Source organism: Arthrobacter sp. 135MFCol5.1 (genome assembly GCF_000374865.1).
GTDB lineage: Bacteria > Actinomycetota > Actinomycetes > Actinomycetales > Micrococcaceae > Arthrobacter.
In genome coordinates this window covers 1-228,101 of the sequence record NZ_KB895455.1, presented here as the reverse complement: position 1 = coordinate 228,101, position 228,101 = coordinate 1, and the positions used below count along the sequence as shown (strand labels likewise).

At 67.6% G+C, this 228,101-nt stretch carries 220 protein-coding genes (1 of these 220 running past the window's edge); 125 read left to right on the top strand and 95 right to left on the bottom strand.

The genetic code is table 11. From position 1 onward, the window contains the following. Positions 1-640 carry the 3' portion of an endonuclease III gene (gene nth / locus C563_RS0109640; protein WP_026264603.1) on the top strand. The gene continues 155 nt to the left of window position 1, outside the view, so the window shows 640 of its 795 coding nt (coding positions 156-795); its start codon lies beyond the left edge, outside the window; its stop codon occupies positions 638-640. Beyond that, on the top strand, positions 637-1,314 hold the full coding sequence (locus C563_RS0109635) for an NUDIX hydrolase (RefSeq protein ID WP_018761843.1): 678 nt from the start codon (positions 637-639) through the stop codon (positions 1,312-1,314). The genes nth and C563_RS0109635 overlap by 4 nt, the downstream gene beginning before the upstream one ends. Positions 1,315-1,317: 3 nt before the next feature. Here C563_RS0109635 and C563_RS0109630 read toward each other — a convergent pair whose 3' ends face one another. Together C563_RS0109630 and C563_RS0109625 are read right to left on the bottom strand one after the other, a co-directional pair. Continuing rightward, positions 1,318-1,506: a YegP family protein gene (locus tag C563_RS0109630; RefSeq protein WP_018761842.1), complete on the bottom strand. Its 189-nt coding sequence runs from the start codon at positions 1,504-1,506 to the stop codon at positions 1,318-1,320. A 154-nt stretch (positions 1,507-1,660) separates the two neighbouring features. Further along, the gene (locus C563_RS0109625) at positions 1,661-3,394 is read right to left on the bottom strand and encodes a bifunctional 3'-5' exonuclease/DNA polymerase (RefSeq protein ID WP_018761841.1); all 1,734 of its coding nucleotides are present in this window, start codon (positions 3,392-3,394) and stop codon (positions 1,661-1,663) included. Between the two features lie 101 nt (positions 3,395-3,495). On the opposite strand from C563_RS0109625, the gene ssd reads away from it, so the two are divergent. From ssd to C563_RS0109590, 7 genes are all read left to right on the top strand, one after another. Beyond that, positions 3,496-4,695, top strand: a complete 1,200-nt coding sequence (ssd, locus tag C563_RS0109620; RefSeq protein WP_081624137.1) for a septum site-determining protein Ssd — start codon at positions 3,496-3,498, stop codon at positions 4,693-4,695. Then, complete coding sequence (locus C563_RS0109615) at positions 4,692-5,996, top strand: TadA family conjugal transfer-associated ATPase (protein WP_018761839.1); 1,305 nt, start codon at positions 4,692-4,694, stop codon at positions 5,994-5,996. The genes ssd and C563_RS0109615 overlap by 4 nt, the downstream gene beginning before the upstream one ends. Continuing rightward, entirely contained in the window at positions 5,993-6,790 is a 798-nt protein-coding gene (locus C563_RS0109610) for a type II secretion system F family protein (RefSeq protein WP_018761838.1), read from the top strand. Before C563_RS0109615 ends, C563_RS0109610 begins: the two co-directional genes overlap by 4 nt. Then, positions 6,787-7,395: a type II secretion system F family protein gene (locus C563_RS0109605; protein ID WP_018761837.1), complete on the top strand. Its 609-nt coding sequence runs from the start codon at positions 6,787-6,789 to the stop codon at positions 7,393-7,395. Before C563_RS0109610 ends, C563_RS0109605 begins: the two co-directional genes overlap by 4 nt. 161 nt (positions 7,396-7,556) lie before the next feature. After that, positions 7,557-7,937, top strand: a complete 381-nt coding sequence (locus C563_RS0109600; RefSeq protein ID WP_018761836.1) for a DUF4244 domain-containing protein — start codon at positions 7,557-7,559, stop codon at positions 7,935-7,937. Then, the gene (locus C563_RS21040) at positions 7,934-8,506 is read left to right on the top strand and encodes a TadE family type IV pilus minor pilin (RefSeq protein ID WP_231369865.1); all 573 of its coding nucleotides are present in this window, start codon (positions 7,934-7,936) and stop codon (positions 8,504-8,506) included. The genes C563_RS0109600 and C563_RS21040 overlap by 4 nt, the downstream gene beginning before the upstream one ends. 74 nt (positions 8,507-8,580) lie before the next feature. Then, positions 8,581-8,964 carry an Rv3654c family TadE-like protein gene (locus C563_RS0109590; RefSeq protein WP_109045376.1) on the top strand — a complete coding sequence of 128 codons (384 nt, stop codon included), beginning with the start codon at positions 8,581-8,583 and terminating at the stop codon, positions 8,962-8,964. 122 nt (positions 8,965-9,086) lie between these two features. On the opposite strand, the gene C563_RS0109585 is transcribed toward C563_RS0109590, so the two are convergent. Beyond that, positions 9,087-11,462 (bottom strand): DEAD/DEAH box helicase, encoded by a 2,376-nt coding sequence (locus tag C563_RS0109585; RefSeq protein ID WP_018761833.1) that lies wholly within the window; start codon positions 11,460-11,462, stop codon positions 9,087-9,089. Between the two features lie 73 nt (positions 11,463-11,535). Continuing rightward, a complete protein-coding gene (locus tag C563_RS0109580; protein ID WP_018761832.1) occupies positions 11,536-12,228 on the bottom strand; it encodes a GNAT family N-acetyltransferase in 693 nt (230 codons plus the stop codon). A gap of 126 nt (positions 12,229-12,354) precedes the next feature. On the opposite strand from C563_RS0109580, the gene trhO reads away from it, so the two are divergent. Then, a complete protein-coding gene (gene trhO / locus C563_RS0109575) occupies positions 12,355-13,251 on the top strand; it encodes an oxygen-dependent tRNA uridine(34) hydroxylase TrhO (protein ID WP_026264601.1) in 897 nt (298 codons plus the stop codon). 9 nt (positions 13,252-13,260) lie between these two features. On the opposite strand, the gene C563_RS0109570 is transcribed toward trhO, so the two are convergent. After that, a complete protein-coding gene (locus tag C563_RS0109570; protein WP_026264600.1) occupies positions 13,261-13,824 on the bottom strand; it encodes a hypothetical protein in 564 nt (187 codons plus the stop codon). 51 nt (positions 13,825-13,875) lie between these two features. Next, entirely contained in the window at positions 13,876-14,346 is a 471-nt protein-coding gene (locus tag C563_RS0109565; protein WP_018761829.1) for a hypothetical protein, read from the bottom strand. A 43-nt stretch (positions 14,347-14,389) separates the two neighbouring features. Here C563_RS0109565 and C563_RS0109560 point away from each other — a divergent pair, with 43 nt between their 5' ends. The 5 genes from C563_RS0109560 (at position 14,390) to proC (ending at position 21,425) form a co-directional block, all read left to right on the top strand. Then, entirely contained in the window at positions 14,390-16,027 is a 1,638-nt protein-coding gene (locus tag C563_RS0109560; protein ID WP_018761828.1) for a N5-glutamine methyltransferase family protein, read from the top strand. Between the two features lie 123 nt (positions 16,028-16,150). Then, positions 16,151-18,877, top strand: a complete 2,727-nt coding sequence (gene topA, locus C563_RS0109555) for a type I DNA topoisomerase (RefSeq protein WP_018761827.1) — start codon at positions 16,151-16,153, stop codon at positions 18,875-18,877. 52 nt (positions 18,878-18,929) lie between these two features. Further along, on the top strand, positions 18,930-19,349 hold the full coding sequence (locus tag C563_RS0109550; RefSeq protein WP_018761826.1) for an SseB family protein: 420 nt from the start codon (positions 18,930-18,932) through the stop codon (positions 19,347-19,349). A 7-nt stretch (positions 19,350-19,356) separates the two neighbouring features. Further along, positions 19,357-20,346 (top strand): Ppx/GppA phosphatase family protein, encoded by a 990-nt coding sequence (locus C563_RS0109545; protein ID WP_018761825.1) that lies wholly within the window; start codon positions 19,357-19,359, stop codon positions 20,344-20,346. 245 nt (positions 20,347-20,591) lie between these two features. Next, complete coding sequence (gene proC, locus C563_RS0109540; protein WP_018761824.1) at positions 20,592-21,425, top strand: pyrroline-5-carboxylate reductase; 834 nt, start codon at positions 20,592-20,594, stop codon at positions 21,423-21,425. A 54-nt stretch (positions 21,426-21,479) separates the two neighbouring features. Here the strand turns inward: proC and C563_RS0109535 are convergent, their stop codons facing one another. Further along, on the bottom strand, positions 21,480-22,118 hold the full coding sequence (locus C563_RS0109535) for a potassium channel family protein (protein ID WP_018761823.1): 639 nt from the start codon (positions 22,116-22,118) through the stop codon (positions 21,480-21,482). Positions 22,119-22,158: 40 nt separating this feature from the next. Continuing rightward, complete coding sequence (locus tag C563_RS0109530) at positions 22,159-23,592, bottom strand: TrkH family potassium uptake protein (RefSeq protein WP_018761822.1); 1,434 nt, start codon at positions 23,590-23,592, stop codon at positions 22,159-22,161. A gap of 105 nt (positions 23,593-23,697) precedes the next feature. On the opposite strand from C563_RS0109530, the gene C563_RS0109525 reads away from it, so the two are divergent. Both C563_RS0109525 and C563_RS0109520 read left to right on the top strand, forming a co-directional pair. Next, positions 23,698-24,909, top strand: coding sequence for an acetoin utilization protein AcuC (locus C563_RS0109525; RefSeq protein ID WP_026264598.1), 1,212 nt, complete (start codon positions 23,698-23,700; stop codon positions 24,907-24,909). A gap of 80 nt (positions 24,910-24,989) precedes the next feature. Then, on the top strand, positions 24,990-25,613 hold the full coding sequence (locus C563_RS0109520) for an ArsR/SmtB family transcription factor (protein ID WP_018761820.1): 624 nt from the start codon (positions 24,990-24,992) through the stop codon (positions 25,611-25,613). A 66-nt stretch (positions 25,614-25,679) separates the two neighbouring features. Here C563_RS0109520 and C563_RS0109515 read toward each other — a convergent pair whose 3' ends face one another. Then, complete coding sequence (locus tag C563_RS0109515) at positions 25,680-27,020, bottom strand: alpha-hydroxy acid oxidase (protein ID WP_018761819.1); 1,341 nt, start codon at positions 27,018-27,020, stop codon at positions 25,680-25,682. Positions 27,021-27,088: 68 nt separating this feature from the next. Between C563_RS0109515 and C563_RS0109510 the strand changes: the two genes are divergently transcribed. Then, complete coding sequence (locus tag C563_RS0109510) at positions 27,089-27,793, top strand: FadR/GntR family transcriptional regulator (protein ID WP_018761818.1); 705 nt, start codon at positions 27,089-27,091, stop codon at positions 27,791-27,793. Here the strand turns inward: C563_RS0109510 and C563_RS0109505 are convergent. Then, entirely contained in the window at positions 27,790-28,824 is a 1,035-nt protein-coding gene (locus tag C563_RS0109505) for a LacI family DNA-binding transcriptional regulator (protein ID WP_018761817.1), read from the bottom strand. The two genes, C563_RS0109510 and C563_RS0109505, sit on opposite strands and share 4 nt — an antisense overlap. A 354-nt stretch (positions 28,825-29,178) precedes the next feature. On the opposite strand from C563_RS0109505, the gene C563_RS0109500 reads away from it, so the two are divergent. From C563_RS0109500 to C563_RS0109480, 5 genes are read left to right on the top strand one after another with little or no spacing between them, the layout of a single operon-like run. Next, a complete protein-coding gene (locus C563_RS0109500; RefSeq protein WP_018761816.1) occupies positions 29,179-30,606 on the top strand; it encodes a Gfo/Idh/MocA family protein in 1,428 nt (475 codons plus the stop codon). Between the two features lie 9 nt (positions 30,607-30,615). Then, positions 30,616-31,581 carry an NAD-dependent epimerase/dehydratase family protein gene (locus C563_RS0109495; protein ID WP_018761815.1) on the top strand — a complete coding sequence of 322 codons (966 nt, stop codon included), beginning with the start codon at positions 30,616-30,618 and terminating at the stop codon, positions 31,579-31,581. Further along, positions 31,578-32,483: a 5-dehydro-4-deoxyglucarate dehydratase gene (locus C563_RS0109490; protein WP_018761814.1), complete on the top strand. Its 906-nt coding sequence runs from the start codon at positions 31,578-31,580 to the stop codon at positions 32,481-32,483. Before C563_RS0109495 ends, C563_RS0109490 begins: the two co-directional genes overlap by 4 nt. Then, a complete protein-coding gene (locus C563_RS0109485; RefSeq protein WP_018761813.1) occupies positions 32,483-33,586 on the top strand; it encodes a mandelate racemase/muconate lactonizing enzyme family protein in 1,104 nt (367 codons plus the stop codon). Before C563_RS0109490 ends, C563_RS0109485 begins: the two co-directional genes overlap by 1 nt. Positions 33,587-33,620: 34 nt before the next feature. Next, on the top strand, positions 33,621-35,072 hold the full coding sequence (locus C563_RS0109480; RefSeq protein ID WP_018761812.1) for an aldehyde dehydrogenase (NADP(+)): 1,452 nt from the start codon (positions 33,621-33,623) through the stop codon (positions 35,070-35,072). 118 nt (positions 35,073-35,190) lie between these two features. On the opposite strand, the gene C563_RS0109475 is transcribed toward C563_RS0109480, so the two are convergent. Genes C563_RS0109475 through C563_RS0109460 form a run of 4 tightly spaced genes read right to left on the bottom strand, consistent with a single transcriptional unit; the run spans position 35,191 to position 40,825 of the window. Then, positions 35,191-36,306, bottom strand: a complete 1,116-nt coding sequence (locus C563_RS0109475) for a M24 family metallopeptidase (protein WP_018761811.1) — start codon at positions 36,304-36,306, stop codon at positions 35,191-35,193. After that, complete coding sequence (locus tag C563_RS0109470) at positions 36,303-38,348, bottom strand: DUF6807 family protein (protein WP_018761810.1); 2,046 nt, start codon at positions 38,346-38,348, stop codon at positions 36,303-36,305. Before C563_RS0109470 ends, C563_RS0109475 begins: the two co-directional genes overlap by 4 nt. Beyond that, entirely contained in the window at positions 38,345-39,502 is a 1,158-nt protein-coding gene (locus C563_RS0109465; protein ID WP_018761809.1) for an alpha/beta hydrolase family protein, read from the bottom strand. Before C563_RS0109465 ends, C563_RS0109470 begins: the two co-directional genes overlap by 4 nt. A 54-nt stretch (positions 39,503-39,556) precedes the next feature. Continuing rightward, complete coding sequence (locus C563_RS0109460; RefSeq protein WP_018761808.1) at positions 39,557-40,825, bottom strand: ABC transporter substrate-binding protein; 1,269 nt, start codon at positions 40,823-40,825, stop codon at positions 39,557-39,559. Positions 40,826-41,196: 371 nt separating this feature from the next. Here C563_RS0109460 and C563_RS0109450 point away from each other — a divergent pair, with 371 nt between their 5' ends. The 3 genes from C563_RS0109450 to C563_RS0109440 all read left to right on the top strand — a co-directional run bounded on the left by C563_RS0109450 (position 41,197) and on the right by C563_RS0109440 (position 44,687). After that, complete coding sequence (locus tag C563_RS0109450) at positions 41,197-42,141, top strand: carbohydrate ABC transporter permease (protein WP_018761806.1); 945 nt, start codon at positions 41,197-41,199, stop codon at positions 42,139-42,141. Further along, on the top strand, positions 42,131-43,075 hold the full coding sequence (locus C563_RS0109445) for a carbohydrate ABC transporter permease (RefSeq protein WP_018761805.1): 945 nt from the start codon (positions 42,131-42,133) through the stop codon (positions 43,073-43,075). The genes C563_RS0109450 and C563_RS0109445 overlap by 11 nt, the downstream gene beginning before the upstream one ends. Positions 43,076-43,328: 253 nt before the next feature. Continuing rightward, the gene (locus tag C563_RS0109440; RefSeq protein ID WP_026264596.1) at positions 43,329-44,687 is read left to right on the top strand and encodes an ABC transporter substrate-binding protein; all 1,359 of its coding nucleotides are present in this window, start codon (positions 43,329-43,331) and stop codon (positions 44,685-44,687) included. 202 nt (positions 44,688-44,889) lie between these two features. Here the strand turns inward: C563_RS0109440 and C563_RS0109430 are convergent, their stop codons facing one another. Continuing rightward, positions 44,890-46,917, bottom strand: coding sequence for a beta-galactosidase (locus tag C563_RS0109430; RefSeq protein ID WP_018761802.1), 2,028 nt, complete (start codon positions 46,915-46,917; stop codon positions 44,890-44,892). A gap of 199 nt (positions 46,918-47,116) precedes the next feature. Between C563_RS0109430 and C563_RS0109425 the strand changes: the two genes are divergently transcribed. The 5 genes from C563_RS0109425 to C563_RS0109405 all read left to right on the top strand — a co-directional run bounded on the left by C563_RS0109425 (position 47,117) and on the right by C563_RS0109405 (position 52,272). Next, positions 47,117-48,406 carry an ABC transporter substrate-binding protein gene (locus tag C563_RS0109425; RefSeq protein ID WP_018761801.1) on the top strand — a complete coding sequence of 430 codons (1,290 nt, stop codon included), beginning with the start codon at positions 47,117-47,119 and terminating at the stop codon, positions 48,404-48,406. 46 nt (positions 48,407-48,452) lie between these two features. Further along, on the top strand, positions 48,453-49,406 hold the full coding sequence (locus C563_RS0109420) for a carbohydrate ABC transporter permease (RefSeq protein WP_026264595.1): 954 nt from the start codon (positions 48,453-48,455) through the stop codon (positions 49,404-49,406). Then, positions 49,403-50,320 (top strand): carbohydrate ABC transporter permease, encoded by a 918-nt coding sequence (locus C563_RS0109415; protein WP_018761799.1) that lies wholly within the window; start codon positions 49,403-49,405, stop codon positions 50,318-50,320. The genes C563_RS0109420 and C563_RS0109415 overlap by 4 nt, the downstream gene beginning before the upstream one ends. Positions 50,321-50,338: 18 nt before the next feature. After that, on the top strand, positions 50,339-50,971 hold the full coding sequence (locus C563_RS0109410) for a hypothetical protein (protein ID WP_018761798.1): 633 nt from the start codon (positions 50,339-50,341) through the stop codon (positions 50,969-50,971). A gap of 125 nt (positions 50,972-51,096) precedes the next feature. Further along, complete coding sequence (locus C563_RS0109405) at positions 51,097-52,272, top strand: MFS transporter (protein WP_018761797.1); 1,176 nt, start codon at positions 51,097-51,099, stop codon at positions 52,270-52,272. Here the strand turns inward: C563_RS0109405 and C563_RS0109400 are convergent. Together C563_RS0109400 and C563_RS0109395 are read right to left on the bottom strand one after the other, a co-directional pair. After that, a complete protein-coding gene (locus C563_RS0109400; RefSeq protein ID WP_018761796.1) occupies positions 52,259-55,510 on the bottom strand; it encodes a family 78 glycoside hydrolase catalytic domain in 3,252 nt (1,083 codons plus the stop codon). The genes C563_RS0109405 and C563_RS0109400 overlap by 14 nt on opposite strands. Then, on the bottom strand, positions 55,510-56,715 hold the full coding sequence (locus tag C563_RS0109395) for a Gfo/Idh/MocA family protein (RefSeq protein ID WP_018761795.1): 1,206 nt from the start codon (positions 56,713-56,715) through the stop codon (positions 55,510-55,512). Before C563_RS0109395 ends, C563_RS0109400 begins: the two co-directional genes overlap by 1 nt. A gap of 240 nt (positions 56,716-56,955) precedes the next feature. Here C563_RS0109395 and C563_RS0109390 point away from each other — a divergent pair, with 240 nt between their 5' ends. The 7 genes from C563_RS0109390 (at position 56,956) to C563_RS0109360 (ending at position 62,958) form a co-directional block, all read left to right on the top strand. Further along, a complete protein-coding gene (locus tag C563_RS0109390; RefSeq protein ID WP_018761794.1) occupies positions 56,956-57,630 on the top strand; it encodes a YesL family protein in 675 nt (224 codons plus the stop codon). Between the two features lie 106 nt (positions 57,631-57,736). Beyond that, on the top strand, positions 57,737-59,266 hold the full coding sequence (locus C563_RS0109385) for an extracellular solute-binding protein (RefSeq protein ID WP_018761793.1): 1,530 nt from the start codon (positions 57,737-57,739) through the stop codon (positions 59,264-59,266). After that, positions 59,267-60,238, top strand: coding sequence for an ABC transporter permease (locus C563_RS0109380; protein WP_018761792.1), 972 nt, complete (start codon positions 59,267-59,269; stop codon positions 60,236-60,238). A 2-nt stretch (positions 60,239-60,240) separates the two neighbouring features. Beyond that, complete coding sequence (locus tag C563_RS0109375) at positions 60,241-61,113, top strand: carbohydrate ABC transporter permease (RefSeq protein ID WP_018761791.1); 873 nt, start codon at positions 60,241-60,243, stop codon at positions 61,111-61,113. Between the two features lie 23 nt (positions 61,114-61,136). Further along, positions 61,137-61,847 carry a rhamnogalacturonan acetylesterase gene (locus C563_RS0109370; RefSeq protein WP_018761790.1) on the top strand — a complete coding sequence of 237 codons (711 nt, stop codon included), beginning with the start codon at positions 61,137-61,139 and terminating at the stop codon, positions 61,845-61,847. A 15-nt stretch (positions 61,848-61,862) separates the two neighbouring features. Next, entirely contained in the window at positions 61,863-62,519 is a 657-nt protein-coding gene (locus tag C563_RS0109365; protein ID WP_231369864.1) for a DUF1961 family protein, read from the top strand. A 61-nt stretch (positions 62,520-62,580) separates the two neighbouring features. Further along, positions 62,581-62,958: a DUF7793 family protein gene (locus C563_RS0109360; protein WP_018761788.1), complete on the top strand. Its 378-nt coding sequence runs from the start codon at positions 62,581-62,583 to the stop codon at positions 62,956-62,958. A 12-nt stretch (positions 62,959-62,970) separates the two neighbouring features. On the opposite strand, the gene C563_RS0109355 is transcribed toward C563_RS0109360, so the two are convergent. Further along, entirely contained in the window at positions 62,971-63,993 is a 1,023-nt protein-coding gene (locus C563_RS0109355) for a LacI family DNA-binding transcriptional regulator (RefSeq protein ID WP_018761787.1), read from the bottom strand. Between the two features lie 152 nt (positions 63,994-64,145). Between C563_RS0109355 and C563_RS0109350 the strand changes: the two genes are divergently transcribed. The 11 genes from C563_RS0109350 to C563_RS22105 all read left to right on the top strand — a co-directional run bounded on the left by C563_RS0109350 (position 64,146) and on the right by C563_RS22105 (position 75,236). Beyond that, positions 64,146-64,490, top strand: a complete 345-nt coding sequence (locus C563_RS0109350; RefSeq protein WP_018761786.1) for an L-rhamnose mutarotase — start codon at positions 64,146-64,148, stop codon at positions 64,488-64,490. A gap of 91 nt (positions 64,491-64,581) precedes the next feature. Further along, the gene (gene rhaI / locus C563_RS0109345) at positions 64,582-65,748 is read left to right on the top strand and encodes an L-rhamnose isomerase (RefSeq protein WP_018761785.1); all 1,167 of its coding nucleotides are present in this window, start codon (positions 64,582-64,584) and stop codon (positions 65,746-65,748) included. Positions 65,749-65,753: 5 nt separating this feature from the next. Further along, positions 65,754-67,802, top strand: a complete 2,049-nt coding sequence (locus tag C563_RS0109340; protein WP_018761784.1) for a bifunctional rhamnulose-1-phosphate aldolase/short-chain dehydrogenase — start codon at positions 65,754-65,756, stop codon at positions 67,800-67,802. Next, positions 67,799-69,286: a rhamnulokinase gene (locus C563_RS0109335; RefSeq protein WP_018761783.1), complete on the top strand. Its 1,488-nt coding sequence runs from the start codon at positions 67,799-67,801 to the stop codon at positions 69,284-69,286. The genes C563_RS0109340 and C563_RS0109335 overlap by 4 nt, the downstream gene beginning before the upstream one ends. Positions 69,287-69,290: 4 nt before the next feature. Next, positions 69,291-70,094, top strand: a complete 804-nt coding sequence (locus C563_RS0109330; RefSeq protein WP_018761782.1) for a (Fe-S)-binding protein — start codon at positions 69,291-69,293, stop codon at positions 70,092-70,094. Beyond that, complete coding sequence (locus tag C563_RS0109325) at positions 70,094-71,566, top strand: LutB/LldF family L-lactate oxidation iron-sulfur protein (protein WP_018761781.1); 1,473 nt, start codon at positions 70,094-70,096, stop codon at positions 71,564-71,566. The genes C563_RS0109330 and C563_RS0109325 overlap by 1 nt, the downstream gene beginning before the upstream one ends. Continuing rightward, on the top strand, positions 71,563-72,192 hold the full coding sequence (locus tag C563_RS0109320) for a LutC/YkgG family protein (protein ID WP_018761780.1): 630 nt from the start codon (positions 71,563-71,565) through the stop codon (positions 72,190-72,192). The genes C563_RS0109325 and C563_RS0109320 overlap by 4 nt, the downstream gene beginning before the upstream one ends. Before the next feature lie 54 nt (positions 72,193-72,246). Continuing rightward, entirely contained in the window at positions 72,247-73,266 is a 1,020-nt protein-coding gene (locus C563_RS0109315; protein WP_018761779.1) for an acetylxylan esterase, read from the top strand. A 242-nt stretch (positions 73,267-73,508) separates the two neighbouring features. Next, positions 73,509-74,630 (top strand): 3-deoxy-7-phosphoheptulonate synthase, encoded by a 1,122-nt coding sequence (locus tag C563_RS0109310; protein ID WP_018761778.1) that lies wholly within the window; start codon positions 73,509-73,511, stop codon positions 74,628-74,630. Between the two features lie 143 nt (positions 74,631-74,773). Continuing rightward, positions 74,774-74,986 carry a helix-turn-helix domain-containing protein gene (locus tag C563_RS0109305; protein WP_018761777.1) on the top strand — a complete coding sequence of 71 codons (213 nt, stop codon included), beginning with the start codon at positions 74,774-74,776 and terminating at the stop codon, positions 74,984-74,986. 151 nt (positions 74,987-75,137) lie between these two features. Next, positions 75,138-75,236: a 30S ribosomal protein bS22 gene (locus tag C563_RS22105; protein ID WP_003792170.1), complete on the top strand. Its 99-nt coding sequence runs from the start codon at positions 75,138-75,140 to the stop codon at positions 75,234-75,236. A gap of 140 nt (positions 75,237-75,376) precedes the next feature. Here the strand turns inward: C563_RS22105 and C563_RS0109300 are convergent, their stop codons facing one another. Further along, positions 75,377-76,195 (bottom strand): HAD family hydrolase, encoded by an 819-nt coding sequence (locus C563_RS0109300; protein WP_018761776.1) that lies wholly within the window; start codon positions 76,193-76,195, stop codon positions 75,377-75,379. Between the two features lie 78 nt (positions 76,196-76,273). Here C563_RS0109300 and C563_RS0109295 point away from each other — a divergent pair, with 78 nt between their 5' ends. Together C563_RS0109295 and C563_RS0109290 are read left to right on the top strand one after the other, a co-directional pair. After that, positions 76,274-76,528 carry a glutaredoxin family protein gene (locus C563_RS0109295; RefSeq protein ID WP_018761775.1) on the top strand — a complete coding sequence of 85 codons (255 nt, stop codon included), beginning with the start codon at positions 76,274-76,276 and terminating at the stop codon, positions 76,526-76,528. Between the two features lie 10 nt (positions 76,529-76,538). Beyond that, the gene (locus C563_RS0109290; protein ID WP_018761774.1) at positions 76,539-77,243 is read left to right on the top strand and encodes a redox-sensing transcriptional repressor Rex; all 705 of its coding nucleotides are present in this window, start codon (positions 76,539-76,541) and stop codon (positions 77,241-77,243) included. Positions 77,244-77,317: 74 nt separating this feature from the next. Here C563_RS0109290 and C563_RS0109285 read toward each other — a convergent pair whose 3' ends face one another. Together C563_RS0109285 and C563_RS0109280 are read right to left on the bottom strand one after the other, a co-directional pair. Beyond that, positions 77,318-78,160 (bottom strand): hypothetical protein, encoded by an 843-nt coding sequence (locus C563_RS0109285; protein WP_026264589.1) that lies wholly within the window; start codon positions 78,158-78,160, stop codon positions 77,318-77,320. Between the two features lie 202 nt (positions 78,161-78,362). Further along, positions 78,363-78,911 (bottom strand): YceI family protein, encoded by a 549-nt coding sequence (locus C563_RS0109280; RefSeq protein WP_018761772.1) that lies wholly within the window; start codon positions 78,909-78,911, stop codon positions 78,363-78,365. A gap of 202 nt (positions 78,912-79,113) precedes the next feature. Here C563_RS0109280 and C563_RS0109275 point away from each other — a divergent pair, with 202 nt between their 5' ends. The 10 genes from C563_RS0109275 (at position 79,114) to C563_RS0109230 (ending at position 92,923) form a co-directional block, all read left to right on the top strand. Further along, positions 79,114-79,794, top strand: coding sequence for a histidine phosphatase family protein (locus tag C563_RS0109275; protein ID WP_026264588.1), 681 nt, complete (start codon positions 79,114-79,116; stop codon positions 79,792-79,794). Positions 79,795-79,829: 35 nt separating this feature from the next. Next, entirely contained in the window at positions 79,830-80,408 is a 579-nt protein-coding gene (locus C563_RS0109270) for a TlpA family protein disulfide reductase (RefSeq protein WP_018761769.1), read from the top strand. A gap of 15 nt (positions 80,409-80,423) precedes the next feature. Further along, complete coding sequence (locus C563_RS0109265) at positions 80,424-81,179, top strand: cytochrome c biogenesis CcdA family protein (RefSeq protein ID WP_018761768.1); 756 nt, start codon at positions 80,424-80,426, stop codon at positions 81,177-81,179. Next, complete coding sequence (resB, locus tag C563_RS0109260) at positions 81,179-82,951, top strand: cytochrome c biogenesis protein ResB (RefSeq protein ID WP_018761767.1); 1,773 nt, start codon at positions 81,179-81,181, stop codon at positions 82,949-82,951. Before C563_RS0109265 ends, resB begins: the two co-directional genes overlap by 1 nt. Further along, the gene (gene ccsB, locus C563_RS0109255; RefSeq protein WP_018761766.1) at positions 82,951-84,039 is read left to right on the top strand and encodes a c-type cytochrome biogenesis protein CcsB; all 1,089 of its coding nucleotides are present in this window, start codon (positions 82,951-82,953) and stop codon (positions 84,037-84,039) included. Before resB ends, ccsB begins: the two co-directional genes overlap by 1 nt. A 126-nt stretch (positions 84,040-84,165) precedes the next feature. Beyond that, the gene (locus tag C563_RS0109250) at positions 84,166-86,271 is read left to right on the top strand and encodes an Hsp70 family protein (RefSeq protein WP_018761765.1); all 2,106 of its coding nucleotides are present in this window, start codon (positions 84,166-84,168) and stop codon (positions 86,269-86,271) included. Position 86,272: 1 nt separating this feature from the next. After that, the gene (locus tag C563_RS0109245; RefSeq protein WP_018761764.1) at positions 86,273-88,360 is read left to right on the top strand and encodes a LuxR C-terminal-related transcriptional regulator; all 2,088 of its coding nucleotides are present in this window, start codon (positions 86,273-86,275) and stop codon (positions 88,358-88,360) included. 167 nt (positions 88,361-88,527) lie between these two features. Next, a complete protein-coding gene (locus C563_RS0109240; protein ID WP_018761763.1) occupies positions 88,528-89,460 on the top strand; it encodes an IniB N-terminal domain-containing protein in 933 nt (310 codons plus the stop codon). A 122-nt stretch (positions 89,461-89,582) separates the two neighbouring features. Continuing rightward, positions 89,583-91,433: a dynamin family protein gene (locus C563_RS0109235; protein ID WP_018761762.1), complete on the top strand. Its 1,851-nt coding sequence runs from the start codon at positions 89,583-89,585 to the stop codon at positions 91,431-91,433. After that, the gene (locus C563_RS0109230) at positions 91,430-92,923 is read left to right on the top strand and encodes a dynamin family protein (protein ID WP_018761761.1); all 1,494 of its coding nucleotides are present in this window, start codon (positions 91,430-91,432) and stop codon (positions 92,921-92,923) included. Before C563_RS0109235 ends, C563_RS0109230 begins: the two co-directional genes overlap by 4 nt. Here C563_RS0109230 and C563_RS21035 read toward each other — a convergent pair. Both C563_RS21035 and C563_RS0109220 read right to left on the bottom strand, forming a co-directional pair. Continuing rightward, entirely contained in the window at positions 92,915-93,424 is a 510-nt protein-coding gene (locus C563_RS21035) for a hypothetical protein (RefSeq protein WP_018761760.1), read from the bottom strand. The genes C563_RS0109230 and C563_RS21035 overlap by 9 nt on opposite strands. Positions 93,425-93,489: 65 nt before the next feature. Further along, a complete protein-coding gene (locus C563_RS0109220; protein ID WP_018761759.1) occupies positions 93,490-93,879 on the bottom strand; it encodes a PLD nuclease N-terminal domain-containing protein in 390 nt (129 codons plus the stop codon). A gap of 61 nt (positions 93,880-93,940) precedes the next feature. On the opposite strand from C563_RS0109220, the gene C563_RS0109215 reads away from it, so the two are divergent. After that, the gene (locus C563_RS0109215; RefSeq protein WP_018761758.1) at positions 93,941-94,249 is read left to right on the top strand and encodes a DUF4229 domain-containing protein; all 309 of its coding nucleotides are present in this window, start codon (positions 93,941-93,943) and stop codon (positions 94,247-94,249) included. Here the strand turns inward: C563_RS0109215 and C563_RS0109210 are convergent. The 4 genes from C563_RS0109210 to C563_RS0109195 form a co-directional block, all read right to left on the bottom strand. Next, positions 94,246-95,127, bottom strand: coding sequence for a 1,4-dihydroxy-2-naphthoate polyprenyltransferase (locus tag C563_RS0109210; protein WP_018761757.1), 882 nt, complete (start codon positions 95,125-95,127; stop codon positions 94,246-94,248). The two genes, C563_RS0109215 and C563_RS0109210, sit on opposite strands and share 4 nt — an antisense overlap. A gap of 75 nt (positions 95,128-95,202) precedes the next feature. After that, complete coding sequence (locus C563_RS0109205; protein ID WP_018761756.1) at positions 95,203-96,396, bottom strand: AMP-binding protein; 1,194 nt, start codon at positions 96,394-96,396, stop codon at positions 95,203-95,205. Between the two features lie 12 nt (positions 96,397-96,408). Next, positions 96,409-97,377 (bottom strand): 1,4-dihydroxy-2-naphthoyl-CoA synthase, encoded by a 969-nt coding sequence (locus tag C563_RS0109200; protein WP_018761755.1) that lies wholly within the window; start codon positions 97,375-97,377, stop codon positions 96,409-96,411. Between the two features lie 22 nt (positions 97,378-97,399). After that, positions 97,400-97,840, bottom strand: coding sequence for a VOC family protein (locus tag C563_RS0109195; protein WP_018761754.1), 441 nt, complete (start codon positions 97,838-97,840; stop codon positions 97,400-97,402). Positions 97,841-98,003: 163 nt separating this feature from the next. Between C563_RS0109195 and C563_RS0109190 the strand changes: the two genes are divergently transcribed. Genes C563_RS0109190 through C563_RS0109175 form a run of 4 tightly spaced genes read left to right on the top strand, consistent with a single transcriptional unit; the run spans position 98,004 to position 102,927 of the window. Further along, a complete protein-coding gene (locus tag C563_RS0109190) occupies positions 98,004-99,281 on the top strand; it encodes an ABC transporter substrate-binding protein (protein WP_018761753.1) in 1,278 nt (425 codons plus the stop codon). A 4-nt stretch (positions 99,282-99,285) separates the two neighbouring features. After that, positions 99,286-100,227, top strand: coding sequence for a carbohydrate ABC transporter permease (locus C563_RS0109185; RefSeq protein WP_018761752.1), 942 nt, complete (start codon positions 99,286-99,288; stop codon positions 100,225-100,227). Positions 100,228-100,230: 3 nt separating this feature from the next. Further along, positions 100,231-101,163 (top strand): carbohydrate ABC transporter permease, encoded by a 933-nt coding sequence (locus tag C563_RS0109180; protein WP_018761751.1) that lies wholly within the window; start codon positions 100,231-100,233, stop codon positions 101,161-101,163. A gap of 39 nt (positions 101,164-101,202) precedes the next feature. Continuing rightward, positions 101,203-102,927 carry a hypothetical protein gene (locus tag C563_RS0109175; RefSeq protein ID WP_018761750.1) on the top strand — a complete coding sequence of 575 codons (1,725 nt, stop codon included), beginning with the start codon at positions 101,203-101,205 and terminating at the stop codon, positions 102,925-102,927. Positions 102,928-102,947: 20 nt separating this feature from the next. Here the strand turns inward: C563_RS0109175 and C563_RS0109170 are convergent, their stop codons facing one another. Continuing rightward, positions 102,948-103,709 (bottom strand): CPBP family intramembrane glutamic endopeptidase, encoded by a 762-nt coding sequence (locus C563_RS0109170; RefSeq protein WP_026264584.1) that lies wholly within the window; start codon positions 103,707-103,709, stop codon positions 102,948-102,950. A gap of 204 nt (positions 103,710-103,913) precedes the next feature. Here C563_RS0109170 and C563_RS0109165 point away from each other — a divergent pair, with 204 nt between their 5' ends. Next, on the top strand, positions 103,914-105,374 hold the full coding sequence (locus tag C563_RS0109165; RefSeq protein WP_018761748.1) for an amino acid permease: 1,461 nt from the start codon (positions 103,914-103,916) through the stop codon (positions 105,372-105,374). Between the two features lie 100 nt (positions 105,375-105,474). On the opposite strand, the gene C563_RS0109160 is transcribed toward C563_RS0109165, so the two are convergent. Continuing rightward, complete coding sequence (locus C563_RS0109160; RefSeq protein ID WP_018761747.1) at positions 105,475-106,209, bottom strand: dienelactone hydrolase family protein; 735 nt, start codon at positions 106,207-106,209, stop codon at positions 105,475-105,477. 97 nt (positions 106,210-106,306) lie between these two features. On the opposite strand from C563_RS0109160, the gene C563_RS0109155 reads away from it, so the two are divergent. After that, positions 106,307-107,377, top strand: coding sequence for a DNA polymerase IV (locus tag C563_RS0109155; RefSeq protein WP_442852927.1), 1,071 nt, complete (start codon positions 106,307-106,309; stop codon positions 107,375-107,377). Between the two features lie 105 nt (positions 107,378-107,482). Here C563_RS0109155 and C563_RS21030 read toward each other — a convergent pair whose 3' ends face one another. Then, the gene (locus C563_RS21030; protein WP_018761745.1) at positions 107,483-107,659 is read right to left on the bottom strand and encodes a CsbD family protein; all 177 of its coding nucleotides are present in this window, start codon (positions 107,657-107,659) and stop codon (positions 107,483-107,485) included. Positions 107,660-107,761: 102 nt separating this feature from the next. Here C563_RS21030 and C563_RS0109145 point away from each other — a divergent pair, with 102 nt between their 5' ends. The 4 genes from C563_RS0109145 (at position 107,762) to C563_RS0109130 (ending at position 111,459) form a co-directional block, all read left to right on the top strand. Then, the gene (locus tag C563_RS0109145; protein WP_026264582.1) at positions 107,762-108,436 is read left to right on the top strand and encodes a pentapeptide repeat-containing protein; all 675 of its coding nucleotides are present in this window, start codon (positions 107,762-107,764) and stop codon (positions 108,434-108,436) included. A 117-nt stretch (positions 108,437-108,553) separates the two neighbouring features. Then, positions 108,554-109,780, top strand: a complete 1,227-nt coding sequence (locus tag C563_RS0109140; protein WP_018761743.1) for a thiolase family protein — start codon at positions 108,554-108,556, stop codon at positions 109,778-109,780. Beyond that, on the top strand, positions 109,780-110,583 hold the full coding sequence (locus C563_RS0109135; RefSeq protein ID WP_018761742.1) for an enoyl-CoA hydratase/isomerase family protein: 804 nt from the start codon (positions 109,780-109,782) through the stop codon (positions 110,581-110,583). The genes C563_RS0109140 and C563_RS0109135 overlap by 1 nt, the downstream gene beginning before the upstream one ends. A 3-nt stretch (positions 110,584-110,586) precedes the next feature. Continuing rightward, positions 110,587-111,459: a 3-hydroxyacyl-CoA dehydrogenase family protein gene (locus C563_RS0109130; RefSeq protein ID WP_018761741.1), complete on the top strand. Its 873-nt coding sequence runs from the start codon at positions 110,587-110,589 to the stop codon at positions 111,457-111,459. Between the two features lie 12 nt (positions 111,460-111,471). Here the strand turns inward: C563_RS0109130 and C563_RS0109125 are convergent, their stop codons facing one another. Continuing rightward, a complete protein-coding gene (locus C563_RS0109125; RefSeq protein WP_018761740.1) occupies positions 111,472-111,705 on the bottom strand; it encodes a DUF6480 family protein in 234 nt (77 codons plus the stop codon). Positions 111,706-111,781: 76 nt separating this feature from the next. Here C563_RS0109125 and C563_RS0109120 point away from each other — a divergent pair, with 76 nt between their 5' ends. The 3 genes from C563_RS0109120 (at position 111,782) to C563_RS0109110 (ending at position 115,387) form a co-directional block, all read left to right on the top strand. Next, positions 111,782-112,402, top strand: coding sequence for a GNAT family N-acetyltransferase (locus C563_RS0109120; protein ID WP_018761739.1), 621 nt, complete (start codon positions 111,782-111,784; stop codon positions 112,400-112,402). Positions 112,403-112,484: 82 nt separating this feature from the next. Beyond that, entirely contained in the window at positions 112,485-113,195 is a 711-nt protein-coding gene (locus C563_RS0109115) for a tyrosine-protein phosphatase (RefSeq protein WP_018761738.1), read from the top strand. Between the two features lie 95 nt (positions 113,196-113,290). Next, entirely contained in the window at positions 113,291-115,387 is a 2,097-nt protein-coding gene (locus C563_RS0109110) for a S1 family peptidase (protein WP_018761737.1), read from the top strand. Positions 115,388-115,428: 41 nt separating this feature from the next. Here C563_RS0109110 and C563_RS0109105 read toward each other — a convergent pair whose 3' ends face one another. Continuing rightward, positions 115,429-115,869, bottom strand: coding sequence for a PaaI family thioesterase (locus tag C563_RS0109105; protein WP_018761736.1), 441 nt, complete (start codon positions 115,867-115,869; stop codon positions 115,429-115,431). 140 nt (positions 115,870-116,009) lie between these two features. On the opposite strand from C563_RS0109105, the gene paaZ reads away from it, so the two are divergent. Further along, positions 116,010-118,121, top strand: coding sequence for a phenylacetic acid degradation bifunctional protein PaaZ (paaZ, locus tag C563_RS0109100; protein ID WP_018761735.1), 2,112 nt, complete (start codon positions 116,010-116,012; stop codon positions 118,119-118,121). 307 nt (positions 118,122-118,428) lie between these two features. Then, on the top strand, positions 118,429-118,824 hold the full coding sequence (locus tag C563_RS0109095; protein ID WP_018761734.1) for a VOC family protein: 396 nt from the start codon (positions 118,429-118,431) through the stop codon (positions 118,822-118,824). A gap of 85 nt (positions 118,825-118,909) precedes the next feature. Here the strand turns inward: C563_RS0109095 and C563_RS0109090 are convergent, their stop codons facing one another. From C563_RS0109090 to C563_RS0109070, 5 genes are all read right to left on the bottom strand, one after another. Continuing rightward, entirely contained in the window at positions 118,910-119,215 is a 306-nt protein-coding gene (locus tag C563_RS0109090; RefSeq protein ID WP_018761733.1) for a hypothetical protein, read from the bottom strand. 14 nt (positions 119,216-119,229) lie between these two features. Continuing rightward, positions 119,230-120,354, bottom strand: coding sequence for a S1C family serine protease (locus C563_RS0109085; RefSeq protein WP_018761732.1), 1,125 nt, complete (start codon positions 120,352-120,354; stop codon positions 119,230-119,232). A gap of 103 nt (positions 120,355-120,457) precedes the next feature. Continuing rightward, the gene (locus C563_RS0109080; protein ID WP_018761731.1) at positions 120,458-121,111 is read right to left on the bottom strand and encodes a TetR/AcrR family transcriptional regulator; all 654 of its coding nucleotides are present in this window, start codon (positions 121,109-121,111) and stop codon (positions 120,458-120,460) included. Positions 121,112-121,172: 61 nt separating this feature from the next. Further along, a complete protein-coding gene (paaK, locus tag C563_RS0109075; protein ID WP_018761730.1) occupies positions 121,173-122,525 on the bottom strand; it encodes a phenylacetate--CoA ligase PaaK in 1,353 nt (450 codons plus the stop codon). A 7-nt stretch (positions 122,526-122,532) separates the two neighbouring features. Further along, positions 122,533-123,000, bottom strand: a complete 468-nt coding sequence (locus C563_RS0109070; protein ID WP_018761729.1) for a hotdog fold thioesterase — start codon at positions 122,998-123,000, stop codon at positions 122,533-122,535. 156 nt (positions 123,001-123,156) lie between these two features. On the opposite strand from C563_RS0109070, the gene pta reads away from it, so the two are divergent. Then, positions 123,157-125,277 carry a phosphate acetyltransferase gene (pta, locus tag C563_RS0109065; RefSeq protein ID WP_018761728.1) on the top strand — a complete coding sequence of 707 codons (2,121 nt, stop codon included), beginning with the start codon at positions 123,157-123,159 and terminating at the stop codon, positions 125,275-125,277. Between the two features lie 75 nt (positions 125,278-125,352). Here the strand turns inward: pta and C563_RS0109060 are convergent, their stop codons facing one another. Next, entirely contained in the window at positions 125,353-126,684 is a 1,332-nt protein-coding gene (locus C563_RS0109060; protein ID WP_018761727.1) for an MFS transporter, read from the bottom strand. A 239-nt stretch (positions 126,685-126,923) separates the two neighbouring features. On the opposite strand from C563_RS0109060, the gene C563_RS0109055 reads away from it, so the two are divergent. The 4 genes from C563_RS0109055 (at position 126,924) to C563_RS0109040 (ending at position 131,897) form a co-directional block, all read left to right on the top strand. Next, positions 126,924-127,649, top strand: a complete 726-nt coding sequence (locus C563_RS0109055; RefSeq protein WP_043423951.1) for a GntR family transcriptional regulator — start codon at positions 126,924-126,926, stop codon at positions 127,647-127,649. Between the two features lie 167 nt (positions 127,650-127,816). Further along, complete coding sequence (locus tag C563_RS0109050) at positions 127,817-129,163, top strand: enolase C-terminal domain-like protein (protein ID WP_018761725.1); 1,347 nt, start codon at positions 127,817-127,819, stop codon at positions 129,161-129,163. Beyond that, the gene (locus C563_RS0109045) at positions 129,160-130,704 is read left to right on the top strand and encodes an aldehyde dehydrogenase (NADP(+)) (RefSeq protein WP_018761724.1); all 1,545 of its coding nucleotides are present in this window, start codon (positions 129,160-129,162) and stop codon (positions 130,702-130,704) included. The genes C563_RS0109050 and C563_RS0109045 overlap by 4 nt, the downstream gene beginning before the upstream one ends. Further along, complete coding sequence (locus C563_RS0109040; RefSeq protein WP_018761723.1) at positions 130,701-131,897, top strand: fumarylacetoacetate hydrolase family protein; 1,197 nt, start codon at positions 130,701-130,703, stop codon at positions 131,895-131,897. The genes C563_RS0109045 and C563_RS0109040 overlap by 4 nt, the downstream gene beginning before the upstream one ends. A gap of 69 nt (positions 131,898-131,966) precedes the next feature. Here C563_RS0109040 and C563_RS0109035 read toward each other — a convergent pair whose 3' ends face one another. Next, complete coding sequence (locus C563_RS0109035) at positions 131,967-132,254, bottom strand: hypothetical protein (RefSeq protein WP_018761722.1); 288 nt, start codon at positions 132,252-132,254, stop codon at positions 131,967-131,969. 102 nt (positions 132,255-132,356) lie between these two features. Between C563_RS0109035 and C563_RS0109030 the strand changes: the two genes are divergently transcribed. From C563_RS0109030 to C563_RS0109020, 3 genes are read left to right on the top strand one after another with little or no spacing between them, the layout of a single operon-like run. Then, positions 132,357-132,713, top strand: coding sequence for a VOC family protein (locus tag C563_RS0109030; RefSeq protein ID WP_018761721.1), 357 nt, complete (start codon positions 132,357-132,359; stop codon positions 132,711-132,713). A 55-nt stretch (positions 132,714-132,768) separates the two neighbouring features. Further along, positions 132,769-133,929, top strand: a complete 1,161-nt coding sequence (locus C563_RS0109025; RefSeq protein ID WP_018761720.1) for an acetate kinase — start codon at positions 132,769-132,771, stop codon at positions 133,927-133,929. Between the two features lie 5 nt (positions 133,930-133,934). Further along, the gene (locus C563_RS0109020) at positions 133,935-134,507 is read left to right on the top strand and encodes a GNAT family N-acetyltransferase (RefSeq protein WP_018761719.1); all 573 of its coding nucleotides are present in this window, start codon (positions 133,935-133,937) and stop codon (positions 134,505-134,507) included. Here C563_RS0109020 and C563_RS0109015 read toward each other — a convergent pair. From C563_RS0109015 to C563_RS0109005, 3 genes are all read right to left on the bottom strand, one after another. After that, entirely contained in the window at positions 134,491-135,687 is a 1,197-nt protein-coding gene (locus C563_RS0109015) for an NAD(P)/FAD-dependent oxidoreductase (RefSeq protein ID WP_018761718.1), read from the bottom strand. The two genes, C563_RS0109020 and C563_RS0109015, sit on opposite strands and share 17 nt — an antisense overlap. A gap of 4 nt (positions 135,688-135,691) precedes the next feature. Next, the gene (locus C563_RS0109010) at positions 135,692-135,898 is read right to left on the bottom strand and encodes a DUF2945 domain-containing protein (protein ID WP_026264575.1); all 207 of its coding nucleotides are present in this window, start codon (positions 135,896-135,898) and stop codon (positions 135,692-135,694) included. 107 nt (positions 135,899-136,005) lie between these two features. Then, positions 136,006-138,225 (bottom strand): S9 family peptidase, encoded by a 2,220-nt coding sequence (locus C563_RS0109005; protein WP_018761716.1) that lies wholly within the window; start codon positions 138,223-138,225, stop codon positions 136,006-136,008. Between the two features lie 149 nt (positions 138,226-138,374). Between C563_RS0109005 and C563_RS0109000 the strand changes: the two genes are divergently transcribed. Continuing rightward, positions 138,375-138,941, top strand: coding sequence for a hypothetical protein (locus tag C563_RS0109000; RefSeq protein ID WP_018761715.1), 567 nt, complete (start codon positions 138,375-138,377; stop codon positions 138,939-138,941). Positions 138,942-138,954: 13 nt separating this feature from the next. Beyond that, positions 138,955-140,562, top strand: a complete 1,608-nt coding sequence (locus C563_RS0108995; protein ID WP_018761714.1) for an FAD-dependent monooxygenase — start codon at positions 138,955-138,957, stop codon at positions 140,560-140,562. Positions 140,563-141,099: 537 nt separating this feature from the next. Here the strand turns inward: C563_RS0108995 and C563_RS0108990 are convergent. From C563_RS0108990 to C563_RS0108955, 8 genes are all read right to left on the bottom strand, one after another. Further along, a complete protein-coding gene (locus C563_RS0108990) occupies positions 141,100-142,014 on the bottom strand; it encodes an NAD(P)H-hydrate dehydratase (RefSeq protein WP_051083457.1) in 915 nt (304 codons plus the stop codon). Beyond that, positions 141,983-142,804 carry a histidine phosphatase family protein gene (locus C563_RS0108985; protein ID WP_018761712.1) on the bottom strand — a complete coding sequence of 274 codons (822 nt, stop codon included), beginning with the start codon at positions 142,802-142,804 and terminating at the stop codon, positions 141,983-141,985. Before C563_RS0108985 ends, C563_RS0108990 begins: the two co-directional genes overlap by 32 nt. A 148-nt stretch (positions 142,805-142,952) precedes the next feature. Further along, positions 142,953-144,647: an alkaline phosphatase D family protein gene (locus C563_RS0108980; RefSeq protein WP_018761711.1), complete on the bottom strand. Its 1,695-nt coding sequence runs from the start codon at positions 144,645-144,647 to the stop codon at positions 142,953-142,955. Positions 144,648-144,759: 112 nt separating this feature from the next. Beyond that, positions 144,760-145,884: an LCP family protein gene (locus C563_RS0108975; RefSeq protein WP_018761710.1), complete on the bottom strand. Its 1,125-nt coding sequence runs from the start codon at positions 145,882-145,884 to the stop codon at positions 144,760-144,762. A 126-nt stretch (positions 145,885-146,010) separates the two neighbouring features. Continuing rightward, on the bottom strand, positions 146,011-146,661 hold the full coding sequence (locus C563_RS0108970) for an arsenate reductase/protein-tyrosine-phosphatase family protein (protein WP_018761709.1): 651 nt from the start codon (positions 146,659-146,661) through the stop codon (positions 146,011-146,013). 144 nt (positions 146,662-146,805) lie between these two features. Further along, positions 146,806-147,429 carry a DUF305 domain-containing protein gene (locus tag C563_RS0108965; RefSeq protein WP_018761708.1) on the bottom strand — a complete coding sequence of 208 codons (624 nt, stop codon included), beginning with the start codon at positions 147,427-147,429 and terminating at the stop codon, positions 146,806-146,808. A gap of 54 nt (positions 147,430-147,483) precedes the next feature. Next, positions 147,484-147,948, bottom strand: coding sequence for a hypothetical protein (locus C563_RS0108960; protein WP_018761707.1), 465 nt, complete (start codon positions 147,946-147,948; stop codon positions 147,484-147,486). After that, complete coding sequence (locus C563_RS0108955) at positions 147,945-150,062, bottom strand: copper-translocating P-type ATPase (RefSeq protein WP_018761706.1); 2,118 nt, start codon at positions 150,060-150,062, stop codon at positions 147,945-147,947. Before C563_RS0108955 ends, C563_RS0108960 begins: the two co-directional genes overlap by 4 nt. A gap of 222 nt (positions 150,063-150,284) precedes the next feature. Here C563_RS0108955 and C563_RS0108950 point away from each other — a divergent pair, with 222 nt between their 5' ends. After that, positions 150,285-151,004 carry a PAS and ANTAR domain-containing protein gene (locus tag C563_RS0108950; RefSeq protein ID WP_018761705.1) on the top strand — a complete coding sequence of 240 codons (720 nt, stop codon included), beginning with the start codon at positions 150,285-150,287 and terminating at the stop codon, positions 151,002-151,004. Between the two features lie 85 nt (positions 151,005-151,089). Next, complete coding sequence (gene nhaA, locus C563_RS0108945; RefSeq protein ID WP_018761704.1) at positions 151,090-152,457, top strand: Na+/H+ antiporter NhaA; 1,368 nt, start codon at positions 151,090-151,092, stop codon at positions 152,455-152,457. A 37-nt stretch (positions 152,458-152,494) separates the two neighbouring features. Here the strand turns inward: nhaA and C563_RS0108940 are convergent, their stop codons facing one another. The 11 genes from C563_RS0108940 to C563_RS0108890 form a co-directional block, all read right to left on the bottom strand. Next, the gene (locus C563_RS0108940; RefSeq protein WP_018761703.1) at positions 152,495-152,740 is read right to left on the bottom strand and encodes a hypothetical protein; all 246 of its coding nucleotides are present in this window, start codon (positions 152,738-152,740) and stop codon (positions 152,495-152,497) included. Between the two features lie 199 nt (positions 152,741-152,939). Beyond that, positions 152,940-154,097 carry an ABC transporter ATP-binding protein gene (locus C563_RS0108935; protein ID WP_018761702.1) on the bottom strand — a complete coding sequence of 386 codons (1,158 nt, stop codon included), beginning with the start codon at positions 154,095-154,097 and terminating at the stop codon, positions 152,940-152,942. After that, positions 154,094-155,683: an ABC transporter permease gene (locus C563_RS0108930; protein ID WP_026264572.1), complete on the bottom strand. Its 1,590-nt coding sequence runs from the start codon at positions 155,681-155,683 to the stop codon at positions 154,094-154,096. The genes C563_RS0108935 and C563_RS0108930 overlap by 4 nt, the downstream gene beginning before the upstream one ends. Positions 155,684-155,687: 4 nt before the next feature. Beyond that, a complete protein-coding gene (locus C563_RS0108925) occupies positions 155,688-156,737 on the bottom strand; it encodes an iron ABC transporter substrate-binding protein (RefSeq protein WP_018761700.1) in 1,050 nt (349 codons plus the stop codon). 205 nt (positions 156,738-156,942) lie between these two features. After that, the gene (locus C563_RS0108920) at positions 156,943-157,665 is read right to left on the bottom strand and encodes a VIT1/CCC1 transporter family protein (RefSeq protein WP_018761699.1); all 723 of its coding nucleotides are present in this window, start codon (positions 157,663-157,665) and stop codon (positions 156,943-156,945) included. Between the two features lie 76 nt (positions 157,666-157,741). Then, positions 157,742-159,445 (bottom strand): alkaline phosphatase family protein, encoded by a 1,704-nt coding sequence (locus C563_RS0108915; RefSeq protein ID WP_018761698.1) that lies wholly within the window; start codon positions 159,443-159,445, stop codon positions 157,742-157,744. Then, positions 159,446-160,624 (bottom strand): alkaline phosphatase family protein, encoded by a 1,179-nt coding sequence (locus tag C563_RS21025; protein ID WP_231369863.1) that lies wholly within the window; start codon positions 160,622-160,624, stop codon positions 159,446-159,448. A 165-nt stretch (positions 160,625-160,789) separates the two neighbouring features. Then, positions 160,790-161,554 carry an ABC transporter permease gene (locus C563_RS0108905; protein WP_018761696.1) on the bottom strand — a complete coding sequence of 255 codons (765 nt, stop codon included), beginning with the start codon at positions 161,552-161,554 and terminating at the stop codon, positions 160,790-160,792. Then, the gene (locus C563_RS0108900) at positions 161,551-162,366 is read right to left on the bottom strand and encodes an ABC transporter ATP-binding protein (protein WP_018761695.1); all 816 of its coding nucleotides are present in this window, start codon (positions 162,364-162,366) and stop codon (positions 161,551-161,553) included. The genes C563_RS0108905 and C563_RS0108900 overlap by 4 nt, the downstream gene beginning before the upstream one ends. Positions 162,367-162,392: 26 nt before the next feature. After that, the gene (locus tag C563_RS0108895; RefSeq protein WP_043423950.1) at positions 162,393-162,758 is read right to left on the bottom strand and encodes a DUF1048 domain-containing protein; all 366 of its coding nucleotides are present in this window, start codon (positions 162,756-162,758) and stop codon (positions 162,393-162,395) included. 2 nt (positions 162,759-162,760) lie between these two features. Beyond that, positions 162,761-163,108, bottom strand: a complete 348-nt coding sequence (locus C563_RS0108890; protein ID WP_018761693.1) for a PadR family transcriptional regulator — start codon at positions 163,106-163,108, stop codon at positions 162,761-162,763. Positions 163,109-163,301: 193 nt separating this feature from the next. Between C563_RS0108890 and C563_RS0108885 the strand changes: the two genes are divergently transcribed. From C563_RS0108885 to C563_RS0108850, 8 genes are read left to right on the top strand one after another with little or no spacing between them, the layout of a single operon-like run. Next, positions 163,302-163,658, top strand: a complete 357-nt coding sequence (locus tag C563_RS0108885; protein ID WP_018761692.1) for an SPW repeat domain-containing protein — start codon at positions 163,302-163,304, stop codon at positions 163,656-163,658. Between the two features lie 17 nt (positions 163,659-163,675). Further along, positions 163,676-164,026: a CU044_2847 family protein gene (locus tag C563_RS0108880; protein WP_018761691.1), complete on the top strand. Its 351-nt coding sequence runs from the start codon at positions 163,676-163,678 to the stop codon at positions 164,024-164,026. A 5-nt stretch (positions 164,027-164,031) separates the two neighbouring features. Next, entirely contained in the window at positions 164,032-165,372 is a 1,341-nt protein-coding gene (locus tag C563_RS0108875) for a phosphoribosyltransferase (RefSeq protein ID WP_026264570.1), read from the top strand. Then, positions 165,369-167,186 (top strand): acetate--CoA ligase, encoded by a 1,818-nt coding sequence (gene acsA, locus C563_RS21020; RefSeq protein WP_018761689.1) that lies wholly within the window; start codon positions 165,369-165,371, stop codon positions 167,184-167,186. The genes C563_RS0108875 and acsA overlap by 4 nt, the downstream gene beginning before the upstream one ends. Continuing rightward, the gene (gene pdhA / locus C563_RS0108865; protein ID WP_018761688.1) at positions 167,183-168,232 is read left to right on the top strand and encodes a pyruvate dehydrogenase (acetyl-transferring) E1 component subunit alpha; all 1,050 of its coding nucleotides are present in this window, start codon (positions 167,183-167,185) and stop codon (positions 168,230-168,232) included. The genes acsA and pdhA overlap by 4 nt, the downstream gene beginning before the upstream one ends. Continuing rightward, a complete protein-coding gene (locus C563_RS0108860; RefSeq protein WP_018761687.1) occupies positions 168,229-169,209 on the top strand; it encodes an alpha-ketoacid dehydrogenase subunit beta in 981 nt (326 codons plus the stop codon). The genes pdhA and C563_RS0108860 overlap by 4 nt, the downstream gene beginning before the upstream one ends. Beyond that, positions 169,202-170,695, top strand: a complete 1,494-nt coding sequence (locus C563_RS0108855) for a dihydrolipoamide acetyltransferase family protein (protein ID WP_018761686.1) — start codon at positions 169,202-169,204, stop codon at positions 170,693-170,695. Before C563_RS0108860 ends, C563_RS0108855 begins: the two co-directional genes overlap by 8 nt. 28 nt (positions 170,696-170,723) lie before the next feature. Next, positions 170,724-170,966 (top strand): acyl carrier protein, encoded by a 243-nt coding sequence (locus C563_RS0108850; RefSeq protein ID WP_018761685.1) that lies wholly within the window; start codon positions 170,724-170,726, stop codon positions 170,964-170,966. Between the two features lie 7 nt (positions 170,967-170,973). On the opposite strand, the gene C563_RS0108845 is transcribed toward C563_RS0108850, so the two are convergent. From C563_RS0108845 to C563_RS0108820, 6 genes are all read right to left on the bottom strand, one after another. Beyond that, positions 170,974-172,248 carry an MFS transporter gene (locus C563_RS0108845; RefSeq protein ID WP_018761684.1) on the bottom strand — a complete coding sequence of 425 codons (1,275 nt, stop codon included), beginning with the start codon at positions 172,246-172,248 and terminating at the stop codon, positions 170,974-170,976. 113 nt (positions 172,249-172,361) lie between these two features. Continuing rightward, positions 172,362-173,762 carry an MBL fold metallo-hydrolase gene (locus C563_RS0108840; RefSeq protein ID WP_018761683.1) on the bottom strand — a complete coding sequence of 467 codons (1,401 nt, stop codon included), beginning with the start codon at positions 173,760-173,762 and terminating at the stop codon, positions 172,362-172,364. 94 nt (positions 173,763-173,856) lie between these two features. Then, positions 173,857-174,153: a rhodanese-like domain-containing protein gene (locus tag C563_RS0108835; protein ID WP_018761682.1), complete on the bottom strand. Its 297-nt coding sequence runs from the start codon at positions 174,151-174,153 to the stop codon at positions 173,857-173,859. Positions 174,154-174,195: 42 nt separating this feature from the next. Then, a complete protein-coding gene (locus C563_RS0108830; RefSeq protein WP_018761681.1) occupies positions 174,196-174,537 on the bottom strand; it encodes a rhodanese-like domain-containing protein in 342 nt (113 codons plus the stop codon). Positions 174,538-174,571: 34 nt separating this feature from the next. Continuing rightward, positions 174,572-175,330: a sulfite exporter TauE/SafE family protein gene (locus C563_RS0108825; protein WP_018761680.1), complete on the bottom strand. Its 759-nt coding sequence runs from the start codon at positions 175,328-175,330 to the stop codon at positions 174,572-174,574. Then, positions 175,327-175,944, bottom strand: coding sequence for a rhodanese-like domain-containing protein (locus C563_RS0108820; RefSeq protein WP_026264569.1), 618 nt, complete (start codon positions 175,942-175,944; stop codon positions 175,327-175,329). The genes C563_RS0108825 and C563_RS0108820 overlap by 4 nt, the downstream gene beginning before the upstream one ends. 124 nt (positions 175,945-176,068) lie before the next feature. On the opposite strand from C563_RS0108820, the gene C563_RS0108815 reads away from it, so the two are divergent. Continuing rightward, positions 176,069-176,326: a metal-sensitive transcriptional regulator gene (locus C563_RS0108815; RefSeq protein WP_018761678.1), complete on the top strand. Its 258-nt coding sequence runs from the start codon at positions 176,069-176,071 to the stop codon at positions 176,324-176,326. A 55-nt stretch (positions 176,327-176,381) separates the two neighbouring features. Then, on the top strand, positions 176,382-176,786 hold the full coding sequence (locus tag C563_RS0108810; protein ID WP_018761677.1) for a DUF302 domain-containing protein: 405 nt from the start codon (positions 176,382-176,384) through the stop codon (positions 176,784-176,786). Between the two features lie 141 nt (positions 176,787-176,927). Here C563_RS0108810 and C563_RS0108805 read toward each other — a convergent pair whose 3' ends face one another. Together C563_RS0108805 and C563_RS21015 are read right to left on the bottom strand one after the other, a co-directional pair. Further along, on the bottom strand, positions 176,928-177,764 hold the full coding sequence (locus C563_RS0108805; protein ID WP_018761676.1) for a CDP-alcohol phosphatidyltransferase family protein: 837 nt from the start codon (positions 177,762-177,764) through the stop codon (positions 176,928-176,930). After that, the gene (locus C563_RS21015) at positions 177,761-178,186 is read right to left on the bottom strand and encodes a hypothetical protein (protein WP_231369862.1); all 426 of its coding nucleotides are present in this window, start codon (positions 178,184-178,186) and stop codon (positions 177,761-177,763) included. The genes C563_RS0108805 and C563_RS21015 overlap by 4 nt, the downstream gene beginning before the upstream one ends. A gap of 146 nt (positions 178,187-178,332) precedes the next feature. Between C563_RS21015 and C563_RS0108795 the strand changes: the two genes are divergently transcribed. Continuing rightward, a complete protein-coding gene (locus tag C563_RS0108795) occupies positions 178,333-178,878 on the top strand; it encodes a YceI family protein (RefSeq protein WP_026264567.1) in 546 nt (181 codons plus the stop codon). 115 nt (positions 178,879-178,993) lie between these two features. Here the strand turns inward: C563_RS0108795 and C563_RS0108790 are convergent, their stop codons facing one another. The 4 genes from C563_RS0108790 to C563_RS0108775 form a co-directional block, all read right to left on the bottom strand. Then, on the bottom strand, positions 178,994-179,542 hold the full coding sequence (locus C563_RS0108790) for a copper resistance CopC family protein (protein WP_018761673.1): 549 nt from the start codon (positions 179,540-179,542) through the stop codon (positions 178,994-178,996). Between the two features lie 11 nt (positions 179,543-179,553). Continuing rightward, the gene (locus tag C563_RS0108785) at positions 179,554-180,297 is read right to left on the bottom strand and encodes a YcnI family copper-binding membrane protein (RefSeq protein ID WP_018761672.1); all 744 of its coding nucleotides are present in this window, start codon (positions 180,295-180,297) and stop codon (positions 179,554-179,556) included. Positions 180,298-180,442: 145 nt separating this feature from the next. Continuing rightward, positions 180,443-181,030, bottom strand: a complete 588-nt coding sequence (locus C563_RS0108780; protein WP_018761671.1) for a hypothetical protein — start codon at positions 181,028-181,030, stop codon at positions 180,443-180,445. 110 nt (positions 181,031-181,140) lie between these two features. Further along, complete coding sequence (locus C563_RS0108775; protein WP_018761670.1) at positions 181,141-181,887, bottom strand: ABC transporter permease; 747 nt, start codon at positions 181,885-181,887, stop codon at positions 181,141-181,143. 146 nt (positions 181,888-182,033) lie between these two features. Here C563_RS0108775 and C563_RS21855 point away from each other — a divergent pair, with 146 nt between their 5' ends. From C563_RS21855 to C563_RS0108745, 6 genes are all read left to right on the top strand, one after another. Then, entirely contained in the window at positions 182,034-183,944 is a 1,911-nt protein-coding gene (locus tag C563_RS21855; protein WP_018761669.1) for a carbohydrate-binding protein, read from the top strand. Next, positions 183,941-185,098 carry an ROK family transcriptional regulator gene (locus C563_RS0108765; RefSeq protein ID WP_018761668.1) on the top strand — a complete coding sequence of 386 codons (1,158 nt, stop codon included), beginning with the start codon at positions 183,941-183,943 and terminating at the stop codon, positions 185,096-185,098. Before C563_RS21855 ends, C563_RS0108765 begins: the two co-directional genes overlap by 4 nt. 76 nt (positions 185,099-185,174) lie before the next feature. Further along, positions 185,175-185,612 carry a hypothetical protein gene (locus tag C563_RS0108760; protein ID WP_155845127.1) on the top strand — a complete coding sequence of 146 codons (438 nt, stop codon included), beginning with the start codon at positions 185,175-185,177 and terminating at the stop codon, positions 185,610-185,612. Positions 185,613-185,681: 69 nt separating this feature from the next. Continuing rightward, a complete protein-coding gene (locus tag C563_RS0108755; protein WP_018761666.1) occupies positions 185,682-188,249 on the top strand; it encodes a DUF4118 domain-containing protein in 2,568 nt (855 codons plus the stop codon). Beyond that, positions 188,246-188,929: a response regulator gene (locus C563_RS0108750; RefSeq protein WP_018761665.1), complete on the top strand. Its 684-nt coding sequence runs from the start codon at positions 188,246-188,248 to the stop codon at positions 188,927-188,929. The genes C563_RS0108755 and C563_RS0108750 overlap by 4 nt, the downstream gene beginning before the upstream one ends. 143 nt (positions 188,930-189,072) lie before the next feature. Then, positions 189,073-191,049: a hypothetical protein gene (locus tag C563_RS0108745; RefSeq protein WP_018761664.1), complete on the top strand. Its 1,977-nt coding sequence runs from the start codon at positions 189,073-189,075 to the stop codon at positions 191,047-191,049. On the opposite strand, the gene C563_RS0108740 is transcribed toward C563_RS0108745, so the two are convergent. Beyond that, positions 191,018-191,494 carry a hypothetical protein gene (locus tag C563_RS0108740; RefSeq protein ID WP_018761663.1) on the bottom strand — a complete coding sequence of 159 codons (477 nt, stop codon included), beginning with the start codon at positions 191,492-191,494 and terminating at the stop codon, positions 191,018-191,020. The two genes, C563_RS0108745 and C563_RS0108740, sit on opposite strands and share 32 nt — an antisense overlap. A 158-nt stretch (positions 191,495-191,652) precedes the next feature. On the opposite strand from C563_RS0108740, the gene C563_RS0108735 reads away from it, so the two are divergent. Continuing rightward, the gene (locus C563_RS0108735; RefSeq protein WP_026264565.1) at positions 191,653-192,171 is read left to right on the top strand and encodes a GNAT family N-acetyltransferase; all 519 of its coding nucleotides are present in this window, start codon (positions 191,653-191,655) and stop codon (positions 192,169-192,171) included. Positions 192,172-192,269: 98 nt separating this feature from the next. Beyond that, positions 192,270-193,169, top strand: a complete 900-nt coding sequence (locus C563_RS0108730; RefSeq protein ID WP_018761661.1) for a GDSL-type esterase/lipase family protein — start codon at positions 192,270-192,272, stop codon at positions 193,167-193,169. A 60-nt stretch (positions 193,170-193,229) separates the two neighbouring features. On the opposite strand, the gene map is transcribed toward C563_RS0108730, so the two are convergent. Further along, complete coding sequence (gene map / locus C563_RS0108725) at positions 193,230-194,003, bottom strand: type I methionyl aminopeptidase (protein WP_026264564.1); 774 nt, start codon at positions 194,001-194,003, stop codon at positions 193,230-193,232. Positions 194,004-194,150: 147 nt separating this feature from the next. Here map and C563_RS0108720 point away from each other — a divergent pair, with 147 nt between their 5' ends. From C563_RS0108720 to C563_RS0108705, 4 genes are read left to right on the top strand one after another with little or no spacing between them, the layout of a single operon-like run. Then, complete coding sequence (locus C563_RS0108720; RefSeq protein WP_018761659.1) at positions 194,151-194,501, top strand: ArsR/SmtB family transcription factor; 351 nt, start codon at positions 194,151-194,153, stop codon at positions 194,499-194,501. After that, positions 194,498-195,202, top strand: a complete 705-nt coding sequence (locus C563_RS0108715) for an aquaporin (RefSeq protein ID WP_018761658.1) — start codon at positions 194,498-194,500, stop codon at positions 195,200-195,202. Before C563_RS0108720 ends, C563_RS0108715 begins: the two co-directional genes overlap by 4 nt. Then, entirely contained in the window at positions 195,199-195,609 is a 411-nt protein-coding gene (locus C563_RS0108710; protein ID WP_018761657.1) for an arsenate reductase ArsC, read from the top strand. Before C563_RS0108715 ends, C563_RS0108710 begins: the two co-directional genes overlap by 4 nt. Positions 195,610-195,621: 12 nt before the next feature. Beyond that, positions 195,622-196,974 carry an FAD-dependent oxidoreductase gene (locus C563_RS0108705; RefSeq protein WP_043423969.1) on the top strand — a complete coding sequence of 451 codons (1,353 nt, stop codon included), beginning with the start codon at positions 195,622-195,624 and terminating at the stop codon, positions 196,972-196,974. Between the two features lie 13 nt (positions 196,975-196,987). On the opposite strand, the gene C563_RS0108700 is transcribed toward C563_RS0108705, so the two are convergent. From C563_RS0108700 to C563_RS0108685, 4 genes are all read right to left on the bottom strand, one after another. Continuing rightward, entirely contained in the window at positions 196,988-197,818 is an 831-nt protein-coding gene (locus C563_RS0108700) for an oxidoreductase (RefSeq protein WP_018761655.1), read from the bottom strand. A 45-nt stretch (positions 197,819-197,863) separates the two neighbouring features. Next, complete coding sequence (locus tag C563_RS0108695) at positions 197,864-198,892, bottom strand: aldo/keto reductase (RefSeq protein ID WP_018761654.1); 1,029 nt, start codon at positions 198,890-198,892, stop codon at positions 197,864-197,866. A 32-nt stretch (positions 198,893-198,924) separates the two neighbouring features. Further along, positions 198,925-199,806: an aldo/keto reductase gene (locus tag C563_RS0108690; RefSeq protein WP_018761653.1), complete on the bottom strand. Its 882-nt coding sequence runs from the start codon at positions 199,804-199,806 to the stop codon at positions 198,925-198,927. Between the two features lie 73 nt (positions 199,807-199,879). Further along, positions 199,880-201,340 carry an MFS transporter gene (locus C563_RS0108685; protein ID WP_018761652.1) on the bottom strand — a complete coding sequence of 487 codons (1,461 nt, stop codon included), beginning with the start codon at positions 201,338-201,340 and terminating at the stop codon, positions 199,880-199,882. Positions 201,341-201,442: 102 nt separating this feature from the next. Here C563_RS0108685 and C563_RS0108680 point away from each other — a divergent pair, with 102 nt between their 5' ends. After that, a complete protein-coding gene (locus tag C563_RS0108680) occupies positions 201,443-202,324 on the top strand; it encodes a helix-turn-helix transcriptional regulator (RefSeq protein ID WP_026264562.1) in 882 nt (293 codons plus the stop codon). Positions 202,325-202,699: 375 nt separating this feature from the next. Here the strand turns inward: C563_RS0108680 and C563_RS0108675 are convergent, their stop codons facing one another. Both C563_RS0108675 and C563_RS0108670 read right to left on the bottom strand, forming a co-directional pair. Further along, a complete protein-coding gene (locus tag C563_RS0108675; protein WP_018761650.1) occupies positions 202,700-203,728 on the bottom strand; it encodes a serine hydrolase domain-containing protein in 1,029 nt (342 codons plus the stop codon). A gap of 360 nt (positions 203,729-204,088) precedes the next feature. After that, complete coding sequence (locus C563_RS0108670) at positions 204,089-204,664, bottom strand: TetR-like C-terminal domain-containing protein (RefSeq protein ID WP_026264560.1); 576 nt, start codon at positions 204,662-204,664, stop codon at positions 204,089-204,091. A gap of 66 nt (positions 204,665-204,730) precedes the next feature. On the opposite strand from C563_RS0108670, the gene C563_RS0108665 reads away from it, so the two are divergent. Then, on the top strand, positions 204,731-205,231 hold the full coding sequence (locus C563_RS0108665; RefSeq protein ID WP_018761648.1) for a DUF4188 domain-containing protein: 501 nt from the start codon (positions 204,731-204,733) through the stop codon (positions 205,229-205,231). An 88-nt stretch (positions 205,232-205,319) separates the two neighbouring features. Here C563_RS0108665 and C563_RS21005 read toward each other — a convergent pair whose 3' ends face one another. Next, on the bottom strand, positions 205,320-206,966 hold the full coding sequence (locus C563_RS21005) for a PAS domain-containing sensor histidine kinase (protein WP_043423944.1): 1,647 nt from the start codon (positions 206,964-206,966) through the stop codon (positions 205,320-205,322). Between the two features lie 167 nt (positions 206,967-207,133). Between C563_RS21005 and C563_RS0108655 the strand changes: the two genes are divergently transcribed. The 4 genes from C563_RS0108655 to C563_RS21000 all read left to right on the top strand — a co-directional run bounded on the left by C563_RS0108655 (position 207,134) and on the right by C563_RS21000 (position 209,103). Continuing rightward, positions 207,134-207,670 carry a universal stress protein gene (locus C563_RS0108655; protein ID WP_018761646.1) on the top strand — a complete coding sequence of 179 codons (537 nt, stop codon included), beginning with the start codon at positions 207,134-207,136 and terminating at the stop codon, positions 207,668-207,670. Beyond that, complete coding sequence (locus C563_RS0108650) at positions 207,670-208,254, top strand: fluoride efflux transporter FluC (protein WP_018761645.1); 585 nt, start codon at positions 207,670-207,672, stop codon at positions 208,252-208,254. The genes C563_RS0108655 and C563_RS0108650 overlap by 1 nt, the downstream gene beginning before the upstream one ends. Then, positions 208,251-208,628 (top strand): fluoride efflux transporter CrcB, encoded by a 378-nt coding sequence (gene crcB, locus C563_RS0108645; RefSeq protein ID WP_018761644.1) that lies wholly within the window; start codon positions 208,251-208,253, stop codon positions 208,626-208,628. The genes C563_RS0108650 and crcB overlap by 4 nt, the downstream gene beginning before the upstream one ends. Before the next feature lie 172 nt (positions 208,629-208,800). Further along, positions 208,801-209,103, top strand: a complete 303-nt coding sequence (locus C563_RS21000) for a hypothetical protein (RefSeq protein WP_196803321.1) — start codon at positions 208,801-208,803, stop codon at positions 209,101-209,103. A gap of 80 nt (positions 209,104-209,183) precedes the next feature. Here C563_RS21000 and C563_RS0108635 read toward each other — a convergent pair whose 3' ends face one another. The 8 genes from C563_RS0108635 to C563_RS0108600 all read right to left on the bottom strand — a co-directional run bounded on the left by C563_RS0108635 (position 209,184) and on the right by C563_RS0108600 (position 215,902). Then, positions 209,184-209,825 carry a winged helix-turn-helix transcriptional regulator gene (locus C563_RS0108635; RefSeq protein ID WP_018761642.1) on the bottom strand — a complete coding sequence of 214 codons (642 nt, stop codon included), beginning with the start codon at positions 209,823-209,825 and terminating at the stop codon, positions 209,184-209,186. 5 nt (positions 209,826-209,830) lie between these two features. Next, positions 209,831-210,265, bottom strand: a complete 435-nt coding sequence (locus C563_RS0108630; protein ID WP_018761641.1) for a VOC family protein — start codon at positions 210,263-210,265, stop codon at positions 209,831-209,833. A gap of 109 nt (positions 210,266-210,374) precedes the next feature. After that, complete coding sequence (locus tag C563_RS0108625) at positions 210,375-211,421, bottom strand: sensor histidine kinase (RefSeq protein WP_018761640.1); 1,047 nt, start codon at positions 211,419-211,421, stop codon at positions 210,375-210,377. Further along, positions 211,418-212,089: a response regulator transcription factor gene (locus C563_RS0108620; protein ID WP_018761639.1), complete on the bottom strand. Its 672-nt coding sequence runs from the start codon at positions 212,087-212,089 to the stop codon at positions 211,418-211,420. Before C563_RS0108620 ends, C563_RS0108625 begins: the two co-directional genes overlap by 4 nt. A gap of 5 nt (positions 212,090-212,094) precedes the next feature. Beyond that, on the bottom strand, positions 212,095-212,859 hold the full coding sequence (locus C563_RS0108615) for a DedA family protein (RefSeq protein ID WP_018761638.1): 765 nt from the start codon (positions 212,857-212,859) through the stop codon (positions 212,095-212,097). A gap of 9 nt (positions 212,860-212,868) precedes the next feature. After that, entirely contained in the window at positions 212,869-213,624 is a 756-nt protein-coding gene (locus C563_RS0108610; protein WP_018761637.1) for a phosphatase PAP2 family protein, read from the bottom strand. Between the two features lie 129 nt (positions 213,625-213,753). Then, positions 213,754-215,343 carry a S53 family peptidase gene (locus C563_RS0108605; protein ID WP_018761636.1) on the bottom strand — a complete coding sequence of 530 codons (1,590 nt, stop codon included), beginning with the start codon at positions 215,341-215,343 and terminating at the stop codon, positions 213,754-213,756. 163 nt (positions 215,344-215,506) lie between these two features. Next, positions 215,507-215,902 (bottom strand): DUF6855 family protein, encoded by a 396-nt coding sequence (locus C563_RS0108600; protein ID WP_018761635.1) that lies wholly within the window; start codon positions 215,900-215,902, stop codon positions 215,507-215,509. Positions 215,903-216,559: 657 nt separating this feature from the next. On the opposite strand from C563_RS0108600, the gene paaA reads away from it, so the two are divergent. The 7 genes from paaA to galU all read left to right on the top strand — a co-directional run bounded on the left by paaA (position 216,560) and on the right by galU (position 222,433). Then, the gene (gene paaA, locus C563_RS0108595) at positions 216,560-217,576 is read left to right on the top strand and encodes a 1,2-phenylacetyl-CoA epoxidase subunit PaaA (protein ID WP_018761634.1); all 1,017 of its coding nucleotides are present in this window, start codon (positions 216,560-216,562) and stop codon (positions 217,574-217,576) included. Further along, a complete protein-coding gene (gene paaB, locus C563_RS0108590) occupies positions 217,573-217,953 on the top strand; it encodes a 1,2-phenylacetyl-CoA epoxidase subunit PaaB (RefSeq protein ID WP_018761633.1) in 381 nt (126 codons plus the stop codon). The genes paaA and paaB overlap by 4 nt, the downstream gene beginning before the upstream one ends. Continuing rightward, the gene (gene paaC, locus C563_RS0108585; RefSeq protein WP_018761632.1) at positions 217,950-218,876 is read left to right on the top strand and encodes a 1,2-phenylacetyl-CoA epoxidase subunit PaaC; all 927 of its coding nucleotides are present in this window, start codon (positions 217,950-217,952) and stop codon (positions 218,874-218,876) included. The genes paaB and paaC overlap by 4 nt, the downstream gene beginning before the upstream one ends. A gap of 5 nt (positions 218,877-218,881) precedes the next feature. After that, positions 218,882-219,406 (top strand): 1,2-phenylacetyl-CoA epoxidase subunit PaaD, encoded by a 525-nt coding sequence (gene paaD, locus C563_RS0108580; RefSeq protein ID WP_018761631.1) that lies wholly within the window; start codon positions 218,882-218,884, stop codon positions 219,404-219,406. A 9-nt stretch (positions 219,407-219,415) separates the two neighbouring features. Further along, on the top strand, positions 219,416-220,642 hold the full coding sequence (paaE, locus tag C563_RS0108575) for a 1,2-phenylacetyl-CoA epoxidase subunit PaaE (RefSeq protein WP_018761630.1): 1,227 nt from the start codon (positions 219,416-219,418) through the stop codon (positions 220,640-220,642). 24 nt (positions 220,643-220,666) lie between these two features. After that, a complete protein-coding gene (locus tag C563_RS0108570; RefSeq protein ID WP_018761629.1) occupies positions 220,667-221,449 on the top strand; it encodes an enoyl-CoA hydratase/isomerase family protein in 783 nt (260 codons plus the stop codon). 93 nt (positions 221,450-221,542) lie between these two features. After that, the gene (gene galU / locus C563_RS0108565; RefSeq protein WP_026264556.1) at positions 221,543-222,433 is read left to right on the top strand and encodes a UTP--glucose-1-phosphate uridylyltransferase GalU; all 891 of its coding nucleotides are present in this window, start codon (positions 221,543-221,545) and stop codon (positions 222,431-222,433) included. A 10-nt stretch (positions 222,434-222,443) separates the two neighbouring features. On the opposite strand, the gene C563_RS0108560 is transcribed toward galU, so the two are convergent. The 5 genes from C563_RS0108560 to C563_RS0108540 all read right to left on the bottom strand — a co-directional run. Continuing rightward, entirely contained in the window at positions 222,444-222,899 is a 456-nt protein-coding gene (locus tag C563_RS0108560) for a VanZ family protein (protein ID WP_018761627.1), read from the bottom strand. Between the two features lie 304 nt (positions 222,900-223,203). Next, a complete protein-coding gene (locus tag C563_RS0108555; RefSeq protein WP_018761626.1) occupies positions 223,204-223,812 on the bottom strand; it encodes an LPXTG cell wall anchor domain-containing protein in 609 nt (202 codons plus the stop codon). A 170-nt stretch (positions 223,813-223,982) separates the two neighbouring features. Then, on the bottom strand, positions 223,983-225,854 hold the full coding sequence (locus C563_RS0108550; RefSeq protein ID WP_026264555.1) for a DUF4012 domain-containing protein: 1,872 nt from the start codon (positions 225,852-225,854) through the stop codon (positions 223,983-223,985). 49 nt (positions 225,855-225,903) lie between these two features. Then, positions 225,904-227,289: a sugar transferase gene (locus C563_RS0108545; protein WP_018761624.1), complete on the bottom strand. Its 1,386-nt coding sequence runs from the start codon at positions 227,287-227,289 to the stop codon at positions 225,904-225,906. Positions 227,290-227,836: 547 nt separating this feature from the next. Beyond that, the coding region (locus C563_RS0108540; protein ID WP_018761623.1) for an integrase core domain-containing protein at positions 227,837-228,101 on the bottom strand (265 nt) is incomplete at its 5' end.

Below are 228,101 nucleotides of genomic sequence, written 5' to 3'. Positions count from 1 at the left end.
CACGGACGTCACCGTCAACCAGGTCACCAAAGTGCTGTTCGCGCGCTGGCCTGACGCCCGTTCCCTGGCGGAAGCGGATCCGATGGAGCTGGAAACCATCCTTAAGCCCACCGGATTCTTCCGTGCCAAAGCCAAGAACGTCCTTGCGCTGTGCACGCGCCTTGTGGACGACTTCGACGGCGAGGTTCCGGGCCGGATGAAGGACCTGGTCACGTTGCCCGGCGTCGGACGCAAGACGGCCAACGTAGTCCTGGGCAACGCCTTCGGCGTCCCGGGCATCTCTGTGGACACCCACTTCGCCCGCCTCACCAAAAGGTTCGGCTGGACGCAGTCCGAGGATCCCGTACAGATCGAACAGGACGTGGCCAGGCTCTTCGAGCGCAAGGACTGGACCATGCTGTCCCACCGGGTCATCTTCCACGGCCGGCGCGTATGCCACGCCCGCAAGCCGGCCTGCGGTGCCTGCCCCGTGGCCAACTGGTGCCCCTCCTATGGCATGGGAGAGACGGACCCGGCGAAGGCGGCCAAGCTCCTGAAATATGAGTTGGCGCCCGGCAGCGAAGCCCTGCTGGAGCAGTACCTGTCAGAGCAACACCGGGCCGCCGAGATCCGGATGGCGTCCCAGGTGAGGACCCCGTGAGCGCGCGCGAAGACCTCGCCAGGCTGGTCCGGCAGGCAGAATCGGGAACCGCCGGCCCCCCTGACCCGCGCTGGGCCGCGCTGACCGTGGACGTTGAGCGCGCCCGCAGGGCCGCCGTCCTCATGCTTTTCGGCGTTCTCGACGACGTCCCTGCCGCGTCAGCCAAGCCGTTGGCCGCGGCCGACCTCGACGTCCTGCTCCTGGAACGGGCCCACACCCTGGGGTCCCACCCGGGGCAGGTGGCGTTCCCCGGCGGCAGCATCGACCGGGACGAAACACCGGTGGCGGCTGCGCTGAGGGAAGCCGAAGAGGAAACCGGGCTGGACTCGGCCGGCGTGGAGGTCTTGGGCACCCTCCAGGAGTTGGGCCTGGCGCACAGCAACTTCCTGGTGACGCCGGTCCTCGCCTGGTGGCATGCCCCGTCGCCGGTCCGGGTGGTGGATTACGGTGAATCGGCCCAGGTGTTCCGCGTCCCGGTCCGGGACCTGCTGGACCCCGACAACCGGGTGATGGCCACCGTCCACCGGGCCGGCCGCACGTTCGACAGCCCGGCCTTCACTGTCAACGGCGTGCTGGTATGGGGCTTCACCGGCATTGTGCTCAGCGGGCTGTTCGACCAGCTCGGCTGGTCCGTCCCGTGGGACCGGAACCGGCTGCACCCGGTTGCGGTTTAGGCGTCAGGCCTGCCGGCGCAAGTCCACAACAATCCCCGTGGCGGCATTCTCCCGCATTGCCTTGATTCCGTCCCGCAGCATCGTCAGGGATGGAAAAGTCGGAGAAACCGCGACGATATTCCCTTCGGCGTCGGTAAGCCGCAGCCGGTAGGACTCGTCCCCAACACGGTGTATTTCAAATCTTCCCGCCATGGACGGGGACCTCCCTAGTATGCGTCGTTGCATCAGTGACCGGATCTGCTTCAGCCATTTTGACTGTAACCGCCGCCACCGTACCCGTCGAGCTACTGCCGGGTAGGTTACCTTGCGTCTCAAAGGCGTGTTTTCCTGCCGAACTCCGGGCGCCTTACTTGGCACGGTCGTAGGAATCCACCACGGCAAGGCTCACCGGAAACTCCACCGGTATTGGGCCGAACAACAGTTCCTTGGCCGCCCTGGCCGCTTCCTCGATGGCGGCGATGCAAGCCTCCACCCGCTCTGCCGGCGCGTGAACCATCACTTCGTCGTGGAGGAAGAACACCAGCTCGGGCCGGCCGGCCCCGCTCCCCACCGCGCCTGCAGCCCGCAAGGTGCGCAACCGTCGTCGTAATTCAGCCAGCCAGCACGCCGCCCAGTCCGCCGCCGAGCCCTGGACCACGAAGTTCCGCGTGAAACGGCCCCGCGACCGGGCGATCGACTCGGCCCGCCGTTGCTCCTCCGCTGTTGCCGAACGTTGGCTTTGGTACCAGCGCTCGGACGGGGGAGGGCTGCTCCGGCCCAGCCTGGTGGTGACCGTTCCTCCGGCTTCGCCCGCCCGTGCCGCCCGCTCCACGAAGTCGACGGCGCGGGGATAGGTGCGTGCCAGCTGCGGCATCAGCCGGCCTGCTTCACCGGAGGTGGCACCATACATTGCGCCCAGCAGCGCCATCTTCGCCTTGGCCCGGTCCCCGCCGAAACCCTTGGCGGCAATCCCGGCGTAGAGGTCCTGGTCCCGGGCCGCCTCCGCCATGGACGAATCCTGGGCAAGGGCCACCAGGACCCGGGGTTCGAGCTGCGAGGCGTCCGCAACGATGAGCTTGTAGCCGGGATCGGCGTGCACGGCACCGCGGACCTGGCGTGGAATCTGCAGGGCGCCGCCGCCGCGGGAAGCCCAGCGGCCCGAGACCACGCCCCCCACGACGTACTCCGGCCGGAACCGGCCGCCGTCCACCCAGGCATCCAACCAGGACCAGCCGTTGGCTGTGTGCAGCCGGGACAGGCTCTTGTACTCCAAGAGCGGCTCAATGACCGGGTGGCTCGACTCCCTCAGCTCCCATTTCCGGGTGCTCTTCACCTCGATTCCGTTACGGTGCAGGGCCCGCATCAAGTCCTGCGGCGAATCGGGATTGAGTCCGGGTGCGTTGAGCAGGCCGCGCAGTTCCGCCGCCAACGCTTCGAGCCTAGGCGGACGCTGCCCGGCGGAGGGCCGGGGCCCGAGGTGGCCGGACAGTATTTGTTCGTGCAGGTCTTCGCGCCACGGGACGCCGGCGTGCTGCATCTCCGCAGCCACCATGGCGCCCGCTGACTCCGCCGCCAGCAGCAGCTGGAGCCGGTTCCGGCGGTTTTCCGCCGTGTCCACCGCAGCCATGGCGGCCTGCTGGGCAGCGTACTCGGTTCGGAGCTCGTCCAGGGACACGCCCGGCGCGGCACCGGCGTTGGGGTCGTCGAACAATGCGCCCTGGTCTGCGGGGGGACGCGGCGGCAGCAGTGTCTTCGGGGGCAGCAGCGGATCCTCCACGGGGACCCGGTCCGTGTTCCGGGCGTACTCGGTGTGCGCGCTGAACTGCGAAAAGGCCAGGATGTTGCCGCAGAGGCTGACGTCATAGCAACGCTCCACCTCCACCCCGGATGTGAGCAGTGCCGGATACCAGTCCTGCGTCCGGTGCCAAATCCAGCGGGGCGGCTGGCCGCCGGGGCGCCGGGCTTCCAGGTCGCGGACGACGGCGGCAAGGTCCGTCAGTGCCACGGGCCGGGGTTCCGGGTTGGCCGGTTCGGGATGTCCCGCCTGCGTCAGTTGCTGGAGTACCGCGCCGCGGGAATGGGCGGCGAGCAGCAGGTACATGCTCCAATTCTGCCCTGTCCGCGGAGCTGCCCCGACGCACGTTGTCCACATACAGGATTTCCTGCCTACTCCACGGGTCGGGATGTGGACAGAGTGGCTCCATGAGCAGGCACCAGCTGAACGCACCCCGGTCCGGCCCGGGACATTCCGGGGCACCTTCGCGGCGGCCGCCGGACGGGGAAGCAGGCCCGACTGTTGGGTCAGCCGATGGGAGGGACGTACGAGGCGCGGCCTGGCTGCCGGATGGGTCCGGTGAAGTATTGCTGGTCACCGCCTCCGGGGTACTGCGTTCCGAGGTGGAGCGCATCGTGGCGGCCGCGGGGGCGCACTTGCGTGTTGTCCCCGATGCCGTCGAAGCCGGGCGGCACTGGGATACCGCGGCAGCAGTCCTTGTGGGCAGCGATGTGCGGGAACTGCCGCCGCGCAGACGCACGCCGGCGGTCATGGTTGGCCTGGACGGTGAAGGGGACAGCCTCTGGCACCTCGCCGCCGCCCTGGGGGCGGAACGCGTTGCCGTACTACCGGACGCCGCGGCCTGGCTGGCAGACCACCTCAGCCGGTCCCGCTCACCGGGTCCGGGTGGAGTGGTCCTGGGCATCACGGGCGGGTGCGGCGGGGCAGGGGCCACCACGGCTGCCATCTGGATTGCGCAGGCAGCCGCCCGGCTCGGTGTGCGCGTCCTGATGGTTGACGGCGATCCCTGGGGCGGGGGACTTGAACTTGCGCTCGCCGCGGAGGACAATCCTGGCCTCCGCTGGCCGGACCTCGCCGAGGCCAGGGGCAGCATCGACCCCGTGCAGCTGGTGGATTCCCTGCCTGCGGCGGGAGGGTTGTCCTTCCTCTCGTGGCCTGCCACCCGGGAGCAACCGCTGCCGGTCCCTGCCGCTGCCATGGCCGAGGTCCTCGACGCCGCCCGCCGTGGCTACGAACTGGTGGTGGTCGATGTGGGGCGGGGTGCAGGGCCGCTGACCACGGTGGCGTGGGACTGCGACCGGATCATGGTGGTGGTCCCGGCCCAACTTAAGGCGGCGGTGGCAACCGTGCGACTGCTCCAGGAGCTTCCCCCGGTCGAGGCGGCACTGCTGGTCCGCGGGCGTTCGGGCGCCGCGTTGGACAGTTCACTGATCGCCGACGCCGTCGGGCTGCCGGTGCATGGCAGGATCCCTGAACTGCGCGCCGTACCAGGTGCCACGGAAGCGGGCCGCCTGCTGGACTTGGGGAAGCGGCGCAACATCCGGCGCTTCGCCGCCGCCGCCCTCGATTGGCTGGGCGATGACCTGTACGCGGGGGACGTGGCATGAGGCACCCGCAGGGAACTCCCGGAATCATTGGGCGGGATCCGGGCAGCGGGGCGGCGCAAGGAAACGCCGGCGCCCGGCGGAGCGCCCGGATCCTGGAAACCAACCAGGCAGGCCGCTCCTGGCGGTCGCGGGATGCAGCAGGGACCGGAAGGGCAGTGGACGCCGGCCTGCTGGAGTCGGTCCGCGAGTCGATGATGGCCGAGGCAGGGGCCGTGACGCCTTCACGGGTTGCCGCGGCGGTCCAGGCCACCGGCAAGCTGCTGGGTACCGCCGGTTCGCTGGCAGCAGTAGAGCGGATCAGCGCCGAACTCAACGGCCTGGGCCCGCTTCAGGAACTCACCCGGGATCCGGCCGTCACGGACATTTTCGTGAACGAGCCGGGTTCTGTCTGGGTGGACCGGGGACATGGCATCGAGCGGGTTTCCGTCCGGTTCGCCGATGAAGCCCAGGTGCGGGCACTGGCCGGCAGGCTTGTGGCTGCAGGTGGCCGTCGCCTGGATGACGGCTCGCCGTGCGTCGATGTAAGGCTTGCCGGCGGCTACCGTGTCCACGCCGTGTTGCCGCCGGTTTCCACGTCCGGGACGCTCCTGAGCATCCGGATCCGCCGGGAGCAGGTGTTCACCATGGCGGAGCTTCGGGCCGCCGGAATGTTCGGCGCGCGGGTGCAGGCAGTGCTGGAGGCCGTGGTGGCCAGGAGGTTAAGCTTCCTGGTCAGCGGGGCCACCGGTTCCGGCAAGACCACGCTGCTGTCCACGTTGTTGGGATTGTGTGCGCCGGACGAACGCCTCGTCCTGATCGAGGATGCGTCCGAGCTCAACCCGGTCCACCCGCACGTGGTGGCCCTTGAATCGCGTCATGGAAACCTTGAAGGCGGGGGAGCCGTGGACCTGGGGGAACTCGTCAGGCAGGCCCTGCGCATGCGCCCGGACCGCCTGGTGGTGGGCGAGTGCCGGGGGCCCGAAGTGCGCGAGCTCCTCACCGCGATGAACACCGGCCACAGCGGTGGCGGCGGAACCATCCATGCCAACACCGCAACGGCGGTGCCGGCCAGGCTCACAGCACTCGGGGCCCTCGCCGGATTGGGACCGGAGGCCGTGCGGCTCCAGGCTGCCAGCGCGCTGGACGTGGTCATCCACCTCGGCCGGACGCCCCGGGGCAGGGAAGTCCTCTGTGTGGGACTCCTCGGCGACGGTCCCGAGGGCCTAGGCGTGGTGCCGGCCGTCGAGGAATCCGGAAAGCCGGGTCCGGCGTGGCCTGCGCTGGCTGCCCGGTTGGGGCTGGATTCCGGGGAAGCCCTGTGACACTCTTCCTGGCGGCGCTCCTTTGCACCGCCGCGCTGCTCCTCAAACCGCCGCTGCGTGCGCCGGCGAGGCTGCGTTCCGTGGCGCGGAATTCCCCGGGTGCGCAACGAACCACCAGGCGCACGATGGTGCCGTGGTCCCGGCGCGCCGGCCGCGACTCTGTCGGTAAACGCGGAATGGGCCTGACCCTGGTGGTGCAGCAATTGGCGGCGCTGCTCAGGGGCGGAAGGACGCCCGCCCGGCTGTGGGATGAACTGTGGACCGTGTACGGCGTCCCCGGCGGCCAAGAGCAGCGGCTCCAGGACGCCGCACGCTCCCTGGGCCCCGTACTGTCGAGGGGGTCAACCACAGTCCTCGCATCAGCGCGTGCAGCCGCGGCTACCGGAGCTCCCGTGTCCGAGGCCATCCGTCGGGTGCTTCCCACGGCATTTCCGGGCCGGGACCGTGAAGCCGGAACATGGTCCGAGCTGGCGGCCTGCCTCGATATCGCTGAAGCCAGTGGATGCCCGCTCGCTGACGTGCTGACCAGGTTCGCGGCCCAGCTGGAGGCCGCGGAGGACGCCGACGCCGCCAGGCAGACGGCCCTCGCCGGGCCTAAGGCCACGGTCCGCCTGCTGACCTGGCTTCCGTTGATGGGACTCGGCCTGGGCGCAGCCTTGGGGGTCGATCCGGTGGCCACGCTGCTGGGCACTCCGCTGGGACTGGCAGCGCTGGCAGGCGGCGTAGTCCTTACCATGGCCGGCCGGGTGTGGTCCGCCCGGCTCGTTTCGGCCGCCGCGGAGTCAGGGCCATGATGCCGGAATGGGGCCACGGGCCGGCCCTGTTCCTGCTCCTCGCCATGGCTGCCTGGTTGTCGTGCTCGGGCCGCAGCCGGTCACGCCAACGCCTGCGGCAGCTTAACCTGGACACCCCGCGGGAGAACCACCGCCAGGCGGCTGCGCGGACCGAAAACCGCTGTGCCCGCGGCCTCAAGGACACGGCCATGATGCTCGAACTCGTGGCGGCAATGCTGGATGCCGGCGCCGGAATCGGACGTTCGCTGGAACTGGTGGCCGCTTCCGCAGCTCCCCACTACCGGGACTCGCTGCGTCCTGTGGTCTCCGCGTTGGCCATCGGCGCCGACTGGGAGACGGCGTGGCGCAGCTCCGCGGTACGGCTCCCGGAGGTCCTGGAGCTTCGGGATGCCCTGGGGTTTGCCGCGCTGACCGGCGCACCCTCGTCCGCGATCCTGTATGCGCAGGCTGCAAGGCTTCGGCGGGAGAGATTCCGTGCCGCAGAAAAACGCGCCGCGTCGCTCGGCGTGAAGCTGGTGGTCCCGCTGGGCCTTTGCTCGCTGCCGGCCTTCATCTGCCTGGGCGTCGTCCCGGTGCTGCTTGCCTTGGTTCCATCCGGTTCCTAGACCTCCGCCCGGATACCCCGGCGCCTCTGTCCTTTCCTCCACAAGCTGGCGGCGGCCCGGCTTTTCCACTTAGCCCACCCCACCCCTTACCGGCCGCAGCGCCGGCGGGAAGAGTCGAGACAGCCGGGAAACACCCCGGCAGACCCGCGAAAGGAAAACACATGTCCATCCACCACCACCGCTGCTCCGCCGGAACCCCTGCGCTCGCCGACTCCGCCACGGCCGGCACCTCACCCGGCGGTCAAGGGTTCGCCACCGGCGGTACCGGGCACGCTTCCGCGCCCATCGCTTCTGCCAGGCATGGCGCAGCGGCCGCAGACGGCAATGTCGTTGAGCTTTACCCGGGATCGGATCCATTCCGGCATGGGAACCGGCGCAGGGCCGGGCTGCTGGGCTCTGAGGCAGGTATGGCCACGGCGGAATATGCCATCGCCACCCTGGCCGCTGTCGGCTTCGCCGGGCTGCTCGTGTTCATCCTTCGCAGTGACGAAGTCCGCGGCTTCCTGCTGAACCTGATCCGGACCGCGCTGGCGTTGCCGTGACCGGCCCCCAGGCGCCGGGCACTGCCGATTCACCCGACACGCCCCATGCCCCAGGCAGGACCCGTTCGCCGGACAAACGCCAGGCCGCGGGCAACACCAGTTCGCAGGACCCGCCCCATGCGCCGCACAAACACAATGTACCGGGCACTGCCGATGTGTCGCCCAGGGGGATGGCCAGGGGCGCGGTCACAGCAGAGTTCGCCGTGGCGCTGCCGGCGGTACTGGCGCTGCTTGCCATGCTGCTGGCCGGAGCCGCCGCAGGTATGACGCAACTGCGGATCGAAGAAGGAGCCCGCGCCGGGGCGCGGGCCCTGGCCCGGGGCGAAGACCCCGGCGCCGTGCAACATACAGTCAGGACCCTTGCCGGCGACTCGGCGGCCGCGTCCATTGCGGCCGACGGCGAATGGTTCAGCATCACCGTCACCGACCATGTGTCCGGACCGCTGGGAGCGTCCATTCCGTGGACCCTCACCGCACGCGCGTCGACGCGGAGTGAGTCGCCGGGAACCGGTGGCGCAGACGGGACCCGCAACGGCAGCGGCCTGACCGATGGAAAGGGCAACCGGTGACGGGGATGGAAACGCGCCTCCCAGCAAAGGCCCGCGCGTGCCGCCCAGCCTCAAGGGAGTGCCCAGCCGACAGGCTGGGTCGCCTTGGCGGTTCGTCCAGCTGGACGGGTGCGCACGATGGCCGGGAGCGCGGCTCCGGAACGGTAATGGCGGCAGGGCTGGCGCTGGTGGTCATGACAGCCATGGCCGTCATGCTCTTGCTCGCCCAGTCGGCCGTGCTGGCCAGCCGGGCGGCTGCAGCCGCGGACTTGGCAGCCCTCGCAGCGGCCGACGCCCTCCGCGGCATCACCACCGGGGAACCCTGCATGGTTGCCTCAGAGGTATCGGGCCGCCATGCCGCCACAGTGATCAGTTGCGTGGAAGGTGCCGGGCAGACGATTGACGTGCGGACCGAGCTTAACGAACGGTCGCTCCTGGGCGCCGCCACGGGACATGCACGGGCCGGGCCACCTCCGTGAGGAGATGCCATGGGGGGCGGCGCACGGGACTGTCCACGCCGCGCCGCACATCCTTCAGCCTGCAGGTCCTTCAGTCCCCACGTTCTTCAGCCCTGCACGTCCTTCCGACCGGCACGTTCCGCTCAGCTCCTGGCGTCCAGCACCTCCCGGCTGGCTTCCGAGGCGTCCTTGAGCAGGACATCCAGCAGGGTTACCGCCGCGGCCTTGTCCAACGGGTTGTTCTTATTGCCGCACTTGGGCGACTGGACACAGGACGGGCAGCCGGTGTCACACTCGCAGGCCTTGATGGCGTCCCGCGTGGCCGCCAGCCACACCATGGCCTTGTCGAACCCCCGTTCGGCGAACCCGGCGCCCCCGGGGTGCCCGTCATACACAAAGATGGTGGGCACCCCGGTATCGGCGTGCAGTGCGGTTGAGACCCCGCCGATATCCCACCGGTCGCTGGAAGCCACCAGGGGAAGAAGCCCTATTGCCGCGTGTTCGGCAGCGTGCAAGGCACCCGGGAACTGTGCCTCGATCAGTCCCGCCGCCGTCAGGGAACGGTTCTCCACCACGAACCACACCGCTTTGGTGAAAAGGTCGCGTGCGCCCAGCTCCAACGGTTCCTCGCCCAGCACCTCATTGGAAATCAGTGCCTTGCGCTGGAAGGAAACCACCTGGGTGGTGACCTTTACGTCGCCGAAGTGGACCGTCACGTCACCCCACTGCATGGTTCGCTGGGTCTCCAGCACCTCGATCTGGGTCACGTCCCGCGCGGTCGTGTAATAGTCCGGGTTGGCGCGCCGCACCATGACGCAGTGGTCGTCTTCGTTGAGGTCCTCCACCACATAGGTGTCGCCCTGGTGGACGTACACCGCCCCGGTGTGCGCCTGGTAGTGGGTCTGCGGCGAGTCCATGGTTCCCAGGAGCGAACCGGTCTCGGCGTCCACGATGCTGACGGGTCCCCCTCCGTCCGCCCGGAGGTTGACCATGGCGGCGGCACTCTGCGAATGGGTCCAGAACCAGCCGGCCGGCCGGCGCCGGAGGTAGCCCTGTGCCACCAGCCGGTCCAGGAGCATCTCTGCGGTATCGCCGAAGAGATCGAGCTCCGCCGGTCCCAGCGGAAGTTCAGCGGCCGCGGCGCACAGATGCGGCCCCAGGACGTAGGGATTTGAAGGGTCAAAGACCGTTGCTTCCACCGAAACGTCGAAGATGGCTTCGGGATGGTTCACCAGGTAGGTGTCCAGGGGGTCGTCGCTTGCCACGAAGGCCGCAATCGCATCCTGGCCGGCGCGGCCCGCCCTGCCGATCTGCTGGAACAGCGAGGCCCGCGTTCCAGGCCACCCGGCCACCAGGACAGCATCAAGGCCGGAAATGTCGATCCCCAGTTCCAGGGCCGACGTACTGGAAACACCCAGCAACTGGCCGGAACGCAACGCCTTCTCCACCGCCCGGCGTTCCTCCGGCAGGTAGCCCGAGCGGTACGCGGCCACGCGTTGCGGCAGGCTCGGATCCACCTCGTCAAGGAGCCGTTTGGTAATGGCGGAGATGGTTTCCGCGCCACGTCGTGACTTGATGAACGCGATGGTGCGGATCTGCGCGGACACCAGGTTGGCCAGCAGGTCAGAGGTCTCCGCCACGGCCGTCCGTCGTTCCTTGGCACCGTTCTCGCCGCGGACGTCCGTCAGCGCCGGTTCCCAGAGTGCCACCGTGGTGGCACCGTGGGGCGAGCAATCGCGGGACACCGCAGTGACGGGGGCGCCAATGAGGCGCGCGAAGGAGACGTCAGGCTCCGACGCCGTGGCCGATGCCGCAATGAACACCGGCTCCGGGTACGACGATCCTGCCCCGTAGTAGGCGCAGATCCGGCGCAGCCGCCGCATCAGGTTAGCCACATGGGAGCCGAACACGCCACGGTAACTGTGCGCCTCATCGACGATGACATAGCGCAACCGGCGGAAGAACGACGCCCACCACGCGTGGTTGGGGAGGATGCCGAAGTGCAGCATGTCTGGGTTGGCCAGGATGAAGTTCGCGTGGTCCCGGATCCAGCGGCGGGCAGCTGGATCGGTATCCCCGTCGTAGGTCTCCGCCCGGACCGTAGGCAGTTTCAAAGCCCGGATGGCGTTCAACTGGTCCGCCGCCAGTGCCTTGGTGGGGGAGAGGTACAGCGTCACGGCGCCGTCGTCGTGGATCTTCCCCGGGTCGGCCAGCACACGCAACTCCGACCGGTGGATCGCGTCCAGCGCCGGCAACTGGTACGCCAGCGATTTCCCCGACGCGGTTCCGGTGGCCACCACCACGTGCTTCCCCTCATGGGCGGCGTTGGCTGCCTCCACCTGGTGGCGGTACGGCTCCCGGATGCCGAGCGAGCCGTATGCCTCAACGAGGTCCGGGTGCATCCATTCAGGCCAAGGCTCGTGGACCGCCTCCCGCGCAGGGATGGTGCGGACATGACGGAGCTGTTCCGGTTCCGGGCCGCGGCCCAGGAGGGGAATCAGGGAGTCATGGGGGGTCACCCCACTATTCTTCCACCCGGCACCAAGCCGGAGGGCAGCGGTTCGCCAAACGCACAACCGGGCCGGGCCACCCTCAGCTGAGCGAAAGATCCGCTCCGTCGTGGGACGCCGAGAGCATCAGGACGCGGGCCACCGTGGTCCAGCCCAGGTGTGAGTACAGCTTCTGTCCGTCAGTGGACGCCAGCAGGAGTCCTGTACGCACGTCGTGGCCGAAGGCCTGTGCCGCCAAGGCCCGCATGATGAGGCTGCCCAGGCCCCTGCGCTGGAATGCGGGCTCGGTGATGATCTTGTCGAACACCGCGGTATCGCCCACGACGAATACCCTTCCGCTGGCCGCGATCTCGTCCCCGGAGCGGACCTCTGCGTAGTGCACGCCATCCCGCTCGAACGTGGACAGGCTCAGGTCGTCGTCGGAAAGCCATGGATCCTCGGCGTCCTGGGTCTCCATGTCCACGATCATCATCGTCTGCGAATCGGAGGTGACGTTCAACCCGTGCTTGGCCGCCAGGCCGGTGAACCGGGCGGGATCGCGCGTAAGGATGGTCAGCACGCGGGCGGGCGCTTCGGCAGTCGTGGCGGCCAGGGCCGCGAATTCGTCGGGGCTGGGTTCGGACGCAAAAACTTCCCAGTCACCGCTGGTATCAGCCCGGAGCACAGCGGGGAACCGGCCCTGCGTCGAGGTCCGGTAGCCGCGACATCCGGCCCAGCCCGCAACCCACACCTGAAAAAGGCCAGTGATGTCTTCAACCAGGGTTTCCTGACTCATGGCATGAAGACTATTCCAGCAGGATCGCCAGCAACAGGGGGTGGCCCAGTGCTTATGGAATTGTGATGCGCCCCCGCTCCCGGGCCGGCGGTAACCCTGCTCCGGGCCGGCGGTACCCTTAAATACGTGGCTTTGAACCGAATTGTGCTCTTTTACGGCTTTACCCCTATCGCGGATCCGGACGCCGTGCGGCTTTGGCAGCGCGCCCTCTGCGAGAAGCTCGGCCTGACCGGCCGCATCCTTATCTCCAAGGACGGAATCAACGCCACGGTGGGCGGGGAAATCGGCGCGGTCAAACAGTACGTCAAGACCACCCGCGAGTACCCGGGGTTCCGGGGCATCGACGTGAAGTGGTCCGACGGCGGCGCAGAGGACTTTCCCAGGCTCAGCGTCAAGGTGCGGGACGAGATCGTCTCCTTCGGTGCGCCCGGAGAATTGACCGTCGACGCCAATGGAGTGGTGGGCGGAGGCAAGCACCTCAAGCCCGAGGAACTGCACGAACTGGTGGACGCCAAGAAGCAGGGCGGCGAGGACGTGGTGTTCTTCGACGGCAGGAATGCCTTTGAGGCCCAAATCGGCCGGTTCAAGGACGCCGTGGTCCCCGACGTCGCCACCACGCACGACTTCATCAAGGAACTCGACTCGGGCAAGTACGACGACCTCAAGGACAAGCCCGTGGTCACCTACTGCACCGGCGGCATCCGCTGCGAGGTCCTCTCCAGCCTGATGGTGAACCGCGGCTTCAAGGAGGTCTACCAGCTCGACGGCGGCATTGTCCGCTATGGCGAGGCCTTCAAGGACCAGGGGCTCTGGGAAGGCTCACTCTACGTCTTCGACAAGCGCATGCACCTCGAGTTCAGCGAGGACGCCAAGACGATCGGCCAGTGCGCCCGCTGCTCGGCACCCACCAGCAAATTCGAGAACTGCTCCAACCCCAGCTGCCGGACCCTGACGCTGTACTGCGCCGGGTGCGCCTCCAGCCCGGAGACGCTCCGCTGCCCCGAAGGCTGCGCCGCTGCCTGAGCCCGCACGTCAAAGCCTGCGGAGCCGGAACGCATAGTTCGCCGCGCTGCCCGCTTCCAGCCGCACCGTCAGGACGCTCCGGGTGGAGAGATAGAAGACGTTCTCCCGGTTGATGCCGCAGCGAAGGCCAAGATCCACCAGCGTCACGTCCTCGGTGCTCACCGTGAACGCTACCCGGCGTTGGCTTCGGCAGGCCAAGGCCAGCGAGTATGTGCCGGTCTCCAGTGCCGGTGATGCCACGGTCCGCACTTCGCCGGACCCCAACAACCCGGCATCGGCCTGGACCTCGGGTGCCGTACCCTCCGGCAGGGCACGGGACACCCAATCATCGAGGTCGGCGCCGCTGACCGGGTCCTGTTGCAAAGGATCGCGGGTGAACGCTGGAACCGGGGCGATGGTAGTGCCGCCCTGGACGGCACCGGCCCGGCCGTCGTCGTACGTATATTCGCAGCCCGCCAGGGCACCTGCCGCAAGCACCAGTCCAAGGGCGACGGCGGCCGCGGGCTTCGGTGCCCGCGGCGCCCGTGCTGTCCTTCGGGGAAGGGGCGCGGAGAACCTCCGCACACTGGGCATAGTCCGACTGTATGCCCGCGACGGGCGCCGGGCCAGAGCCGGAAACCGGTGTTATTGCGCCGGGGCCAGCCGGTACGCGTAGAGCAGCGGGGCGTCCACGCTGGAGCTGCTGATTTGGACCCGGCCGCCGGCAGGCAGGTTGATCCTGGTGGTCTCGGCACGGCCGTTGCAGGCCGCACCCGCTTCGGTGACGGCCTTGCCGTCCAGTGACACCGCGAAGAACGCCTTGCCGGTGCCGGCACACACCGCCGTGAGCGTGTAGCTGCCGGCAGGAACGGAAGGTGCTTCCTGCACGAGGTGGTCCCGGTTGAGGATCTTGCCCGAATCCTGAAGCACCACGTCCGCCGGGGACGTGGGCAGCGCCGTGGCCCGCCACTGCGGAACATCCGCGGCCTCCACCGAGCCCGCAGGCGAACACCCTGCGACGGTGAGCCCAAGGGCTGCGGCCACCAGTACCGCCGGCAGCGTACGGCGTACCGCGGCGGTGCGGGCGCGCGGAAGGAAGGTCAGGCGGGAAGGCATGCTTCCACCGTACCCCGCTGCCGGGCCGGACTAAACTTGAGCGGTGCCTAAATCCCCGTACGAGTTCACCGCCGGCAACACTCCCGACGCACCCCGCAGCGACCTTCCCGGGCTGCTGGCGGCGCTCGCCGCAGACCTCCGCAGGATCGACTACACGCTCGACGGCGTCGCCCGGCTGCTGGGGCCCACGGCCTCCGCGGCGCTGAACCGGGACCAGGTCATTCCCGCCATGCTGGCAACCGCGCAGGCAGTGCAGCGCACCGCAGCGGCGGCACCCCTTGCCGCCGTCGTCCGGCTGTGGCTCCTGGCCGAGCCGCAGGAACGGGAAACGCTCGACGCCGCGCTGCCGGGCATCGGCGTGGAAGGGCTCCTGGAGCTGGGGCTGGTCCAGCCCGTCCCCGGCACGCCCCGCATCACGGCCAAAGCCGACCTGCGCCCGTACGGCTGGGATGCCAACCCCGACGGCAGCGGCGGCGCTGAACTGTGGGTGGCCAGCGACCTCGCGGCCCACCAGCAGGCAGGAGTCCTGCGGCACGACCATGTCCTGGGCATCGGGCAGGCATCCACCACGCTGGTGCAGACCACCGTCCGGCAGCACACCGAACGCGCCCTGGACCTGGGCACGGGATGCGGCATCCAGGCCTTCCACCTGCTGCACCACTGCCAGCACGTGACCGCCACCGACATCTCCGAACGCGCCCTGGCCTATGCCCGCTTCAACATCCTGCTCAACGCCGAGGCACTCTCCGTGGACCCGGACCGGCTCGAGGACCGGGTGAGCCTGCGCCTGGGTTCGCTGCTGGAGCCGGTGGCCGGGGAGGAATTCGGCCTGGTGGTGTCCAACCCGCCGTTCGTGATCACGCCGCGCAGTGCCGGAGAGGACGCGGCCGGCCAATTCACCTACCGCGACGGCGGCCTGCCGGGCGATGAGATCGTCGCGTCCCTGGTGGCGGACCTGCCCGGCGTCCTGGCGCCGGGCGGCGTGGCCCAGCTGCTGGGAAACTGGGAAGTCCCCGCCGGCGCCAACTGGGACGAGCGGCCGAGGTCCTGGGTGCGGGCAGGCACCGACGCCTGGTTCATCCAGCGGGAGCAGGTCAGCCCGGAACAATACGCGGAAACCTGGCTGCAGGACGCCTCCGAATCCCGAGACCGGGCACACTACCGGGACGCCTACGCCGCGTACCTCGCGGATTTCGGGTCCCGGAACGTCGCCGGGATCGGCTTTGGCATGGTGTGGCTGCGGCACCCCGCTGCGGCCGGGCAGGAAACCATCAGCCGCTTTGAGGAAATCACATACCCCATCGAGCAGCCCATCGGACCCCACCTGGGCGCCGCCGTCGAACGCAGCGACTGGCTGGCAGCGCACGATCTCGCCGGAACGCACCTGCTCGTGGCCGACGACGTCACCGAGGAGCGCCACCAGCGCCCCGGCGCCGAGCACCCTGGCGTGATCCTGCTCCGGCAGGGCGCCGGGCTGCGCCGCACCAACCTGATGAGCACCGAGCTGGCCGGGTTCGTCTCAGCGTGCGACGGCGACCTGGCCGCCGGGCAGATCGCCGCGGCCCTGGAGGCCCTCCTGGGCGGCGAGGCCGGGTCGTTCCAGCGCTTGCTGCTTGCCGACGTGGCCAACCTGGTGCGGGACGGCTTCCTCATTCCGGCCGTGTTTCCGGCCGAACAGTAAGCCCCCTTATGCTCCAGGCCGCGCCCCGTCTTTTCCACATGAATGCGCACGATTCCCCAAAATATGGTGAACTAGGCGAACATGGGCTCATCTGCCCCAGCAACCTTTTTCTGTAGGAGCACCGTGCCAAGCAAGGCCAAAACCGGCAAGAAACTCGTGATTGTGGAGTCTCCGGCCAAGAGCAAGACCATCGCCAAGTACCTCGGCGAGGGCTTCATCGTAGAGGCCTCCATTGGTCACATCCGCGACCTGCCGCAACCGTCCGAACTCCCCGCCGAGCTGAAGAAAACGTCGGTGGGCAAGTTCGCCGTCGACATCGACCACGACTTCAAGCCCTACTACGTGGTGTCTCCGGACAAGAAGAAAAAGGTGACCGAGCTCAAGGCAGCGCTCAAGGACGCCGACGAACTTTACCTCGCAACCGATGGGGACCGCGAAGGCGAAGCCATCGCGTGGCACCTGCTCGAAGTGCTCAAGCCCAAGGTTCCGGTCTACCGGATGACGTTCGGCGAAATCACCAAGGAAGCCATCCAGCGCGCCATGGGCAACCTGCGCGATGTCGACCAGGACCTGGTGGATGCGCAGGAAACCCGCCGCGTGCTGGACCGCCTGTACGGCTACGAGATCTCCCCGGTGCTGTGGCGCAAGGTGGCCCGCGGCCTGTCCGCCGGCCGCGTGCAGTCCGTGGTCACGCGCATGGTGGTGGACCGCGAACGCGAACGCATGGCCTTCAAAGCCGCCTCCTACTGGGACCTGACCGGCCAGTTCGGCGCGGACTCGGGCTCGTTCAAGGCCAAGCTCGCCGCCGTTGACGGCGCCAAGGTGGCCAGCGGCCGCGACTTCAACGACAACGGCGAGCTCACCGCCAAGAACGTGGCCCACCTCAACGAGGAGCTTGCGACGTCCCTCGCCGCCGGGCTCCAGGATGCGGACTTCCGCGTCCGCTCGGTGGACACCAAGCCGTACACCCGCCGCCCGGCCGCGCCGTTCACCACCTCCACCCTCCAGCAGGAGGCCGGCCGCAAGCTGCGCTTCTCCTCAAAGAGCACCATGCAGGTGGCCCAGCGGCTCTACGAAAACGGCTACATCACCTATATGCGTACGGACTCGTCGGCGCTGAGTGACGAAGCCATCACCGCGGCGCGCCGGCAGGCCTCGGAGCTCTACGGGCCGGAATACATTCCGCAGTCCCCGCGCGTCTACTCCAACAAGGCCGCCAACGCGCAGGAAGCGCACGAGGCCATCCGCCCGGCAGGAGACTCCTTCCGCACGCCGGCCCAGGTTGCCAAGCAGCTCTCCGGGGACGAGTTCCGCCTGTACGAGCTCATCTGGAAGCGCACCGTGGCGTCCCAGATGGGCGACGCCAAGGGCTCGACGGCGACCATCCGCCTGGGTGCCATTGCCGCCGACGGGCGGGACGCCGAGTTCTCCGCCTCCGGCACCGTCATCACCTTCCCCGGCTTCCTGGCCGCCTACGAGGAAGGCAAGGACGAGACCCGCGGCGATGACGAGTCCGACGAAGCACGCCGGCTCCCGAACGTGGCCAAGGACGACTCCCTCACCGCCGCGGACATCCAGGCGGTAGGCCACGAAACCTCGCCGCCGCCGCGCTACACGGAAGCGTCCCTGACCGCCGAACTGGAAAAGAAGGGCATCGGCCGCCCGTCGACGTACGCGTCCACGATTTCCACCATCCAGGACCGCGGCTACGTCCGGAAGCAGGGCTCCGCGCTGGTGCCCAGCTGGATCGCGTTCTCGGTGATCCGGTTGCTGGAGCAGCACTTCAGCGACTACGTGGACTACGAATTCACCGCCGACATGGAAGGCGACCTGGACAAGATCGCCAACGGCCAGGAGGCAGGAGCTTCGTGGCTCCGGCACTTCTACTTCGGCGAAGACTCCGACCCCGGACTGTTGAGCATCGTCAACAACCTGGGCGAGATCGATGCCCGTGAGATCAACTCCATCCCGATCACCGACGACATCACCTTGCGGGTGGGCAAGTTCGGCCCGTACCTGGAAAGTTCGGCAGCCGTCGTCGATCCCAAGACGGGCGAGATCGTGGAGTCGGCCCGGGCCAACGTGCCCGAGGACCTGGCCCCGGACGAACTGACCGCAGCCAAAGCCATTGAGCTGATGGAGACTGCGGCGCCGGAGGAGCGCGTGCTCGGTGCAGACCCGCACACGGGACACACTGTCGTGGCCAAGAACGGCCGCTACGGCGCCTACGTCACCGAGATCATCCCGGAAATGACCGACGAAGACCTGGCCAAGCAGCCGGTGGAGTACTACAAGAACGGCAAGCCCAAGCCGCCCAAGAAGCCGGTCAAGGCCAAGCCGCGCACGGGTTCGCTGTTCAAGTCCATGACCGTGGAGTCCGTGACGCTGGACGAAGCCCTGCAGCTCATGAGCCTGCCCCGCGCGCTGGGCGAGGACGCCGAAGGCAACCTCATTACCGTGCAGAACGGCCGGTTCGGTCCCTACCTGAAAAAGGGCACGGATTCGCGCTCGATCGGATCCGAAGAGGAAATCTTCACCATTACCCTGGAGCAGGCGCTGGAGATCTATTCACAGCCCAAGCAGCGCGGCGCCCGTGCCGCCGTGCCGCCGCTGGCCGAGTTCGGTCCGGACCCGGTGTCGGAGAAGAACATCGTGGTGAAGGAAGGCCGGTTCGGTCCGTACATCACCGACGGCATCACCAACATCACGGTTCCGCGTGCCACCTCCCTGGAGGAACTCACCCGGGAACAGGCCGTGGAACTGTTGGCCGAGAAGCGCGCCAAGGGCCCGGTCAAGCGGACGGCCACCCGCAAGGCACCCGCAAAGAAGAAGGCAACGGCCAAGAAGTAGTGCCTGGCCGGCGCGTTTGCGCCGGCCACCGGATCGTGATCGGGTAGACGGTATGACTGAACAGCCCGCGCACACGGATCTCCAGCCGCTCAACGACCTTGAGGAGAAGCTCGCCACCGGCGGGCAGGAAGACGCCAATCCCGTTGACGTCATCCTGTCCTTCCTGAACAGCGAGGTCTACATCATCAGCTCTGACACGGTGGAAGGCGTGGACTCCCAGGTTGAGCCGCTGGTCCTTGCCAACGCCGACGGCCGCCCCGTCCTCGCCGTGTTCTCGCACCCCACCCGGGTGGACCAGCAGTACCTGGAAGCCGCACCCAACGTGCTGGGCACGCAGGGTGCAGCCATCATCGCCAACCTTGGCGACGAACTGGGCATGGTGATCAACCCCGGCGCCGCCTACGGCTTCGAGATCGATCCTGAAGGCGTGGCGAACATCCGGCGCGACTTCAAGCGCGCCGACGAGCAATAATGTCCCCATGCGTCTAGGCGTCCTCGACATCGGGTCCAACACCGTCCACCTGCTCCTGGTGGACGCCCACCCCGGTGCGCAGCCTGTCCCGTTTGCGTCCCACAAGCGGCCGTTGTCCCTGGTCCAGTACCTTGAACCGGACGGCAGCATCAGCGACGAAGGACAGCATGAGCTGACCGAGTTCGTCCTGGAGGCCTGGGAATTCGCGGCCCGGCACAAGGCCGAAGACCTGCTGGCATTCTGTACCTCGGCCATCCGCGAGGCCACCAACGGCCCCGCCGTCCTGGCCCGGGTCAAGCACGAGACCACGGTGACCCTCCAGGAACTCACCGGGAGCGAAGAAGCGTCCATGACGTTCTTCGCGGTGCGGCGCTGGCACGGGTGGGGCGCCGGCCCCATCCTGAACCTGGACATCGGTGGCGGCTCCTTCGAAATGGCCTTCGGCCAGGACGAGCTTCCTGAGGTGGCCACCTCCGTGCCGCTCGGCGCCAGCAGGCTCACCCGCGACTGGTTCCCCGAGGACCCGCCGTCGGCCAAAAGCGTCAAGGAACTGCGGCGCTACATCAGGGCCACCCTCAAACCTGCTGTCCGGGAATTCGACGGCCTCGGCCGGGCCAACGTGGTGGCAGGCACCTCAAAAACGTTCCGCTCCCTGGCCCGGATCGCCGGGGCCGCGCCCAGCGCCGAAGGCCCCTACGTCAAGCGCGAACTGCACGCCTCGGACCTGGGGATCTGGACCCAGCGGATCTCGGCCATGAGCTCCGAGGACAGGCTGCATCTCCCCGGTGTATCCGAAGCACGGGCGCACCAGCTCCTTGCCGGTGCACTGGTGGCCGAAGCCGCCCTGGAGATGTTCAAGTTCAAGAAGCTGCGCATCTGCCCCTGGGCTTTGCGCGAAGGGCTCATCCTGCGCCGCCTGGACCAGCTGGTCTTCGCCGGGCCGCTGGAACCGGCGCCCCATGTGGCCGCGTCCCGCCCGGTGGAACCTGCCATCTAGCAACCAAGCGTTCGGCCGGGCAGCGACACCAGCCGCGCTTAGATGCGGAAGCACCGGGGCCGGCAACAGGAAAATGGGGGAAAACCTGTTGCCGAGCCACCGGTGCCCTGGCAGGCATCCCCATGCCTGCCGCATCACTCGCACCCTCAATGAGGTAATAACTACGTTAGGACCCCAAGTTGTGCGCTGCCTGCGCTGAACATGGGAGTTGCCTGTGAATGCATGCGTACTGCAATGATGGAGGCATGAGCAACCGAATTGCATTCCTTGGCTGTGGATCCATGAACGAGGCCATTCTTGCCGGCCTGCTGGAGGCCGGGACGGACCCCGGGGATGTGGTGGCCACCGTCCGCCGCGCGGAGCGCGCCTCGGAACTCGCCGAACGGTACCCGGGAATTACCGCGATCGCCGGCGAGGAAGAACCAGACAACAACAAACAGGCCACCAAGGGATCCGCCGTCGTCATCCTTGGCGTCAAACCGGTGGGAATTGCTGACCTGGCCCGGGAAATCGGCCCGGCCCTTTCGCCGGATGCCGTGGTGGTCAGCGTTGCCGCGGCAGTATCCATCGCCCAGCTCGAAGCCGCGCTCCCCGCCGGCCAGCCGGTCATCCGGACCATGCCCAACACGCCGGCAAAGCTGGGCCGCGGCGTGGTGTCCGTCTCGCCGGGAACCCACTGCACTCCCGAGCAGCTCCGGAAGGTCAAGGACATCCTGCAGGGCGCCGGGACGGTGGTCGAAGTGCCCGAAGAGCAAGTGGATGCGCTGTCAGCGATCAGCGGCTCGGGCCCGGCGTACGCCTTCTACCTGGCCGAGGCCATGGCGTCGGCGGGGGAGGAGTTGGGCCTGGACCGCGAGCTGTCCCTGCTCCTTGCCCGCGAAACGGTGGCCGGCGCAGGCTTCATGCTCGCCGAACCGGGTGCGGATCCCTCCGCGCTGCGCAAAGCGGTCACCAGCCCCAACGGCACCACGGAACGGGCCATCGCCACGTTCGACGAACAGGGCATCCCGGCCATCATCGCCGCCGGCGCCAAGGCGGCAGCGGACCGGGCGGCGGAAATCACCAAGCAGCTTGGGTAACGGAGGCTGGGCTTTGTCGAAATCCGGTTTCGACAAGCCCAACCACCGGGGACCTTATGGCCGGGCGGCGAACCGTTCCAGCAGGTCGACGTGCCCGGAGACAATGAGCATGTCCCGCGAGGACACCTTGGTCTCGGGCCGGGCGTAGGTGAAATCCTCGCCCGGGGACTTCACGCCCACAATCGTCACACCGTACTTGGAGCGGACCTTCGACTCGTCCAGCGTGAACCCCACGGTCTCCCGCGGCGGGTACATCTTCACAATGGCGAAGTCGTCGTCGAACTCGATGAAGTCCAGCATCCTGCCCGAGACCAGGTGCGCTGCCCGGACTCCGGCGTCGGCCTCCGGGTAGATCACGTGGTTGGCCCCGATCCGCGTCAGGATCTTGCCGTGCGAGGGGGTGATTGCCTTGACCCAGAGGTGTTCGATTCCCAGGTCCACCAGGTTGACGGTGATCAGCACGGAGGACTCGATGGACGTCCCCACCCCCACCACCGCGGAACTGAACTCCTGCGCGCCCAGCTGGCGCAACGCGTCGATGTTGGTGGCGTCAGCCTCCACCACGTGGGTCAGGAGCGGGGCCCATTTCTGCACCAGGTTCCGGTCGCGTTCGATCGCGAGTACTTCCCGGCCCTGTTTGACCAGCTGCTCTGCCGTGGATGATCCGAAGCGGCCCAGCCCGATCACCAGCACCGGGGCGTTGTGGGCGGGGCGCCGCGGGGCGTCTGTGGAACTAGCCAATGATGGGCCTCTCTTCGGGGTAGTGGTACAACTGGCTGCGCTGGCGCAGGGCCAGGGCGGCTGCGAGGGTCACGGTTCCTACGCGGCCCGCGAACATCAGGGCCGCGAGGACGTAGACGCCGGCAGGGGGCACCTCGGCGCTGAGGTTGGTGCTCAGGCCCACCGTGGCGAACGCGGAAATGGTTTCGAACAGCACCCGGTCAAGCGACTGGCCGCTGATGGCCAGGAGCAGGAAAGCGGACACTGACACCAGGGTGGCGCCGGCCACGATCACCGAGATGGCCACCCGCATGCTTCCTTGCGGGATGGTCCTGCCGTAGACCTTGACGTCCGCGTCACCGCGGGCCTCCGCGACGATGGCCAGGAACATCACGGCGATGGTGGTGACCTTGATGCCGCCCGCCGTCGACGCGGAACCGCCGCCGGCGAACATCAGGGCGTCCGTCAGCAGCATGGTGGTGGAATCCATCTGGTTCTGGTCCACCAGGTTGAAGCCGCCGGAACGCGTCATGACGGATGCGAACAGCGCGTGGGTGATCTTGTCGCCCACATCCATGGTGCCGATGGTCCGGACGTTGTCCCACTCCATCAGCGCCCAGAGGAACGCCCCGGCCACCAGGAGGATCAGCGATACCTGGATGGTGAGCTTGGTGTGCAGGTTCCACTTTTTCCAGTTCAAGCCGTTTTGTTGGAGGACCATCACCACGGGGAAGCCCAGGCTGCCCAGGAAGACGCCCACCATCAGCGGGATAAGGATCCACAGGTCCGTCTCGTAGGGCACGATGCCGTCCGAGTGCGGGGTGAAGCCGGCGTTGTTGAACGACGAAATGGCATAGAAGATGCCATGCCACACCGACTGCCAGAAGGGCTCGCCCAGGGTCAGGAACCGGGGAACGAGCGCCAGGGCCAGGACGCCCTCGATGACCACGGAGGTGGTGATGACGATCCGGAGCAGGGTGCCCACCTCACCGAGGCGGCCGGCGTTGTTCATGGATTCGGCGGCAATGATCTTCCCGCGCACCCCCAACCGCTTGCTCACCATCAGCGCCAGCAGCGAGGCCAGCGTCAAGGTACCCAAACCGCCGATGAAGATGCCCACCAGGATCACCAGCTGGCCGAAGAAGGACCAGTGCACCGCCGTCGACACCACCGTTAGTCCCGTCACGCAGACGGCCGAGACGGCGGTGAACAGGGCCTCGTGGATGGGGGTGGCGGTTCCGTTGGCCGAAGCCACGGGCAGGGACAGCAGGAACGTGAACACCATGCAGACCGCGGCGAACGCCGTCAGGGCAAGCCTGGCAGGGGAGGTGTTGGCGATGTCGTCGATGAAGTCGCGAAGCCGCGTGAAGATCCAGAGGCCCTCCCGCTCCTGCGCTGGGGGGTGCCAGCTGGCCGGGGTCCGGGGCCTTGACTGGCTCTGCGTCATGTGTGGCTTTTCCTCGGTCGAAACTGCTTCCCCCAGTAGTAAACCACTAAAGCCCGGCTTCATGGCCCGGCTGGGAGTCCGGCGGGCTCGGGTAGCCTGTGATTGATGACATATCTGCCCGGTCTAAGCCAGCCCGCGCCGCCGACGATGGTGGCGTGGAGCCCTGACATGACTGCCTACAACTTTGGTCCGGGCCACCCCATGGCACCGGAACGGATGGACCTGACGGCCCGCCTGGCGCGCAGCCTGGGGCTCTTCGACCTGGACCATGTGGATGTGCAGGCGCCGGAGACCGCCTCCGACGCGGAACTGGAAGCGGTTCACTCGGTGGATTATGTCGCGGCGGTGCGCAGGGTCAGCGCCGACCCCTCCCGGCCGGACGAGTCCCGGGGGCTGGGGACCGAGGATGACCCGGCTTTCGCGGGAATGCATGAGGCCGCGGCGCGGCTTGCCGGCGGATCCCTGATGGCCGCCCAGGGCGTGCTGGAGGGCTGGGCCGTGCATGCGGTCAACTTCGGCGGCGGCATGCACCACGCCGCCCGGGACCGTGCCAGTGGATTCTGCATCTACAACGACGCCGCCCTTGCCGTCCAGCGGCTCCTCGACGGCGGCGTGGGAAAAGTGGCCTACATCGATGTCGATGCCCACCACGGCGACGGAACGCAGAACATCTTCTGGGACGATCCCCGGGTCCTGACGCTCTCGCTGCACGAAACAGGACTGACCCTCTTTCCCGGAACAGGGTTCGCCAACGAGATCGGCGGCCCCGCAGCGGAGGGAACAGCCGTCAACGTTGCCCTGCCCGCCGGCACCGGGGACGCCGGCTGGCTCCGGGCGTTCTACGCCATCGTGCCGCAACTGGTGGGCGCGTTCGAACCGGAGGTCATCGTGAGTCAGCACGGCTGCGATTCACACCGCAGCGACCCCCTCACCCACCTCAACCTCAGTGTCGACGGGCAGCGCGAGGCCGCGAACGCCATCGCAAACCTGGCCGAACGGTTCTGCGGGGGCCGGTGGATCGCCACCGGCGGCGGCGGCTACAACGTCCTGGATGTGGTGCCGCGGTCCTGGAGCCACCTGGTGGCGATCGCCGCCGGGCGGCCAGTGCCGCTGCGCACCGCCGTCCCGGAAGACTGGCGGCTCTATGTGGCGGAGAAATTCGGGACCGTGGCCCCCGCGCTGATGGGGGATGACGTGGAGCTGTGGTGGCGGTCCTGGGAAGTGGGCTTCGACCCCAACGACGCCGTGGACCGTACCGTCATGGCGACCCGCAAGGCGGTGTTCCCCTTGCACGGGCTGGACCCCTGGTTCGACTAGCGGCTCCGGTGGTGCACCGGAGCAGTGGGGTACCGAAATAGTTGATGCCTTTCGGCGTATATGTCGCTAGGGTGGGAGGCATGGTGACAGACGACGTATTTGCCGTCATAGCGGAATCCACCCGGCGGGAGATCCTGGTGGCCCTCCGGGCGGGGGACAAAGCAGTGGGGGAGCTGGTGGAGGAACTGGACGCCAGCCAGCCCACCATTTCCAAGCACCTGAAGGTCCTGCGGGAAGCGCAGCTGGTCAGCATGCGCGCGCAGGGCCAGAAGCGGTACTACGCCTTGAACCGGGGTCCGCTGGAGGGCATCGCAAGCTGGCTGGAGACGTTCGACGTCGGCACGGCCGCCAAAGCTGCCTCCTCGCCAACCAGCGCCTCACCAAAGAACGGCGCCGCAGGGAACACCGCATCAGCGGCGAAGGGCAGGCCAGCGGCGGCCGCCGCGGCGGGCCTGGCGGAGGCACCCGCCGCCGTCGTGCCGGGGCATGTGGCGCCTCGCCAGGAGGACGCCGCGGCGGGCGTCCTGGCGCGCGAGGGAGCAGAACTGAGTCCCGCCGTCGTCATTCCCGGCGGAACAGCAGCCCCGTTGAGCGATGACAGCGTTCCGCAGCAGATCGGACGCAGTGTTGGCCGCGCGGCCACCAAAGCCGCGGACCTGTTGGCAAACCTCCCCAACCTGCCCAAGTTCGGCCGCAAGAAATAGGGTGGACGCCGGCGGCTGGGTGCCTCGAAACCCGGGTTTCGGCACGCCCAGCCGCCGGCCCCCGGCTCAGTGCTTGCCCAGCAGCCGCACGTGGTCCGGCGTGAGTCCCGAAACGGAACTGACGCCCAGCAGGGCCATGGTGCGTGCCATGTCCTTTTCCAGGATCTCCAGGGCGCGGTCCACGCCGGCCCGTCCGCCGGCCATCAGGCCGTAGAGGTAGGCGCGCCCAATCAGGGTGAAGTCCGCGCCAAGGGCAAGGGCGGCCACGATGTCGGCGCCGCTCATGATGCCGGTGTCCAGCATGATGGCCGCGTCCGTGTGGTCCTTGGTGAAGGCCTCCTTGACCTCGGGGAGCAGGTGGAACGGGATGGGGGCCCGGTCCAGCTGGCGGCCGCCGTGGTTGGAGAGCACCACGCCGTCTGCGCCATGGTCCACGACGCGGCGGGCGTCCTCCACCGTCTGGATGCCCTTGACCACCAGGTTGCCTTTCCAGGTGTCGCGCAGCCAGTCCAGGTCCTCGAAGGTGAGCGTGGGATCGAACATGGAGTTGATCAGGTCCGCCACGGTGCCGGTGTAGCGCGAGAGCGAGGCGAAGGTCAGCGGCTCGTGGGTGAGGAAGTTGAACCACCAGGCCGGCCGGTAGGAGGCATCCAGGACAGTCTTCAGGGTCAGTGCCGGCGGGATGGTCATGCCGTTGCGGACGTCGCGGAGGCGTGCACCGGCCACGGCTGTGTCCACGGTGACCATGAGGGTGTCGTTGCCGGCCTTGGCGGCGCGCTCGATCAGTTCCAGCGAACGGTCGCGGTCCGTCCACAGGTACAGCTGGAACCAGTTCCGGCCGTTGGGTGCGGCTGCTGCCACGTCCTCAATGGACGCGGTGCCCATGGTGGAGAGCGTGTAGGGGATGCCCGCTGACTCGGCGGCCCGGGACCCGGCGTATTCGCCCTCGGACTGCATCATCCGGGTGAATCCGGTGGGGGCGATGCCGACGGGAAGCCGGGACGGTTTGCCGAGGATGGTGGTGCTGAGGTCGATGGCAGAGACGTTCCGCAGGATCCCGGGCCGGAATTCGATGTCCAGGAAGGCCTGGCGGGCCCGGCGGAGGGTAATTTCCTCCTCGGCTGCTCCGTCCGTGTAGTCGAAGGGAGCTTGCGGAGTACGCCGCTTGGCGATGTCCCGGAGTTCCCAGATGGTGCTGGCCCGCTTGAGCCGGGCATCCTTGCTGAACTCCGGCTTCTTGAACTGCATCAGCGGAGCGAGGTCCGAGTACTTGGGCACGCGGCGCTTCAGGGCGGGGGGCACGTCGGACGACGCCGGCGCCTTGGCGGGTGCGTGCGCTGCCGGGATGTCCGTGGTGTCCGGGGCCGGGGCGGCCTCCGGGTTGCCGGGCTGGATGATGTGGGTCATGGCGTCCTCCTGTGGTCCAACCACACTGTAGGCCATGTGGTCCAACCACATCAACTACCATTGGCCGTATGCGAACCCATCAGCTGGTCCTGGCGTGGATCGAGGACCAACTCTCTGCCGGCCGGCTGGCCGTCGGCGGCAGGCTGCCTGCCGAACGGACCCTGGCCGAGCAGCTCACGGTCTCCCGGACGTCCGTGCGGGAAGCCATCCGGATCCTCGAGGCGATGGGCGTGGTCCGCGCGGGTGTTGGGTCCGGCCCCGATGCCGGGACGGTGGTCATCTCCGATCCCACCGCGGCGCTCGGCTCCGCCCTCCGCCTGCACGTTGCCACCCAGCACCTGCCCGTGGCGGACATTGTGGAGACCCGCGTCCTGCTGGAGTCCTGGGCTGCGGGCAAGGCACGGCCGGATGCCCCCGAACTCGACGAGGCCGCGGCCCTGCTGGCCGGGATGGACCAGGCGGAAGGCCTGTCGGTCGGTGACTTCCTGGCCCTCGATGTCCGCTTCCATTTCGCGCTGGCCAACGCCGCCGGCAATGCGGTGGTCAGCGCCATGATGGGATCCCTCCGCGAGGCTATCCAGGGCTACGCCGCAGAGCTGACGTCTAACCTGCCCGACTGGGACGCCACCGCCTCCCGTTTGCGCGCTGAGCACCACGCCATCCTTGCCGCGGTCCGGAAGGGCGACGGCGGCCGGGCGGCGGAACTGGTGGCGGCACACATCGAGGGGTATTACCGGGAAGCGGGCCTGGGGGCCGGGTCCCGGGAACCCTAGCCGTGGACGGCGCTCCGTGGCGCCTTGGCCGGGCCGCTGCTGGCCCGGACTTCCAGCCGCGGCTGGAACCGGCTGCCGGGCACCTCGTTCCCTTCCTTGCGGATCAATGCCCGGAGCTGGTGCCAGGCCTGCTCGCCCAGTTCGGTGATGGGGACGGCCGCGGTGGTGAGCGCCGGCGTCGTGTACTTGGCGAAGGGGATGTCGTCGAATCCGGTGACGGAGATGTCGCCGGGCACGTCCAGGCCCCGTTCATGCAGTCCGCTCATCAGGCCCATGGCCACGAGGTCGTTGAAGGCGAGGATGCCGGTGGCCCCGCTCGCCAGGACCGCGTCAACTGCTTCATGTCCCGTGTCGAAGTCCGAGCCGCCCTCAAGCATGGTTACCTCCACCTGCGGGTGGGCGGCCTTGAAAGCCTCCAGGCCCTTGAGCCGCATGCCGTTGGATGCGCTCCGCGGAGGCCCTGCCAGGAAGGCCAGCCGGGTGTGCCCCAGCTCCACCAGGTGTCCGGCGATGTCCTGGACGCCCTGCCCGTAGTCCACCACCAGGCTGGGCACGTCCGGCGCGTCCGTGGTGCGGTTGATCAGCACCAGCGGGTGCAGGGACGGCGCGATCTCCGTTAGTTCGGCGTCGGACATGCGGGGGGCGCAGAGGACCAGTCCGTCGCAGCGGCGGCGCGCTTCGCCGGCCAGGATGGACTCCTCGCTGGAAACCTCGAACGAATCCGCGATCAGCACCCGGTAGCCGTCCTGTGCCGCGGCCCGGCTGAGGCCGCGAAGGATCGCCTGGAACGTGGGGTTGGCCAGATCCGGCACCACGATGCCGATGGTGTCCGTCTTTCCCAGTGCGAGGCTGCGGCCCACCGGGTTGGGCTGGTACTTCAGTTCGGCGGCGGCTGCGCGGACCCTGGCGGCGACGTCCGGGTCCACGGTGAAGTTCCCGTTCATGACACGCGAAACCGTGGCGTGTGAGACTCCTGCCTTCACGGCGACATCCGCGATGCCGATCCGGCCGCTTGCCGATTTCCTGGCCATGGGGAACCCTTCTGTCGCGCCACTCCGGACGGATGCTGCCGGCTGCGTTAGGCGCCGGGCCAACAAGCCCCGGGTGGCAGGTGCTTTTGGAAGACAGCATATACGGCAGCCGGAAAGCGATTTCTATCCTTTTCCCGGCAGTTTTCCGCCGGGGAGGGCTCCAGCGCTGCGCGCTTGCTCAGAAAACGCTTTCTGTTAGCGCCCGGAGTGGTTGACGGATGGGCGGGCGGGTTGATACAACTTCTATAGCGAACTGAGAAAACGCTTTCTCAGGCAGGTGCAGCAGAGTGCCACCGCCGAACCGCAGCGGCCGCCCCGGCGGCCGGGCAATGAGCTTTCGAAAGGGACCCCCACATGGTCAACACAGCCGAGACGACGTCGGCCGCAGCTGCTCCCCACACGGCTGCCGGCAGCCCCACCTCCGACGGCCGCAAGGCGCGCCTTGCCCTGGTGGGCACCGGAGGGCGTTCTGAAATGTACATCCGCGCAGTGTTCGGCAAGCACGCCGACACCGCGGAACTGGTCGCGTTCTCGGACGTGAACCCCGGCCGCGTGGAGTTCTACCAGGGCCTCATCCAGGAACTCGGCGCTCCCGGCCCCATTGCCTCGTTCGATCCGGCGGACCTGACGGCCTTTATCCAGGCCAACCACATTGACCGCGTCGTGGTGACCACTCCGGACTACACCCACGCCGACTACATCGTCGAAGCCCTCAGGGCCGGCGCGGACGTAGTGGTGGAAAAGCCGCTCACCATCGATGCCGAGGGCTGCCGCCGCATCACCAAAGCGGTCCAGGAAACCGGCCGCAATGTGGTGGTGACGTTCAACTACCGCTACTCGCCCCGCAACAGCGCCCTGAAGGAGATCATCCAGAGCGGCGTGATCGGCAAGGTCACCTCGATCGACTTCAGCTGGGTCCTGGACACGGTCCACGGCGCTGACTACTTCCGCCGCTGGCACCGCGAGAAGAAGAACTCCGGCGGCCTGCTCATCCACAAGGCGTCCCACCATTTCGACCTCGTCAACTGGTGGATCGACGACGTCCCGGAGCGCGTCTTCGCCTCCGGCGGCCTGAAATTCTATGGCGACAAGAACGCCGCCGAACGCGGGCTGGGCCCCCGCCCCGAGCGCGGAACGCCCGACGCCGGTGCGCCCGCCGGTGACAAGGACCCGTTCGCGCTGGACCTCCGCGAGGACGAACGGCTCAAGGCGCTCTTCCTGGACAACGAACACTACGACGGCTACCGCCGCGACCAGGACGTCTTCACCGGCGGCATCACCATCGAGGACAACCTGGCACTGGTGGTTGAGTACCAGGGCGGGCCGCGCCTGAGCTACTCCCTGAACGCGCACAGCCCGTGGGAAGGGTACCGGGTGGCGGTCAACGGCACGGAAGGCCGGGCTGAGCTTGAAGTGGTGGAACGCGCCGCCGTCCTGCACAGCACAGACAAGAAGACAGTGGTGGACCCGAGCGCAACCCCCGTGGAGGAAGAGGACGCCGTCCGCCGCAACGGCGAACGGCTGGTGGTCCAACGCCACTGGGAGGCCGCGTACGAGGTCCCGATCGTCAATGGCGAAGGCGGCCACGGCGGGGGCGATGAGCTCCTGCTCTCGGACCTCTTCAACGGCCCGGGTGAAGACCCGTTGGGCCGCCCCTCCGGCTACCTCGACGGGCTGCGTTCGGTATCCGTGGGCATCGCCGGCAACCAGTCGCTCGAGACCTCGCTGCCCATCCGCGTGGAGGACCTGGACCTCGGCGTCGATCTCCGCCGCGGCAAGTAGGGGCGAACCATGAGCAGGATATTCGTTACCGGCGGCTCCGGCCGCCTGGGACGCAGTGTTGTCGCAGGGCTCGCCCAGGCGGGCCACGAGGTGGTCTCCGTGGACCGGGACGCCGTGCCCGCCGGCCAGCTGCCGCCCGGCGTCGTGCAGGAAACCGCGGACCTCCTGGCGCCGGGGGAGGCGCTGCGCCTCCTCCGGGAGTCAAGGCCCGACGCCGTCATCCACCTTGCAGCGATCGCCGTCCCTTTCAGCGCGCCGGAGGACGTCATCTTCGCCACCAACACCAGGCTCGCCTTCGCCGTGATCAGCGCGGCCACCGAGCTGGGCGTCCCGAAAATCATCACCGCCAGCAGCCCCACCGTGCTCGGTTACGGCTCGCCCGCGGGCTGGCTTCCGTCGTCGTTCCCGCTCGACGAGCGGACGCCGCCGAAGCCTTGGAACGCCTATGCGCTGTCCAAGCTCATCGCCGAACAGACAGTGCAGATGTTCGCCGCTGCCCAGGGGGAGCGGATCCGGTATGCGGCATTCCGCCCATGCTTCGTGATCTCACCGGAGGAATGGGAGGGGGCGCCCACGCAGCAGGGCCACACCCTGGCTGAACGCCTGGCCGATCCCGCCCTTTCGGCGCCGGCCCTGTTCAACTACGTGGACGCCCGGGATGTGGCGGACTTCCTTGACCTGCTGCTCCGGAAAATGACGGACATTCCCAACGGCGAAACCTTCTTCGTCGGCGCCGCGGACGCCCTGGCAACCGCGCCGCTGGCCGAGCTCATGCCCCGCTTCCTGCCGGGCAGCGAAGACATCAGTGCGGGCCTGACCGGGACCAGCCCCGCGTTCTCCATCGCCAAGGCACAGGAACTCCTGGGCTGGCAGCCGCGGCGCAGCTGGCGCACCGAACTCACGTCCCGCCACACCCTCAACGACGAGGCTTCCGCGCTGGTCACTGCCGGCGGCGGAAGCAAGGAGACACCATGAAATTCGACGGCGTACTGTTTTTTCCCGTCACCCCGTTCACGGCCGAAGGCGCCGTTGACGTCGCACTGCTCAAGGAACACATCGCCTCCCGGCTGCCCTATGGCCCGGGCGGCGTCTTCCCTGCCTGCGGCACCGGTGAATTCCATGCCCTCAGCATCGACGAGGTCCGCACCGTGGTGGCGGCCGCCGTCGAGGTCGTCGCCGGAAAGGTCCCCGTGGTGGCCGGGGCGGGTGGGCCGCTGGGCCACGCCCTCGCTGCCGCCCGGGTGGCCGAGGAAGCCGGCGCCGACGCCCTCCTGGTGCTTCCGCCCTACCTGGTGACCGGACCCACCGACGGCCTGGTGGCCTACATCGAGGCTGTCGCCGATGCCAGCAGCCTGCCGGTCATTGTCTACCACCGCGGCAATGCAAAGTTCACCGCCGCGTCCATGGCGAAGCTGGCCGCCAATCCCAAGGTCATCGGCTTCAAGGACGGCCTGGGCGACGTCGGCCTTGCCCAGGAAATCGTGTCCGCCGTCAAGGCTGCCGGCCGGGAGGAGTTTGCGTTCTTCAACGGCCTGCTCACGGCGGAACTGACGCAGGGCGCCTACCGGGGCCTGGGGATCCCGCTGTATTCGTCGGCAGCATTCGCGATGGCGCCGGAGATCGCCAAGGCGTACTACGACGCCTACGTATCCGGGGATGAAGACCGCCGCAATGCCTTGCTGGAGGGCTTTTACGCGCCGCTGGTCCGCCTGCGCGACCAGACGCCCGGGTTCGGCGTCTCCCTGATCAAGGCCGGCCTGCGCCTGGGCGGCCTTCCGGTGGGCCCCGTGCGGCCGCCGCTGGTGGATCCGACGGAGGAGCAGCTCGTGGAGCTCAAGGCCATCCTGGCCAAGGGCTACGAGCTGGCCGGACACTGATGAGCGCACCGGCGGCCGAAACCATCCGCACCGTCCCGCGCATCACCGGCCTGTCGACGAGGCTCCTTACCGTTGCGCTGCGCCGCAGCTGGGGCGCGGAGGCACCGGAGAACCACGTGATCGCCACCGAGATCTCCACGGACGACGGCGGCACGGGCTTTGGCTTCTCCTGGACGCCTACCATCGGTCCCCAGGCAGTCAAGGCGTTGCTTGACCACGACATCGCCCCTTTCGTGGCCGGGCTGCCCGCAACCCCCGAGGGTGTGTGGGACGTGCTCTGGAAGCGGCTGCACGAGGCCGGCGGCGGAGGGCTCACCACCATTGCCATGGCCGGTGTGGACCTTGCATTGTGGGACCTGCAGGCCCGCCGTGCCGGCATGTCCGTCACGGGCCTGCTGGGCCAGCGGCAGGAGTCAGCCGAGGTTTACGGTTCCGGCGTGAACCTGCACTACACCCTGGAAGAGTTGGTGGCGCAGGCCGAACGCTGGGTTGCCGCCGGCCACCAGGCAGTGAAGATCAAGGTGGGCAAGCCGGACCTCCGCGAGGACCGCGAACGCGTTGCCGCCGTCCGTTCCGTCCTGGGCCCGGACCGCAGGCTCATGATCGACGCCAACCAGCGGTGGGACCTGCCCACCACCTTCCGGGCCCTCGACGTACTTGCCGAATTCGGGCTGGAATGGCTGGAAGAACCTCTCCGCGCGGATGACCTCTGGGCCTACCGAAGGCTCCGCAAACATTCGCCGGTGCCCATTGCCCTTGGCGAAAACCTGCACACGATCTACCGGTTCCGCGATTTCATCGAGGCGGAGGCGGTGGACATTATCCAGCCCAACATCATCCGGGTAGGCGGCATCACCCCGTTCCGGCGGATCGTGGAGCTGGCACGGACCCACAGCATCAAGGTCATGCCGCACCTGCTGCCGGAACTGTCCGGCCAGCTGGCATTGACCTTGGCGGAGCCCACCATGGTGGAGGATGTCGAGGAGGCATCCTTCGAACAGTTGGGGATCCTGGCCGGGCCATCGCCGGTGAGGTTCGCCAACAGCAGGGTGGCCCTGGCGGACCAGCCCGGACTGGGCTTCCGTTTCCGGGACGCACCTTAACCACCGACGCACATCCACAGAACAGGTACCTGACGTGACAACTGCAACGCTTTCCCTGTCCGAACTCACCGCCGCCGCGACGGAGGCCGCCCGGACCGCTGCTGCGGCCACCGATGCCGAGCGCGCCGCGTGGCTTCACGCGGCGGCGGACGCGTTGGACGCCAACGCGGCCGAACTGGTGGAAATCGCCGATGCCGAGACCAGCCTGGGTGTCCCGCGCCTGACGGGGGAAGTGGCCCGCACCACAGGCCAGCTGCGCTTGTTCGCACGCGTGATCACCGAGGGCTCCTACCTTGAAGCCATCATCGACCACGCGGACCCGTCCTCCACCCCGCCCAAGCCGGACCTGCGCCGCATCCTGCGGCCCATCGGGCCGGTGGCGGTCTTCTCGGCGTCGAACTTCCCGTTCGCCTTCTCCGTGGCAGGCGGGGACACGGCCTCGGCCCTCGCCGTCGGCTGCTCCGTGGTTGTCAAAGCCCACTCAGGGCACCTGCGGCTCTCCGAGCGGACCGCCGGGATTGTGGCTGAGGCGCTTCGCGGCGCGGGTGCCCCGGAAGGCCTGTTCGCCCTGGTCAGCGGCCGCGAGGTGGGAACGGCGCTGGTCCAGGACCCCGCCATCAAGGCCGTGGGCTTCACCGGGTCCATTCCCGGCGGCCGCGCCCTGTTCGACCTCGCCACCTCCCGCCCGGATCCCATCCCGTTCTACGGAGAGCTGGGCAGCCTCAACCCGGTGGTCATCACCGCGGCAGCACTGAAGGCCCGCTCCGCGGAACTCGCCGCCGGCCTGGCAGGCTCCTTCACCCTTGGGGCCGGCCAGTTCTGCACCAAGCCGGGCCTGGTGTTCATCCCAGCCGGAACCTCCTTCGCAGCCGAGGTAGCGGACGCCAGCAAGGACAAGCCCGCGGCCGGGATGCTGACCAGCCGCATCGCCGAAGCCTACCCGGACGGGCTGCGCAGCTTCGCAGCCGTGGAGGGCGTGCAGGTGGTGGGCGGCAGCGTTGACCAGGACGCGGCAGCCAACGGGGCTGCCCCGGTGGTGTTCGCCACCGCCGCGGCCAAGGTCCTGGAGCGACCCGGGCAGCTGCTTGAAGAATGCTTCGGGCCCACCACCATCCTCATCGAGTACAAGGACCAGCAGGAACTGTCTGCTGTCCTGGCGGAGGTTCCCGGCAGCCTGACGGCCACCGTGCACGCAGAGCCGGAGGAGGACATCGCCGCCCTGGTGGAGCAGCTCGCCGGCCTGGCCGGCCGGGTCCTGTTCGATGGCTGGCCCACCGGCGTCGCCGTGAACTGGGCCCAGCAGCACGGCGGCCCGTACCCTGCCACCACCTCGCTGTTCACCTCGGTGGGTGCGACGGCGGTCCGCCGCTTCCAGCGCCCCGTCGCCTACCAGGACGCCCCGGAAAGCGTCCTGCACCCGGCGCTCCGTGACGACAATCCGCTGGGGATCCCGCGCCGTGTGGATGGGGAACTGCGGCTCCCGTAACAACGCCCGCTCACATACTGCAGCTAAACACGAAACGCCCGCTCACTTATGGCCGTAAAAACGGCCATAAGTGAGCGGGCGTTTCGATTAAAGCTGCAGTATGTGAGCGGGCGCCGGACTAGAGCTGCAAGGTCACGGGGCGCGCCAGCCCGTTCACGGTGGCCACCGGCCAGCGCGGGTCAACAGTCAGGATGTGGAGCCCGGATTCCGTGAGCTGGACCGTGTCCTCGATCTTGACGCCCGGCCCTGACGGGTTCCATGTGAACGCCTGGTCCAGCACCACCGTATCCGTGGCTTCCGACGTGACCCGGGGATCGCGCCCCGCGTAACCGGCGGGCCCGCCCTGATGGTGTTGTTCCCACTGGTCCGCGCCGAAGCCATGCCGGACGTACGCGGCCTGGATCTCGGTGAAGATCCGGTCCAGCCGGGTGCCGGGAACCGTGGCATCGAATATATCCGCCTCCACTGCCGCGATGCGGGCCTCGGCGTCGCGCTCCCCGGGAGTGCCGGCGTCGAACCTGATCCAGCGGGTGATGTTGGCCACGAGGCCGTCGCGGCGGGCGCAAACCACCGCCATGGCACGCCGGCCAAGAGGCGCGTGCGTGGCCAAGGGGTGCCGGAACGTGCTGCGGGAGCTGCCGTTGCACAGGAGTACCAGCGGCTCTGCACCGGCGGCCACCACCCGGGCAGCCAGCGCCGACACCAGCGCGAATTCGGTGGTGTCCGGGCGGGCGGCGGACAGGACCTCGGTCATGATGCCGGCCACGTCGGCGCTGAGCAGGGCATAGCGGGCGCTTTCCGCCGGAAGCAGCTGCTGGCGCGCGGCGCGCAGTTCGGCGGCCACCTCTGCCTCGGACAGCGGAGACAGGGCGCCATTGCCCACGGCGGCCGCGGCCTGGTGCAGGTTCGCGTACCAGGGAACGGTATGCAGGTTGACTCCCAGCGGAAGCTCCTCGGCGGCGATCCGGCCGGCTTCGTTGTTGAACGTCACCAGGTGGTCGCCGTCGCGCGCGACGAGCAGGGCGGCGATGGGGTCGCCGGCCAGGCTGATGTGCACCCGGCTGCCGTCCAGGTACCAGGTCAGGGCCGTGTTGGTGGTGAGGAGCAGCGAATCCCGCCCGGCCTCGTCCAGGATGTCCAGCACGCGCCGGCGCTTGATGGCCCGGTCGCCCGGGGATCCGGGAGCCAGGCGGGCCTCCTGCTGGGGAACGGCTGCGGCTGTGGTCTGGGTCATGACGGATCCCCTTGCTCGTTGATCAGTGTTTCGATGTCGGCGGTGGCCAGGAGTCCGTCGGCCACGAAGACGGTGACGTGCCGCCGCACCGGCGTGCCGGGCTCTGCGATGACGGGCGTATCCCACGCCAGCGACTGGCCGACGCCCGGGTAGCCGTCAACCCGGACAAACCATGGGTCCGTGGAGTCCCCGGCAGCGACGAACACCAAGGTGGCCGGGCCGCCGTCGAACGTTCCCGACCAGGCGAGCCATGGCGTGACGCTGCCGTGGGCCTGCGATTCACCGGAGCCGGCGGGCGTCCAGACGGCAGGGTCCGCGCACTCGGGCAGCCGCCAGAAGAAGCCGCCGTAGCCACCCTCGAACCGGCCGTTGGAGCCCGGACTGCCCAGGCTGACCGGCGTGTTCCCTGCAGGTGACAACGCAAAATCCAGTGACAGCCGCCAGGCGGAGGGTGCGACGGCGGACCACGCCCAGGTGCGTTCCTCGCGGAGCACAGGGGAGCCGTCCGGCCCGTTCCAGCCCAGCGTCTCCTGCAGGACGCCGGGCCGTCCCGCGCCGGCGTCGGCCTGGAAGGATGCGGTGCCGGTGCTTGCGATGCTGCCGTGGTCCGGGCGCCACACGTACTGGCCGGCTTCCCTGGTGTAGGTGCGGCCGCCCCAGAAATTCACCCCGTCCACATCCTGCAAGGCCACGCCGGCGCCCAGGTGCCATACGTGGTCAAGGGGCTGGTGGTCAGTCACCACGGTGCCGTTCAGAGTGCGCACCGGGTGGAGGTAGGGGCGCGGGGAGGATACTGCCCTGATATGGCTGCCGTCCTGGTAATCGGCCACCGGGCGGCCCCCAACGGTCAGCGTCCGGACCGGCGGAAGGGGACGGGCCCAGGGCACGCCGAGTTCGGCGAACGTTGCCTGTGCCTTGACGGCGCGCTCCAGCGTTCCGGAGATGCCCTGCACCACCGGATGGGCGTCGTCGCCCTCGCCTTCCCACGTGATGAAGCCGGTGCCGATCGGGGCCGGTGCGGGCGCGGTGCGGATAGCCTCCAGGACGGCGGTGAAGGCTCCGGTGTCTTCCAGCGCGCACAGCAGCGGCGTTCCGTTGGCCCGGGCATCCAGCAGGTTTTCGAGCAGGTCAGTCCGGCCGAAGGACTCCCGGCGCTCGCCGGCCGGGGTGGTGATGACGACGTGGTCCTCCGTGTAGGAAAGGGTGATCTCGCCCAGCGTTCCGTGCACGGTGACGGCCGGGTTGAGCTGTTCGGGGGCGCAGAGCGTCAAGGCACAAAGGAGGGTCTCTCCGCCTGCGGTGCGGATCCGCAGAATGGACGTGTCATCGCTTTCGGTGCTGTTGGCCCGGTACAGGTCCGTTTCCACCGAGCGGACGTCCGCGAGGGTATGCGCGCCCGCCAGATGCAGTCCGGTGGCAACGGCGTGGGCCAGGGCGTTCGTGGCCACCCCGTCCACTACGTCCGTGCCGTCGAGGCTGCGCTTCCCGGCCCAGCGCGAGCGGTTGAAGTACGCCTTGGTCCGCAGCCATTGGCCGGTGGCGCTGAGCCCCAGCACGGTGCCTATTTCACCTGCCTCCACCAGGCCCCGGATGGCGGGCAGGGCTTGGGAGCCCAGGCTCTGGAAGCCCACCTGGACCCGGCGGCCGTGGTCCCTGGCCGCGGCCAGGACTTGCTCGAATTGCGCCAGGGATGCCACCGGCGGCTTTTCGACATAGACGTCCATCCCGGCGGACAACGCCGCGATGGCCAAGGGGGCATGCGTCTGGATGGGGGTGGCAATAATGACGACGTCGACGCCAGGCTTGGCGGCCAGCAGCCTGTCCAGGTCCGGGTACACAGCCACTGAGCCGGCCAGGCTGCCGGGCTGCGGCGGGTGGGGATCGGCGACGGCTACCAGTTCCAGGGCGCCGGCCTGTTCGAGCCGGGCCAGGTTGGCGAGGTGCCGTTCGCCGAAGCCGTGCACACCCACCAGGGCAACCCTGGGAAGGTCTGTGGACGGGGACTGCGGATGGGTGGATTCCGCCGAATGCTGTGTGGTCACGTGGGTCCTTGGGAGCGGTGCTGGTTGGGGGGGCAGGTGGTCAGCGTTTTCGCCAGGAAGTCGAGGGCCTCGTCCTGCATGGCCGCCGTGAAGACGTGCCCGCCGGGCCAGAAGCTGCCCGCATACCTGTCGGTGCCGCCGTGCAGGGATTCGAGTAACTGGTGGGCCCGGCGCATCCCGGCTTCCGGGAAGAGCTCGTCAGCAAGGGCGTACTGCACCAGGAACCGGGCGGACCCTGCGCGGGCTGTGAGTTCCGGCCAGTCACCCAGCTTCCACAGCCCGGGAGTCTGCAGCAGCCACGAATGTGCGTCGAGGTACGCGGGGAAGAGGGATTCAAACGTGGTCATCATGCAGGTGACCACGGCGGCCCTGATGCGCGGGCTAAGGGCGGCCAGGGTGAGGGAACGGCCGCCGCCGCCGGAGAAACCGATGCACCCCAGGCTGTCCGCATCGACGCCGGGCAGTGCGGCCAGGACGTCGAGGGCGGCAAGGTCGTCGTGGGCCACCATGCCGGCAAGGCTGGTGCCGAGCAGCCCCGCCGCCTTGGCCACGGTGTCCTCATGGACGCCGGCCGCGGCGTTGTATTCGTCGGCCTCGGAAGGCGCGATGCCGTCCGCCCGCCACTGCGCCTGCCGTGCGTCAACGGCCGCGGCGGTCCGCCATGGCGGGGTGGAGAGGTCAAACCGGCGGCTTCCCCAGGCAAACGTGTCATGGGCAAGGACAGCGAAACCCTGGCGGGCCAGGCCGGTGGCCAGCGCACGGCCGTCATAGTGCCCTGCGCGTGCGGCAGCCGCCGACGGGTGGGTTGTCGGGAGCTCCACGAGCCGGTCCGCACCGCCAAACTTGTTGCCGCCGTGGCAGTGCAGGGCCAGGACGCCTGGCAGCGGTCCGGAATGTCCTGCCGGCCGGACCAGCCAGCCCGTGGTGCGCGGCCCGAAGCCCAACTGCCAGCTCAGTTCGGTGGTGGTGGCGTCGTCGTACGTTTCCTCCCAGTGCACCCGTACGTCCGGCGGCGCGGGCACAGCCGGGACGCCCAAGGCGTCAGAGAGTTCCTGCGCCGCCGCGGTGGACGCCCGGTGGCGGGGACGGGCCCGGACGTAGGCAGGCCAATCGTCGTAGCCGCCGATGGCGCTGGGCCGTGTTGCCGTGATCATGTGCCTGCCCCCTTTCATGGTTGGTGTCTGTACATCCGTCCGCTGCGGCAACCGTCAGGCGAGGTTTTGGTTGACCTCTGAAATCATGCCTTTGGCAGCGTCCCGAGGCGCGATCTTTCCGAAGAGTACATCCGTGTTGTAACGGTTCAAAACTTCCAGGGTTGCGGATGATCCTGCCGGGAAGGGCTTGGGTGCCGGAACCTTCATGGCGGCGATCCGGTCCAGGTAGGTGGCTTCCTTCTGCTGGGTTTCCTTGAGCAGGGGAGTGATGCCCGCCTTCAGTTCGGTGTTGGCGGGCATGCCGCGGTCGCTCTTGATCTTGGTGGCCGCGTCCATGTTGTTGACCAGGTAGTTGATGAACAGGGCCGCTTCCTTGGGCTGGGCGGATTTGGACGAGATGGCGTATTCCATCGACGAACGCAGCCAGGCCCCCGGCGTCCTGCTTTCGCCGGGAAGTTTCACCATGACCAGCGGGGCGCCGGAGTAGGACGTCATCTGGTTGCTCCAGGAAATCTTCATTCCTTGCTTTCCCTGGCCCATCAGTGTCATCTCAGGCTGGGCGGACCCGTCCTCGACGGTCTGGGACGCGGACGGGGCGCCGCCGGTTTCCATCAGCTTCTTGTTGAGCTCAAACCACTTGGCGAGCGTGTCCTCGCTGATGCCCATCTTCTTGCCGTCGTCCGTGTAGAGCTCCTGGCCATTCTGGCGTGCCCAGACGGCGAGGAAGGAGTCGTTGGCCATGGGGGTCGTGCCGAAGGTGCCGGCCGGCGACTTCTTGGTGATTTCGGCGGCGATCCGTGCGTAGTCGTCCCAGGTCCAGGTTTCGTCGTCCGGCAGCGGCACGCCGGCGGCCTCGAAGACCTTGGGGTCCAGGACCATGGACATGGAGTTGACGCCCGCGGTAATGGTGTACTGCTTTCCGTTGATCTTGCCCAGCTCAACGGTCCCGTCGGCGAACTTCGAGGTGTCGATCTGGTCCTTCACCTTGTCGAGGTCCAGGAGGACGCCGCGGCTGGAGTATTCGCTGGGATAGGCGCCGCTCATGGCGATGACGTCCGGGGTGGTTCCGCCGGCGATCTGGGTGGCCATTTTGTCCCAGTAGGAGCTGAATTCGGTGTTCTCGCCCTGGACCTTGATAGTGGGGTTGGCGGCTTCAAATGCTTTGATGACCTCCATGGTGGTCTTCGCCCTGGAGTCGTTGCCCCACCAGGCGAACCGGATGGTGACGGGATCCTCCGCAGTCCCCACTTTCCCGGCCTGCGGGCTGTTGCCGCAGCCGGTAAGGACCATGGCCAGCGCGGCGGCGGCGCCGGTGATTCCCATGACCGATTTCCTGAGACCAAACCTCATTGTTGTCCCCCTTATTCTGGTGGTCGCGTCCCCTTGCCAGATGCAACAGAAAACGTTTTCTCAAAAACTAACAAAGGGCTGTACAGGAGTCAAGAAACCGTTTACTTTGGTACGGAGCCGCTTTCTAGAACGACGCTCCCGGCGGGCGGAACTGCTCCAGCCCTGACGGGCATGCAGCGGGCCCGCGAAGGGAGTCCCGAACCCCCATCGCCTGGCGATGACCGAAACGTGGAGGCCACGATGACCAAAGGAGACCACATGGCCGCAAAGCATATTCCCAAGACGCGCCGTCCGGCCCCGCTGCCGGCCGACGCTTGCCTGCTGTCCGTGATGGAGCAGCAACCGTGAGCGCCATCAGCGAACTGTCTTCGTTGAGCCGGCGGAAGGGCAAAGCCACCGCTGAGGAGAAGAAGGCCAACAGGCGGGACAACAAGGCCGCCTACATTTTCCTGCTCCCGTGGCTGGTGGGTTTGGTGGCCATCACCATCGGCCCCATGTTGATGTCCCTCTACCTTTCGTTTACGGACTACAACCTGCTGCAGCCGCCCGAGTGGACGGGGCTGGACAACTTCACCAGGATGCTCAGCGACGCCCGGCTGCACAACTCGTTGCGGGTTACGTTCACCTACGTCCTGGTGGGTGTTCCACTGCAGCTGGCCGTGGCACTGCTGATCGCGCTCGTCCTGGACAAGGGGCTCCGCGGCCTTCCGTTCTACCGTTCCGTGTTCTACTTGCCGTCGCTGCTGGGCGGTTCGGTCGCCGTCGCCATCCTGTGGAAGCAGATCTTCGGCACCACCGGCCTGGTGAACCAGGTCCTGGCCATGTTCGGCATTCAGGGTCCCGGCTGGATCTCGGATCCCAGCACGGCCCTGGGATCGATCATCCTGCTGCACGTCTGGACCTTTGGCGCTCCGATGATCATCTTCCTCGCGGGCCTGCGCCAGATCCCCAACATGTACTACGAGGCGGCCAGGGTGGATGGTGCCACCACGCTCCAGCAGTTCTGGCGGATCACCATGCCGATGCTCAGCCCGATCATCTTCTTCAACCTGGTCCTGCAGATCATCGGTTCGTTCCAGTCCTTCACCCAGGCGTTCATCGTCTCCGGCGGCAACGGCGGACCTTCGGACTCAACGATGTTCTTTACGTTGTACCTCTACCAAAAGGGCTTCGGCCAGTTCGACATGGGCTACGCCTCAGCCATGGCGTGGGTGCTGCTGCTTATCATCGGCGTCTTCACCGCCATCAACTTCATCGCTTCTAAGTATTGGGTTTTCTATGACGACTAAGCTTGAGACGCTGCCCACCCCGGAGAAGAAGTCCGGGGGCGCCGGCAAGCCTACGAACCGCAAGCCCAGGGTCCGCGAGTCCCGGGGAACGCTGGCCTTCAGCAGGGCCCAGCGCGGTAAATCGCTGATGAAGCACGGGATCCTGATCCTGGCCGGCGGGCTGATGATCTATCCGCTCCTGTGGATGGTGGTCTCCTCGCTGCGGCCGAATGACCTGATCTTCCGTGAACCGGGCCTGTGGCTGAACAGCCTGGAAATGAGCAACTACACCTCCGGATGGTCGGCCCTGACGCACCCGTTCGGCCACTACATGATCAACTCCGCGATCGTGGTGATCGGCTCGATCCTGGGCAACCTGGTCTCATGCTCGATGGCTGCCTACGCGTTCGCGCGGCTGCAGTTCACCGCCAAGAAGCTGTTCTTCGGCATCATGCTGCTGACCATCATGCTCCCGTTCCACGTGGTGATCGTGCCGCAATACATCCTGTTCTCGCAGATCGGCTGGGTGAACACTTTCTGGCCGCTGATCGTTCCCAAGCTGCTTGCCACGGATGCGTTCTTCGTCTTCCTCATGGTGCAGTTCATCCGCGGCATCCCCAAGGAGCTTGACGAGGCCGCGAGGATCGACGGAGCCGGCCATCCGCGCATCTTCCTTCGCGTAATCCTGCCGCTGATGGTGCCGGCCCTGGCCACTACCACGATCTTCACGTTCATCTGGACCTGGAACGACTTCTTCGGCGCCCTGATCTACCTCACGGACCCGGATATGTTCACCGTTCCCGTGGCACTGCGCGCGTTCGTCGACTCGCAGTCCGCCACCAGCTGGGGATCCTTGTTCGCCATGTCCATCGTGTCCCTGCTGCCGGTCTTCCTGGTGTTCCTGTTCGGCCAGCGGTTCCTGATCAAGGGCATCGCCACCACGGGCATCAAGTAACGCCGGGCCGCACCCGGCGCCACGCACCCCCTGCACCACCTGTTTGAACGGCCCGTCGCCAGCGGCGGGCCGTTCGCGCGTCACGGGGCGGATGCACTTCGCCGAACACCTTGTAATACAAGTTTTAGACTTGTAGTATTAGATGCAGAAAGCGCTTTCACGGCCTGAGGCCCTCTTCGAAACCTCGACGGCTCCGCCCCCGGCCACCCCCCAACATCACCGCACCTGGATCAAAGAAGATCGGAGTTACACAGTGCCGCTTTTTCCCCGTCCTGCATCCGCTGCCAAGCAGCCGGCAGGGGCACCACCGTCACGCTCATCGCGCCGAACCCGTACGGCGGGTGCTGTCGCAGCCGCAGTCGCCGCCGTCATGGCCCTCAGTGCCTGCGGCGGTGGAGCAGCTCCGCAGAGCGCCGACGGAACCGTTGAGCTTCGCTTCTCCTGGTGGGGCGGCGACAAGCGCGCCCAGCTGACGCAGGAAGCCATCAAGCAGTTCGAAGCCGAAAACCCCAAAATCAAGATCAAACCGGAATTCGGCGACTGGAGCGGTTACTGGGACAAGCTCGCCACCCAGGTGGCAGCCAACGACGCCCCGGACATCATCCAGATGGACGAGAAATACATCACCGAGTACTCCAGCCGCGGCGCCCTCCTGGATCTGTCCAAGTACGACATCGACACCTCCAAGCTGGATGAGGCGGCCCTGAATGCAGGCAAGAGCCAGAAGGGCCTGACGGGCATCGCGGCCGGCATCAACGCCGCCACCATCCTGGCCAATCCCGCAGTCTTCCAGGCCGCCGGAGTTCCGCTGCCGGATGACACCAAATGGACCTGGGACGATTTCGGCCGGATCGCCGCCGAGATCACCGCGAAGTCGCCCAAGGGCACCTACGGAGCGGCAGCGTACGGAACGGATGAGGCCTCCTTGGGCGTCTGGCTCCGGCAGGACGGCAAGTCCCTCTACACATCCGACGGCAAGCTGGGCTTTGAGTCCGGTGACATCGCCGAATGGTGGGCATTCCTGAAGGAGCTGAGCCAGAAGAAGGCGGTGCCTTCCGCATCGGAGGTGGTCGAGGCTGAGGCTGCGCCCCTTGACCAGAGCGGCCTGGCGACCGGCAAGAACGCCATGGCGTTCTGGTGGTCCAACCAGGCGCCAGCCCTGGAGAAGGCCAGCGGCGGAGACCTCAAGATCCTGCGGTTCCCCACCAAGACGGGATCGGCAGCCGATGCGGAGCTTTGGTACAAAGCCTCGCAGTTCTGGTCCGCTTCCTCGCGCACCAAGCACCCGCAGGAAACGGCCAAGTTCATCAACTTCCTGACCAACAACGTCAAAGCCGGTGAAGCGCTCCTGGCGGACCGTGGTGTGTATCCCAACGCTGATGTCCGGGCAGCCATCCAGCCCAAACTGACCCCGGCAGACGTCAAGGTGGTCACCTTCATCGATCAGATCAAAGGCGAACTCGGCGAAGCCCCGGCGCCGCCGCCAAAGGGTGCGGGAGCGATCCAGGAAATCATCAAGCGCTACACCTCGGAAGTCCTGTTTGACCGCTTGTCCCCGGCCGACGCGGGAAAGAAGGCCACGGACGAGATGAAGTCCGCCATCAGCAGCTGATCTTCACACCGCCAACACGGCTCCGGACAACACGGGTGGACGCCTCCCCGCCCGAGGCGTCCGACGGCGGGTGGCAGCTCCGCCCCGGCGGGAACCGATGGTTCCTTTCCGGGGCGGAGGTGTTTAAGGCGCAGTCCACTTTTAACGGGACCGAGCGTTCCGTGGACGGCGGCACCCAAGCCGGTGCCGCCGTCGGCCGTCCTTAGGACTGTGCCTGGCCCTCCGCCACCACCGCGACGCCGCCGGCAGGAACGGTGCCCGGGAAGGGGCCACCGGTCAGCAGGTCCTGGCCAGTGGCTGAGACGGCGGCATCCGCCCTCGTGTGGTTGATGGCGAACAGGAAGCTGCGCCCGTCGGCGGACAGGCGCCGCACCAGTTCCACCCCGGGATCGGCAGCGGCGACGGGCGAAACGCCCGATTCGGCCAGCAGCTTGTCAACCAGGGCTTCGATGCCGTTGGCGTCCGGGAGGGTGGCCAGGTACCAGGCCGCCCCTGGCCCAACAGGCCGCCGGGTCAGGGAGGGAACCCCCTCCAGCGGGTATTCGGTAAAGGTTTGCACCACCTCGGCGCCGGCAGGGTGGACATGCTCGCTCCAGATGGAAGAGGTGGTCCCGTCGCTCAACTTGAGCTGGGCTCCGGCCAGCAGCGGATAAAACTCCTCCACCCGGACGCCCACGAGATCGCGGAACGCGCCCGGGTAGCCGCCGAGCAGCACATGGTCCTGAGCGTCCACGATGCCGCTGAAATAGCTGACCAGGACCGTGGCCCCGCGCGAAGCCGCGGCGGCGATGGTGGCGGCGTCCTCATCGGACACGGCGTACAGGGTGCACGCCAGCACCAGGTCGTAGCCGTCAAGTGACGCCGACGGATGCACCAGGTCCACGGAGACTCCGCGCAGGACCAGTGACCGGTGAAACGCCCTCAGCAGGTCCAGGTACTTCACGTCGATGCTCGGTTTGGAGTCGATCTCGCTGGCCCACCAGGCCTCGTAGTCGAAGACAATGGCGGCACGCGACTGGACCCGCGAACCGCGCACGGGTTCGAGGCGCTGCAGGGCCGCGCCAAGCTCCACCACCTCACGCCACACCCGCGTGTCCCGTCCCCCGTGCGGCACCATGGCGGAGTGGAACTTCTCCGACCCCGCGAAGCTTTGCCGCCACTGGAAGAACATCACGGCGTCCGCCCCGCGGGCCACGTGGGCCAGCGAATTGCGCAGCATCTCGCCGGGCATCTTGGGTTGGTTGCGCGGCTGCCAGTTGACCGCCGACGTCGAATGTTCCATCAGGATCCACGGGTCACCGCCCGCAATGCCGCGCGTGAGGTCCGCGCTGAACGCGAGTTCCAGGTGGCGTTCCGGGTCCGCGGCCACGAGGTAGTGGTCGTTGGCGATGACGTCCAGGTCTTTGGCCCAGCTGAAGTAGTCCATGGATTTGGTGGCACTTGAGGCCATCAGGTTGGTGGTGCAGGGGATGTCCGGGGTCACCTCGCGAAGGACGGCCACCAGCTCCCGGTAGTAGTCCATCAGCGCCCACGAGCTGAACCGCTGGAAGTCCAGTTGCTGGCCCGGGTTCAGGGTGGACGGTGCGACGGCGGGCGGCAGGATTTCCTCGAAGGAGCCGTAGTTCTGGGACCAGAATGCCGTGCCCCAGGAAGCGTTCAAGGCAGCGATGCTCCCGTACCGGCGTTCAAGCCAGGTGCGGAAGGCGGCTGCGTCCTCTTCGCCGTAGAACTCCGAGACGTGGCAGCCCATTTCGTTGTCCACATGCCACAGTGCCAGCGCGGGGTGGTCCTTGTAGCGTTCGGCGAGTGCGCGGGTGATCCCGGCGGCGTAGCGGCGGTACACGGCCGACGACGGCGTGTAGTGCCGCCGTGAGCCCGGTCCCAGCACGGTCCCGTCAGCCCTGACCGGCAGGATTTCCGGGTGTTTGCGCACCAGCCAGGCCGGAGGTGCGGCGGTGGCGGTGGCCAGGGCCACTTTCACGCCGATCCCGGCGAGGTTGTCCAGTACTTTGTCCAGCCAGCCGAACTCGTAGTGCCCTTCGGCGGGTTCCAGCAGGGCCCAGGAGAAAATGCCGACGCTGAGGAAATTCACGCCCGCTTCCTGCATGAGGTCCAGATCCTCCAGGCGGACACTGGCGGGCCATTGCTCGGGGTTGTAGTCGCCTCCGAAAGCGATGCCCCCAATGTTGCTCCACACTTTGGACGGGCCGGGGCTTTCCTGCTGTGTCATGGGACTCCTTTGTCAACTGTGAGGCGGGGTTCGCAATGAGGAAACGCTTTCTTGGAAAACGCTTGCCTGGCGGCTTGGAAAACGCTTGCCCATTAATCCGAATGCAGCTATTGTATCGTTTCAGACGCCATGTTAGCCAGCTCACTACTTACGTTGTAGACCGAGCCAAGGCAGGCACCCAAAGAGCAAGGAGGCTCCCGTGATCAACAGAAGGCATTTCCTCACAACCGTGGCCATCGGCACCGCATCTGCCGCAGCCCTGGCAGCCTGCGGGAACGGAGGCAGCTCATCCGGCCAGACCGGATCCGCTGAAAAACCCGTGACCATCAACTACACCTGGTGGGGCAACGACGACCGCGCCGAGCGGACCCGCAAAGCCATCGCCCTGTTCGAGTCAAAGAACCCGGACATCAAGGTCAACGGCAACTTCACGGATTTCGCGGGCTACTGGCAGAAGCGTGCCACCGAAGCGGCCGGCGGCGGCCTGCCCGACGTGATGCAGTGGGACCTGTCCTACCTGCGCGATTACGGCCAGCGCAACCAGCTCCTGGACCTGGGCACGGTGAAGATCGATACCTCCGCGTTCGAGAAATCACTCCTGCCGTCCGGCCAGATCAAGGGCAAGACCTACGGCATCCCCACCAGCACCAACGCCTTCGCGGTCTACTACGATCCTGCCAAGCTGGCCTCCCTGGGCATCGCCGAACCCACCGGCAAATGGACCTGGTCCGAATTCCAGTCGTTCCTGAAGGAAGTTGGGGACAAGGGCAACGGCACCCTCTTCGGCTCCACGGACTTCACCGGTGTCTGGTGGCAGTTCAACATCTGGCTCCGCCAGAAGAACATCCAGGCCTTCACCAGCGCCGGGAAGCTGGGATTCAGCAAGGACGACCTGAAGACCTGGTGGAACCTCAACTCGAAGCTGCGCGGAACCCAGGCCCTCGTGCCGGAAGACAGGGTAACCCAGCTCAAGCCCAAGTCCCCGTTTGGCTCCAACGTCAGTGCCGCCGAGGTCACCTGGGACAACTTCATGGCCGGATACCTGGCTGACAGCGGCGCCAAGCAACTCAAGCTGGTACCGGTGCCCTCGGATGACCCGAACAACCTGGGCCTGTTCCTGAAGCCGTCCATGCTGATGGTGGCCAGCGCCAAGACCAAGTTCAAGGACGCGGCGGCACGCTTCATCGATTTCATGGTCAACGATCCCGAGGTGGGCCAGATCTTCAAGACCTCCCGCGGCGTTCCGGCCTCCAAGACCCAGCGCGACGGCACCACGTTCGATGGCGCCGACAAGCTGGTGGTGGATTACGAGAAGTCCATCGAGCAGTACCTCAAGGACGCACCCGAGCCGCCGATCGTCGGGTTCGGCACGCTGGAAGCATCGTTCGGCCGGATTGCCTCCGACCTCAACTACGGCAAGCTCACCGTTGACGGTGCCGTCGACGCGTGGTTCAAGGAAGCCGAAGACCTCATCAAGCAGAACGCCTGATCCGGCCAGTGCCTGATCGAGTGTTCACGACTGACGGATTGAACTCGTGACTCAAAGCCCAACCCTGAGCAGGCGCCAGGGGCACTCCGGTACCGCGTTGCCGCGCAAGTCGCGGCAGCGCGGGGCGGATGCCCGCGCCGGTTACACCTTCCTGCTGCCCTGGCTGCTGGGTTTCATCGCCCTGACGGTCGGGCCGATGATCTCCTCCCTGTACCTCTCGTTCACCAACTACAACCTGTTCGAGCCGCCCAAGTGGATCGGCTTCGACAACTACGCCACCCTCTTCCAGGACGAGCGCTTCCTGCAGTCCGTGGGCGTGACCCTGTCCTACGTGGTCTTCGGCACCCCGCTCAAGCTCGCCGCGGCCCTGGCGGTGGCGATGCTGCTGAACAGCAAGCGCCGCGGCCAGGGCTTCTACCGGTCGGCGTTCTACGCCCCGTCCCTGATCGGGGCCTCGGTGTCCATCGCGATCGTCTGGAAGGCCATGTTCGGCGATTCCGGGCCGGTGGACCAGGGCCTGTCCTTCTTCGGGATCAACATCGGCGGCTGGGTGGGAAATCCGTCCATGACCATGCCCATGATGATCCTGCTGACCGTGTGGCAGTTCGGCGCCCCGATGGTGATCTTCCTGGCCGGCCTGAAACAGATCCCGGGCGAACTCTACGAGGCGGCATCGATGGACGGTGCCGGTCCGGTGCGGAAGTTCTTCAACATCACCTGGCCCATGCTCTCTCCGGTGATCTTCTTCAACCTCCTGATGGAAACCATCCACGCGTTCCAGATCTTCGCGTCGGCCTACATCATCTCCAACGGTGACGGCGGCCCCGCCGGCTCCACCCTCTTCTACACCCTCTACCTTTACCTGCGCGGCTTCAGCGACTTCCGGATGGGCTACGCCTCGGCCATGGCCTGGCTGCTGGTGATCGTGGTCGGCATCATCACGCTGATCTTCTTCCGCACCTCCAAGTCCTGGGTCCACTACAGCGGTGATGCAAAATGACAACCACGGCAACCCCCGTCCAGCCGGCCCCGGGCGCCACAGCCCCGGCCCACAACCCGAAGTCCGAATCCACCACCGCCAAACGCGCCAAGAGCACCATCTTCCACGCCGCAGCGCTCCTGCTGACCTGCGTGGTGCTCTACCCCGCCCTGTGGATGATCGCCTCCGCGTTCAAACCCAACTCGGAAATCGGCGGCCAGAACACCTCGCTGTGGTCCAGCAACTTCAGCTTTGACAACTTCGCCACCGCGATGGACGGTATCGGCGGGGTCTCCACCCTGCAGTTCTTCACCAACTCGCTGATCCTGGCCATCGGCGCCGTCGTCGGCACCATCCTCTCCGCGAGCGTGTCCGCCTACGCCTTCGCCCGGATCAAATTCCCCGGCCGCAGCGTGTTCTTCGGCATGATGATCGCCACCTTGCTGCTGCCGTTCCACGTGGTGATCATCCCGCAGTACATCATCTTCCAGCAGCTCGGACTGGTGGACACCTACGTCCCCCTGCTCATCGGCAAGTTCCTCGCAGGAGACGCGTTCTTCGTGTTCCTCATGGTGCAGTTCATGCGCAACCTGCCCGCCGAACTCGACGAAGCAGCCCGCATCGACGGCGCAGGGCACGTCCGGATCTTCACCTCCATCATGCTGCCCCTGATGAAACCGGCCCTGATCTCCACCTCGATCTTCTCCTTCATCTGGAGCTGGAACGACTTCCTGGGCCCGCTGCTCTACCTGAACACCCCCGACAAGTACCCGTTGCCCCTGGCCCTGCGCCTCTTTGTGGACCAAACCCAGTCCTCGGACTACGGCGCCATGATCGCCATGTCCGTCCTGGCCCTGCTCCCCGTGCTGATCTTCTTCCTGATCTTCCAGCGGTACATCGTCGAGGGCGTTTCCACTCAGGGCCTCAAGGGCTAACGGACAACGGAGAGAAAAATGAGCGCCATGGACAGCACCACCCCAGTTTCCGGCCACGAGCCCATCCCGGTGAACCGGTTTGCCCTGTTCTCCGAAACCCTCCTGGCAGGCCTGCTGGTGCTGGTGCTGTCCGTCCCGCTGGTAACCCTTCCGGCCGCCTACGCGGCCGGCATCGCCCACCTGGAACGGCACCTGGCCGGCCGGGATGATTCGGTCCGCGGACTCTGGCGCCTCTTCAGGGCGGCCCTGCCCGGCAGCTGGAAGCTGGGCCTGACGACGGCGGCAGCCGCCGTCGTCATTGTCCTCAACCTCCTGCTCGCCTGGGTGGGGCAACTGCCGGGCCGTGGAGTGGTGCTGCCAGCCACCCTGCTCCTGGCGGCCGGAGCGGCGATCGTGCTGCTCCGCACCGCCTCGGCCTGGACCGACGCAACCGGCCAAGGCGCCACCGCAGGGGACTCCTGGCGCACGGCCCTCCATGCCGGGCAGGCAATGACCCTGCGCGACTGGACCGGTTCGCTGCTGCTCGCGGCCGCGCTGTTCTGCGCCGTGGTGTTCGTCTGGATGCTCGCGGCGCTCTTCGTGGTGGTCCCCGGCACCCTCATCCTCGCCGCGGCGGCAGTAAAACTGCGGTCCGGCCGGCCCCGACGCTAGCTGTGCCGTTGCGCCGCGCCCGAACCGATCAACGCGCCCGTACCGGTCAACGCGGCCGCCCCGGGCCCGGCCAACCCCGGTGGTACCACCCGCTGAGGCAGCACAACTACCGGCTGTTCCTGGGCATGCAGCTGGCCGGCAGCCTGGGGGTGTGGATGCAGCGCCTGGCCCAGGACTGGCTGGTGCTGCAGCTGACCGGAAGCCCCGCAGCGGTGGGCGCCGCCGTCGCCCTGCAGTTCCTGCCCATGCTGGTGGTGGGCCCGCTGGCCGGGCTGGTAGTGGACCTCTTTCCCAAGCGCCGGATCATGATGGTATGCCAGTCCGTCATCGTGCTGCTGGGCATTGGCCTCGCGGCGTGGGCCGCGAGCGGCACCCTGACGGTATGGGTGGTGTACGCCAGCTGCGTCGCCTTGGGCATCATTGCGGCGGTGGACCAGCCCACCAGGCAGGTGTTCGTCAATGAAGTGGTGGGAGACGCCGCGCTGCGGCCGGCCATCGGACTGAACAATGCGCTGTCCCAACTGGGCGGCATGGCCGGCCCGGCGTTGGGCGGGCTGCTCATCGCCCAGGCCGGACCGGCGGCGGCCTTTGCCGCCAACGCGCTGATCGGCGTGGGTGTCCTGGGCCTGATCATGGCCATCCGGACCAGCGAGCTGTATCCCGGCCCGCGCGCCGGACGCGGCCGGGGCCAGGTGCTTGCCGGCCTCCACTATGTACGGGAGCGGCCGCGGCTCCTGCTCCTCATCCTCCTCGCCGGCCTGCTGGGCGCCTTCGGGATGAACGGGCCGGTGGTCCTGGCGGCGTTCGCCGAACGGGTGTGGCACAACGGCGTGGAAGGCTTCGGCCTGTTCAACACCGTCAGCGCCGTCGGCGCCCTGGCCGGGGCGCTCCTGGCCGCCCGGCTTGGCACCATGGGCCGGAAAGGCATTGTGGCTTCGGCCGGCCTTTTCGGCCTGTCCCAGCTGCTGGCGGCGCTCATGCCCACCGTGGGCCTTTTCATCGCCATGCTGGTGGTGGTGGGCATGATGACGCTGCTGTTCCTCACTAGCGCCGCCACCGCCGTCCAGCTCGAGGCCGGGCCCGCCATCCGCGGCCGGGTCATGGCCCTGTACCTGCCCCTCCTGCTCGGCGGACATGCGCTCGGTGGCCTCCTGGCCGGTTGGCTGACCGAGCAGTTCGGAGTCCGGGCGGGCCTGGTGGCCACCGGCTGCCTGGGCATGCTGTCCGCCATGGTCATCGGCCTCCTGCTCTGGCGGCACGGGCGGCGCGCCCGGCCTCCAGTGCAAACTACCGGGGCGTAAACGTCCAGGTGCCGGTGTGCACGCGGAATTCCCTGGCGGCGCCGTCCGCGGTGCCCAAGGGGGCGGAAGGTACGACGACGGCATCCGCGGAGGGCCCTTTGACCCCGTAGGTGCCGGCGGGCAGCCTCACGGTGGCAGTGGTGCCCGGTGGAACCGTGCACTCCAGTTCCACCGAACCTCCGCGCCTGCGCCAACTCGCCTGTACGTATCCGTTGTCCACCGGGATACTGCCGCGGGCGTGCTCCAACTGGCACAGCGGCGGTTCGATCACCACCGCGGTGCCGCCGGGCACGGCGTACCGGATGCCGAGCAGGTGCTCGAGGATCTCCTTGAGCACGGACGCGGACCAGGCGTGCGACTGGCTGTAGTCGGTCCCCTCGGCCAGGTCCCAGGCTTCCCAGGTGAAGGTGGCTCCGCGGTCCAGGAGCCGTGCCCAGCCGGGCTGGTCTTTGGCGGTGAGGAGGTCCAGGACGGCGTCCACGCGGCCCTGGCGCAGCAGGGCACGGACCAGCCGGTGCACCGTCATGGGGCCTTGCCGCATGCCCATTCCGGCGATCCGGTCGGCGTCAGCGTCCGCGTGGCCGGGGTCCGTGATGCCCAGTGAGAGCGGGAAGGACGTGGCGTGCTGGGAGGCGTGGGCACTGGGTGTCCCGTCCCCGTGGAGTCCGTCCACCATGACCCCGCCAACGCGCAGCCGGCCGCGGATGGCGGCGGCCAGCGCACGGGCTGCCGTGGCGTAGCGGACGGCGGCGTCTTCCTGGCCGGCCAGGTTGCAGAGCCGTGCCGTTGACACCAGAGCCGAGTAGGCCTGGGCGTTGACGGTGGTCTTGGCCGCGCACTCCATGTCGTAGCCGAACCGGCCGGGTGCGGGCCAGTCCACGATGCCGTGCAGGTAGGGGCCCGAGCCGCCGCCCAGCCTGGTGACCAGTCCCGCCGTCGGGCCCTCCGCCGGAATGCAGCGCATGGCGTAGTCGGCCGTGTCGCACAGGTGGGGAAGCAGTTCGCGGACCAGGCCCAGGTCTCCGGAGCGCAGGTGGTACTCCTCCGCCCACTCCGGCAGCATCAGGGAGAAATCGGGGATGTCGCGCTTGCCGTCGCCGTTGGGATAGACGGCGTTGTACCGGCCCTTGTCCGCCCCGGTGTTCCAGTAGCGGCCGGCTGACCAGGCGAATTCCCGCAGTGCCTGCGCCGTGTAGGCGTGTTCGCCGAAGAACGCCATGGTGGCGTAGGAAATGTTGGCGGCGTCGGCCAGGAACTGGCCTTTTTCCCGGGTGGGAGTGTCCACGAACTGCTCCTGGACACCGTAGAGCGCAGAATCGCGCAGCAGCCCGACGACCTCGTCCAGGACGGGGTCGGAACTGGTGAAGCTGCCCTCGCCGGGGTGGCTGCCGTAGACCGTGGCGGCGCCGACGCGTGACACGTCCGCCGCCTCCACGCCCGGCAGTTCCAAGTAGCGGAAGCCGAGGTGGACGGAGGCCCGGAACTGCTGTGGCCCGGCGGTTTGGGTGTAGGGGAAGGACATATCCGTGTTCTGGCTGGGGGTCTTTCCGGCATCCACCCTGCCGTCCGGGCGCAGGACGTAGCCGGCCCGGAGCATGACCGTGCGCCCCGGGACGCCGGCCAGGAAGTCCACCTCGGGCCGGGCCGGGATGACGCGCCCGAAGTCCGCCACCAGGGTGCCGTCCTCCGCGGCAAGGAACCGCCGCGGTGCCACGAACTCCCCGCCCAGGAACGTCCGGCGGGCGTGCAGCCGGGGAAAGTCCGACGTCGGGTGCCGGCCGGCGCTGATGGCGGCAGGAAGGTCTTCGGTGATGTCCAGGGACGCTGCGGCCTCGCCATCCAGGTGCTCCACGGGGTCGCCCTCGTCATTGCGGTAGCCCGACTGGCGGTACGGGGCCTCGCCGGCACGCCAGCCAGGGCCCGAGACAAGGACGCCGCGCCGTCCGTCGTCGTAATCAACACTCAGCCTGACCAACAGGCCGGGAACACCTGCGGCGCGGCCCTGGCCCGGACCGTACCAGTGGAGGAGGGCCGTCACCGGCACGGGCGTACCGGCCGGATGTGCCGCCAGGACCCCGGTGACGTCGGCGGCATCGAAATACCCCTCGCCGGGGTAGCCGAACGAGGTGGTGCCGAGGCAGGGCGTTCCGGCCACCGAAACCTGCGCGTGGTGGTGTGCCGCCACGAAGAGCCTGGCACGCCGGACCGTCCCGTCCAGCTCCAAGGTGCCCCGGAACAGGGTCCACTCGTCGGGCTGCCGGTGTCCGGTGGTGCGGTCCCATTGTGCCAAGGACGCAAGCGCGTCGTCCTCGGCGGCGTCAAAACGGTGGTCCAGCAGGATGGTTCCGGAACGGCCGGGAACCTCCCCGGTGATTTTGAGCCGCGCATACTCCGCCTGGCTCCGGGGTCCTTGGTGCAGGGCGGCCCTTTCGCCGCTGTCCGCGGATGCCGGTACGTCAACCACCAGCAGTTCCGTTCCGCCCAGCGACACCCGGATGGTCAGCCCGTCGTCGCTAATATCCAGGTCCTGCCACGATCCGGGACCAGGTTGCCGGTCTCCTGCCGGTGCGGCGGTTCCCAGGACCTCGGAATCCGGGGCGGCGGGGGAGGGGATTTCCCAGTCCGGAGTGCGGCGGAGTACCAGTTCTCCGGCCGGGCCCAGTTCGAGCAGCACGCCCGTCCCGGGTCCGCTGCTCCGCAGGATCATGCCGGCTTTGCCCATGACGGGCCGGAGCCGGGCCTGGATCCGGACGCTGCGGACGGCGGGGCACGGCAGAGGCAGGAACGGCGAGCCTGCCACCCGCAGGGCGCGGTTGTGGATTTCCAGCGGGGCGCGCCCGCCCGGGGCCCGGCTGATCCAGCCGGCCTGCCAGGACGCATCCGTCAGGCCGGTGCTGAAGGGGTGCGGGGAAGACCAGGAGCCCGCCCTGCCGGCAGCATCATGGATGCGCACGCGCCAGGCGAAGTCCGAGTCGTCCGCCAGGGCGGGGCCGCCATAGGGCACGCCGCGCTGGGATGCGGAAGCTACCGGACCCGAGCCCCACACCAGCGCGCCCCGGGTGTCCCGGACCTCAACCTCGTAGCCGGTCTGCTGTGCCAGGGCGGGATCGTCGCCGTCGCCCTGGGCCAGCCGCCAGCTGAACGCGGGGGCCGGCGAAGCAGCCAGGCAGGCGGAAAGCCCGTCCGTCAGCAGGTTGGCTGCGTGCAGGTGACCGGCGTCGCGGAACTGGCCGCCCATCAGGAAGCCGGAATATCAAAGGTGGCCGGGGCGGACACGGCCCAGGGGAGTCCCAGCTCGCTGAAGGTGGCGTGCTCCCGGCCCGCACGTTCCAGCGCGGCCTCAATACCTGTTACGACGGCGTGGGCTGAGTCGCCGTCGCCCTCCCACCGGACGTGGGCGGGATCGATGGGGGAGGGCAGCGGCGCCGTCCGGACCGCTTCCAGCACCAGCATGAAGGCTCCGCTGTCCAGCAGGCTGCTGGTGAGCGGAACGCCGGTGGCGCGGTGGGCCAGCAGGTTCTCGGTGAGGTCATCGCGGCCATACGTCTTTTCGCTGCGCCCGGCTGCGGTTTCAATGCTGAGCCGGTCCTCGGTGTAGTGGAACACGGCGGTGCCGGCCGAGCCCTGCAGGGTCACGCAGGGCTCAACGGATTCGGACGCGCAGATGGTCAGCGCGCAGGTGATGGGCAGGCCTGGAGTGGTGCGGATCCGGATCACGGAGGTGTCATCCGATTCGATGTCGTTGGCCCGGTACAGCTCGGTCTCCACGGATGCGATGTCAGCGGTGGTGCGCGCCCCAGCAATCCGGAGGGCGGTTGCCACGGCATGCGCCAACGGATTGGTGGCGACGCCGTCCACCACGTCCACGCCGTTGATGCTGCGTTTCCCGGCCCAGCGCGAGCGTTTGTAGTAGGCCCGGTCCCGGACCCAGCGGCCGGTGGCCGAGATGCCCTCCAAGGTGCCGATGGTGCCGGCCGCGAGCAGTTCCTCGATGGCCCGCAGGGCGTGCGAACCGAGGCTTTGGAACCCGATCTGGACACCGCGCCCGGAATCCTCCGCCGCGGCACACAGCCGGTTGAAATCGGCAAGGGACGCGACGGGGGGTTTTTCCAAGTACAGCTCCGCGTCCGTGGCAAGGGCAGCCAGGGCCAGCGGGGCGTGCGTCTGGATGGGGGTGGCCACGATGACCAAGTCGAGGTCCCCGGCGGCCTGGAGGAGCTCGTCGAGCCCGGGGTGGATGGCGGCCGACGGCGGCACGGCACCTGGCGCGGGCGGCTGCGGATCGGCAACCGCCACCAGCTCGACGGCGCCTGCCGCCTGCAGGCGTTCAAGGTTCCGGAGGTGATGGGTGCCAAAGCCGTGCACGCCCACCAGTGCCACCCGCGCCGCAGTCCCCGGGGCGGTTCCGGCGCCCTTGCCGGCCGCTTCCGTTGCCGTTCCCATGGTTCTCCGTCCTGCCCGTCCGGGCACCAGCCTGTAGCGCCCGTCATCTGTCAGCAAGCGCTTTCCACCGTTCAGTGTGCGGCATGGAGGCATTGCCAGTCCAGCTATGTAACGATTCAAAAATTCACTTGACCGAGATGCCGGTGCAGGTCTAGATTTTCGAGAAACCGATTACCAGCGTGATGCGGGACACTTTCCGCTTCGCCTCTGCAACGATGGAGAACAGAAGGGAGCCCAGCCATGCTGTCAGGGACCTTCAGTGCGCGTGCCTATTCATTCTTTGACACGCTCGCATGGATTGCGGGCCTGAACCTGCTGTGGATCGTGTTCACCCTGATGGGTGGCGGCATCCTTGGTGCCGGGCCGGCCACGGCCGCGGCGCAGATCCTGGTGCGCAAGCGGGCCCGGGGGGAGGCGGCTCCGCTGGTGCGCGGATTTGCCGCCGCATACACCAGGAATTTTGGCCGCGCGAACATCCTTGCACTGCCGGTCATGGCCGTCTCCGTTGCTCTTGCCCTGAACTGGAACTACTTTTCGGCGGGGCGCGGGCTCTTCGCGCAGCTCATGGCGGCAGGCATCTTTGTTGCCGCAATCTTCCTGGCCGGCGCAGCGTGCTACGTGTTTCCCATGTACGCCCGCTACGAACTGCCGCTGCGGCAGTACTTGCTGACGTCGTCGCGCTTTGCCGTGCGGCATCTTGCGGGAACCGTCATCCTGCTGTTCGTCACCGCCGCCGCGGCGTACGCCAGCGCGGCGCTCCCGGGCCTGATTCCGTTCTTCAGCATCGGAGCCTGGCTCTTCCTGACCGGCTGGCTCTGCGACCGCTTCTTCACCGCGAATGACCAATCGGTAGCCGAAGCGCTGGCAGTGGAACCGGATGGCCGGGCCGCCCTGCAGGGAGCCTCCACCGCCTGACCGCCCTCCTTCCGGGTGCGGCCAGGCCATGCCCGGCTTCTAAATGAAACGTATCAATACTGGCCCTAAGGCCCAATGAACCCCAATGAAGTGGAAAAGGAAGAATATGATCCGCAGGAAACTTTCCCTGGCCGCCGCCGTCGTCACCGCCGCGGCCCTGTCCCTCACGGCCTGCAGCGGAGGTGACGCCCCGGCCGCCGACCTCACTTCGGTGTCCATCATGGCGCCCTTCCTCGAGGCGCAGCCGCCCGGCGCGGACGGCGCAGTGCAAAAGAAGCTGGAGGAGATCACCGGCAAGCAGGTAAAGATCAACTGGGCTCCCAACGCCTCCTACGAGGACAAGACCAACATCACCCTGGCAGGATCGGACATCCCGCAGGTCATGGTGATCCAGGGCAAGAGCCCCGGGTTCGTCAAGAACGCCCAGGCCGGTGCCTTCTGGGACCTCACCGGCAAGCTGGACAAGTACCCCAACCTCAAGACCACCTACCCGGACATCCAGCAGAACGCCAGCGTCAACGGCAAGGTCTACGGCATCTTCCGCGGCCGCGCCCCGATGCGGACCGCGGTCATGTTCCGGCAGGACTGGCTGGACAAGCTGGGCCTGCAGCCGCCCAAGACCGTGGAGGACCTCTACAAGGTGGCCAAGGCGTTCACCGAGCAGGACCCGGACGGCAACGGCAAGAATGACACCTACGGCATCACGATTCCCAAATGGGGCGCGCTGGGAAGCAACAGCCCCTACGACGTCATCGAGGAATGGTTCGGGGCCGGCAACCGCTGGACCGAGCGGGACGGAAAGCTGGTACCCAGCTTCGAGACCGACGAGTTCCTCCAAGCGGACCGCTTCATCAAGAAGATGGTGGATGAGAAGCTCATCAACCCCGACTTCGCCACGTTCGACAGCACCAAATGGAATGAGCCGTTCTTCAACGGCAAGGGCGGCATCATCGTGGACGTCGATTCCCGGGTCAGCGTCCTCATCAACCTGTTCAAGCAGGCAGATCCCAACAACTTCCAGAACAAGGTGGGCTTCGTGGGCAACCTCGAAGGCCCCGACGGCAAGCTGCACGCCCACCCCACCGACGGCTACTCCGGCTTCCTGGCCGTCCCGAAAGCCAGTGTCCGGACGGAAGCCGAACTGGACAAGGTCCTGGAATTCCTGAACACCCTGAACGGCAAAGATGCCGGCATCCTGCTGAACAACGGCATTGAGGGCGTCAACTTCACGGTGGTGGACGGCAAGGCCGCTCCGGTCAAGCCGGAAACGGACGCCAGCAAGGCCGTCACCACGGACATCAAGAGCTACGCCCAGCTGGGCATGAACGTTGCCGGCAACCAGTTCTACCCGGTCAAGCAGGCCAGCGACTACGAGCAGCAGGTCTTCGACAAGCGCACCGACGTCATGGCGGAGGACCTCAAGAGCGCCGTCTACAACCCGGCAGCGCCTTACGTTTCCGCCACCTATGTGGCCAAGGGGGCCCAGCTGGACAACATCGTGGCCGATGCCCGGATCAAGTACCTGGCGGGCCAGATCGATGAGCAGGGGCTCAAGGACGCCATCAAGCTGTGGAACACCAGCGGCGGCGACAAGGTCAAGGAAGAGATCAACAAGCTCTGGCAGGACAACAAGTAAATGGCAGCCCCCGTTGTCGAGGCTGAGGCACGGGCGGCCAACCGGCCGCCCGTGCGGGAACGGAAGAACGGCAGGTTTTCCGTCCATTTCGCGCACTACAAGTGGTTGTACCTGCTGCTGCTGCCAGGCGTGGTGTACTTCGCGGTGTTCCGGTACGCCCCCATGTATGGCGTATCCATCGCGTTCAAGGATTACGTCCCGTTCCTGGGGGTAAACGGCAGCCCCTGGGTGGGAGTGCAGAACTTCACGGATTTCTTTGCCAACCCGGATTTTCCCCGGCTGTTGGGCAACACCCTGATCCTGGCATTCCTGAACCTGGGCATCGCCTTCCCGCTGACCATCGTCCTGGCCCTGCTGCTCAATGAGGTACGCCTGTCCGTCCTCAAGCGCACGGTCCAGACCCTGGTGTACATCCCGCACTTCCTGTCCTGGACCATCGTGGCGTCCCTGAGCTTCCTGCTGTTCGCCCTGGACATCGGCCCGCTGTTCCAGTTCCTGAATAACGTCATGGGCACGAACATCGATTTCCTGTCCGATCCCGCGTGGTTCCGGCCCCTGATCGTGCTGCAGGACATCTGGAAGAACACCGGCTGGGGCACCATCATCTTCCTGGCCGCCCTGGCCACGGTGGACCAGGACCAGTACGAGGCCGCCATCATCGACGGCGCCGGCCGGTTCCGCCGGGTCTGGCACATCACACTTCCCGCGATCCGGTCCACCATCATCGTGATGCTGATCCTGGCCATCGGGCAGATGCTCAACACCGGCTTCGAACAGATCTACCTGATGACCAACGCCCTCAACCGCGAGGTGGCGGACGTCTTTGACACCTACGTCTATTTCGTGGGCATCACCCAGGGCGCCTACAGCTACTCCACGGCAGTGGGCCTGTTCAAATCCCTGGTGGGCATCGTGCTGATCTTCGGCACCAACTGGCTGGCCAAACGATTCAACCAGAGCGGACTGTTCTAGCCATGAAAATCCACAACACCCGCGGCGGCCGGGTTTTCGACGCCGTCAACTATGTGTTCCTTGCCCTGATCGGCATCATCACCCTGCTGCCGTTCGTCTACGTCTTCGCCGGGTCCTTCGCCACCGAAGCGGAGATCACCCGCCGGGCATTCTTCGTCTGGCCCGAGAAATTCACCCTGGGCTCCTACGAGTACATCTTCGCCACCCCGGCGTTCACCCGCGCCCTGGTCACCACCATCCTGGTCACCGCCGTGGGCACCTTGGTCCAGCTGGCCTTCACCGTGACCATGGCCTACCCGCTGGCCAAGAAAAGCCTGCGTGGCAGGAACGTCATCCTGTCGCTGGTGGTCTTCGCCATGGTCTTCTCCGGCGGCATGATCCCCACCTTCCTGCTGGTCAAGGACCTGGGCCTGCTCAACTCTTACTGGGCCCTGATCCTGCCGGCGGCCATCAACCCCTTCAGCCTGATCATCATCAAGAACTTCTTCCAGGAACTCCCTGCCGAGCTTGAGGAATCGGCCAAGATGGACGGCGCCACCGAGATCGGCATCCTCTGGCGGATCCTGCTGCCGCTGTCCAAGCCGGTGCTCGCAACGTTCGCGCTCTTTTACGCCGTGGGGATCTGGAACGACTTCATGTCCCCGTTGCTGTACCTGAGCGACAACTCCAAGTGGACGCTGCAGATGTACCTGCGGCAGGTCACCGCCGCCTCGGACCTCCTGGGCACCGGCAACGTGGACCCCAACTACATCCCGCCGGAACAGGGCATCAAGTTTGCGGTGATCGTGGTGGCCACCCTGCCCATCCTGATCTTCTATCCGTTCCTGCAAAAGCACTTTGCCAAGGGCATGCTCATCGGCTCCGTCAAGGGCTGACCCCGTACTGGAGGAAGCACACCATGAAAATCCTGCTGGCCGGCGACTCCACGGTTGCCGACTGCCCCACCCAAGAGTTCCCGATGAGCGGTTGGGGAGCGCAACTTCCGCCGCATACCTACCGGTGGGGCTCGGTGCACAACTTCGCCAAAGGCGGGGCAAGCACGGAATCCTTTCGCGACGAGGGACTCTGGGCGGACCTGCTGGCCGAGGCCGGGCCCGGCGACGCGGTGCTCATCCAGTTCGGCCACAACGACCAGAAGAAGCAGCACCTCGCCGCGCGAACCGGATACGCGGCCAACCTGCGCACCATGGTGGACGAGGTGCACGGGGCCGGCGCCGCGCCGCTCCTGTGCACCTCGGTGGAGCGGCGGCACTTCCTCGACGCCAGGCACCAGGGCGACGGCCCGGCGTCGGGCGCTGTCCTGGAGGCAAGCCTGGAGGACTACCCCGAGGTGGTCCGCGAACTCGGCTTGGAACTGGGCGTGCCGGTGGTGGACCTGAACGCCTGGACCCGGGACCTGTACCTGCGGCTGGGGCGCGACAGATCGCGGAACCTCTTCTGCCACTTCGCGCCCGGTGAGCACGCCCGCTGGCCCGGTGGCCTGGCGGACAACACCCACTTCTCGCAGCAGGGTGCCATGCTGGTGGCCGGGGAGGTGGCCCGGCAGCTTGGCCGGCTGGGATACGGAGTCCTTGAGCCGGCATTGGGTACGACGTCGGGACAGGGCTAGGTGGACGCCGCGGGCTTGGCAACGGGCGTCCTCTACAGCAACCCGCTGGCAGGCCCGGACGATGTCGCCGGCTGGGTGGCGGAAGGGCCCTTGGGCCTCGGCAGACATAACGGCGCCCTGGAGCTGTCCGGCACCCTGGATGACGGCGAGTTCGGCGACCATGCGCACTGGACCTTCTGGTGCCCCGAGGAGTTTCCGGACGGCATCCGCATCAGCTGGGATTTCCTGCCGCTCGCCGAACCGGGCCTGGCCATGCTGTTCTTCGCGGCCGCCGGACAGGGCGGGCTGGACCTTTTCAGCCCTTCGCTCGCGCCCCGGACCGGGTACTACCCGCAGTACCACTCGGGCGACATCGATGTACTGCACGTTTCCTACTTCCGGCACAAACACCAGTCCGAGCGCGCCTTCCGCACGTGCAATCTCCGCAAGAGTGCCGGCTTCGAACTGGTGGCCCAAGGCGCGGATCCGCTGCCGCCCACGGAAGACGCCGCCGGTTTCTACCGCCTCAACGTCGTGAAAGAAGGGCCACGGGTGGAGTTCGCCATCAACGGGTTGAGGCTCTTTCAGTGGCACGATCCGTCGGACAAAGTGTTGGGCGGCGGCCGGATCGGATTCCGCCAGATGGCACCGCTGCGCGCCGCCTACCGCAACCTGCTGGTGGAGAAGGTTTAGGTCGCTTCCGCACTGAGGCAAGATAGGAGGCGTACATCTGCCCACTGGAGGGAGGCGGGACATGGAACCCGTATTGGTCGACGGCGGCAAGGGGACGGTGGAGCTGGGCCCGGACGGCATTCTCCATCTCATCTGGGAGCCCAAGGTACGGATCGAAATCCACGATGCGCAGGCAGCAATGGCCACGGTCAACGACATCGCCGGCGACGGCAGCTACCCCATGCTGGTGGACATGGCCACCACGGAGTCTGTCAGCAGGGAAGCCCGCGGGGTCTTCTCCATCCCGTGCGCGGCCAACCGCATCGCCCTGCTCGGGGCAAGCCCGGTGGACCGGATCATCGCCAACTTTTTCCTGGGCGTCCACATTCCGCCGTGCCCCACGCGCTTCTTCACGTCCCGGTCCGAGTCCATGAAATGGCTGCTGCAGCCGGACAAGTAGCGGACCCGCGGCTCAGCCGGCTGCCGGCGCGGCCGTGCTCTGCCGTACCACCAGCTCGGGCGTGAACACTACCGCCCGGTGGACAGGGTTTTGGGATTCCACTTCTTCGGACAACAGCTCGATGGCCGTCCGCCCCAGCAACTCGGTGGGCTGGCGGATGGAGGACAGGGGGACCACGGCGGAAACCGCAAAATCGATGTCGTCATAACCAATCAATGCCACATCCTCCGGGATGCGGAAGGTGTGCGTCATGGTGAGGGACTGCATGACGCCCAGGGCCAGGAGGTCGTTGGCGCAGAAAATTCCGTCCGGCAGCTCCGCGCGGCCCCGCTGCACCAGCATGTCGCCCACGCTTCGGCCGGCAAGGACCGTCTGGCCCTCCGAGTCCAGCACCTCCAAGGTGGCGTCCGGTTCCTCCTTGACGGCCCGGCGGGCGCCTTCGAGGCGGTCCGCCACCTGGCGGATGGAGGTGGGGCCACCCACGAAGGCGAGCCGGCGGCGGCCGGTGTCCAGCAGGTGCCGGGCTGCGAGGTAACCGCCTGCGTCGTCATCCACTGCCACGGAGCTGAACTTGGATTCGTCAGCCAGCCGGTCCACCAGGACGGTGGGGACGCCGCGCTCGCGGAGGAGGTCCAACCGGTCCGTGACATCGCCTACCGGGGAAATCAGCAGGCCCTGAACGCGCTGCTCCTGGAAGAGGTCGATGTAATTCGCTTCGCGGCCGGCGTCGTGTCCGCTGTCCCCGAGCAGCACGGCGCTGCCCTGGAGGGCGGCGGCGTCCTCGGCCGAGCGGACCACGGAGGTGAAGAAGGGGTTGCCCACGTCCAGGACAATGAGGCCGATGGTGCGGCTGTGGCCAACCCGGAGCTGGCGGGCGGCATCATTGCGGACGAAGCCCAGCTCGTCGATGGCCCGCAGGACCCGTTCCCTGGTCCGCTCCGATACCCGGTCCGGGTAGTTCAGGACGTTCGAGACCGTTCCCACGGCCACGCTTGCGTGGGTGGCGACGTCCTTGATACTTGCTGTCCGGTTCATCGAATCTCCGTGCTGGTCTGTCCGCGGCCGGGTGTCCCGCGCGGACGATCAAAAGTTCTCTGCCATTGCTTGACACCTGCTCAGGTTCAACTGTACTTTGAATCGTAACAATGAAACGATTCAAAAAAACGCGAGTTTGAACAGGAGAACCAATGAGGGTCTGTTTCCGTTCCTCGGTCCAGCGGGCGCTCATCGACGAGTACCGCCGCCGGCACGCAGCGGTATGGCCGGAGATGCTGATCGCCCTCAAAGAAGCCGGCTGGCACAACTATTCGCTGTTCCTGGGAGACGACGGGCTCCTGGTGGGGTACGTGGAATGTGACGACTTCGACGCCGTCCGCGCCCGGATGGCCCTGACGGATGTCAACGCCAGGTGGCAGGCGGAAATGGCAACACTCTTTGAAGACTCCGGCCAGGCGCCCGATGAGGGGTTCCGCGTGCTGGAGGAAGTCTTCAACCTTGACAGCCAGTTGGCGGCCAGCGCATCCGCAGGCTGACCGCCTGCGCGCACAACTTTCGCACCAACAGCAACAGGGCTCCAGCAGCGGGGCACCACAACCACACGAACCACACACCGGAAAGAACATCATGAACGACGTAGCAACGGCGCTGGGCAGGCTCGAGGAGCTTGCCATCGAGGTCCCCTCGTGGGCCTATGGAAATTCAGGCACGCGGTTCAAGGTGTTCGGTACGCCCGGCACGCCGCGCACGGTCCAGGAAAAGCTGGCCGATGCCGCCAAAGTCCACGAACTGACCGGGCTGGCCCCCACCGTGGCCCTGCATATCCCGTGGGACAAGGTGGACGATTACGCAGCCCTGAAGGATTACGCCGCCGGCCTGGGGGTGGGGCTGGGCACCATCAACTCCAATACCTTCCAGGATGACGAGTACAAGTTCGGTTCCCTGACCTCCTCCAACGAGTCGGTGCGCCGCCGCGCCATCGAGCATCACCTGGACTGCATCCAGATCATGCACGCTACGGGCTCACGCGACCTGAAGATCTGGTTGGCGGACGGCACCAACTACCCGGGCCAGGACGATATCCGCGGCCGGCAGGACCGGCTGGCCGAATCCCTGCAGGAAATCTACGCGGCCCTGGGGGATGAGCAGCGGCTGGTGCTGGAGTACAAGTTCTTCGAACCGGCTTTCTACCACACCGATGTCCCGGACTGGGGCACGTCCTACGCGCAGACCCTGGCACTTGGGGAGAAGGCGTTCGTCTGCCTGGACACCGGCCACCATGCCCCCGGCACCAACATCGAGTTCATCGTGATGCAGCTGCTTCGCCTGGGCAAGCTGGGGTCCTTCGACTTCAACTCGCGCTTCTACGCCGACGACGACCTGATCGTGGGCGCCGCCGATCCGTTCCAGCTCTTCCGCATCATGCACGAGGTGATCCGTGGCGGCGGTTTCGGGAAAGAGGCCGGCGTCGCCCTCATGCTGGACCAGTGCCACAACCTGGAGGAGAAGATCCCGGGACAGATCCGCTCGGTCCTGAACGTCCAGGAGATGACGGCCCGCGCCCTGCTGGTGGACACCACCGCCCTGGGCGAGGCACAGCGCGCCGGGGACGTGCTGGCCGCGAACGGCATCTTCAACGATGCGTTCTACACCGACGTCCGGCCCATCCTGGCTGAATGGCGTGAATCCCGCGGCCTGCCCGCGGACCCGATCGCTGCCTACAAGGCCAGCGGCTACCAGAAACAGATCAACGAGGACCGCGCAGGCGGCCAGCAAGCCGGATGGGGCGCATAAAGGGCATGAACATGCAGAACGCAGCCAAGACTGTTGAAGACCTGATTTCCCGTTCCAACCGCCTCGGCGCGGACAAGCGGAACACCAACTTTGCCGGCGGGAACACCTCCGCCAAAGGCATCGAGAAGGACCCGGTCACGGGCGAGGACGTCCAGCTGTTGTGGGTGAAGGGGTCCGGTGGGGACCTGGGCACGCTGAAGCCACAGAACCTGGCCGTGCTCCGGCTGGACCGGTTGACCGCCCTGAAGAACGTGTACCCGGGCGTTGAGCGTGAAGACGAGATGGTGGCGGCTTTCGATTATTGCCTGCACGGCAAGGGCGGGGCCGCACCGTCGATCGACACGGCGATGCATGGTTTGGTGGACGCCGCCCATGTGGACCACCTGCACCCGGACTCCGGCATCGCCATTGCCACCGCCGTTGACGGGGAAGCACTGACCACCAAGATCTTCGGCAACAAAGTGGTCTGGGTTCCCTGGCGCCGCCCCGGTTTCCAGCTGGGCCTGGAGATCGCAGCGATCAAGGACGCCAACCCGCAGGCCATCGGCACCATCCTGGGCGGCCACGGCATCACCGCCTGGGGCGCCACCAGCGAAGAAGCGGAAGCCAATTCCCTGTGGATCATCGACCAGGCCGAAAAGTACATCGCAGAGAACGGCACGGCCGAGCCCTTCGGCGCCAAGCTCCCGGGTTACGGCGCTCTGCCGGAAACCGAACGCCGTGCCAAAGCCGCAGCGTTGGCACCGGTGATCCGCGGCCTGGCCTCCACGGACAAGCCGCAGCTGGGGCACTTCAGCGACGACGCCGTCGTCCTGGACTTCCTCGAAGCCGCCGAGCACCCGCGCCTGGGCGCCCTGGGTACCTCCTGCCCGGACCACTTCCTCCGCACCAAGGTCAAGCCGCTGATCCTGGATCTTCCGGCCGACGCCTCCATCGAGGATTCGATTGCCCGGCTGCAGGAGCTCCACGCCGACTACCGCGAGGACTACCAGGCGTACTACGACCGCCACGCCGATGCCGATTCGCCGGCGCTGCGCGGCGCCGACCCGGCCATCGTGCTGGTGCCCGGCGTGGGGATGTTCTCCTTCGGCGCCAACAAGCAGACCGCCCGGGTTGCCGGCGAGTTCTACATCAATGCCATCAACGTCATGCGCGGCGCCGAGGCCATCTCCACCTACGCACCCATCGAGGAATCCGAGAAATTCCGGATCGAATACTGGGCGCTGGAGGAAGCCAAGCTGGCCCGGATGCCAAAGCCCAAGTCGCACGCCACCCGCATTGCGCTGGTGACCGGCGCGGCATCCGGGATCGGCAAGGCCATCGCCACCCGCCTCGCCGCGGAAGGCGCGTGCGTGGTCATCGCCGACCTGAACCTCGAGAATGCGCAGAATGTGGCCGAAGAACTCGGCGGCCCGGACGTTGCCATCGGCGTCCAGGCGGACGTCACGGATGAGGCCCAGGTCGCCGCGGCGATCGACGCCGCCGTCCTGGCCTTCGGCGGCGTGGACCTGGTGGTCAACAACGCCGGACTGTCCATCTCCAAGCCGCTGCTGGAAACCACCGAAAAGGACTGGGACCTGCAGCACAACGTCATGGCCAAGGGCTCCTTCCTGGTGGCCAAGGCCGCCGCGAAGGTCATGATCGCGCAGGGCTTGGGCGGGGACATCATCTACATCTCCTCCAAGAACTCCGTGTTCGCCGGCCCCAACAACATCGCCTACTCCGCCACCAAGGCAGACCAGGCCCACCAGGTCCGGCTCCTCGCGGCCGAACTGGGTGAGCACGGCATCCGCGTCAACGGCATCAACCCCGACGGCGTGGTCCGCGGCTCCGGCATCTTCGCCGGCGGCTGGGGCGCAAAACGCGCGGCGGTCTACGGCGTCGACGAGGAGAAGCTGGGCGAATACTACGCCCAGCGCACACTGCTCAAGCGCGAAGTCCTGCCCGAGCACGTAGCCAACGCGGCCGCCGTCCTCACCAGCAACGAACTGTCCCACACCACCGGCCTGCACATCCCCGTGGACGCCGGAGTGGCCGCAGCCTTCCTGCGATGAGCACGCACGTTCCAGGCGTTGACGGTGCTGGTTCCGGCGCCGGCGTCTTCGCCGCCGTGGACATCGGTGCCTCGTCCGGCCGGGTCATGCTGGGTCGCGTGACTCCCGGCGCCGGGGTGTCGCTGGAGACCGTCCTCCGCTTCCCCAACGGAGTGGTGGAGATCGATGGCGGCCTCCGCTGGGACTTCGACGCGTTGTTCGCCGAAGTCCTTGCCGGCCTTAGGGCTGCGGCCACCGTGGCCTCGGCACAGGGGGAAACCATTGCCAGCATCGGTATTGACACCTGGGCCGTGGACTACGGCCTGGTGACCAAGGCCGGCCGGCTGGTGGCGCAGCCATTCAGTTACCGCGACGACCGCAGCCGGGCCGCAGTGGCGCCGGTCCACGCCAAGCTGGACCCCGCGCGCCTCTATGCCACCACGGGGTTGCAGTTCCTGCAGTTCAACACCATCTACCAGTTGGCCGCGGAACAGGACCTCGACGGGCTGCAGGCCCTGCTGATCCCGGACCTGATCGCCTTCCTGCTCACGGGCATCCGCCGGACGGAAGCCACGAATGCCTCCACCACCGGGCTGTTCGACGCCGTGGCAGGGGAGTGGGCCACCGAGTTCTTCGCTCCACTGGGCTTACGGAAGGACCTGTTCCCGCCGCTGATCCAGCCCGGTGAAACTGTCGGCACGCTGCTGCCGGAGATTGCCGCCGCGGTGGGGCTTACCCAGGACACGAAGGTGGTGGCCGTCGGCTCGCATGACACCGCATCCGCCGTCGCCGCGGTCCCTGCGGAGAAGGATGCCTTCGCCTACATTTCCTCCGGCACGTGGTCGCTGGTGGGACTGGAACTGAAGCATCCGGTCCTGACCGAGGCCGGCCGGGAAGCCAACTTCACCAATGAACGCGGGGTGGACGGCACCATCCGGTACCTGCGCAACATGGGCGGGCTCTGGCTGCTCAGCGAATGCCAGCGGACCTGGGCCTTGGAGGGCTTCCGGCCGGAACTGACCGCCCTGCTCACGGCGGCCGCGGCCCTTCCTGCCGGTGGTCCGGAAGTGAACGCCGATGATCCCTACTTCATCGCTCCCGACAACATGCCCGAGCGCATCCGGGCGGCGGTCCGGCGCACCGGTGAGGTCCTGCCCGACGATCCTGCGGCGATCACCCGCTGCATCATGGACAGCCTCGCCAGTGGTTACGCCCGGACCATCACCGCTGCCGAACGCCTTGCCGGCCGTGCCGTGGAAGTGGTCCATGTGGTGGGCGGCGGTTCGCAGAACACCCTGCTCTGCCAGCTCACCGCCAACGCCACCGGACGTCCCGTCATCGCCGGACCCGTGGAAGCCACTGCCCTGGGCAACGTGCTCGTACAGGCCCGCGCGGCCGGGGCAGCCGCGGGCGGGCTGCCGCAGCTGCGCGAAATCATCGCGACGGGAACGAGCCTTCGCCGCTACGAACCCGCGCCCCTGCCCGTGAACGCCGCCAGGAATTGAACCCATGAAGATCGCACTTTTCGCCACCTGCATCGTGGACGCCATGTATCCACGCGCCGCCCAAGCAACGGTGGCGGTCCTTGAACGCCTGGGCCACGAAGTGGTCTTTCCCCAGGGGCAGGCCTGCTGCGGGCAGATGCACGTCAACAGCGGCTACCTCAAGGAAGCCCTTCCCGTGGTGGCCAACCACGTGCGGGCCTTCGAATCCGAAGATTACGACGTCGCCGTGGCGCCGTCCGGTTCCTGCGTCGCCTCGGTGAAGCACCAGCACCCCATGGTGGCCCGGCACGCGGGGGACGCCGCCCTGGAAGAGCGGGCTGACGCCGTCGGAAAGAAGACCTACGAACTCTCGGAACTCCTGGTGGACGTCCTGGGCGTCACCAACCCGGCGGCGCAGCTGGGCTCTTACTTTCCGCACACCGTGACGTACCACCCGTCCTGCCACGGCATGCGGCTGCTCACGCTGGGTGACCGGCAGGCCGGGCTGCTGCGGGGTGTCAAGGGCCTGGAACTGGTGGACCTGCCGGAAGCGGACCAGTGCTGCGGCTTCGGCGGCACGTTCTCCGTGAAGAATGCCGACGTCTCATCAGCGATGCTGGCGGACAAAACAGCGAACATCCGCAGCACCGGTGCGTCCGTGTGCGCCGGCGGCGACTACTCGTGCCTGATGCACATCGGCGGTGGCCTGTCGCGGCAGGCAGACACCATAGGTACCCTCCACCTGGCGGAAATCCTTGCCAGCACCGAAACGGAACCGGTCGCGGTCCCCGGGCCCGCCGGGCGAACCGTCAAGGTGGTGGCCAAATAATGTCCCGCACCCCGATCGGGATGCCCGGCCTGCGCCCCGGCATCGGCAACCTGTTTGCCGAAGAGAAGTTTCCGTCCGCTGCCCGCCGCGAGCTCGGCAACAGCCAGCTGCGGAAGAACCTGAAGCACGCCACGTCCACCATCCGCGCCAAGCGCCTGGCCGTGACCGGTGAGCTGCCGGACTGGGAGGAACTGCGGGAGGCGGGCAGTGCCTTGAAGACCTCCGTCATGGCCCGGCTGCCGGAACTCCTGGAGGCTTTCGAAGCCAACGTCACCGCCCGCGGCGGAACGGTCCACTGGGCCCGCGACGCCGACGAGGCCAACGCGATCATCCACGGGCTGGTCACCGCCCAAGGCGTGGATGAGGTGGTCAAGGTCAAGTCCATGGCCACCCAGGAAATCGGCATGAACGAGTACCTGGAAGAGCGCGGCATCTCGGCGTTCGAGACCGACCTTGCCGAGCTCATCGTCCAGCTGGGCCACGACAAGCCCAGCCACATCCTGGTCCCGGCGATCCACAAGAACCGCACTGAGGTCCGCGACATCTTCCTCCAGGAAATGCCCGGCGTCGATCCCGGCCTCACGGACGAACCCCGCCGGCTGGCCATGGCCGCCCGCGCCCACCTGCGGGCCAAGTTCCTCACCGCGAAGGTGGCAGTCTCCGGCGCCAACTTCGGCATCGCCGACTCCGGCACGCTGGGTGTGGTGGAGTCCGAGGGCAACGGCCGGATGTGCCTGACCCTCCCCGAAACCCTGATCACGGTCATGGGCATCGAGAAGCTGCTTCCCACGTTCTCCGACCTGGAAGTCTTCCTCCAGCTGCTGCCGCGCTCCTCCACCGGCGAGCGGATGAACCCGTACACCTCGCTGTGGACCGGCGTGACCGAGGGTGATGGTCCGTCGAATTTCCACGTGATCCTGCTGGACAACGGCCGCACCAATGCCCTGGCCGACGAGATGGGACGCTCCGCGCTCCACTGCATCCGCTGCAGCGCCTGCATCAACGTCTGCCCGGTCTACGAGCGGGCCGGCGGCCACGCCTACGGCTCCACGTACCCTGGCCCCATCGGCGCCATCCTGTCGCCGCTGATGACCGGCATCGAGGCGGAAGAGAACGGCTCGTTGCCGTATGCGTCCTCGCTGTGCGGCGCCTGCTACGACGCCTGTCCGGTGAAGATCAACATCCCGGACATCCTGGTCCACCTGCGCGGCAAGGACGTGGACGCCCACCGCGGCGGCCTGCCGTCCGAGCTGGACGTGGGACTCAAGGCCGCCTCTTGGGCGCTCTCCGGCGGACGCCGCCTGGCCGCCGTCGAAAAGCTCCTGCCCCTGGGCCGGGCCGCCGCCGGACGGGACAAGAAGATCAAGAAGCTGCCCGGCCTCGCCGCCGGCTGGACCCAAAGCCGGGACATCCCGGCGCCCCCGGCGCAGTCCTTCCGTGACTGGTGGGCCAAGGAGCACAAGAGACCATGAGCACCCGAGAACAGATCCTTGCGGCCGTCCGCACCGCACTCAAGGACGCCCCCGCCGTCCCGGACATCCCCCGGAAGTACCGGCTGGACGGGGAGGCCGACGCGCAGCAGCGCATCGACGTCCTGGTGGACCGGTTGGAGGACTACAAGGCCGGAGTCACCGTGGTGGACGAAGACGCAGTCCCCGCCACCATCCGGGACCTCCTCGCCGGGGCCGGCTCCTACGTGGTTCCCGCCGGCCTGGACCCGGCCTGGCTGGCCTGGGAGACAGACACCAGCAGGATCAGGTACGACGGCGGCGCGCACGGAGCGAGGTCCGTCACCGAGCTCGACGCAACAGACGCCGTGGTGACCGCCAGTGCGGTGACCGTGGCGGAATCCGGGACCATCATCCTGGACGGCAGCCCGGACCAGGGCCGCCGCGCCATCTCGCTCATCCCGGACCACCACGTCTGCGTGGTGCGCAGCCGGGACGTCACCGCGATCCTGCCCGAAGCGCTCCGCCGCCTGGACGGAACAAAGCCCCTCACCATGATCAGCGGACCGAGCGCAACCTCGGACATCGAGCTTGAACGCGTCGAAGGCGTCCACGGGCCCCGGCGGCTGGATGTCGTCATCATCCGGTGAAGCTGAAGTAGGCTGCAACCAGGCCGCCAACCACCCCTGACAGAACGGACAACGATGCCCCTCTTCGACCTGCCCCTGGCCCAGCTGCGCAGCTACACTTCCGACGTCACGCCGCCGGAGGACCTGGGCGCGTTTTGGGACGCCACCCTCGAAGAAGCCAGGGCCTTCCCCTTGAACGCCGCGTTCGAACCGGTGGAGAACCACCTGACGGTCATCGACACTTTCGACGTCACCTTTTCCGGCTACGGCGGGGCGCCGGTCAAGGGCTGGCTGCACCTGCCCGCCGCCCGGGAAGACGGCACCAGGCTGCCCGTGGTGGTGCACTACGTGGGCTATTCGGGCGGCCGGGGCCTGGTCAACCAGGACACCCGCTGGGCCCAGGCCGGCTACGCGCATTTCATCATGGACACCCGCGGCCAGGGGTACGGCGGCACCCTGGGGGACACTCCGGACCCGCACCCCTCCGCCGGGGACGTAGCGCACGCGGGCCTGATGACCCGGGGCCTGGCGAAGCGCGAGGACTACTACTACCGGCGCGTCTACGTGGACGCCTTCCGCGCCGTGGAGGCAGCCCAGGCCCACCCCGCCGTCGATCCAGCCAAAGTGGTCCTCGCCGGAGTCAGCCAAGGCGGCGGCATCGTGGTGGCCACGGCGGGCCTCACTGCGGGACGGCTCGACGGCGTCATCGCCGCCCTTCCCGACGTCCCCTTCCTGCAGGACTTCCCCCGCGCCATCGACATCACCCCGCGCGGGCCCTACCCGGAGATCGCCCAGTTCCTGGCGCGCCACCGCGACCGGTACCAGCACGCACTCGAGGTCCTGAACTACTTCGACGGCGTCAACCTGGCCCGGTACGCCACGGCACCGGCGCTGTACTCGGTGGCCCAGATGGACGACATCTGCCCGCCGTCCACGGTCTTCGCCAGCTTCAACGCCTACGGCTCCGGGACGTCCGGGGCATCCTCCACCGGGGCGGCCAAGGAGATCGAGGTGTACCGGTTCAACAACCATGAAGGCGGCCAGGAACACCACTGGATCCGGCAGCTGCAGTACCTGCGCAAGCTCCTGGGGTAGGCCGGCGCGGGAATGTGACGGACGATGATTTTGCGGCGGCGGACGGCCGGGCTTATGGTCTTTTCCATGACTAACCGTTGGTATGCGTATTTTTCGTTGGCTCTGGAGGGGCCCGCGTCTAACTGACACGCATCCAGCATTCCTTCAGAGCCAACAGGGCAGAGATCATTCTCTGCCCTTCGCCGTTTCTCCGGCGGGTTCTGACATCCGGGCCCGCTTCCCATCTGGAACAGGACCCGAACATGAGCACCGCAACAGCAGCAGCCGCCAACGCCGGCACCACATCCACCTCGAACCTGCGCGTCAGCGAATTCACCGCGCTGCCCACCCCTTCCGGGCTCCTCGCCGAACTGCCCCTTGACGCCCGGGCGGCTGACGTCGTCGAACGCGGACGCGACCAGGTCCGGGCCATCATGGACGGCGTGGACGACCGCCTGCTGGTCATCGTAGGCCCATGCTCCATCCACGACCCCAAAGCCGGCCTGGAATACGCCCGCCGGCTGGTCAGCCAGGCTGAAAAGCACAAGGAAGACCTGCTGGTGGTCATGCGGACCTACTTCGAAAAGCCCCGCACCACCGTCGGCTGGAAGGGCCTGATCAACGACCCCCGGCTGGACGGCAGCCACGACATGGTCACCGGCCTGCGCACCGCCAGGCAGTTCCTTCAGCAGGTGACCGCGCTGGGACTGCCCACCGCCACCGAATTCCTGGAGCCGATCAGCCCGCAATACATGGCGGACCTGATTTCCTGGGGTGCCATCGGCGCCCGCACCACCGAGAGCCAGATCCACCGGCAGCTGGCCTCCGGCCTGTCCATGCCCATCGGCTTCAAGAACGGGACCGACGGCGGCCTGCAGGTGGCGATCGACGCGTGCGGCGCCGCGGCGGCGGCGCAGGCGTTCCTGGGGATCGACGGCGACGGCCGGGCGGCACTGGTGGCCACAGCCGGGAACCCGGATACCCACGTCATCCTCCGCGGCGGACGCAAGGGCCCCAACTACTCAGCCGACGACGTCGAACGGGCGTCCGGGGAGCTGGCCGGAAAGGGCCTGAACCCGCGCCTGGTGGTTGACGCCAGCCACGCCAACAGCGGCAAGAGCCATCACCGCCAGGCCGAGGTGGCGCTGGAGATCGGTGCCCAGCTTGAAGACGGGGGCGCCGCGGCGCAGGCGATCGCCGGGGTGATGCTGGAAAGCTTCCTGGTGGGCGGCGCCCAGAACCTGGACGTTGCCGAGCATGCGGCCGGCCGCTCCGAACTCGTGTACGGCCAGAGCGTCACCGATGCCTGCATGGACTGGGACGTTTCCGCCTCCGTGCTGGAGCAGTTGGCTGCCTCGGCGCGGAAGCGCCGGCAGGCGAAATAGTGGCTTTACCTACTTTCACATCTGCCACATGAACATCTAGAGTATCTATTTAGGTGATTGGTGGATGGCTCAGCATCGGAACACCGCATTGGCACGTACCTGGGGTCACTGTTGTCCATCCGTCAGCAAAGGAAAATAGGGAAATGTCGGCAGAACAGAACTTCTCCAACGCGAAGTTCCTGACCGTGGCTGAAGTGGCCGAGGTCATGCGCGTCTCTAAAATGACTGTTTACCGGCTGGTCCACTCCGGCGAAATGCCGGCAGTGCGGTTCGGCCGCTCATACCGGGTACCTGAGAATGCCGTGGAGCAGTACCTCAAGGGTGCCGTGGTGGACGGTCACTCCGAGACAGCCTAAGGCAGCTTGTCCCAAGCCGCCTCCGATAGGCGGTACCCTGTTAAGGAACGTTTTACGTCATTGTAAGAATCTGTCAGTTGTCCAGTTCGTAGCTCTGTCCACGAACCATTTCCATCAGACAGGTACTGCATCTAGTTTGTAAGGAACTTTCGTGGGTTCAGTTATTAAGAAGCGTCGCAAGCGTATGGCCAAGAAGAAGCACCGCAAGCTGCTTCGCAAGACTCGTCACCAGCGCCGCAACAAGAAGTAGCAATACTTCGAACAGCGTGGAGAACGCCCGTCGCCTGCAAAGGCGGCGGGCGTTTTTTCGTGCGCTGGAGGCTACGGTGCGGGAACCTGCAGGCGGGGGCAGGCAGACTCGCGGGATATCCAGACGCGCGTGAAAGCTAGCTACAGGCGCGGGCCGCGCATCCGGGCGAAACCCTTCCACAGCCCGTAGATGGCGCCGCCAAAGGTTGCCACCTTAAGCCCGAAGGTGGCGGCGCGGCGGCCGGCACGGAAATCGTAGACCGGCCAGTTACGGTCGCGGGCGTGCCGGCGGAGCTTGGCATCGGGGTTGATGGCCACGGGGTGGCCTACCAGGGAAAGCAGCGGGACGTCGTTATAGGAGTCGCTGTACGCCCAGCAGCGCTTCAGGTCCAGGTCCTCCTCGTCGGCGATGGCCTGGACAGCCACGGCCTTGGCCGAGCCATGCAGGATATCGCCCACCAAACGGCCGGTGTACATTCCGTCGGAGACTTCCCCGACCGTGCCGAGGGCGCCGGTCAGGCCCAGGCGGGTGGAAATGACCGTGGCAACTTCGATGGGCGTGGCCGTGACCAGCCACACCCGGCGGCCCACGCGCAGGTGCTGCTCGGCCAGGGCCTTGGCACCCGGCCAGATCCGGGAGGCGATCATTTCGTCATAGACCTCTTCGCCCAACGCCCGGATATCGTCAACGCTGATGCCCACAGCCAGGGTCAGGGCCGAGTCCCGGACGGCGTGGACATCATCCATGTTTTCACCGCGGGCCACAAACTTGAACTGTTTCCAGGCCATACCAGCCGCCTGCCTCAGGGTGAACGCCCCGCGCTGGTGCATTTTCCGGGCCACATGGAAGAGGCTGGCGCCGCGCATCAAGGTGTTGTCCACGTCGAAAAACGCCGCTTCACCGGGCTGCGGCGCAGTGACGGGCCGCGTGACTACGGCGACGTATTTCTCCTCGGGCATGGACTCGAGTCTAGTCAATAGGCCGGCCCGCCGCCGTCGGCGTCGCCCGCATGCCGCGAACGGCGATACCGTTAAGCCATGGCTACCCCCCGCGTCGTCCTGGTCACCAAAGCTGACTGCCACCTTTGCGAAGAGGCGCGCGACGCCGTCGGCCGGGTTACCGCCTCGTTGGGACTGACCTGGGCCGAAGAGTCGGTGGACCACCAGCCCGAGCTGCGCGAACGCTATGCCGAGGAAATCCCGGTGGTCCTGGTGGACGGGGTCCAGCGCGACTTTTGGAAGATTGACGAAGGCCGCCTGGAACGCGTGCTGCAGCGCGCCATGGCCCGGTAGGGGGAGGCCAATGACGTCCTTGGAACCAACGTCCCAGCCTGTCCCGGACCTTCCGGGCGCCACCGGTGCGCCGGCCAAGCAGATCCCGCCCGCGGCGGTGGCCCGGCTGACCCTGTACCTCCGTGCCTTGAACACCTTGCTGGCAGAGGGCGTCGAGCGGGTCTCGTCCGAGTCATTGGCGGAGGCCTCCGGCGTCAGTTCCTCGACGCTGCGCAAGGACCTGTCCCATGTGGGGTCCTACGGCACCAGGGGAGTGGGCTACGAGGTGCAGTACCTCAGCCGCCATATCGCAGCGGCCCTTGGCCTCACGCACGACTGGAAAGTCGCGATCGTAGGCGCCGGGAACCTGGGCAAGGCCCTGGCCCGGTACGGCGGCTTCGAGTCCCGTGGGTTCGACGTCGTGGCGATCTTCGACGCCGACCAGATGGTGGTGGGCAACGAGGTGGGCTGGCTGCGGGTCAGCGACGTGGCAGACCTTGAAACCGTCCTGCACCGCACCGGAGCCAACATGGTGGTGCTGGCGCTGCCGGCGGCGGTGGCCCAAGGCATCTGCGACCGCGTGGTGGCCGCAGGCGTGCACAGCGTCCTGAGCTTCGCGCCCGTGATGCTCCAGGTCCCCGAAGGCGTGAACCTCCGCAAGGTGGACATGGCCACCGAGCTGCAGATCCTGGCATACCACGCCCAGCGGGCACAGGCGCCGGGCCAGACCGCGTAAGGACCACCGGATAAAAGAAAACGGCCCGGGACGCTGCGAGGCGTCCCGGGCCGTTTCCGTGGTGTGGCAGGCTGCTACCGGCCGTAGGGGTTTCCGAAGCCGCCGGCATACGGGTTGCCGAACTGCTGCTTCCGGAAGTACGGGGCGGCCGCGGGAAGGTAGAGCAGCACAATGGCCGCGATGCCCAGGACCGTGCCGACGGTGGCGAACGACGGAACCCCGAAGAGGCCCAGCACCGACAGGGCCGCCAGCACCGTCCCCAGGATGCGTGCCCAGTTCTTGCCCTTGCGGACGAAGAATGCCACCAGCAGGTACAGTCCGGCCCCGATGATGGCGAAGACCACCAGGGTTCCGGCGATGACGCCCTTGATGTCGTCGTACGTGACGCCGGCGTCGCTGGCCTTGACCTGCTGGTCAAAGGCCTGCCGGAATGCCGGATCATCAAGCTGGGTCAACCCGGTGAGCAGGGAGATGACGAAGATCACGGCGGCTGCGATCAGCATCCGAAAGGAAATGTTGACCAGTTGGGGGATGCCGGTGCTTTCCGCCGGCTGCGGCTGCTCCGACGGGTACTGGCCGTAGGGGGACTGGCCGTACGGCTGCTGTCCATAGGGCTGCTGCTGTCCGTAGCCGGGGGCCTGCGGGGCGTTCTGCCCGTACTGGGGCGGGTTCTGGCCGTACTGGGGCGGGTTCTGGCCATACTGCGGAGCGTTTTGCCCATACTGCGGGGCCGCCGGCGGCTGTGAATCGGGTGCGTTCTGTCCGTATTGGGGAGCATTCTGCCCGTACTGCGGGGCGTTTTGTCCGTAGCGGGGCTGCTGGGCGCCGGGCTGCTCGGCCGGCTGGCCGCTGCCGGGCTGGTCGCTTCCGGATGGCGGATCGTGGGGCACGGGAGGCGGGACGGGAGGAGTACTCATGGGCGTTCCTTCTGCAGGTCGGGATCCGGGCGGGCTGCCGGGAATCGGTCCTGTGCCGCCCCCAGCATGGCTTAGGTCCACCGTACCCCCGGCAGCCCTGGTTGTGCGTGATTCCGCGGGGCCGTTCACGGTGCGACGGGCCTTAAATGCGGCACCCCGGCACCAGGCGAAATGCCTGCTGCCGGGGTGGGCCGGAGCGGAATCAGGCTGCGGGAGCGATGAAGGCGAGCTCCAGGTTGATGGCAACCTTGTCGCTGACCAGCACGCCGCCGGTCTCCAGGACGGCGTTCCAGGTCAGGCCGAAGTCCTTGCGGCTGATGGTGGTCTCGGCGGAGACGCCTGCGCGGGTGTTGCCGAACGGGTCAACGGCCACGCCATTGAACTCGGTCTCCAGGGTTACCGGGCGGGTGACGCCCTTGATGGTGAGGTCGCCGGTGAGCTCGTAGCTGTTGCCCTTTGCCACCAGGCCGTTGGAGACGAAGGAGATCTCCGGGAACTTCTCCACGTCGAAGAAATCCTCGCCCTTGACGTGGCCGTCGCGGTTGGCATCGCCGGAGTCGAAGCTGGCGGTCTTGATGGTGGCGTTGATCTTCGAGTCGGCCACATCCTCGACGAGGTCAAGCGTCGCGGCGGCTTCGGTGAACTGGCCGCGGACCTTGCTGATGCCGGCGTGACGGACGGTGAAGCCGATCTCGCTGTGGGAGTTGTCCAGGGTCCAGGTGCCGGTGGTGACGTCTGCGGGAAGTGCCATGATGATGCTCCTTGTTCGTAATGCCTGTTGTGGTCATGCGGTTGAACCTTCATCGGTTGAAGCCTCAACTAACTTGCTGCATCCAGTATAAACATGCATTTGCATCTTTTGTTCCCCCATTCGGAACATTTCTCCAGAAACTTAAGTTCTACTGTTTGTAGAAGATTTCGGATCGCACGCCATCTTTGAGAAACTGGTAAACATGCCCCAAGCCACTGTCCATCTGCTCCGCCACGGCGAGGTCCATAATCCCGACGGCGTTCTGTACGGACGGCTCCCCGAATTCCACCTCTCCGAACTGGGGCAGGAGATGGCCAGGACCCTCGCCGAGCACTTCCGGCAGCGTGCAGAGCAGGGCGCGCGGATCACCTACCTGGCCGCGTCGCCGCTGGACCGTGCGCAGGAAACGGCACGGCCGACGTCGGAAGCCCTGCACCTGGAAATCCACACGGAGCCGCGGATTATCGAGGCGGAAAACTACTTCGAGGGCATGAAGGTCACCAAGGCAGAACTCCGCCGGCCCAAGCACTGGCCCCGGCTGGTCAATCCACTGCGCCCGTCGTGGGGCGAGCCCTACACGCAGCAGGCGGCCCGCGTTGCCGCCGCAGCGCAGGACGCCCGGCTCCGGGCAATTGAACTGGCCGCCGGCGATTTCGGTGCCGCAGGACCTGAGGCCATCCTCGTCAGCCACCAACTGCCCATCTGGGCCGCACGGCTCAGCGCCGAAGGCCGGCCCCTGTGGCACGATCCCCGCAAGCGCGAGTGCACGCTGACCTCCGTCACGTCCCTGGTGTTCGACGACGCCGGCTCCCTGGTGCGGGTCGACTACAGCGAACCCGCCGCGTCCCTTCTTCCCGGTGCCGCCAGCACCCCTGGAGCCTAGCTGTGACCAATGATTTCCTCCCTACGCGCCGGAGCATGCTCGCCGCGGGCGGCCTGGCCCTCGGCGCACTGAGCCTGGGCTTGTCCGGCTGCGCCCAGGAAGACGCCCTGGCCAAGCAGGCAAAGGCCGGCGACAACAAGAACTACGTGGCAGGGGACGGTTCCGTCACCGAATTCGCCGCCGGCGACCGCAAGGAAGCCGTCCAGATCCAAGGGGCACTCTTCGGTGGCGCCAAGGTCACCCCTGCCGACTTCCAGGGCAAGGTCAGCATCCTGAACTTCTGGTTCGCCGCCTGCGCCCCGTGCCGGGTGGAGGCGCCCATCCTCGAAGAACTCCATCAGGAGTTCAAGGACCAGGGCGTGCAGTTCTTCGGCGTCAACCTCCGGGATGAGAAGCCCACGGCGGAGGCGTTCGAGAAGACCTTCAACCTGACCTACCCGAGCTTCGATGACAAGGACGGCGGCGTCCTGCTGTCCGTGTCCGGCCTGGTTCCGCCCGGGGCAGTTCCCACCACCCTGGTCCTGGACGAGCAGGGGCGCGTGGCGTCCCGGGTCCTCGGCGAGATCGAAAAGGGCACCTTGAAGGCCCTCATCACCGCCGCCGTGGCGGAGTAGGGCGGCCCGGGAACCGTGAACAGTCCCTTCGCCGAAGCCATCCTCAGCGGCTCGCTCCTCCTGGCCATCCCGGTGGCGCTGCTTGCCGGGCTGGTGTCCTTCCTCTCGCCCTGCGTGCTGCCCCTCGTTCCGGGCTACCTCGGCTACGTCACGGGATTGAGCGGCCTTGACCTGCAGAAGCAAAAGCGCGGCAGGATGCTGGCCGGCATCGGCTTGTTCGTCCTGGGCTTTTCGGTGATCTTTGTCCTGCTGGGCGGCGCCTTCGGGCAGCTGGGCACCCTGATCAGCGGCAGCCGCAATGCCTGGATCACCCAGCTCCTGGGGATCCTGGTGATCGTCATGGGCATCGTGTTCATGGGCGGCTTCAGCTGGCTCCAGCGGGACGCGAAAATCCACGCCAAACCCCCTGCCGGGCTCTGGGGAGCACCGTTGCTGGGCCTGACCTTCGGGTTGGGCTGGGCGCCGTGCATCGGGCCTACCTACTCCGCCGTGCAGCTGCTGAGCCTCTCCGGCGGATCGTCCGCAGCCAAGGGCGCATTCCTGGCGTTCGTCTACAGCCTGGGACTGGGCATCCCGTTCCTGCTGATCGCGCTGGCGGTGCGCCGCGGGATGGGCGTCATGGCGTTCTTCCGCAAACACCGCCTTGCCATCCAGCGGACCGGCGGCGGCATCCTGGTGGTGCTGGGCCTGCTGATGGCCACCGGCGTCTGGGGAGCCTGGGTGACCGGGCTGCAGTACTGGTTCCAAACCGACGTGAAGTTGCCGATCTGATGAGCGAGCGTGTGAACGTAAAGAAGAAGCAAGCCACCCCTGTCGCGGAAGCCAAGGCAGAAGCCACCCTCCCGGTGCTGGGCCCGGTTGGCATGCTGCGGTGGGCCTGGACCCAGCTGACCAGCATGCGGACAGCACTGTTCCTGCTGCTGCTCCTCGCCGTCGCCGCCGTCCCCGGCTCCCTGTTCCCGCAGCGGCCTGCCAACCCCTCCGTGGTGACCCAGTACATCAAGGACCACCCGGACTACGGCAAGCTGCTGGATTCCCTGCAGCTCTACGACGTCTACTCCTCGGCCTGGTTCTCCGCGATCTACCTGCTGCTCTTCATCTCGCTGATCGGTTGCGTGGTGCCGCGAGCCATTGCCCACTACAAGGCCATGCGTTCCCAGCCGCCGCGTACCCCGCAGCGTTTGTCCCGGCTCCCCGAATACGGCACCCTGGTGGTTCCCGCCGACGCCGGGATCCCGGCGTCGGACGCCATCCACAGCGCCGCCGGGCTGCTCCGCAAGCGCGGCTACCGCGTGGAGGTCAGGGATGCAGACGGCGCCCTGCCGTCCCTGGGTGCCGAGCGTGGCTTCCTGAAGGAAGTGGGCAACCTGGTCTTCCACACCTCGCTGATCGGCGTGCTGGTGTCCGTCGCCGCCGGCGGCCTGTTCGGATACAGCGGCCAGCGCATCCTGGTGGAAGGCGACACGTTCGTGAACACCCTGGTGGGCTACGACCAGTTCAACCCGGGCACCAACTTCCAGTCCAGCCAGCTCCAGCCCTACTCGCTGCAGCTGGACAAGTTCAACATCACCTTTGACCGGGAATCGAAGGGCAAGTTCGGCCAGCCCATCGACTTCTCGGCCGCCGTCACCACCAAGGAAACCCCGGACGCCCCCGCCAAACAGGAAATCCTGAAGGTCAACGATCCCGTAAGCCTGGGCGGCACCAGCATCTACCTCACCGGCAACGGCTACGCACCCGTGGTCACGGTCCGCGACGGAGCCGGGAACATCGCCATGCAGGGCCCGGTGGTGGCCAAGCTGCAGGGGGACAACTACTACTCCTCCGTGGTGATTAAGGTCCCCGACGCGAAGCCGGACCAGCTGGGCTTCGTGGGCTTCTTCCTCCCCACCGCGTTCGTCACGGACAAGAACGTTTCGTTCAGCGCCGACCCCGAGCTGTTCAACCCGCAGCTGACCCTGAACTCCTACTACGGCGACCTGGGCCTGAACAGCGGTGCGCCGCAGAACGTCTTCGAACTCGACGTCAGGAACCTGACGCCGCTCAACGCGCGGAACCTGGCCGCAGGCGGCATCACCCTGGCTCCGGGCTCCACCTACACCCTGCCGGATGGCAAGGGCACCATCAGTTTTGACGGGGTGAAGCGCTACATCGGTGTGGACATCCACCACAACCCGGGCCAGGTCTACGCCCTGGTCTTCGCGCTCCTCGCGGTGGCGGGCCTGATCGTCTCGCTCTACGTCAACCGCCGGCGCGTCTGGGTGCGCACCGGCACCGCGGCGGACGGCCGGACCATGGTGGAGTACGGGCTCCTGGCCCGCGGCGAGGACCACCGCCTCGCCGGCGAGGCGGCCGCCCTCCGGAAACTCTTCACCACGGAATGGCAACTGCCCGAGGACAACGCCGCCGACGAAACGGCATCCGACCACGCTGATGCCGAAGGCACCGCCGGGTCCCAGCAAACTCCCAGCCGGGCAGGCGATAATGTCGCAGGCTCCGTCAGCACCCCAGCAGGCCCCACCGGGCCCGAAAAGGACCAGTAATGCCATTTGGAATCAACGAAACCATGGGCCAGTACAGCGAACTCTTCATGCTGCTGGCGGCGGGTACCTACACGGTGGCTTTCATCGCCTTCGCCTGGGACCTGGCCAAAAGCAGCAAGGCGCTGCGCGCAGTGGACCTCAAGGCGGCCCATGCGGGTGCCCCGGCCAAGGTTCCCGTAGCAGCCGGCGTTGGCGCCGGCTCCGCCGAGGCCCGCCTGGACGGGCCCGCCGGCCGGGCCGAGCGGCCGTCGTCGTCAACTGCCAAGGCCAACGCGGCAGGTTCCGGCAGCGTCGCCACGGCCGACGGCGACATGAAGTATGCTGCGGAGCGCCGGGTCCCGGCGCGGGTCGCCGTGGCCCTGACCACCCTCGCCGTCCTCATCCACGGCGCCGGCGTGGTGACCAGGGCCCTTGGTGCCGGCCGGGTGCCGTGGGGCAACATGTACGAATTCCTGACCACCGGCGCGTTCCTGGTGGCGGCTGTGTTCCTCCTCTCCCTGATCCGCCGCGACCTCCGCTTCCTGGGCACCTTCATAGTGGGCCTGGTCATCATCATGATGGTTGCTGCATCCGTGGCCTTCTGGACCCCCGTCGGCCACCTCGTGCCCGCGCTGCAGAGCTACTGGCTGGTCATCCACGTTTCCATTGCGGTGCTGTCGTCCGCCTTGTTCACACTGACGTTCGCCATGTCCGCCCTGCAGCTGGTCCAGTCCCACCGGCAGAAGGCCGTTGCCGCAGGCGGCGCCGACAAGCTCGGCTTCATGCGCCTGGTGCCCTCGGCGCTCAGCCTCGAAAACCTGTCCTACCGCATCAACGCCATTGCCTTCATCGGCTGGACCTTCACGCTCATGTTCGGTGCGATTTGGGCAGAGAAGGCCTGGGGACGGTTCTGGGGCTGGGACACCAAAGAGGTATGGACGTTCGTGATCTGGGTTGTCTACGCCGGCTACCTGCACGCCCGGGCCACCCGCGGCTGGACCGGAACCCGCGCCGCCTGGCTGTCGATCGTGGGCTACTGCTGCGTGATCTTCAACTTCACCATCGTGAACACGTTGTTCAACGGGCTCCATTCCTACTCCGGGCTCTGAGCCGCCGGCATCGAATAACCATTCGATGTAGCAACAGGGCTGTTCCCGGGTCCTTCGGAAATGCTACTTTGGTCAGGTTCCCTGTGATGAAGTTTGCAGGCGGATCACCAGTTTTCCGAGGTACCCATGGGCTATGCTCTCGCCGTCGACGTCGGAACCAGTTACACAGCGGCCGCCGTTGTCCGTTTCGACGAAGGTGCTTCGCCCCTTCCGGAGTGCCTGCCGTTAGGCCTCCGGGGAACGTCCGTGCCCTCCGTTGTGTACTACCCGGAGGAGGGCCCGGTCCTGGTGGGGGAAGCCGCGGAGCGTCGCGGCCTTGACTCACCCGGCCGCGTCATCCGCGAGTTCAAGCGGCGCGTCGGTGACGACGTCCCGTTCGCCCTGGGCACCCTGGCGGTACGGCCTGAAGATGTGTTCGCCACCGTGGCCCGGTGGGTGGCCAGCCGTGCGGCCGAACGCGAAGGCGCGCTCCCGGCGGCCATCTTCCTGACCCACCCGGCAGCCTGGGGAATCCACCGGCTGTCCGCCATCCGCGACGCGCTGGCCGCCCACGGCCTGGACAACGTCACGCTCCTTCCCGAACCCGAGGCTGCGGCCCTGCACTACGCCTCCCAAGTGCGGGTGGAGGACGGAAGCACCATCGCGGTGTACGACCTCGGCGGCGGGACCTTCGACACCGCCGTGCTAAGGAAGTCCGGCGGCGGCCGCTTCGAGCTCCTGGGCCGCCCCGATGGCATCGAGGACCTGGGCGGGGCGGACTTTGACGCCGCCGTGTTCCGCTACGTCGCGCAGCATACCGGCACTGTCCTGGCGGACCTCGACCCCGCCGATCCCGCCGTGATGGGCGCCCTGAGCCGGCTCCGGCGTGAATGCGTCGAGGCCAAAGAGGCCCTCTCTGCGGACAGCGAAGCCACCATTCCGGTGCTGCTCCCCGGCGTCCAGCAACAGGTGCGGCTGGTGCGGGCCGAGTTCGAGGCGCTGATCGAGGACCCCGTGCGGGACACGGTGGACGCGCTGGAACAATCACTGGCCAGGCTCCACCTTGAAGCCGCGGACCTCTCCGCGGTCCTCCTGATCGGTGGCTCGTCACGGATTCCCCTGGTGGCGCAGCTGGTGTCCGAACAACTGGGACGGCCCATTGCGGTGGACGCCGATCCGAAATCATCCATCTGCCTCGGGGCCGCCGTGGCGGCCGTCCTGGCACACGCAGCGGCCGCCCCGGCCCTGGCCGCCGCGTCCGGGCCTGTTGCCGCGGCAGCCGGGGGCCCGGCCGCCGTCGTCCCTGTTCCCGCAGCACCAAGCGTGTCCGGTGCCCCGGTCAGGCCCAGCTGGTCACGCCAGCATGCGACGACGGCGGGGGCCTTGGTGGGGACGGGCCGGCTTCCCGGAGTGCGGGGCGGCCGAAGGGGTGCGCACGCCCCGAAACCGACGGTCCGCGTCACGGCGGTCGCCGCCGCGGCCGCCATCCTGACGGTCCTCACGGCCACGACCGCCCAAAGCCCTGCCGGGTTGGGGAACCTGACGTCGATATTCGTCCCGCAGGCAGGGGCCGACACCGGAGCTTCCGGTCCGGGAACGGCCACCGGCCCGGCAGGGACGGAAGCCCCGGGCACCGGGGGAGCCGCTGTCGCGGTGAACCCGCAGCCGCTGGTCGGAATCGAGGCCGTTGCGAAAAAGCCGCTCGCGCCGCAGGCGGGCCTGGACGTTTCCGCCTCTCCCACCAGCAAACAGCAGGAGCTGGGCGGTGCGGCGACTACGGGCGCCGGCGCCGCCGATGGTGCCACGGCCGGGGGCGCCCCGGCAGGGACGGGGACCGCCGGCACAGGAGTGGTGCCTGAATCCGTGACCGTGGCTCCCGCGCCGCCACCGGATACCGCCCCGCCCGGCAGCACGGGCCCCGGGACGGGAACTGCCTCTCCGTCGGACACCGCGACACCGACGGAGACCGCGCCGCCGAGTACCACCACCGAACCTACGCCTGTTTCCGGTTCCACGAGCCCCACCGACCCGGCCACCTCGGCAGCACCCACGCCCACACCGCTCTCGACGGCGGTGCCCACCACGACCGGGGTTTCTGACCCGGCCACGGCTCCCATCGTGTCCCCGACATCGGTAGACCTGACGCCCGTGCCGGCCACCGCCCCATCCCCGACGCCCGAGGAAACAAACCCTACGCCCACGCCCACTGATGCGGCCGTGGCGACGGCCCCGACGACGTCCCCGGCGGCCTGATATGGACGGGAACCTGCAGCGTGTGGAACGGCCCGGATCCCTGCACGCTGCGCTGCAGCAGCACCCGGGGCACCCGCCCCATGCCGCGGAATTAGTGGCCACGCAGTTGAGGGGGGCCAACGGTGCAGTACGCGAACTGCTGCTGGCGCTTTCCGTGGGTTTCGCATTGCCCGGTCCGCTGCCGGCAGAGCTTCAGCACAAAGTTGGCAGGGGAGCGGACAACCTTGACGCCCTGGTGGACCGCGCCGAGTCAGCGGGGCTGCTGATGCCGGACGGCTCGGTGGTGGGCCCGGCCCGGCACGCCCTGTTGGCCGTTACCCCGACCGCCAAGATCCATGCCCTCCAGCGGGAACTCGTAGCCGTCTTCGCGTCCGCAGGGCAACCGCTCGGAACCATTGCCCGGGAACTGGCACGGGGAGGCCTCGCAGATCCGCGCGTCGCCATGGAACTGGAGCAGGCCGCAGACGCGGCGCTGCAGCATGACCCCAGGCTCGCCTCGCAGCTCTACGAGGAGGCCCTCCTCGCCGGCGCCGATCCCCTGGCAACTGCAGCCCGGCGCGCACAGGCCGCAGCCGGTGACGGGGAACTCGACGCCGCGGCGCGGATCATCGACACCCTCCTGGTCAGCCCAGACCCCCCGGACGTCCGCCGCGGCGTCGATGTGGCCGCCTCCGTGTGGGCCCAGCGGGGAATGCTGGCGCGCGCCGGCGACGTCTACAACTGGCTGGGCCCCGAGCGCGTGGGGGCATCCGCGCCCCTGGCCGCCGTCGCCATCCTGGGGACCGGAGACCTCAAGGGCGCGGAAGCCTTCTTCCCGGCGGGAGCCCCGCAGGCCTCCCCGACACTCCTCGCGTCCGCACTGCTCCAGACCGGCGAGGGAATCCTCGCCTCCCTGGGGGAGAAACCGCAACAGGGAATCGCCGTACTGATCCATGCCTCGGACCTGCTGAACTCGGCCGGCACGGCGCTTCCGTTGCCGGAAACACCCGGTGCACTGGCGGCACTGCTGGCCCTGCACAGCGGGGAGCCGCACCTGGCCGAGACAGTATGCCGGGCAGCCGTGGCGGCGGGCCAAGGGGGAAGCGCCGCCCAGCCCAGGCTCCTGCTCATCCAGGCCTGGGCGGCCATGATGCAGGACAAACCCGACGAAGCGCGGCTGGCAGCCACGGAGGCCGCCAAGATCAACCACTGGCCGCTGGTCCCGCGTGACGAATTCCTCAGTGCGGCGCTCGACGTGGGGCTGGCCCGCAGGAATGGCGAGGTTCCGGAACTCCTCCGGGCCTGGGAACGCGCCCGCGAGGCCATGCTGCATACATCCGTGGACCTCTACAGCCTGCTGCCCTGGGGCGAACTCCTCATTGCCGCGTCCCGGCTGCGGGAGACGCGCCGCGTGGCGCATTACGTGGACGAGGCGTGGAAGCTCCTCGGCCGCCTGGGGGAACCTCCCTTGTGGACCGTTCCGCTGCATTGGGCCGCGGTACAGGCTGCGCTGCTGAACGAGAGCCCGGCCGACCTCGCCCCACACGCGACGGCGCTGGCCAGGGCCTCGACCCACAGCCACCTCGCCGCCATCCTGGCCGCCGCGGGCAAAGCCTGGGTTTCGGTGCTGGCCGGGAGGTTCCGGCCCGCCGAAGTGGAGGGTGCTGCCAGGCTGCTGGGCGGGGTGGGGATGCCATGGGAGGGGGCACGCCTCGCCGGGCACGCTGCCGCGCGGGCTGAGGACCGCAGGGACATGATGCGCCTGCTTGCCTGCGCCCGGGACCTCCACCCGCAGGGCGGCCCGGCCGGGACGCCGGAGGTATCGGCAGGAACCAACGCCGAGACCGGCGGAAAGGGCCAGCCTGACGCCTCGGGACTGAGCGAGCGGGAGAAGGAAGTGGCCAGGCTGGTGCTGGAAGGCAAAACGTACCGGGAGATCGGGGAGTCCATCTACATTTCGCCCCGGACGGCGGAGCACCACATCGCCCGCATCAGGCGCCGGCTAGGGGCCGAGAACCGCTCCGACCTGCTGGCCCGCCTGCGCCTTGCCCTCGGCACCGACAATTCCGCGCCGGCCAAACCCCAGCACCTGCATCCGCGGCAGGAATGAAACCCCTAATGCCCCTAGCGGCGGGGGTGCCCGAACCCCGCATTCACGCCCGCCGTTAGGGGGAATGAGCCCGATGCCCCGTGCACGGCTGCGAACCTAGGTTTGAACCAGGCCGGGTCCTGCACCCGTCGATTCCGAAACTCGAAGAAGATGTGAGGAGCAGGCAGATGCCAACACTCGCGAACGACCTCGTGCAGTTCCTCATGAAACTCTTCGGCGACCGGGAAGCAGTCCAGGCGTTCCTGGACAACCCGGAACGGGCTTTGGCGGACCACGGATTGGGCAACGTATGTTCGGCCGATGTCGACGCCGCCATGCCTGTTGTCCTCGACTACGCCCCCATCACGGTCAACGCTTCCTCGTTCGAGCGGAGCTACAGCAGCGGCGGTAACGGCCCGTGGACCGGTCCCGCGGGCCCGGCGGCAGGGCCCGGCGGCCATGGCGCGGGCTACGGCGGTACTGCCCACGACCCTGACGACCACGCCTACGCAGTCCAGCAGCTCCACCACGTGGTGGACCACTTCTCCCACACCGCCGGCGCCACCATCGTCGATGAGCGGGCCACCATCGCAGGCCAATCCGCGCCACAGAACGTCTGGGCCCACGGGGACGCGGAACAGTGGTTCGACAACGAGCTTGCGGTGGCACCGGGTGACCACGCGGCTGCGGCCTCAGCCCATGCCCCAGCCGTGTTCGGCGACGCCGCCATTGGGGCTCCAGGTATTGGGGACGCAGGTCCCGTGGACGACGATGCGGCGAACGGCCCCTGGGACGATCACGGCGGGCTGTCCGGCTCCCTGGCCGCCGGTCCCGGCCTCGACCCGGATGATTCATCCGCCGAGGAACCCGGGCATTCCGGCCACGCCCCGGAGGCCGGCCTGTTCTCCCCTGCCGGCGGTCCGTACAGCGATCCCGCCGGACATGGGGCCATGGCGCTGGATGCACACCCGGACGACCCCTTCCAGGACAACGCGGCCACCAGCCTGGTCGGGGACAGCCAGCTCGATTTCGCCGAGGATAACCCGGCCCACCCTGATGCGGACCTGGAGGCCCACCACATCATCGACGTTCCGGTGGTTGACGACTCAGCCGGGCTGTAACACGCTGGTGCCGGAAAGGTAAACCGGCGGGCAGGAGGCGTCCACCTCCCGCCCGGGACATTGGGTACTGGAACGAAGGGCGCGCCGTGGCAGAAGCAGGACCCGCAAGGCCCGTTGACCCCATGACGGCGGGCCAGCTGATGAAGCTGGTTGAGCAGGGCTTGCAGCTGGTGGGGAGCGGGGACCGCCCGGACCTGCGGAAGAGGCTGGAGCAGGCTGTGGGCCGGTTGCAGGATCCAAGCATCAGGGTGATTGTGGTGGGGGAGTTCAAACAGGGCAAGAGCAAGCTCATCAATGCCCTGGTGAACGCCCCCGTGTGTCCGGTGGACGATGACATTGCCACGTCTGTTCCCACAGCTGTCCGGTACGGGGATCCGGCGTCTGCCGCCATCCTGGTTCCCGCGGCCGGCACTCCCGACGGCGGGGAAGAAGGCCTCGAACGCCGTCCAGTGGACCTGGCGGAGCTGCCTGCGCTCGTCTCCGAGCAAGGCAACCCGGGCAACAGCAGGAAGCTGACCGCCGCAGAGGTTTACCTGCCCAGGCGGGTCCTGACCGGCGGCCTCACCATCATCGACTCCCCGGGTGTGGGCGGCATGGGGTCGACCCATACGCTGACGACGCTTACCGCACTGCCTACGGCCGACGCCGTGCTGCTGGTCTCGGATGCGTCCCAGGAATACACCGAACCCGAACTCCGCTTCCTGCGAAAGGCCATGCGGATCACTCCCAGCGTGGCAGCGGTGCTCTCCAAGACAGACCTCTACCCGGACTGGCGGCGCGTGGAGGCGTTGGACAGGGCCCACCTTGACCACGTGGCACCGGACATTCCGCTGTTCCCCGTGTCCGCAGACCTACGGCTGGAGGCCTCGCGGCTCCAGGACAATGAGCTCAACGCCGAATCCGGCTATCCCGGCCTGGTAGCGCACCTGCGCAATGAGGTCGTTGCGAAGGCCCAGCGCCTCCAGCGGCGCTCCGTCAGCCAGGACCTGCTCTCGGTCACGGCGAACCTCCGGTTGTCCCTCCAATCCGAGCTGGAGGCCCTGGAGAATCCGGACGGGACCCCGCACATGCTCGAGGCGCTGGAACAGGCCAAAGCCGAAGCCGACGAACTGCGGAAACGCTCCGCGCGCTGGCAGCTGACCCTCAGTGACGGCATCAACGACCTCATTGCCGACATGGAGTACGACCTTAGGGACCGCCTGCGCCGGATCCAACGCGAAGCCGAGGCCGCGATCGACCAAGGCGATCCCGGGCCGGTCTGGACCGAGTTCTCCCAGTGGCTCGAAGAATGCGTTGCCGCAGCCGTTTCCGACACGTTCGTCTGGACCAGCGAACGGTCCCAATGGCTCGCGGCCCAGGTGGCAGAGCACTTTGCCGCGGACGAGGTGTCCTTGCCCGTCCTGCACGTCTCCGACGCGGGGGACGCCCTCGACCCGGTGGACCAGATGCCCGGGTTGGATCCCGGCCGGGTGAACCCGGTCCAGAAGGTCCTGATCGGCATGCGCGGGTCCTACGGTGGCGTGCTGATGTTCGGCCTCCTCACCGGGATATTCGGGATGGCCCTGATCAATCCGCTCTCCGTAGGAGCCGGCCTGCTGCTGGGACGCAAGGCCTACCGGGAAGACAAGGAAGCGCGGCTGAAACGCCGCCAGGGCGAAGCCAAAACCCTGGTCAGGCGCCAACTCGACGACGTGACGTTCCAGGTGGGAAAGCAACTTAAGGACAGGCTTCGCCTGGTCCAGCGGACCACGCGGGACCACTTCACTGAAATCGCCGACGAATACCACCGCTCCCTGTCTGACTCCGTGGCGGCAGCCCAAAAGGCCGCCAACTCCTATGCCCAGGAGAAGGAAGGCCGCATCCGGGACATCAGGACCGAGCTCAAGAAGGTGGAGGCATTGCATCGGGCCGCCGAAGCCATAGCCGCCGAGGTAAGCGCCTCCGGCGTCCGCACCGCCGCGGGGGTGGGATGACAGCGGCCACCATGGCCGGGGCGGCGAAGCTCATCCGGGACACCCTGGAGGCCTACCGCGACGACCGGGAAGCCGCCGGGATGCTGCAGGGCTATGCCCGGCGGCTCGCCGAGCCGCTCAGGATCGCCGTGGCGGGCATGGTCAAGGCAGGGAAGTCCACCCTCCTGAACGCCATCATCGGTGAAGAAATCGCTCCCACAGACACCGGCGAATGCACCAAAATCGTCACGTGGTACCGGCACGGACCCACGCCGCGCATTACGCTGCACCCCGTCAATGGGGAGCGGCGGAACCTGCCGCTGAAACGCGTGGACGGTCGCCTGGTCTTCGTCTTGGACGGGATGCAAGCGGAGGAAGTGGAAAGGCTCGAGGTCGAATGGCCGGCACCGGCACTGCAGGGCATGACCCTGATCGACACCCCGGGGATCGCATCCCTGTCCCGGGACGTGTCCGCACGGAGCCTGGCGTTCCTCACTCCGGAGGATTCGGCGTCGGAAGCTGACGCCGTCATCTACCTGATGCGCCACATGCACGCGTCAGACCTCCGGTTCCTCGAATCCTTCCATGACACCCGGGCCGGGCGCTCCGGCACGGTCAATGCCATTGCGGTGCTGTCCCGTGCAGATGAAGTCGGGGCCGGCCGGATTGACTCCCTGATTTCCGCCGGCAGCATCGCGGAGCGGTACAGCCAAGACCCCAACCTGCGGAAACTTGCGCTGGCGGTGGTCCCCGTGGCCGGACTCCTGGCCCAAAGTGCCCGCACCCTCCGCCAGGCGGACTTTGAGGCCCTGCGCATGCTGGCAGGCCTTGACCGGACCGTCCGTGAAAGGATGCTGCTTTCCGCCGACAGGTTCCGCCGGTCCACCGAGCCCGCGGGACTGACGGAGGAGGCACGGACGGCCCTCCTGGAGCGTTACGGGCTCTTTGGCATCCGGTTGGCTTCGGTCCTTATCCGGAACGGGTTTACCGAAGCCACACCCCTCGCCCACGAGCTTGCCCGGCGCAGCGGACTGGATCCGCTGCTGGACGTGCTGGACCGCCAGTTCCAGGCGCGGTCCGAGGCGCTGAAGGCCAGGACCGCGCTGGCGGCAGTGGAGAACCTCCTGGCCAGCCGCCCCCGCGAGGGGACGGAGCGCCTGGCGGCCGCCCTGGAACGGCTTCAGGCAAACGCCCACGAGTTCCGGGAGCTCCAGTTGCTCGGGGTGTTGCGGACCACGGGCGTGGACCTGCCTTCGGAACTGAGTGCGGAAGCTGAACGGCTGGTCGGCGGCAACGGCGCGGCCTCCTGGGTGCGGCTGGGCCTGGACGCCGGGTCCAGCCCCGAGGTGCTGGCGGCCGAGGCCCGTCGGTACCTGGCACGCTGGCGCGGGGTGGCCGAGAGCCCCCTGACCGGAAGGCCGGCCGCGGAGGCATGCCGGGTGGTGATCCGCAGCTGCGAGGGCGTGGTGGCCGGGAGCTCCGGCCGGCAACGCCAGCCGCGGTCAGCCTAGGGAGCGTCCTCGCCGCAGCCAGGCGCCGGCCGGCGGCAGGAACAGCAGCACCAGTCCGCCGAACGCCAGGGCCATTCCGGCCACCCACAGCATCACCACATAGCTGCCGGCCGCGCCGGTGGGGACCAGGAAAACGGACGCCAGCAGCAGCACGGGCAAGTGGCTGGCCAGCAGCGTAAGAAGGACCCAACGTGCCCAGGCCCTGCGGGCCAGCACAGCAGCCAAGGCCACCGCCTCCAGGAGCGTGGCCAGCAGCAGGGCGCCCATGCTTCCCCAAAAGACGATCTCCGCCGCGGTGCCTGCGGACGCCATGCCGTTGCGGGCCGCTGTGTCCGCCACCACGGCGCGGAGGCGGTGCAGGTTCGAATCGCGGGCCACGAACGAGCCGGCCAGCACGGTAAGCCCGGCGAGGAAGCTGAGGACCCAGAGGGTGCGTGCAGTCCTGACCGTGCCGGGCAGGGAAGGGGTGGCCGGGATGGGCGGCGGTGCGGACCAGGACATCCCCGGCCGAGGTGGAGGATGGGACAGACGCTGCTCGTCTCCTCCGGGCGGGGACGTCATGGCCCCTATTTCAGTCCGTCGGTATCGTGTTCGTCGGTGTCGTGCCTGGGTTTCCGGTCGTCGTCCTTGGCCTTGGCATCCAGTTCATCCTTGAGCTTCTTGAGCCGCTCAGCCTCGGCCTGGTTACGGCGCCGGGCCTCCAAATTGCGGAGGAAGTCGGGATCGTCGTCAGGAGCGGTGGGGTGGGGGTAGCTCGGCCGGGGCTGCGCTGTGCCGCGCGGCCTGCCGATCAGCAACCACAGGATGGCGCCCAGGACGGGCAGGATGATCTGGACGATAATCCACGCCGGTTTGGAAATGCCCCGGGTCAGGCGGCCCTCGGTACGGATCACGTCCACCAGGCCATACACAAAGATGACGAGGACTGCGACGGCCAAAGCCACACGGAAGAGCATGCCATCAAGTCTATCGTCAGGACGCGCAGGGGCCGCGGGCGGAGGCGGCTAAACTTGAATAGTGGCCTTTTTGAAATATTCCCTGATCCGGCTCGCGATCTTCGTGCCCCTTTTCGTCCTGTTCGCGTTCCTGCAGGTCGGGGTGTTGATGTCCGTGGTCTGCGCCGCGGTCATTGCCTTCGCCATCAGCTACCTGTTCTTCCAGAAGCAGCGGGACGCTGCCACCGCAGCCCTGCAGCACCGCTTTTCCGGAAAGGCCAAGCCGCTTCGCTCGGCCGGGGAAATCCAGGACGCGAACGCCGAGGACGCCCTCCTCGATGCCAACCCCGACATCACCATCAACAATGCCAAGGGCAAAAAGAACGCCTAGAACCCGTGGCTGAGGATCAGCCCCAGTGAGAACAAAATGCTGTAGCCGAGGTTGATCAGCCCGGTCTGCTTAAGGACCGGGATCAGGCTCTTGCGCTTGCGCCCGTTGATCATCAGCCAGGCCGGCATCAGGCAGGCCGGAATGAGCAGCAGCACAATCAGGATCCATGGCCGGCCAGGGGCCAGGATCACCACCAACAGGATGGCGACGGCCAGCATCAGGACGTAGCTTTCGCGCGCATGCTTGTCTCCGAGCCGCACGGCGAGGGTCTTCTTGCCGGCCTGCATGTCCGTGGGGATGTCCCTGACGTTGTTGGCCATCAGCAGTGCGGTGGCGATCAGCCCGGTCCCGATCGCGCCGATGACTGCCGGCAGGCTGATGTGCCCGGCCTGGGTGTAGGTGGTACCCAAGGTGGCCACCAGGCCAAAGAACACGAAGACGAACAGGTCGCCGAGGCCCATGTAGCCGTAGGGGTTCTTGCCGCCCGTGTAGCCCCAGGCGGCCATGACGCAGCCCAGCCCCACCAGGATCAGCCACCACGCCTGGGTCAGGACCACCAGGGCCAGGCCGAACACCATGGCCAGGGCAAACGTGCCGAACGCGGCCCACTTCACATGCTCAGGCTTGGCGGCGCCCGAGCCCACCAGCCGCAACGGCCCGACGCGGTCGTCGTCGGTACCGCGGATGCCGTCCGAGTAGTCGTTGGCGAAGTTCACGCCAACTTGCAGCAGGAGTGCCACCAGGGCCGCGAGGATGGCGTTGGGCAGCAGGAACGAGTCCATTTCGTAGGCGGCGGCGGTGCCGATCAGCACCGGCGCGATCGCTGCCGGAAGTGTCCGGAGTCGGGCGCCTTGGATCCATTGGGCGGCTGTGGCCACGGTTAGTACCTCGTGTTGTTTCGATATGACGGCAGGATGGAGCGGGCGCACCCGCCGCGGTGGTGCAGGTCCACTCTACTTTCCCTCGTGCAGGGCACTGAGTTCCGCGGTCATGGCGAGCCGGTCGGGTTTGCCGTTTGGCAGCATCCGCAGCTCCGGTGCGGTGAGGACGGTCTTGGGTGCCAGGACCCCCAGTTGCTGTTGCCACTGTTGTTGGAGCACGACGGCGGAGTCCGCGGCTTCGTGCCCGGAAGCGCCGTCCCCGGCAAGGGCCACGTAGGCGGCCACGGCCTGGCCCCATTCCGCGGAGGGAACGCCGGCAACGAACGCCGAGGAGACGGCGTCGGACTGTTCCAACTGCTCCTGCACGTGCGCGGCGGAAACCTTGATGCCGCCGGTGATGATGACGTCGTCGGCCCGGCCCAGCACAGTGAGGCGGCCGTCGTCGTCGATGGAGCCGAGGTCGCTGGTGCGGTACCAGCGCACGCCGTCCTCCTCGAAGAACGTCCCGGTTTCTTCATCCGGTGCCTCGATGTAGCCGGCCGCCACCGTGTCCCCGCCCAGGAGGATCCGGCCGTCCGCGGCCACCCGGACAGAGACGCCTTCCAAGGGGTAGCCGTCGTAGATGCAGCCGCCGGAGGTTTCGGCGGAACCGTAGGTGGTGATCACCCGCACGCCGGCGTCCCGGGCAGCTGCCAGCAGGGACTGCGGCGCGGGGGCGCCGCCCAGCAGGATGGCGTTGAACCGGCGGAGCACCGCGAGGGTTTCCGGCGACGGGTCATCCAGGAGCCGCTGGAGCTGGGTGGGAACCAGGGAGGTGAAACGGATTTTGTCTGTCAGTTCCAGCGCTGCGGCGGTGAAGGCCTCCGGCGTGAAGCCGCCGGACATGTCCATGACCCAGGGGCGGGTCCCGGCGAACAGGGACCGCACCAGCACCTGGATTCCGGCAACGAACTGCACGGGGAGGGCCAACAACCACTGCCCCTCTCCCTTGAGCCGCAGCGCCGTGGCCATGGACGAGGCCGCCAGGGACTCCACCGTCAGCAGCGTCGCCTTGGGGGTACCGGTGGATCCGGACGTGCGGACCACGGCCACGGCGTCGTCGCAGCCGGGGGTTTCCACGTGCCCCACCACCAGTGTCCCGTCTGCCCCGACGGAGAGTTCGACGGCGGGGCCCTCGCCGTGGAGGGCGGCCGCGAGGGCTTTCAGGGCCGGTTCGATGTTGAGGGGGCCGCCGGTGCCGGCGGCCGGTGATTCGTCGCTGTTCATTGCCGTCCCTTCTTAGAAATAGTGCGGGAAGCGTGACCAGTCGGGGTCGCGTTTTTGCAGGAAGGCTTCCTTTCCTTCCACGGCCTCGTCGGTCATGTAGGCCAGCCGGGTCGCCTCGCCGGCAAACACCTGCTGGCCCGCCAGGCCGTCGTCGGCCAGGTTGAAGGCAAACTTCAGCATGCGGATGGCCTGGGGCGACTGCCGGGCGATGTCCGCCGCGTATTCCAGCGCCACTTCCTCCAGCCGCGCGTGGTCTACAGCCTCGTTTACGGCGCCCATCCGAACCATGTCCTCAGCGGAATATTCGCGGGCGAGGAAGAAGATTTCGCGGGCGGCCTTTTGGCCCACCTGCCGCGCCAGCAGAGCCGAACCGTAGCCGGCGTCGAAACTGCCTACCGTGGCGTCGGTCTGTTTGAACTTGCCGTGCTGCCGGGACGCGATGGTGAGGTCTGAGACGACGTGCAGCGAGTGCCCGCCGCCGGCCGCCCAGCCGTTGACGACGGCGATGACCACCTTGGGCATGGTCCGCATGAGCCGCTGGACTTCGAGGATGTGGAGCCGTCCGGCACGGGCGGGGTCGATGGTCTCCTGGGTCTCGCCGTCGGCTGTGTTTTGTACTACGTACCGATAGCCGTCCCGGCCCCGGATCCGCTGGTCGCCGCCCGAGCAGAAGGAGTGGCCGCCGTCCTTGGGGGAGGGGCCGTTGCCGGTGAGCAGCACGGTGGCAACGTCCGGGGTCATGCGGGCGTGGTCCATGGCGCGGTACAGCTCATCCACGGTGCCTGGACGGAACGCGTTGCGGACCTCCGGCCGGTTGAATGCGATGCGGACCGTGGGCAGGTCACGCACCCAGCCGCCGTCGGAATCCCGCTCCACCTGCCGGTGGTAGGTCATGTCCTGGAAGTCCTCGAAGCCGGAAACCACCCGCCAGCGCGTGGGATCGAAGACGTCGGACACCGGGGCGGGGATCTGGTTGCTCACCGTCCAAGTCTAGTAATCGGCGTCAGCTGATGCAGAACTCGTTGCCCTCGGGGTCCGCCATGGTGTGCCAGGAATGCGGCCCTTGCCCGGCCGTCCACAGGAAAGTGGCGCCTCGCGCCTCGAGTTCGCCCCGCACCTCGTCCTTGTCCCGGCCGTCCAGCCGCACGTCCCAGTGCACGCGGTTTTTCACGGTTTTCTGCTCGGGGGCGGTCTGGAAGAGCATGCGACGCGCGGGGGCTTTGGCTTCTATTTCCTCGGGCGGCCGGATGGCGGCGCCGTCCTTCCACACGAGGTTTCCGCGGTGCGTTATGGTCTGGTCCCCGGTGGCGTAGCCCTGCTCGATCATGGAACGGATGAAGCCGGCATCCTGTGGTTCCACCGCCCACTGCAAGGTTTCGGCCCACCAGTCGGCGAGCTCATGCGGGTTTGACGAGTCGATCACGATTTGGATATTCAGTCCCATCCGTCCACGGTAAGGGCGGCGGCGGAGTTGGGGAAGGGGCTGACGCGGGTGGGCGGCCCATCCTGACGCCGTCCAAAAGTATTCTTGACAATATGTCATGACATAGGTCACAGTTTCTAGCGGAAAGGGTTTTCCCCGCTATCGCGAGAGACAGGACAGAGCATTGTCAGAGACGACAAGAATCTCCAGCATTACCCGCCGCCAGTTTGGGCTGACGGCCTTCGGACTGTCGGCCCTGGCTGCCGGCCTCACCGCCTGCAGTGGAGGAGGGGCAGGGAGCTCATCGGATGGCGGCGCCAAGACGCTGCAGCTTATCCTGTCCGGCGACACCAACCAGGGCGGTGCGTTCGCCGCCGCCGCCAAGAAGTACAAGGAAGCCACCGGGATCACCATCGAGGTTGTCGACGTCCCCACCGCGGACATCACCACCAAGCTGAAGAACGCGGCCACTGCGAACGACCTTCCGGCGCTGGCCCGCGTCACCGGCCTCGACCCGCTGTGGGCCAACCAGCTCCAGGACCTCACGGACATCGCCAAATCCCACAACATCGATCCCAACTTCCTGCAGCAATCGCCGGACGGCATTATCCCCGCCATCCCCTCCGACCTCACCGCCGTGGGGCTCTTCATCAACAAGAGCTTGTTCACCAAGGCCGGCGTCGCCTTCCCGACATCGATCGACACCACCTGGACCTGGGATGAGTTCATCGCAGCCGTGAACCAGGTCCGCGAGAAGGCAGGCGCCAAGTACGGCGTGGTGATGGACCGCTCCGGCCACCGGCTGCGCGCCATGATGTACGAATTCGGCAGCACCGCCTTCGCCAAGGAAAACGGCAAGTACACCGGCGACAGCAAAGCCGTGGAGACCCTGGAGTACTTCAAGAAGATCAACGACGACCAGACCATGCCCAAGTCCGTCTGGCTCAGCGGCGAGGACGGCAACGCCATGTTCAAGAGCGGCCAGGTGGCCGCCTACTACTCCGGCAGCTGGCAGGTGGCGGACTTCAACAAGAACATCAAGGACTTCGAATGGCTGTCCGTTCCGCTGCCCAAGAAGGACGTCAACGCCACCAACCTCGGCGGCGGATTCATGGTCGCCTTCAAGGACACCGGCGCAGATGAGGAAGCCAGGAAGTTCATTGACTGGTTCTACAACGACGCCAACTACACCGAGTTCGCCAAGACCGGCGGCTACCTGCCGGTCAAGGACCTGAAGGTGGACTACCCGTTCCAGCAGGCATCGTTCGAGCTTTACCAAAAGCAAATCGCCGGCAACCAGGCGAAGGGGGACAACGCCATCAAGCGCGTGGTCATCGAGGCTTACGCCGAGACCCCGTTCTCCGGCGATCCGCTCCGGGAGGAGACCGTCAAGATGCTCTCCGGCGGCCAGGACGCCAAGACCACGGTGGACAACATCGTGAAGCTCTACAACGGGGCCTGATCCCGTGGCACAACCAACCATCACTCCGACGGCGGCCCCGGCACCGCAGCCGGGGCCGGTCCGCAGCAAGTCGGCGCTGAAGCGCCGCAACCGCTACGTCATCGCCCCGCTGGTCCTCATCGGCGTCAACGTGGTGCTCTTCCTGGTGTTCTTTGTTTGGCCGGGAGCGCTGGGCATGCTGTACTCCTTCACGGACTACCGCGGAATCGGCAAGCTGCACTTCATCGGCCTGGCCAACTTCCAGAAGCTCTTCGCTGACGGCTCGTTCTACGCCGCCCTGGGCCGGACCTTCGTGTACACGGTCCTGTCGGTCCCGCTGGTCTACGTCTGCTCCCTGGGCGTGGCCGCGTTGCTCGTCAGCAAAGCCGTCCGCGGACGCACAGCGGCAAAGACCGTGATCTTCCTGCCCTGGCTCATTTCGCCCATCGTGGTGGGCGTCATCTGGAAGTGGCTGTTCGGCCAGGACTTCGGCTTCATTAACTTCCTGATTTCCGGCTTGGGCGGGAATCCGCTGCCATGGTCCAGCGACGGCAACCTGGCCCTCGCCGTGGTGATCTTCGCCTCGGCGTGGGGCGGCACTGCCTTCAACATGCTGCTGTTCATCGCCGCGCTGAAGAACATTCCGGAATCCCTGTTGGAGGCCGCGGAACTCGATGGGGCCAACGCCTGGCAACGTTTCCGGCACGTCACCCTGCCGGGCATCGCGCCGACGTCGTTCATGGTGATCCTGCTCTCCACCATCCATGCCATGAAGGAATTCGCCATGATCCAGGCGCTGACCGGCGGCGGCCCCGGAACGCAGAACACCCTGATCGTGCAATACATCTACAAAACCGGTTTCGAGCAGTCAAAGGTGGGCTACGCCAGCGCCGCCTCCATGGTGCTGATGGTGGTCCTGCTGGCCATCGCCCTCATCCAGCTCCGGTTCAACAGGAAGAAGGGCTGACCCGTGGCAACAGCTGCCAACCTGCCTCCCGCGGTAGCGGAGGAACACGCCCAACCAACCCGGAACGACCCAGCACCACGCCGCAGGGACGGCCGCACCCAGCCGGGCAACCGGGAGATCCGGGCCAAGGCCTCCATCCCGCTGACCCTGCTGATGTGGGTGATCGCCGCCATCTACGCGCTACCCCTGCTCTGGTTCCTGCTCAGCTCTTTCAAGCCCGGCAGCGAACTCTTCAGCTACCCGCTGTCCATGATTCCCCGGGAATGGACCTTCCAAGGCTTCGTGGACGCATGGGAACGGGTGGACTTTGCGCAGTACTTCCTGAACACGGCCACAGTCTCCATCACCACCACGGTTCTGACGGTCTTCTTCAGCGCCTGCACCGGATATGCGCTGGCCAAGTACAACAACAAGGGCACCCGGCTGTTCTTCGTATGCATCCTGGCCACCACCATGCTGCCCACCGAGGTAATCCTGAACCCCACGTTCTCGGTCATCCGGGACCTGGGCCTCTACAACTCGCTGGCCGGCATCATCGTCCCGTCGGTACTCACGGCCACCGGGGTGTTCATGTTCCGGCAGTTCTTCCTCACGGTTCCGGATGACCTGCTGCACTCCGCCAGGATCGACGGCGCGGGCGAGCTGGCCATCTTCTTCCGGATCATGCTCCCGTTGTCCAAGCCCATCCTGTTCACGCTGGCCATCTTTTCGTTCCAGTGGCGGTGGAACGACTACATCTGGCCCCTGATCGTGCTCAACGACCCCAAGTGGTACACCCTGCAGGTGGCGCTGCGGAGCATCGTGGGGGCGGAAAACATCGACTGGCCGGTGCTCCTGGGGGCCTCGGTGATCTCGCTCCTGCCGCTGGTCCTGGTGTTCTTCGTCTTCCAGAAATACGTGCTCAACGCAGACGTCAGCGCCGGGCTGAAGGATTAGGACGGTCCCGCCACGGCGGGCCGGTGAAAGGCAGCAACAGTGCAGACAGCAACAACGGACACAGCCTTCCAGGCGCGGGTGGCGGCAGAAGCGGACCGGGAGGTCGCGGCGTTCCTGGCAACCCACGACGACGACGTGCGGGCCTTGGCGCACCGGCCGGCCATGGCCAGGCTGCTGGCCCTGGCCGCCGTCTTCACCGAGCCCGGCTCCGGCTACTTTATGCAGGAAACCCTTGCCACGGCGATGCGGCGGTGCCTGGACCGGTTGGAGACCCTCCAAGGGCCCACCGGCCTGTTCGACGGCACCAACCTGTCCTCGCCGCCGGACTCCGCGTTCACCCTGAACGACGCCTGCCTGGCGGTGCGGCTGGTCCGCGGCACGGAAACCCCTGACGCCCTCCTGGCGGAGGTGGACGAGCGGCTCGAGGCCATCATCGCCACGTCCGTTGACGCCATGGTGGCAGGCGGCGTCCACACCCCAAACCACCGCTGGGAGCTCTCCGCCGCCCTGGCGCAGATCAACACGCTGCACCCGCGGCAGGACATCGGCGCCCGGATCGAACAATGGCTGGCCGAGGGCATCGACCAGCTCCCCGACGGCATGTACTCCGAGCGCAGCCCCTTGTACGCCACTGCCGTGACCAATCCCTCGCTGCTGACCATCGCGGACGCCACGGGCCGGACGGACCTCCTGGACCACGTCCGGCGGAACCTCGCCGCCTTCCTGCCTTGGTTCAACGCCGACGGCACCGTGGAATCCGTCTTCTCCCGCCGGCAGGACCAGTGGATGCAATTCGGCGCCGCCCCGTTCCTTCACCTGTACCGCCGGCTGGCGGCCCAGGACGGCCGGGCCGATTTCGCCGCGGCAGCCACCTGGCTGGCCCGGCTGCCCCTGCACGAGCCCGCGAAACTGCTTGCCCTCACCCGGCTGGACCCCTGGCTGTCAGCGGCCCTGCCGGCCGATCCGCCGTCGCACGCCGCCGCGCTGCCGGCACCCCTCGCTCCGGCCGCGGCGGCGCTCGAGAGTTGCGGCGCCTACCGGTTCCGCGGAGCAGGGTCCGTGGCCACCGTGTTCGGCGGCTGCGACCCCCTGGTTCCGGGCGTCGGCTCCGGGCTTGCCACCAACCCCACCTTCCTCCGCTTCGGGCACGGCGCGGCCGTGCTGTCCGATCTGCGGCTGTCCAGGAGTTTCTTCGACCTGGGCCCTTTCCGCAGCCAGGACACGGTGCGGCAGGGCGGCGTGCTGGTGCTCGCCGAGCAGCTGGAAGCCAACTTCTACCAGCCCCTGCCGCCGGCCAGGCAGCACCCTGATGGCATATACGCCTTGGAGCATGAAGGCCGTTTCAGCGCGGGCATGGAGTTCAGTTCGCGCGCCGCCGACGTCCACCGGCTTGCCACGGAGATCAGGATCAAGGCAGCAGGCGGGGAGGTAGGCCTGGACATTGGGTTCGAAGGAACGCACACGGCTTTCGCGCTCGAGCTGACCTTCCAGCCCGGCGGGGTGCTCGACGGCGTGGAGCCGGCAGGTGCGCACGGAACCTTCCAGCTGGTGGGCGGTACCGGCACGTACCGGGTGGGCGCGGACGTGATTGAGTTTGGACCCGGGCTGCCCGCAGATCCGGATACTCCTGCCACCTACAACCCGGGTGAAAGCTACCGCTACCTGGGCGGCACGAACACGGCCGGCGGCACCAAGGTCTACATCACGGGGCGGACCAGCGGCACGCACCGCTTCACGGTGCGCGGGTACACGCTGGCGGACTGACGCCGGGACCGAGCGCCGGCTTACGCCTGGACGTGCTGCATCTGCTCGAACAGTTCCGGCGGGATGGAGTAGACCAGGACCACGGCCAGCAGGTTCTTGGCGGCGTGGACGAAATAGGAAAACATGACGTTCTTCCCGGTCCATACGTAGACGAACACCAGCGTGGCCCCCATGGCCAGGTAGGGAAGCAGTGCCGTGAGGGTGATGGCCTCCTGCCCCACGATGTGCATCGCCGCGAACAGCACTGCCGACAGGACGCAGCAGATCCAGATGTTCACCCGCCTGCCCAGCTTGCCGATCAGCAGGTGGCGGAAGATGTATTCCTCCACGAATGGTCCCACCACCACCAACAGCGGCACCATGAGCCAGGGCGGCACCTGCTGTATCAGGGCCTGCAGGCCTGCCTGGTTGGCGGACGTTTCCACCTGCCCGTTCAGCGCCACCAGGACCGCGGTCAGGACCAGCATCGCGATGACCGCGGCCGGAACCATTAGCAGGGTGAACCACGGCCGGGTCGCCAGGACTTTGAGGTCGCGCGCCACTACTTTCCGGGCGGCCAACAGCGCCACGATTCCCACCGAGGAATAGAACAGCAGGTTCACCGCATACGAGGCGGCGGCCGGGGACGGCGCAATCTGCCGCAGGAAAGGGGCCACCAGGTCGCCGGCCGCAGCGAAGAATCCCGCGATGGCCACGTAGAGGCAGAGCGCCGCCAGGTCCAGTCGGGAAAAACGGTACAGCTGTGGCTGTGGAGCGGGTGGTATGCGATGGGCTGTGGCCATGCTTCAGCCTATCGCCGGGGGTGCCGTGTAGCGCGCGTCACGTACCCGGCGCCCGGTCTTGTAGTATGGACAGGCCGCGTGAAGCTTCGGCTACTCGATGATTTACGCTCACAATCGCTGGTTTCTTGGCCCTAAGGCCGAATTTTGTGAGCCATATCATACGGATTCCGGATGCGGCCAACCCCCAACCCACAAGGAACAGTTGTGCCTCAAAGTACCCCCACAGACCTCAAGAACACCGCCGCGGCAACCGCCGCCGTCGACTCCTCCCTCAGCGCCGAGGGCTACAGCAAGACCCTGGGCCGACGCCACGTCACCATGATCGCCATGGGCGGCGCCATCGGCGTGGGCCTCTTCATGGGAGCCGGCGGCCGGCTCGCCTCCACCGGCCCGGCCCTGATCTTCTCCTACGCCATCGCCGGCGTCATCGCCTACCTGCTCATGCGGGCCCTGGGCGAACTCATCATGTACCGGCAGACCTCAGGCTCCCTGGTGAGCTACGCCGGCGAGATGTTCGGCAAAAAGGGCGCGTACATGTCCGGCTGGATGTACTTCATCAACTGGGGCATGACCGGCATCGCCGAACTCATCGCGATCGGCCTGTACTTCCAGTTCTTCTTCCCCAATGTCCCCGTGGAAGCCTCGGCCATCGCCGCGCTGGCGCTCCTCGTGGCCGTGAACCTCCTGAGCGTCAAGGCGTTCGGCGAGTTCGAATTCTGGGCATCCTGCCTCAAGGTGGGCGCCATCCTGACCTTCCTGGTGGTGGGCACGTTCATGGTGGTCACCAACGCCCAAGTGGGTGACGGGCACGCCTCCGTCAACAACCTCTTCGCGGCCGAGGGCGGCATGTTCCCCAAGGGTGCGCTGGTGATGGTCCTGGTCCTGAATGCCGTCATCTTTGCCTACAACGGCATCGAGCTGGTCGGCGTCACTGCCGGCGAGATGCAAAAGCCGGAACGCGAGGTGCCCAAGGCGATCCGCGCCGTCGTACTGCGCATCGTGGTGTTCTACGTGGGCTCCGTCCTGCTGCTGGCGATGCTGCTGCCCTCGGACCAGTACAAGGCCGGGACCTCCCCGTTCGTTACCGTCTTCGGCCAGATGGGCCTGGGCTGGGTGGGTGACGTGATGAACATGATCGTGATCACCGCCGCCCTCTCCTCCTGCAACTCCGGCCTCTACTCGATCGGCCGCGTCTTCCGCACCATGGCCAACAACGGCCACGCCCCGCAGTGGCTCACCCGCATGTCCAAGCGGCACGTCCCGTATGCCGCCATCCTTGCGATCGCCGCGTTCTACCTGGTGGGCATCCTGCTGAACATCTGGCTGGGCGGCTCGCACGCGTTCGACCTCGCCTTGAACACCGCCTCGATCGGCGTGATCTTCTGCTGGGGCTCCATCTTCGCGAGCCAAATCGTGTTGCGCCGCCGCAAGGGCATCACGTCCACCCTGCCGATGCCGGGTTCGCCGTGGACCAGTTGGGCCGGCCTGCTGGGCCTGCTGGCCATCACCGTGCTCATTGGCTTCGACACCATGACCAGCAAGGACGGCGAGGTGTTCTACCTGGGCCTCTGGACGCTGGCCACCATCCCGTTCTTCGCGGTGGTCCTGTGGCTTGGCTGGCAGAAGGTCAAGGGCAACCAGCCCAAGAGCGAGCTCTACAGCTGACGCCGGATCTTCCTGAGCAACGTTCGACGGCGGGCCGTCCCTTGGGTGGGGCGGTCCGCCGTCGGCGTTTCCTCCTTGATGTCCGGGCGGGCCCGGTGCGTCAGGCAGCGGAGTCCTTCAGGTGGCGGGCAAAGTAGTCCTCGATCCGCTGCCAGGCCTCCGGGGCGGAGTCCGGGTCCGGCCCGATGCCCATCACGCGCATGAGCGGACGAAGGACCACGGGTCCTTCGTCGGTGTCGTTCAGGAAGGCGTGGCCGGCGCCGGGGAACTCCTTGACGCTGTGTTCGATTCCCAGCCTGTCCAGGGCTGATTCGAGCCGGGCAGCGGCCCCCTTCAGGGGCCTGTCCGCGCCGCCGTAGTTGGCCACGATGGGGCAGGCGCCGCGGAGGGCGTCGTCCAGGTTGCCGGGCAGGCGACCGTAATTGACCGCGGCTGCGTCGAAACCGTCCTTGGCCACCAGCAGCGCGAAGCCGCCGCCCATGCAAAAACCGATCACGCCGGTTTTTCCGGTTGATTGCGGGGAGGCGGCAAGCCACTTCCGCGCCGTGGCGATGTCCGTGAATGCCCTGCCGGTGCCGGCAGTCATGCTGCGCATGGTGCTGACCAGGCAGCGGCGCGCCCCGCCCTCGCTGAACAGATCCACTGCCAAGGTCAGGTAGCCGGCCCGGGCCATCCTGTCGGCGTGCCTGCGGGTCTGGTCGGTCAGGCCAAAGGCCTCGTGGATCATTACGACGCCGGGGAAAGGGCCTTGGCCCTCCGGCGTGGCCAGATAGCCGCCCAAGGAAGGCGAGCCGCCGGCGGTGGCGCTTTCGGCGCTGAGGTCAACGTAGGTCATGGCTAAGGCTAACCGGGCAGTATGCATTTACTGTGCGGATCCAACCGCGGGCCCCGGGACGCTGGTGCGCGGCGCCTGGCCCGGGCAGACTGGGGCTGTGAACGAACCATGGGTGCTGCACGTGGACCTGGACCAGTTCATCGCTGCCGTCGAAGTGCTCCGCAGGCCGGAGCTCGCGGGCAAGCCCGTGATCGTGGGTGGCCGCGGCGACCCCACCGAACGTGCCGTGGTGTCCACGGCGTCCTACGAAGCCAGGGCCTACGGCGTGGGCTCCGGCATGCCGCTGCGCATCGCCGCGCGGAAGGTGCCGGACGCGGTCATCCTGCCCGTGGATCATGAGGCATACCTTGACGCGTCCGAGAAAGTGATGGCGGTCCTGCGCTCGCAGCCCGGCGCTACGGTCCAGGTGCTGGGATGGGACGAAGCCTTCGTGGGGATTGAGGGCGGCGTCCCAGAAGACATCGCCAGGCAGCTGCAGCTCGCCGTCCTGGCGGAAACCAGGCTGCACTGCAGCATCGGCATCGGGGACACCCTGGTCCGGGCCAAGGTGGCCACGGGGTTCGGCAAGCCCGCAGGCATTTTCCGGCTGACGGAAGGGAACTGGCTCCACGTGATGGGGGACAGGCCCACAATCGATCTGTGGGGCGTGGGAAAAGCGGTGTCGCGGCGGCTTGCCACCCTTGGCATCAAAACTGTTGCCGAGCTCGCGGCGGCCAACCCTGCGGACCTGGTGCCCGAGTTCGGTCCCAAGATGGGCCCGTGGTACGCCCAGCTGGGACGGGGCGAAGGGTCGCGGGTGGTTGATGACACACCGTGGGTGGCCCGGGGACACAGCCGGGAAACCACCTTTCAGCGCGACCTGACGGAGGCGGCGGACATTGACGGGGCCCTCAGGGAATTGGCAGCGCACGTCATGGACGATGTCGCCGCGGAAGAGCGGCCGGTGGTCGGCCTCACCCTGAAGGTGCGCTATGCGCCGTTCACCACCACAACGTACGGCCGGAAGATCCCCGCAACGTCCGCCCCTGCGGAAGTGCTCGCACACGCCCTGGAGCTTGCCGCGAAGATCGAGCCCGGCCGTCCTGTCCGGCTGCTCGGGCTGCGGGCGGAAATGACCATGCCGGAATCTTCCCGCCAGGGCCACACTCCCACCCGCAGCGGCTGGTGATTTCGCCCGATGCGTGTGGACAGCGGAACGGCGGCGGATCTGTCCGATCCGCCGCCGTCGGGCTGATGCAGCACGCCGTTCGCTGCGGCTGCAGCAGCGTGGCTGTCAGTCGCGCTTGAACTCGTCCTTGACGCTTTCGCCCACCTTCCTGGCATCCGCCTTGACCTGGTCCGCCTGGCCTTCAGCCTTGAGGCGGTCATTGTGGGTGACGTTGCCGGCAGCTTCCTTTGCTTTGCCGCCAAGTTCTTCGGCTTCGTTGCTGATCTTGTCTCCGAGGCCCATGGTGCCGGCCTCCTTCCGTTTCCGTCCATCGTTTACATTTTCACCATAAATGAAGCTTGCTTACTAATTCAAGGGATGGGGCGGGCGGGCTAGGCTCGGGGGATGGAGAAAAAGCGCGGACGTGGGCCGGCAGGGGTGCAGGCACCCCGGGTTTCACCGGTGGAGCTCACTGACCTCGAAGACCAGGCGGACGCCGCCTTCCGGCGCGGCGAGCGGCACGAAGGGGTCCGGTTTAGCCGCGCGGACGCAGAGGGATTCGACCTGGGCGGGTCTGTCTTTTCCGAGTGCCGGTTCGATGCCGTGTCCTTCAACGACGCGCAGCTCCGGGGAGCATCCTTCCGTGACTGCATCCTGGCCGAGCTGTACGCCCCCGTTTTCCGCGGTGCCCGCAGCACCTGGCAGGACGTGGAGCTCCGCAACCCCCGGCTGGGTTCAGCGGAACTGTACGAAACCGGCTGGCAGTCCGTACGGATCGACGGCGGCAAGGTGGACTTCCTGAACCTGCGTGGTGCCAAGCTCACGGATGTGCTGATCAGCGGGTGCATCATCAATGAACTGGACCTTGGCGCCGCCGGAGCCGTCCGGGTAAGGCTCGAGGACTGCACCATTGGATCCCTGGACCTGGCCGGCGCCAAGCTGAAGGATTTCGACATCCGCGGGACCGGATTCCGCAAGATCAGCGGGCTGGGCAGCCTCTCCGGCCTGGTTGTTGACGAGTACCAGCTGGGCCTCCTGGCGCCGCTGATCGCCGCGCACCTGGGCGTCACAGTCCTTTAGCCGGGTGCGGAGCGGAACCTTGCCGTGTACCATTTACAGAACGAACGGTCGGTAAGTGGTGCATCCGCTGTGCCGGCCGCCGATGACAGTGCTGTTTATCGCGTGAAGGGTGTATCCATGGCTGCAACCGCAGGTCCGCAGGCTTTCCTTGTTGGCGGGGTCCGAACGCCGGTGGGCCGGTACGGGGGTGCCTTGTCCGCCGTGCGGCCGGACGACCTCGCCGCCCTGGTGGTCCGCGAAGCCGTGGAACGCGCCGGCCTGGACCCGGAAAGCATCGACGAGGTGATCCTGGGCAACGCCAACGGCGCAGGGGAGGAGAACCGGAACGTTGCCCGCATGGCCACCCTGCTGGCAGGCCTTCCGCTCCACATCCCGGGCATTACGGTCAACCGGCTGTGCGCCTCCGGACTGAGCGCCATCATCCAGGCGAGCCACATGATCAAGGCCGGAGCCGCGGACATCGTCATCGCCGGCGGCGTGGAATCCATGAGCCGGGCACCCTGGGTGCAGGAAAAGCCCACCGCCGCCTTTGCCAAGCCAGGCCAGATCTTCGACACCTCCATCGGCTGGCGCTTTACCAACCCGCAGTTCCAGCAGGGCGGCCTCTCCCGCGACGGGAAGATGACCTACTCGATGCCGGAAACGGCGGAAGAAGTGGCCCGAGCGGATGGCATCTCCCGCGAGGATGCGGACGCATTTGCCGTCCGCTCGCACCAGCGTGCCCTCGAGGCCATCGCCGCCGGGCGCTTCAAGGACGAGATCGTCCCCGTCACGGTGAAGACGCGCAAGTCCGAAACGGTGGTGGACACGGACGAAGGGCCCCGCCCCGGCACGAGCCTCGACGTTCTCGCTGCCCTCCGGCCGGTAGCACCGGGCGGCTCCGTGGTCACCGCCGGAAACTCGTCCTCGCTCAACGACGGCGCCTCGGCCATCATTGTGGCCTCGGAGGCAGCCATCGAACGGCTGGGCCTGACCCCGCGGGCACGCATCATCGACGGCGCTTCCGCCGGCTGCGAACCCGAGATCATGGGCATCGGTCCTGTCCCCGCCACGCAGAAAGTGCTCAAGCGCAGCGGCCTAAGCGTTGGTGACCTGTCCGCCGTCGAACTCAATGAAGCTTTTGCCACCCAGTCACTGGCCTCCATCCGGCGCCTGGGCCTGGATCCGGACATCGTGAACCGCGACGGCGGCGCCATCGCGCTGGGTCACCCGCTCGGCTCGAGCGGGTCCCGGATCGCCATCACCCTGCTGGGGCGGATGGAACGCGAGGACGCCAAAATCGGCCTCGCCACCATGTGCGTCGGCGTCGGCCAAGGCACCGCCATGCTGCTGGAGAAAATCTGATGGCCGCCGCAGTGGACCTTGCCGCCGAAGTGTTCTCCGCCCTCAAAGTGGAGGAACGGGACGACCGTGTGGTGGTGCTGCTCAACCGGCCCGAGGTAAAGAACGCCATCGACCAGCAGATGGTGGACGAACTCCACACCGTGTGCGCAGCGCTGGAACAGAATCCCAGGATCCTGATCATTGCAGGGGTGGACGGGGTGTTCGCCTCCGGGGCAGATATCGCCCAGCTGCGCGAACGGCGGCGGGATGACGCCCTGCAGGGGATCAACTCCACCATCTTCGTCCGGATTGCGAAGCTGCCCATGCCGGTCATCGCCGCGCTGGACGGCTACTGCCTGGGTGGCGGCGCGGAACTGGCCTACGCGGCGGACTTCCGGATCGGCACCCCCACCGTGCGCATCGGCAATCCCGAAACGGGCCTGGGCATCCTGGCCGCGGCAGGCGCCAGCTGGCGGCTCAGGGAACTCGTGGGTGAACCGCTGGCAAAGCAGATCCTCCTGGCCGGCCTGGTCCTCGGCGCCGACGAGGCACGGGCGGCCAACCTCATCACCGAGATCCACGACCCCGCGGACCTGCTGGCCGCGGCCCACAGCCTTGCCGACAGGATCGGGCGCCAGGACCCCCTGGCCGTCCGCATCACCAAATCCGTGTTCCACGCCCCCGCGGAAGCCCACCCGCTGATCGACCAGCTGGCCCAGGGCATCCTCTTCGAATCCCAGGCCAAGTTCGACCGCATGCAGGCGTTCCTCGACCGCAGCGCCCGGAAGAAGGCCAACCCCGCCAACCCCGCAGACAGAAAGTAGACCATGAGCGAATCGCAACTGACTCCAGCCCTCCCGGCCCGGGTGGGTGTCCTGGGCGGTGGCCGGATGGGCGCCGGGATCGCCCATGCATTCCTGGTCAAGGGCGCCGACGTGCTGGTGGTGGAACGCGACGAGCAGGCTGCGGAGGCGGCACGGGAACGGGTGGAATCCGCGGCGGCAAAGAGCATCGAGCGCGGGGCAACGGACACAAACCTGGACGAAATGGTCTCCCGCCTGGCCGTCGGCGTGGACTATGACGCCCTCAAGGACCGCCAACTGGTGGTGGAAGCCGTCCCGGAAGACTGGGACCTGAAAGTTACGGCGTTGCGGGGCATCGAGGAGCGGCTGGCGGAAGACGCCTGCCTGGCATCCAATACGTCCTCGCTGTCCGTGAACGGGCTCGCGAAGGAGCTGAGGCGGCCGGGCAATTTCCTGGGGCTGCATTTCTTCAACCCGGTGCCCGCTTCCACGCTCATCGAGGTGGTGCTGGGCGAGCACACCTCGCCCGGACTCGCTGTGGAGGCGAAGAGGTGGGTGGAGGCACTCGGCAAGACCGCCGTCGTCGTCAATGACGCGCCGGGGTTCGCGTCCTCCCGGCTGGGCGTTGCCATCGCGTTGGAGGCCATGCGCATGGTCGAGGAAGGCGTAGCCTCGGCCGAGGACATCGACAACGCCATGGTGCTGGGCTACAGACACCCCACCGGGCCGCTCCGGACCACGGACATCGTGGGCCTGGACGTCCGCCTGGGTATCGCCGAATACCTGCATTCCACCCTGGGTGACCGGTTCGCACCCCCGCAGATCCTGCGCGACAAGGTGGCCCGCGGGGAACTGGGCCGCAAGACCGGCAAAGGCTTCTTCGACTGGCCCAGCTAGCGGCCGCCCGCGTTAGTCGAAGAAGCCCACGATGTAGCCGATGAAATACAGCAGGCAGAGCAGGACGACCACCCCGATGACGGCAATCCAGAGGAACTGCGTGCCCTTGCCCGGCCCGCGCTCCTCCGTGCCATGGGGCCCGACCGTGGATGCTTCGCCCGGCGGGGTTTCGCCGGGCGGAACGCCGCCGCCGGGCTCCAGACCGGTGATCTTGTCGTCTTCCGGATCCGGATTGGTACCTGACACAATGACTCCCTCGCTCGCCGTCCACGTGCTTGCCCAAGCGTAACCGGCACCGAACCGGTGGGCCTAGGCTGGTGCAGTGACTTTCCTTGAACCCCTTACCCTGACCGGACGGCACGTAATCCTGGAGCCGCTCGCGGAGGAGCATCACGACGGCCTGGTGGAGGCCGCCAGGGATGGTGAGCTCTGGAAGCTCTGGTACACCTCGGTGCCGGCCCCTGATGGGATGGCCGCCGAAATCAGGCGGCGGCTGGCACTGCAGGACCAAGGGTCAATGCTGCCGTTCACCACCCGCCTGATCGATGCGGAAACCGGCGGCCCGGGCCGCATCATCGGCATGACCACCTACATGAACATCGACGCCGCCACGCCCCGCGTGGAGATCGGCTCCACGTGGAACGCGGCCTCCGTGCAGGGGACCGGAACGAATCCGGACTCCAAGCTCCTGCTGCTCGGGCACGCCTTCGAGGCCGTGGGCTGCCCGGCGGTGGAGTTCCGCACCCACTGGCTGAACCACCAGTCGCGGGAGGCCATCGCCCGGCTCGGTGCCAAGCAGGACGGCGTACTGCGCAGCCACTCCCGGACCAGCGACGGGAACCTGCGCGACACCGTGGTGTTCTCCATCCTGGACCACGAATGGCCCGCCGTCCGCGCCGGGCTCGAGTACCGGCTGGACCGCCGCGGCCCGGCTGCCCGCTGATGACGCCAAAAGTCTTCCCGTGCGGCATGCGGCTCCCAGCACCCTGTGATTAGCTGGGCGGATGAGCAAACGGGGCAGGCCCATGAACTGGGATGGAGCTGTCAACGCCTGGCACATTTCGGGCGGCATCTACCGGATGGGCCGGCGTGAGTGGCTGACGGCGTCCGGGTGGCGGCAGGTGTTCGACGACGGCGTCCGCACCGTCGTCGATCTCCGCAACGCAGCGGAAGGCCGGCGCCGGGACACCGACCCGGTGGTCCCGGACACGTCCATGCCGGACATCGACGTGGTCCAGGCGCCCACGGAAGAGGCCGGTGATCCGCGCTTCACCGCCATCACCGGGCCGTATTTGAACGACCCCGGGCATTACGCCGTGAACGCCCGCCTCTTCCCGGAAAAGCTGGTGGGCGTCTTCCGGGCCATCGCCCACGCCGCACCCAGGGGGGATGTCCTGCTGCACTGCGCCGCCGGCCGGGACCGCAGTGGAATGGTGGCCGCCATGGTCCAGGACCTCGCAGGCGATTCCGACGAAGCGATCGCAGAGGGCTACCGGCGGGCGGCACGCGGCATCAACGAGAGGTACCGCACGCACGGGCCGCCGCACAGCCGCGAACGCTACCTGGCCGCCGGTGAACTTGAGCCCTTGCTGGAACAACGGGGGCTCACCGTGGCCAGGTTTGTCCGGGACCTGGATACCCGCCACTACCTTCTGGCCAACGGCCTCACCGCAGTAGAACTCGAGGCTGTCCTGGCCTGTTGCCAGGACAGCGTAGATACAATGGGACCAGTGTGACGCATGTGACCTGAGATACTGTTGTTTCCTCGGTCACGTTGACCGGCAGAGAGACGGACATGAGCTCAACAGCAGCACCGAGGAAAAAAGCTTCAATGGCGCATGACCTGGGGTTTAGTGCTGTCACGCTGCGGCGGGTGCTCGCCTTGGGCGCCGCTGCCGGCGTGCTGGCATCCTCCGCGTACGCAGCCGTTCCCGCTTTTGCCGCCGGTGAATCGTCCCCCACTCCGGCCTCGCCGAGTCAGGGTACAGCGTCCCCCAGCCCGGCTTCGGGAAGCACAGCCCCGGCGTCCCCGACGCTGTCGCAGGACGCCCTCGACGACGCCGTGCAGCGGGACCTCAAGCTCACCACCCAGCAGTTCGAGGCTGCCGGAGAACTCGGTGCCCAGGCAGCGCAGGCGGCCGTCCAGCTGCGCCAGGTCCCGGGCTACGTGGGAATCCGGATCGAGCATGGATCCATTACGGTCAGCGGTTCAGGACGTGAGCTTAAGACCGCCGTTGCCGCCCTCGCGGGCACTATTCCCGGTTTGTCCCTCGAGGCGCCCGACGCCGGCACCAGGTCCGAACTGGCGGTCAGCACGGAGCAGCTCTTCCAGGCCTATCTCCGCGACGTTGGGCCGCAGGGCCTGCAGGCGGTGATGTACGCCGGCGGAAAGTTCGTGATCAGGACGGGCGGGATCAATGCGCCGGAGGCATTGTCGCCAGAACCAGCGACGTCGTCCTCGCCGTCGGCAGCGCCGTCGCCCTCGCCGTCGGAGTCGGCCTTGCCGGGGGCCGGAAAGATCACTCCGGCCCAGTTCGTGTCCCGCTACGCCAACGTCGAGCTCGACGGCGGTACGCCGCTCAAATCCGAGGCGGACGTCGCAGGCGGCATCGGGTACCAGAGCGATATCGGCTATGTGTGTTCCACCGGTTTCTCCGCCTTCGACCCCACAGGCCTGCCCACTGTCCTGACCGCGGGGCACTGCGCTTCGGATGGTGCCGCCAAGACAGCCACCCTGGAGTTCCAAGGCGTGCCGGCGGGCCTGCTGGGGAAGTTCGGCTTCAGCCAGTTCGGCGGCCCGGGGAACACCCGCGTGCTCGACCCCACCACTCCCATCGGTCCGGACCAGACGGCGGTAACCAACCCTGGCAATGTGGGGACGGACATCTCGGTGATCCAGTCGCTGCGGCAGGACATCGATCCCCTTCCCGCGGCCAGCACGTGGGGGAACCCGTCCCAGCCCGCGCCCGACGTCAAGATCATCGGATCCGAAGAACCCGTTGTGGGAATGCCCATTTGCCGCTCGGGACGGACCTCCGCCTGGTCCTGCGGAACGGTTGACGCCGTCGGCATCTTTATCGTGCCGGGCCCGGGCTACGCCTCGGACAAGAAAGACATCCGCGCGTTCAACGGGTTCCTTTCTTACGGGGTGCAGTCCAGCGGGGGAGACTCCGGGGGACCCTACGTCAGCGGCAACTACGCCGTGGGCACCCACTCGGCAGGGGACACCCCGGACCAAAACGGCAACGTGATCCAAAACTTCGCCGTCGGCGCCACCTTGCGGAACAGTTTGGCCGTACTTCCCGGCTACCAGCTGGAACTGTTCCTCAACAAGCCTTCCGTTACCGCGCCCGCGGCCGGCGGCACCTATGATTCCGGCCAAACCATCGCTGGCACCGTTGCCGCGGCTCCGGCGTCAGCCATCGCCGCCGGGTCCAAGGTCCGGATCACCCTCCAGGGCCAAGGCCCGTTCGAGGTCCCCGTGGACGCCGCCGGCAACTGGAGCTTCACCGCACCGCAAGGCAGGGATCCGCTCCACTTCACGGCCGAGACCGTCAACGGGTACAGCCGGTCGGGCACCACCACCTTCGAGTTCGCGGCCACCCCGCCGGCTCCCACCAGCCCTGCCCCGCCGTCGAGCCCTGCCCCGTCACCCACCCAGGCCAGCCCGGCCCCGTCGCCCACCCAGGCCAGCCCGGCCGCCGTCGTTACACCCCCGGCCAGTACCCCGGCACCCAGTACCCCGGCACCAAGTACTCCGCCTGCCGGCCTGGCGATCACAGGCGGCAACGGTTCCGCGGGTGCGGGCGGCCTGGCCTACACCGGCGCGACGGCGTTGGTGCCCGCAGCCGTCGCTGCCGCTGCCGCGGTCGCCGTCGGGATCGTGCTTATGGTGCTGGTCAGGCGCCGGAAGCGGGGATCGGACTAGGTTCCGACAGGCTCAACCACCGGGGACGGGCTCAACCACCGTTACTTGTGGCGCCGCATCAGCAGGTTTGTAATGCGCAGGGTGCAGAGCCGCTGGCCCGCCTCGTTGGTGATCAGCACCTCGTGCGTGGTCAGTGTGCCGCCCAGGTGGATAGGCGTGGCCGTGATGGTGACTTGGCCCTCCCGTGCGGACCGGTGGTGGGTGGCGGATACGTCCACCCCCACAGCGGTCTTGCCCATGGTGCTCGCGTGGATCACGGCGGCCCAGGAGCCCACGGCCTCGCCGACGGCCAGGGAAGCGCCGCCGTGCAGCAGGCCGAAGGACTGCCGGTTTCCCTCCACCGGCATGGTGGCCACCACCCGCTCCACGGACTCCTCCAGGATCTTCACGCCCATCTTTTCGTCCAGCTCGCCCAGCGTGATTTTCCAGAGTTCATGCTGCGACGGCTGGTTGTCGCCGGAATCCTCGTGTGGGGCTCTCATTCGTTCTCCTTCGGTATCCATTTCAGTCCCGGCCTTCTAGTGTGCGGCACGGCACTTCATGTATGGTGAATATATTACCGAACGGACGGTCAGTAATGACTGTTGTTTGCCTGCCCCAGCGTTGGAAGGACCCGTCAACGATGACCACCACAGCCACAGCTCCCCAGGCCACGGTCGACACCGTGGAGACAGTGCCCAGCTTCGTCAAGGATGCCTGGTGGACGCCCGACGCCGGCTCGTCGGCTTCCGCGGTGCCCGTCCGGGATGCGAGCACAGGGGAAATCCTGGCCAAGGTCAGCACGGAGGGCCTGGACCTGGCCGCCGTCGTCGAATACGGCCGCACCACTGGCCAGGCGGAACTGGGCAAGCTGACCTTCCACCAGCGCGCCCTCAAGCTCAAGGAACTGGCGCAGTACCTGAACGCCCGCCGCGAGCACTTCTACAACTTCTCGTTCCAGACCGGTGCCACCAAGATCGACTCCGTGGTGGACATCGACGGCGGCATCGGCGTGCTGTTCACCTTCGGTTCCAAAGGCCGGCGCGAACTGCCCAACTCCCAGGTAGTGGTGGACGGGCCCATGGAGGTGCTGTCCAAGGACGGCTCCTTCGCCGGCGAGCACATCTACACCCGCATTCCCGGTGTTGCCGTCCAGATCAACGCCTTCAACTTCCCGGTCTGGGGGATGCTGGAAAAGTTCGCCCCTGCCTTCCTGGCCGGCGTCCCCACCATCGTCAAACCTGCCACCCCCACCGGTTACGTTGCTGCGGCCGTGGTCAAGGCCATCGTTGAATCCAACATCCTGCCGGCAGGGTCGCTGCAGCTTATTTCAGGTTCCGTCCGCGGGCTGCTGGACGTCCTGGACTACCGCGACCTCGTCGCCTTCACCGGTTCGGCTTCCACCGCCAAATCGCTCAAGGCGCACCCGAACGTGGTGGAGGGCGGAGTGCGGTTCACGTCCGAGACGGACTCCCTGAACGCTGCCATCCTTGGCCCTGACGCGGTGGAGGGCACACCGGAATTCGATGCGTTCGTCAAGTCCGTAGTCACCGAAATGACCGTCAAGGCCGGGCAGAAGTGCACCGCCGTCCGCCGCGCCATCGTGCCGCAGGAACTGGTTTCCGCCGTCACCGCCGCGATCGGCAAGCGCATCTCGGAACGCATCGTCCTGGGCGACCCCCGCGGCGCGGGCGTCACCATGGGCGCACTGGCGTCCGTGGAACAGTTGAAGGACGTCCGGGCGGCCGTCCAGTCCATGCTCGACGCCGGCGGTGAGCTTGCGTACGGAACCCTCGATTCGCCGTCGGTCACCTCGGCCGACGGAACCACCGGCGTGGTGGTCGGCGGGGCGTTCATGGCCCCGGTCGTCCTGAACTGGGACAACCCCGAAGCGGACGCAATCCACTCGCTCGAAGCATTCGGACCGGTATCGTCCGTGATCGGCTACCGCGACCTGGCCGACGCCGTCCGCCTTGCCGCCCGCGGCGGCGGCTCCCTGGTGGCCTCGGTCTGCACCAACGACCCCGCGGTGGCCCGGGAACTGGTCACCGGAATCGCTGCGCACCACGGCCGCGTCCTGATGCTGAACCGGGAGGACGCCCGCTCGTCCACCGGCCACGGATCACCGGTGCCGCACCTCGTCCATGGTGGCCCGGGGCGCGCCGGCGGCGGCGAGGAACTCGGTGGCATCCGGTCCGTGCTGCACCACATGCAGCGCACCGCCATCCAGGGCTCACCCAACATGCTCACCGCCGTCACCGGCGTCTGGCATACCGGTGCGGACCGCAACTTCACCGTGGAAACCGAAGGCGCGCACCCGTTCCGGAAATCACTCGCCACGCTAAGGATCGGCGATGCCGTCCGCTCTGACCTGCGGCAGGTCACGCTGGCGGACATTACCGCTTTTGCGGAGTCCACGGGCGACACGTTCTACGCGCACACCAACCAGCAAGCGGCGGAAGCCAACCCGTTCTTCCCGGGCATCGTGGCACACGGCTACCTGCTGCTGAGCTGGGCCGCAGGACTGTTCGTGGAACCCGCCCCGGGCCCCGTGCTGGCCAACTACGGCCTGGAGAACCTGCGCTTCATCACCCCCGTTGCCGCCGGTGATTCAATCCGGGTCACCCTCACGGCCAAGAAGATCACCCCGCGCGAAACGGACGAATATGGCGAGGTGGCCTGGGACGCCGTCCTGACCAACCAGAATGACGACATCGTGGCCACCTACGACGTCCTCACCCTCGTCGAAAAGTAGCCCGGGACGCCCGCTCACTTCTGGCGGCTTCCACCGGAACGCCCGCTCACTTCTGGCGGCTTCCACCGGGACGCCCGCTCACTTCCTGCGGCTTCCACCGGAACGCCCGCTCACTTCTTTCGGGAAAGTGAGCGGGCGTTTGGGTTTTGGGGGTCGAAGGTGAGCGGGCGTTTGGGTTTTGGGGGTCGAAGGTGAGCGGGCGTTTTGGGTTTGGGGGTCGAAGGTGAGCGGGCGTATTGGGGAGGGGCTTTTCCGGCAGCCCGGGCGTAAGATTCTGCCCGTAGGAGGTGGCCACATGAACCTTAGAATGAGCACAGCCACAACCATCCTGCCAGTCGACGACGCAGCCCGCGCCCGCAGCTTCTACACCGAAAAGCTCGGACTCCCGCACCGCGGAATGACAGACGATGGAAGCGAATTACTCGGCACCGACGGCGGCCCCATGCTGCAGCTGATGCCCGTCTCCGATGGCAAGCACTCCGAGCACACAGCGCTGAGCTTCGAGGTAGCCGACATTGAGGGGACCGTCCGTGACATGGAGGCCAGGGGCGTGATGTTCCAGGACTATGACCTTCCCACCCTGAGGACGGAAAACCACATCTGCACCACGGAATCCGAAAAATGCGCGTGGTTCATGGACACCGAGCACAACATCCTCTGCGTCCACCAGAACCTCGTGGCGAATCCGGAATACCAGGTCTAGGCGCCAAGGGACAAAACCGCAGCAGGGGTGCCCCGGTCTCATCGGGGCGCCCCTGCTGCGGTTTATGGAACGTTTGACCTTGGTGTCAGCTTTCGGCGCCGCCGTGCAGGCCGTCGTCGCTGCTGTCATCCTCGCGCCCGGTACCGTGGCCTTCTTCGCTGCGGTCCGAGAGGTCCATGTTGCCCCTGGCCTCGTCCATGGTGGGGCCTCCCGGCGGGACGCTGTAGGTGTCCGGACGGATGCCGTGGGACTGTTCCTCGATCAGGGCCTGTTCCTCACTGAAGCGGATTGCGTTGGCCTCGTCACCTGAATCACCGGCGATGTCTTCGCGGAGCTTCGAGGGATCCGGAACGATGTACCCTGCCTCGGGTTCTTCCTTTGGGTGGCTCATCTGCTTTTCCTTTCCTATCGGGTGGTATTGGTGGCGGGCCTGTCGGTGAGGTCCACCTTGATGTCCAGGCTTTGGTCGCCGCGCTTGACCTTGAAGCCTACGGTGTCGCCGGGGTTGCGCTTGCGCAGTTCCGCCAGGAGCTTCTCAGGCGTGGTGAGTTCCACGCCCTCCATGGACTGCAGGACGTCGCCGGGCCGGATTCCTGCCCGTCCCGCGGGTCCGTCCGTGTCGGCTGCGAGCACCACCACCCCGGATCCGCCCTGGATGCCCAGCTGGTCCGCAATTTGAGCCGTAAGCTCGCCCGGAGTCAGGCCGAGGTAGGCATGCTTCGCAGTGCCGCTGGCCAGCAGTTCCTCCGCCACGTCCACGGCGGTAGCGGCGGGAATGGCAAAGCCCAGCGAAACGGCGCCCGCGGACGGCGGAATGTAGGCCTCACTGATGCCGATCACCTCGCCGCGCATGTTGATCACGGCGCCGCCGGAGTTGCCCGGACTGATCGGTGCGTCCGTCTGGATCAGGTCCACCAGGGAGAGGCTGTTGGATGCGGAGCCTGGGATGGAGCGGTGAAGCCCGGAAATGATGCCGGCGGTGGCCGTGTTCTCAAACCCGAGGGGTGAGCCAAGGACCAGGGCGCCCTCGCCCACTTTGGGCAGGTTGGTCTGGTAGGTCGGTTTCGGCAGGCCGGTGCGTTTGGCCTGCACCAGTGCCAGGTCGGTGACGGCGTCGCTTGCCTTTACGGTCCCTTCGACGCGTTGCCCGTCGGCGAAGCCCACTTCCACTGTGGTGGCACCACGGATGACGTGCTCGTTGGTGAGGATCAGCCCGTCCGCTGAGTACACCACGCCGCTGCCAAGACCGCTCTGCGTGAAAATGGTGACGACGGACGGTGACAGGTTCTCGACGAGTTGGGGCAGGTTGCCCGCCGCGGTGCCGGCGTCGCCGCCCGGTGCCTGCGTCCCGGAAGCCGGGGCGGAACTGCCCGCGGACGACGACGGTGCCGGGCTTGGGGAGGAACTGCTGGGGACCGGAGGACTTGGCGTTCCGGTGCAGCCGCCCAGTGCAAGGCCGGCCGTGAGCACTCCGGCGGCAGCTGCAGCCTGGAGGCGGCGGGAACGCTGCCGATCACTGGCCTGGCTCATCAGGACCTCCCTGCGGGTGGTGGCTTCCTACCACCGTAGCGGGGGAGCCGGGAAAATACCAAGCACGCTTATTATCAGCGGTGATGCGTGCTGGACCAGGCTCCTATCCTTTGCTGTGCAGGCCGTCGAACGCAACGGTGATGACGTCGTCGGCGAGCTTCTCCGGCGACAGCGAACCGCCCGGCTTGTACCACTCCACGATGGAGTTGATCATGCCGAAAAGCAGGCGCGAGACGGTCCGGGGATCAATGTCTGCGCGCAGCGATCCTTCGTCGCGGGCAGCCGAAATCAGGCCGGCCACCTTGTGGTCGAAGGTCCGGCGCCGTTCCAGGGCGTCCCGTTCGATCTCGGTGTTTCCGCGCAGGCGCAGCAGCAGGGTGACGAACGGCAGGCGCTCCACGAGCACGGCCACCGTTTGCCGCAGCACGAACTCGAGCCGGGCATCGGCCGCCCCGGAAGTGGCCTCCGGCTGCTCCAGGATGGCTTCAAGCCCGCCCAGGGCGTGGTCCAGCGCGAGCTTGAGCAGGTCGCCCTTGGACGGCACGTGGTGGTAGATGGCGGACTTGGAAATGCCCAGGTTCTCGGCCAGGATGCCCATCGAGGTTGCGTCATAGCCGTGCCGGTTGAAGACGTCGACGGCGATGCGCAGCACAGACTGCTGGTCATAGCCGGGGCGGCCCCGCTTGGTGCCGTTGGCGGCTGTTCCGTGGGCGGCTGGGGTATCGGCGGTGCTGGCAGTTCTGCTGGCGCTGGGCATAGTGGCTAGTTTCTCACGAACGGTCGGTAGGTCCGGGGACGGCGCAGCGCCACCGGAACCATTAAGCCTTCGGGCGGAGGTCGTAGATGCGGCGCAGCTTTCCGTTGGACCGCTCCAGCGAGCCCGGTTCCACTACGTCCACGGTGCACGAGGACCCCACGTGGATCTTGATCTGCTCCTTCAAGGTGCGGGCCGCCGTCGTGCTCTGTTCAACGGTGACGGTGTCCCGGCGTTCGATCCGGACGGTCAGCTGGTCCATCCGCTGGCCCTCGGGCCGGGTGAGCTCGAGCTGGAAGTGCGGGCTGAGTTCGGGGATGCGGAGGGCGATTTCCTCGATTTGGGAGGGGAAGAGGTTCACGCCGCGCAGGATGATCATGTCGTCGCTTCGGCCGGTGATGCGTCCCATCCGGCGGTGTGCGGGGCGGGCAGTTCCCGGGAGCAGGCGGGTGAGGTCCTTGGTGCGGTACCGGATGATCGGCAGCGCTTCCTTGGTGAGCGAGGTGAAGACCAGCTCGCCGTGTTCGCCGTCGCGCAGGACGTTCTCCTTGCCGGCCACCGGGTTGAAGGCATCGATGATCTCGGGACGGAAGTGGTCCTCCCAGATGTGGCTGCCGTCCTGGGTTTCCACCGCCTCGCCGGCGACGCCCGGACCCATGACCTCGGACAGGCCGTAGATGTCGCAGGCCTTGATGTCCATCATCACTTCGAGCTCGTGCCGCATCTCCTGGGTCCACGGCTCGGCGCCCAGGACTGCAAACTTCAGCGAGGTGGAGGCGGGGTCGATGCCCATGTGCGCCATCGCGTCGGCGATGGTCAGCAGGTAGGTGGGGGTGGCCAGGATGGCGTCCGGCTTGAAGTCCTGGATCAGCTGGATCTGGCGTTCGGTCTGGCCGCCGGACATGGGGATGACGGTGCAGCCCAGGGCTTCGGCGCCCGCGTGGGCGCCCAGGCCGCCGGTGAACAGGCCGTAGCCGTAGGCGTTGTGGACTTTCATGCCGGGGCGGATGCCGGAGGCACGGAAGCTGCGGGCCACCAGCTTGGCCCAATCAGCCAGGTCCTGCTTGGTGTAGCCGACGACGGTGGGCCGGCCGGTGGTGCCCGAGCTGGCGTGAATCCGGGCTACTTCGCTTTGCGGCACGGCGAACATGCCGAAGGGGTACTCGGCGCGGAGGTCGTCCTTGGTGGTGAAGGGAAAGTTGCCCAGGTCCTCAAGTTCGCGCAGGTCGCTGGGGTGGATGCCGGCGTCGTCGAACTTGCGCTTGTACAGCGGGACCCGGTCGTAGGCGTAGGCCACCGTGTGCTGCAGGCGGCTGAGCTGGAGGGCTTCGAGTTCGTCGCGGGAGATGGTCTCTTCGCGGTCCAGGCCTGGGTCGATGCCGGCAGCGGCGGGGGTTTCGGGGGCATGCAGGGTCATGGTTTTCCTACTTCTTGGGGATGGTGCGGCTGCGTCCACGGAACTCGGCGATGAGCTCGCCCGGGGAGCTGGGGTGGGTTTCGGAGGCCGCGGCGGCGTCGGCGGCGAAGATCTGGATGTCGTACAGGCCGCTGCGCCCCGCGCTGGAGCGGCGGTCCGCGACGGCGGTGAGCACCTGGCCGCGGAATGCCGGCTTGAGGAAATTGATGTCGACGCCGGACGCGACCGTGATGGTGTTTTCCTCGCCCGGTGCAGGCTGGATGGGGTTGCACGCGAGGGCGAAGGCGGTGTCGCCGAAGGCGAAGATCATTCCGCCGTGGGCCATGCCGAAGCCGTTGAGCATTTCCTGCCGGAGGGTCATCCGGATGGTGGCGTGGCCGTCGCTGAGGGCGAGGACCTCGATGCCCATCCATTCGGAGGCGTAGTCGTTTTCCAGGATGGGGTGGGTGGCCCCGGAAAGTGTTGCTTCAGCCATGCGTCATTGCCTCCAGCTTTATTTACCGAATGTTCATTAGGTAATCCCATGAGGGGGGCCGGTGTCAAGGGTGGGCCGCGCGCACGTGTGCCCCCGGGCCGCGTGTAGTGCAAGGATGGGAGGACCGGCACGAGCAAGCACAGCAAAGGGCGGACCATGGCCAAAGGCATCTACGTCAGCGCAACCACCCCTGGGTCGGGCAAGTCCCTGGTGGCCTTGGGCCTGGCGGACACCCTGCACCGGCACGCGGACAGGATCGGCTTCTTCAAGCCCGTGGTCCACGGCCCCTCCGCCGCGGACGACCCCATGGTGGCGTTGATGAAGGCCCGGTTTGCCCTGGACGATGACCTGTGCCGCGGCGGCCTGACCTATGCGGAGGTCCGCGAACTCCTCGCGGCAGGCAACCGCGCGGAGATCGACGCCCTGTGCGTGGAGATCTACGCCGACATTGCCCGGCACTGCGATGTGGTGATCGTGGAGGGGACGGACCTGGTGGGCCAGGACTCCGCCGTCGAATTCGACCTGAATGCCCGCCTGGCCAACAACCTCGCCACGCCCGTGGTGGCCGTGGTGGGCGCGAAGGGGCGGACGGTTGCCGAAACTGCCGCCGCCGTGGAAGTTGCCCGCAAGGAACTTGCCGCCGAGCGCTGCTCGCTGCTGGCCATCATGGTCAACAGGGCGGACGCCGCTGACCTGGATGCCATTGCCGCGGCCTTGAAGCCGGGCGCGTCCGGCCGGCCCGTGTATATCCTGCCCGAACTCGAAGAGATCGCCCGGCCCACAACGGGCGAGGTGGCGACGGCCCTGCGTGTCCGGCAGATCGCGGGAACGCCGGATATGGAGCGCGACGTCAAGGACATCAAGGTTGCCGCCATGAACGTGGGCAACTTCCTGAACGTCCTGGACGAGGGGGCCCTGGTCATCGTGCCTGGTGACCGGGCGGACGTAATGGTGGCCTGCCTGGCATCCTCCTTCTCGCCGGAGTTCCCCGTGGCGTCCGCGCTGATCCTCACCGGCGGCCTGGCGCCGGATGCCAACATCTATCCGCTCCTGGCGCAAGCGCCGTTTCCAGTGTTCGCGGCGGACGAGGACACCTACCAGACGGCGCGCCGGGTCTCCGAGGTCCGCAGCGAGATCTGGTCCGGGCACCGCCGCAAGGTAGCGTCGGCGCTTGGCCTCTGGTCCCGCCGGGTGGACGAAGCCGAACTGGTGGAGCGGCTGCACCTTCCGCGGGCCGAACGCATGACCCCGTTGCGGTTCCTGCATGACCTGATCGAACGCGCCCGGGCCCAGCGCCGCCATGTGGTCCTGCCCGAGGGCACCGATGTCCGGATCCTCCGCGCAGCCGAGATCCTGCACCGGCGGGACGTCTGCGACCTCACCCTCCTGGGGCCCGAATCGGACGTCCGCGAGCTGGCCGCAGCCAACGGCATCGACCTGTCAGGAATCACCGTCATCGATCCCGCCACCTCGGAGCTGCGGCAGAAGTTTGCGGAGAAGTATGCCGAGCTGAGGGCCCACAAGGGCGTGGACCTGGCCAAGGCCCTGGAGATCATGCAGGACGTCAGCTACTTCGGCACCATGATGGTCCAGCTGGGAGTGGTGGACGGCATGGTGTCCGGCGCCGCGCACACCACCGCGCACACCATCCGGCCCGCGCTGGAGTTCGTGAAGACCCGCGAGGGCGTGAAGATCGTGTCCTCGGTGTTCCTGATGCTGATGCCGGACCGGGTGCTGGTGTACGGGGACTGCGCCGTGAACCCGGATCCGAACGTCGAACAGCTTGCGGACATTGCCCTGGCCTCGGCCGAGACCGCCGCCCAGTTCGGGGTGGAGCCGCGGGTGGCCATGCTCTCGTACTCGACCGGCGGCTCGGGGTCCGGGGAGGCGGTGGACGAGGTGCGGCAGGCCACCGAACTGGTGCGTGCCCGCCGGCCCGACCTCGCCGTGGAGGGGCCCATCCAGTACGACGCCGCCGTCGACGCCTCCATTGCCGCGTCCAAGATGCCCGGTTCCTCCGTGGCCGGCCAGGCGACGGTGTTCATCTTCCCGGACCTGAACACCGGCAACAACACGTACAAGGCGGTGCAGCAAAGCTCCGGCGCCGTCGCCGTGGGGCCGGTCCTGCAGGGGCTGCGGAAACCGGTGAACGACCTCTCCCGCGGCTGCACGGTGGAGGACATCGTGAACACGGTGGCCATTACTGCCATCCAGGCGCAGGCCCGCGATGCCGGGCCGGAGCGGGCGCAGGTCCCTGCAGAGGCACCGGTGTCCTAGGGCGCCACGCACAAAGGACGACGACGGCACTTTCGCAGGTGCCGTCGTCGTCCTTTTGCTTGGGGCGGGGAAATCCTAGGCGGCTGCCTTGACCTGCAGCGGCTGGATCTTGCCGATGACAAACAGGTAGTTGGCGGCCCCGATGAGGGAAATTGCGCCGATCACGGCCAGCGGCGCCACGAAGGATCCGGTCTGGTCCACCAAGACGCCGATCAGGATGGGCGTGAAGATGCCGGCCAGGTTGGACGCGAAATTCTGCAGCCCGCCGATGGAACCGACGTGGCGTGAACTCGGTGCGACATCAGCCGGCAGCGACCAGATGCCGGTGGCGGCCACCGTGAGGCTGGAGTAGGCGATGGACAGCAGGGCCAGGGCCATCCAGGCCTCCGGGACCAATGCGGCAAACATGATGACGGAGCCACCGGCCAGGCCACCGGCGATGGCCGTCTTGCGGACCTTGCTGACGGGAGATCCTGCCCGCACGGCACGGTCAGCCAGGTAGCCGCCCAGCCAGCCGAACAGGACGGCGCAGATGCCGGGGATGGCGCCGAAGAAGCCGAGCTTGAGGAGGTCGAAGCCGCGTTCTTTAACCAGGTAGCTGGGGAAGAACGTGATGAAGAAATAGATGGCACTGTTCAGGCAGAAGAAGCCGAACATCATGCTGAGGATGGTGCGGTACTTGAAGAGCGAACGCCAGGGGAGCTTGGCCGCGTTTTCGTCGTCGCTGGCCGCTCCGCGGGCACCGCCCTCCTGGATGTAGCTGACTTCGGCGGCATTGGCGCCGGCGTGCTCCTCCGGGCTGCGGTAGTACTTCCACCACACGGCGGCCCAGATGATTCCAAGGACGCCGATGATGATGAACACCGCGTGCCAGGACGTGAAGGCGACGATCAGGGTGACGATCGGCAGCGCGATCACGGCTCCCACCCGCGAACCGGAGTCCCAGATGCTGGTGGCGAAGGCGCGTTCGCGGACCGGGAACCAGGTGGCCACCACCTTGGCTGCAGTGCTGGGCGCCGGGCTCTCACCCACGCCGAGGAGGAAACGGGCGGCGAAGAGGGACCAGAAGCTGGACGCTGCGGCGGTGACCATGGTGAAGACGGACCACCACACGGCGGCCAGCGAGAACGAGCGGCGCGGGCCCACCTTGTCCACGTACCAGCCGGCGGCGAGCTGGAAGAAGTCATAAGCCCAGAAGAACGCTGCAAAGATCAGGCCCTGCTGGGTGGCACTGAGTTCAAAATCCTTGCCCATGAACGGGAGGGCGACGCTGAGGCTGGAGCGGTCAAGGTAGTTGATGCTCAAGCCAATGAAGGCAAGCCAGATGATCACCCAACGTTTGCGGGTCATGAGGCGGGGTTGCCGGGATGAAGTGGTGATGGAGGTTTTACTTCCGAGCGTAGTCATGCGGTCTCCTTCGACATATACATGGCTTCGGGTGCGGTGCGCACGGCGGGAGGGGAGGCGCGGAAGGCATCTGCGCCAAAATCATATAGGAATCGGGTTAATCATATAGAAAGTGTGACCCGGATCAAGTCCCCGCCGAAAAAATGCTTCGATGAAGGCTGCGGCGCCCCGTGGCTTATGATTCCCCCAAGCGGCTTCCCGCCGTTCAGTACCAGCAATCCAGTGCAAGAGGTAACCGCGTGCCCCCACGTCAATCGTCCGAAACTTCCCGCGGCAAGGCAGCCGTGCCCGATGTGTATTCGGCGATGCGTGCCTCCATCCTGGAAGGGGAGATTGCTCCCGGCACCCGGATCAACATCGATGCCGTAGCCCGCGGCCTGGGCGTGTCCCAGACGCCGGTCCGTGAGGTGCTGCAGCGGCTTGAAGGCGACAACCTGGTGGTCTACAACCCCGGCCGCGGCTACAGCACCACCCCGTTGCTTGACCTGCCGGAGCTGCGCTCGCTGTTTGAATTCCGGCTCCTTGTGGAACCGTGGGCGGCCCGGGCCGCGGCCGTGGACCGCCTTGCCAATCCGGCCGGCTCGCTGGAAAGGGAGCTGAGCAGTTTTCGTGCCATCATGAAGCGGACCGGCGACCTGCGGCAGGACCTGGTGGCCCATGACACCCGCTTCCACGACACCATCCTTGCCGCCTCCGGGAACCCCGTGGTCCGGCATGCCTTTGCGCAGACCCACTGCCACCTGCACACCTTCCGGCTGTACCCGGCGGACGTGGACGGCGCCATTACCGTGGCTGAGCATACGGCCGTGCGGGAAGCCATCGAGGCCTGCGATCCGGAGCGGGCTGAGGCGGCCATGACCACCCACATCCGCAACTCTTTTGACCGCTTCGCCCAGGCCTTCGAGGGTGAGCTGCCACCGCTGGAGGACGGCGGCCCGCCGCGCAGGCACATCATCACATCCTAGGAATCCGGCGAAAAGTCCCGGTCCGCAAGGGCCGGGCTTTTGGGTTCCCGGGCCGGGCCTGCCGCTGATGGGGGGTTGACCTGAATCGCACTTCCTATATGATTTTAGAAATTCATATAGGAATCGAATCTTTCCCTCCGCCAGTTCCGCTCCGAAAGTTGAGATCCATGCCTTCCATCACGTCCATCAACACCCAGGACGTCCGCTTTCCGACGTCCCTTGAGCTTGACGGTTCAGACGCGGTCAACGTAGACCCCGATTACTCCGCCGCCTACGTGGTCATCCGCACCGACGCGGGCGACGAGGGCCACGGCTTCATCTTCAGCTGCGGCCGCGGCAATGACATCCTGACGTCCGCTATTGACGCCTATGCCCGCCTGCTGGTGGGCCGCGACATCGATGAGCTCATCGGCGACCTCGGCGCGGCCTCCAGGCTCCTGGTCCATGACTCCCAGCTGCGCTGGCTCGGACCCGAGAAGGGCGTCACCCAGATGGCCTGCGGCGCCCTGGTCAGCGCTCTGTGGGACATCCGTGCCCGCCGGGAAAACAAGCCGCTCTGGCTCCTCCTCGCCGAAATGACACCCGAAGAACTGGTCAGCGTGGTGGACTTCACCCACATCCGCGACGCCCTCAGCCCCGAAGAAGCCCTCGAGATCCTCCGCGCCGGCCAGGAAGGCAGGGACCAGCGCATCGCCGAACTCAAGGCCGGCGGCTTCCCCGCCTACACCACCTCCCCGGGCTGGCTGGGATACAGCGACGAGAAGCTGGTCCGGCTGAGCAAGGAGGCCGCAGCCGACGGCTTCTCCATGATCAAGCTCAAAGTGGGCGGGGACATCGACGACGACCGCCGGCGGATGGCCCTGGCCCGCGACGCCGTGGGCGCGTTGCCCATCGCCATTGACGCCAACCAGCGGTGGGAGGTGTCCGAGGCGGTTGAATGGGTCAACCAGCTCGCGGAATTCAACCCGTACTGGATCGAGGAACCCACCAGCACGGACGACATCCTGGGCCACGCAGAAATCCGCAGGGGAGTGGCGCCGGTCCGGGTGGCCACCGGTGAAGCCGTGGCAAGCCGCATCGTGTTCAAGCAGCTGCTCCAGGCCGGTGCCATCGACGTGCTTCAGCTCGACTCCACCCGGGTGGCCGGCGTCAACGAGAACATCGCCATCCTGCTGCTGGCCGCCAAATTCGGGGTGCCCGTCTGCCCGCACGCCGGCGGCGTGGGCTTGTGCGAACTGGTCCAGCACTTCTCCTTCTTCGACTTTGCAGTGGTGGGCCGGAGCCAGGAAAACCGCATGATCGAATTCGTGGACCACCTGCACGAGCACTTCGCCGAACCCGTCCGGATCATCAACGGCCGCTACGCCGCGCCCGAACTCCCGGGCACCGGCGCCGAGATGTTCAGCGCCTCCCGCGCCCGCTGGGAATTCCCCAACGGTGCCGGGTGGCAGGAAGTGGGCAACCGCGCCGCCGTGACCGGCGCAGCCCCGGCCCCTGCCGGAGCCGGCCGGTGACCGCCGGAGCAAGTGCCGCCGTCGGCCTCGCCGCGGACCATAGCGCCGGGCCCACCACGCCTGGTGCCCTGGCCGCGGCAGTGGAAGCCGCAGCAGCTGCCTTTGACCAGGGCCGCCGCGTGGACCCGGCTACCCGTGCCGGCTGGCTCGAAGCGATTGCCGCCGGCCTGGAGCAGGACGCCGGCGGACTGGTGGAAACGGCCGTCCGGGAAACCCACCTTGGTACCGCCCGGCTGGAGGGGGAACTGAAGCGGACCGTCTTCCAGCTGCGGCTGTTCGCGGCGGAAATCCGCCAGGGCGAGCACTTTGACGCCACCATCGACCACGAGGACCCGGCCTGGGGCATGGGTCCGCGGCCGGACCTCCGGCGGTACAACGTGCCCCTCGGCGTCGTGGGCGTCTTCGGCGCGTCCAACTTCCCTTTCGCGTTCAGCGTGATGGGAGGGGACAGTGCCTCGGCCCTGGCCGCCGGTTGCTCCGTGGTGCACAAGGCACACGACGCACACCGCGAACTCGCCGCCCGCACCGCCCGCGTAGTGGCCGAAGCCCTGGATACCGCCGGGGCGCCGTCGGGCCTGTTCTCCCTGGTGACCGGCCGGCAGGCGGGCGAAGGGCTGGTGGACCACCCCCTGGTCAAGGCCATCGGCTTCACCGGCTCCACCGCGGGCGGCCGTGCCCTGCTCGACAGGATTGCCGCCCGTCCCGAGCCCATCCCGTTCTTCGGCGAACTGGGTGGCATCAACGCCGTCTTCGTGGCACCCAACGCATGGGCGGCCCGGCGCGCGGAGATCCTCACGGGGTACGCCGGTTCCTTCACCCTGGGCATGGGACAGTTCTGCACCAAGCCGGGGCTGCTGTTCGTCCCCGCGGGGGATGCAGCGGGGATCCGCGCCCAGCTGGGGGAGGCCCTGGCCGGTTTCGCTCCGTCCCGGCTCCTGAGCGACCGCCTGCACGCCGGTTACGCGGACGCCGTGGCCACCCTCCGGGACAGTGCCGGCGTGGATTTCCTGGTGCCAGGCGACTTTGCGGAGGAACCGGCCCCCACGGTCCTGCACACCACTGCGGAGGAAGTCCGGAAGGACCCGCACCTGCTCCGGCAGGAGATGTTCGGCCCCGCCAGCCTGGTGGTGGAGTACCGGGACCAGGCCGAACTGCCCGGGCTGGCGGACCTGCTGCAAGGGCAGCTGACCACCACCCTCCAGGCCCAGGAGGACGACGACGTGTCCGAACTCGCTGCCCGGCTTGCAGACATCAGCGGGCGCGTCCTGTGGAACGGGTGGCCCACGGGCGTCACGGTCAGCTACGCCCAGCACCACGGCGGCCCGTACCCGGCCACCACCTCAAACACCACGTCCGTGGGCACGGCCGCCATCCGCCGCTTCCTCCGCCCGGTGGCTTACCAGTCGTTCCCTGCGTCCCGGCTGCCCGAACCCCTGCAGGACAGCAACCCCTGGCGGGTCCCGCAAAGGGTCGACGGCGTATGGCAGCATCCGGCCGGACGCACCTGCGTCGGCGGAGCCGGGAAGGAGGAGCAGCAGTGAGCCCGCTGTCCGGGGCAGCACGTTCCGTCCTTCCCGAGGACGCCGACGCGGCGCTGCTCATCGGCCGGGTCTGGGATGGGGAAACGGCGGGTCCGCGCGTGGTGGCCGTCAGCGGGAACACCGTCTTCGACCTGAACCGCCTGGCCCCCACCGTTGCCGCGCTGATGGAACTGCCGGACCCCGCCGCTGCCGTCCGCTCTGCCCTGCTGGATCCCACCCTCGCCGAACCGCGGTGGGCGGTGGCCGACGTCGTCAACGCCTCCCTGCAGGGTGACCACACCCGCACCCGGCTGCTGGCGCCCATCGACCTCCAGGTCATCAAGGCCTGCGGCGTGACGTTCGTGGACAGCATGATCGAGCGCGTCATCGAGGAGCGCTGCGCGGGCGACGCCGGGCGGGCTGCGGAGGTGCGGGAGTTGGTGGGCCGTGCGCTGGGCGGAAGCCTGGCAGACCTCCGGCCCGGCTCGGCGGAAGCCGCTGAAGCCAAGCGGGTCCTGGTCGCCGAAGGGCTGTGGTCGCAGTACCTGGAGGTGGGGATCGGTCCGGACCCCGAGGTCTTCACCAAGGCGCCCGTCCTGTCATCGGTCGGCCTCGGCGATGGAATCGGCATCCCGGCCTTCTCGTCCTGGAACAACCCGGAACCGGAGCTGGTGCTCATTGCCACCGCCGGCGGGCGGGTGGTGGGTGCCACGCTGGGCAACGACGTCAATCTGCGGGATGTGGAAGGCAGGAGCGCCCTGCTGCTGGGCAAGGCCAAGGACAACAACGCATCCAGCGCGCTGGGGCCGTTCATCAGGTTGTTCGACGGGACCTTCACCCTGGAGACGCTGCGCGATGAGGAGATCCTGCTGCGCGTGGACGGTCCGGACGGGTACCTGCTGGAGGGCCGGAACAGCGTTGCCCGCATCAGCAGGCCCTTCGAGGAACTCGTGGCCGCCACCCACGGCAAGCACCACCAGTATCCGGACGGCTTCGCGCTGTTCACGGGGACCCTTTTTGCGCCCACCCAGGACCGGGACGAGCCGGGACAGGGCTTCACCCACAAGCACGGCGATGTGGTCACCATCCGCAGCCGCCACCTGGGCGCCCTGGTCAACACAGTGGGTCCATGCGAGGAACTGCCGGAATGGACCTTCGGCCTCCGCCGGCTCTTCGAGTACCTGGCGGGGCAGGGACAGGGCGCCCGCGCCTAGTCTTTTACGGATAAAGGACGACGACGGCACTTTCGCAAGTGCCGTCGTCGTCCTTTGAAATGGGGGAGCCTAGCTGTTGTCCGGCTTGGCTATGCTCTCCGGATCTTCCTCCTTGGCAGGCTCGTCGGAGAGGCCCTGCGGGGTCAGGTCAAGGTCCTCCGGGTGCTCCGGTGCCTGCGGGGCCTCGCCGGTTTCGGCGGCCTTGAGGTTGCCCGTATCGTCCAGGGCGGGGTTGGCCCCCTCCACCACGGTGGGGTCTTTCTTCCCGGAGCCGGAGCCCGCATTGAGCGGGGCGGTGCTGCTGGATCCCGTGTTGGTGGGGTCGTTTTCGTCGATCGAAGTGGGCTCGCTCGTCATGGAAATGTCCTCTCGCCGTGGTCCAGCCTTGTCCGCCGACCATAGGCACACCCGGGGTGCATGCGCAAGGAAAGAGTGCACTCATCGGTTACCATCACTGGCATGCCCGGTACAGCCATCACCACCGCCTTCATCCCCGTCCGCGACCCTCAGGTGGCGGCCCACTGGTACAGCCGCATGCTGGGACTCACCGTCGCGGACGCGAACCGATTCTCGGCGCTCCTTGCCGGCAGCGGAACCGCATCCGTAACGCTGATGGGCCCGGACAGCGGCATCCAGGTTTCTCCGGGGCTGTCGTGGGCGACGTGCAACTTCACAGTCGATGACCTGGACGCCAAGCGCGCGGAGCTGGCGGAGCAGGGCGTCCCGGTGGGGTCCATTACGGGCTCGCCGGATGTCTGCCTCTTCTTCACGGCCCAGGACCCGGACGGGAACACGCTGCTGCTGACTGACCGTTAGCGGCGCCACCTATAGTGGGGTTTGAACTGCTGACGCCAGGCTGAGGAGGCCCCGCATGCTCGTGCTCGTCATCAACTCCGGCTCGTCGTCGCTGAAGTACCAGGTCCGCGACGTCGCCGCCGGGACTGTCCTCACCGAGGGGCTGATCGAGAAGATCGGGATGGGCAACGGCGGCGGAGGCGACGGCGAGATCGAGGGCCCGCGGGACCACGCGGAGGCCCTGGAGCTGGTGGATGCCGCCATCCACCAGGAACTGGGTGGCCTGGAACTGGGCGCGGTGGGCCACCGGGTGGTGCACGGCGGCGAGCGGTTCGCCGAACCCGTGCTGATCGATAACGAGATCACCCGTGCCATCGAACGCCTCAACCCGCTGGCGCCGCTGCACAACCCCGCCAACGTCCTGGGCATCCGTGCCATCACCAGGAAATGGCCGGACATGCCGCAGGTGGCCGTGTTCGACACCGCCTTCCACCGGACCCTGCCCGAACACGCATGGCGCTACGCCGTGCCCGACGAGCTCTACACCAACCACGGGATCCGCAGGTACGGCTTCCACGGCACCTCGCACGAGTACGTTGCCCGCCGGTCGGCCGCGCTGCTGGACCTTCCCCCGGAGGAGTTCGACGGCGTCATCGCCCACCTGGGCAACGGCGCGTCGGTCACCGCCATCCGGGGTGGACAGTCCGTGGATACCTCCATGGGCTTCACCCCGCTCGAAGGCCTGGTGATGGGCACCCGCTCGGGCGACCTTGACCCCTCCATCCTGGTGTTCCTGGGCCGCGCCGGGTGGACGCCGGAGGACATCGACTCCATGCTGAACCGGGAATCGGGGCTGAAGGGCCTGGCCGGGAACAATGACATGCGCACCGTGGTGGAGGCCGCCGAATCCGGGGACGCCAAAGCCGCCATGGCGCTGGCGGTGGCATCCTACCGGCTGGCCAAGTACATCGGTGGGTACCACGTGGCCGTCGGCGGTGCCAAGGCGCTGGTATTCACCGCCGGGATTGGCGAGAACTCCTCCCAGTTCCGGGCGCTCGTTGCGGACCGGCTGGGCGCCCTGGGCATCGAGCTCGACGCCGGCCTGAACGCCAAACGGTCAAGGGAGCCGCGCGTGATATCCGCACCGTCCTCCGCGATCCCCGTCCTGGTGGTTCCCACGGATGAGGAACGCGCGATCGCCGAGGCGACGGCCGCCGTCGTCGGTTCAAACAGGTAGCCGGCATGCCGGAGATCCTGCTGCCCATCCGCACCGACCGGCTGGTCCTGCGGCGCTTCGAAGGCCGCGACCTGGACGCCTTCCACGCCTACCATTCACTCGCCGAGACTGCCCGTTTCCTGCCGGGACCGGCCAAAAGCTACACCAAATCCATGGAGTACGTGGGCAAGTACGCCAACTTCGTGTACGAGAAGGAGGGCGACTGGCTGTCGCTGGCCATCGAGGCCAAAGATGAGCCGGGCCTCCTGGGCGAAGTGGTACTGAAGTGGCTCCCGGGCCGCGGGCAGGCGGAAATCGGCTGGTCCACGGCACCGCAGGCGCGCGGCAAGGGATACGCCACCGAGGCCGCAGCAGCGGTCCTGGACCTCGGCTTCGGGGACCTCGGCCTGCGCCGGATCGAGGCCCGGCTCGATGAGCTCAACACCGCCTCCGCGGCGCTCTGCCAGCGGCTGGGGATGCGGCTGGAGGCGCGGCATGTGGACAAGTGGTTCTACAAAGGCCAGTGGGCCACCGAACTGGTCTACGCCGTCCTGGCCGCCGAATGGAGCCGGGAAAGGAACCCTACGCCCGGCCCTTGAGGATCAGGTTCCAGTAGATCTTCGGGAAGAGGTCCCGGTCCACCACCCAGGACAGCCTGCTCTCATTCCAGGTGGGAACGTGCGGGATGCTGGGCTTGACCCGGTACTGGTCGTCGAATTCGGCGAACACCACGGTGTCCCGCGATACCGTGAACGGGCACACCGAGTACCCGTCATACTTTGCGCGCAGCGGCTTTCCCTTGCGGGCGGCCACCAGGTTCTTCGCCAGGACCGTGGCCTGCTTTCGCAATGCGCCGCCGGACTTTGAGTTGGTGGTCCCCGCAGCGTCGCCCAAAGACCACACATTGTCATGCCGCAGGTGCCGCAGCGTCTGGCGGTCCACTTCCACAAAGCCGCCGGAGCCACCGGAGGCCGGCAGGTCCGTGGCCTTGAGCCAGTCCGGGGCGGACTGCGGCGGGACGGCATTGAGGACGTCGTACGTAAGCTCCTCGGTGATGTTTGCGGCGTGGTTGCGGATGGTTGCCCTGCGCTCGCCGGGGTTGACCGCAACCAGTTCGCTGTTGGTCCGCAGCTCGATCCCGTACTCGGCGATCTTTCGGTCCAACTCCCGGTCCACCTCCGGTACCCCGAAGACGGTGGGGTACGGCTGGACCATCACCACCCGGATCTTGTCCAGGACGCCTTGCTCCCGCCAGTAGTCGCAGGCAAGGTACATGGGCTTCTGGCTGGCTCCGGCGCACTTGACGGGCCCGGCGGGCATGGTGAACACGGCGGTGCCGGAGGCCAGGCCGCTGAGCAGGGTCCAGGCCTTGGGGGCAAGGTCGAACTCGTAATGGGAGGCGCCGTGTGGCGAGTGCACGGCGTCGGCAAGGCCTGGAACGGCGTCCCAGTCATACTGCAGCCCAGGGCACACCACCAGCTGCCCGTAGCCAACGGAGGCTCCGGACGCCAGGGTGACCGTGTTCGCGTTGGCGTCCACGTCCACCGCCGCATCCCGGATCCAAGTGACGCCCGCCGGTGTCACCGACTCCTGGGTCCGGACGGCTTCCCGGGCCTGCGCCCGGCCGCCTGCGATGTGCGAGAACAGCGGCTGGTAGAGGTGGTGGTCCTTGGGTTCGACCACCACCACATCCTGGACGCCGTAGCGCTGCAACCTGGCCGCCAGCGAGATGCCGGCGTTGCCGCCACCGATAATGACAACCTCGTGGCGGGCAGCCACGGGCCTACTTCTTTTCGGTCAGGGCGGATGCCTTGTGCGCCGCGCGGGCGCCGGTCTTGGCCGATTCCACCACATACTGCGGCTCATCCTCGCTGGCGCGGTGCGTGTTGCCGTCGAGTTCGAAATCGCTGGTTTTCTTTTCCACGATCTTGCCGTGGGTCTTGCCCTGTGAAGTGTTCCACTCCACGTGCGTTCCCTTGCTTAATGACATGCCTGCCCCTTTTGGTAGCCCGGACATTAGCCCGGATCGGAAAACAAGTGCCCCACAATGGTAAGCATGATGAGCATTTCCGGGAACAGGGCGGTGGCTGGCAGGCGCTACTGCTTCAGCCCGGCGCCTGGAAGCAGCCCGGTGGCGCCCAGGGCGTCGGCGATGAAGGCGTAGTCCCACGCACGCTCACGCCACTGCACATAGCGTCCGGAGGCCCCGCCGTGGCCGCCGTCCATCTCGATCTTCATGACGATGGGCTCGGACCCGGTGGTCTTGTTCCGCAGCTCCTGCACCCATTTGGCGGGCTCGACATACAGGACCCTGGTGTCGTTGAAGGACGTCACGGCCGCGATCTTGGGGTAAGCCACCGCCCGCACATTCTCGTACGGCGAATAGGACTTCATGTACGCGTAGGCCTCGGGGTCCGTGATGGGGTTGCCCCATTCCTCCCACTCCAAGGCGGACAACGGCAGGTCCGGGTCCAGGATGCTGGTGAGCGGATCCACGAAAGGCACCTGCGCCACGATCGCCGCGTACTTCTCCGGCGCCATGTTGGCCACGGCGCCCATCAGCAGGCCGCCCGCGGAACCGCCCAGGGCCGCGATCCGCGCCGGGTCCACCCAGCCGGAGTTCGCCAGCCAGTCCGTGGCGTCGATGAAATCGGTGAAGGTGTTCTTCTTGGTGAGCTTCTTGCCGTCCTCATACCAGTGCCGGCCCAATTCGCCGCCGCCACGGATGTGGGCGATCACGAACACCACGCCACGGTCCAGCAGGGACAGCCGGGCGATGCCGAATCCGGGGTCCATGCTCATCTCGTAGGAGCCGTACCCGTAAACCAGGCCCGCTGCCGTCGCATCCTGCTTGACGCCCTTGTGCCGCAGGACGGAGAGCGGGATGCGCGTGCCGTCGCCGGCGGTGGCCCATTCGCGGGTGGCGATGTAGTCGCTTCCGTCGTAGCCGCCCAGTACCGGGCTTTCCTTGCGCAGCAGCAGGTCGCCGGCGGGCAGTTCGGGGGTGGGGAGGACGAAGTCGTAGATCCGCGACGGCGTGAAGTAGGACGTGTAGCCGAGCCGGATCACCGGGGCGTCGTAGTCCGAGCCGCCCACCCCGGCGGTGTACAGCTCCTCATCGAAGGCAGGCTCCACCGGGGCCTGCTGCGCGGGCGTGCCCAGCCCGGCCAGCCCCATCACCTGGACCCGCTCGATGGTGTCCTTGCGGACGGAGACGATGAGGTGGGTGGAGATGACGCCCGCGCCGTTGACGCGGACGTCGTCGGAATGCTCGACGACGGTCTGCCAGGTCTGTTCGGCCAGCGGCTTGTGCAGCTCAGCCGGGTCCGTCAGGGAGACCATCGAGTTGATGGCGCCGCGGTTGTGGGTGAGCAGGATCTTTTCTTCGCCGCCCAGCAGGAAGGGTTCTGCCTCGTAAAGGATGCGTTCGTCCCGCGAAATGACGGTGCTGACCGTTGCGGCGGGGTCGTCGAAACGGAGCAGCCGGGTTTCGCTGTACTCCGAGCAGCCAATGCCGAGCACCAGGTAGCGCCGGTCCGCGGAGAGCTCGAAGCCCAGCCACATGGCGGGATCGTCCTCCTGGTACACCACGGTGTCGTCGGCCACGGGCGTGCCCAGGACATGGGACTTGACCTGGTAGGGGCGCCAGGACTCGTCCACCACGGTGTAGAAGAGGCGGGTGCCGTCCGGGGAGAAGGAGACGCCATAGAAGATGTTCTCGATGACATCCGGCAGCAGCGTGCCGGTGCGAAGGTCCTTGATCCGGAGGGTGAAGCGCTCATCGCCGGAGTTGTCCACCGCGTAGGCGTAAAGGTGGCCATCGATGGTCACGGCGGTGCCGCCCACCGAGAAGAACGGCTTGCCCTCAGCTTCGACGTTGCCGTCCAGCAGGACTTCTTCGCCCGGGATACCCATGCCGGCCTCGACGGCCGGCGGAGTCCAGTCGGCCACCTTGTCCCCGGTGTCCTGCGCCTTCACCCGGCAGTGGATGCCGTATTCCTTGCCCTCTGCCGAGCGGCTGAAATACCACCAGCCGTCCTTCCGGTGCGGGACGGAAAGGTCGGTTTCCTGGGTGCGGCCCTTGATCTCCTGGAATATGGCCTCGCGGAGCGGCTCCTGGCCGGCGGTGACCGCTTCCTGGTACTCGTTTTCGGCCCGCAGGTGCGCCACCACCTCCGGGGATTCCTTGTCCCGGAGCCACTCGTAGTTGTCCACGAAGGTCTCCCCGTGGTGGGTGCGTTCGGTGGGAATCTTCTTGGCAACCGGGGGTGCCGGGACGGAGGTGCCGGTGGAATCCTGCAGCGGGGTGGAGGTCATGGATTCAATATATAGACCCGTCCCTGCAAGTCCGCAGGCCGTTCGCTGACGGGGGAGCGGCGGACCGGACCGCACGGGACGAAAGACTCTGGGACGCCTGCGGCGGTTCCGGTCAGGCTGGAGGGAACACCGCAAGGAAAGGGGGCGCCATGTCCTTCGAATCCGGCCCGGCTCCCCGGGCCAAAGCCTGGTTGGCCGTGGCTAAATGCGTGGGGACGTCCGCCCTGATGCTTGCCCGCAGGCAAGTGCACCTGCCTGCGGGGAACGTGGGCCGGATGCTGCGGTTCGCGGACGGGAGCGCCGCGCGGGTCTACCGGGAGACCGCCGTCGGCCGCCCTCCCGCCGCGGAGCCCTGCGTACTCGTAGTCACCTTCACCCTGCGCCTGGTGCGCGGCCGGGCGCACAGGTTGTTCGAGACCGAGAGCCTCCTGAACACCCCACTGTTCGTGGGGTTCCCGGGGTTCGTGTCCAAGCTGTGGTGCGCCCACGATACCTTCGGTGCCTACCGCGGGTTGTACGAGTGGGACGGTGCCGAGCAGGCGCGCCGTTACGCCGCCGCCCTCTGGCGGGTCCTTGAACTGGTCAGCGTCCCAGGATCCATCAGCTTCAAAATCCTCCCTGGCCTGCACCGGGACGAGGCCTTGGCCGACCCCGCCCGGATGCGCCTTGCCGCCCACCCCGAACACGCCTGGTGGCGGCTCCTCCCCGCAGCGTGAGGGCCCGGCAGCCATGGGACGCGGGCAAGGACCGACGCCGGACACCGACGTCCTCGTTGTCGGCGCTGGTCCGGCCGGGCTCACCACCGCGCTCCAGGCACAGGCCCATGGCGCCTCCGTCAGGGTGGTGGACCGCCGCCCGCACCTGACACGCCCGTCCCGGGCCTTGATGCTCCATGCCCGCGCCCTGGAAGGGCTGCGGCCGCTGGCAGTCACCGGAGAACTGCTCCGCCGCGCCGACACCACCCCGGAAGCGCGGCTCCACCTGGGCCGGCGTATCGTCGAAGCCCGGCTGGGCCACGCGGACCTCCCGGACACGGCCTTCCCGCACCTGACCCTGGTCCGGCAGGCCGACGTCGAGGCCGTGCTGTGGCAGGCACTCCAGGAGCGGGGCGTTCACGTGGACTGGGGCGTGGAGTTCCGCGGGCTCGGCCGCGGCGGCGTACAACCAGAAGGAGGCATGGTCCGGGCGCAGCTTTGCCGCGACGGCGGCGGCCGGGAAGAGCATGATGCCCGGTTCCTGGCCGGTTGCGACGGGCAGGCCGGCACCGTCCGCAGCATCACGGGCGCCCGCTGGGAGGGCGGTCCCTACCGGGTGGAGGCTGTCCTGGCCGACCTGGAACTTGACGGGCCCCTGGACCCGGGGGTCCTGCACGTCGCCGTCGGCAGCGCCGGGCTGACCTTCCTTTTCGCCCTTGGGGAAGGAGCCACCTGGCGCATGCTGGCAACCCGGCCCGCGGACCCGCAACCCGCCGCATTGTTCGGCCAGTTGGGCCCGGCCGTCCCGCCAGGGGAAGTGGAACGCCTCGTCAGGGTCTCGGGGCTGGGCGCCGCGGTCCGGGACGTCCGGTGGTCGGCGCAGGTCGCGCTTCAACACCGTCTTGCCAGTTCGTTCGGCGTCGATCCCGTCTTCCTGGCAGGGGACGCCGCGCACGCACATTCTCCGGCCGGCGGTCAAGGCATGAACAACGGCATCCTCGACGCCCTCAATATTGGCTTGAAGCTCGGCTTCGCCTCGACGGCCGGCGGGCCCCTCCCTGAGTTGCTCAGCTCCTACCACCAGGAGCGCCGGCTTGCTGCCCGGCAGGTCCTTGCCCTGACCCACGTCATCTTTTTTGGTGAGGCCTCGCCGCACCCTGCCGCCCGGCTGGCCCGGAGCATTCTTCCTGCGTTGGCGCCGGTCCTGCCGTTCCTGCTGCGCCGGCAGTGGCTCACGTCCAAGGGCATCAGGCTCCTGGCCCAGCCTTTCGTGCGGTACCGGAGCAGCGCTGTCTCCATTGACGGGACACCCCGGTCGGTCCGGTGGCCACGGCCCGGCGACCGGCTGCCGGACGCGCCGGCCTCGGTGGCGGGACGGGAAGTGCGCCTGCATGACCTGACGGCCCTCCCGGGGGTCCATCTCTTGCTGGAGCGGGATGCCGGCCCGGACGCCTTGGATGCCCTGGCGTTGCCGGCGCGTGCGGGACACAGCCCCATGGTCCATGTCCACCGGCTCAGCAGCCATCCGGGCCGGGGCATGGTGGCCGTGCGCCCGGACGGATATGTCGGCTTCAGCTGCGGCGAGGCGGACCCGGCGCAAGTGGGGGACTGGCTGCGGCTGGTGGGTGCCTTGCCGTCCTGACGGGTGGTTGCCGGGGCATGTCCGGCGTATCCTGATCAGTCCAAGGCACATCTGCCCAGCCTGAGAGGGGAAGTTCCATGACCATCCCGCCAGTGCACGAACCTGAGCCGTTTCCGCCCGAACCCGGACCGGAGCCGAGCTCCCCGGATCCCACCCAGCCCCGCCCGCCCGGGCCGCCGTCGCCACATCCGTTCCCCGCACCACCGTCGCCGGGACCGTTGCCCGTTCCCGATCCCGGGCCGGCGCCGCTCCGGCCGGACCCCACCAGGGATTGACCGCACGAGCACTTGAAGGCCCGCGCTCCGAGTGCTAAAAAAATCAGTATTAGACAACAAAGGCTCGGGAGGCGGGCAAACCTGTTGACTGCCTTATGGGGCGGATCGCCACACTGTGCACGCCACAGCGCCAGACAGCGCATCGGCAGCTGAGGCCTGTACTTCCCGACACGGTGGCCCCCGGCTTCGGCCGGGGGCCATCCGCGCGTCCGGCCTCCCTGTGTTCCGGTCACGTACCGGCCGGGTGCCCCGGCATCAGGAATCAGGTGCTGAGTTCCAGCATCAACGCAGGCATTTCCTCGGCTAGTTCGCGGGCCAGGAACCCCATGGGGCCCCGCCTGCTGGCCAGCCGGTCCGCGGCGGCCGCATGCAGGTGCGTCCCCCAGCACGCTGCCTGGACGCCGGTGGTTCCCCTCGCCCGGAGGCCGGCGATGGTCCCCGCCAACACATCCCCGCTGCCGGAGGTGCCAAGGCCGCCGTATCCCGTGGTGATCTTCCAGGGGCCCGGGCCGTCGTCAAAGCCTGGAGGCTGCGTGATCAGGCCCTGGCAACTGACAACGGCGCCGAACCGGGCGGAGACCTCGGCCAGGTCTCTTTCAAGGTCCGCCACCTCGCGCCCCAGCAGGATTCCCGCTTCGGTGGGGTTCGGGGTCAGGACCAGCCGGCCGCGCCAGGGGTCCAGCCGGTCTTCCAGCGGCACCAGGGCGCCCAAGGCGTAGGCATCGAGGACGACGGCGGGCCGTTCCGTACCGGGCGACTCGCGGTCAAGCATCGCCACCAGCAGTTCCGCCGCAAGGTCCGGGTCATCCAACCCCGGTCCGACCAAGACCGCGTCCGCCCCGTCCAAATACGCGGCAACAGGGTCCAGTTCCGCCTTGAGGGAACCTTCCGCAGTTTCGGGCAGCCCGATGCAACCACACTCAGGCAACGCGACCCCCAGCTGCACCGCAACGGACCCGGCCACTGCCAGCGTGAGTTTACCTGCCCCGGCCCGCAGCGCGGCGGTGCCGGCCAGCAGCGCCGCGCCAGGGGTGGTCCGGGCCCCGCCGATCACCAGCACCGACCCACGGGAGTATTTGTCTGCGCCGGGTGCCGGCAGGGGCCACTCGCGCAGGAGCGACGGGGTGACCAGGGTGGCGCCGGCGTCACCGGGGCCGGACACTGGTGTCTCCCGCATGCTCGGTGACAGCGACGCCCTGCTCGGCCAGGTGGCTGGCCACGTTGAAGCTTTCCAGGGTCCACGGTCCCTCACCGGAGGGGCGCACAAACCTGGTTACCGAGGCATTGAGGATGGCTTCGGTGGCCGCGAGGTCCAGCAACTCCCTCTCCGTGAGTCCTTCCAGCACGTACCGGAACAGCATGATCACGGCGTCATGGCACACCAGCATGACCCGGTGGCCGGCACCCAGGCCATTCAGCTCTGCAAGGACGGACCGCAGCCGGAGCGCCACGTCCGCCCAGGATTCCCCGCCCGGCGGCCGGTAGTACAGTTTGCCCAGCCAGTCCCGCCGTTCGGCTTCCACCGGGTAGCGGTTCTCCACGCCCAGCCGGGTGAGCCGGTCCAGGATGCCCAGTTCGCGGTCCCGCAGCCGTTCATCAATCCGAACCTGCAGCGGCCAGCCTGCCGTTTCCACGGCGATCCGGGCTGTCTGACGAGCGCGCGCATAGGGGGAGGAGACCACGGCGTCGGGACGGAACCCTTCCGCGATCCGGGACAGGGCAACACCCAACGCCTTTGCCTGGTCCTTCCCGGTGCCGGAAAGGTCCACATCGGCATCGCGGGCCGGCACGTCGATGACCTCAACCCCCGCGTCCCGGGCCTCCGTGGCGGCCACGTTGCCTTCGCTTTCGCCGTGCCGGACCAGGAGCAGCTCCACCGCTCCGGCTGCCCTGACCGCTGCTGTCAAGCCGTCGTCGCCGGACGGGCCGCCGCCCGAAATGTCTTTCTTCGAAGAATAGCCGTTCAAGGAACCACCCCGTCCGTTTGCCGTGCCGAAGCCCCCACTATGTGCGGCGTACCCAAGGAACGTCGGAAAATAACGGCCGACGGCGGTCCCGGCGCCAGGGGCGCGCAGCCGCCGTCGGCCCGGCACCAGGGTGATGGGGCCGGAACACCTACCTTTGGGGCGTGAGGGTCTGGGAGAACACGGTGGCGCCGTTGGCGTTCCGGAGGCTCACGGTGAAGCTGTTGTCCTCCCCGAGCTGCACGTGCCCGAAGAACTGGTTTTCGCCGTCCCGCGGGGACTCCCCGGCGAAGCGGCCGGACTTGGAAAACACCACCTCCGGCCCGAACGTGCCGTCCATGGCGTTGGGACCGAACGAGCCCGCCGCGATGGGCCCGGCCACGAACTCCCAGAAGGGGTCGAAGTCGGTGAAGGCCGCCCGTTCGGGGGAGTAGTGGTGGGCGGCGCAGTAGTGCACGTCGGCGGTCAGCCACACAGTGTTCTTCACACCGTTGCGCTTGAAGGCGCTGAGCACCCCGGCCAGTTCAAGCTCGCGGCCCAAGGGTGCGCCGGGGTCGCGGTTGGAGACGCTTTCCTCATTCACGGGTCCGTCCGGGACCACGACGCCCAGGGGCAGGTCGTTGGCGATCACCTTCCACGTTGCTTTGGATTTGGACACCTCGCTGATGAGCCAGTCCACCTGCTCCCGGCCCAGGATGGAGGTGGCATAGGGCTCCTTGCCATCCGTGTTGGGGGACTTGAAGGTGCGCATGTCCAGGCAGAAGATGTCCAGCTGCGGCCCGCGGGAGATCTTCCGGTAGATGCGGGCCGGCTGGTACGTGCCGGCGTCGTCGAACGTGCCGGGGCGCCACAGGGCGGAGCTGTCCGCGATGGGCATGTTTTCCTGCCAGGCCTGGCGGCCGCGCGCGGCGAGGGTGTTGACGTCCCGCACCGTGTAGCGGGAGTCATCCAGGACCTGGCCGGGGTACCAGTTGTTGTGGGTCTCGTGGTCGTCCCACTGGGCGATGACCGGGACGTCGGCGAACAACGCGCGCATATTGGCGTCCATGGAGTTGTAGCGGTGCCTGCCGCGGAACTCGGTCAGCGTCTCGGCCACCTTGGAGACCTCCTCGGTCACCAGGTTCTTCCAGACCTGGCCGTCCTTTTCGGTGACATTCTCCGCAATGGGACCGTCGGCATAGATGGTGTCGCCGGAGTGGATGAAGAAGTCCGGCCGGGTCTGGTGCATGGCCCGGTAGCCGCGCATGCCGCCGATCTCCTCGTTGATGCCCCACCCCTGGCCGGCTGTGTCGCCGGTCCACACGAAGCTCTGCGCAAACGACGCCGGGACGTCGCCGCTGTTGCCCACCCCACCGGTGCGGCCCTTGCCGTTGACCGTCCCGGTGTCGGGGGCCGTGCGGAAACTGCCGAGGACCGTCTCGCTGGCCGCGCCGCCGTCGTCCTCGAAGCTGATTTCCAAGGCGAACCGGGTGTTGGACGGCAGGTTGCCGGCATGGATCTTGGCCGTGAAATCTGAGGCCTGGGTGGCGCGGGGGCCACGGAGGACCCGCCCAAAGGCACCGCGTCCGCGAAGGACCTGGCCGCCGTCGTCCACCGCCCGCAGGACCGCAGTCATCCGGCCGGCACCCGAGGCGCGGGACCACAGGACGGCAGAATCGGAGGTGACGTCCCCGGTGGCGATGCCGCTGGGGAGGGTGAGGCGGTTGCGGACCAACGCGACGCCGGCGGGAGACTGGCCGGTTTCGGCTGCCTGGGCGGCGGCGGGGACGGAGGCGAGCGCGGCAGCCAGGACCGAGCCTTTGACGACGGTGCGGCGGGAAACGGTGGTGCGGGAGTTCTCAGTCATACCCTGAGGTTCCCGCGGGCGGACGCACGGACATGGTCCTGCGGGTAAACCCGGGGTGAGGCGGTCCTGAACAGGCGGTGGCCAGGATGGGGGGCCGCCTTGGGGCGGAGGGCTACGGGACCGCGAAGTCGGCGATCCTGCCCTCCCGCAGTGCGGCACCGACGGCGGCGATGCCGCCATAATCGGGGAATACCACCGACTGCCCGGCCGCCATGCCGGTCCCGGCCGTGGGCAGGGTCATGGTGCCGATGGCGTTCACGTCCAGGTTCCGCAGGCTGTAGGCGAGGATGGCGGCCTGGACGGGGTCGAAGCCCTTGTCCACCGTGAGGCAGCAGCCCGCGAAGTCCACCAGCGACCGGACCGCGTTCACGTCGTTCAGGGCGCCGCCGCCGGTAAGCCGGGCCAGGATGGCGCGCAGCATGGTCCGCTGGTTCTGTACCCGTTGGAAGTCTCCGTCGGTGAAGGCGTAGCGTTCGCGGCTGAACTCCAGGGCAGCCTGCCCGTCAAGATGGTTGATGCCCTGGCTGAACACATGCTGGGTTTCGATAGTGGACTGGAAGGCAAAAGGGACGTTGACGTCGATGCCGCCCAGCCCGTCCGTAAGTGCCCGGAAGCCGTTGAAATCGAGCATCAGGGTGTGGTCGATGGTGACGCCCAGCAACTGCTGCACGGTCTGCGTGGTCAGGTCGATGCCGCCGTACTCCAAGGCCGCATTGATCTTGGAGCCGCCCACGCCCGGGACGTCCACCCACAGATCCCGCATGATCGAAATGACATAGAGCGTGTGGCGGTCCGCGGGCACATGGACCAGCATCAACGAATCCGAGCGCTGGTCCGAGGGCTCGCCGGTCTCCGCGGTGTGGGCTGCCTCGTTCCGGGCGATCCCCCGGCTGTCGCTGCCGATGACCAGCACATTCATCTCGCCCGCCGGGAGGTCCGGAATCGGCTGCGGCGGAGGAGGCGGAGGCGGAGCGGGCGCCGGTGGAGGTGTTTCGGACGGCGTGGGTGTGGGCGTGGGCGTTTCGCTCGGTGACTGGGTTTGCGTGGCCGCGGGGGCGGCGTCCCTGCCCGCGCGGTTGAGGCTGAACACCGCGATCCCCGCGGCCGCCACCAGCACCAGTGCCAGCAGTGCGGCGATCCAGCGGCGGCGGCCGAGGGCCGCAAGCCAGGCGGGCCGGTGGGGCACGGACGGGCGGGTGGGGGGACCGGCGGGTCCGGTTGGATCAGGCGTGCTCATGCGGTGCCTCCACCTCATCGTGTTGCGGGTGGGATCAGTGTCCGCCAGTGATACCCCTGTTGGCTACAGGCTTGTCCAAACTGTCACCTGGGGCGTGTCGCCGGGCCGCCGGGCACCCACGGTTCGTTACGGCGCGCCGGCTGCGTCCCCGCGGACCGGGGAATTGAGGCGGGCGTGGCGCAGGATGGACACGATGGCGGGGGCCAGCTGGTCCTCCATCTGCCGGTACACCTCCGGCGGCCGGCGGTACGGGTCCACGATGTCGTTCTCGGCGGGATCTGCGGGGAGCGAGAGGTGCCGCACCCCGGCGGCACGCGCCGGCAATCCCCGCCAACGGGTTGTGTGGGCAGCCAGCCAGCCGTCGTCGTCGGCCGCGTTGTCCGTGGACGCGGACGTGTCCCTCTGGTCCAGGATGTCGAGCATACGGGCGAACTCGCGGATGGTGAAGGTGCGCTTGAGGAGGGAGGCATCGAGCTGCAGGACCTCGCCGCGGTGTCCGGAGGTCATGGTGAGTACCAGGTCCACGCCGCGCAGGATGGCGGGGGTGAGCTGCCGTGCGGCAAACCCTTCCGGATCCCCGCCGTAGGTCCGCACGATCTCCGCGGAAATGGGCTGCATGGGTTCGCCCACCATGGCCCGGGTGCCGGCGCTCGCCACCTGGAACCCTCCCGGCACGGCTTGGTCCAGCCCCGCCTGCAGCAGCCGTTCGGCCACGGGAGAGCGGCAGATGTTCCCGGTGCAGACGGTCAGGATCTTGACTGGCGCGGAATTGTCCAAGGAGATGTTCTCTTTCCCAGCTGGTGGCAGGACCGGTGGGCCCGTGCCTTTCAACTTAACACGCAACGGCGCGGCGGCGGCCCCCTGGCCGGGTGCCGCTGCCGCGCCGTTGCGTGTTTTGATGCCGGGCGCCCGCCGGGCAGCTTACAGAACGGTCAGCAGCTGCTTCATTTGTGTGATCTCGGCCTGCTGGGCGTCCACGATGTCGTGGCCCAGCTTCACGGCGTCCGGGAATTTGCCGGCGCTGATCTCCTGCCGGGCCATATCGATGGCGCCCTCATGGTGGCCGATCATCTGTTCCAGGAACAGTTTCGCGGCGTCGGTCCCGGTGGCGGACTCCAGCTTCTCGATGCCGGCATCGTCCACCATGCCGGTCATGCCGTGTCCCGAGTGGTCGCTCATCATGGTGGGCACGTTCCAGGCTTTAAGCCAGCCGGTCATCTGCTCGATCTCCGGTGCCTGGGCGGCCTTGATCTTCGTGGCGAGCGCTGTCACCTCTGCGGGCACCCCGGGCTTCGCCAGGACGATGCCGCTCATCTCCACTGCCTGGGCGTGGTGCGGGATCATCATCTGGGCAAACATGATGTCCGCCTGGTTATGGTCGGCGCTGGCGCCGGGCATGGTGCCGGCGCTTGGCATGGTACTCGACATGGGGTTGGAGCTGCCGTGGTCCATGGGCATGCTGCCGGAGCCTGTGGCGCAGCCGGCGAGGCTGAGGGACGCGGCGAGGGCAACGGTGATGGACAGGGTCTTGAATGTGGTGTTCATGGTGTCTTTCAGGGAGGTAGTGGAACTGGGCCGGGGTGATGGGCACAGTCCGGTTTACGTCCGGCTGATGGACAGGTCGCAGGGTGAGGGGCTGGGCGGCAGGTACCCATAGGAGGAGCTGGGGTCGCCGGCCGGCGGCAGCAGCGAGACGACGGCAAAGGTTGCCTGGGGTGGGGCAACGGTGACCGGACTCCCCGGTGCGGTTGGGATGCACGGTGCCCCCGATTCCTGCGCTCCCGGGCAGGAGGTGCCGCACGTGGACGGCGCCAGAGCCGGCGCGTCCATGGAGGCCGCTGCGACCGCGTGGCCGGTATGGCCCGGCTGGTCCCCAACCGTGGAATGCACGACGGCGGTGTGCCCGGCGGGCGCCGTATGGGAGGCTGCGCTGTGCGACACGACGCCCTGCGCAACGAGCCCGTGCGAGGCGTGGCCCGCGGTCAGTACGTGCATGCCGAGCAGGCCCGCGATAACGGCCAGGGTGCGGGCCAGCAGCAGGGCCTGGTGCAGTGCCCGGTTCACTGCACCTCCGACGGGTTCAGCTTCAGGCGCCGGAGGAGCTGGGCGTTCAAGGCCACCACAACGGTGGAGGCAGACATCAGCACGGCCCCTGCCGCCGGTGAGAGCACTACGCCGGCAAAGGCCAGGACGCCTGCGGCCAGCGGCACGGACAGGATGTTGTAGCCCGCCGCCCACACCAGGTTCTGCCACATCTTCCGGTAGCTCGCCCGGGAGAGGTCCACCATGGACAGCACCGCACGCGGATCGTTTCCTGCCAGCACCACGCCGGCGGATTCCATGGCCACGTCGGTCCCGGCGCCAATGGCGATGCCCACCTCGGCGCGGGCAAGGGCCGGGGAGTCGTTGACGCCGTCGCCCACCATGGCCACCTTCAAGCCGCGGGCTTGCAGTTCGGCAACTTTCTTGTCTTTGTCCGCGGGAAGGACCTCGGCGAATACCTCGTCAATGCCCAGGTCGGCGGCCACGGCCTGCGCCACCTGGCGCGCGTCCCCGGTGACCATGGCCACCTTGATACCGCGGCGCTGGAGGGCTGACACGGCCTGCCGCGATTCGGCCCGCACGGCGTCTTCCATGCTCACGGCGCCCAGGATGGTGCCGTCGCCGTCCACCACGTGCAGGACTGCGGCGCCGCGTTCCATCCATGCCCGCGTCCGGACGGCCAGGGCCTCGGGCTCGACGACGCCGAGCTCGCGCAGGAGCGCGGGTCCGCCCACGTGCACAGTGCGGCCGTCCACGACGGCCCGGACGCCCCGGCCCGCCAGGGCGGTGAAGCCCGTGGCTGCCGGGAGTGCCAGGTTCCGGGCTCCGGCGGCCCGGACGATGGCACGCGCCACGGGGTGCTCGCTGTCGGATTCAACGGCGGCGGCCAGGGCGAGCACGGCATCGGCCTCGGCACCTTCGGCGGCGGCGATGTCCTTCAGCTCAGGTTCGCCGGTGGTCAGGGTGCCGGTCTTGTCGAACAGGACGACGTCGACGGTGCGCATGCGCTCCAGTGCCATCCGGTTCTTGATGAGCACCCCTGCCCGGGCGGCCTGTTCCGTGGAAATGGCGATGACCAGCGGGATGGCCAGCCCCAACGCGTGCGGGCAGGCGATCACCAGGACAGTGACGGTACGGGTAACGGCGTCGGGGACGCTTCCCAGCAGCGTCCAGCCGATGAAGGTCAGCACGCCGGCTCCGGCGGCGAAGTAGAACAGGAACGCCGCCGCGCGGTCCGCGAGGGCTTGCGCGCGCGAGGATGAGGCCTGGGCCTCTTCCACCAGCCGCTGGATTCCGGCCAGGGCGGTCTGGTCGCCCACTGCCGTGACCCGGACCCGGACGCTGCTGTCCGTGGCCACGGTTCCGGCCACCACCGGATCGCCGGTGCCGCGTGGGACGGTTTTGGATTCGCCGGTGATCATGGACTCGTCGAACTCCGCCTGGCCGTCCACCACGGTCCCGTCCGCCGGCATGCGGGCGCCGGGGCGGACCAGGACGAGATCGCCGGGGGCCAGATCGGCAACGGGGACAATTTCCGCGCCGCCCTCCGTGATGCGCTCGGCCTCGTCCGGGAGCAGCGCCGCGAGGGCGTCAAGGGCGCCCTGGGCTGATCCGAGGGCGCGCATTTCGATCCAGTGGCCCAGCAGCATGATGGCCACCAGGAGCGCCAGCTCCCACCAGAAATCCAGGTCGAAGCCGCCGATCCCCAGGCTGGTGACCCAGGAGGCCGCAAAAGCCACGGTGATGGCCATGGCGATCAGCAGCATCATCCCGGGCGTGCGGTCCTTGAGTTCCTGGAGGCCGCCCTTGAGGAACGGCTGGCCGCCATACAGGAATATCACGGTGCCCAGGACCGGCGGAATCCAGGCGGCGCCGGGAAACTCGGGCGGCATGTAGCCCAGCAGGTGGCCCATCATGGGGCTGAAGTAGACCACCGGCACGGACAGGGCGAGCGTCAGCCAGAACCGGTTCTTGAACATGGCGGTGCTGTGGCCGGCGTGCTGCCCGTGGGTGTGCACGGCGTGGTCATCGTCATGCTCGTGGCCGCCGTGGTGAGGGTGCCCGGTGGGGGCCGCCGGAGCGTGCGTGAGGGGGCCGGCCGCCGCCGGGTGGTGGGAGTGGTTCCCGTGGCTCATGTCAGTTCCATTCCATAGACGATCATGGGGCGCTGGGGTTGACCGGCTGTAAGGCCGGTGCAGGCACCGGCCGGGACAAACCACGTCACTGACAACAGCTTGAATATACCCCCTAGGGGTATGTGCGTTCAAGTCTTTAGCCCATTTCCTGCGGGAGTTCCATAGGACCTCCCGCACTACTTTCCGCTGCTCCATTCGCCCATACTGGGAGGAGCGAGTACGGTGCCGGCCCGCTGGGGGCTGGCCAATACCTGGGAAGTGGGCCTCGTGACCGAGCTGAGCGACTTGTACACCTACTCCAGCGCCCTCGGCGACGACCAGTGCGACGCCGGGGTGTTCCGCGTGGACCTGGCCGGGCCGGCGTTCCATTGGTCCAATGGCATGTACCAGCTGCACGGCTACCAGCGCGGGGAGGTGGTGCCCACCCTCGAACTCGTCTTTGCGCACAAGCATCCCGATGACCGCGGACAATGCGAGGAAATCACCGCCAGGGTGGCGGAGACCGGCGGCTTCTTCTGCATGTACCACCGCATTATTGACGCCAAAGGCCACACGCGCCGGGTCATGACCTCCGGTGAGGCGATCCTCGGCGACGACGGATCAGTGGTGGCGCTCGAAGGCGTGATGGTGGACCTCACCCGGACCCTGCAGCGCGAGACCGAACAGACTGCGCGGGATGCCGTTGCCGGCGCCACCTCCACCCGCACGGTGATCGACCAGGCTCGCGGCATCCTCATGGGCCTGCTGAAGCTCGGCTCGGACGAGGCCTTCCAGTTGCTCGTGGCCACCAGCAGCCACCGGAACGTCAAGCTCGTGGTGGTGGCCGCCGAACTGGTGCAGCTGGCCAATTCCGTTGACGGGCGGACCTACCTGGACCGCGCCGTTCGGGCCATCCAACTGCACGGGCGGAGCCGGGACACCGGGGGACGCCGCGCAGGCTGACCCTCCCGCCCGGTAGAATGGACCCAGGTGCGCCGGGAAGTCTGGTCGGCATGGCTTTGTCGAACCCGGAAATAAGGATGCCTCCATGACCTCCACCCCGCCTGCACCAACACCGCCCCCGCCCAGCCGGAACACGTTTTTCGGCTCCACCGTCTTCTCCCGCGGCAGCTACGCCGAGGCCCTCCGGATCGGTGAAATCCTCCGCAAGGAAACGGTCGGCGGAGCCCTCCTCGTCATCGCGGCGGTCATCGCCCTCGTCTGGGCCAATTCCCCGGCATCGGAGAGCTACTTTGCCCTCCGCGACTTCACGGTGGGCTACGCGCCGTGGCACCTGGAGCTGAGCCTGGGTGCCTGGGCGGCTGACGGCCTGTTGGCCATTTTCTTCTTCCTGGTGGGCCTGGAACTCAAACGGGAATTCGTGGCCGGCGACCTGCGGCAGATCAGCAAATCGATCGTCCCCGTGGCCGCCGCCGTGGGCGGTGTGGCCGTCCCGGCGGTGATTTACGCCGTCGTCAACCTCGCCAGCCCGGAAACCCTGCGCGGCTGGGCCATCCCCACGGCAACCGACATCGCCTTTGCGGTGGCCGTCCTGGCCATCATCGGCTCCCACCTGCCCAGCGCGCTGCGGATCTTCCTGCTGACGCTGGCCGTGGTGGATGACCTGATTGCCATCACCATCATTGCGTTCTTCTACTCCAGCGACATCCAGCCCACCCCGCTGCTCCTGGCGCTCGTTCCGCTGGCGGCCTATGCGTTCCTCGCGCAAAAGTACCGCCGGTTCTTCGGCCGCCATGCCGCCGCGGCCTGGTTGATCCTGCTGCCGCTAGGGGTACTGACGTGGGCGCTGGTGCATGCTTCGGGTATCCATGCCACTGTGGCCGGTGTGCTGTTGGGCTTCGCGGTGCCGGTGATCAGGTCACAGGCCTCCGGCGGTCCGGAAGCGGGTCCGGGGCTCGCCGAGATCTTCGAACACCGGTTCCGGCCCATTTCCGCGGGCGTCGCGGTCCCGATCTTTGCGTTCTTCTCCGCAGGCGTGCTGGTCGGCGGATGGGAAGGCCTGGCTTCGGCGTTGTCGGACCCGGTGGCGCTGGGCATCATCCTGGGCCTGGTCCTGGGCAAGCCGGTGGGAATCCTTGCCACCACCTGGGTGCTGACCAAAGCCACCAGGGCCAGCCTGGACAACTCATTCACGTGGATCGACGTGTTCGGCGTGGCGCTGCTGGCGGGCATCGGTTTCACCGTGTCCCTGCTCGTGGCGGAGCTCAGCTTCGGCAACGGCAGCCTGCATGATGACCATGCCAAGGTGGGCATCCTGGCCGCATCATTGATCGCCGCGCTGCTGGCGACGGTGGTGCTGCGAACCCGGAACCGCCAGTACCGGCTCGCCGAAGAACTCGAGAAAGTGGATTCGGACCACGACGGCATCCCGGACGTCTACCAGGAACGGACCTAAGCCGCTGGTCCTGCCGGCTGCCCGGCCGGAACCCCGCTCACGCCGTCGCGAGCGGCTTCGCCTGGGCGGCCGGTGGAACGGCCGTGACCTCCACGTGCCGGATCTCCAGGGCCTCCGGGTCCAGCAGCTTCCGCGCACCGGTCCTGGAATCCAGGATCCAGAAGAGTTCAAGGGCCGGGACGACGTCGGTCACCCGGCCGCTGTGGAAAAGCTTGCCTCGGTGCCAGGCTTCGATCTGGTCCCCGATGCGGAGCTGGGCGGTACGTATTCCTTGTGCCTCCATGAGGGCTGCCTCCTGCTGTTGTATCCCCGTACGCACAGCTTGCCGTGAAGAGGTTGCCGGAGTGTTTCGGCCCGGTGTTTTTTCTGTGTCAGCAGTGGCGGGCGCACCGGTCAGAAGCTTGTTCGTCCATCTGCGCCCCCTAGCTTCTGATGCGGGGACAAGCTTCGGATACGCCGCCGAGCGCGGCCGGGGCCGGAGCTCAGTCCTCCATCGGGAACGCGACTGCTTCGCCGACCACCCGGAGGCACAGTTCCATCCCGGGCCGGGCAATTGAGGCGTTCCAGTGCCGGATGGTGATCACTTCGCCGCCGCCGGGGTACCGGTGGTCCGCGTGCTCCGCCACCTCTTGCGGCACGTTGAGCTTGAGCCGCACCGTGGTTTCGGGGCCGAAGTAGTCAGTGTCCACCACCACGCCGCGGATGGGGCCGTCCTCGGCGATGCGGATCTGCTCGGGCCGCAGCATCAACTGGACCTTGCCCTGCGCCGGCGGCCGGCGCACCGGAATGCCGCCCAGCGAGCAGGTGGCCAGTGACCCTTCGAGCCAGGCATCCAGGATGACGGCATCGCCCAGGAACTCGGCGGTGGCCCGGTCCGCGGGACGGGTGTAGACGACGAAGGGGTTGCCGATCTGGGCCAGCTTGCCGCCGCGCATGACCGCCACCTGGTCGGCGAAGGACAACGCTTCGGCCTGGTCGTGGGTGACCAGGATGGTGGTAACCCCGGCCTCGGCCAGGACCTTGGCCACGGCGCGGCGGGTGGCAACGCGGAGGCCCGCATCCAAGGCTGAGAAGGGTTCGTCCAGGAGCATCAGTTCCGGTTCCCGTGCCAGGGCGCGGGCCAGGGCCACGCGCTGCTGCTGGCCGCCGGAGAGCTGGTGCGGGCGGCGCTTGGCCATGGCCGGATCCAGGGACACCATGTCCAGGAGCTCCGCCACCCGGGCCGCGACAGCCCGCCGGCCGCCCTCCAGCTTGGCCGGATCCAGGCCAAAGGCAACGTTCTGGCCCACGGTAAGGTGCGGGAAGAGCGCGCCGTCCTGGGCCACGTAGCCGATCTGGCGTTTGTGCGCCGGGAGCCACGCGCCGTCGCCTGCCACGGTGGTGCCGTTGAGCGAGATGGTGCCGGTGTCCGGGTGTTCAAAACCGGCGATGAGGCGCAGCAGCGTGGTCTTGCCGGAGCCGGACGGACCCACGATGGCGGTGGTCCCGCCCTTGGCCACGGACAGGTTGACGCCCCTCAGGACCGCCTGGGATCCGAAGTTCTTGGTGACGTCCGTGATCTGGAGGTGGCTGTTGGTGGTTGCCGCCACGGAGGGGGAGACCCGTGGTTCGGGCAGCCGACGGGTGGATGGTGCTGTCACTGTCCGGCTACTTTCTTGGACTGTTGGAAGAGGAGGTAGGTCATCGGGGCGGAAAGCAGGATCATCAACAGGGCATAGGGAGCCGCACCGGCGTAGTCGATTTCGCTGCTCTTGCTCCAGAACTCGGTGGCCAGGGTCTTGGTGCCGTTGGGGGACAGCAGCAACGTGGCGGTGAGCTCGTTGGCGATGGCCAGGAAAACCAGGGCCGCACCGCCGGCAGCGGCCGGGGCGGTCAGCCGCAGTGTGACGCGGATGAAGGCCAGCAGCGGCGGCTTGCCCAGCGCCTGCGCGGCCTCGTCAAGCTCCTTGGGAGCCTGCGCCAGCCCGGCCCGGAGGTTCACCAGGGCCCGGGGCAGGAACAGCAGGACGTACGCTGCCACCAGCACGCCGGCTGTTTGGTAGATGCCCGGCATCACGCGGATGCTGACGGTGACGAACGCCAGGGCCACCACGATGCCGGGCATCGAGCTGGTGACGTAGTTGGACAGTTCCAGTGACTTGCTGAACCAGCCGGGTCTGCGGACCGCGAGGTACGCCATGGGGAACGCGACCACGATGGTGGCGGCAGCGCCGGCCAGGCCGTATCCGAACGTGGCCAGCAGGGCGGGGAGGAATTCGGCGGCGGTCCAGACGTCCGCGCCGCCGGCCACGATCCATTTCAGTACGTAGTACAGCGGGAGGCCGAACGCCAGTGCCGTCAGCGCCAGCAGGAAGGCCTGGGACGGGATCTGGTAGGCGTGCAGCGGGAGGCGGAGTGCCCGTGCCTGCGCCCCTGAGCCGATCCTCGCGTACCGGGCGGTGCCGCGGCTGCGGACTTCGGCCATCAGCAGCAGCAGGCAGAAGAACACCAGCACGCTGGCCAGCATGTTGCCCGCGGCCCCGTTGAAGGTGGAACGGTATTGGGTCATGATCGCGGTGGTGAAGGTATCGAACCGGATCATGGCGAAGGCGCCGTATTCGGCGAGCAGGTGCAGCCCTACCAGGAGGCCGCCGCCCGTCAGGGCGATCCGCAGCTGGGGAAGCACCACCCGGAAGAGGGCCCGCCAGGCGCCCAGTCCCAGTGCGGCGGCGGACTGCTCGATGGCAGGGTCCAGCCGGCTCAGCGTGGCGGCCGCGGGGATGTACACCAGCGGGAAGTAGGACAGGGTGGAGATCAGGATTCCTGAGCCCAGGCCGCCGAGCGAGGGGATGGCCGACACCCAGGCGTAGCTGTTCACGAATGCCGGGATGGCCAGGGGAGCGGCCAGCAGGACAGCCCAGATCCGCCGGCCGCGGAGGTTGGTCCGTTCCACCAGCCATGCCCCCGCCACGCCAAGCAGCAGGCACAGCGGGACGGTGGCGGCCATCAGGAGCAGGGTGTTGGCCAGCAGTTCGCCCACCCGGGGGCGCAGGATGAGGGCGACGGCGGTGTCCCACCCGGTTGCCACCGTCATGTAGACCACGTATCCCAGCGGGACGAGGGAGAAGAGGGCGATCAGCACCGCCAGGATGGACACCGCGGAAACGCCGAAAGGCGGGCGGGGGCTGTTGCCCCGGCCCGCCGTCGTCGTGCCCCGCCTGGCGGGAGCCGATAGATCGGTGGTCACGGAATTAGAGGAGTCCGGCCTGGGTCATCAGATCGCTGACCTTCTGGGAGTTGAGCTTTGCGGCGTCAACCTTGGGCGCCTGCAGGTCCTTGATGGGCACCAGTTTGTCGTTGGCGGGCACATCGGAGCCAATGGCGTATTCGAACGACGTTCCGTTCTTCAGGACTTCCTGTCCCTTCTTGCCGGTGATGAACTTCAGGAACGCCTGCGCAGCTGCGGCATTCTTCGAGGACTTGAGCACGCCGCCGCCGGAGACGGACAGGAACGCGCCCGGGTCCTCGTTCTTGAAGTAGTACGGCGTGACGTTGCTGGAGTTCTCGCCGGTCTTGGCCTGGTCGCCATAGTAGTAGTAGTGGTAGATCAGCGCGGCGTCCACTTCGCCGGCGTTGACCGCCTTCATGGCCGTGCTGTTCCCCTTGTAGGCCTTGGAGTTGTCCTTCATGGCCTTGAGCCAGTCTTCGGTGGCGCCTTCACCCTTGAGTTCCAGCAGCGCGGAGACGATGGCCTGGAAGTCGGCGCCGGTGGGCGAAGCGGCCCAGCGGCCCTTCCACTCCGGCTTGGCCAGGTCCAGCATGGACTTGGGCAGCTGGTCCTCGGTGAGCTTGGTCTTGTTGTACACCAGGACGGTGGACCGGGCGGCGATGCCCGTCCACTTGCCGGTGGACGGCGCGAACTCGGCGGGAACCTGGGCCAGGGTGTCCTTGTTGACGTCGGCGAACAGGCCGGCGTTCTCCACCTGCGTCATGGCGGGGGAGTTTTCGGTGAGGAACACGTCCGCGGGGGACGCCTGGCCTTCCTGGATGATCTGGTTGGACATTTCGGTGTCGTCGCCCTGGCGGAGGGTCACCTTGATGCCGGTTTCCGCCGTGAAGGCGTCCACCCATTCCTTGGTCAGGCTCTCGTGCTGGGCGTTGTAGACAGTGATCTCGCCGGAGGGGGCGCCGTTGGAAGCGGAGCTGTCACCGGCGGGCGTGCCACCGCCGCAGGCGGTCAGGCCGAGAGCTGCGGTGGCGGCGAGTGCGATGCCTGCCAGCGCGCTGTTGCGGATCTTCATTGAGGCTGCTTTCGTGGGGAAAAAGTCTGCGTGAACCTAAGTCTTTACGGGCACCGGGAGGCGGTGCCTATGTTCAAAAACTGTAGGGTAGGCAAACCTAAGCTCCAAGCCGGAAAGCGCTTTAAGTGACGAGGTTCACATCAATTACGCAAACATGGCGTGACGTAATTAGCCTCGAAGGTCCCGCCGGTACCCCGGCGGCCCGCTAGGCGATGCCCGTGGTGCCCAGGAGGCTGCCCACCGCAAACGTGAAGGCCATGGCGAGTGCGCCGCCCACCACCAGCCGCAGGGTTGCCTTGCGCTTGGAGCTTCCGCCGATCCTGGCGCTGACGGTGCCGGTCAAGGCGAGCGCCAGGATCACGGCGACGAACGTGACCGGGATGCGCGCCTGCTCCGGCGGGAAAATGATGGCCAGCATCGGCAGTACGGCGCCCACCGTGAAGGCGATCGCGGAGGCGAACGCGGCATGCCAGGGGCTTACCACCTCCTCCTCGTCGATGTTCAGTTCGGCGGACAGGTGCGCCTTCAACGCGTCCTTCGCCGTGAGCTCCTCGGCGACGGTCCGGGCCGTGGCTTCGCTGAGCCCCTTGGCCTGGTAGATCTCCGCGAGCTCGGCCAGCTCGCCGTCGGGATCGTCCCGGAGCTCCTGGCGTTCCTTTTCGATCAATGCCCGCTGGCTGTCGCTCTGGCTGCTGACGGACACGTATTCGCCCAGGGCCATGGACACGGCGCCGCCCACCACGGCGGCCGTTCCCGCCACCAGGATCGGGGCGAGGTCGTTGGTCACGCCCGCGACGCCCACTACGGTTGCCGCGACGGAGACGATGCCGTCGTTGGCGCCCAGGACACCGGCCCGCAGCCAGTTCAGGCGGGCGGCCACGCTGCTGTCGTGGGGTTCGTTGTGGCTGAGCTTCACGGTTTCAGACATGCTGGCAGTTAACCACCGCCCGGTTCCGTTTACCACAAAGGTTTGCATCCCCTAACCGGCCCGGAAACGCCGGGCGTCAGTAGGTGGTGGCATTCGGCAGGATCAGGGGCGGCAGCGGGGCCTGGGTGAAGTCGAAGGACTTGGCGAGGTCGCCCAGCTGCGGGTTGTTTTCACGGACGTCGGGCCGTGCGTCGGGCCGTCCGTCCGTGGCAGGATCGATCCGTTCGCCGCCCAGGAAATCGTCCTCAATGAACTTGAAGTAGGCGTCGTGGCTCAGCACCTGGTGGTCGATGTAGCCCTTCCGGGCGTACGGGCTGATCACCAGGCCGGGCACGCGCAGGCCGTAGCCGTTGTTGTCCACCACCGGCGGGTTTTCGTGGTCGTAGAACCCGCCCCAGTCGTCCCAGGTGAGGAAGATGGCGGTGCTGTCCCAGTCCGGACCGCTCATCACCGCGTTAATGAGGCCGGCCACGTAGGCCTGCCCGGTGCTGATCTTGGCGGGGGCGTGTTCGCTGACCTTGTCGGTGGGTGCCACCCAGGTGACCGCCGGCAGGGTGCCGTGCCGGGCGGCGTCGTAGAACCCGCTGAGGGGTTTGATGTTGCCTTGCTCGCCGTCTTCCTTGACGGTGTCGAAGTACAGCAGCGGGTTCCACAGGCCGGGGGTCTTGGCGTCCTGCTTGACGGGGTCGCAGGTGGCGGCGTCGTTCCGGCAGTCCGGTTCGGTGCCGTTGAAGACGTAGTAGGCCCAGGACACCTGGTGCTTGTGGAGCAGGAAGGTCAGGTCCGTCCAGGCGTAGTCGGGCAGTTCCAGTTTCTTGGCGGCGTCGGTGAGCTTCTTCTTCAGGTCATCGGACACCGGGGCGGCGTCCACGGCTGCCTGGCAGACGGCGTAGGAATCGGTGGGCTGGCAGCTGGTTCCGATCAGCTGGTCGATCTGGGCAGCGAGGCCCGGATCGATCCCCGCCGCTTCCAGGGCCTCACGGCAGGGGTCCAGGTCCATGCCGGCCTGGCATTTGCCGATCAGGGTGTCCTTGATGATTTGCGGCTCGGGTTCGGGGTCCGGGTCCTGCAGGGCGTTCACGCACGACGACGGGTCCCCGGCTTTGGTGCATTTGGCCGACCATTCCGAGACCAGGTAGAGGTGGGCGGGCAGGCTCCAGGACGCCGCCGAGGCGAACAGGTGGTCCTCGAGGGTGAAATTCTGCGCGTAGGCCCAGTAGTTGGGCAGGTCCCGCCCGTCGTGGTAGCCCATCACGTCGGTGGGCATGGTGGTGCTGTACGTGCACTTGGTGCTGGCGGCGCTGCAGCCGGAGAGCCCCTTCTCCGCCTGGGCTACAAACCCGTCCATGGCGCCGCCGTTGATGTCCCCGGTGGCGTCGGCGTGGCTGTGCGGACCGCCGGCGTTGCTGTCCGCGGAGTTGTAGAAGGGGGCGATGCAGCCGCCATTTGCCGGATCCGGGAGGCACACGGCGGGCTTTCCGTCCTTCATGGGGATGCCGTCTGCGCCGGGGTAGGTCCCGAAGTAGCTGTCGAAGGACCTGTTTTCCTGGGTGATGATCACCACGTGCTTGATCTTGGAGATCCCGGCGTCCGCAGAGGCGCCCTGGCCGGCGGCAGCGCCCGCGCCCGCATCCTGGGCCGGGGCGGAGGAGGGCGTGGTGGGTGCCGGCGGGCCGGCGCGCAACGCGTTGGGAAGGACGACGGCGAGAACCACCAGGACCGCCAGCGCAACGAGGCCTGCCAGGACTGACCGGCGTCGGCCGTTCCATGGAAGCTTCACCTAGGACTCCTTCCGGAATACGTCGTCGCCAAAGGTGGCGACCCCGGGATCGCCGGCCAGCCCCAGCCGGGGGAGGAAGAAGAAGTCCTCGATGCTGGCCAGCAGGCTGTAGTGGTTGTAGGCCCGGTCCGAGGACGTGCCCGCGTTGCTGAACGGCGAGAGCACCAGCGCGCCCACCTTGCCCCCCGCGGCGCCGCCGGCCGGGCTTGCCGTGTCTGATTCAGGCGGACCGGACGAGTCGCCCTCGGCCTCGTCGAAGGTGATCACCAGCATCCCGTCCTGCTTGTAGGCCGGTGAGGACAGGATGGCCGGCACCTGCTCCTTCAACCATCCGTCCACCGCTTCCAGGCCGCCGGTGGTGCCGTCGGCACACGTGGCGTCATGGCCGTCGTGACACAGGTTGGGTGTGATGTAGGACAGGGTGGGCGTGGTGTCCACGGACTTCAGGTCGCCCGCGAGCGCTGCGAAGTTGACCACGTTCCTGGCACAGTCCGGTGAGGAGGTGATGGAGCGGAAGTACATAAAGGGGTTGTGGTGCGTGGAGTACTGGCTCTCCGGGCTGGCCTTGATGTGGTTGTCAGGCTCGCCCAGCGCCGGGTGTTCGCATGGCTCCTGCATGTCCTCCATGTAGCCCTTCCACGTCTTGCCCTGGGCGGCCAGTTGCCCGGCCAGGGTTTGGGTGTCCTGGGGGTAGACGCAGCCGTCGCCTTGAAGGGTGCCTTCCGAGTCGGTGCCGGTGGCGTTGAACTCGGTGTAGGTGTGGCAGTCGGCCATGGTGCTGTCGTTGGGCCGCTGGCCTGATATCTGGGCCAGGTAGTTGGGCAGTGAATTGTGGGCGATGCCGTAGTAGTTCTTGAGCAGGACGCCCTTCTTGCGGAGCGTTCCGGAGAGGTAGGGCGCGGGGGAATGGTCACCCCATACGGAGTCGTATCCTTTGTTCTCCAAGTTGATGACGAACACGTGCCCGGGCGTTTGGATGTGGCTTGCAGGGTCCTTGGTGGCGCTGGGCCTGGGTGCCGGGGTGCCTGCCGTGCTGCTGGACACCGACGGGGCAGGCGTGGGCGAGGGGCCATTCGGAGTGCATGCCGCCAAGGTGGGCAGCAGGAGGGCCGGCAGCAGGATCAGGCCGGGGGCCCGGCGTCGGGCCGCCCCGGTGTGGCGCTCAGTGCTGTTTTTCACGCCCGGCCTCACTTGTTCCTCGCTGCGGGCCTGCCGGCCGGGCTGCGTGGCAGCCCGGCCGGCAGGTATCGGCTCCCCAGCGTTGCGGACACTCTTGCATACCGCGGCCCGGATTTGCACGGGCACTTCCTGTGAGTTCGCAGTGAATCTGTGCGGCTTGCGTCCTCAGCCCACTTTCCGGCGGTAAATGGCCGCAGCGGCCGCGTACGCCACGGCAAGGATCCCGGCCAGCCAGGCAAGCGCCGTCCAGATCCCGGTGCCCACGGGTTCCTGCGCGAGCAGCGCCCGGAGGGTGTCCACGATCGGAGTCACCGGCTGGTTCTCGGCAAACCAGGCGACCGGGCCCGGCATGGTGGCCGTGGGAACGAACGCCGAACTGATGAACGGCAGGAAAATCAGCGGGTAACTCATGCCGCTGGCGCCATCCACCGTCTTGGCGGTCAGGCCGGCAACGACCGCCAGCCAGGTCAGGGCCAGGGTGAACAGGACCAGGATTCCGGCGACGGCGAGCCACGCTGCCAAGGATGCGCCGCTGCGGAACCCCATGAGGGCCGCAACGCCGATCACGATGGCGATCGCCGCGAGGTTGGCGGCCAGCGACGTGAGCACATGGGCCCACAGGATGCTGGGCCTGGCGATCGGCATGGATCCGAGCCGTTCGACGATCCCGCCCTTGACGTCCAGGAACAGCCGGTAGGCGGTGTAGGCCACGCCCGAGGCGACGGTGATCAGGAGGATGCCGGGCAGGAGGTAGTTCACATACGAGCCTCCTGAGCCGGTGATGATGGCACCGCCGAACACATAGACGAACAGCAGCATCATGGCCACGGGCGTCACCGCGGTGGTGATGATGGTGTCCGGGCTGCGCAGGATGTGCCGCAGCGAGCGGCCGGTCAGAACGCCGGTATCCCGCAAGGCATGGGTGCTCATCGGTGGTCCTTTCCTGGCGCCGGGGCGCCGCTGGGACGGTCGTCTGGGCCGGAACCCACCAGGGCCAGGAAGACGTCCTCGAGCGAAGGCTGTTTCTCCACGTATTCCACCGTGGCGGCGGGCAGGAGCTGCTTGAGTTCGGCCAGCGTCCCGTTTTGGATGATGATGCCTTGGTGCAGGATGGCGATGCGGTCTGCGAGTTGTTCTGCCTCATCGAGGTACTGGGTGGTGAGCAGCACGGTGGTGCCTTGGCCGGCGAGTTGCCGGATGGTCCGCCATACCTCGTTGCGTGCCTGCGGATCCAGCCCGGTGGTGGGTTCGTCGAGGAAGAGGACGCGGGGGTTCCCGATCAGGCTCATGGCGATGTCCAGGCGCCGCCGCATCCCGCCGGAGTAAGTGCCCGCCCTGCGGTGTGCGGCCTCGGCCAGGTCGAAGCGCTCCAGCAGGGCGCCGGCAACCGCGTCCGGGCGGGGCAGGTGGCGCAGCCGCGCCACCAGCACCAGGTTTTCCCGGCCCGTGAGGACGTCGTCCACCGCTGTGAACTGGCCGGTCAGGCTGATGGATTCCCGTACGCGCGCGGGCTCCGTGCCGGTGTCATGACCGTTGACCGTGGCCGTGCCGGCATCCGGCTTCAGCAGGGTGGACAGGATCTTCACCAGTGTGGTTTTTCCGGCGCCATTGGATCCGAGCAGCGCAAAGATGCTTCCCGGCATCACGTCAAAGTCGACGCCCCGCAGCACGTGCAGGTCCTTGAACGACTTTTCGATGCCCTGGACCCGGATGGCGGGGTGCAGGGCCTGGTCTGTAGTCATGGCCGGTCCTTCCGGTGCGGGATGTTTCAGGCATCCCCGGAAGCGGCCTGGTTGATGGCGTCGGTCAGGCGCTTGCGCTCCTTGCTGATCCACTGGCCGTCCGAGTAGTTGCTGATGAAGGTTTCGGCGAATTCCACGGGGTCGTCGCCCACGATGTCGCGGATCGGGGTTCCGTCCGCGGCGGCCCCCTCGATGAGGTCGGCCAGGTCCTCAAGCATCTGCATGAGGATGTCGCCCTTGACGATGGCGCCGGCGTACGTGAAGTAGCGTTCCAGGGCGTCGATGGTGGTCCGGTAGCTGCCGGGCAGCTGTTCTTTGCGGGCCTTGTATTGGCGCCAGCGTTTTTTGTCGTCGAAGGAGCCGGTGACTTTTTCGAGCCATCCCTGCGTCATGGTCATTCTCCTTTTTCCTGCATGTGTTTGGCGTGGTGGAGCCGCTCGATCCGTTCGGCGAGGAAGCTCCAGGAGTTCCAGAACTCGTCCAAGTAACCGCCGCCGGAGGCGTTCAGCGAATAGACCTTCCGGGGAGGTCCTTTTTCCGAGGGGACTTTGGCGACGTCCACCAGGCCGCGCTGTTCAATGCGGACCAGCAGTGCGTAGACCGTGCCCTCGGCAATGTCCGAAAAGCCCTGTTCGCGAAGCCGGGCGGTAATTTCGTAGCCGTAGGCCGGCTGGGCGGCGAGGAGCGCCAGGACAATGCCTTCCAGCGTGCCCTTGAGCATCTCGGTCATTTGCTTGCCCATGGAATCCCCTTGGTACTTAGTGTTGCTGACTACTAGTAAATAGTAACACTGAGTAGCTGGACGGCAACCCCTGCGGGCAGGTCTTTCTGCCCTACTGGGCGCACCACCGCAGGCGTTGACTTGAACCATGGGCAGCAGAGGCCCATAGGGCGGAAACGTACTGGCGTTCCGCCCACACCAGAAAGGAAAAACAGTGAAAAAGTGGTATCGGTGGCAGGACTACGCAGCAGCTGCCGCCGGACTCTTCACCGCAGTGGCGGTCCTGTTCACGCGGCAGCAAAACATGTCCACCACCCTCATGCTCGTCTTCGGCGGGCTCCTGGTGGTCAGCGGAATCGTCAACCTGGCAATGCCCGGAACACCGGTCATGGAATACGCCCAGGCTGTCCTTGCCGCAGTATTGATCCTCTCGCCATGGCTGGGGTCCTACACGGGCGCGACGGGCGCAGCGTGGACGTCGTGGATTGCGGGGGCAGTGGCGCTGGTGGTCACCGCGGTGGCCATAAAGCCCAGCACTGACGCCCACCACAACCTGCGCATCTCGCACTAGACAGGGGAGCATCCGCCATGACCGAAGTGATGCGGTACGAGGTGGGATCCGGGACCGTGCTCGTTGAGGCTGCCGACAACAGCTATGGGGTGGACCATCCCGCGCGCAACGAGCAGGGGATCCTGGACACCGGCAGGAGGCTGGAAGATGCACTCGCCAGTGTCCGACCGGCGGCCCACGCCGCACTTGAGGCCATGGCGGAGCTGTACCCGGAACAGATCGAAATCGAATTTGGCGTGAATCTGGCGGGAGACGCAGGGGCGATGATCGCCAGGAGCAGTTCCGAGGCCCATTTCGTCCTCCGGATGTCCTGGACCCCCGCGGCCGCGGCGATCCTCCCCGCGGAAGAACTCCCACATGGCGGGTGAGCGTGATGGTTGCATTCCTGAACAGGGCCGACGCCGGCCGGCGGCTGGGCAAGCGGCTCAGCGGACTCCGGGGACGGGACGTGGTGGTGCTGGGCCTGCCCCGAGGCGGCGTGCCCGTGGCATTCGAGGTGGCCAAGGCCCTCGAGGCGCCACTGGACGTGATCGTGGTCAGGAAACTGGGCGTCCCGTTCCAGCCTGAGGTGGCCATGGGAGCCATAGGGGAGGGCGGCGTCCGGGTCTTGGATCCACGCACCATCTCCATGGCCCGCGTCTCCCAGGAGGACCTGCAGCAGGTGGAACGGCGGGAGCGCACCCTGCTGGACAGCAGGGTGGCACGGTTCCGGCAGGGGCGCCCGATGCTTGACCTCACCGGCCGCACCGCCGTGATCGTGGACGACGGCATCGCCACCGGCTCCACGGCCAAGGCCGCCTGCCAGGTGGCGCGGCACTTGGGCGCCGCGAAAGTCATCCTTGCCGTGCCGGTGGCCCCTGCCCGGGCCATCGTCGAGCTCAAGGAACCGGACGACGTCGTCTGCCTGCTTTCGCCGCAGGACTTCCAGGCCGTGGGCTACTACTACCACGACTTTTCCCCCACCGAGGATGGCGAGGTGGTCCAGTTGCTGGACGCCGCCGCGTCCCAGCCGTCCCGCAGCGGCCCCGAAAGGGGGGACAGCAGCCTGGTGGACGAGGTCGAGGTTCCGGACGGGATGGCCGTGCTGCGGGGCAGCCTCTACTTGCCGGCCGTGTGCGACGGCACGGTGATCTTCGCCCACGGCAGCGGGAGCAGCCGGCACAGCCCGCGCAACCGTTTCGTGGCCTCCGTCCTGCATGGGGCGGGCCTGGGCACCTTGCTCCTGGACCTGCTGACCCCCGAGGAAGAAGTCAACCGTGCCAATGTCTTCGATATCGCGCTCCTGGCCCGGCGCCTCTCAGCCGCCACCCACTGGCTGAAGGTCCGGCATGACGGCTCGGCCGGACGGATCGGCTACTTCGGGGCGAGCACCGGTGCCGGAGCGGCGCTGTGGGCCGCGGCCGAGCCCGGCGCCGACGTTGCCGCCGTCGTGTCCCGGGGCGGACGGCCTGACCTTGCCGGTCCGCGGCTGGACGCCGTCAGGGCCCCCACCCTCCTGATCGTTGGCAGTGCGGACACCCAGGTCCTCGCACTCAACCGCCAGGCAATGGCACGGATGCAGGCGCCCACCCGGCTCGAGATCGTCCCGGGCGCCACCCACCTGTTCGAGGAGCCCGGAACCCTGGCATTGGCCGCGAACCTGGCTGCCGACTGGTTCCGCCAATACCTGCTGCCGTCACCGGTGGGCCGGTCCATGCCGGAGGCGAGGGAGTGACACGCTGGCCCGCCATCGCCAAGGACGTGGCCGCCTTCCCGGTGCAGCCCAACATGCCGGACTACGACGCCGCCCGGCGCGACTTCAGCTGGGACCAGGCCCGGGAGGAACTGGCCGGGCTGCCGGGGGGCCGCGGGCTGAATATCGCCTACGAGGCCGTGGACCGCCACGTGGCCGAAGGCCGCGGGGGCAGGGAAGCCCTGCGCTTCATCAGGGCCGACGGCGGCACCCGGTCCCTGGATTACGGTGACCTTGCGGAGCAGTCCGGCAGGTTCGCGGCAGTGCTCCGGGCCCTGGGGGTGGGGCGCGGTGAGCGGGTCTTCTCCCTCCTGGGCCGCAGCCCGGAGCTGTATGCCGCGGTGCTGGGAACCTTCAAGAACGGCAGCGTCTTCTGCCCGCTCTTCTCCGCGTTCGGCCCCGAACCGGTCCGGCAGCGGCTGCACCTCGGCGCGGGCCGGGCCCTGGTCACCACCAGGGCCCTGTACCGCAAGAAGGTGGCGCCGGTGCGCGACAGCCTTCCGGAACTCCGCCACATCCTGCTGGCGGACGCGGATGGCACCCCCGAACCCGGGACCCTTGACCTGGCAGCACTCCTGTCCCGGGCGGACCCGATCGGGGAGGTCGCCGGCACCCAGCCGGAGGACATGGCCCTGCTGCACTTCACCAGCGGCACCACCGGCACGCCCAAGGGCGCCATCCACGTCCATGGCGCCGTGGCCGCCCATTACGCCACCGGCCGCTTCGCCCTGGACCTGCACCCGGAGGACGTCTACTGGTGCACCGCCGATCCCGGCTGGGTGACCGGAATGTCCTACGGAATTATCGCGCCGCTGGTGCACGGCGTGACCGCCATCGTGGACGAGGAGGAGCTGGACGCGGACCGCTGGTACCGGATCCTTGCGGACCAGCACGTCACGGTCTGGTACACCGCCCCCACGGCACTGCGGATGCTCATGAAGGCCGGCGCCGAACGGGCAGCCGGGCATGACCTGTCAGCGCTGCGCTTCATCGCCAGCGTGGGGGAGCCGCTGAACCCCGAGGCGGTGGTGTGGGGCCAGGAGGTCCTGGGCCTGCCGGTGCACGACAACTGGTGGCAGACCGAGACCGGCGGGATCATGATCGCCAACTATCCCGCCATGGACATCCGCCCCGGGTCCATGGGCCGTCCGCTCCCCGGCATCGAGGCGGCGCTCGTGGCACGGGACGCCGACGGTAAAGCGGTCGTCACGGACGGACAGGCGGTCCTGGTCACGGAACCGGACACCATGGGTGAGCTGGCGCTGCGCCCCGGGTGGCCGTCCATGTTCCGCGGCTACCTCAACGAGGAGGAGCGCTACCGGCGGTGCTTCGCCGGCGGCTGGTACCTCACCGGTGACCTGGCGAAACGGGACGCCGACGGCTACTTCTGGTTCGTCGGCCGCGGCGACGACGTCATCAAGTCCTCCGGCCACCTGATCGGCCCGTTCGAGGTGGAAAGCTGCCTGATGGAACACCCCGCGGTGGCCGAAGCCGGGGTGATCGGAGTACCCGACCCCGTGGCCGGCGAGGTGGTCAAGGCCTTCGTGGAACTCAAGCCGGGCAACCAGCCCAGCGAGGCCCTGCAGCTGGAGATCATCGGCTTCACCCGGAAACGGCTGGGAGCCGCCGTCGCGCCCCGGCTGCTCGACTTCACCAGTACGCTGCCCAAGACCCGGAGCGGAAAGATCCTCCGCCGGCTCCTGAAAGCCCGCGAGCTGGGACTGCCCGAAGGCGACACCTCAACCCTGGAGGCCCCGGCCGGACCGGCGCCGGGCCTCGGCAAGGAGCAGCCATGAGCACCCTGCGGAACCCGGCCATCCGCGACCAGGAACACGCCCTGCACCTGCTGCGGCAGATGCTGCGGGTCCGCCGGCTCGAAGAAAAATGCATCGAGCTGTACAGCGCGGCCAAGATCCGCGGCTTCCTGCACGTGTACATCGGCGAGGAAGCCGTGGCCGCCGGGGTGATGGAAACCCTGGCGCCCGACGACGCGGTGGTGGCCACCTACCGGGAGCACGGCCACGCCCTGCTCCGGGGCGTCTCCGCCGGTGCCATCCTCGCCGAAATGTACGGCCACGCCGAGGGCTGCTGCCGCGGCCGCGGCGGTTCCATGCACCTCTTCGACGCGGAGGCGCGCTTCTACGGCGGAAACGCGATCGTGGCAGGTGGCCTGCCGCTTGCAGTCGGCCTGGCGCTCGCAGACCGGATGGCCGGCCGCCAGCGCGTGACCGCCTGCTTCTTCGGCGAAGGCGCCGTGGCCGAAGGCGAGTTCCACGAAAGCATGAACCTCGCCGCGCTCTGGCAGCTCCCGGTGCTGTTCTGCTGCGAAAACAACCTCTACGCCATGGGAACCGCGCTGGGCCGTTCCGAATCCCAGACGGACATCGCGCTCAAGGCCGCCGGGTACGAAATCTCCGCGTGGGCCGTGGACGGGATGGACGTACTCGCCGTCGAGGAAGCTGCCCGGCGGGCGGTGGATGCCGTCCGGTCCGGGGGCGGGCCGCACTTCCTGGAACTGCGCACCTACCGCTTCCGCGCCCACTCCATGTTCGATCCCGAGCTGTACCGGGAGAAAGCCGAGGTTTCCCGCTGGATGGAACGGGACCCCATCAGCCTGCTGCAGGGAACCATGCAGGCCGCGGGACAGCTGCCGGAGGACACCTGGGCGGCGCTGGCGGCGGACGTGGACGCCGAGATCAGCACCGCGGTGGGATTCGCCGAGAACGGCACGCCGGAACCGGTGTCCGAACTCATGCGGTTTGTCTACAGCGACCCGCCGGAAGCCGGCAGCGGCGCTGCCACCGCCGGCGGCGGCGGCGGGAAAGAAGGGGCAGCAGGATGAAAACCACGTACCGGGAAGCGATGCGGGCGGCGCTCCGCGACGCGATGCAGCGCGACGAGCGGGTGTTCCTCATGGGCGAGGACGTAGGCAGGTACGGCGGCAGCTTCGCCGTGAGCCTGGGACTGCTGGAGGAGTTCGGGCCCGAACGGATCCGTGACACGCCGCTGTCCGAGTCCGGGTTCGTCGGCGCGGGCATCGGCTCCGCGCTGGGCGGGATGCGTCCCGTCGTCGAAATCATGACCGTCAACTTCAGCCTGCTGGCGCTGGACCAGATCATCAACAATGCCGCCACGCTGCTGCACATGTCCGGCGGCCAGTTCAACGTGCCCATCGTCATCCGGATGACCACCGGAGCCGGCCGGCAGCTCGGCGCCCAGCACTCGCACAGCCTGGAAGGCTGGTACGCGCACATTCCCGGGCTGCGGATCCTGGCCCCGGCCACCTTGGCGGACGCCCGCGGGATGCTGTGGACCGCGTTGCAGGACCCGGACCCGGTGCTGATCTTCGAGCATGGCTCGCTGTACAACGTTGCGGGGGAGCTCGACGACGACGCCGGCGCCGTGGACATCGACAAGGCAGCAGTCCTCCGGCATGGGGACGGCCTGACCCTCGTCACCTACGGCGGCACGCTGCCCATGGTGCTGGAGGCCGCGGACCTGCTGGCCGCCGAAGGCATTGAGGCCGACGTGATCGACCTCCGCACCCTCCGCCCGCTCGATGCCCACACCATCATGGACAGCGTGGCCAGGACGCACCGGGCCGTGGTGGTGGACGAAGGCTGGCGAAGCGGCAGCATCTCCGCGGAGATCGCGGCCCGGATCTGCGAGCAAGCCTTCTTCGACCTGGACGCCCCGGTGGAACGGGTATGCAGCCTGGAGGTGCCCGTCCCGTACGCCAAGCACCTGGAACAGGCTGCCCTGCCGTCGGTGGAACGGGTCATGGCCGCCGCGCGAAGGGCCGTGGGGGCCAATGGCTGAGTTCCGGATGCCGTCCCTGGGCGCAGACATGGAGCACGGCAAGGTGGTGGAGTGGCTGGTCAAGCCGGGGGATTATGTCCATAAGGGTGACCTCGTGGCGGCCGTGGACACCGACAAGACCGTGATGGACATCGAGTCTTTCGAGGACGGCGTCGTCGCCGAGTTCCTGGTGGACATCGGCGACACCGTGCAGGTGGGGACCCCCATCGCCCGGATCACGGCCACCCCCGCCGAACTCCCGCCGCCACCCCCGCCCCAACCCCCGCTCACTTCCGGCAGCATTTTCCCCGACGCCCGCTCACCTTTGACAGCAAAAGAGGAAACGCCCGCTCACCCGGGCGCCGCTGGCGGCCACCCGGAGCCCGGCGCCAAGGTCCCGCCGCCGGTCCGGCACCTTGCGCACACGCTGGGGGTCGACGTCGGACGCCTCAGCGGGAGCGGTGCCGGCGGAGAGGTGACCCGGGCCGACGTCGAACGCGCCGCTGCGGCGTCTGGCACCTGGGCGCCGGAGCCGGCAAAAGCACCCGAAGCGCACCGCGTGCGGTCCTCGCCGCTGGCCCGGCGGCTGGCGGCGGAACTTGGCGTGGACCTGCCGGCCGTCACGGGCACGGGCCCGGGTGGTGCCGTCACCGAGGAAGACGTGCTCGCCGCCGTCCCGCCGCGGGGGCGGCCGGCCAGGGAACCCGGCGCGGACAAGCCGGCGGAAGCACCGCCGTCGGAAGCCCGCCCGCCGGCGCCCGCGCAGGCAACGGAACCCGGGAACGCAAAGGAAAACGTGCCGCCCGCAGCCCCCCGGCAGGAACGGGCTGCGGCCGCCAGCAAGGCGGAAAGCCTGCGGCAGGCGATCGGCGCGCTGATGTCGCGGTCCAAGAAGGAAATCCCGCACTACTACCTCGCCACCACCCTGGACCTTGCCGCGGCCATGGCGTGGATGCAGGCGGCCAACCAGCAGCGGCCCGTCACCGCCCGCCTGGTGCCCTCCGCCCTGCTGCTCAAGGCCACCGCGCTCGCGGCGAAGGAGGTGCCGGACATGAACGGATTCTTCACCAGGGGCGCGTTCCAGCCGAGCAATGCCGTGCACCTGGGCGTCGCGGTGGCCCTGCGGCACGGCGGGATCGTGGCCCCGGCGGTGCACGACGCAGACACCCTGACGCTGGACGAACTCATGGAGCAGCTGCGCGGCCTGGTCAGCCGGGCCAGGGCGGGCCGGCTGCAGCGCGCGGAGATGGCCGACCCCACCATTACCGTCACCAACCTGGGCGACCTTGGGGTCGAAAGCGTCTACGGCGTGATCTATCCGCCTCAGGTTGCCATGGTGGGTTTCGGCAAGGTCATCGAACAGCCGTGGGCGCACAACGGGATGCTCGGGATCCGGCACGCGGCCACCGCCACCCTGTCCGCGGACCACCGGGTCAGCGACGGGCTGCGCGGAGGCCGCTTCCTGGCCAGGATCGACGAACTCCTGCAAACGCCGGAGGACCTGTGAGCCGGACCCGTGTGACCGAGGAGGAACCGTGAACCAAGAGGACGCGCGCCTGGCCGTGGAGGCGGCGATCGGCAAAGTTGCGCCCGACGTCGAGCCCGGCGACCTGGACGGCACTGCCAGGCTGCGCCAGGACCTGGAACTGGACTCGCTGGATTTCCTCCGCCTGGTGGAGGTCATCGCCGAGTCCACGGGCGTCGACATCCCGGAAGCCGACTATCCGGCGGTGGCCACGGTGGGCGGGCTGGTGGAGTACTTGGCCGGGCACGGATAAAGGGGGGCTATCCCGCAGCGTGGTCATTCCCGCGCATCCGCCCCGCAACCACCAGGCCCGAGAGGGCGGTGAGCACCGCGACGGCGGCGATGGCCGCGGGGATGCCGTAGAGGTCCGCGAGTACTCCGGAGAGCAGGGCACCCACGGCGAATCCGCCGTCGCGCCACAGCCGGTACACGCCCACGGAGCGGGCACGCCAGGCCGGGTGGGCGACGTCGCCGATGGCGGCCAGCAGTGTGGGGTAGACCATGGCGGTACCGAGGCCCAGCACGACGGCGGCGGCGAGCCACGGTGCGAAGCCGTGAGCGGAAGCAATGATCGCCAGGGCGCCGGCTTGCACCAGCATTCCGGTGGCGATGAACCACTTGCGTCCCCAACGGTCGGAGGCTGCTCCGGTCACCAGTTGGGCCGCGCCCCAGGCTGCCGGGTAGGCGGCGGCCAGGATGCCGATCTGGCCCAGGCCAAGCCCGGCGCCGGCGAACAGGACGGGGAAGAGGCCCCATGCCAGGCCGTCGTTGAGGTTGTTCACCAGTCCGGCCTGGCTGGCCGCGGAGAGAGAGCGGTCCCTGAAGCTGGTGAGGGTGAACACCTGCCCGGTGGTGAGGCCGGCACGGGCGGCATCCCGGCCCGCGGCATGCTGCGCGGCCTCGGTCCTGGCATGGTGGTGGGTTTCGCGGACGGCCAGGACCGTGAGACCCAGACCCAGCGCGATGTAGGCGGCGCCCAATAGGAACGGGGCCGGGCGCAGGCCGTAGGCGGTGGCGAGGTAGCCGGTGGCCAGGGCCGTTACGGCGACCCCGAGATAGCCCGCGGCCTCGTTGAAGCCCATGGCCAGGCCGCGCTGTTTGGGGCCCACGAGGTCCATTTTCATGATCACGGCGGTGGACCAGGTGAGGCCCTGGCTGACGCCCAGCAGCACGTTGGCCGCCACGATCCAGCCCCATGACGGAGCAAGTATGAGCATCAACGGGACGGGCACCGCTGCCAGCCAGCCGGTGATGAGGACCGGTTTCCGGCCGTACCGGTCCGAGAGGGTACCCGCGAAGTAGTTCATGGCGGCCTTGGACAAGCCGAAGGCGAGGATGTAGGTCAGTGCGCCCGTGTACAGGTCGAGGTGGAATTCCCGGGCGGCGAGCAGCGGAAGGACCGTGCGCTCCTGGCCCAGGGTGCCCCCCACCAGGGCGTTCACGGCCACCAGCAGCATGAACTGGGCAACGTTCTGCCGCAAGCCCAGCACCGCCGGGGTGGATCCGCTGGTGCCGCGGAGGGGGGTGCCCTGCATGGTGGCTCCGTTCTGGTGAAGCAGAAGGTGGCCCGGACGCGCGGGGGACGCGTCCGGGCCGGGCCCGGGCAGGAGGGGGGTCTTGCCCGGGCGGTCTAGGGGGAATTGCCTGCTCAGGCTGCGGGGACGCTGTTCCGCCAGGCGTTCCAGGCGGCGTAGCTGCCATCGAGTTCGACGACGTCGTACCCGGCCCGGCGCAGGGCGCTGGCGGCCACGGAGTTGCGCACTCCGGACTGGCAGTAGGACACGATGGTGCCGCCGGCCGGCAGCTCATCCAGGTGCCACATCACGCGGCCGCCGCTGAGCTGGTAGGAGCCCGGGACGTGCCCGGCCTTGTGCTCGGTCTTGTTGCGGACGTCCAGGACCACGGCCGCCTCGAAACCCTCGAGTTCCCCAGGCTGGATCAGCTTGGGGGTGAAGGTGGGCAACCCCTTGATGCTGGTGAGGTAGCCGGCCACGTTGTCGATGCCCACGCGGACCAGGTGGTCCCACATGTCCTGGGCCTGGTCCAGGTCCCTGGCCAGCAGCACCAGCGGGTTCTTGTCGGTTTCCGGGTTGACCACCCAGGCGCCGTAGCTGGCTACGGACTTGCCGGCCGGGACGTTCAGGGACCGCGCCACCGTGCCCTGGTGGATTTCGCCGCTGGAGCGGGTGTCGATGAAGGTCAGGGTGTCCTCGGCCAGGCCCTTGGCGACGGCGTCCGTGTCCAGTTCCTGCAGCGGGGCGCGTTCGCCCATGACGGCGGGGCCTTCCCGGTTTTCGCGCTTCATGCGGGCGAAGTAGGCGTGGGCGTCGGGCTGGCCGTCGAGGAGCTCGTTGATGAAGCCCTGTTCGTCGTTGGTGGCCAGGTAGGGGCCCCACCAGGCGTAGAGGCGTTCGTAGCCCACCGTGGAGGAGGGGATGGCGCCCAGGGCCTTGCCGCAGGCGCTGCCGGCGCCGTGGCCCGGGTGGACCTGGACGTAGTCCGGGAGGGTGAGGAACTTGTCGCGGAGGCTGGCGAAGAGCTGCTTGGCGCCTTCGAAGCGGGTGTCGATGCCGCCGGCGGCCTCGTCCAGCAGGTCGGGCCGGCCCAGGTCGCCGGAGAAGACGAAGTCTCCGGAGAGCAGGTAGCCGGGCTTGTCGCTGAACGCGCCGTCGGTGACCAGGAAGGACAGGTGCTCCGGAGTGTGGCCGGGGGTGTGGACTGCCTTGATGGTGATGTTGCCCAGGGTGATGGTGTCGCCGTCGTGCAGCCGTTCGCCGTCGAACCCGTACTGCCAGTCGGGTCCACCCTCGCCGGACACGTAGATCTTCGCGCCGGTGGCGGCGGCCAGTTCGCGCGTGCCGGAGAGGTAGTCGGCGTGGATGTGGGTCTCGGTGACGGCCACGATCTTCATGCCGTTCTTGGCGGCAAGGTCCTGGTAGACGGCGATGTCCCGGCGGCCGTCCACCACGATTGCCTCGCCCTTGGCCTGGCAGCCGATCAGGTAGCTGGCCTGGGCGAGGTCTTCGTCGTATATGCGTTCAAGCAGCATCTGGTGCTCCTTCGAATGGGAAAGATATGAAATCCTGGTACCAATTTTAGATACCAGGGGGGGTATACAACAACTAGAGATATCCCCAGGAATGTCAGGTGGTGGGGAGTCCGGCGCGGGTCCAGGCGGTCATGCCGCCGGCCATGGTGTCCGCCGTGTAGCCTGCGCCGTTGAGGGCGTCGGCGACGGCGGCGCTGCGGTTGCCGCTGCGGCAGACCGCAATGACGGGGACGGCCGGGTCGAGCTCGCCCAGGCGGGCCTGCAGCTGGCCCATGGGGATGTGCAGGGCCCCGGGGATCATGCCTTCGGCGACTTCGAAGTCCTCGCGGACATCGAGGATGCGGGCGGCGTTGCGGCGCTGGTCGGCTTCGGTGATGGTGATTTCAGCCATGATGGTTCTCCTTCGAAGTGGTTGTTGGCTGGGGTGATGTGTCTAGCGGACGGGTTCGCCGGCCTGGCGCCAGGCGGCCATGCCGCCGCGGACCGAGTAGGCGTCGTAGCCCTCGGCGGCCAGGAGCCGGGCGGCGGAGGCGGACCGCACGCCGGAGGCGCAGATGGCGATCACGGGGCGGGTCTTTTGGATGCCGGCGGTGCCGGCCTGCAGCCGGTCCAGGGGAACATGCTTGGCTTGCGGTGCCCGGCCGGTCCGCCATTCCTGCGCTGACCTGACGTCGATGAACGTGGCGCCGGAACCCAGGAGGTCCTTGGCCTGTGCAACGGAGATTGTCTTGTAGGGCTTGCTGAAGGCCTTCTTGAGCGAATCGATCAGTCCCATGCTGTTCTCCTTCGGGTAACGGTGTTGGGGGTTGTCAGGCGGTGACGGTGCCGGCCGTGACCCACGCCGCGACGGCGAAGATCAGCACCGCGAATGAGATGCGGATGTGCTTGTCCTTCAGGTGGCCCGCGAACCGCGCGGCAACCAGTGATCCCAGGATGGCCGGGACGGCGAATGCCAGCGTGGTGGCCCAGTCGATGGTGTAGCCGGCGGCGTGGGCGCTGAATCCGGCTGCGGAGTTGACCACGATGATCGCCAGCGAGGTTCCGACGGCCTGCTTCATGCGCAGGCCCAGGAGGATGGTCAGTGCAGGGGTGATGAGGAAGCCGCCCCCCACGCCAAGCAGTCCGGTGAGGAGCCCGACGAGCAATCCAACGCCCACGGCCTTCGGGGCGCAGGACCGGAAGGCCCGGTTGGGTCCCGTGCTGCAGGAGCCCTCGGTTTCGCGGGGTTTGCTGAGCATCCGGATGCCCGCGGCCACCATGATTCCGGCAAACGCCAGCATCAGGATGGTCGGATCCAGGAGTTTGCCGACGGCGGCGCCGGCCCAGGCCGCCGGAATGCCGGCGCCCCCGACCAGTGCGATGACGGGCCAGTTCAGGCCCTCCCGGATCCGGGGGAGCAGGGCTGCCAGTGACGATATGCCCACCACCAGCAACGACGTCGGGATGGCCTGGGCGGGGCTCATGCCCACGCCGTACACCAGTGCGGGAACGGCGATGATGGAGCCGCCACCGCCCACCACGCCCAGGACGATTCCGACGACGAGCCCCAGACCCAGGGCCGGGATCATGCCGCGGCGTCCTCTTCAGCGCCATGGACGGGAAGCTGCAGGATGGCGCTTTCGCGGGTGGGCTCCGTGGCTGCCTTGTTCCACGGCATGGCCGAGAGGGCCTTGCCCATGGCGCAGGTGTTGGTGGCGGCCGAGAACGTCAGGCCGGTGCCGATGGCGCCTGCGAGCATGCGGACCTTGGGCGAGACGAACTTGCCGCCCACCAGGCCCAGCATCACCAGTGAACCTGCGGCCAGGCGGACCTGGCGTTCCATGTCCCAGCGGTCCTTGCCTTTGACCACGTCACCGCCGGCGGCGGCGAAGCCCGGCACGCCGCCGGTGAGGACATAGGCGGTGTCGAGGCCAACCGCCGCCATCCGCTGGCGGGCCTGCTCGGCGCGGACGCCGGACTGGCAGACCAGGACCACGCGTGAGCCCAGCCGGGCCGCGAGTTCGCCGGTGTGCTCGGAGAGGAGGGGGAGCGGCACGTTGTAGGAGCCGCGGATGTGCATTGACTCGAATTCAGCGGCGGAACGCACGTCGATCACCATCAGGTCCTGGTGCGTGTTGAACCACGACCGCAGGGTCTCGGGGGCTAGTGCCGTAACAGCGGTTGCTGTGGAAGGGGATGTCATGGGGGCCTCTCAAAAGGGGGGCAGGTGGATACCCCACCGAGTATTACAGATACCCCCGGGGGTAGTCAAAACACCCATGGGGGTATATGCTTGGGGGCAGCACCCCACCGATGGAGAACCCGTTATGGAACTGAACCCAACCGAACTCACGCCCGTGATCAACCGCCTCAAGCGCGCCCAGGGCCAGCTCGCCGCGGTCACCCGGATGCTCGAGGAAGGCCGGGACTGCAAGGACGTCGTCACCCAGCTGGCGGCCGTCTCCAAGGCCCTTGACCGTGCCGGCTTCGCCATCATTGCCACCGGCCTGGAGCAGTGCATCACCCAAAAAGACGAAACCATGGACCGGAAAGACCTGGAGAAGCTCTTCCTCTCCCTGGCATAATTCGACGCCCGGCAGCCCCAAGGCAGCGGACCATTCGGCAACTTCGAGGAGCACCATGACCTACACGCTGGCCACCACCGTCGCCCTTCCCTGGGCCGAAGCGCTGGAACGCACCCGCGCGGCCCTTGCCGCGGAGGGCTTCGGGATCCTGACGGAAATCAACATCCGCTCCACCTTCGAAGCCAAGCTCGGCACCGACGCGGCAGACGCCGTCGGGGACTATGTCATCCTTGGCGCCTGCAATCCCTCCCTTGCCAGCCGAGCCCTCGCCGCCGAGCCGCAAATGGGCGCCCTGCTGCCGTGCAACGTGGTGGTGCGCCGCCAGGCCGGTGCGCAAGAGACCACAGTTGAGGCGATCGACCCGCAGGCCATGGTCCAGCTCAGCGACGCGCCTGCAGTCAAGGACGTGGCGGACGACGCCGGGACGCGGCTCCGGAAGGCCCTCGCCAGCCTGCGGTGAGGCGTTGGTCCGCCCGACGCGGGAAGTGATTGGCGACGCAGATTTTCATTTTCGACACCGGGATTCCCTGGCGCAGCCCGGATGCGGGGCGCGCCGGGGAATTTCTGTGTCGGGAGTGACAATGCGCAGCGCAAGTCTGGGTCAGCCGGCGCACGGTCCGTGGTCCGCCCAGGCTGCAGCGCGGCCGGCCGTCCGGTGACGGCGCTCCAGCTGGACCACGTCCCGCCCGAAGGAAAACGCCAGCAGCGCCAGGGCCGCCACCGGAATGGACACCGCGGCCACGGCCGGGATACCGGGAAGCAGTGGCAGGAGCAGCGCGAACGGCTGGAACGCCCCGATTGCCTTCCGGGATTGCCGTGGCGGCAAAGACCCGCGGAGGTGGGGCCGGAAGCGTCCGGCGGCCACGAAAACGTAGTACATGCCCCCGATCGCGAGCACCCACGGCCCCACCCGGGCAGCGGCCGCGACGGACAACGCAAGGACCAGCCCGGCGTCGGTGGCCGCATCAAAGCGCGCCCCCACCGTGGAGGACAGCCCGGTCCGCCGGGCCACCGCCCCGTCTACCCCGTCCAGCGCGAAGGCCAGCCCGCCCAGGACCGGAATCAGCAGGTCCTCCCGCGGCCCCGTGAACAGCTGGGGGACCGCCAATACGGCACAGAGGGCGGCGAGGACGGCGCGCAGCAGCGTCACGCGGTCGGCCGGAGTGGAGAACCTGGGTGCCCGCCGCAGCAGGGAAGCGGCCGCCGCACCCGTGACCAGTGCGCCCGCGCCCAGGCCTGCCAGTTGCAAGGGAAACCCGGGGGCTGACAAGGACGACAGCCACAGCGCCAACAAACCGTAGGCGGCCAGGGCGGCCAGTGCGTCGGGGACGGCACGTCCGGCCGCACCGCGAGGCCCTGCCGCCTCCGCCTGAACGCTGACGACGACGGCGGCGGGCCCGGGCCACCGGCGTGCCGCGGAATCCGGACGGGGAATCACGTGCCGGGACGCGTCGCGCGGCGCTTCACGACGGCGGAGCGCCGCTTCCCGGACGCCCGCGCCAGTCCCACGGCGGCCAGGAGGGCCCCGGCTCCCTCGGCGACGGCGCTGAGGGTCTTCGAGAAGAACCAGACGGGATCGTACATGGCGGGGATCGGTCCGATGGCCGGGATATCAACGTAGCGATACAGCATCACGGCCGCGAAGGCGCTCAGTGCCACCAGCAGGGCCACAGCATAGGCTGCCCGGCTGCCGCGGAGCAGGACAAAGATTCCGGCCACAAGCGCTACCGCGGCCTCCAGCAGGAACAGGGTGCCCTGGCTGACGGTGCCCGGCTGGGCGTTCTGGTAGCCCGGGGCCAGGAACAGGTGTACGCCGGCATCAATGAACAACGCAAGGGCGGTCAATAGTCTTAGTGCCACGCTTATGTATACGCCCGAAGTTCCCTTCCGGTTCACCCCGCCCCCTTATAAATGCGGGTTGGATGCGGAATATTTAGGACCATCCGCAATCTTGCGCCCATAGCGGGCAGCGAAGCCTGCGGCCCTACGAGCAAGGAGAAATGACCATGACCCTTCCCCAGCAACTCACCCCGGGAACCTGGACCCTGGACATGTCACACAGCGAGATCGGCTTCAGCGTCCGGCATGCCGGGATCAGCAAGGTCCGGGGCCGCTTCACCGATGCCCAGGCCGAAGCCCGGGTGGGTGAGTCCCTGGCTGAGTCCACCGTGCACGCCACCGTTGCCACGGCCAGCTTCGACTCAGGAGACGCCAACCGTGATGCGCACGTCCGGGGTGAGGACTTCTTCGACGTCGAGAAGTTTCCCGAGATGACGTTCCGCGGCACTGCCATCGAAGGTGACGGCGAGGAATACACCCTGACCGGCGACCTGACCATCAAGGGTGTCACCAAGCCTGTGGAGCTCGAGGTGGAGTTCACCGGTGTTGCCGTGGATCCCTTCGGCGCCACACGGGCAGGCTTCTCCGCCGAAGCCGAGATCAGCCGCAAGGAGTTCGGCCTGACCTGGAACGCCGCCCTGGAAGCCGGCGGCCTGCTGGTCAGCGACAAGGTGAAGATCAACCTCGAAGCCGCACTCGTGAAGCAGGGCTGACACAGGGATCTGCCCGACGACCGGCCGGGGAGGCCACTGCGCCGGATGCGCAGGGCCGCCCCGGCCGGTCGTAATGCCTGGCCAAGCCCGCGGCTTGGCCAGGCTTGTGGCCTCGTCAGGCGTCGGACTCCGTGTTCCGGAGCCGCCGCCGGACCAGCACCGCCCCGCCGGCCAAGCCGATGACCAGTACGGCGGCAGCCCCGCCGGCAATGATCACGCCTGCGGGCGTCCCGCCGGCACCGGCGGCAGCACCAGCTGCGGACGGCGACGCACCGGAGTTTCCGGAGCCGGCCGTGAACGTGAAGGTTCCTTCGATAGGGTGGCCATCGGAGGAAGCCACTCGCCAGATCACCGTGTATTTGCCCGCCGGTGCACCGGCCTTCACGGCCTGGGTGACATGGTTGTCCACAATCGTGACGGCGCCGTCGGCCTGGTCCGTGCCGGTCCCATCCTGCACCTGGATCACCGAGCCGATGCCCATCGGCGTGTGGTCGAAGGTCAGTCCAATCCGGCTGGGAACCGCCGGAACGGACGATCCATTCGCAGGATCACTGGATTCGAGCACATCGTGCGCCTGCGCGGGTGCAGCCAGGACAACCGAACATGCGGCCACGGCCAGGACCAGCACGCTGCGCTGGAACCAGCGGAGCAGATTCTCCAACATCCGGGCCCCTGCTACTTGGCTGCCGCGCGGGACCGGCGGCCGGCCAGCACCAGTGCCAGGGCGGCGGCGCCCAGGACAAACCCCGCAGCGCCGAGGACAACGCCCCAGATTGAGGTCGCCTCGGACGTGCGCTCGATGGCATCCGAGGCGGCGGGAGCAGCTGAAGCGGCAGCCGGGGCCGGGGTGGTGTGCGCCGTGGTGCCGTCCTCGGCTGTGGTGGTGAAGGAGGGGGCCGGGTGCTTGGGCTCGGGCTGCCCGTCAGCACTGCGCTCGTTCCAGTTCACCACCGTCCCGTCGCTGTAACTTTGGGCGGCCTCCAGCACCACCGTGGTCCCCTCGGCCGGGAGGCGGCCTACCGAGAGCGAAAATGCCTGGTACTGGTTCTGCCCCAACTGGTGGGCTTCGTCCGCGGTCCAGACCACCGAAGTAGGTGCTTTGGTGACCGTGGCGCCGGCCACCGTAACCGGTTTGGGCAGGTCACTGGTGATGACCTGCGCGGTCCAGCCTTCCACCGGTTTGACTGAGACGGAGGTGAACGGTGTGTCGGTGGGCAGCTTGACCTCAAGCTTGTTCGTCTTGGCGGTGGGGGACTCGTTGGGGACATTGAAGGTCAGGTGCGAGTAGCCGTTGGCGCCGGTGTCGCCCGGGTCCACGGAGACGTGGGCTGACGCGGCGGCGGCGCCTGCGGCGAGCATTCCGGCGGCCGCGGTGATGGCGGCGAAGGCTTTGGCGGTGTGGCGGATTGAGGTATTCATGATGTCGCTTTCACAAGGTATGGGTGCGCCGGGGCGGCCTGCGGCTGCGGCCGGGCGCGAGGGCATGGCTGACCGGGGCGCGCGATGGCAGCGGTCCAAGGGCATCGCCTTGGGCCCGGGTCAGCATGGTGGGGTGAGGTGCCGCTCAGGAGGCGGCAGCGCGCGGCGGACCGCGGAGTGCGGGAAGCCGGAGGACCTCGGCGCGCAGCACCACAACAAGGCGGCGCGGAGCCGCAAGCTGCGGCCAGTCGGGAAGGAACGCCGCCGTCAGGATACGGATCAGCGGCCGCAGCCAGGCCGCGAGGGCCCAGAGGGCCGCTTCGCCGCGGGCCAGCACCAGGGCGGTGGACACGGTGGCCGCGGCGTGCAGGACCAGCATCAGCGGGTCCGGAGCGTGGAGGTGTTCCGGGGCCGCTGCCACTGCTGCCGCGGCAAGCGGTTGCCCCGGGTGGACGTGCGCTCCCGGGGCCGGAGTGAAGCCGGACGAAGCCGACAGGGTGCTGAAGGCCTCGTGGAGGAGCAGCTGGCCGCCGATGAGGAGGCCGGCCATCACAGGGGAGTTGACCCGGATCCTGGCGAGCACCATGACCGGCAGCAGCACGAGGGCAAAGAGGCCGGCGACGATGGCCGGGTGCGGCATCACGCCACGGGCCAACACGTGGGCTCCGGCAGCGAGGGCGAACATCGCCGCCGTGAACGCGAAGGCGCGGGGGAAGCGGAACGGCGCGCTCATGCCAATCGCCACCCCTTCTTCCGCTGATTACCCGGTACCACTTTAGGGAAAGCAGCACCCTGGCGCGTAATCGGCGCACGGTGCTGCCGGGGCCGTGACGGGGCGCAGCCCTACAGCGGGTCGGGCCGGACTGTGACGTTGCCCAGCGAACGGATCAACGCGACGGCGGTAATGGACCCTGCCGCCATAATGGACGCCAGCACCACCACCTGGAACCGGCCGGCTTCCAGGGGCGAGGCGCCGCCAAAGATGGCGCCCACGAATGCGCCGGGCAGCGTGACCAGTCCGGTGGTCTTGGTCTGGTCCGTGGCGGGGATCAGCGCCGAATGCACCGCCTGCCGGGCCTGGCTGAGGGTGGCCTGCCGGGGCGTCGCGCCCAGCGCCAGCCAGCCCTCCACCTGGTCCCACTGTTCCAGGACGGCCTCGACGAAGCGGCGGCCGGCCAGCGTGGCGATGGTCATGGAGTTGCCGATCACGATCCCGCCCACGGCCAGGGCGTAGCGCGGCGAAAATTCGATGGCCCCTGTGCCAAAGACGATGGCGACCGTCACCAGGATGCCGGCCGCCATGGTCGCGGCCACCACGGCGAACCGCCGCCAGGACCAGGTGAGCCGCCGCGTAGCCGTCACGGACGCCACGGAGAACATGACCAGCAGGGCCAGGCCCACCCATGCGGGGCTGGTGATCACCCCTCCCAGGACAAGGCTGATGACCGCCAGCTGCAGCACGCCGCGGAGGATGGCCAGGGCAGGGGAGAGGTACGACGGCGTCCGCGAGCCCCAGAGGATGCCCACCGTGAGTGCCGCCAGGATGGCGATCGCCGCGAGGGTGGGGGCCAGTGCGGCGAGGTCGGGCATCTGCCCAGCTTACTGACCCCGTGGCTTACCGGTGCCATGCCCGCCCGAGGGCTGGCCCGGCGTCGGAATTAATTAAATGCTTGACGCACGAATATGGCCCGTGAATACTTTGGTGTGCCCCGACCTCCCACCCAAAGGACTGATCGATGATGAACCTGTCCCGCCGCACATTGCTCACCACCGGCAGCGCCGCCACCCTCGCCTACGCCCTGGGCATGGCAGGCTCCGCCCAGGCCGCCACCGCCGTCACCGCCCGCCCGGGCATCCCCGTCACGGCCGCGCCGCCCTTGCGCCTGGCCAGCCGGAACAGCGTGTTCACCCGCAGCGGTGCCGGCCCCCGGTACTGGAACATCTACGGCTACTCCTTCCCGCACAACGCCCCCATCCCGGAAAACGAGTGGAAGGCCAACATCGACTGGCTGGCCGGAAACTTCGCCGGGTTCGGTTACGACATCGCCTGCACCGACGGCTGGATCGAAGGCTCCAGCCGCACCACCGGCAACGGCTACATCACCAGCTACAACGATTCCTGGCAGCACGACTGGGCTTATTGGGCAAACTACCTGGCCGCGCGGAAGATGAAGCTGGGTGTCTACTACAACCCGCTCTGGGTGCACCGGGCCGCCGTCGAAGACGCTTCCAAGACCGTCCTGGGCCGGCCCGACATCAAGATCGCGGACCTGGTGGTGCCCGGGGACTTCTTCGCCCGGGACATCGGCGGAAACCAGCTGTACTGGCTGGACGTGACCAAGTCCGGCGCCAAGGAATACGTCCAGGGCTACGTGCGCTATTTCAAGGACCTCGGCGTTCCCTACCTTCGGATCGACTTCCTCTCCTGGTACGAGGACGGAAGGGACGCGAACATCGGGCAGGTCAACGCCCCGCACGGCCGGGCCAACTACGAACTCGCCCTCTCCTGGATCAACGAGGCCGCCGGCGAGGACATGGAAGTTTCGCTCGTAATGCCGCACATGTTCCAGGACGGTTCTGCGGAACTGGCCAACGGCGACCTGGTGCGGATCAATGCCGACGCCGACAAGGGCGGCTGGGACCGGTTGAGCGGGATGCGCCAGAACTGGCAGGACGCGTGGCCCAACTGGGCCAACCCGTTCTGCGGGTTCACCGGCTGGTCCCACCGCAACGGCAGGGGCCAGCTGATCCTCGACGGCGACTTCATGCGCGCCAGCACCTTTGCCAGCGACGAGGAACGCAAGACCATGATGAACCTGATGGTCGCGGCCGGATCACCCCTGGCCATCGCTGACACCTACCAGCAAATCGGCAACAACGCCTGGGTGTACACCAACAAGGAAGTCCTCCAGCTCAATGCCGACGGCCTGGTGGGCAAGCCCCTCTACCGGTCCGCCACTCCGTTCTCCAAGGACCCGGGCTCCCGTGACACCGAACGCTGGGCCGGGCAGCTTCCGGACGGTTCGTGGGGCGTTGCGCTCTTCAACCGCAGCGACACTGAAACGGTCACCAAGACCATCGACTTCGCAAAGGACCTCGGCCTGGCAACCGGGGGCAACGTCCGGGACCTCTGGGAGCACAGGAACCTGGGCATGGAATCCCGGGCCACGGCCGCGCTGGCCCCGCACGCCTCGGCCATCTTCCGCGTCACTCCGCCGAAGATGCACGGCACCACCCGGTACCCCGCGGCCTTCGCAGCCTGGGGAGGCGGGGCCGGCTTCAACAACAACCACCCCGGGTATGACGGCAACGGCTTCGTGGACGGACTCCAGGCGGGCTCCGGCAGCGCGGACCCGCTGGTCACGTTCGCGGTCCAGGTGCCGCACCGCGGCAGCTACGCCATCCGCTACCGGTATGCCAATGCCACCGGCGATACCAGCACCATGACGGTCACCGCCGAAAAGGCGGACCGTTCCACCGTGGACGGTCCGGTCCACGTCAGCTTCCCGGGCCTGGCCACCTGGGACACCTGGGGCGTGGCGGACGGCGCCATCACGCTCGATGCCGGCCTGAACCTGGTCACCATCGGCCGGGGCGCCACGGACAAGGGAGCCATCAACCTGAACTGGATAGAGTTGGACATGTGAGCACACCGACGCAGGCCTTCGGGGTTCCCGCCCTCAGGGATCCGCACCGGGCAGGGCTGTTTTCCCTGGTGCTGCGGCACGCGCCGATCTCGCGGGTGGAGCTTGCCCGGCAGGCATCCCTGGACCCGTCCACCATCGCCCGGACACTCCGGCCGCTGGTTGACCAGGGATACGTGGTGGAGGCGCCCACCATCCCCAACGGCCGCGGCCGGCCCGAGCGCCTGATCGAAGTCGTTGCCACAAAGCACACCGCGGTGGGCATCAAGATCGGTCCCAAGGTCATTTCCGGCGTCGTCACGGACCTGGGCGCAAACGTGCTGGCCCGCGGCGAGGAAGTGGGTGTTCCGCTGGCGCCGGCGGACACCTTCCGGGCCGTCGCCGCCTTGGTGGACCGGCTGCTCGACTCGGTGCCCGGCGCGCGGGAAAAGGCCTTGGGCGTGGGGGTGGCGGTCAGCGGACACGTGGATCCCGACGCCGGGACATGCCGCTTTTCCCCGATCCTTGGCTGGCGGGGGGTGGACGTGGCAACACCCCTGGCGGAACAGATCGCGCTGCCCGTCACCGTCCACAACGACGTCAACGCCCTGGCCGTCGCCGAGCACCTGTTCGGCGACGGCAGGAACGCCCGCAACTTCGCGGTGGTGACCTTGGGGCCCGGCATCGGACTGGGCCTCGTGTTCGACGGAAAGGTGTACGGCGGGGCCCAAGGAGCCGCCGGGGAACTGGGCCACATCCCGCTGGTTCCGGACGGCCCGCTGTGCAGCTGCGGCCGGCGGGGCTGCCTGGAAGCGCTCGCCGGCGACGCAGCGATCGCCGCCGCCGCCGGCACCGCGGATGTGGGCACGGCGATGCAGCTGGCCCGGGACGGCCAGGGCGGGCGGGCAGCCGCCGCCCGGGCAGCCTTCGACGACGCAGGCGGCTGGATCGGGCGGGGCCTGGCAGTGGTGTGCAACCTTGCCGCCCCCGAACTGGTGGTCATCACCGGCGAAGGTTCCGCCGCCTACGACCTGCTGGCCGACCGGTTGGCGGCGTCCCTTCGGGAGTATGCGCTCGAGGGTGGCGACTTCCTGCCCCGGCTCAAGGTGGCGCCCGCCGACGCCGATCTCTGGGGCAAGGGCGCCGCCTGCCTGGCCATCCAGCGGTCCCTGCGCTGAACCACCCCGGTATTCCACGCCGGCGTGCGCCGGCACCATTGCGGCGCGCGGGTCTTCCTACAGAATCGAGCAAAGATTGCCTCCACTGAACGTGCGGGCCGCCCTCCGCCAGCCTCCGCGGGACCGCAGCCTGGCGGAACACTGGATCCGGGCCGTCCTGCTCCTCAACCTGGCGCTGCCCTGCCCTGAGGACTCGGGTCCCGTTGACCCGGACCATGCGGGTCCCGTGGACCCGGACGTCGGGCCCGGTCCCGACGGCGGCCGGCGGGACTTCCTGCGCGCGGCCTCTGCCTGGCGGACCGAACTGGAGTCCTTCAACTACGTCCACTGGGAGGACTCCCGGGACGACGCCCTGCTGCATTTCAGCCGGCCGTACGGGTGGCACTGCGTCGCCAACTTCGGCCGCTTGCCCGTGCCGGTGCCCGAGGGGATCGTGGTGATCAGCAGCGGCGCCGTCCAAGATGGGTGCCTGCCGCCGGCCACGACCGTGTGGCTGCTCCGCTGGGTGGAATAGCCTGTACCTGCGGGCGGCCGGCAGCCCGGGGAGTTGGTCCGGGTGGCCGGAGGGGATAAGACTGTGAATATGGCACGGGGAACGCTTCGCATCTTCCTGGGCGCGGCAACGGGAGCCGGCACAACATACTCCATGCTGCGCGAGGCACACCGCCTTGCGGCGTGCGGCCGGGACGTGGCCGTCGGCATCGCCGCGGACCACGGCAGGACCGAGACGGCGCACCTCCTCGACGGGCTCGACGTCGTTGCCCCGCGCCCGGTGCCCGGCGCCGGCGGAGCAGCGGCCTCCGAGCTGGACGTGCCGGCAGTACTGGCCCGGCACCCGGAGGTGGCCGTCGTCGACGACTATGCGCACGTCAACGCCCCGGGAAGCCGGAATGGGCGCCGCTGGCAGGACATCGAAGAACTCCTGGCGGCCGGGACGGACGTGCTGACCACCCTTACCGTCCAGCACGTGGCATCGCTGCGGGACGCCGTCGCAGCCATCACGGACCAGTCGAGCGGTGAAACCGTGCCGGACGCCGTGGTGCGGCGGGCAGAGCACATTGAGCTGGTGGACATTCCGCCCGAGCTGCTGCGCCAGCGCGTCGCCGACGGAAAGGTATTCCCCAAGGACGCCATAGATGCGGCCCTGGCCAACGAATTTCGCCTGGGCAACCTGATCGCCTTGCGCGAAATCGCCCTGATCTGGCTGGCCGACCGCGTGGACGAAGGATTGGCGACCTACCGGAAAAGCCAGGGCATCACCGCCACCTGGCCCGCACGCGAACGGGTGGTGGTTGGCCTGGACGGCGGCCCGGACGGGGAACTGCTCATCCGGCGGGCGTCCCGGATCCTGTCCAGGGTCCACGGCGGCGACCTGCTGGCCGTGCACGTGCGGCGGGGAGACGGCGGCACCGCCGAGTCCGGCCACGCACTGGACGCCCAGCAGCGCCTGGTCACGGACCTCGGCGGAACCTGGCACACGGTCTCGGGGGAGAACGCCGCCCAATCGCTCCTGGAGTTCGCCCGCAGCGTCAACGCCACGCAGATCGTCATCGGCGCCTCGACCGGAGGGCTGTGGAGCCGGCTGCTCGGTTCCGGAGCCGGCGCCAAAGTGGTGCGGGACTCCGGCGACATCGACGTCCACATCGTGTCCCGGCCGCAGGGCGGCGCCGGCCTGCCCAGGCCCGCCACCGCCGCACTGGGCCGGACGCGCACCACAGTCGGGTTTGTCCTCGCCGTCATCCTTCCGGTCATCCTGACCGCTGCCCTGGCCGCCAGCCCGGACCTCAACCTCGCCACCCACGCGCTGGTGCACCTGACCGGCGTCATGGCCGTGGCCTTCATTGGCGGTTTGTGGCCGGCGGTGCTCGCGGCGGTCCTGGATTCGCTGCTGCTGAACTTCTTCGAGACAGAACCGGTGGGAACGTTCACCATCAAGGACCCGCAAAATGTGTTCGCACTGGCGGTGTTCCTGGCGGCGGCGGTGGCGGTCTCGCTGGTGGTTGGCCTGTCCGCCCGGCGGGCCCGGGAAGCCGCCCGGGCCCGCGCCGAGGCAGCCACCCTGGCGGACCTGGCCCGCGACGCGTTGCTTGCCGATGACACCGTTGCCGCGTTCATGGCCAAGGTCCGGGAAACCTTCCAGGTCCGCTCGGCAGGGTTGTTCACCGTTGCCGGTGACGGCAGCGGTGCGTGGGAACTCCAGGCCTTCTCGGGTGCCCTGCCGCCGCCCGCCCCGGACGCCGCGGCCTTGACGGACAGCGTGGAACTGGCCGACGACCGGACGGCGCTGGTCCTCTCCGGGCGGACCCTGACCGCCGGCGACCGGCTCCTCCTCGCAGCCCACGGCGCCCACCTCCTGCTGCTGCGCCAGCGCCAGGCCCTGCAGCGAAGGCTGCAAAGCACCACCAAACTGGCGGAGGGCAACAGCGTCCGCACGTCCATCCTGCGGGCCGTCAGCCACGACCTGCGCACCCCGCTGGCCGGGATCAAGCTCGCCGTCACCGCCCTGCGCCGCCAAAGCCGCAGGCTGCCGGAGGAGGTGCAGGCCGAGATGCTCGCCACGATCGAGTCCTACACCGAGCGCCTGGACGCCCTGATCTCGAACCTCCTGGACATGTCCCGCATCTCCAGCGGCTCGGCGGCCCCGCTGACAGCGCCGGTCTCCTGGCGGGACGCGATCGAGGACGCGCTGCGCGGACTCCCGGCAGGCCGGATCCGGGTTGACCTTGCGCCTTCCATGCCTGCCGTGGACGCCGACCTGGGCATGCTGGAACGGGTCATCGCCAACATCGTGGAGAACGCGCTCAAATACGCGCCGGAGTCGGACGTGGTGATCGTGGGTGTGTCGGCCGGGACGCTGAGGACCGACGACGACGGCGGCGGGTTCGGCGAGTTGCGCATCGTCGATCACGGGGAGGGTGTGCCCGCTGCCGCGGCTGCCGCGATGTTCCAGCCGTTCCAGCGGCTCGATGATGCCCCGGAAGGGCTCGGCATCGGGCTTGGCCTGGCCGTCGCCAAGGGCTTCACGGAGGCCATGGGCGGAAGGCTGGTAGCCGAACCGACCCCCGGCGGCGGACTGACCATGATCATCAGGCTGCCGCTCTCCGCGGGAGCTGCCACCCCGGACCGCCGCCCCGCCGGGAGCACGCCATGAGGACCATCCTGATCGTCGATGACGAACCCCAGCTCCTGCGCGCCCTCCAGGTGAACCTTGAAGCTGAAGGCTACCGGGTGCTGACGGCGCTGGACGGTACGTCCGCCCTGCACCACGCGGAGGGCGGCCATCCGGATGTGATGGTCCTGGATCTCGGGCTGCCGGACATCAACGGCGTGGACGTCATCACCAGGGTGCGCCGGACCAGCAGCATGCCCATCATCGTGCTGTCCGCCCGGCACGGCTCCGTGGACAAGGTCCGGGCCCTGGACGCCGGCGCCGACGACTATGTGACCAAGCCGTTCGGGCTGGACGAACTCCTGGCGCGGCTGCGCGTGGCGGGGCGGCGGAGCGGAACCCCGGAAACGGTGGACAGTGGCCCGGCCATCGACGTGGGCGATTTCGAAGTGGACCTGGCCAACCGGAAAGTCACCCGTGCGGGAGACCCGGTCCGGCTCACGCCCCGCGAATGGGCCATCCTGGAACTGCTGGCCCGGAACCCCGGCCGGCTGATCACACAGCAGCAGATGCTCCGGAAAGTCTGGGGCCCCGGCTACGAGAACGAAACCCACTACCTGCGCGTTTACATGGGCCAGCTGCGCCGCAAGCTCGAGGCCGACCCCGCCCGGCCCCGGCACCTGCTCACCGAGGCCGGCATGGGCTACCGCTTCGAACCGTGACCCGCCCCGCCAAGGGCCCCGGACGGCGTCGTACATCACGCGTAAAGGAATCATTAAGAAAACCCCCTTTCCGACGCCAGCCAATTTTGCCGGTGCTAGCTTCGCAGTGATCGCGGTGCACAGGGCAGCGCGGAAAGGCAGTCATGACCACGTTAAGCAGGCCCCCGGCGGATCCTTCCGCGCTCCACCCGCATGGCAGGAAGGCGCTCAAGGACTGGCTGCTGTTTGGCCTGCAGGACAGCAAGGGCACCCACCAGGGCCCCGGCGGCGTTCCGACGCAGCACGAACGGAAGCACACGTGGTGGCAGGTCATGTGCCTGACCGGCGTGGACTACTTCTCCACCCTGGGGTACCAGCCGGCCATCGCCGCGCTGGCTGCCGGGGTCATCTCCCCGCTGGCCACCCTGGTGCTGGTGGCGGTGACCCTGCTGGGCGCGCTGCCGGTCTACCGCAGGGTTGCCGGTGAAAGCCCGCGCGGTGAAGGCTCCATCGCCATGCTTGAGCGGCTGCTGCCGCGCTGGGGCGGCAAGCTCCTGGTGCTGGTCCTGCTCGGGTTCGCCGCCACCGACTTCATGATCACCATGACCCTCTCGGCAGCCGACGCCACCGCGCACCTGGTCGGCAACCCGGTAGCTCCGGGGTGGCTGCAAAACCAGAACGTCCCCGTCACGCTCTTCCTGCTAGCGCTGCTGGCGGCGGTGTTCCTGCGCGGATTCAAGGAAGCAATCGGCGTCGCGGTGGTCCTGGTGGTCCTCTACCTGGGCCTGAACGCCGTGGTGGTGGTTGTCACCCTGGGACAGGTGATTTCCCATCCTGCGGCCATGGGGGATTGGTGGACCAACCTGTGGGTCTCCCACGGGAACCCCGTGATGGCGGTGGCCATCGCGCTGCTGGTGTTCCCTAAGCTGGCGCTGGGCCTGTCCGGCTTCGAGACGGGCGTTGCGGTGATGCCGCAGGTCCGGGGCGCGGCGGACGATACCGAAGAGAACCCGGCGGGCCGTATCCGCGGCGCCCGGCGCATGCTCACCACCGCCGCCGTGATCATGAGCGTGTTCCTGCTGACCACCAGCTTCATTACCGTGGTCCTGATCCCGGAGCAGGAATTCCAGCCCGGCGGCCAGGCTAACGGGCGCGCGCTGGCGTTCCTCGCACATGAATACCTTGGCGTCGGATTCGGCAGCGTCTACGACATCAGCACCATCGGCATCCTCTGGTTCGCCGGCGCCTCGGCCATGGCCGGCCTGCTGAACCTGGTTCCCCGGTACCTGCCGCGCTACGGCATGGCCCCCGGATGGGCCAAGGCGGTGCGCCCCCTGGTGCTCGTCTTTACCGTGATCGGCTTCGTGATCACCTTTATCTTCAACGCCGATGTCGACGCCCAGGGCGGCGCCTACGCCACCGGCGTCCTGGTGCTGATGACCTCCGCAGCCGTGGCCGTGACGTTGTCGGCGCGCCGCCGCGGGCAGCGGAACCTAACCGTCGGCTTCGGCGCGATTTCGGTGGTGTTTGCGTACACTACGGTGGCCAACATCTTCGAACGTCCCGAAGGCATCCGGATCGCGGCCATCTTCATTATCGGCATCATCGTGATCTCCCTGCTGTCCAGGGTGCGGCGTTCCTTTGAGCTGCACGCCACCCGGGTGCACCTGGACCAGCAGGCCCTGGAGTTCATGTCCAGCACCCTGGACGGGCCCATCGCGATCATTGCCCATGAGCCGCTCCGGCTGTCGGCGGAGGCGTACCGGGACAAGCTGGAATCTGCGATCGAGGTCAGCCACCTGCCGCTGGCGGGAGACGCCCTGTTCCTCGAAGTCATTGTGGACGACTCCTCCGACTTCGAAACGGAGCTCCACGTCCGCGGCGTGAACCGCCACGGCTACCACGTCCTGGAAGTCCACGGGCCGGTGGTGCCCAACACCATCGCCTCCGTGCTCCTGCACATCAGGGACGTGACCGGGCTGATGCCGCACATCTACTTCCGCTGGACCGAGGGAAACCCGATCACCAATCTGGTGCGGTTCCTGTTCCTGGGCGAGGGCGAGATCGCGCCGGTGACCCGTGAGGTCCTGCGCGAGGCCGTCCCCGATGTCACCCAGCGCCCATGGGTCCACGTGGGCTGACCGGCGGGTCCGCCGGTGTCCCGTCCGTGCGCTTCGGCGCGGGACCGGGGCGCTCCGGTGCGGTGCGCCCCGGTGCCGCCACGTGCGCCACCGTGGCCGCCACCCGGGCGGCGTCCGCCAGGGTCAGCGGGACGTGCGCGCGGAAGGCGGCCTCGGCGTCGTCCTCCCAGACGCCCGCTGACAGCACCACCACGTGCACCATGTCGCCGTAGGAGTCGTTGCAGGCCAGGATGTCGCCGGGAACTTTGCGGGCGTGCAGGCCCGACGGTGGCCACGGCTGGAAGATGACCCACCATTGCTCGCCGTCCTGGTCGGGGAAGAGGTAGCCGCTGGCCGGCTGCAGTGCACGCCCGTTCAGGGGCCGGCCACCGTAGCCCTCCACGGCCTCGGCTGCGGCGGCGAACTTGACCCTGCCACGGTCCTCCGGCGCCTCGTCCCACCGCATCTGCGCTCCCTGCCTCCCACCTGCTGCCTATGCCTCCATCAAAGGGCTGCACGGGCTCCGGCGGGGTGGACGGGGCCGTTTATTGACGGATTATTTACGCCCCGCCCCGGCCGCCGCCAGGCCAGCGGGACAGGGGCCGGTCAACCATAATGGGACCCATGGACAGCCCAGTGACGATCCGCCCCATGCGCCCCGATGACTGGGACGCCGTGCATGCGATCTACGCCGCCGGCATCGCCACGGGGGAAGCGACCTTCGAGAGCGAACCGCCCACCTGGGAGGCGTTCGACGCCGGCCGGTTGCATGAGCACCGGCTCATCGCCGAGGACGCGGGCCGGGTCCTGGGCTGGGCCGCCGTGTCCCGGGTTTCGTCCCGGGAGGTGTACCGGGGCCTCGTGGAGCACTCCATCTACGTGGCGCCGCGGACGCAGGGCCGGGGCGTGGGCCGGCTCCTGCTCGGAGCCCTGATCGATTCCACCGAGGCCGCGGGCATCTGGACCATCCAGTCCAGCATCTTCCCGGAAAACACGGCGAGCCTGGTCCTGCACCAGCGGCTCGGGTTCCGCGTGGTGGGGACCCGGGAGCGGATAGCCCGGATCAGCAACGGGCCCAAGGCCGGGCACTGGCAGGACACGCTGCTCCTGGAACGCCGCAGCACCGTGGCCGGGACCGAATAGCTCCGGCTTTGCCTAGGGTCCAAGGGCCCTGTTTGGGTGTCCGGCGCGCACCCTAGCGTCAGGGGACACGTTTACCCGAGGACAGTACGGAGCCCATCATGCAGTTTCCCTCAGCCTGCCGCCGCAGTGCGGCCGCTTTCGCCGCCGTCACCGCCGTTATCCTCTCAGGGGCATCCACGCCGGCTTTCGCCGCCCAGGACCCCGTCAAGTACGTCAATCTCGGGGACTCCTTCTCGGCCGGCTGGGGCTCGCTGGCGCCAACTGCCGCCGTGAATCCGGCGTTCGGCAGCCCGGCCTGCTTGCACGGCGGCCCTGACGACGTGGCGCTGCTGGACCAGCTGCAATCGGTGGCCCTCACCGGCGACTATGCGTGTGCAGGCGCGACTGTCGGAGCAACAACTTCAGGTATCCCCACTATTGCCCAGCAGGCGGCAAAGGCGTCCCTTGATGGTGCGCTCAACAGCACCACAGGACTCGTTACCCTTACCGCCGGCGGCAACGACGTCAACTTCGGCCAGATCATCGCAGCGTGTGCTGCAGACACATCGCCACAGGCCACCGGGTGCCAGGCGGCCACAGCCTATGGAGTCCAGCTTGCAAACGGGGTCGACGTCGCCGGGACGGTCGGAACAATCCGCGGGTACGCGGCCAATGCCAAGATCGCCTGGCTCGGCTACCCCCGGCTCTTTGCGACGGCCGGAGAATCCACCACAGTCATCGCCGGCGGCGGTGTCATGTCAGCAGCGGCCGCAGCAGTGTTCGACAAGGGCACGGACCAGCTCAACGCCGCCCTCGCGGCCAAGGCACGGAACGCCGGCGCCCAGTTCGTGGACGTCGCCCCCAAATTCAACGGCCACGAAATCGGTTCCTCCGCCTCCTGGTTCAACCTGGGCCAGTACACGCAGTTCAACTTCCACCCCACCGCCGACGGATATTCCCAGGGCTACTACCCGGCCATGGTCAGTTCGATCAAGCCTTCCCAGCTGGTGAAGGGCTGACCCCTCCCGGGGACAGGGACCCTGGAACGCCGCAGCACCGTGGCCGGGACCGGATAGCTCCTACCGCGAGGGCAGGGTCAGGATCTCGGCGCCGTCGTCGGTAATGGCAATGGTGTGCTCCGTGTGGGCCGTCCGGCAGCCGGTGGCGCTGCGGAGGGTCCACCCGTCGTCGTCCGTGACCAGTTCCGCCGTATCCGCCATGATCCATGGCTCCAGCGCCAGCAACAGCCCGGGCCGCAGCTTGAAACCGCGGCCGGGCCGGCCCATGTTGGGCACATGCGGGTCCTGGTGCATGGTGGAGCCGATGCCGTGGCCGCCGAACTGGGTGTTGATGGGGTACCCGGCATCGGTGAGGACGCGGCCGATCGCGTAGGAGATGTCGCCGATCTTGGCGCTCGGACCCGCGGCGGCGATGCCGGCGGCAAGCGCCCTCTCGGTCGCCTCGATCATCGCCACGCTCTCCGCCGGCCGTGATTCGCCCACCACGAAGCTGATGGCGGCGTCCGCTGCCACCCCGTCCTTGACGACGGCGAGGTCAAGGGTCAGCAGGTCGCCGTCGGCCAGGGCGTAGTCGTGGGGCAGCCCGTGCAGCACGGCGTCGTTGACCCCGGTGCAGATGTAGTGGCCGAACGGGCCGCGCCCGAAGGACGGCGCATAGTCCACGTAGCAGGATTCGGCTCCGGCCGCGGCGATCATCTCCTTGGTCCACTGGTCGATGTCCAGCAGGTTGGTGCCCACCGTGGCGCGGCTTTTCATGGCCTGCAGGATGTCAGCCACCAGGGCACCGGTGACGCGTGCGCGGCCCACTTCGGCGGGGTTGAGGATCTCGATCATGGGGGCGCCCTTCATCTGCGGCCGGCTAGCTCTAGGGGCCATCCTATTTGCCCAGCCGCCGCGGGCTGCAAGGGGACGGCCCGGACCTGCGGGATTATTGCGGCGATTGCCAAAGACATAGATGAGTGTAAATATTTACGTATGTCTATGTCTTTGGAGCTGACCCCGGTCCAGGCCGCAGCCTGCTGCGCCCCGCTGGCGCGCCAGCCGCTGTCCGAGTCCGAGGCCGAAGGGATCGCGCCGCTGCTGAAGGCCTTGGCGGATCCCGTCCGGCTCCGGCTGATATCCATGGTGGCCTCGCACCAGGGCGGCGAGGCCTGCGTCTGCGACCTCAACGACGCCTTCGACCTCTCCCAGCCCACCATCAGCCACCACCTGAAGATCCTGCACGAGGCAGGCCTGCTGGACCGGGAAAAGCGCGGTGTCTGGGTCTACTACCGGGCCCGCACCGAGGCCCTGCAGAACCTGGCAGCCCTGATCGGCGGGCACGCCGCGTGACCGTCATGCTCCGCCGGGCTGCGGCGGAATTCATCGGTACGGCATTCCTGGTCATGGCCGTGGTCGGCTCCGGAGTGATGGCCTCCAGGCTGTCCCCGGACGACGTCGGCCTGCAGCTTTTGCAGAACAGCCTCGCCACGGGTGCCGCGCTGGTGGCGCTGATCGTGGCACTGCAGCCCGTGTCGGCGTCGTTCAATCCCGTGGTGACCCTGGTGGAACGGGCGCTGGGAATGATCGACACCGCCACGGTGGCCAGCCTGGTTGCGGGGCAGGTCCTGGGCGGGCTGGCCGGCACGGTGGCCGCAAACCTCATGTTCGGGCTGGACGCCGTCACCTGGTCCACGCACCAGCGCACCGGCGCCCCGCTCTGGCTGGGGGAAGTGATCGCCACCGTGGGCCTCCTGCTGGTCATCTTCGGAACGGTCCGCTCAGGCCGGGCAGACCGGGTGGCGTTCGCCGTGGGCGGGTACATCACCGCCGCGTACTGGTTCACCAGCTCCACCAGTTTCGCCAACCCAGCGGTGACCATCGCCCGCACCGTCACGGACACCTTTGCCGGCATCGCACCGTCGTCGGCCCCTGCCTTCATCCTGGTGCAGCTCCTCGGCGGCGCCGCCGGATTCGTCCTGGTCCGCTTCCTCTACCCCTCCCTCCCTGCCGTTTCCACCGCTCCGGCGGCCGACCGAAAGGTGCTCTCATGAGCCACAAACCCTCCGTCCTGTTCGTCTGCGTCCACAACGCCGGTCGCTCCCAGATGGCCGCCGCGTACCTGACCACCCTCTCCCAGGGCGCCATCGAAGTCCGCTCCGCCGGGTCCCAGCCTGCGGAGAAGGTCAATCCGGCCGCCGTCCAGGCCATGGCCGAGGTGGGCATCGACATGTCAGCCGAGATCCCCAAGGTCCTCACCACGGAAGCGGTGCAGGACTCGGACGTGGTAATCACCATGGGCTGCGGCGACGAATGCCCCTACTTCCCGGGCAAGCGCTACGAGGACTGGGTCCTGGAGGATCCGGCGGGCAAGGGCGTGGACTCGGTACGGCCCATCCGCGACGAGATCAAGACCCGCGTGGAGGCGCTGATCGCTTCCCTGACCCCGGCGCAGGGCTGACCGGTGGGCAGCGTGGCATCCGTTGAATCGCTGCCCGTGGCCGTGATCGGCGCCGGGCCCGTGGGCCTCGCCGCGGCCGCCCACCTGCTCGAACGCGGGCTGGAACCCCTTGTCCTGGAAGCCGGCCCCGCCGTGGGTTCGGCCATCCGGAAATGGGGGCACATCCGGTTGTTCTCCACGTGGAAATACAACCTGGACCCGGCCTCGGTGCGGCTGCTCGAACGCAGCGGCTGGGAAGCGCCCCGGCCCACCGCGCTGCCCTATGGTTCCCAGATCGTCTCCGACTACCTCGAACCCCTGGCCGCCACACCGGAACTGAAGGGCCGGATCAGGACCGGCGCCCGCGTTCTTGCCGTGACCCGGCAGGGCATGGACAAGGGCCGCAGCCTGGGCCGGGATGAGGCGCCGTTCCTGCTGCGGATAGGGCACGACGGCGGAGAGGTCACCGAGCTCCTTGCACGCGCCGTCATCGACGCGTCCGGGACATGGACCACGACCGCGCCGCTGGGATCCTCCGGGTTGCCGGCCCTGGGCGAGCCGGAGGCCCGTGCCGCCGGGCTGGTCACCGGGCCGCTGCCCGACGTCACCGCCGGCGGGTTCGCCGGGCGCCGCACCCTGGTGGTCGGCGCCGGACATTCCGCCGCGAACATGGTGCTTGACCTCGCCCGCGTGGCCCGCGCCAACCCCGGAACCGAGGTCCTGTGGGCCATCCGCGGCGCCTCTCCGGAGCGCGCCTACGGCGGCGGGAACGCCGACGAGCTGCCTGCCCGCGGCCAGCTGGGCACCCGGCTCCGCACCGCCGTCGACACCGGAGCCGTCCAGCTCCTTACGGGCTTCCACACGGCATCCCTCGAAACCCGCGGCAACACGCTCACCGTGCACGCCGCGGACGGCCGCAGCGTGACGGTGGACCGGGTGATTCCCGCCGCCGGGTTCCGCCCGGACCTGTCCATCCTGTCGGAACTCCGGCTGGACCTGGACCCGGCGGTGGAGGCACCCAAGGCCCTGGGCCCGCTGATCGATCCGGACTTCCACAGCTGCGGCACCGTCCCCGCCCACGGCGCCAGGATCCTCGCCCAGCCGGAAAAGGACTTCTACCTTGCCGGCATGAAATCGTACGGGCGGGCGCCCACGTTCCTCATGGCCACCGGCTATGAGCAGGTCCGGTCCGTTGCGGCGGCGCTGGCCGGGGACACCCAAGCAGCGGACGCCGTGGAACTTGAGCTCCCGGAAACCGGGGTTTGCTCCACCAGCCTCCCGGCCGACGCCGCCGGGGACGCGTGCTGTGGCAGCCCGGTGCCGGTGACGATCGGCTTCGCCACCGGCGTCGAGCACGGCCGCAGCGGCGAATCCGCGCGCGTATAGCGGCCATATGGGCTCAGTCGGTGATGTCTGTGCTGGTGCTCAGCTCCCGCCACTGGTCCAGTTCGGCCCGCTGTGCGTCCGCCACCATGCCGAACGCACCGACGGCGTCCGTGCCCAGGACCAGCAGGCCCGGCGGGGTGGCGGATTCGACGACGGCGATGATCGCCCGGGCGGCCTTGTCCGGATCGCCGGGCTGGTTGCCGTGGCTCGTGTCGCTTTCCTTGCGGCGCTTGCCGGCGGTCTCGGCGTAGTCGCCGATGGGCGTCGCCGACTGGGTCAGCGAGCGGCCCGCGAAGTCGGTGCGGAAGCCGCCGGGCTCTATGGCGGTGACGTTGATGCCCAGGGGTTTGAGCTCGTTGCGGAGCGATCCGGACATGCCCTCCAGCGCCGCCTTGGTGGCCGCGTAATAGCCGGAGCCGGCCGGGGTGATCCGGGCGCCGATGGAGGAGACGTTGAGGATGGACCCTCCCTTGGTGGCGCGCATGCCCGGCAGCACCGCCTTGATCATGTCCACCGCACCGAAGAAGTTGGTGTCGAACAGTTGGCGGATGTCGGCGTCGTCGGCTTCTTCCACGGCGGCGCGGTAGCCGTAGCCGGCGTTGTTGACCAGGACGTCGATGTTGCCGAACTTCTCCTCCGCCTGCCTGACCGCGGCATTGATCTGCGCCTTGTCCGTGACGTCCAGGGGGAGTGCCAGCGCGGTGTCCGGGAAGCCTGCGGTGATGTCCTGTAGCGTCTCCACCTTGCGTGCGGTGACGACGGCGTTGTGCCCGGACGCGAGCACGGCTTCCGCCAGTGCCCGGCCGAGTCCGGTGGAACAGCCTGTGATGAGCCACGTTGCCATGGGTTTTCCTTCCATAGGGTGTGAAATTTGCTGGGGGAGTGGCAGTTAAGCCGCGTGCCGCCGTCGTGCGTGTGTTGTCAGTTCGTGGGCGCCGTAGCTGTTGTCGTCCGGGTTGACGGTCACGCCCGGGGCCACCAGTTGGTCGATGCGGTCCAGCACTTCCGGCGCCAGCTTCGCGTCGGCGGCCGGGAGGTAGGACTCCAGCTGTTCCATGGTGCGCGGGCCCACGATCGCGGAGGTGACGCCGGGGTGGTTGATGACGAACGCGATGGCCAGCTCAATCAGTGTGACGCCCGCCCATTCGGCCACCTGCGCCAGCTCTTCGACGATGTCCAGCTTGCGCTGGTTGGCCGGCTGGGACATGTCGAACCGGGCGCTGGGGCGGGCAGCGGAGGTGGGTGAGGACGCGGAGTCCTTCCGCCACCGCCCGGAGAGCCAGCCGCCGGCGAGCGGGCTGTAGGTGAGGGTGCCCATCCCGTGCCGCTGCACGGTGGGCAGGACGTCCTCCTCGATCCCGCGGGTCAGGATGGAGTAGGGCGGCTGCTCGGTGACGAACCGTTCGAGGTTGCGTTCCCGGGAGGCCCACTGCGCCTCCACGATCTGTGAACCCGAGTAGGAGGACGAGCCGAGGTAGCGCACCTTGCCTTGGCGGACCAGGTCGGTGAGGGCGCCCAGGGTTTCCTCCACATCGGTGTCCGGGCTGGGCCGGTGCACCTGGTAGAGGTCGATGTAGTCGGTGTTCAACCGGCGGAGCGAGTCCTCCACGGCGCGCATGATCCAGCGGCGGGAGCCGCCGCGCCGGTTGGCGTCCTTCTCATCCATCGGCATGAAGAACTTGGTGGCCAGGAAGACGTCGTCGCGGCGGCCTGCCAGGGCCTTGCCCACGATTTCCTCCGACACGCCGCCCGAATAGACGTCTGCGGTGTCGACAAAATTGATGCCGGCGTCCAGGGCGCGGTGGATGATGCGGGTGGCGTCGTCGGTGTCGTTGTTGCCCCAGGGGCCGAACATCATCGCGCCGAGGCACAGGGGGCTGACCTGCACGCCGGTGCGGCCAAGCGGGCGGTATTCCATCTGGTTCCTTCTCTCTCAGGCTTGGGGGTTGCTTAGGCCTCGGGGATCACCATGGCGAACCGCTCGGGGCGGGCCACGTCCGGGTCCGGGCCGCTGCGGACACCGGTATCCAGGGCATCAATGGCAGCCAGTTCCGCCGCGGACAGCTCGAAGCCGAACACGTCGAAGTTCTCGGCGATGCGGGCCGGGTTGGTGGACTTGGGGATGGCGGAGCGGCCCTGCTGCAGGTGCCAGCGCAGCATCACCTGGGCGGGAGTCTTGCCGTGGGCCTTCGCGACGGCGGCGATGGCCGGGTCCCGCATGACGTTCTTCCGGTTCTCGCCCCAGCCGGGGTAGAAGGTGATGCCGCCGATCGGCGACCACGCCTGGGTGAGGACGCCGTGCTCTGCGTCTGCGGCCTGGACGTTGCGCTGGGCAAAGTAGGGGTGCAGTTCGATCTGGTTGACGGCCGGGACCACGTCCGTTGCCTCCAGCAGTTGCTTCAGGTGTTGCGGCATGAAGTTGCTGACGCCGATGGCCCGCACGCGCCCGTCCGCCAGCAGGGTTTCCAGCGCCTTGTACGCGGCCACCGTCTTCTCGAACCGGTCCGGTGCGGGCTGGTGCAGGATGAGCAGGTCCAGTTGCTCCACGCCCAGCTTTCCCACCGCTTTGTCCCACGCGTGCAGTGACTCGTCGTAGCCGTAGTCGCTGACCCAGACCTTGGTTTCGATGAACACGTCGCCACGGTCCAGGCCGGAGCGGCGGATGCCTTCACCCACTTCCCGCTCGTTGCCGTAGGCGGCGGCTGTGTCGATGTGCCGGTAGCCCACCTCGAGCGCTGTCTGGACGGCCGCCGTCGTCTCTTCCGGGGGACTTTGGAAGACGCCGAGGCCGAGAGCGGGCATGGTGACGCCGTTGTTGAGCTTGAGTTCCATAACCATTCCTTCACGGTATTTGGGTGTGCCTGTTTATGGGAGGGGCAGCCAGTACCCCTTTTCGGATGGGTGGCTACCGGGCGGGCTCCAGCGGGGAGGTGCGGGCCGCCGTCGGCCGGTTGTTGGTGCGGCGGGCCGCCAGGTCTGCCGGGAGGATGAAAACCGCGGCGGTGCCCAGGGCCAGGAGCAGGAGGACGCTGCCGGCGGTGAGGGCGGCGCTGACCTGCGCCGCCAGGTGGGCGGTGGCAGGGCCGTGCGGGACGGTGGCGGCGGCGGCGACCGCGACGGCGAGCCCCAGGCAGGTGCCGATCTGGTGGAAGGTGTTCAGCAGGCCGGAGGCGGCCCCGGCATCGGCGGCAGGGGCTCCAACGATGCCGAACGAGGTCAGCGGCGCGAATGCCAGGCCCTGGCCGGCGCCGATCAGGACCATGGGCAGGGCCACGCCGGAAAGGTAGGAGGACCCCGTGCCGGCGAGGCTGAGCCAGAACATCCCCGCCAGCGTCAGCAGGATTCCGGCCAGGAGCAGGACGGAGCCGGGCAGCCGCCGTGCGAGCCGGGGATTGGCCATGGCCACGGCGAAGTTGACGGCGGTCATGGGCAGGAACCCGATGCCGGCCTGGAGCGGGTCGAAGCCCAGCACTTCCTGCATGAACTGGGTGGTGAAGAAGAAGAACCCGATCATCGCGCCGAGGTACAGGAACCGGGCCACGTAGGCGCCGGTACGGCGGCGGCTGGCGAAGAGCCGCAGCGGCATGATGGGCTGGGCGGCCCTGCGTTCGATTCGTACAAACGCGACGAGGAGAACGACGCCGGCGCTGACTGTCCAGAGGGTCAGCGGCGAGTCCCAGCCGGCTTCCGCCGCGTTGATGATGCCGAACACCAGGGCACCGGCGCCCAGCGTGGCGGTGAGGGCTCCGGCGACGTCGAATCGTCCGGTGGCGCGGCCGGTTTCGGGCAGGAACTTCGGGGCGAGGAGGATCATGGCGGCGCCGAGGGGGACGTTGACGAAGAACCCGGCCCGCCAGGAGATCCAGTGCGCCAGGGCGCCGCCGATGACCAGGCCCAGGCTGGCGCCGATCCCTGCCGTGGCACCGTAGAGTGCCACGGCGCGGGTCCGTTCGCGGCCTTCGGGGAAGCTGGCCGTCAGCAGCGACAGGGATGCGGGGGCGACGACGGCGGCGCCGATGCCTTGGAGGGCCCGGCCGGCGATGGCCCACCCCGCGGAGGGGGCCAGGCCGATCAGCAGGGACGCGATGGAGAACACCGCCAACCCAACGACGAAGACCCGTCGCCGACCGAGCAGGTCGCCGGCCCGGGCGCCCAGCAGCAACAACCCGCCGAAGACCAGGACATAGGCGTCCTGGATCCAGGAGAGCTGGCCCGTTGTGAGGTGCAGGTCCGCCTCCAGGCTGGGCAAGGCGGTGAAGATGACGGAGTTGTCCAGCAGGATCATGAAGTAGCTGGCAAGGATGATCGCCAGGATGGCTGCCGGGCGGGCGGTCGCTGCCGGGCGGGCTGTGGGGGCGGGTTTCATGCCTTCCATGCAACAGTGATGTTCATGTCCGGGGGAGTCACGGCTCTTCCGGGTACTGCCAGTCCCTCCCTCGCGGCGGGGGCCGGGCGTAGCGTGGGTGCCATGGCCAACAGCGACGACGTGCGGAAATTCCTGACTTCCCGCCGGGCCAGGCTCACACCGGACGAAGCCGGGCTGCCGGCGTATGGCGGCAACCGGCGCGTGAAGGGCCTGCGCCGGGAGGAGGTGGCCATGCTTGCCGGGATGAGCATTGATTACTACATCCGGCTGGAACGGGGGAACCTCTCCGGTGCCTCGGACAGCGTGCTGGAGGCGCTGGCCCGGGCGTTGCAGTTGGACGACGCCGAGACAGCCCACCTGGTCGACCTGGCCCGGGCGTCCACGGCTGCTCCGCGGGTGCGGCGGAAGCGGAGCCCGCTGACGGTGCGGCCCAGCGTGCAGCGGGTGATCGATGCGATTACCGCTGCGCCGGCCTGGGTCCGCAACGACCGCGGCGACGTCCTGGCCGCCAACGAGCTGGGCCGGGCCCTTTACCTGGAAATGATGACCGACGGCGGCAGCCCGCCCAACAGTGCACGGTTCACGTTCCTGAGCCCGAAGGCGCGGGAGTTCTTCGCCGACTGGGAACGCGCCGCGGACGACATTGTTGCCGTCCTGCGGTCCACGGCCGGGAAGAACCCGTATGACAAGGACCTGTCCGACCTGATCGGGGAGCTCTCCACCCGCAGCGAGGAGTTCCGCACCCGGTGGGCCCGGCACGACGTGAAGTACCACCGCACCGGCCGCAAACGGCTCCACCACTCGATCGTGGGGGACCTGGACCTGACCTACGAGGCGCTGGAGCTCCCCGCCGATCCGGGGCTGCGGATCAACGTCTACACGGCCGAGCCGGGCTCGCCGTCCGAGGACGCCCTCAAAGTCCTGGCCAGCTGGGCCGCTACGCAGGCGGAACCGGCCCAGGCATCGGTCACGGAAACCAACTGACGTCTCCGGTGGTTCCGCAGCCAATTGCCGCAGGAACTTGGGGCTCCTATGATGATTTCACCGTTTCCTCTCTGCGCCGAACAGAGACGTTACTAAGGTCGCGATTGCCGTGACGAAGAATCCTTTCAGGCATCAGACAAGTGAATCGACCAAGCCTGAGCAGCCCGGAGATCATCACAGGCTGCATCTGGGAGAGTGGCTGAGGCGGGAGGACGAGGGTGTCGAGGGTGCCTACAGCAGCATCTTCCTCAGCTACCATGACAGGCCGCTCCCGCCGGTGAGAACTTGCATCCAAGGCCATGAGATTCTGCCGGGGCAGGATCACTGTTCGCACGGGCATCCTGTCGGATAGGACGGGTGCACAGCCCCGTTTTCTCAGCTGGCTGGCTTGCAGATCCGGTCCAGGGTCTCGTTGAGGGTCGATTCCACTTGGCCGTTCAGCAGTACACGCTTGTTCTCCGTGGACGGGTCCTCAAGCTCCGTGGGCATTGGCGGCGTCGTGACCGTCATGGCGGCCTGGTACCGGCCGTCGCTGCTGCTGACCGCTACCGTCTGATATTCCCAGAACCCACCCCGTCCTTCATGTCTCGACTCCCTCGAGCATCCGTCAGCGTGCTCCCACAGGCCCAGCCCGTACGGGCTAAAGCCGGGGCTGGTCTTCATCTCGCGCAGGGACGCCGCCGAGACCGCGCGTCCCTGGAAGATCCCGGCCATCAGGAGGTTCAGGTCGTCCATAGTCGAGATCGCGCCGCCGGCTGGGTTGGGGGCGGCGAGGGTGATGTCTGTGGTGTCAATCCGTTCTCCGCGGAGGGTGACATAGCCGTGCAGAAGTCCGGGCTCATGCGGGTCGACGCGAGCCAGGCTGGTGTTCTTCAAACCGAGGGGGTCAAAGACCTCCTCCTGCATGATCTGCACGTAGGGCTTGTGCCGCAACGTCTGGAGAAGGATGCCGAGCGCGAAGTAGTTTGTGTTCGAGTACTTGAAGGACCCCACACTGGCCTCGGTCCAGGGGAGCGTCCCCGCTAATTGGAGGGCCTCCTCCATGGTGAGCGTCTTTGAGAGCCCGGCGCGGAAGTCAACATCGTGCGGCAGGGCATCGTTGACCTCGGGCATCCCGGACGTGTGGCTGAGGAGTTGCCTCACGCTAATGGGACCGGGAGGCTTGAGCGCGGATGTGAACCCGGGAATGACGTCATTGACGGGATCGTCGAGGCCGATCAGGTGGTCGTCCACCAGTTTCAGCACCGCGATGGCCGTCATTGTCTTGGTGACGCTTGCCACCGCAGCCCGGTCCGTGGGCTGGGCCGGGGTCCTGGTCTCGAGGTCTCGCACGCCGTAGGCCTTTGACCATTGCCCCTCGGGCCAGCGGATTTGTACGACGGCGGCCACCGCGCCTTGGTCCATGAACAGCTGCGCCTGGCTTTCCAGGGAAGCGAAAAGACTCGGTGGGCTTGATGACGGTGCGGGCTCGTCGGGGGAATAAGTACAGCCAGTTAGCGTGAGGGCAACGGCGAGTCCCGCTCGTCTCCACAAACGATCCTTCGTCCGCCGATTCAAGCCGTTGGCGCTGTGGTGGGCCAACATGTAAGCCTGCGATTCATTTCCTGGTCCTTGCGGCTGGGCCTAATTTACACCCCTGCCCAACGCCTCATAAGGGTTGCAGCTACCCCATATCAAGCAGGGTTCGGCGACGTGTCGAATACAGGACCAAGCCTGGCCCGGGTGGTGGGCCGCCGGGCCCGCGGCGTGGACCTTAGTCGTGCTTCAGGCCGCCCAGCCGCGGGCAACGGCGTCCAGGGCGGCGGCGTAGACGGCCGCCCAATCGGCATCCGGTGGGCCGACTTGTGCCAGTTCCAGACTGACCAGGCCATGGACCTGCCCCCAGATGGCCGCGGCGACCAGTTCCACGGGCGCTTCCAGGAGTGTCCCGGCGGACTGTGCAGAAGCGACGGCGTCCATCAGCGGCTGCATGGCATTGAGGGCAACGTCCGGGTCCGGCCGGCACTCGACGTAGGCGGCCAGCACGCCACCAAACATCAGCCGGTAGAGTGCCTGGTGCTCCAGGGCCCAGGCCCGGTACGCCACGCCAAGCCCCTGCAGGCCGCCGTCGGCTGCGGCCACCTGCGACTCGCCGAACGAGCGGAAGCCATCCTCCACGACTGCGGTGAGCAGCTCTGATTTCCCGCCAAACAGCGAGTAAACGGCGGTGGTGGAGGTCCCCGCGGCCGCGGCCACGTCCCGCATCGTCACCCGCGCCGGACCAGTGCGGTCCACCAGGTCAGCCGTGACGGCCAACAGGTCCTGCCTCAGGGAATCGTTATGCACAACAGGTCTTGCCATGGACCCCATTGTTTCATAACCTTGTTTTGTAACAACGTTACATAACACCGTGCCGAAGGGGTTCCCATGTCGCAGAAGGTATTTCCGGGCCGCTATACGGCCGATCCGGGCCGGGAGTCCGTCACGGTGTTCCTGATCGGGATGCGGGCCAACCGGTGGTGGAAGGTCGGGACCGTGGGGAGGGTTGGTGCCGCCATGGGGCGGATGCTTCAGCATTTGGGCGATGACCCGGCAGCGGGGATGCTCGGTTACCAGCAATGGGTGGGGCGTACCACCATGATGCTCAGCTACTGGGAGAGCCCGGAGCACCTGCGGAAGTTTGCAGCGGACAGGGATGCGCCCCATCTGGAACCCTGGCGCCGTTTCATGAAGGACCTCGCCGGAACCGGAGACGTCGGCGTCTGGCATGAGACCTATCAGGTGCCCGCTGCCGGCATCGAGGTCATCTACAGCGGGATGCCGCTCTTCGGGCTCGCCAAGGCAACCAACCATGTCCAGGTCGGAGCGGGCACCAACACCGCCAAGCAGCGGATGGGACGGGCTGCCCACCCAGCCGGCGGTTCCTGATCATAGCGGGGCGCTTTCCTGGCGCCGGGCCGTGGACTGCCTGCCGTTCGTCTCATGGTCAGATTCGGTCACGAGAAAACCGCCGTGCTCAGGGGGTCTCCATGCTGACCGAGGGGAGGGTCAGGACCGCCGTTGTTCCCTCTCCCGGGATGCTGGACAGGACGACGTGGCCGCGGTGGTTTTCCACGATGGATTTGGTGATTGCCAGCCCCAGGCCGGCGCCGGGAATGGTCGAGGAATGTGCCTTTGCGGCGCGGAAGAAGCGGGTGAAGGCCTGGTCCAGCTCGTCCTCGGTCATGCCGACGCCGGTGTCTGTTACTTCGCAGCGGAGCTCGTGCCCAGTGGCATCGACCGTGACGGTCACCGTGCCGCCGCGCGGAGTGTATTTGATGGCGTTGGAGATTAGGTTGTCCACGGCTTGGCCGAGGCGGTCCGGGTCGAAGTGACCCGTGGCCGCTCCGCCTGCGAACAGGTCCAGGGTGATGCCGCCGGCCTTGGCACGTGGGTGGGCGGCCTCAACACAGTGCCTGACAACTTCACAGAGGTCAGCGGGCCGCGGATTAGTGGTCACGGTGTCCGCGGCGATCGTCAGCAGGTCCCCGACAAGGTGCAGGAGCCGCTGGGCATTCCGTTTTGCGACGGTCAAGTACATCTCGATGTCGGAGCCAAGATCCGTTTCGTCCAGGGCCAGGTCCATGTAGCCCAGGATCGAGGTCAGCGGGGTCCTCAGCTCGTGGGAGACGCTGGAGACGAACTGGTCCTTGGCCGAGAGTGCTTCGACCAGCGCTGTGACATCGGTGAACGCCATGACCGCTCCCCGGTGTTCGCCACGGGAGTCACGGATCAGCCGGCACGTTGCGGAGTAGGCCCTCTGACTGGTTCCGTTGTCCGCCCAGATCAGTTCGTCGGTGAAGGACTCCCCTCGTGCCGCCCGGAACCCGGGGCGTCGCTCTGGAGGCAGGGCATGCTTCCGGTCGGGACCAAAGACGAGAAAGCCCGGTGGTTCCTCCGACAGCAGCCTCCCGGTGACGGTGCCGCCGAAATGGCTGCTGAATTGGTGATTGGCAAGCACCGCCTGACCCTTGGCGTCGACGGCGCATACTCCTACACTCACGGTGTCCATGACGCTGCTAAGCAAGCGCTCACGGTCCTCGCTGGCAACCAGGAGGTCCCGGACCTCGCAGCCCTGTGCTTCCAGCTGCTGCCGCTGCAGCGAGAGGGCGTTGGCAATCGCGAAGGATGTCAGTGCGACTGCTCCGAGGATGACTGGCAGCAGGACGATCCGGATGAAGTCTGGACCGTCAAAGCCCGTGCCCAGCATGACCGGGGGCAGCACGGCGCTGAGGATGGTGGCGACGACGGCGTAAAGGACGCCGCTGCGACGCCGGTCCGCGGCCAACCATACGACGGGAAAGACCAGGAGGAAACCCAAAACGGTGAGGTACTGGTCGGCGGCCTCGCGGGAAATCCCCACGACTATGCAGTCCAGGAACGGAATGATGAGCACGGCCCGTTCGGGCAGCCGGCCCCACGGCACCAGGGCGCACGCAGCGAGTAAGAGCACGTGTGCTCCCAGGCTGTAGATGAATGGGCCGGCCACGTCGAGTTGGGGGTGCAGGACCATCGTCAGGACCACGACCATCAGCATCGTCACAGAAAGCGGCAGCTGGAACAGCACCGCCCTGCCTCTGCGCCCCAACGTCCGGTAGTACGCATATAACGGCTCAAAAAGCATGGTATCCCCTTATCCCTGCCCTGAACGCTTGTGGAAGAAACCTACCCCGCAGGGTGCTCAATCAACAGCAACGCCGGTCCGGAATCTCTGTCGGCGCGGGGCATTTGTTGCACGTTTCTCCTGGACGTCCGGCGGCGCAGTAGAATCCGGATCTGACAGGAGAACAGATGACTGACGCAGGCAAACAATCAAGCCCCACGCCGTACGTCCCGCGGAAGATCGGCGGGCCGGTGCTGATGGGCGTCGTGCCCGGCCAGCCGCTTGCCGTCGCCCACCGGGCCGTCGAGCTGGCGTTCAGCCTCGGCGTGAAGCTTGTCTGTGCCTATGTGGACGTGACCACCTACCTCGCCGAGGAGCCGGACGGCAGGGTGGAGGCCCGGCCGATCGACCCGGACGGGGTTGATGACGATATCGAAGGAATCAGTGCCACCATCGCCGCGGACCTCCGTGCGGCCTTCGACGGATCCGGCATCGACTGGTCCTTCGTGACCCTTGCGGGTGACCCGGCCCGGGCTCTGGGACGCCTGGCGGAGTCCGCTGATGCGTCCGTCATTGTGGTGGGCACCCGCGAGCGCGGGCTAGGGGCGCGGCTTGAGGAACTGCTGGTGGGATCCGTGGCGGTGCACCTCACCCACCGCCAGCATCGGCCCGTCCTGGTGGTGCCGCTGTCGCCGCACAGGCACCAGCCGAAGGCGGCTCACTGATGGAACCGCCTGTCCCCGACGCCGAGGCCCAGGCGGGAACCGCGGACAAGCAGGCGCACGACGACGGGACCGGACGCCCGGAGCCCGGCAGCCGGGAGGCTGCAGCGGACCAGGGGACGCTTGGTGCGGCGCGCCCCCACCGGCCGGTGCACCTGCATCCGGGGTTCCTCCTCGTAGTCATTGCGGGTGGCATCCTGGGGGCACTGGCGCGTTATGGGCTGAGCGGCATCCTGCCCGCGCCGGGCGGCTGGCCGGTTCCCACCCTGGCCATCAATCTTTCCGGGGCATTCCTGCTCGGTCTCCTGCTGGAGGCCCTGGTGCGGCGGGGCCCTGATGCGGGGCGGCTTCGGCTGATCCGGCTGTTCGTCGGCACCGGCTTCATGGGCGCGTTCACCACGTACAGCACGCTGGCGCTGGAAACGAACACCCTGTTCGGGGCCGGCCGCGTCACGGACGGGTTGCTCTACGTGGGGGTCAGTGTGGTGGCGGGCGCCGCTGCCACCGTGGCGGGAATTTGGCTGGCGGCAGGCCACCACGCACGGGCCACCGATCACCGGAAGACTCTGCAGAAGGAGAGTCGGTGAGCGTCGCCATCATCATCCTGGTCGGCGTCGCCGGCGGGCTCGGGTCGGCCACCCGGTTCGTGGTGGACGGCCTGGTCCGGTCCAGAGCCCGCACCGCCTTGCCGGTGGGAACCATCATCATCAATGTCACGGGCTCGTTCCTGCTTGGCTTGCTCGCCGGAGCCGTGATCGTGCATGCCGCGCCCGCCGAGTTGCAGGCCATTGCCGGCACCGGGTTCCTGGGCGGGTACACCACGTTCAGCACGGCAAGCTTTGAGACGGTCCGGCTCATCCAGTCCCGCCGCACTGGGCTGGCCCTCCTCAATGGCGTCGGCACCGCGCTGGCCGCGGTGGCCGCTGCTGCCGGCGGGCTTGCCTTGGGCGGACTGTTGTAGCCAGGTCAGGCCCGCGGGCACCCAGGCGGCATCTCTTGCCGCGAGGCCGTCAACCTGGGTGGCGGAGTTCCTGGGCGCCACCGAGTAGGAGCCCGGCGCAAAGCATTGCGGCCGGTTACGGCGCGGGGCTACGTTGTGGCGATGGAGCGCAAGGCAACACCGGGCGACATTGATGCCATCTGCAGGGGCCTTGTACCGGGCCCCGCACAAGACGGCCATTAATCCGGAATCGGGCGAGCCGTACCAGGACCTGCTGGTCATCGTGGTCCCGGACGATGCCGCGAAGTCAGCACTGGTGGAGGACCCGTCGCTGCCGTTCTTCACCGTGCCCCACTTCGACGGGTACAACGCCGTCCTGGTGCAGGAGTCCCGGCTTGGCGAGATGTCACGCGAAGAGCTGGCGGAGATCCTTGTGGAAGCCTGGGCGGCCCGGGCACCCAAAAGGCTGGTCAAGGAGTTCTTCGCCGGCCGCTGACTCACGACGCCGGTCCGCGCCGTGCCCCATGACGCCCCGTCCCCGGGTGGGCGTCAGCCAAAAGGAGCCGCCGCACACTGTCAGGCCGCCAGGTGGAAGGTGTCCGCAAAGCGGCGGAGGAGTTCTCCCGGCCCGCGCAGCACCCGGATCGCGCCGCTTTCGATCGCCCGGTCCGGTGCCATGTCGCCGGAGATGAGCAGCCGGATGTCCGGCCCGGTGGAAAAGGCGAGGTCCGCCGCGCCGTCACCGCGAATGACGTCGAGGCTCGGTCCCTGGACCCTGATCAAAAGGTCGGCAGAACCAAAGTGGGCCGCATAGGCCGTGGCAGGAAGGGCGGCCGCCACATCCGGCCTGAACGCGGTGCGCAGGTCCATGGTCATCGAGTCGGGGCTGATGATCTGGTCCTCGCGTGGATCGCCCATGGCCTTGAAGCCCCAGGCGCCCAGCGCGAGGACCACCGGTTCGAGTTCCCGTCCGTACGGCGTGAGCTCGTAGACGATGACCCGCGAGCGTGGCGCACGGCGGATCACGCCGGCCGCCTGCAGTTCCTTGAGCCGCGCGGCCAGGATATTGCTCGGGATCCGTGGCAGGCCCTCGGCGAGCTCACCGTAGCGGCGCGGCCCTACGAGCAGGTCGCGGACGATCAGCAGGGCCCACCGTTCACCGACGATCTCCATGGCCCGCGTGATGCCCGAGTACTGTCCGTAGTCGCGTGCGGCCATGAACCTCAGGCCTGCTGGTTCATGAAGGCTTCCGGGCCCTGTTCGGCGGCAGCGGCTTCCATGTAGCCAAACTCAAGGATGTTGCCGTCCGGGTCCGTCAGCTGGCGCTGGTACATGAAGCCGTAATCGGAAGCGGGCTGGGCCTCGGTCCCGCCTGCTGCCAAGCCACTGGCAACGCTGGCGTCCACTGCATCCCGGCTCTCCAGGAAAATTGCGGTGGTGGCCGATACGGTCGCGGACGGGTCGCCGATGGGCCGGTCGCTGAAGGTCTGGAAGTACTCGCGGACCAGGAGCATGAAATAGCTGTGGTCTTCCTCCACCACCACGCATGCGGCGTTGTGGTCAGTGAAGAGCGGGTTGATGGTGAAACCCACCGCCGTATAGAACGCCTTGGCGCGCTCCAGGTCAGTCACCGGCAGGTTTACGAACATTGCGGTCATCACAGTCTCATTTCCCAAGATGGAGTGGATAACCACGATACTTGCAAAAAACAAGTGAGGGGTCAATACCCAGACTGCATGCTTCCAATCCGTTCGTTCAGCCCGCCCTTCAGCCCCGCGCCAGCGGCAGTGTCAGCCTCATGGTTGTGCCGTCGGATCCGGTCCGCTGTACGTCCACGGTGCCCCCGGCCGCGGTGGCGATGTCGCGGACCAGTGCCAGTCCTATGCCAAAGCTCCGCCTGCCCCCGGCTCCGTCCAACCCCGGGGCGCGGACGAACCGGTCAAAGATCCGGCCGGGGTCCACCCCGGTGATCCCGGATCCGGTGTCTGCCACCAGGACCACGGCCCTGGATCCCTCAACACTGGTGCTGATGGTGATGCTTCCGCCGGAGGGGGTGTGGGCCAGGGCGTTATCGGCCAGGGCCAGGATGGCGCGCCGCAGCGAGCCGGGATCCGCGCGCACCCACGCCGTACCGGCCCCGGAGAAGTCCAGCCGGATGCCCTGTTGGCCGGCCAGGTCCTGGAGGCTTTCGGCGGCGGACCGGGCAACCGCCGCGACGTCCACCGGCTCCGGGACAACGTCCCCGGACGCCCCGGCGGATCCGCCGGGGGAGCCGGTCGCCGCCAACAGGAGTTCGTTGACGATGCCCGTCAGCGTGGCCGTGTCCTCCCGGATCTTCGCCAACGCCTGCGCCGGCTCGGACCCGGGCTCGGCCTTGCGCTGGGCGAGCTGGATGCGGGTATCAAGGATCGCCAGCGGGGTGCGGAGTTCATGGCTGGCGTCCTGGACGAAGCGCCGTTGCCTGGCCAGGGCCTCGCCCAGCGGCCGGATGGCACTGCGGGCGCTGATCCAGCCCACCACACCGGCCAGCACGATGCCCCCCAGCCCGGCCAGGATCATGCCCTCGATCAGGTCCTTCGAGTCCAGGTAGGTGTAGGCCTTGCCGGCGGTGGAACCGGGCGGCGTGGGATGGGCCAGCTTGTTCATGAGGAACACCGTGGCGGCGGTAAGCAGCACCAGCACCAGGACGGCCACGCCGGCGCTGATCCGCAGTGCCACTTTCAGCGACGCGCGGCGGAGGATGTCCTGGTCCGCGTCCCCGGAGCCGGAGTGGGACACGCCGGTGGAGCCAAGGCCGGAGGAGGAAGAGGTCATGAGGGGTCGCCGATCTGGTAGCCCACGCCGTGGACGGTGCGGATGACGGTCCGGGAGATCTTGCGGCGCAGGTGGTGGACGTAGGTGTCGATGACGCCGGGCTGGTCCGTGGACTGGAAATGCGCGGCGAGCAGGTCGTCGCGGGTGAACACCCTGCCGGGTTCAGCGGCCAGCGCCGCCAGGACTTCGGCTTCCTTGGCGGTCAGCGTCACCACCTCGCCGTAGGCGGAACGGACAGCGCGCGACGCCGGATCGAAGTCCCAGCTGCCGATGCCCACCGGCCCCGCTGGCGGAGCAAAGGTACGCGTCAGTGCGCGCAGCCGCGCCGCCAGCTCGCCGGCGTCGAACGGTTTGGTCATGTAGTCGTTGGCGCCGGTGTCCAGCCCGCGGACCTTCTCGTCCGTCTCGCCCAGCGCGGTGAGGATCAGGATGGGGGTGGCGATGCCTTTGGCCCGGAGCGCCGCGATGACGGCCAGTCCGTCCATGACGGGCAGGCCGCGGTCAATCACCATCACGTCCCAGGGCTGCGTCAGGCCCAGGTGCAGGGCTTCCTGGCCGGTGGCGGCGAGCCGGATCCGGTAGTCCGGCTCCAGCAGTTCCGCGATCAGCGGTCCCAGCGCGGGATCGTCCTCGGCGAGCAGCAGGGAGGGCCGGTCCACGGTGGTCATGCGGCCTATTCTTCCGTGAAAGCGTCCTGCCGGGCGCTGGTGCCCACCGTGTCGAGGTGCGGCGGGGCACCCGCCGCAGCGTCGTCGTCGTACTCTACGGGCGGCTCTGCGGCGGCGCCGCGGTTGGCGCGGCGGCGCTTGAGGTATTCCACGGCCCAAGGCACCACGGACACCACGACCATGAGCACGGCGATGACGTCGATGTTCTTGGCGATGATGTCGTAGTGCCCCAGCCAGGTGCCCAGCAGGGTCACGGACGTGGCCCAGGCGGCGGCTCCCACAATGTTCCACAGCGTGAAGGCTTTGTACCCGTAACGGGCGGTGCCGGCGGTCAGCGGAGCGAACGTCCTGATGATGGGGACGAAGCGGGCCAGGACCACGGCAGCGCCACCGTGCCGGCGGAAGAAGTCCTCAGTGGCGGTGAGGTGGGCGGTTTTCAGGACCTTGGCGTCGTCCTTGAACCAGCGCCGGCCGAACCGACGGCCCAGCAGGTAACCCACCTGGTCGCCGGCGATGGCTGCGGCCGTGATCACCCCGATTAGGACGGGGAGGGCCAGCTGCAGCTGCTGGTGCAGGAGCCCCGCGGTGAAGAGCAGCGAATCCCCGGGCAGGAACGGGAACAGGACGCCGGATTCGATGAAGACCATCCCGGCGATCACGCCCAGGGCTGCCGGTCCCAGGCCGCTGAGCAGGCCGGCGGGGTCCAGCAGGGACGGTGGTCCGGTGGTGGCCATGGCGGAGACCAGGTCAGGGGTGAGGAAGCTGTGCATGGGGGTCCTTTAGCGTCGGCTGGACGGGGTGGTGAGCGCGGCGGGCAGGCGGTCGAAGAGCCGGGGAGCATAGCGGTTCCAGAGCCCGGCGAGCAGCACGAAGGCGGCGCTCGCGGCCAGGAACGAGGCCGCCACGTCGGTGGGGTAGTGCACGCCGACGTACAGCCGGGACCACGCCACGATGACGGCGACGACGGCGCCGGCCGCGGCCACCAGCTTGGACCAGCGGGTGCCCCGGGACAGGAAGTACAGGGCGAAGGCCAGGGCGACGGCGAAGCTGACGTGGCCGCTGGGGAAGCTGTTGGATCCGGTCTCCGGCGACAGGGGGTCGAACAGCAGGGCCGGGTTGGGCCGCTGCCGGGCGACGATCAGCTTGAAGGCCTCGCTGGCAACCCAGCCCGAGCACGCCACCACGCCGAAGGCAACAGCCGTGGCCAGGTCCCGGCGTACCAGCAGCACCACCACGGCGATGACGGCGATCAGGCCCAGGCCAGCCACCGGGCCGAACAGGAGGTTGATGCCCATCGCGACGGCGGTCAGCACGGCAACGTGGTGCGTGCTGAGGTCCTGGTCCACGTGCAGTTCGGCGGCGGTGTCGCCGGGCAGGAGCTGCACCGTGAAGCCGAGGGCGACGACGGCGGCGCACAGCAGCGCGCCCAGCAGCAGCCAGTGCCGGGCCTGGGGGAGCACGGGGAACTGGGTGCGTGCCCCGGCGGTGGGGCGGGGGCCGGGTGTTGTCTTGTGGGCTCGGGCTGGTCCGTTCACGAATCCTCCGGGATGGTCCTGCGGCGGACAGGGTTCTGTCCGTGGTCTCTGTTTCGATCCTTCCCCAGGGTTCCTAAGAAAGGCTTAAGAAACGTGGCCGCCGCAGGGCCGCCGAAGGCGCCCGTCAGGTCATGGGCCGGCCGAGATCGCGGTGAGGAGCGCTGCTCCGTCGGGGCTGCCGAGGCCGGTGCACGGGTCCCAGCCGGCGGCGGCCTTGTAGGTGCCGTTGTTTCCGGCGGTGATGTCGCGGAAGGCCGCCTTGTTGCGGTACAGCAGCGGCTGGATCTGCCCGAAGGTGCGGCTGGTGGACTCCGCCAGGAGGGCGATGAGGGCCGCCCAGAGCGGTGCCACGGCGCTGGTGCCGCCGATGACCATGTCCGTGCCGTCCACCCGCACTTTGTAGCCGGTCTGGGGGTCCGCAACTGCGCTGACGTCCGGTACACCGCGGCCTTTCGACCCTGCCGGGTGGTGGCCGCCGTGGTGCGCGGACTGCCCTGACTGCCAGGCGGGGACAGGGAAGGTGTCGCTGTAACCGCCTCCGGTGGCTGAATGCGGGCCGTCGTTCCACACCGTCTCGGACGTGATGGTTCCCGTGGCGGGGTCCGCGTCGAGGCGGGCTCCGCCGCAGGCCAGCGCGTGGGGGCTGGAGGCGGGGAAATCGGCGTGGTCTTTGCCGTCCGTGGCGCCGTCTGCGCTGCCGTTGTCCCCGGCGGCGGCGGTGACGGTCACGCCGAGTGCCGTGGCGTCGGCCAGGGCCTGGTCGAAGGCTGTCCGGGCCTGGGCGGTCCAGTCGTCCTCGCTTTGGCCCCAGCTGATGCTGATGGACGTGGGTGCCGGGGCGGCGTGGGACGCGTTGATGATGGCGTCGAGGAATCCGGCGTCGGTGTTGGGCGCGAAGTAGACCGGGATGTCCGCCTGGGGCACCAGGGCGCCCACCACTTCGATGTCCAGGAGGACTTCGCCGTCCGCGCCCGTGGGGTCCTGTCCGGGATGGTTCGCGGCGCCGTCGACCCCCACTGCCCGCACCGTGGGCCCGGTGATGCCCAGTTCGGCGAAGTAGGCGTCCAGGTCGGATTGGGCGAAGCCGCCGCCGAGTTCGATGATGGCCACGGTCTGGCCGGCGCCGCCGCCGCCCGCGGGGAAGTTGTAGATCCGGGCAAGCTCGGGCGGTGTGTAGCTGGTCCCGGACGCCGCCCGCGGAATGGCATGGAACTGGGCGCGCGCCTGGGGCCGGTCATCAAGGCCCAGTACCGCCGTGACAACGCCGTCCAGTTCCGCGGGGATCTCCAGACCGCCGGTCCTGTGCCGGTGGGTGACATCGTGGCCGTGCGGACCGCTGCTGGTGACTTCCTCCAGGCTGGTGCCGAAGATCCGGCTCAGCACCTCCACCGTCCCGGCGAGGCGGATGCGGCGGGAGGCGGCGTCGGCCTCGACAACCTCGGCGCCGAGCCGGGTGAAGGTCTCGGTGGCAAGGCCCAGGTCAGCGTCGGAGGCGCCGTGGCGTGCTGCCAGTTCCTCGCGGGTCAGGGGCTGGGCGGGCTCGGTGGAGGCCTCCGGCAGCGGTTCCTGGCGGCGCAGGATCACGGTGACCTCGATTCTGTGCGCGGGATTGGCAGGACCCAGGGTGTTTTGGATCCGTGCCGCCGCGGGGCGTTCTGAGCCGGGGAGGGGGACACGGCTCTCTGCGTGCTCGGGGGTGGGGTTGGTGTGCTCAGACATGGGATGGCTCCGTTCGTGGTCAGGCAAGGCCAATTGTGCTCCGGGTCACTGACAATGAACAGGGAACTTTGGTCCCGGATGAGCCACCCAACGGACAGCGGCGCGGCTGGTACCTGGTCCGCGCAAAAAACACTCGCGCCGAGTACGGGCTGGGCTGGTGCTGTCAGTCCTTGGGGAGGGCGCGGACTGAGTTATTGCGTTTCTCGTGGGTGAGCTCGGCCAGTCCCAGAGCTTCCAGCAGCGGTGGGAGGTACATTCCGAACCGTCCGCGGTAGCCTTTCCGCAACCCGTACCAACCGCCCACCGGGTTCCCGGGATCCCGGCCCCATGCCTCGACGCTGCCTTCCGGGGCCGGCTTCGATTCATCGGCGGCGCCCAGGGGAACCCAGTCCCCTTGCTCGGTCAGCCACGCATGCAGGTCTTCGATCGCCCGGAGGTGGTATTTCAGGGTGGTTGAGCCCACCTGGCAGACCAGTGCCGGTGGGGCTGCCTCAGGGTCCCGGTACATCTGGTATTCGGATGACCCGGGCGCCGTCACCAGCTGCCACGGATCTGCCATCGTTCCCTCGGACACTAGAACCACGCACCTTCCACGTCGATAGCCTGAGTTTAAGACCAAAATCGCTGATTGCGGCGGTAATCAGTTAAGTGCTTCGCGCGGGTGCGCACGGGTCGCGGTGGCGCACCACGGCGGGCCTCGCCTTGGGAAGTCAGCGCACGACGGCGGCACGCGCCAGTGGCAAAAGGTGAGCGCGCGTCGGTGGGAAGGCTGTCGAAGGTGAGCGGGCGTTGGTGGGAGAGCGGCAAGAAGTGAGCGGGCGTTGGGGGATGGGTGGTCGAAGGTGAGCGCGCGTCGGTGGGAAAGCTGTCGAAGGTGAGCGGGCGTCGGTGGGAAGGCTGTCGAAGGTGAGCGGGCGTTGGTGGGAGAGCGGCAAGAAGTGAGCGGGCGTCGGGGGATGGGTGGTCGAAGGTGAGCGCGCGTCGGTGGGAAAGCTGTCGAAGGTGAGCGGGCGTCGGTGGGAAAGCTGTCGAAGGTGAGCGGGCGTTGGGGGAGGAGCGGTCGAAGGTGAGCGCGCGTCGGGGGGAAAGGCGGTCGAAGGTGAGTGGGCGTTCTAGGGGGTGCACGCTTGACGAGTTCCGCCGCGCCCGCATATCCTGAACGAACGGTCGGTAAATAATTCCGAGCCGCCCGACAGGTCTTTGCATAGGAGCAACCATGGCAGCGCAGAACTTGCAGTCAGTGCCGGCTGAGCTAACCCAAGAAGCGGACGCCGCGGGCCAGGCCCACTTCGACCGCATCATCGCCGAGGACTCCCGGATCGAGCCCCGCGACTGGATGCCGGCGGCTTACCGCAAGACCCTCCTGCGCCAGGTGTCCCAGCACGCCCACTCAGAGATCATCGGCATGCAGCCGGAGGCCAACTGGATCTCCCGCGCCCCCAGCCTGAAGCGCAAAGCCATCCTCATGGCCAAGGTCCAGGACGAGGCCGGTCACGGGCTCTACCTCTACAGCGCCGCCGAGACCCTGGGCCAGTCGCGGGACAAGATGATGGACGACCTCATCGCCGGCAAGGCCCGCTACTCCAGCATCTTCAACTACCCGGCCCTGACCTGGGCGGACATGGGCGCCATCGGCTGGCTGGTGGACGGCGCAGCCATCTGCAACCAGGTGCCGCTGTGCCGGGCATCGTACGGCCCCTATGGCCGGGCCATGGTGCGCATCTGCAAGGAAGAGTCCTTCCACCAGCGCCAGGGCTTCGAGATCCTGCTGGAACTCTCCAACGGCACGCCCGCGCAGAAGCAGATGGCCCAGGACGCGGTGAACCGCTGGTACGCCCCCGCCCTGATGATGTTCGGCCCGCCGGACGACGATTCGCCCAACTCCAAGCAGTCCATGGCCTGGAACATCAAGCGGTTCAGCAATGACGAGCTCCGCAGCCGCTTCGTGGGCATGATGGTGGAGCAGGTCCGGGTCCTGGGCCTCACCCTCCCCGATGACCAGGTCCGTTTCAACGAGGACACCAAGAAGTGGGAACACGGCCCGCTGGACTGGCATGAGTTCCAGGAAATCCTGGCCGGCCGCGGCCCCTGCAACGCCCAGCGCCTTGAGCGCCGGAGGGCAGCGCACGACGACGGCGCCTGGGTCCGCGAGGCAGCCGCCGCGTATGCGGACAAGCAGCGAGCAAAACAGCAGGCAAAAGAGTCGATGAAGACGAAGGAACACGCAGCATGAGCCCCCACGGCAACCCGGAAACCCCGGCCAGCTCCGCCACCGAGATCAACCGCGAAGCCCCCAAAGCATCCCCCGCGCCGCAGGAGCACCATGACCGCGGTGCCTGGGGCCTCTGGGAGGTCTTCGTCCGCTCCAGCCGCGGCCTGAGCCACGTCCACGCCGGGTCGCTGCACGCCCCGGATGCCGCCATGGCCCTCCGCAATGCCCGCGACCTCTACACCCGCCGGAACGAGGGCGTCTCCATCTGGGTGGTCCCGGCGGACGCCATCGCGGCGAGCGATCCTGATTCCAAAGGTTCTTTCTTTGAGTCCCCGCAGGGCAAGGACTACCGGCACGCCACGTACTACACCAAGAGTGAAGGGGTGAAGCACCTGTGAGCACCCCCGAAACCAGCACCCACGAAAGCACGGGCCACGGCGACATCTCCACCGGCATGGCCGGCGGCGACTCCAACGCATCGGCAACAAGAATCACCCCCGGCAACGCCCTGCGCCCGGAGGACATCGCGCTGGAGGTAAAGACCGGCCTGGTGAAGCCCAGCGGGGACGTCGCCGAGTACGCACTGAGGCTGGGCGATGACGCACTGATCCTCGAGCAGCGGCTGGGCCACTGGATCTCGCGCGCACCCGAGCTGGAGGAGGACATCGCCCTGGGCAACATCGCCCTGGACCAGCTGGGCCACGCCCGCAGCTTCCTCACCTACGCCGGCGCCGGCATGCCCAAAGAGGACGGTACGGCCACGTCCGAGGATGAGCTGGCCTACTTCCGCCGCGAGCACGAGTTCCGGAGTGTCCAGCTGTTCGAGCAGCCCAACGGGGACTTCGCGGCCACCATCGCCCGCCAGTTCGTGGTGAGCTACTACCAGTACGAGCTCTACCGCCGCCTCACCGAATCCACGGACTCCACCCTGGCAGCCATCGCCGCCAAGGCCGTGAAGGAAGTGGATTACCACCGGGACCACAGCAGCCAGTGGGTGCTGCGCCTGGCCGGCGGCACCGAGGAATCCCGCAAGCGGATGATCCACGGCCTGCGCCTCATGTGGCCGTACGTCAACGAACTGTTCCAGGACGATGACCTGACGCAGCGCCTCGCTGAGGCGGGTGCCGCCGTCGCACCTTCCAGCCTTAGAGGCGACTTTGACCGCCTGGTCACCGCCGTCCTCTCTGAGGCCGAGCTGGAGGTGCCGGACGTGCCCGCAGCCCCGGGCGGCGGCCGGTACGGCAAGCACTCGGAGCACCTGGGCTACATCCTCGCGGAGATGCAGGTGCTGGCCCGCGAGCACCCCGGGGCCAGCTGGTGACTGCCATGTACATCTCGGACTTCGAAACCCGGACGCAGACGCCCCGGCAGAAGGCGTGGGACATCGCCGCCACGGTGGTGGACCCGGAAATCCCGGTGCTCACCATCGCGGACCTGGGGATTTTGCGGAAGGTCGACGTCGGCACGGACGGAAGCGTCACGGTCACCATCACGCCCACGTACTCGGGCTGCCCGGCCATGGACGCCATCCGGGAAGACCTCTACACGGCCTTCGAGAAGGAGGGCTACGGGGACGTGCACGTGGACCTGGTCCTGGCCCCGGCGTGGACCACGGACTGGATGACGGAGGCCGGCAAGCAGAAGCTGCAGGAGTACGGCATCGCCCCGCCCAGCGGCCACTCCACAGCCGGCGGCCACTCCGGCCCCGTCCGGTTGAGCCTGGCGGTGAAGTGCCCGCAGTGCAACAGCCTGAACACCAAGGAACTCACCCGCTTCGGTTCCACGTCCTGCAAGGCGCTCTATGTGTGCCAGGACTGCAAGGAACCGTTCGACTACTTCAAAGTCCTGTAAGGAACCCCCATGCCTGTTGTCCGCCAGACCGCCGCCGAAGAGGCTGAGGTGACCGGCCGCCGTCGTCCGTCCTTCCACACCCTCACCGTGCAGGAGGTGCGCCGGCTCACCGAGGACGCCATCGAGGTCAGCTTCCACGTCCCCGCGGAGCTCGCCGGCAAGTTCGACTACCTGCCCGGCCAGTACGTTGCCCTGCGCACCACGCTGCCGGACGAGGACGGCGAGCCGAAGGAAATCCGCCGCAGCTACTCCATCTGCGCCGAGCCGCGCAGCTTCGAGGACGGCACCAGCGAGATCCGGGTGGCCATCAAGAAGGACCTGGGCGGGCTGTTCTCCACCTGGGCCAACGCCGAGCTGAAGGCCGGGGACAGCCTGGACGTGATGAGCCCCATGGGCGCGTTCGTGTCCAAGCACGGCCGCGACGGCGTGGCCGTGGAGCAGAACGTCATGAACTCCATGAACCACCCGGAAGAGCTGGCGGGGGAGGCCGGGAACTTCGTGGCCATCGCCGCCGGGTCCGGGATCACCCCGGTGATCGCGATCGCCCGGACCCTGCTGGCCGCCAACCCGGAGACCCGGTTCGATCTGATCTACGCCAACAAGGCCGCCATGGACGTGATGTTCCTGGAGGAGCTGGCGGACCTGAAGGACAAGTACCCGCAGCGGCTGGCCATCCACCACGTGCTTTCCCGGGAGCAGCGGATCGCGCCGCTATTGAGCGGCCGGATCGACGCGGAGAAGCTGCAGCAGCTGCTGGGCACCGCCCTGCACGCGGACGATGTGGACGAGTGGTTCCTGTGCGGGCCGTTCGAGCTGGTGCAACTGTGCCGGGACACCCTGGCCGAGCGCGGGGTGAAGCCGGAGAACGTCCGGTTCGAACTGTTCACGTCCGGCAAGCCGGACCGCCCCGAGGGCCAGGCCGGCCGTCCCGTGGTGGTGGACGAGTCCAAGGAAACCTACAAGATCACGTTCAAGCTGGACGGCCTGCAGGGCGAGGTGGCCAGCCCCACGCACGCCCGCGAGTCCATCCTGAACGCGGCGCTGCGGGTCCGCCCGGACGTGCCCTTCGCGTGCGCCGGGGGAGTGTGCGGCACCTGCCGGGCCAAGGTGGTCACCGGCAGCGTGACCATGGACGAGAACTACGCGCTGGAGCAGGACGAGCTGGACAAGGGCTACGTGCTCACCTGCCAAAGCCACCCCACCAGCAAGGAAGTCACGGTCGACTTCGACGTCTAACCCGTTTTCACCACAAGGAGCCCCATGATTTCCCTTTCCATCAGCAACGGCATCGCAGAGGTCGTCCTGGACGCACCGCACAAGCTGAACTCGCTGGATGAGCAGGCGCTGCGGGATTTAACCCAGGCGTACGACGACGCTGCTGCCGCCGCCTCGCGCGGTGAGGTGCGGGCGCTGCTGCTGAGGGGAGAGGGACGGGCCTTCTGCGCGGGCCGGGACATCGCCGGGGTCACCCCGGAAAGCGACGACGCCGCAGCCTACCTGGGCGGGCTGGTGGAGCCGTTGCTGAAGAAGATGGCCGCGTTCCCGGCGCCGACGTTCGCCGCAGCCCAAGGCGCATGCCTGGGCGTGGGACTGGGTCTGCTGCTGGCCACGGACGTGGTGTACGTGGCGGAGAACGCCAAGTTTGGCTCACCCTTCGCCAAGCTGGGCGCCACGCTGGATTCGGGCGGGCACTGGTACTTCACGGAGCGGTTGGGCATGCACCGGACGCTGGACCTGATCTACACGGCGGACCTGATCTCGGGGGCCGAGGCCGTGGCGCAGGGCATGTTCAGCCGTGCCATGCCGGCGGCCGAGCTGCTGGACTCCACGCGGGCGATCGTTTCGCGGGTCGCCACGGGTGCCACGGGTGCCTTTGTTGCGTCGAAGGAGCTGGTGGCGCATATCCGCGACCAGCGCCTGGGCCTGTGGCAGGCCATGCAGGAGGAGAACGAGGAGCAGGCGCGGCTCTGCAAGACCGCGGATTACGCGGAGGGTTTCCGGGCGTTCCAAGAGAAGCGCGAACCCCGATTCCGCGGTGAGTGAGCTTGTCGAAATCGAGCCTGTCGAAAACCACCGAAACCCGGTCCACGAAATCATAATTGCCCGCCGCTCCATCAAATTTGTTAAGGTTCAGCTATGACTATGGGGAGAGCTATCACCAAAGCCGTCATTCCTGCTGCCGGATTGGGAACTCGCTTCCTGCCCGCCACCAAGGCAATGCCGAAGGAAATGTTGCCGGTGGTTGACCGCCCGGCCATCCAGTACGTAGTTGAGGAAGCGGTGGATGCCGGCCTCACTGACCTGCTGATGATTACGGGCCGCAACAAGCGCGCGCTAGAGGACCACTTCGACCGCGAGCCCGGCCTGGAGGCTGCGCTGGAGGCCAAGGGGGATAAGGACAAGCTGGGCATGGTGGAGTACGCCTCCAACCTGGGTCCCATCCACTACGTCCGCCAGGGCGAAGCCAAGGGCCTGGGCCACGCTGTGCTCTGCGCCCAGCAGCACGTAGGGGACGAGCCCTTCGCGGTGCTCCTGGGTGACGACCTCATTGATGAGGCTGAGAACCTGCTGGGCACCATGATGGAGGTGCAGCAGAAAACCGGCGGCTCCGTCATCGCCCTGATCGAGGTTGACCCCTCGCAGATCAGTGCCTACGGCTGTGCTGACATCTCGGTTGTTGAAGGCGAGGACTACGTCCGCGTCAACAGCCTGGTGGAGAAGCCGGCGGTCGCGGACGCACCGTCCAACCTGGCCGTGATCGGCCGCTACGTGCTGCACCACTCGGTGTTCGGCGTCCTGGAGAACACCGCTCCGGGCCGGGGCAACGAGATCCAGCTGACCGACGCCCTGCAGACCCTCGCGGCTGGCGAAGGCGAAGGTTCCGGCGTGTACGGCGTGGTCTTCAAGGGCCGCCGCTATGACACCGGTGACAAGCTGAGCTACCTCAAAGCCGTCATCACGCTGGCGTCCGAGCGAGTGGAGTTCGGCGAGGACCTGAAGACCTGGATGAAGGGCTTCGTCGGGTAGTCCTGGCGTTCTATTGTTTTTGGGAGGCCCGTTGCCGGAAGGCGGCGGGCTTCCTTTCTTGCATGGCCACGAGTGCCACCAGGGCGCCGATGACAGCACCTGACGTGTTGGTCATGACATCTGACGGGCTTGCAAAGCGGCTGTGAAGAAACAGGAACTGTCCCAGTTCGATGCAGCCGGAAACGAGCATTCCGAAGGCGCCGATTTGCCACCATTTTTTGTTGGGGAATGCCAGGGCGGCAACGAAACCAACAGGAATGAACAGGCCAACGTTGGCGGACCGTTCCACAAAGTCGTAATTAAACCAGCGGGGAATGCCGTGGTGGTGGAGGAAATTCAAGACAATGCCCAGCTGCCCTGAGACGGGCTGGTCCACGGGTGTGGGCCAGAAGGCGACGAGCGCCAGCGGAACCACCATGGCCGCGAGGATGAGCTGCCACAGCCGGTGGTTGGTGAGGATTCTCAAAGGGGCCTCAGGACGTCCGTAGAAGGGCGAATGCGGCGGTGGCGAAGGCGCAGGCCGCGAGGAGAACGAGGAGGGCGTAGCCGAGCACCTGTGGGCGGGGGAGTGGGATGGAAAAGTCGTATTCGCGTGGTGCCTTGCGCCAATGTCTCCCCATAGCCCTAATAGTTACCACAAAACAAGGGTTGCCTTAGCTTGTCGAAGTCAAGGTTGCGGGAACCCGCAGCATCAACCCCAAAGCAAAAGGTGGGTGCATCTCCGTTTCCGGAGATGCACCCACCTTCTTTGGTGCTAGGAGTTGCTGCGGTTAGGCGGCAACCTCAGCCTTGGCGCGGCGGCGAACCACCACAACGGAGGTTGCACCGGCGGCCAGTGCGCCTGCGCCCACCAGGGTCCACAGGATCAGGCCTGAGTCGGCGCCGGTGTTGGCCAGGCCGCCCGTGTTGGCCAGCGGAGCGGCGCCGTTGGCACCGGCAGCGGCGCCACCGGTGTTTGCCAGGGAGGCAGCCACGGTTACCGTGACGGGGCCAACGGTCACACCGGAGGTGTTACCGGTTGCGGTCAGGGAGTAGGTACCGGCTTCGCTGATGGAGATCGGCAGGGAGAATGCGCCCTGGGCGTCAGCGGTTGCGGACAGGGTCTGCGGTGCCTGGAAGACGGGAATCTTCACGGCAACGGAGCGGCCCAGGCCAGCGCCGTTGGAGGCCGGAGCCTGGCCCGGCGTAACGGTGATGGTCAGGCCTTCGCCGGCGAGGAAGCCCTGGCCGCGGAAGACGAAGGTTTCACCCGGTCCAACGGTGCCGTCGGAAACAGCGGCCTGCGGCGGAAGTGCCGGGTAGGTTGCGGCCATGGCAGGCGCGGAACCGATAAGTGCGATGGAGCCCGCGAGTGCGAGAGCTGCGAGTGTTTTCTTCATGTGTGTCCCCCCGGAGACGTTTAAGTTTTGATACCCGATTTTGGGGAGATGCCCCCTCCGCACGAGACCATGTGCAGAACTACGGATAGATATCCCAGATAGAAGGTACCATCCCGGATACGTTGTAACCAACCTCAATCCAGTCGGTTTACATAGTGTTAACGCCACCGTTACTGGCCTTGATCGCAGGACGCGTTCTTCGTCGGCAGGATAACGTCCTTTACAGACTGGACGGTCGGTGTGACAACCAGGTTAGGTTCCGTGTGCTGGACGATTTTTCCGAATGTGAACTCGACGGTCTGGCTCTCGCTCGGTGCGAGTTGCTGGGCGATCACACCAACGGGGCGGTCCGCGTGCAAGTAAGGTGCAAACGGAGTCTTCTCGCCGTTAACAGTGGCCGATTCTACGTTTGCTTGGGCGGGACCATACGCGACTATGTTGGTTAGAACCTTGCCCGGTGCAACACCGAAGTTGCCGCCGCCTGTGACATAAGCCGGCAGGGAAGTGGCAGCGTCCGTGGGCGCTGTATTGGTGCTCGTGACGCGGACAGTCGTCTGCTCATAACCATTCTTGGGGCATTCCTTGACCAGCTGCACTGTGCGCTTAACGTAGTAGTCCATCTTGGCGCCGGTTCCGTCGTTGAAGTAGAGCCCAAACTGGGCGGGTGCAACGCTGGGTCCGGAGATGGATCCACTCACTGGATATCTCGAGATTATGGACTGCTCGGAATTGTCGGCAGACCATACTAGGACTCGTCCTTCTTCCGTCCCGCGGGTAATGCCAGAAATAAGGCCTTTTGCTTCGCCTTTGCCGGTGGAAAGAGCGGAGAAGACTTCCTTTGCTACACCGGCAAAGTATGCATCCTGTAGCTTTGGTTGCTGAATCTTGGCGTAGACGTCGGACAGTAATGTTTGAACAACGTTGGTGCCTGTTAGTTCGGTCGGAAGCCCGGCCGCTTTCACCGCCGCCAATTCTGGACCAGTGATAGACACGGGTCCGGTTGCTTGGAGGATATATCCGAGAACCACCGGGTCTATGGATATAACGCCTTCTACTCGCTGGCCGGTCTTTTTCTCCCACATTGCTTGAGCAGCCGATGCGGCTGTTGGAAAGTCGGGCGTTAGATTCACGTCTTGCATGTACTTACCAGGGCGGGTCGTGTATATCTGCTGCTGCTGCTCATCCAAATTCAAGGTCGGCGACATCGGGCCAAGGTCGGTGGCAGTCGATTGCCGGCCAAGGTTGATATGACCGTTTTCAAAGGTTATTTCAGCCAGCGCACCAGGTATCCCGCCACTGGCCCTGGATTCTGCGTTGTTTTGAATCATCAGAAGATAGCTTCTCGGAGATTCGGCCCCGAGCATCGACGGAGCCAATCCTGCAGCGTCTGCCGCCGCGTTCAGGGCATCGATCACCTCGCCTAGCTGGTCGCGGGCTTGCGAAAGCGGTTGGGCGACCTGAGGTAGGAGACTGCTCGTGTCAATGGCGTTCAGGCGCTCGGACGAGAGTCTTACTGCCTGAGCCGCTGAAGATACGCCAGGTGCAGCAGCCTTGATCTGGGACAAGTTTGTAGCAGATTCGCCGGGAAGTAAGGAAGCCCAGTCAAGATCGTCAAAGACTTTGACCAACGGAAGCAACGCAAGCCTGGCTACGTCGTCACCTGATCTCGCAACTTCGGCTACGGCGCCGAAGTTCTTACCAAGACCCGGCATGGAAGAGGCCAAGACCCACAACGGGCTATCGGCAGCCTCTTTGGCAGCAGCCGTGTGAACACTGATCGTTTCAGCGGTCGCGGCCGCTTCGGCAAATTTATCTGTTTCTAGATTCGATTTTAGAGTAGGAACAAGACCAGCAGAGATTTCCAGCTCCGACCTGATCTTTGCAGCAGTGACCCCGAGGGAGGCAGCACAAACGACTCCTGTGCAGACAACGATTCCGGCTACAGTCAGGCCCACTATCCTGCGTCGGCGAGTCTGAAGCGGGGCGCCTGGCGTAGCTCCCCCTCTTTTTTTACGTCCGCTATCGTCGACAGAGTCCGTCATCAAATGTTTCCTTTCACTGAAGCGGGCAACGTGTATCAGTCCGGACGGACTAATAAGCTCCGGTGCTCCTGAAAACTGCTCTGACGGTCTTGAGAAGAATGACCACATCTCCGGCAAGCGACCAGTTCTCTACGTAGTAGAGATCCAAGCGAACCGAATCCCTCCAAGAAAGATTTGACCTCCCACTTACTTGCCATAGGCCGGTAAGCCCAGGCTTGACCAGAAGGCGGCGGCGAACATCTTGCTCGTACCCCTCAACCTCTTTTGGCAGTGGTGGTCTTGGACCAACCAAGCTCATGGATCCTGCTATAACGTTGAAAAGCTGTGGCAACTCGTCCAAACTATATTTCCGAAGCATTCGCCCAACCGAGGTGACACGAGGATCATTTTTGATCTTAAAGAGCACTCCACCTGCTTCATTCAAGCTCGAGATTTCCGCGAGGCGCTCTTCGGCGTCAACAACCATCGAACGGAACTTAAGCATATAGAAACTTTTACCTTCTATTCCGATTCTTTTTTGTTTGAACAACACGGGACCGGGGCCGCTAAGCTTCACGAGAAGAGCAATTAGTGCCATGAGTGGCGCGGCCACGATCACTAAGATCGTCGACGCCAACATATCGAATAGTCGCTTTGCGACTCTTTGCCCACCGTCCAAAGATGGTGTCGTTACATGGATAAGCGGTAGGCCAGCGACCTGTTGAGTGTGGATGCGGGGACCGGCAATGTCGGTAAGAGCGGGCGCCATGATGAGTCCGACATTCTTCGCAGCGAGGGCCCAGCCTAACTGTCTAATGGTCTGAGGGTGCAGTTGAACGCCCGCAGACATGGCGACTGCATCCGCCTCGCACGCTTCGATTGCATTCATAATTGAATCCGTTTGCATATCGTGCCCGAGCACAGGAAGCCCTGAATCTTTTTCGACGGTCGTCGTAGGATCCGATCCGGGCATATATGCGGCAACCGGAAGGTAGCCGGCGTCTTTCGCTTTCTCCAAACTGGACGCAAGATGCGAGACTGCCCCCGGCCCACCGATCAGCATGAGCTTGGACATACTATGCCCGCTCTGACGGTTTACGTTGAGGTGTTGCCGGAGCAGCCAACGTGCAAGGAGGAGTCCGACTAGCCCTACAGGCAGAGCGATGCCAACGTAGCCGCGTGCCGTGTCGACTCTGAACACATACGAAACTATGGCTATCAGACCAAACAACCATAACGATGCACCCGCCACGCGTTTGTATTCCTCTGGTCCGGAACCTAATACCCGGCTTTGGCGGCTACTCCAGGCCTCGAGCATTGCCCACCAAGAGATGCACAGTACAAGGGACAGCCACAGGTACATGGACTCGAATCCCACGTCGCGAGGGCCGGCATCCAGCCCAAAGCGAATCACGTAGGCGCCGGCGACAGCCCAGACTATTACGAACCCATCCACAACCCGCAGTATCCGTGACGTTCGTTTACGCCAATCCACTATGTAACCCCCACATTCAACGCCATCTCGGAGCGCGAGATCTCGTGGAAAGATTACAGGCGAACGGGACTCCCACGTAATGCACTCACAAGGGCACACCTGCTATTACTCCCTGTGAGCGGCTTCCAACAGCAACTCGGTAAGGATTCGGGCGCAGTTGTGGTCCTTCACCCTGGGACGAGCATGGAGTTCACGTGTGGAAGTGTGTGGCAGGTTCCTGGGAACGAGGAGGAGTCATTACTGAGCGGAAGACGGTGTCTTGGGCAGGATTTCCTCTCTTTTGTTCGTTGTTACTTCTATGACCCGGCCCCTAGACGGTTGCCAACCATTATGAACAAACCGACCCTCATGATCACCTCGTGGTCTAGTCTTGCCGACAACACCTCCAAGCTCGGCTCCGGTTAGACGCGCCAAGACACAGCCCAACGGGCTCGTAGAAGGTGCTTCGTCAGTCCTGCACCCCAAGCCAGGCCCTGGGGACTGCCCCGGCTTTTGTTGACTCGGGGTCTTAGGCCGCTATGAGCTCGGTCCGGTTGATTGTTTCATATTCGATGGGCGTGAGCTTTCCCAGCCGTCTTTGCCGTCGCCGGCGGTGGTAAGTCCGCTCGATCCACGTTGTGATGGACAGCCGGAGGTCCCGCCTGGTGAGCCACCGCTGACGGTCCAAAACGTTCTTCTGCAGCAGCGAGAAGAACGATTCCATAGCGGCGTTATCCGCACACGCACCGACCCTGCCCATCGACCCCGTGAGGCCGTGGTGGCGGAGCGTTTCG

Coding starts and splice junctions, on each gene's coding strand:
- C563_RS0109630 (WP_018761842.1), bottom strand. CDS start 1,506: ATGGCGGGAAGATTTGAAATACACCGTGTTGGGGACGAGTCCTACCGG.
- C563_RS0109625 (WP_018761841.1), bottom strand. CDS start 3,394: ATGTACCTGCTGCTCGCCGCCCATTCCCGCGGCGCGGTACTCCAGCAA.
- ssd (WP_081624137.1), top strand. CDS start 3,496: ATGAGCAGGCACCAGCTGAACGCACCCCGGTCCGGCCCGGGACATTCC.
- C563_RS0109615 (WP_018761839.1), top strand. CDS start 4,692: ATGAGGCACCCGCAGGGAACTCCCGGAATCATTGGGCGGGATCCGGGC.
- C563_RS0109605 (WP_018761837.1), top strand. CDS start 6,787: ATGATGCCGGAATGGGGCCACGGGCCGGCCCTGTTCCTGCTCCTCGCC.
- C563_RS0109600 (WP_018761836.1), top strand. CDS start 7,557: ATGTCCATCCACCACCACCGCTGCTCCGCCGGAACCCCTGCGCTCGCC.
- C563_RS0109580 (WP_018761832.1), bottom strand. CDS start 12,228: ATGAGTCAGGAAACCCTGGTTGAAGACATCACTGGCCTTTTTCAGGTG.
- C563_RS0109570 (WP_026264600.1), bottom strand. CDS start 13,824: ATGCCCAGTGTGCGGAGGTTCTCCGCGCCCCTTCCCCGAAGGACAGCA.
- C563_RS0109565 (WP_018761829.1), bottom strand. CDS start 14,346: ATGCCTTCCCGCCTGACCTTCCTTCCGCGCGCCCGCACCGCCGCGGTA.
- C563_RS0109550 (WP_018761826.1), top strand. CDS start 18,930: ATGACTGAACAGCCCGCGCACACGGATCTCCAGCCGCTCAACGACCTT.
- C563_RS0109545 (WP_018761825.1), top strand. CDS start 19,357: ATGCGTCTAGGCGTCCTCGACATCGGGTCCAACACCGTCCACCTGCTC.
- proC (WP_018761824.1), top strand. CDS start 20,592: ATGAGCAACCGAATTGCATTCCTTGGCTGTGGATCCATGAACGAGGCC.
- C563_RS0109530 (WP_018761822.1), bottom strand. CDS start 23,592: ATGACGCAGAGCCAGTCAAGGCCCCGGACCCCGGCCAGCTGGCACCCC.
- C563_RS0109525 (WP_026264598.1), top strand. CDS start 23,698: ATGACATATCTGCCCGGTCTAAGCCAGCCCGCGCCGCCGACGATGGTG.
- C563_RS0109520 (WP_018761820.1), top strand. CDS start 24,990: ATGGTGACAGACGACGTATTTGCCGTCATAGCGGAATCCACCCGGCGG.
- C563_RS0109515 (WP_018761819.1), bottom strand. CDS start 27,020: ATGACCCACATCATCCAGCCCGGCAACCCGGAGGCCGCCCCGGCCCCG.
- C563_RS0109510 (WP_018761818.1), top strand. CDS start 27,089: ATGCGAACCCATCAGCTGGTCCTGGCGTGGATCGAGGACCAACTCTCT.
- C563_RS0109505 (WP_018761817.1), bottom strand. CDS start 28,824: ATGGCCAGGAAATCGGCAAGCGGCCGGATCGGCATCGCGGATGTCGCC.
- C563_RS0109500 (WP_018761816.1), top strand. CDS start 29,179: ATGGTCAACACAGCCGAGACGACGTCGGCCGCAGCTGCTCCCCACACG.
- C563_RS0109495 (WP_018761815.1), top strand. CDS start 30,616: ATGAGCAGGATATTCGTTACCGGCGGCTCCGGCCGCCTGGGACGCAGT.
- C563_RS0109490 (WP_018761814.1), top strand. CDS start 31,578: ATGAAATTCGACGGCGTACTGTTTTTTCCCGTCACCCCGTTCACGGCC.
- C563_RS0109485 (WP_018761813.1), top strand. CDS start 32,483: ATGAGCGCACCGGCGGCCGAAACCATCCGCACCGTCCCGCGCATCACC.
- C563_RS0109475 (WP_018761811.1), bottom strand. CDS start 36,306: ATGACCCAGACCACAGCCGCAGCCGTTCCCCAGCAGGAGGCCCGCCTG.
- C563_RS0109465 (WP_018761809.1), bottom strand. CDS start 39,502: ATGATCACGGCAACACGGCCCAGCGCCATCGGCGGCTACGACGATTGG.
- C563_RS0109460 (WP_018761808.1), bottom strand. CDS start 40,825: ATGGGAATCACCGGCGCCGCCGCCGCGCTGGCCATGGTCCTTACCGGC.
- C563_RS0109445 (WP_018761805.1), top strand. CDS start 42,131: ATGACGACTAAGCTTGAGACGCTGCCCACCCCGGAGAAGAAGTCCGGG.
- C563_RS0109430 (WP_018761802.1), bottom strand. CDS start 46,917: ATGACACAGCAGGAAAGCCCCGGCCCGTCCAAAGTGTGGAGCAACATT.
- C563_RS0109415 (WP_018761799.1), top strand. CDS start 49,403: ATGACAACCACGGCAACCCCCGTCCAGCCGGCCCCGGGCGCCACAGCC.
- C563_RS0109410 (WP_018761798.1), top strand. CDS start 50,339: ATGAGCGCCATGGACAGCACCACCCCAGTTTCCGGCCACGAGCCCATC.
- C563_RS0109405 (WP_018761797.1), top strand. CDS start 51,097: ATGCAGCTGGCCGGCAGCCTGGGGGTGTGGATGCAGCGCCTGGCCCAG.
- C563_RS0109400 (WP_018761796.1), bottom strand. CDS start 55,510: ATGGGCGGCCAGTTCCGCGACGCCGGTCACCTGCACGCAGCCAACCTG.
- C563_RS0109395 (WP_018761795.1), bottom strand. CDS start 56,715: ATGGGAACGGCAACGGAAGCGGCCGGCAAGGGCGCCGGAACCGCCCCG.
- C563_RS0109390 (WP_018761794.1), top strand. CDS start 56,956: ATGCTGTCAGGGACCTTCAGTGCGCGTGCCTATTCATTCTTTGACACG.
- C563_RS0109385 (WP_018761793.1), top strand. CDS start 57,737: ATGATCCGCAGGAAACTTTCCCTGGCCGCCGCCGTCGTCACCGCCGCG.
- C563_RS0109380 (WP_018761792.1), top strand. CDS start 59,267: ATGGCAGCCCCCGTTGTCGAGGCTGAGGCACGGGCGGCCAACCGGCCG.
- C563_RS0109375 (WP_018761791.1), top strand. CDS start 60,241: ATGAAAATCCACAACACCCGCGGCGGCCGGGTTTTCGACGCCGTCAAC.
- C563_RS0109370 (WP_018761790.1), top strand. CDS start 61,137: ATGAAAATCCTGCTGGCCGGCGACTCCACGGTTGCCGACTGCCCCACC.
- C563_RS0109360 (WP_018761788.1), top strand. CDS start 62,581: ATGGAACCCGTATTGGTCGACGGCGGCAAGGGGACGGTGGAGCTGGGC.
- C563_RS0109355 (WP_018761787.1), bottom strand. CDS start 63,993: ATGAACCGGACAGCAAGTATCAAGGACGTCGCCACCCACGCAAGCGTG.
- C563_RS0109350 (WP_018761786.1), top strand. CDS start 64,146: ATGAGGGTCTGTTTCCGTTCCTCGGTCCAGCGGGCGCTCATCGACGAG.
- rhaI (WP_018761785.1), top strand. CDS start 64,582: ATGAACGACGTAGCAACGGCGCTGGGCAGGCTCGAGGAGCTTGCCATC.
- C563_RS0109340 (WP_018761784.1), top strand. CDS start 65,754: ATGAACATGCAGAACGCAGCCAAGACTGTTGAAGACCTGATTTCCCGT.
- C563_RS0109335 (WP_018761783.1), top strand. CDS start 67,799: ATGAGCACGCACGTTCCAGGCGTTGACGGTGCTGGTTCCGGCGCCGGC.
- C563_RS0109330 (WP_018761782.1), top strand. CDS start 69,291: ATGAAGATCGCACTTTTCGCCACCTGCATCGTGGACGCCATGTATCCA.
- C563_RS0109325 (WP_018761781.1), top strand. CDS start 70,094: ATGTCCCGCACCCCGATCGGGATGCCCGGCCTGCGCCCCGGCATCGGC.
- C563_RS0109320 (WP_018761780.1), top strand. CDS start 71,563: ATGAGCACCCGAGAACAGATCCTTGCGGCCGTCCGCACCGCACTCAAG.
- C563_RS0109315 (WP_018761779.1), top strand. CDS start 72,247: ATGCCCCTCTTCGACCTGCCCCTGGCCCAGCTGCGCAGCTACACTTCC.
- C563_RS0109310 (WP_018761778.1), top strand. CDS start 73,509: ATGAGCACCGCAACAGCAGCAGCCGCCAACGCCGGCACCACATCCACC.
- C563_RS0109305 (WP_018761777.1), top strand. CDS start 74,774: ATGTCGGCAGAACAGAACTTCTCCAACGCGAAGTTCCTGACCGTGGCT.
- C563_RS0109300 (WP_018761776.1), bottom strand. CDS start 76,195: ATGCCCGAGGAGAAATACGTCGCCGTAGTCACGCGGCCCGTCACTGCG.
- C563_RS0109295 (WP_018761775.1), top strand. CDS start 76,274: ATGGCTACCCCCCGCGTCGTCCTGGTCACCAAAGCTGACTGCCACCTT.
- C563_RS0109290 (WP_018761774.1), top strand. CDS start 76,539: ATGACGTCCTTGGAACCAACGTCCCAGCCTGTCCCGGACCTTCCGGGC.
- C563_RS0109285 (WP_026264589.1), bottom strand. CDS start 78,160: ATGAGTACTCCTCCCGTCCCGCCTCCCGTGCCCCACGATCCGCCATCC.
- C563_RS0109280 (WP_018761772.1), bottom strand. CDS start 78,911: ATGGCACTTCCCGCAGACGTCACCACCGGCACCTGGACCCTGGACAAC.
- C563_RS0109275 (WP_026264588.1), top strand. CDS start 79,114: ATGCCCCAAGCCACTGTCCATCTGCTCCGCCACGGCGAGGTCCATAAT.
- C563_RS0109270 (WP_018761769.1), top strand. CDS start 79,830: ATGCTCGCCGCGGGCGGCCTGGCCCTCGGCGCACTGAGCCTGGGCTTG.
- resB (WP_018761767.1), top strand. CDS start 81,179: ATGAGCGAGCGTGTGAACGTAAAGAAGAAGCAAGCCACCCCTGTCGCG.
- ccsB (WP_018761766.1), top strand. CDS start 82,951: ATGCCATTTGGAATCAACGAAACCATGGGCCAGTACAGCGAACTCTTC.
- C563_RS0109250 (WP_018761765.1), top strand. CDS start 84,166: ATGGGCTATGCTCTCGCCGTCGACGTCGGAACCAGTTACACAGCGGCC.
- C563_RS0109245 (WP_018761764.1), top strand. CDS start 86,273: ATGGACGGGAACCTGCAGCGTGTGGAACGGCCCGGATCCCTGCACGCT.
- C563_RS0109240 (WP_018761763.1), top strand. CDS start 88,528: ATGCCAACACTCGCGAACGACCTCGTGCAGTTCCTCATGAAACTCTTC.
- C563_RS0109235 (WP_018761762.1), top strand. CDS start 89,583: ATGACGGCGGGCCAGCTGATGAAGCTGGTTGAGCAGGGCTTGCAGCTG.
- C563_RS0109230 (WP_018761761.1), top strand. CDS start 91,430: ATGACAGCGGCCACCATGGCCGGGGCGGCGAAGCTCATCCGGGACACC.
- C563_RS21035 (WP_018761760.1), bottom strand. CDS start 93,424: ATGTCCTGGTCCGCACCGCCGCCCATCCCGGCCACCCCTTCCCTGCCC.
- C563_RS0109220 (WP_018761759.1), bottom strand. CDS start 93,879: ATGCTCTTCCGTGTGGCTTTGGCCGTCGCAGTCCTCGTCATCTTTGTG.
- C563_RS0109205 (WP_018761756.1), bottom strand. CDS start 96,396: ATGAACAGCGACGAATCACCGGCCGCCGGCACCGGCGGCCCCCTCAAC.
- C563_RS0109195 (WP_018761754.1), bottom strand. CDS start 97,840: ATGGGACTGAATATCCAAATCGTGATCGACTCGTCAAACCCGCATGAG.
- C563_RS0109170 (WP_026264584.1), bottom strand. CDS start 103,709: ATGGCCACAGCCCATCGCATACCACCCGCTCCACAGCCACAGCTGTAC.
- C563_RS0109160 (WP_018761747.1), bottom strand. CDS start 106,209: ATGACCTACGTTGACCTCAGCGCCGAAAGCGCCACCGCCGGCGGCTCG.
- C563_RS21030 (WP_018761745.1), bottom strand. CDS start 107,659: ATGGGCCTCGGAGACAAGATCAGCAACGAAGCCGAAGAACTTGGCGGC.
- C563_RS0109145 (WP_026264582.1), top strand. CDS start 107,762: ATGGAGAAAAAGCGCGGACGTGGGCCGGCAGGGGTGCAGGCACCCCGG.
- C563_RS0109140 (WP_018761743.1), top strand. CDS start 108,554: ATGGCTGCAACCGCAGGTCCGCAGGCTTTCCTTGTTGGCGGGGTCCGA.
- C563_RS0109135 (WP_018761742.1), top strand. CDS start 109,780: ATGGCCGCCGCAGTGGACCTTGCCGCCGAAGTGTTCTCCGCCCTCAAA.
- C563_RS0109130 (WP_018761741.1), top strand. CDS start 110,587: ATGAGCGAATCGCAACTGACTCCAGCCCTCCCGGCCCGGGTGGGTGTC.
- C563_RS0109115 (WP_018761738.1), top strand. CDS start 112,485: ATGAACTGGGATGGAGCTGTCAACGCCTGGCACATTTCGGGCGGCATC.
- C563_RS0109110 (WP_018761737.1), top strand. CDS start 113,291: ATGGCGCATGACCTGGGGTTTAGTGCTGTCACGCTGCGGCGGGTGCTC.
- C563_RS0109105 (WP_018761736.1), bottom strand. CDS start 115,869: ATGAGAGCCCCACACGAGGATTCCGGCGACAACCAGCCGTCGCAGCAT.
- paaZ (WP_018761735.1), top strand. CDS start 116,010: ATGACCACCACAGCCACAGCTCCCCAGGCCACGGTCGACACCGTGGAG.
- C563_RS0109095 (WP_018761734.1), top strand. CDS start 118,429: ATGAGCACAGCCACAACCATCCTGCCAGTCGACGACGCAGCCCGCGCC.
- C563_RS0109090 (WP_018761733.1), bottom strand. CDS start 119,215: ATGAGCCACCCAAAGGAAGAACCCGAGGCAGGGTACATCGTTCCGGAT.
- C563_RS0109085 (WP_018761732.1), bottom strand. CDS start 120,354: ATGAGCCAGGCCAGTGATCGGCAGCGTTCCCGCCGCCTCCAGGCTGCA.
- C563_RS0109080 (WP_018761731.1), bottom strand. CDS start 121,111: ATGCCCAGCGCCAGCAGAACTGCCAGCACCGCCGATACCCCAGCCGCC.
- paaK (WP_018761730.1), bottom strand. CDS start 122,525: ATGACCCTGCATGCCCCCGAAACCCCCGCCGCTGCCGGCATCGACCCA.
- C563_RS0109070 (WP_018761729.1), bottom strand. CDS start 123,000: ATGGCTGAAGCAACACTTTCCGGGGCCACCCACCCCATCCTGGAAAAC.
- pta (WP_018761728.1), top strand. CDS start 123,157: ATGGCCAAAGGCATCTACGTCAGCGCAACCACCCCTGGGTCGGGCAAG.
- C563_RS0109060 (WP_018761727.1), bottom strand. CDS start 126,684: ATGACTACGCTCGGAAGTAAAACCTCCATCACCACTTCATCCCGGCAA.
- C563_RS0109050 (WP_018761725.1), top strand. CDS start 127,817: ATGCCTTCCATCACGTCCATCAACACCCAGGACGTCCGCTTTCCGACG.
- C563_RS0109035 (WP_018761722.1), bottom strand. CDS start 132,254: ATGACGAGCGAGCCCACTTCGATCGACGAAAACGACCCCACCAACACG.
- C563_RS0109030 (WP_018761721.1), top strand. CDS start 132,357: ATGCCCGGTACAGCCATCACCACCGCCTTCATCCCCGTCCGCGACCCT.
- C563_RS0109025 (WP_018761720.1), top strand. CDS start 132,769: ATGCTCGTGCTCGTCATCAACTCCGGCTCGTCGTCGCTGAAGTACCAG.
- C563_RS0109020 (WP_018761719.1), top strand. CDS start 133,935: ATGCCGGAGATCCTGCTGCCCATCCGCACCGACCGGCTGGTCCTGCGG.
- C563_RS0109010 (WP_026264575.1), bottom strand. CDS start 135,898: ATGTCATTAAGCAAGGGAACGCACGTGGAGTGGAACACTTCACAGGGC.
- C563_RS0109005 (WP_018761716.1), bottom strand. CDS start 138,225: ATGACCTCCACCCCGCTGCAGGATTCCACCGGCACCTCCGTCCCGGCA.
- C563_RS0109000 (WP_018761715.1), top strand. CDS start 138,375: ATGTCCTTCGAATCCGGCCCGGCTCCCCGGGCCAAAGCCTGGTTGGCC.
- C563_RS0108995 (WP_018761714.1), top strand. CDS start 138,955: ATGGGACGCGGGCAAGGACCGACGCCGGACACCGACGTCCTCGTTGTC.
- C563_RS0108990 (WP_051083457.1), bottom strand. CDS start 142,014: ATGCGGGAGACACCAGTGTCCGGCCCCGGTGACGCCGGCGCCACCCTG.
- C563_RS0108980 (WP_018761711.1), bottom strand. CDS start 144,647: ATGACTGAGAACTCCCGCACCACCGTTTCCCGCCGCACCGTCGTCAAA.
- C563_RS0108975 (WP_018761710.1), bottom strand. CDS start 145,884: ATGAGCACGCCTGATCCAACCGGACCCGCCGGTCCCCCCACCCGCCCG.
- C563_RS0108965 (WP_018761708.1), bottom strand. CDS start 147,429: ATGAACACCACATTCAAGACCCTGTCCATCACCGTTGCCCTCGCCGCG.
- C563_RS0108955 (WP_018761706.1), bottom strand. CDS start 150,062: ATGAGCCACGGGAACCACTCCCACCACCCGGCGGCGGCCGGCCCCCTC.
- nhaA (WP_018761704.1), top strand. CDS start 151,090: ATGACCTCCACCCCGCCTGCACCAACACCGCCCCCGCCCAGCCGGAAC.
- C563_RS0108940 (WP_018761703.1), bottom strand. CDS start 152,740: ATGGAGGCACAAGGAATACGTACCGCCCAGCTCCGCATCGGGGACCAG.
- C563_RS0108925 (WP_018761700.1), bottom strand. CDS start 156,737: ATGAAGATCCGCAACAGCGCGCTGGCAGGCATCGCACTCGCCGCCACC.
- C563_RS0108920 (WP_018761699.1), bottom strand. CDS start 157,665: ATGTCTGAAACCGTGAAGCTCAGCCACAACGAACCCCACGACAGCAGC.
- C563_RS0108905 (WP_018761696.1), bottom strand. CDS start 161,554: ATGAGCACCCATGCCTTGCGGGATACCGGCGTTCTGACCGGCCGCTCG.
- C563_RS0108900 (WP_018761695.1), bottom strand. CDS start 162,366: ATGACTACAGACCAGGCCCTGCACCCCGCCATCCGGGTCCAGGGCATC.
- C563_RS0108895 (WP_043423950.1), bottom strand. CDS start 162,758: ATGACGCAGGGATGGCTCGAAAAAGTCACCGGCTCCTTCGACGACAAA.
- C563_RS0108890 (WP_018761693.1), bottom strand. CDS start 163,108: ATGGGCAAGCAAATGACCGAGATGCTCAAGGGCACGCTGGAAGGCATT.
- C563_RS0108880 (WP_018761691.1), top strand. CDS start 163,676: ATGACCGAAGTGATGCGGTACGAGGTGGGATCCGGGACCGTGCTCGTT.
- C563_RS0108875 (WP_026264570.1), top strand. CDS start 164,032: ATGGTTGCATTCCTGAACAGGGCCGACGCCGGCCGGCGGCTGGGCAAG.
- pdhA (WP_018761688.1), top strand. CDS start 167,183: ATGAGCACCCTGCGGAACCCGGCCATCCGCGACCAGGAACACGCCCTG.
- C563_RS0108860 (WP_018761687.1), top strand. CDS start 168,229: ATGAAAACCACGTACCGGGAAGCGATGCGGGCGGCGCTCCGCGACGCG.
- C563_RS0108855 (WP_018761686.1), top strand. CDS start 169,202: ATGGCTGAGTTCCGGATGCCGTCCCTGGGCGCAGACATGGAGCACGGC.
- C563_RS0108845 (WP_018761684.1), bottom strand. CDS start 172,248: ATGCAGGGCACCCCCCTCCGCGGCACCAGCGGATCCACCCCGGCGGTG.
- C563_RS0108840 (WP_018761683.1), bottom strand. CDS start 173,762: ATGCTGCTTGAACGCATATACGACGAAGACCTCGCCCAGGCCAGCTAC.
- C563_RS0108835 (WP_018761682.1), bottom strand. CDS start 174,153: ATGGCTGAAATCACCATCACCGAAGCCGACCAGCGCCGCAACGCCGCC.
- C563_RS0108830 (WP_018761681.1), bottom strand. CDS start 174,537: ATGGGACTGATCGATTCGCTCAAGAAGGCCTTCAGCAAGCCCTACAAG.
- C563_RS0108825 (WP_018761680.1), bottom strand. CDS start 175,330: ATGATCCCGGCCCTGGGTCTGGGGCTCGTCGTCGGAATCGTCCTGGGC.
- C563_RS0108820 (WP_026264569.1), bottom strand. CDS start 175,944: ATGACATCCCCTTCCACAGCAACCGCTGTTACGGCACTAGCCCCCGAG.
- C563_RS0108815 (WP_018761678.1), top strand. CDS start 176,069: ATGGAACTGAACCCAACCGAACTCACGCCCGTGATCAACCGCCTCAAG.
- C563_RS0108810 (WP_018761677.1), top strand. CDS start 176,382: ATGACCTACACGCTGGCCACCACCGTCGCCCTTCCCTGGGCCGAAGCG.
- C563_RS0108795 (WP_026264567.1), top strand. CDS start 178,333: ATGACCCTTCCCCAGCAACTCACCCCGGGAACCTGGACCCTGGACATG.
- C563_RS0108790 (WP_018761673.1), bottom strand. CDS start 179,542: ATGTTGGAGAATCTGCTCCGCTGGTTCCAGCGCAGCGTGCTGGTCCTG.
- C563_RS0108785 (WP_018761672.1), bottom strand. CDS start 180,297: ATGAATACCTCAATCCGCCACACCGCCAAAGCCTTCGCCGCCATCACC.
- C563_RS0108780 (WP_018761671.1), bottom strand. CDS start 181,030: ATGAGCGCGCCGTTCCGCTTCCCCCGCGCCTTCGCGTTCACGGCGGCG.
- C563_RS0108775 (WP_018761670.1), bottom strand. CDS start 181,887: ATGCCCGACCTCGCCGCACTGGCCCCCACCCTCGCGGCGATCGCCATC.
- C563_RS21855 (WP_018761669.1), top strand. CDS start 182,034: ATGATGAACCTGTCCCGCCGCACATTGCTCACCACCGGCAGCGCCGCC.
- C563_RS0108755 (WP_018761666.1), top strand. CDS start 185,682: ATGGCACGGGGAACGCTTCGCATCTTCCTGGGCGCGGCAACGGGAGCC.
- C563_RS0108750 (WP_018761665.1), top strand. CDS start 188,246: ATGAGGACCATCCTGATCGTCGATGACGAACCCCAGCTCCTGCGCGCC.
- C563_RS0108745 (WP_018761664.1), top strand. CDS start 189,073: ATGACCACGTTAAGCAGGCCCCCGGCGGATCCTTCCGCGCTCCACCCG.
- C563_RS0108740 (WP_018761663.1), bottom strand. CDS start 191,494: ATGCGGTGGGACGAGGCGCCGGAGGACCGTGGCAGGGTCAAGTTCGCC.
- C563_RS0108735 (WP_026264565.1), top strand. CDS start 191,653: ATGGACAGCCCAGTGACGATCCGCCCCATGCGCCCCGATGACTGGGAC.
- C563_RS0108730 (WP_018761661.1), top strand. CDS start 192,270: ATGCAGTTTCCCTCAGCCTGCCGCCGCAGTGCGGCCGCTTTCGCCGCC.
- map (WP_026264564.1), bottom strand. CDS start 194,003: ATGATCGAGATCCTCAACCCCGCCGAAGTGGGCCGCGCACGCGTCACC.
- C563_RS0108720 (WP_018761659.1), top strand. CDS start 194,151: ATGTCTTTGGAGCTGACCCCGGTCCAGGCCGCAGCCTGCTGCGCCCCG.
- C563_RS0108710 (WP_018761657.1), top strand. CDS start 195,199: ATGAGCCACAAACCCTCCGTCCTGTTCGTCTGCGTCCACAACGCCGGT.
- C563_RS0108700 (WP_018761655.1), bottom strand. CDS start 197,818: ATGGCAACGTGGCTCATCACAGGCTGTTCCACCGGACTCGGCCGGGCA.
- C563_RS0108695 (WP_018761654.1), bottom strand. CDS start 198,892: ATGGAATACCGCCCGCTTGGCCGCACCGGCGTGCAGGTCAGCCCCCTG.
- C563_RS0108690 (WP_018761653.1), bottom strand. CDS start 199,806: ATGGAACTCAAGCTCAACAACGGCGTCACCATGCCCGCTCTCGGCCTC.
- C563_RS0108685 (WP_018761652.1), bottom strand. CDS start 201,340: ATGAAACCCGCCCCCACAGCCCGCCCGGCAGCGACCGCCCGCCCGGCA.
- C563_RS0108680 (WP_026264562.1), top strand. CDS start 201,443: ATGGCCAACAGCGACGACGTGCGGAAATTCCTGACTTCCCGCCGGGCC.
- C563_RS0108675 (WP_018761650.1), bottom strand. CDS start 203,728: ATGGACCAAGGCGCGGTGGCCGCCGTCGTACAAATCCGCTGGCCCGAG.
- C563_RS0108670 (WP_026264560.1), bottom strand. CDS start 204,664: ATGGCAAGACCTGTTGTGCATAACGATTCCCTGAGGCAGGACCTGTTG.
- C563_RS0108665 (WP_018761648.1), top strand. CDS start 204,731: ATGTCGCAGAAGGTATTTCCGGGCCGCTATACGGCCGATCCGGGCCGG.
- C563_RS21005 (WP_043423944.1), bottom strand. CDS start 206,966: ATGCTTTTTGAGCCGTTATATGCGTACTACCGGACGTTGGGGCGCAGA.
- C563_RS0108655 (WP_018761646.1), top strand. CDS start 207,134: ATGACTGACGCAGGCAAACAATCAAGCCCCACGCCGTACGTCCCGCGG.
- C563_RS0108650 (WP_018761645.1), top strand. CDS start 207,670: ATGGAACCGCCTGTCCCCGACGCCGAGGCCCAGGCGGGAACCGCGGAC.
- C563_RS21000 (WP_196803321.1), top strand. CDS start 208,801: ATGCCATCTGCAGGGGCCTTGTACCGGGCCCCGCACAAGACGGCCATT.
- C563_RS0108635 (WP_018761642.1), bottom strand. CDS start 209,825: ATGGCCGCACGCGACTACGGACAGTACTCGGGCATCACGCGGGCCATG.
- C563_RS0108630 (WP_018761641.1), bottom strand. CDS start 210,265: ATGACCGCAATGTTCGTAAACCTGCCGGTGACTGACCTGGAGCGCGCC.
- C563_RS0108625 (WP_018761640.1), bottom strand. CDS start 211,421: ATGACCTCTTCCTCCTCCGGCCTTGGCTCCACCGGCGTGTCCCACTCC.
- C563_RS0108620 (WP_018761639.1), bottom strand. CDS start 212,089: ATGACCACCGTGGACCGGCCCTCCCTGCTGCTCGCCGAGGACGATCCC.
- C563_RS0108615 (WP_018761638.1), bottom strand. CDS start 212,859: ATGCACAGCTTCCTCACCCCTGACCTGGTCTCCGCCATGGCCACCACC.
- C563_RS0108605 (WP_018761636.1), bottom strand. CDS start 215,343: ATGTCTGAGCACACCAACCCCACCCCCGAGCACGCAGAGAGCCGTGTC.
- C563_RS0108600 (WP_018761635.1), bottom strand. CDS start 215,902: ATGGCAGATCCGTGGCAGCTGGTGACGGCGCCCGGGTCATCCGAATAC.
- paaA (WP_018761634.1), top strand. CDS start 216,560: ATGGCAGCGCAGAACTTGCAGTCAGTGCCGGCTGAGCTAACCCAAGAA.
- paaB (WP_018761633.1), top strand. CDS start 217,573: ATGAGCCCCCACGGCAACCCGGAAACCCCGGCCAGCTCCGCCACCGAG.
- paaD (WP_018761631.1), top strand. CDS start 218,882: ATGTACATCTCGGACTTCGAAACCCGGACGCAGACGCCCCGGCAGAAG.
- paaE (WP_018761630.1), top strand. CDS start 219,416: ATGCCTGTTGTCCGCCAGACCGCCGCCGAAGAGGCTGAGGTGACCGGC.
- C563_RS0108570 (WP_018761629.1), top strand. CDS start 220,667: ATGATTTCCCTTTCCATCAGCAACGGCATCGCAGAGGTCGTCCTGGAC.
- galU (WP_026264556.1), top strand. CDS start 221,543: ATGACTATGGGGAGAGCTATCACCAAAGCCGTCATTCCTGCTGCCGGA.
- C563_RS0108555 (WP_018761626.1), bottom strand. CDS start 223,812: ATGAAGAAAACACTCGCAGCTCTCGCACTCGCGGGCTCCATCGCACTT.
- C563_RS0108550 (WP_026264555.1), bottom strand. CDS start 225,854: ATGACGGACTCTGTCGACGATAGCGGACGTAAAAAAAGAGGGGGAGCT.